The following is a 227,288-nucleotide window of genomic DNA, read 5'->3' as shown; positions in this document are numbered from 1 at the left end:
GCCGAACTCGAGAAGGCGAAGACGAAAGACCTCTGGCGGCTGCTCGTCTCGCTGAACATCCGGCACGTCGGCCCCGTGGCCGCTCGCGCCCTCGCGCAGTGGTTCGGTTCGTTGGATGCCATCCGCCAGGCCTCCCGCGAAGAGCTCGCCGCCGTCGAGGGGGTCGGCGGGATCATCGCCGACGCCGTCATCGATTGGTTCGAGGTCGACTGGCACCGCGAGATCGTGGAACGCTGGACAGCCGCGGGGGTGCGCTTCTCCATCCCCGGCCATCCCGGCCCGGGCGCGGCAGTCGCAGCAGGCGGCGTGCTGGCGGGCGTCACGGTGGTGGCCACGGGATCGCTCGAGGGCTACACCCGGGAGGGCGCGCAGGAGGCGATCATCCAGGCCGGCGGCAAGGCGGCCTCGAGCGTGTCCAAGAAGACGGACTTCGTCGCCGCCGGGCCCGGTGCCGGATCGAAGCTCGCGAAGGCGGAAGAGCTCGGCATCCGGATCCTGGATGCCGCGCAGTTCCACGTCCTCGTCACCCAGGGGCCTGCCGCTCTCGGTCCGGTTGAGGACGCGGCCGCGGACGGATGACGACGAGCGGGGCGAGGCCGAAGCCCCGCCCCGCTCGTCGGTCGATCCGGTGTCAGCCCTCGCAGGCCTCGCCCGCGGCAGTGAAGCTGTCCTGCAGCGCGGTGACCTGCGGGCCCAGCTCGCTGGCCTTGTTCGGATCGGCGGCGACCTCCTGGAGGAACGTCGAGTAAGTGCGAAGCGTGTCGCTCGCGTTCTGCGCGAGAGGTGCGATCTCTTCGTTCGTGATGCCCGAGAAGTCGTTCTGCACCTTCGTCGCGAGTTCTTCGAACGTGGCGAGGGCGGCCTGCGGGTCTGAGGAGCTGATCGTGCTGCTCGCTTGGGACACGTCCGTGAAGGATGCGCGGATGATCTCGCACGCGTCGTCCTTCGACTGCTCCGTGACGGTCGCGGTCGCCGCCGGTGAGCTCGCCGCCGCCTGACTCGGCGCGGCGCTGTCGTCGGCGCTCGTGGACGAGCCCGCTCCGGAACAGCCCGCGAGCGCGAGGAGCGTCGCGGCAGCGACCAGAGCGAAGGGTGTGCGGGTGGTCTTCATGTGGTGCCCCCAGGGTTCTGTCGGGGCCCGGTACGGCCCCGCGATCAACGTATCGAGGGCGCGGCGCCGCTCGCCGAAACGCTTCCCCCCTTGCGCGGGAGGGGCGCGATGGGGCAGGGGAGGTCACTCGGCGAGGAGACGTTCCTTCACCTGACGTCGAAGGACTTTGCCGATGAGCGATTTGGGGAGTTCATCGACGACGACGACGCGACGCGGCACTTTGTACGGGGTCAGGATGCCGCGAGCGAACGCGCGCACCTCGTCCGGGTCGACGGTCGACCCCTCGGCGGCGACCACCGCGGCCACGACCTCCTCGCCGGAATGATCGCTGGGCACACCGACCACCGCGACATCGGCGACGGACGGGTGCTGCCGCAGCACGTTCTCGACCTCGGTGGGTGCCACGTTGAAGCCGCCGGTGATGATCAGTTCTTTGATGCGGTCGACGATACGGACGAAACCGTCCTCATCGATCGTGACGATGTCGCCGGTCCGGAACCAGCCGTCCACGAACACCGCTTCGGTCTCTTCGGGTTTGCCGTAGTAGCCGGAGAAGACCTGCGGGCCGCGGACGACCAGCTCGCCGCGCCCTCCGGGCTCGACGTCGGAGTGCGGGTCGTCGGGGTCGACGACGCGGCACTCGGTGCCCGGCAGGGGGAGTCCGACGGTCCCCGGCACGCGGTTCTCCGCGACGGGGTTGGCCATGAGCACCGGGGAGCACTCGCTCAAGCCGTAGCCCTCGACGAGGTAACCACCGGTGGCCTTCTCGAACGGCACCACCAGGTCGTGGGGGAGTGCCATGGCGCCCGAGATGGCGATGTCGATGCCGGCGAGCGAGACGCCCTGCGCCTCGGCGGCCGCGAGCAGACGTTCCGCGATCGGCGGCACGAGCGGCAGGAACGTCGCGGGATGCCGCTTCGTGACCGCGAGGACGAGGTCGGGGTCGAACTTGGGGAACAGCACGAGGCGCGCCCCCATCGACATCGCGAAGGTGAGGCACAGGGTCAGGCCGTACGCGTGGAACATCGGCAGCACCGCGTAGACCACGCAGCCTTCCCCGCGCACGATGGAGGGCACCCAGGCCCGGGCTTGCGCCGCATTGGCGAGCAGGTTCGCGTGCGTCAGCATCGCGCCCTTGGGGGTGCCCGTCGTGCCGCTGGTGTACTGGATGATCGCCAGGTCGGCGGTCGACGGGCGCGGGTGCGCATCCGGCAGCGGGTCGTGGCGGACGAGCTCGGCCCACGGCGTGGCATCCGTGGTCTTCTCCGTGAGCGCGGCGCGCGCCTCGCGGGCCTTGGCGATGGGGAGGCGGAGAGCGAGGCGCGTGCGAACCGGCATGGCCCGGGTCACATCGACCGAGACGAGGGTGTTCACGCGGAGGTCGGCGGGGAACTCCTGCACGGTCTTCACGACCTTGCTCCACACGATCGCGTGCTTCGCTCCGTGGTCTTCGAACTGTTTGCGCAGCTCGCGCGGGGTGTAGAGCGGGTTGTGCTCCACGACGACGGCCCCGAGCCGCAACACGGCGTAGAAGGCGACGATGTGCTGCGGGCAGTTGGGCAGCACGATCGCCACCGGGTCTCCGGCGCGTACCCCGTGCGCGGTCAGGGCGGCCGCGACCCGTGAGACCTCCGACGACAGCTGGGCATAAGTGGTCTCGCGGCCGAAGAACTCCAGGGCGGGGGCATCGGGGTAATCCCGTGTCGAGGCGTCGAGGATGTCGACGAGCGATCCCGTCTGCGGGTCGAGGTCCTCCGGTACTCCGGCGGCGTAGCTGGCGGTCCAGGGGCGAGGCGGGTCGAAGCTCGTCACCGTTCCAGCGTAGGGCGGGGCCGGTCTCGGCGCGCGGTGGGCGCGAACTAGACTTGCCGGGTGTCTGAAATCACCCCTGAACTCGTGCGCCATCTCGGTGTGCTCGCTCGGATCCAGTTGAGCGACGAAGAGGTGCAGAGCCTCACCGGGCAGCTGGATGCCATCGTCGACAACATTGCGAAGGTGTCCGAGGTGGCCACGCCCGACGTCGTCGCGACGAGCCACCCGATCCCGCTGCAGAACGTCTTCCGCCCCGACGTCGTGGGCGACACGCTCACGCGCGACCAGGCGTTGCAGAACGCGCCCGATCAGGCCGACGGCCGGTTCCGCGTCACCGCGATCCTGGGGGAGGAGCAGTGACCGATCTCACGCGCCTGAGCGCCGCCGACCTCGCCGCCGCTCTGACGGCGAAGGAGGTGTCGAGCGTCGAGGCGACGCGCGCGCACCTCGACCGCATCGCCGCCGTCGACGGTGACGTGCACGCCTATCTCCACGTCAGCGACCACGCTCTCGAGGTCGCGGCCGACATCGACCGGCGTCGCGCCGCGGGCGACGAGCTCGGCGAGCTCGCGGGCGTACCGCTGGCCGTCAAGGACGTGCTGGTCACGACCGACATGCCCTCCACGAGCGGATCAAAGATCCTCGAGGGGTACATGTCGCCGTACGACGCCACCGTCGTCGCACGGTCTCGTGCCGCGGGTCTCGTTCCCCTCGGCAAGACCAACATGGACGAGTTCGCCATGGGGTCCTCGACGGAGTTCTCCGCCTACGGCCCGACCCGCAACCCGTGGGACCTCGATCGCATCCCGGGCGGCTCGGGCGGAGGGTCGGCCGCGGCCGTCGCCGCCTTCGAGGCCCCCCTCGCCCTCGGTTCCGACACCGGCGGCTCGATCCGCCAGCCGGCGCACGTCACCGGGACCGTGGGGGTGAAGCCCACGTACGGCGGAGTGAGCCGCTACGGCGCGATCGCCCTGGCATCCAGCCTCGATCAGGTCGGTCCGGTCACCCGCACCGTGCTCGACGCTGGTCTGCTGCACGACGTGATCGGCGGGCACGACCCCCACGACTCCACCTCGCTCGCCGACGCGTGGCCGTCGTTCGCCGCGGCCGCACGCGAGGGGGCCACCGGGCAGGTGCTGAAGGGTCTCAAGGTCGGCGTCATCCGCGAGCTCGACGACAGCGGCTTCCAGAAGGGCGTGTCCGCGTCCTTCCGAGCAGCGCTGGCGGCGATGGAGGCGCAGGGTGCCGAGATCGTCGAGGTCAGCGCCCCGCACTTCGAGTACGGCGTCGCGGCCTACTACCTGATCCTTCCGGCCGAGGCATCCAGCAACCTCGCCAAGTTCGACTCGGTGCGGTTCGGTCTCCGGGTCACCCCGCAGGGCACGCCGACGGTCGAGAACGTCATGGCCGCCACGCGCGACGCGGGCTTCGGACCCGAGGTGAAGCGTCGCATCATCCTCGGTACCTACGCCCTGTCGGCCGGCTACTACGACGCCTACTACGGCAGCGCGCAGAAGGTTCGCACGCTCATCCAGCAGGACTTCGACGCGGCGTTCGCCGAGGTCGACGTCATCGCGACCCCCTCGGCGCCGACCACCGCGTTCCGCCTGGGCGAGAAGATCGACGACCCGCTGCAGATGTACCTCAACGACGTCACGACGATCCCGGCGAACCTGGCCGGCGTGCCCGGCATCTCGGTCCCGAGCGGCCTCGTCGAAGAGGACGGGCTGCCGGTCGGCATCCAGTTCCTCGCTCCCGCGCGTGAGGACGCGCGCCTGTACCGCGTCGGTGCGGCGCTCGAGGCGCTGCTCGTCGACCAGTGGGGCGGTCCTCTTCTCGACCGAGCCCCCTCTCTCACGAACGGAGCGACGCGCTGATGGCCAAGGACGCGCTGATGGACTTCGACGAGGCGCTCGAGCTGTTCGAGCCGGTCCTCGGGTTCGAGGTCCACGTCGAACTGAACACCGCGACGAAGATGTTCTCCGCCGCACCCAACCCGGCCAACGAGGCGAACCACGGCGCCGAGCCGAACACGCTCGTCGCCCCGGTCGACATGGGTCTGCCGGGCGCACTTCCCGTCGTGAACGAAGAGGCGATCCGATCCTCGATCAGCCTGGGTCTCGCGCTCGGCTGCTCGATCGCCCCGTCAAGCCGTTTTGCACGAAAAAACTACTTCTACCCCGACCTCGGCAAGAACTATCAGATCTCGCAGTACGACGAGCCCATCGCGTTCGAGGGTTCCGTCGAGGTCGAGCTGGAGGACGGCACGATCGTCACCGTGCCGATCGAGCGCGCGCACATGGAAGAAGACGCCGGCAAGCTCACGCACATGGGCGGGTCCACGGGCCGCATCCAGGGAGCCGAGTACTCGCTGGTCGACTACAACCGTGCCGGCGTGCCTCTCGTCGAGATCGTGACGAAGCCGATCTTCGGCGCGGAGCACTCGGCTCCGGCGTTGGCGAAGGCCTACGTTGCGACCATCCGTGACATCGTGCGCGCCCTCGGTATCTCCGAGGCGCGGCTCGAGCGCGGCAACCTCCGGTGCGACGCGAACGTCTCGCTGCGTCCGCGCGGTCAGGAGAAGCTCGGCACGCGGACCGAGACGAAGAACGTCAACTCCATGCGCTCGGTCGAACGCGCGGTGCGGTACGAGATCCAGCGGCAGGCCGCGATCCTGGCCGCGGGCGGGACGATCACGCAAGAGACGCGTCACTGGCACGAGGACACGGGGCGCACGTCGCCGGGCCGTCCGAAGTCGGATGCCGACGACTACCGCTACTTCCCCGAGCCGGATCTGCTGCCCGTCGTCCCCGCGGCGGAGCTGATCGAGGAGCTGCGCGCTGCTCTGCCCGAGCCGCCGGCCGCACGTCGTCGCCGGCTCAAGGCCGACTGGGGCTTCGCCGACATCGACTTCCAGGGCGTCGTCAACGCCGGCCTCCTGGACGAGGTCGAAGCCACCGTCGCCGCGGGTGCGACGCCGGCCGCCGCGCGCAAGTGGTGGATGAGCGAGATCAGCCGCATCGCCAACGCCGAGGAGCGTGAGCCCGCCGAGCTGGTCAGCCCCGAGAACGTCGCGGCGCTGCAGAAGCTCGTCGATGCGGGCACGCTCACCGACAAGCTCGCGCGCCAGGTGCTCGAGGGCGTCATCGCCGGTGAGGGAACGCCGCAGGAGGTCGTCGACGCCCGCGGTCTCGCGGTCGTCTCCGACGACGGTGCCCTGATCGCGGCGATCGACGACGCCCTGGCCGCGCAGCCCGACGTCCTGGCGAAGATCCGCGACGGCAAGGTGCAGGCCGCCGGCGCGGTCATCGGCGCGGTGATGAAGGCGATGAAGGGCCAGGCCGACGCCGCGCGCGTGCGCGAGCTCGTGCTGGAGCGCGCCGCCGCTCAGTAAGGCTCCGGATGCCACGGCTCCCCGGTTCGGATGACCGGGGGCCGTGGCATCCGTCGTTCCGGGCGTCGTGGGGCCGTCCACCTCGATGTCGGAGGCCGGGGGGAGAATGGATGCCATGGGACGCGGAGACGGCACGGGGCGCATCGTCTCGCCGCCCGGCGCCGATGACACGGGGACGGGAATCCTGCACGTCGACATGGATGCGTTCTTCGCCTCCGTCGCCGTCCTGGACGATCCGTCCCTGGCGGGCAAGCCGCTCATCATCGGGGGATCCCAGGGTCGGGGAGTCGTGTCCAGCGCGTCGTATGAGGCGCGCCGCTACGGCGTCAAGTCAGCGATGCCCGTCGCGATCGCCCTGCGCCTGTGTCCCACCGCGATCGTGGTGAACCCGCCCTATTCGCGGTACACCGAGATGTCACGTCAGGTCATGGCGATCTTCGACGAGATCACGCCGCTGGTCGAACCGCTCTCGATCGATGAGGCGTTCCTCGATGTGCGCGGCGCCCGGCGGCTGTGGGGGAGCCCCGGGAAGATCGCCCGCGATCTTCGCGTGCGCGTGAAAGAGCGTACGGGTCTCACCTGCAGCGTCGGGGTCGCCGCGACGAAGCACGTGGCGAAGATGGCGTCGACCATCTCCAAGCCCGATGGCCTGCTCATCGTCGCCGAGGCCGACACCGAAGCGTTTCTGCGACCCCGATCGGTACGCGCTCTGTGGGGCGTCGGGCCCAAGGCCGCCGAGGCTCTCGAATCGCGCGGCATCCGGCTCATCTCCGATGTCCTCGACACGCCGGGCCCCGTGCTCGAGCAGGTGCTCGGGCCGGCGATGGGTCAGCGGCTCTGGCATCTCGCCCGCGGCATCGACGCCCGCGAGGTGCACACCGGACGCGCCGAGAAGAGCGTCGGACACGAAGAGACGTTCCACACCGACATCTCCGACACCGCCACCCTGCACGTCGAACTGCGCCGGCTCGCCGATCGGGTCGGGGCACGCCTGCGTCAACAGCACTTCGAGGCGTCGACGATCTCGATCAAGGTCCGCTTCAGTGACTTCACGACCCTGAGCCGTTCCCGCACGCTTCCCGAGCCGACGTCGGTGGGGCAGCGCATCGGCGATGCAGCGATCGAGCTGTTCGACGGGATCGATCGCCGGCAGGCGGTGCGTCTCGTCGGCGTCCGGGGCGAGAAGCTGCGGCCGGCGACGGCCGCCGCGACGCTGTGGGATGACGATGCGGAGTGGCGTCGCGTCGAGGGCGCTCTGGACGGCGCGACCGCACGGTTCGGACGGGGGGCCGTCACACGCGGATCGCTGCTGGGCCCCGCGCGCGGCGGCGGGGCTCTCCCGACGAATCCGCGCCCCTCCTACGAGCACTGACACGGACGCCGTCGGCGCGCAACACCCCTGGGCGCCGCTACGACAGCCGGGTACGGTGGCACCATGCCCAACATCGCATTGGAACTCGGCCAGCAGTCCACGAACTTCGGCGTCACCGCCGCCTACGGGGAACAGCAGGACGTGGGCGGGATCCGTCTCGTCCCCGTCGCCCTGACCTGGGCCGGCTACGGTGGCGGCTCGGACGAGCAGGGCAACGGCGGTGGGGGAGGCGGCGGCTACTCGGTTCCGCTCGGTGCCTACATCCGCCGCGGCGATGACCTGCGGTTCGAGCCGAACGTCGTGTCGTTCCTGGCGGTCGCCATCCCGTTCGTGTGGGTGGCCGGTCGCGCCCTCAGCCGTGTCATCCGCGCCCTCAAGAAGTAGCGCCGACCCCCTCGACGACGCCCTGACCGCGGGGCTCGGGACTGTCCTGTCGAGCATCGCGGCGGTCGGAGCGACGAACCCCGCGGTTCTCATCGACGGGCGCAGCGGCGCAGGCAAGACCTCGCTGGCGCGTCGTCTCGCCGCCGCGTGGCCGATCCCGGGGCGGGTGCAGCTCGTCGCGCTCGACGACCTCTACCCGGGATGGGACGGCCTCGCCGCGGGCGCGGACTATGCGCGCGAGAACATCCTCGTGCCGCACGCCAAGGGGCTGGTCGGGGTGTGGCAACGCTGGGATTGGGAGCGGGACGAACGCGCGGAGGCCCACGCGGTGGACCCGTCGCTGCCGCTCATCGTGGAGGGCGCGGGAGTATTGACCCCCGAGGCCGCGCGCCTGGCCGATGTGCGGGTGTGGGTCGACGCGCCGGATTCCGCCCGGCGCGACCGTGCGTTGCGCCGTGACGGCGACACCTATCGACCGCACTGGGACCGCTGGGCGGCGCAGGAAGACGCACACCTCGCCGTCCACGCCCCCCGCGACCTGGCATCCGTCGTCGTCCGCCTTCCGTGACGGCGTGACGCGGCCCCGCGGCCGATGCCGTCAGCGTGTCGCGGGAGGGTCGTCGAGGCGTCGGTCGAGGGCCGCGACCAGTCCGTCCAGGCGGTAGCCGATCCAGTCGTAGATTCCGAAGCGCGCGTCGCCGGGGCGGTGCTCGTCGTCGTCCTGGATGCCAAGTCGTGTGGCGAGGACGAGACGCACCGCCGAGAGGGTCCGCATCCACGCGCGTGCCTCGCTCTCGCCGAGAGCGACGGCGATCGTGGAGTCCGGGTCGCTGGCCGGGTCGAGCTCTGCACCGTCCATGCCGAGGGTGTGGAGCACGGTGCGGGCGTCCTCTGCGCGGCGATCCAGCATGTCGGCGCCGGTGAGCCGGCGGAACTCGCGGCTCGCGGCCTCATCGTCGGGGTAGGCGTCGGGCATCAGCCGGGCCACGGCGGGGTCGTCCTCCCGGCCGGCGTCGACGACGAGGTCGCGGAACTGGCCGACGATGCCCGCGAGGTGCAGGGCCTCGAGGCCGCTCACCTCGAGCACGACGATGCGGTCGTTCATGTCGGGTCCTTTCGCACGGTGGCCCACAGGCCGAAGTCGTGCATCGCCTGCGCGTGGGCCTCCATGAGTTCGCGTGGACCGCGCGCCACGACGGCGTGTCCATCGTGGTGCACCGACAGCATGAGGCGGTGGGCGGTGGCCGCGTCGAAGCCGAAGTACGTGCGGAAGACGTGCACGACGTAGCTCATGAGGTTGACGGGGTCGTTCCAGACCACCGTCTGCCATCCGACCGGCGGGCCGACCTCGATCTCGGTCGCCTCATCGATGTCAGGGGATGCCAGACCCGCCATCACGCCCAACCCAGTTCGTGCAGTCGCGCGTCGTCGATGCCGTAGAAGTGCGCGATCTCGTGTACGAGCGTCGTGTGGATCTCGTCACGGAGCTCGTCCTCGTCGGCGCACGCGGCGAGGTGCGGCTCCCGGTACAGGATGATGCGGTCGGGGAGTTCCCCCGAACCGTAGCGCTCCCGTTCCGTCAGAGCCCACCCGTCGTAGAGGCCGAGGAGGTCGAGCGACCCGTCCTCCGGCCGGTCCTCGACCACGAAGATGACGTTGTCGAGTCCCTCGACCATGTCATCGGGCAGCCGGTCGAGTTCGCTGACGACGAGAGCCTCGAACGCCGCGGCGTCGAGATCGAGCCGCGCGTGCTCTTCGACGTCGTCGTGCATGGGGTCTCCCGCTCCTGTGGACGGCGGTGAGGGATGCCATCCGCCCGTCCGCTCGATTCTATGAGCCGTCGGCGGGCTGTGGCCTGAACCACGAAGGCCCGCCGGGGAGGCGGGCCTTCGGATGTGGGGTGGCTAACGGGACTTGAACCCGCGACCCCCGCGACCACAACGCGGTGCTCTACCAACTGAGCTATAGCCACCATGTGTCTGCCGCAGCGGACAACTGAACGATTATGTCATACGTCCCGCGCGAACGACGAAACGACCGACGACGCGGCATCCTTCGCCTCGTCGCTGGTGGGCCCGGGCTCGGCGACGAACACCGCCTTGCGGTAGTAGGCGAGTTCTCGGATCGACTCGAGGATGTCGGCGAGGGCTCGGTGTCCGCCGTTCTTGGCGGGGGCGTTGAAATAGGCACGCGGGTACCAGCGGCGCGAGAGCTCCTTGATGCTCGACACGTCGACATTGCGATAGTGCAGCCAGCGGTCGACGCGCGGCATGTACTTCGCGAGGAACATGCGGTCGGTTCCGATCGTGTTGCCGGCGAGCGGAGCCTTGCCCTCGAGGGGCGCGAACCGCTGGATGTACTCGAGAGCCTGGAACTCGGCGTCCGCCAGGCTCACCCCGTTCGGAATCTCGTCGAGCAGACCCGAGGAGCGGTGCATCTCGGTGACGAAGTCACCCATGTTCGCCAGCGCCGACGCATCGGGCTTGATGACGACCTGGAAGCCGGGGTCGAGGACGTTCAGCTCGAAATCGGTGACGACGACGGCGATCTCGACGAGCTCATCGACCGCGAGGTCGAGACCCGTCATCTCGCAGTCGATCCACACGAGCCGGTCGTTCTCAGAGGCGCTTACCATCCCGTCATCCTACTGACGGGTCTGTGCGGCGAGTTGGTCCCCCAGGCACGATTCGAACGTGCGACCGGCGGATTAGAAGGCCGCTGCTCTATCCACTGAGCTACTGGGGGTCGTCCTCCAGGATATCGGTGCCCGTCGACGCCGCGCGCGACCCCCTGGCGACCCCGCGCGGGTGGGCGTACTCTCCCGCCAGGTCGAACGAGAGGAGCACCATGTCCGAAACGACCACTCGACGCCTCTGGGTCGCGTACGGTCCGAGCGGCGTCGTGGGAAAGATCCAGAAGGATGCCGAGGGCTACGCGGTCCACATGGCGGGAAAGGACGAGCGACTCGGCGTGTATCCGACGATGGAGATCGCCAAGAGCGCCCTGCACTGGCATCTCAAGCCGGGCAGTGAGCGACCGGAGTTCCGGGAGCACTGACGCGGCGATCGCCGTCGGCCCGCACCGCGATGATGCGGTGCGGGCCGACGTGCGAACAGTCTGCCGGGCTCGCGTCACACGCGCGCCACGGAGCGCGGCGCGGGTGGGGATATCGGCGCGGCCAGCAGGGGAAGCGCCAGGTGAACGAGCGGGCCGATACCCAGGGCGAACACGACGGTGCCCACGCCGACCGTGCCGCCCAGCAGCCACCCCGCGACCAGCACGGTGCCCTCGACGGAGAGTCGGCACGCCCAGATGGGCCAGCCGAATCGCGCGTGGAGTCCGGTCATCAGGCCGTCGCGCGGTCCCGGGCCGAAGTGTGCGCCGATGTAGAGACCGGATGCCACGGCCACGGTGACGACGCCGGCCACGAGCATCGCAGCCTGCCACACCAGGTGCGTCGGCTGCGGCAGCACGCCCAGCGCGAGCTGCATGGTCGTGCCGACGAGCAGGATGTTCGCGACCGTGCCGACGCCCGGTCGCTGATGCAACGGAATCCACAACAGCAGGACCGCGAGACCGACGATGTTCGTGATCCACCCGATCCCGACACCGGTGACGCGCGAGAGTCCTTCGGCGAAGACGGTCCACGGGTCGACGCCGAGCCCGGCCGCGACCGTCAGGGCGCAGCCGAAGCCGTACAGAGCCAGGCCGATGAGGAGACGGGAGATCCGGGACAACACGTCAGAATCCAATCACGAGATTGGTCTTCAATCACCGGTCCAATTGTCCTATGGTGGCCCCATGGACTCCCGGATCTCCGCCCGCGCCCTCGCCGAAGCGCTCGGCGGGTGGCGTGGTCGAGGGCCCGCCTATGAAGCGCTGGCCGATGGCATCCGTCTCCTGTGCCTCGACAATCGGATCGCGCCACGAACCGCCCTCCCCGCGGAGAGGGAGCTCGCGTCGGCCCTCGGGCTCAGCCGCACGACCGTGGCCGCCACCTACCGCAGCCTTCGCGACACTGGACACATCGAGAGCCTGCGCGGCAGCGGAAGCATCACGCTCCCGCTGCGGCGTACCGACCCCGGCGCAGGGGAGCGCCGAGACGGCGTGATCGACCTGCAGCAGGCCAGTCCCGCGGCGTGGCCGGGGCTCCCCGCGGTCATGGCGGAGGTGGCGGAGGACGCGGCGGCCCTCGTGGCACGGACGGGGTACGACGTCGTCGGCGACCCGGTGCTGCGCGACACGATCGCACAGCACTACCGCGAGCGAGGGCTCGCGACGAGCGCCGATCAGATCCTCGTGACCACAGGAGCGCAAAGCGCCCTTCACCTCGTGGCATCCGTGCTGCTCTCACGAGCGGACCGCGTCCTGATTGAGACACCGACGTATCCCCACGGTGCGGACGCGTTCCGCGCCGTCGGAGCCCGACTCGTGGGGGTGCCGGTGTCACCGACTGACGGCTGGGACCTCGACCGCGCCGCGCAGACGTTCGGGCGGGTGCTGCCCGCGCTGGCCTACCTGATGCCCGAGTTCCACAACCCCACGGGGCGGACGATGACGGCGGCCGAGGTCAGTGCGTTCGTCGACGGGGCGCAGAGAGCGGGTACGTACCTCGTGCTGGACGAGACGACGGCTGGACTCGACATCGACCGTCCGTCGGAGGCGACCGCCTTCCCCGACCTGGACCGGATCGTGCGCGTGGGATCCCTGGGCAAGACCGTGTGGGGCGGACTCCGCGTCGGATGGGTGCGGGCGCATTCCGACGTGGTGCGCCGCCTCGCCAGTGGGCGGCCCGTGCACGACCTGGGGACCCCCGAGTTCGAGCAGTCGGTGGCCGCGCGCCTCGTCGGTCGTCTGGACGAGATCACGGCCCAGCGAGCGGATCTTCTGCGCCGTGGCCGCGACGCGGTGACGTCCGCGCTGGCGGCGACGTTCCCGGAGTGGGAGGTCCCGACCACGTACGGGGGAGTCTCCCTCTGGGTCGGGATCGGCGAGCCGGTGAGCACACCGCTCGTCATGAACGCCCGGGCACGGGGGCTCCTCCTCTCGGCGGGTTCCCGCTTCGCGGTGGAGGGGGGACACGACCGTCGCCTCCGCATCCCCTTCACCGCCGCGCCCCACACGCTCGAGCGTGCGGTCGAGGTGCTGCGCGCGTCGTGGGACGACGTGCGCGGAACGACCACCGGTGCGCCCCTCGACGACCTCGCGACCGTGGTCTGATCGGCGGTGCGGCTCCGGGCCTGGCGTGACTCACCGCGCGTAGCGCAGGCACTCCAGGGCATCGGCCGACGACCAGAACTCGCCGAGGCGCCGAAATCCACCCGTCGCGGTGTGAAAACGCTCGGCGGCGAAGCGCCAGCCGCCCTCGGTGGCGATGGCGCGCACGTGCCCGACGACGACGCCGCGCGGGTCGGCGATGCGCCACAGGCCGACGGCGACGTGCGTCGCCGCACCCCACCCGGCCGGGCGCGGGGCCGGGGCGAGGTCGTTCCACAGTGCGGTGGTCATGGCCACACGGTACGACGGACCTCCGACATTCCCGCTCGGCGCCTCGAACGCCCGTCCTCCCCACCCAGCAGAAGTCGGGACCTCTCCACGAGAGGGGCGATTGCCTCCGCGGCCCGTTGAGACGCCGAGTCATCCTGGCCGTGGCTCCGGCATCCGTCGGGCACGCGGATGCCGGAGCGCACATCTCAGAGAGGACACACCATGAGCGACCACATCACCCTCGTCGGCAACATCGTCGGCGATCCGGAAGAGCGGGCCACCCGGACGGGCGAGGCGATCGCGGCGTTCCGGCTCGCCGTGAGCGAGCGACGGTTCGATCGAGAACGCGGCCAGTGGGTGGACGGGCACACGAATTACTACGCCGTGTCGGTGTTCGGCGAGCTGGGGCGCAACGCCCTCGCCTCACTGCGGAAGGGTGAACGGGTCATCGTGGCGGGTCGATTGCGACTGCGCGAGTGGGAGACCGAGGCGAAACGGGGGGTCAGCGCCGATGTCACGGCGGATGCCGTCGGGCACGATCTGCGCTGGGGGGTCTCGTCCTTTGCTCGCGGGGCGCGTTCGCAGTCCTCCGCCGCGCGGGGCGCGGACGACGACGCGACGACCGCCGAGAGCAGCGACGAGGCATGGGCCGTACCCGGCGCTGCGCCAGAAGACCCTCGCACTGCGCTCACCCCCACCGCCGATGCGGACGACCGCGAGGCGTCCGCGCCGGTCGAGGCTGCCGACTCGACGCCGTTCTGAGCGCGTCGGCGGGGCCTTCGGCGGTCCGTAGACTCGAGCGCGTGATCGAGAACCGACGCCCGGCCGTCCTGCTTGTGCTCGCGGCGGCTCTCACGCTGGTGGGATGCGCCCCCGATGGCCTGTCGGGCAACACAGACGACGCGACGCCCTCCGCGGTGACGTCGACGCCCACGCCGACGGCTGCAGAGACCCCCTCGACGCCGACGTTCATCGCTTCGGGTTCCGCCGCCGACAATCTGCCGTTGTTCACGCAAGTGGTCCAAGCGGTGTGGGCGGGGCCGGACCGCGCCGCGGGACGTGCGTACGTCGACGGGCTGGTGGCGGCCGGCTTCGACAAGACGCAGATTCAGCTCACCCCCGACGAGACGACGATCGGGAACCCGGCGGAGAGCATCGAATTCTCTGTGCGGTGGGGAGAAGACTGTCTCGTCGGGCAGGTGGGACCGTCCATCGGCGACCCCGTCACCACGGTGCTGCCGGGTCTCGCCTCAGGCGGGTGCCTCCTCGGGCAGACCCGCGCGATCGATTGGTGACCAGCCCTCCGGCGGCGGGGCAGTGAGGGAGGGACCGACCCCGCCTCCGGAACCGCAACCGGAGCCAGAGGCACGGCGGGGGGATCCGGGCGCGCGTGCGCGCCGAGAGTCGGCGTCCAGGTGGCGTTGCTAGGCTGGATACGACTTCCCGCGAGCCCGGGCGCCTCGCTGAGATTCTCCTCCGCGACCCGGGACGGCGCGGCCCTCATCCCCGATCGAAGGTGGTACGTCCTCGATGGCCGAATACATCTACTCCATGGTCCGCGCCCGCAAGGCCGTGGGCGACAAGCTCATCCTCGACGACGTCACCATGGCGTTCCTCCCGGGCGCCAAGATCGGCATGGTCGGTCCCAACGGTGCGGGTAAGTCGACGATCCTCAAGATCATGGCGGGTCTGGACACCCCGTCGAACGGTGAAGCCAAGCTGAGCCCCGGCTTCTCGGTCGGAATCCTCATGCAGGAGCCCGAGCTCGACGAGAACAAGACCGTGTTGGAGAACATCCAGGACGGTATCGCCATCAAGGCCAAGGTCGACCGGTTCAACGAGATCTCCGCCCTGATGAGCGACCCCGATGCCGACTTCGACGCGCTGCTGGCCGAGATGGGCACCCTCCAGGAAGAGATCGACGCCGCCGACGCGTGGGACCTGGACTCGCAGCTGGAGCAGGCGATGGACGCCCTGCGCACCCCGCCGGGAGATGCCGCCATCGGCCCGCTCTCGGGAGGAGAGAAGCGCCGTGTCGCCCTCACCAAGCTGCTGCTGCAGAAGCCCGATCTCCTGCTCCTCGACGAGCCGACCAACCACCTCGACGCGGAGAGCGTTCTCTGGCTCGAGCAGCACCTCCAGAAGTACCCCGGCGCTGTCATCGCCATCACCCACGACCGGTACTTCCTCGACAACGTCGCGGAATGGATCGCCGAGGTCGACCGCGGCCGGCTGATCGGCTACGAGGGCAACTACTCGACCTACCTCGAGAAGAAGGGCGAGCGGCTCGAAGTTCAGGGCAAGAAGGATGCCAAGCTCGCCAAGCGTCTGAAGGAAGAGCTCGAGTGGGTGCGCTCGAACGCCAAGGGGCGTCAGGCGAAGTCGAAGGCACGTCTGGCTCGCTACGAGGAGATGGCCGCCGAGGCTGACCGCACGCGCAAGCTGGACTTCGAGGAGATCCAGATTCCGCCGGGGCCCCGCCTGGGCAGCATCGTGATCGACGCCAAGAAGCTCGAGAAGCGATTCGGTGACCGTTCCCTCATCTCCAACCTCAGCTTCAACCTCCCGCCCAACGGCATCGTCGGCGTCATCGGCCCGAACGGCGTGGGAAAGACCACCCTGTTCAAGACGATCGTCGGGCTGGAGCCCCTCGACGGCGGCACGCTGAAGATCGGCGAGACCGTGAAGATCAGCTACGTCGACCAGTCGCGCGCCAACATCGACCCGAACAAGACGCTGTGGGAGGTCGTGTCCGACGGGCTCGACATCATCACCGTCGGCAAGACCGAGATCCCCTCGCGCGCGTACGTGTCGAAGTTCGGCTTCAAAGGACCCGACCAGCAGAAGAAGGCGGGCGTGCTCTCCGGCGGTGAGCGCAACCGCCTGAACCTCGCGCTGACGCTCAAGGAGGGCGGCAACCTCCTCCTCCTCGACGAGCCCACCAACGACCTGGACGTCGAGACCCTGCAGTCCCTCGAGAACGCGTTGCTGGAGTTCCCCGGGTGCGCGGTGGTCATCACGCACGACCGGTGGTTCCTCGACCGCATCGCCACGCACATCCTCGCGTACGAGGGGACCGACGAGCACCCCGACCAGTGGCACTGGTTCGAGGGCAACTTCGAGGCGTACGAGGCGAACAAGGTCGAGCGACTCGGCCCTGATGCCGCGAATCCGTCGCGTTCGAGCTACCGCAAGCTCACGCGTGACTGACGCCGCTGACAGCGCGGGTCCCGCCGAGGCGGGGCCCGCGCGGGTGCACGTCCCCATCCCGCTGCGATGGGGCGACCTCGACGCGCTGGGGCACGTCAACAACACCTCGATGCTGAAACTGCTCGAGGAGGCGCGACTGCGTGCGTTCTGGCGGGGAGACGGCCCCGGGGAATCCCTGCCGACCGCCGTGTTCGACATGAGTGTGCTCGAGAGCGGGGGCGAGCGCGCGACGCTCATCGCGCGGCAGGAGATCGAGTACCTGCGCCCGGTGCCCTACAGCCAGCGCCCCCTCGACGTGCGTCTCTGGATCGGCGCGATGGGCGGTTCGAGCGCCGACATCTGCTTCGAGGTCTTCAGCCCCGCGGGCGAGGACGAGCCCGTGCTCTACGCCCGCGCGACCGCGGTCGTCGTACTCGTGGACACCGCGAGCGGTCGGCCGATCCGCTGGACCGAGAACGAGCGCGCAGCATGGGCTCCGTACATCGGCGACCCGATCGAGTACCGCCGCCGCGGACGCTGAAGCAGCTGCCGCCGTCGCCCACGCGCGAGTCGCCAAGATTCGTCGCCGTCGAGCGTCCAGAAGCGACAATTCTTGGCGACTCGTGCCTCGGCAGTGGCATCTACTTGGCCGGCACGCGCACCATGACCTCTTGCGCGACGCTCGCGAGCAGGAGTCCGTCCCGCGTGTAGATCCGGCCGGTCGAGAGTCCCCGACCGCCCCGCGCGTTCGGCGACTCCTGCACGTACAGCAGCCACTCGTCCACGCGCCCGGGCCGGTGCCACCACATCGCGTGGTCGAGGCTCGCCACGCGCAGACCCGACGTGCTCCACGGCACACCGTGACCGCGCAGGATCGTCTCCTGGATGGTGAGGTCGCTCACATAGGCCAGCGCCGCCCGGTGCACCGCCGCGTCATCCGGCAGCGGGCTCCGGGTGCGCATCCAGACGGCTTGTCGCGGCACGTGAGGACCCTCGACGGAGGTGTACACCGGCGAGGGCACGTGCCGCACCTCGACCGGGCGCTCGGAGAACAGGCGCCGACTCATCGGGTGCAGCTCGGCGTCGTCGAACGACGGCAGATCCTCGGGCTGAGGGATGCCGTCGGGCATCGGCTCGGCGTGTTCGAGGCCGGGATCCTCGTCCTGGAACGACGCGATCATGGAGAAGATCGGCACACCGCCCTGGAACGCCTGCGTCCGCCGGGTCGAGAAGGAGCGCCCGTCGTGGATGCGGTCGACCGAGAACGTGATGCCTTCGGCAGGATCGCCTGGGCGCAGGAAGTAGCCGTGCATCGAGTGCACGGTGCGCTCGGCGGGCAGGGTGCGGGAGGCCGCGACGACGGACTGGGCGAGGACCTGTCCGCCGTAGACGCGCCCGAAGGGCATGGGCTGCGAAGAGCCGGTGAAGATGTCTTCGGTGGTCCGTGCGCCCGCGTCGCGGAGATCGAGTACCGCGAGCAACGAGGCGACAGGATCGATGGCGTCGGTCACGCTCACTCCCGTTCCGGCGCAGAAGCCTGTGTCACTTGATAGCTTAGGGCGAGTGTCCGCGCGCCTGATGTTCCCAGACCCGCAGGCGGCCGCCGACCTGCTGACCTTCGCCTCTCGGGCCGTCCGCCTCGGTGACGGTGTCGTGCGGATGCGCGCCGCGGCGGGTGTGCTCGTGACCACCGCGGCGCCGCTGGCGCCCCGAGGCCTCCTGGATGCCACGCCCACCGTGCTCGGACTGCGTGTCTCCGAGGTCGATCCCGAGCTCGAGTGCGACCTCGGGGTCGAGGCATCCGCCCTCTCCCTCGCCCCCGATGATGCGTCCGCGATCGTCCTTCCCGAGACGGCCGTCGCCCCGGCGTGGGCCGGGATCTCGCCGCCGCGGGGAGGATGGGAGCAGACGGCGTCCCTCGACAGCTCGATCCTCGCCGCCCGCGCCCAGTACGGCATCGCCGCCGTCGCCGACGCCCTGCCCGCCGACCCCGGCGAAGACGTCGTGCGCACGGTCCGCGGCCAGGTGTGGGGGCAGCCCGATGAGCAGCTCGGCGGTCTGCCGTTGGGCACCGCCTTCGCGGCCTTCGCCCTGGGATTCATCGCCGGTGCGGAACAGGCGACGGTTCGCTCGAGCGGGGTATGGACCCGCGTGACCCTGAACCGCGGTCACGTGCTTGTGCGCGGCCCGGTGCGCTCCGGCTTGACGGCGGTCCGGTCCACCGGTCGGTGATCCAGCGTCTTCATAGCCACGACCGTTAGCGTCGTGTCCACAAGGGGAGTACTCCCTCGCGACAGCCTCGTCATCACGGTCCCACCACGGGACCCGGGGCCGCCGGTTCCTCGGAACGGAAGAGACCTTGACGCCGCGGCATCCTTGCCGCCCCGTCGGAAGGCTCCTCATGTCGTCGTTCTCACGTTTCCTCGATATGGCTTCCCGCGCCGTCGACAAAGCGTCATCCGCTCGACCGTCCGGTTCCGCGGCCGGTCGCGATTGGCGCGATGTCGTCCGCTCAGCGGCCGATGCGGTGACCGGTGGTCAGCGCGATGCCCGTCCCGCGCCCGGCGCCCCGGGGGCGCCCTCGGCGGAGGGCGGCGGGTATGCGCCGCCGGCGTGGGGGACCGACGCGCCGCGAAACCCCACGGCGCGATACGCACCTCCGCCGGCAGGCGGCCGTCGGCACGACCTCTCCGCAGCCGACAGAGAGGCGATCGCCCGTTACGACTACCTCGTCCGGACCGCGTCGCCGGAGCAGGTCGAACACCTGCACCGTGACGCGTTCGCCCGCCTGACCCCCGCGCAGCGGGCGCACGTGCGTTCCCGGATGGATGCCGACCTGGCACCGCACGAGCGCCCCCGGTCGGACTCCGCAGCCGACCTGGCGCGCGCCGCGGGACGCGCGGAGGCCCAGCGACCCGGACGCATGCGCCAGCTGCTCGCGCGCGCCGGCGGCACGGGTGCCGTCGTCGCGGGCGCGGGAGGAGCGGCAGCCCTGCTCGCCGTCGTGGCCGGCGGGGCTGTCGTGAGCGCCGTCGCCGCGCCGCTCTTGGCGCACGCCGCCCAGGCCGGCGTCGACTTCGCGGCTCTCGCCGAGGGCGTCGACCTCGAGGCTCTCGCGACCGGAATCGACGTGGAGTCGCTGGCCTCGGGCGTCGGCATCGACGGTGTCGCAGACCTCGGCGGCACGGTGCAGGACGGCATCTCGGGCGTCGGCGAGCAGATCAGCGGGATCGGCGAGAGCCTCGGCGAGTGGCGCCTTCCGGGCCTCGGGGACTTCTTCGGACGCTGAGCTCCCACCGAAAGGGGGTCCCGCTCTCACCGGTGCGCCGTCCGAGGGGCTGTGCGCCACTCGTCCGGTCCGGGAATCGTCCGTTCGTGGCCCACACAGACTGGTGCGATCAGGGTCGCGGCGTCGCCCCGTCCGCGGGACGGATCGGCAACCCACCGCTCCCGCGACCGTCGGATGTCGGTGCGATACCGCGCGGCTCGAAGGTGTTGACCATGGCGTGCGCGGCGCGCTCGAGGTAATCCCACAGCGGTGCTTCGAGCGCGGGCGGCAACGCGATCTCGTCGACCGCCGCGCGCATGTGACGCAGCCACCGGTCGCGGGCGTCGGGGTCGACGTGAAACGGCATGTGCCGCATACGGAGGCGCGGATGACCGCGATTCTCGCTGTACGTCGTCGGCCCGCCCCAGTACTGCGCGAGGAAGAGCGTCAGGCGTTCGGCTGCGGGGCCGAGGTCCTCCTCGGGATACATGGGCTTGAGGACGTCGTCCCCGGCGACGCCGCGGTAGAAGGCGTCGACGAGGCGGCGGAACGTGTCCATACCGCCGGCCTGCTCATAGAAGGAGATGGGTTCGCTCACGCGGAGGCTCCGTCGTCATCGGCCCGCACGGCGGGAGGAGTGGGCTTGTCGACGCCGTCGCCCGAACGCGGGGCCGGTCCGCCAGTCGAAGGCGGGGGAGAGGTGACATCGGTGGGCTTCGGTGTGCGCGCGGGATGGGAGGGCTTTTTCGCCGCTGCGACGTCGGACGCCGCCACCTCCGACGCCGCGACCTCGGCTGCCGTGGCGTCCGTGTCCAGGACCGTGTCGCTGACCGCGAGCTTCTTGCGCCGCGGGCGCCAGACGGGTCGTTCGACAGCGGGAGGCACCGGCGTGGGCTTCGTCTTCGGAGGGTTGGCCCCGCGGACGCTCTGCGCGCCCTCGGCCCCCGTCAGGATGATCGAGTTGAGCTGCGGAAGCGTGACGCCGAGCGCGTCTATGGCTCTCTTCAGTCGCACGCGCAGTTCTCGGGCGACATCGTCCTTCGCGCTCGACCGGGTCTTCATGACCAGCCGGATCACCAAGGCGTCGCCACTGATGGACTCCAGACCCCAGATCTCGGGCTGCTCGATGATGCGGGACCGCCACTTCGTCTCCTTGGCGAGCCCCTTGGCGGCACCGAGCATCGCCTTCTCGACCTCTTCGATGTCGGCGTCCACGGGAACGGCCAGGTCGATGATCACGCGAGACCAGCCCTGCGACATGTTTCCGATCCGGGTGATCTCGCCGTTGCGCACGTACCAGAGCGTGCCGTTGACGTCGCGGACGTGAGTGATCCGTACGCTCACGAATTCGACGATTCCGGTGGCGAGACCGAGGTCGACGACGTCTCCGATACCGATCTGGTCCTCGGCGACGATGAAGATGCCGTTCAGGACGTCCTTGACGATGTTCTGCGCGCCGAAGCCGAGCCCCGCACCGACCGCCGCGGTGAGGAGCGTGAGGGATGCCAGGGCGTTGGGGGCGACGATCCCGGCGATCCAGACCAGCGCGACGACCACCAGGACGACATTGACGATGTTCTGCAGGATCGTGCCGAGCGTCCGGGTGCGCTGTACGAGCCGGACCGCGGCGAGCGGCGACCGATCGAGCGCTTGCGTGTCGTCCACGCGCGCGTTCTTCTTGGCTCCGTTGACGATGCGGTCGACGACGCGGCGAATGATCGAGCGCAGGATCCACGCGGCGACGACGACGCCGATGATGACCCCGGCCACGCGCAGCGCGACACCGCCGAACTCGAGCAGCCGCGCACCGACCCACGCCCAGGTGGAGGGGTCGACGAGGTCGGCGGGAGACGTGGGCGAGGTGGGCGACGGTTCTGGTGCGCTGGCGAGAACAGACATCGACCTCATGCTAACGAGGGATGCCTCGGTGCCACCTGAGCACCGAGGCATCCCTCGAATCCGGTCGGGTCACGCGTCCCGACGCTCCAGCAGGATCAGCCCGGTACCGATGAGCGTCACGACCCACGCCACGAGGGTGAGCGCGGGGACGAGCACGTCGCCGGTGGGGATCGCGGTCAGGTCGCGTCCCGCCGCCACGGGGAGGTAACGGCCGAGGTCGACCATCCACTGCCACGACTCTCCGCCGAACTCGAAGAGACTCACCGCGACCGGCGCGACGAACAGCACACCGACGGTCGCGGCGATCGCGCCGGCGCCGTTGCGGACGAGAAGTCCGAAACCGGTGCCGATGAGCGCGTACGCGATCATCGCGGCGACGCCGAGGAGCAGCGGGATGAGGGCCTGGGTCGGCTCCGACCAGACGATCGGCACCGTGGACACCGGAATCGTGACCGCCAGGCAGACCAGGGAGGTCACAACGGTCGCGCCCCCGACGAGGAGGGCGACGGCGAGACTCTTCGCGAGGGCCACGGGAATCCGCCGGGGGTTGGCGGTGAGGGTCGAGCGGATCATTCCCGTGGCGTACTCGCCGGTGATCGCGATCGCCCCGAGGACGCCGGCGACGAGCATCGTGAACTGCGCCGACACGAGGACGCCCAGCACCGGGTAAGCGCCATCCACGGCGGATACGTACAGGAAGGCGATGGCCACGGACAGGGCTGCGCCGATGCCGAGCGACCACCAGGTCGAGCGCAGGGTGGTGAGCTTGATGAGCTCACTGCGAAGCGTCCGGGCGAAGGTCGGTCCGCCCGCGGCGCGGGTGAAGGTCGTGCGGCGCGGGGAGGTCAGGGCGGTCATACGAGTTCCTTCGTCTTGTACTCGATCACGTCGTCGGTCAGCGCGAGATAGGCGTCCTCGAGCGAGCCTTGTCGCGGGGTCAGTTCGTGCAGGGGGATGCCGTGCTGCGCGGCGATCTCTCCGATGTCGGTCGCGGATGCCCCCGTGAGGGTGGCGGCGCCGGGTTCCACGGCCGTCGCCGTCGCGCCGACGGGGGCGAGTACCTCGATCAGGCGCGACAGGTCGGGGGAGCGGACGAGGACGCTCGCGGACGTCCACGACCGGACCAGGTCAGCCAGTGCCGCGTCGGCGAGGACGGCGCCGCGGCCGAGGACGATGACGTGATCCGCCGTCTGAGCCATCTCGCTCATCAGGTGGCTCGACAGCAGCACCGTGCGCCCCTCGGCAGCGAGGTGACGCACGAACTCCCGCACCCACCGCACGCCCTCGGGGTCCAGCCCGTTGACGGGCTCGTCGAGCACCAGCGTGTGCGGGTCGCCGAGCAGCGCCGCGGCGAGCCCCAACCTCTGGCCCATGCCCAGCGAGAAGCCACCGGCACGCTTGTCGGCGACGGAGGCGAGCCCGGTGAGCTCGATCACCTCGTCGACGCGGCGGCGGTCGATTCCGTGCGTCGCGGCCATCGCCCGCAGGTGATTGCGCGCGGTTCTTCCCGTGTGCACGGCCTTGGCGTCGAGCAACGCCCCGACTTCGGTGAGGGGGGCAGCGAGCCGGGCGTACGGGGTGCCGTTGACAGTCACGTGCCCGGACGTGGGGCGGTCGAGCCCGACGATCATCCGCATCGTGGTGGACTTGCCCGCGCCGTTCGGACCGAGGAACCCGGTGACGCGTCCCGGGGGAACGGTGAAGGAGACATCGGACACGGCGGTGCGCGATCCGTATCGCTTGGTGAGGTGGTCTGCGACGATCATGCCTCCACGGTAGGAAGCGCACCGACACCCGCGCGTCCTCCCCGAGGACGATCCCCGACCACCGCGTACATCCGAAGAAGTACGCCCCCTCCCACGAAAGCGGGAGGGGGCGTACGACGCTACGGCGGATTACTGCGCGTCGCGCTCCTGCACGGCAAGGGCGCGCTCCACGCCGGCGAGGTTCTCGCTCACGAGGCGACGCAGTGCGGGCGCGGCGTCCTTGTTCGCGGACAGCCACGCGCGAGTGGCATCCCGCAGCTCGACGTTCGCCAGAGCCGACGGATAGAGACCCACGATGAGGTACTGCGCGATCTGGTAGCTGCGGCTCTCCCAGATCGGCAGGAGCATCTCGAAGTAAGGTCCTACGAACTCGGCGAGGACGTCGACCGTCGCCGGGTGTGTGAAACCGAGTGCCGCGGAACGGACGATGGTGTTGGGGGCGTCGGCACGGTCGATGAGGGCGCTCCACGCGTCCTGCTTGGCTTCACTGCTGGGCAGGGCCGCCTTCGCCTGCGCGGCGAACTCACCGCCCTTGGCCGTGTTGTCGGCGGCACGTGCCTCATCGATGTCGGCCGCCGTCGCCGCGCCGCCCGCGGCCAGCGCCACGAGAAGCTGCCACGACAGGTCGGTGTCGATGTCGAGTCCGTCGAGCACGGTCGCGCCCTCGCGGAGCGCGCGCACCGTTTCGACGTGCGCGGGAGTGGCCGCCGCCGAGGCGAACGCCGTGACGAACTGCAGCTGGCTGTCGCTGCCGGCCTCGGCCGCCTGCGCCAGCTCCCACAGTCCGTCGGCGACGCGCTCGCGCGCGGCCTCCCGCGTCGCGGGAGCGACGTAGCTGTTGGCGGCGAGCTGCAGCTGCGCGAGGGTCGTGCGCACGGTGGTGGACTCGGTCTCGGCGCCGATGTTGCGCAGCACGAGATCGATGTAGTCGGTCGCCGAGGCTTCGGCATCCCGGGTCTGATCCCACGCGGCACCCCAGACGAGCGACCGGGCGAGCGGGTCGGCGATGTCTTTGAGGTGCGCGATTGCGGTGGAAAGCGATCGCTCGTCGAGGCGGATCTTCGCGTACGCGAGGTCGTCGTCGTTGAGCAGGACGAGGTCGGGACGCCGGATGCCGCGCAGCTCGGGCACCTCGGTGCGGTCGCCGTCCACGTCGAGCTCGACGCGGTGCACCCGCTCGAGCACGCCACCGCGCAGCGAGTAGAAGCCGACGGCCAGACGGTGCGGACGGATTGTCGGATAGTCCGACGGCGCGGTCTGCACGATCGCGAAGCGCGTGAGCGAGCCGTGGTCGTCCTGCTCGATGAGCGGGGACAGCGTGTTCACGCCGGCCGTCTCGAGCCACTTCTTCGCCCAGTCGCCGAGGTCGCGTCCGCTCGTGGCCTCGAGCTCGGCCAGCAGGTCGCCGACCTCGGTGTTGGACCACTGGTGCTTCTGGAAGTAGGCGGCAACGCCCGCGAAGAACTGCTCGATGCCCACCCACGCGGCCAGCTGCTTGAGGACCGAACCGCCCTTGGCGTAGGTGATGCCGTCGAAGTTGACCTGCACGTCTTCGAGGTCGTTGATCTCCGCGACGACGGGGTGGGTGGAGGGCAGCTGGTCCTGGCGGTACGCCCAGGTCTTCTCCATCGCGTTGAAGGTCGTCCAGGCGGCCTCCCACTCGGTGGCTTCCGCGGTGGCGATCGTGGAGGCCCACTCGGCGAACGATTCGTTCAGCCAGAGGTCGTTCCACCACTTCATGGTGACCAGGTCGCCGAACCACATGTGCGCGAGCTCGTGCAGGATCGTGACGACGCGACGCTCCTTGACGGCATCCGTCACCTTGCTCCGGAACACGTACGTCTCGGTGAAGGTGACCGCGCCCGCGTTCTCCATGGCGCCCGCGTTGAACTCGGGCACGAAGAGCTGGTCGTACTTGGCGAACGGGTACGGGAAGCCGAACTTCTCCTCGAAGTAGGCGAAGCCCTGACGGGTCTTCTCGAAGACGTAGTCGGCGTCGAGGTACTGCCACAGGCTCTTGCGGGCGTAGACGCCGAGCGGGATCACGCGGCCGTCGGCGCTGGTCAGCTCGGAGAACGTGCTCTCGTAGGGGCCGGCGACCAGGGCGGTGATGTACGACGAGATGCGCGGCGTCGCGGGGAACGTCCACCGGGCGGCACCGTCGCCGACGTCCACCGGCTCGGGGGTGGGGGAGTTGGAGACCACCTTCCACGCAGCCGGGGCCGTCACGTCGAACGTGAACTCGGCCTTGAGGTCGGGCTGCTCGAACACCGCGAAGACACGGCGGGAATCGGGCACCTCGAACTGCGTGTAGAGGTAGACCTCGCCGTCGACGGGGTCGACGAAGCGGTGCAGACCCTCACCGGTGTTCGTGTACTCGCAGTCGGCGTCGACGACGAGCTCGTTCTCGGCCGCGAGACCGTCGAGCGCGATGCGCGAATCCGCGAAGACCTCGGCGGGGTCGAGCGAGCGGCCGTTCAGGGTGACCGCGTTCACGGAGCGTGCGATCAGGTCGATGAAGGTAGAGGCACCCTCGGTGGCGGCGAAGCGGGCGGTGGTCACGGAACCGAAGACCTCGTCGCCGCGGGTGAGGTCGAGACGCACGTGGTACTCGTGCGTGTCGACGATCGCGCGGCGCTCCTGCGCTTCGATGCGGGTGAGGTTCTCTCCTGGCACTGGTGTTCTCCCGAGGATGTGGGTGGGTCGTCGCGGATGGCACTGCTGGCGCCGACGACAACCGTATAAGCCTAGTGTCGAGATACCCCAGGGCCGGGCTCACCGCGTAAGTGCGAGGATGTCGGGGTGAGCACGACCGATATGGACAGCACCCCTGAGACCGTCCTCTACGCGTCTCCGGCCGCGGCATCCGGGCCCAAGTGGGTCGAGACGCCCGTGGCGTACGACGCCATCCTCCTCGCCGGCTTCGGCGGCCCGGAGGGGCAGGGCGACGTCATCCCGTTCCTCCGCAACGTCACGCGCGGCCGCGGCATCCCCGACGAGCGTCTCGAGGAGGTCGCGCACCACTACCGCCACTTCGGCGGTGTGAGCCCGATCAACGCGCAGAACCGTGCTCTGAAGGCGGCCCTCGAGGCCGAGATCGCGCGGCGCGGGCTCAACCTGCCCGTCTATTGGGGCAACCGCAACTGGGCCCCCTACCTCGAGGAAGCCGTGACCGAGGCGGCGGAAGCCGGCGACACGACGCTGTTGGCGATCGCCACGAGCGCCTACAGCTCGTTCTCGAGCTGCCGTCAGTACCGCGAGGACTACGCCCGCGTGCTCGAGGCGACCGGTCTGGGCGACACCGTCACGATCGACAAGGTGCGCCAGTTCTTCGACCACCCGGGGTTCGTCTCGGCGTTCGTCGACGGTGTGAAGGATGCCGTGTCGACGTACATCGCCGACGGCATCCCCGCCGAGAAGATCCGGGTGCTCTTCTCCACTCACTCCATCCCGACCGCCGACGCGCAGCGCTCGGGCCCGCGTGACGTCGACTTCGGCGAGGGCGGGGCGTACGAGGCCCAGCACAAGGCCGTCGCCGCGTACGTCATGGCCGAGGTGGCCGCCGCCGTGGCCGACGTGGAGTGGGAATTGGTCTACCAGTCGCGCTCGGGCCCTGCGTCGCAGCCGTGGCTCGAGCCGGACGTGAACGACGTCATCGCCGAGCTGCCCGGTCGGGGCGCCGAGGCGGTCGTGATCGTGCCGTTGGGTTTCGTCAGCGACCACATGGAGGTGCTCTGGGACCTCGACACCGAAGCGATGGAGGCGGCCGAGGAGGCCGGCATCCGCGCGGTTCGCACGCCCACGCCCGGCGTCGACCCCGCCTACGTGTCCGGGCTGATCGACCTGGTCGAGGAGCGCCTCGCGGGGACGCCGAAGGCCGAGCGCCCGCACGTCACCGACCTCGGACCCTGGTACGACGTGTGCCGCCCCGGCTGCTGCGAGAACATCCGTGCGGGGTTCAAGCCCGTCGCCGCGGGTCTGCGTCCCTGAGAGGTTCCGGCGCCGCTCGTCCCCGCGCGGGACGGGCGGCGCCGTCATGTCCACCCGCGGCATCCGCGGCCGTCAATAGGATGACCCCATGCGCATTCACATCGGCACCGATCACGCCGGTCTCGAGTTCTCCACCCAGCTTCAGCACCACCTGGCCGAACAGGGCCACGAGGTCGTCGACCACGGCCCCATCGAGTACGACCCGCTCGACGACTACCCGGCCTTCTGCATCCGCGCGGCGCAGGCCGTCGTGCGCGACCAGGCTGACGGCGTCGAGGCGCTCGGGGTGGTCTTCGGCGGCTCGGGCAACGGCGAACAGATCGCGGCGAACAAGGTGCTCGGCGTCCGCGCGGCGCTGGTGTGGAACATGGCCACGGCCGAGCTCGCCCGCGAGCACAACGACGCCAACGTGATCGCCATCGGCGCCCGGCAGCACACGTTCGACGAGGCCGCGTCGTTCATCGATCGCTTCATCGCGACCCCGTTCTCGGGCGAAGAACGTCATGCGCGCCGCATCGCGCAGCTGGCCGCCTACGAGCAGGACGGCATTCTGCTCCCCGACCCGCGCGAGGGGCAGCGTCAGCCCGACGTTCTCGACGCGAGCGACTCCTTCGATCCCGAGGCAGGCTGATGCCCGAAGGGCATTCCGTCCATCGCATCGCGCGGCAATTCGACCGCAACATCGTGGGCCGGTCGGTCGCGGCATCCAGTCCCCAGGGGCGATTCGCGGAGGGCGCGTCGGTCATCGACGGACGCGAAGCGGTCGAGGTGCGCGCCGTCGGCAAGCAGATGTTCCTGCGGTTCGACCCGGACGTGTGGCTGCGCGTCCACCTCGGCATGTACGGCGCGTGGGACTTCTCGGGCGAGGTCGCCGTCGACGCCACGATCGCCGCGGCGAACGGCCGCATGGGCCAGACCAACCAGCGCGGCACGGTCCTCGGCGAGCCGATCCTGGATGCCGCCGGCGAGAACTCCCTGACCTCGATCGGCGCCCCGCGGCGCGCTCGTGTGCGCATGTCCGAGCAGACCACCGGACTGGAGGAGCAGAGCGAGTGGCCGCCGCCCGTGGTCGGTGCGGTGCGGCTCCGCCTGCTCACCGAGACGACGTGCGCCGACCTGCGCGGACCCACGGCGTGCCAACTGCAGACCCCGGACGAGGTCGTCGCGACGATCGCCAAGCTCGGACCGGACCCGCTCGTCGACGACGTGGCGGAGGGGGAGGAACGGTTCGTCGCGACCGTGCGGCGCAAGCCCACCGCGATCGGCCTCCTGCTCATGGATCAAGCCGTGGTCAGCGGTATCGGCAACGTCTATCGCGCCGAGATCCTCTTCCGGGCCCGCCAGAACCCGCACACGCCCGGCCGCGACGTGCCCGAGGAGACCGTCCGCGCGATGTGGCGCGATTGGGTGCGGCTGCTCGCCATCGGCGTCGAGACGGGTCAGATGATGACGATGGACGACCTCGACCCCGAGGCCTACCGTCGCGCCATGGCCCATCGCGACGACCGGCATTGGGTGTATCACCGCGCGGGTCTGCCCTGCCGAGTCTGCGGCACCACCGTGCTCGTCGAGGAAGCCGCCGGGCGCAAGCTCTACTGGTGTCCGAACTGCCAGGCGTGAGCGATCTAGGCTGAACCGGTGCGGCAGAATCCGAGTTTCGCGATGACCGATGTCGGCGAGATCCGACGTCTCATCGAGCAGCATCCCTGGGTGACCCTTGTCTCGTCCGGTGCGGACGGGCTCGTCGCCTCCCACTACGCGGTGCTGTTGGACGACGCGCGCGACGATCTCACGATCGTCGGTCACGTCGGCAAACCCGACGACATGATCCTGGGCCTCGGAGAGCGCGAGCTCCTCGTCGTGGTGCAGGGGCCGCACGGCTACGTCTCGCCCCGGTGGTACGGCGATGTTCCCGCCGTCCCCACGTGGAACTTCGTCTCGGCGCACCTGAGCGGCATCCCGGAGCTCCTCGAGCCGGAAGAGAACCTCAGTGTTCTCGACCGGCTCGTGGAGCGTTTCGAGGGCGAGGACGGTCGCGGGCTGTATCGCGCACCGAACGACCCGGCGTTCGTCGATCGGCTCGCCGCGGGCACCGTCGGCTTCCGGCTGACCCCGACCCGCGTCGTCGGCAAGCGGAAGCTGAGCCAGAACCGCCCCGCCGACGTCGTCGAAACGATCATCGACGGGTTGTCGGACGGGCCGTACGCCAACCCGGCTCTCGCCGCCGAGATGCGCCGCGCCGCCGACGCGCGCCCGCGCGCATGATCGGCGAGACCGCGGCGTTCGTCCGGGCCGTACGCGTCTCCGGTCCCGGCCGCGAATTCCTGCCGACGCCCGGCGAGCCGGTCGACCTCGTCCTCGCCGACGGCCGCATCCTCGACATCGCCCCGACCGGGAACCTCCGACCGCGCCGCGTCGTCGTGGACGGTGACGGAGGGTGGCTTGTCCCGGGGCTGTGGGACCACCACGTGCACGTCGTCCAGTGGGCCCTCTCGGTCGGCCGTATCCCGCTGGGATCGGCGACGTCGGCGCGGGAGGCCGCCGCGATCATGGGCGCGGCCCCCTTCGTCGACGGACTGCGCATCGGCGTCGGGTTCCGCGACGGCCTCTGGGCCGACGAGCCGAGCCTTGATCTCCTGGATGCCACCTCCGGCGACGTGCCGACCTATCTCGTCAATGCCGACGTCCACAGCGTGTGGCTCAACTCCGCGGCGTTCCGGCGCGAGGGCATCGAGCCCCCGGCATCCGGGGTCCTCCGCGAAGAAGATGCGTTCGAGATCTCGCGCCGCATCAACGCCGTCGAACCCGAGATCGCCGACCGCGCCGTGGACCGGATGGCGCGAGCCGCCGCGGCACGGGGCGTCGTCGGTCTCGTCGACCTCGACATGACGTGGAACGACGAACCGTGGCAGCGCCGGGTCGCCCGCGGTTTCGATGCGCTGCGGGTGTCGTACGGCACGTACCCGCAGCACCTGGACCGCGCGATCGCGGAGGGCCTGCGCACGGGCGATCCGGTGCGCGGCGCTTCGCACGATCTCGTGCGCGTCGGACCGCTCAAGGCCATCACCGACGGCTCCCTCGGCACGCGCACTGCCGCCTGCGCTCATCCCTACCCGGATGATGTCGGCAATCACGGGCTGCTGACGATCCCGCCCGATGAGCTCGAGCAGCTCATGACGCGCGCGACGGCCGCGGGCCTCGAGTGCGCGATCCACGCCATCGGCGACGTGGCCAACGCCCACGCCCTCGACGCGTACGCCCGCACCGGGGCGGTCGGCACGATCGAGCACGCACAGCTCGTCGCACACGCCGACATTCCTCGGTTCGCCCGGCTCGGTGTCGCCGCGAGCGTGCAACCCGAGCATGCTCTCGACGACCGCGACATGACGGATGCCATGTGGGCCGAGCAGTCGTCTCAGCCGTATCCGCTGCGTGCGCTGGCCGACAGCGGCGCGAACCTCCGATTCGGCTCCGACGCCCCCGTCGCACCCCTGGATCCGTGGGCGGCGATGGCATCCGCGGTGTTCCGCACGCGCGATGGGCGCGACGCCTGGCAGCCGCACCAGCGGATCGACATCGACACCGCGATCGCGGCATCCACCGCCGGCGGCTCGACGGCGCCGGCCGAGATCGCTCCCGGCGCGCGAGCGGATCTGGTGATCGTCGACGCCGATCCGCGGACCGCCGACGAGCGCGCCCTCCGGGCGATGCCCGTGCGCACGACCCTCCTCGCGGGCCGCGTCACCCACACGTCCTGACCCTGCCCCCGCGCAGCAGAAACTCACGCAAGAGGAGAGGGGCGACGCCGAAGCGCCGCCCCTCGTCGGAAGGAGGTGTTCAGGCCGCGAGGTGCGCGAAGAGGAACCAGCGGTCCTTGTCGAGGCCGCGCTTGATCTCGATCGCGACGTCCTGGCTCGACAGGTCGGTCTCGTCGAGACCGTCGATGGCGGTCTGGATGTCGACGAGAACGGCGTCGATGTCGGCGATCACGGCGCGGATGATGACGTCGGACTGCGCGAAGCCGGCGGGAACCGCGGTCTCCTTGGCCTTGGCGGCGACGGTCGACAGGCGCGAGTCGATCGGGAGGCCGAGGGCGACGATCCGCTCAGCGGCCAGATCGGCCCAGTCCTGCGCGTGGGCCACGACGGTGTCGAGCAGCTCGTGTACACCGATGAAGTTCGAACCGCGCACGTGCCAGTGGGCCTGCTTGCCGTTGACGACGAGAGCCTCGAGGCCGAGGACGACGGGCGAGAGGAACTGGGCGGTGCTGGAGGCCATGGTCGAGTCGACGGTGGTCGCGGCGGGGGTCTGAACGGTGCTCATGGGGTCTCCTCGAGTTCTTCGGAAGTCGTTCTGACAGCAACGCTACTCAGCAGAGAACATTCCGCAAGCAAGATGAGGCTGGGCTAAATGCCTGGTAGAAAGGCAATCCTCACCTCACTCCGGCGGTAGTCTCGGCGGCATGACGATCGCCCCGGATGCCACTGTCCTCGCCCTTCCCGACGCGACCCCGCAGGTGCACGAGACGGCCTTTGTGGCATCCGGTGCGCGGGTGGTGGGTGACGTGACGCTGAGCGAGGGGTCGAGCGTCTGGTACAACGCGGTCGTCCGTGGGGACAGCGCCGCGATCGTGGTCGGCCCGCGCAGCAACCTGCAGGACAACGTGTCGGTCCACGTCGACCGCGGGCGCCCCGTGACGATCGGCGCCGACGTCTCCGTCGGGCACAACGCGGTGGTGCACGGGTGCACGATCGGCGACGGCTCGCTCATCGGGATGGGGAGCGTCGTGCTCTCGGGTGCGGTGATCGGCCCCGGATGCCTCGTGGCCGGGGGAGCGGTCGTGCTCGAGGGCACGGTGGTGCCGGAGGGGTCGCTCGTCGCCGGAGTCCCCGCCAAGGTGCGGCGGTTGCTCACGACGGAGGAGCGGGAGGGCATCCTGCGGAACGCGCAGACGTATCTCGCGCATGTGGAGCGGCACGCGGGGGCCGTGCGGGGCGACTGACCGAGCGGGGCTGCGGTTCGGTGACGCGCCGGAGGTCTGTGCAGCCACGATGATGTGCCGCTTCGGCTCGCGAGGCGCAGCGAACTGCCGTCCTTCGATCGTTCGGCGGGCCCACGACGCGCTGCCGGCGGGAACCTCCCCACCGCAACCCCGTGGCGCGTCTCGCCGCCGCGCGTAGCGTGTCGCCATGCGCATCGACAGTCTGGAACCCGGTGAGGTCTTCGTCTTCGGCTCGAACGCGTCCGGAGCTCACGGGGGTGGGGCGGCGCGGTTCGCCCTCGATCGCTTCGGTGCCGTCTGGGGGCAGGCGGAGGGGTTGCAAGGCCAGTCGTACGGCATCGACACGATGTCGGGGCTCGCCGTGTTCGAGGAGCAGGCGCGGCGGTTCGTCGCCTTCGCGGCCGAGCATCCCGAGCTGCGGTTCCTCGTCACCGAGGTGGGCTGCGGGATCGCGGGGTACCGGCCGTTGCAGGTTGCGGCGTTCTTCGCCGGGGCGGGCGAGAACGTGGTTCTCCCGGAGTCGTTCCAGGCGGTTCTGAGCGAAACCGGAGGGACCGAGTGATGTGGAGGGGATGACGGGAATCGAACCCGCACCATCAGTTTGGAAGACTGAGGCTCTACCATTGAGCTACATCCCCGCGGCGGCGAACCGCAGCATCCACAACTCTACTTCACGCCAGACGATGTCACGAACACCCGCGTCGCAAGAACAGGGGATGTGCCCGCAACAGGCGAATCCCGTCCGCGACGGCCTGTTCTCGAGCCCCCGCCTGGTCTCGCGACCGCGGACACGGCGTCCGCGACGAACCACACGGCATCCGATCGTCTCTCAGATCGGCCCCCGCACCTCGATCGACTAGACTTTCAGGGGTCGTTTCGTCGAACGCGTCTTGCGCGTCGCCCCGGGGCGTAGCTCAGCTTGGTAGAGCGCCCGCTTTGGGAGCGGGAGGCCGCAGGTTCAAATCCTGTCGCCCCGACGCAACGGCCCCACAGACCACAGGCCTAGCCGGCCCCCGCGTGCGCGCGGGCCACACGAGGAGAACACACCGCATGGTCAACAGCACCGTCGAGAAGCTCAGCCCGACCCGGGTCAAGCTCCACATCACGGTCTCGCCCGAAGAGCTCAAGCCGAGCATCACCCACGCCTACGAGCACATCGCTCAGGACGTACAGATCCCCGGCTTCCGCAAGGGCAAGGTGCCCGCGCCGATCATCGACCAGCGCATCGGCCGCGGCGCCGTCATCGAGCACGCCGTCAACGAGGGTCTCGACGGGTTCTACCGCCAGGCCGTCGAGGCGCAGGAACTCCGCGTCATCGGCCGTCCCAGTGCCGAGATCGTCGAGCTCCCCGAGCTCAAGGACTTCTCGGGCGACCTGGTCGTCGACGTCGAGGTCGACGTGCGCCCCGAGTTCGACCTGCCCGCCTACGACACGATCACCGTGACCGTCGACGCCGTCGAGACCGACGAGGCCGCGGTGGATGCCGAGCTCGACCGCCTGCGCGCCCGCTTCGGCACGCTCGTGACCGTGGACCGTCCCGCCGCGAAGGGCGACTTCGTCGAGCTCGACCTCGTCGCCACGATCGACGGCAACGAGATCGACCGCGCCGAGGGCGTCTCCTACGAGGTCGGCTCCGGCGAGCTGCTCGAGGGCATCGACGAGGCCATCGACTCGCTCACCGCCGACGAGCAGACCACCTTCCGCTCCAAGCTCGTCGGTGGCGACCACGCCGGTGAAGAGGCCGAGGTCGCGGTCACCATCACCGCCGTCAAGGAGCGCGAGCTCCCCGACGCCGACGACGACTTCGCGCAGATGGCATCCGAGTTCGACACCCTCGAAGAGCTCCGTGCGTCCCTCGCCGAGCGCGTGTCCGAGCAGTCGGTGTTCACGCAGGGTGCCGCGGCACGCGACAAGTTCGTCGAGGCCCTGCTCGAGGCCGTCGAGATCCCCGTGCCGCCGCAGCTCATCGAGGACGAGGTGCACAACCACCTCGAGGGTGAGAACCGTCTCGACGACGACGCGCACCGCGCCGAGGTGACCGAGGCCAGCGAGAAGCAGTTCCGCACGCAGATGGTCCTCGACAAGATCGCCGAGGATGCCAACGTCCAGGTGTCGCAGGACGAGCTGACGCAGTACCTCATCCAGTCGGCCGCCCAGTACGGCATGGCCCCGCAGGACTTCGTCAACGCGCTGCAGCAGGGCAACCAGCTGCCCGCCATGGTCGGTGAGGTCGCCCGCAACAAGGCGCTCGCGATCGCCCTCGGCAAGGTCACCGTCGTCGACACCAACGGCAAGCCTGTCGACCTGACCGGTTTCGTCGCCGTCGAGGGCGAAGAGCCCACCGACGCCGAGGACGAGGTCGTCGAGGAGGCGCAGGAGAACGCCGACGCCGCCGCCGACGCGGACGCCGTCGTCGAGGCCGAAGAGGCCCCGGCGGAGGAAGCCCCCAAGAAGGCTCCCGCCAAGAAGCGCGCCCCGGCGAAGAAGAAGGCCGCCGACAGCGAGTAAAGCTCGTCCGTCACGTCGACAGGGGGTGGATGCCATGGCATCCGCCCCCTGTTTTCGTCGCCGCCTCGCCGATCGAGTGTCCACGACACGCCGACCGCGTCGGCGCGCAACCGCGTGTCTTGGACACTCAACGGGGAGTGCCGGGCAGGCGCGACTCAGGACGAAGGGAGAACACGGGTGAACGACTGGCAGAGCCGCGTCGATGCGGTCTGGGATGACGCGGCGCTGACCGAGGATGAGGTGATCGCGGCCATCGATGCGCTGGCCGCCGAACGCTCGGAGGACGACCCCGTCGCCTTGTTCGAGCGCGCCGGGGCCCGTGACTCCGCGGGCCTCGAGGCCGAGGCAGAGGTGCTCTACCGACGCGCGCTAACCGGCGGCCTGGACGAGAACCGCCGTGCGCGGGCGACGATCCAGCTGGCGAGTACGATCCGCAACCTGGGAAAGGTCGACGAGGCCCGGGAGATGCTTCGCGGGGAGTACGAGCGCGAGCCGCGAGGACCGCTGCACGACGCGGCCGCCGCGTTCTACGCGCTCGCGTTGGTGTCCTCCGGAGACACGGAGCGGGCGGCATCCATCGCCCTCCTGGCTCTCGCCCCGCACCTGCCGCTCTACACCCGCTCCGTGACCGGATACGCCCGCGAGATCGCGGACGGACACGCCTGATCCGCCCGCGGCGAACACGGCGACCGGTCCCGAACCACGCCGGTAGATTCGTTGCAGATCACCGGAAGAGGAGCACACATGCCCGAACCCCTTATGGCAACGAGCGTCTTCGACAGGCTGCTCAAGGACCGCATCATCTGGCTCGGTTCGGAGGTGCGTGACGAGAACGCCAACGAGATCTGCGCCAAGATCCTGCTGCTCGCGGCGGAAGACTCGCAGAAGGACATCTACCTCTACATCAACTCGCCCGGCGGCTCGATCACGGCCGGCATGGCCATCTACGACACCATGCAGTTCGTTCCGAACGACATCGTCACCGTCGGTATCGGTATGGCCGCGTCGATGGGTCAGCTGCTGCTCACCAGCGGCACCAAGGGCAAGCGCTACATCACCCCGAACGCGCGCGTGCTGCTGCACCAGCCGCACGGTGGCTTCGGCGGAACCGCGAGCGACATCCAGACGCAGGCGCAGCTCATCCTCGACATGAAGAAGCGTCTCGCCGAGATCACCGCGGCGCAGACCGGCAAGAGCGTCGAGCAGATCAACGCCGACGGTGACCGTGACCGCTGGTTCACCGCCGACGAGGCGCTCGAGTACGGCTTCGTCGACCACATCCGCGAGCACGCGACCGACGTCGCCGGCGGCGGCGGGACCGCGGCCTGAGGCCGAGGGCGAGAGGAAAGGACACCGCAATGCACACTCCCACCTTCGGCGGCGGCGCCGCGCACATGCCGAGCAGCCGCTACATCCTGCCCCAGTTCGAGGAGCGGACGGCCTACGGCTACAAGCGCCAGGACCCGTACAACAAGCTGTTCGAAGACCGCGTCATCTTCCTGGGCGTCCAGGTCGACGACGCCTCGGCCGATGACGTGATGGCCCAGCTGCTCGTGCTCGAGTCGCAGGACCCCGACCGCGACATCATCATGTACATCAACTCGCCCGGTGGCTCGTTCACGGCCATGACCGCGATCTACGACACGATGCAGTACGTGTCGCCGCAGATCCAGACGGTCGTGCTCGGCCAGGCCGCCTCCGCGGCATCCGTGCTGCTTGCGGCCGGTGCCCCGGGCAAGCGTCTGGCGCTGCCGAACGCCCGCATCCTGATCCACCAGCCCGCGGTCGGCGAGTCCGGTCACGGTCAGGCGTCGGACATCGAGATCCAGGCGGCCGAGATCATGCGCATGCGCACGTGGCTGGAGGAGACGATGGCCCGCCACACCGGACAGGACGTCGCCAAGGTCAACAAGGACATCGATCGCGACAAGATCCTCTCCGCCCAGGAGGCGATGGAGTACGGCATCGTCGACCAGGTGCTGACGACCCGCAAGCGCGTCCCGGCGGCCCTCACCGCCTGACCGCCCGCGTCACGATGCCCCGCCGGAACACCGGCGGGGCATCGTCGTCTCTGCCCGCCGCGAATGCGTGAGTCGCCAGGATTTGTCGCCTGCGCGGTGCGCATGGCGACAAATCCCGGCGACTCACGCCGGGGAGGGGGGCGTCCGTGTCCGCCCGTGGCGATCACAGCGACGGCACTCGCGCAAATGCCCTCGAATGTCACGGGCAGCGGTTAGGCTCAAAGTCACTCGGGCGAGTGGCCGGGGATAGGGAGGCACGGGCATGGCACGCATCGGGGAGAGCGCCGATCTGTTCAAATGCTCCTTCTGCGGCAAGAGCCAGAAGCAGGTGCAGCAGCTGATCGCCGGTCCGGGCGTGTACATCTGCGACGAGTGCGTCGAGCTGTGCAACGAGATCATCGAAGAGCGCATGGCCGAGTCGTCCTCCGGCGAGGTCACCGACTTCGATCTGCCGAAGCCCCGCGAGATCTTCGGCTTCCTCGAGGAGTACGTGGTGGGCCAGGAGCCCGCGAAGCGTGCCCTGGCGGTCGCCGTGTACAACCACTACAAGCGCGTGCGCGCCCACGGCACCCTTCAGCCCGCCGAGCAGCGCGCCGAAGAGATCGACATCGCCAAGAGCAACATCCTGCTCCTCGGTCCGACCGGCTGCGGCAAGACGTACCTCGCGCAGACGCTCGCGAAGCGCCTCAACGTGCCGTTCGCGGTCGCGGATGCCACGGCGCTCACCGAGGCCGGCTATGTCGGCGAAGACGTCGAGAACATCCTCCTCAAGCTCCTGCAGGCCGCCGACTTCGACGTCAAGCGCGCCGAGACGGGCATCATCTACATCGACGAGGTCGACAAGATCGCCCGCAAGGCCGAGAACCCCTCCATCACCCGTGACGTCTCCGGCGAGGGTGTGCAGCAGGCGTTGCTGAAGATCCTCGAGGGTACGGTCGCCTCGGTCCCGCCGCAGGGCGGCCGCAAGCACCCGCACCAGGAGTTCATCCAGATCGACACGACGAACGTGCTGTTCATCGTGGCCGGTGCGTTCGCGGGTCTCGAAGAGATCATCTCCGCCCGCGTGGGCAAGCACGGCGTCGGCTTCGGCGCGCCGCTGCACCGCAAAGAGGACGCACCCGATCTCTTCAGCGAGGTGCTCCCCGAAGACCTGCACAAGTTCGGTCTGATCCCCGAGTTCATCGGTCGCCTGCCCGTCGTGGCATCCGTGTCGCCTCTCGACCAGGACGCCCTGATGGAGATCCTCACGGCGCCGCGGAACGCGCTCGTCAAGCAGTACCAGCGCATGTTCGAGCTCGACGGTGTCCAGCTCGAGTTCGAGGAAGAGGCGCTGCGCGCCATCGCCGATCTCGCTGTCGCCCGCAAGACGGGTGCCCGCGGCCTTCGGGCGATCCTCGAAGACGTCCTCGGCCCGGTCATGTTCGACATCCCGTCCGCCGATGACGTGGCGAAGGTCGTCATCACGCGCGCGTCGGTCGAAGACGGAGCGGCCGCGACCGTGGTGCTCGCGCAGAAGCGCAAGAGCGCCTGAGTTCCCGCTGACGATGGCCCCGACCGCTCCGCGCGGCCGGGACCATCGCCGCTCTATGCGGTAAGGCCTCGTCGCTCGAGCAGCGGCTGGATCTCGGCATCCCGGCCGCGGAAGTCGCGGTAGGCCTCGAGCGGGTCGCCTGAACCGCCGACCCCGAGAAGACGGTGACGGAACCGGTCGCCGTTCTCGCGCGTGAGCCCGCCGTTCTCGCGGAACCACTCGACGGTGTCGGCGTCGAGCACCTCGCTCCAGATGTACGAGTAGTACCCGGCGCTGTAACCGCCGCTGAAGATGTGCGCGAAGTAGGTCGAGGCATACCGTGTCGGGACGGCGGGATTGTCGAGCCCGATGTCCGCCAGAGCAGCGGCCTCGAACGCGGCGACGTCGATGTCCTCCGAGGCTTCGGCGAGGCTCAGGCCGTGCCAGGCCTGGTCGATCCAGGATGCCGCGAGGTACTCGCTCGTGGCGAATCCTTGATTGAACGCCTCCGAGGCGTGCAGGCGCTCCACGACATCGTCCGGAAGGGGCTCGCCGGTTTCGTGGTGTCGCGCGTAGTGCGCGAGGATCTCGGGCCAGAAGATCCACATCTCGTTCACCTGGCTGGGGAACTCCACGAAGTCGCGGTGCACCGCGGTGCCGGCGAAATGCGGGTACGTCACCGTCGCGAAAAGACCGTGCAGCGCGTGCCCGAACTCGTGGAACAGCGTCGTGACCTCGTCGAGGGTCAACAGCGTCGCCGTCCCCGGCGCGGGCTTGTTGACGTTGAGATTGTTCACGACGACAGGCTTGGTGCCGCGCAGGCGCGACTGCGTCACGATGGAGTTCATCCACGCCCCGCCGCGCTTGGAGTCGCGGGTGTACAGGTCGAGCAGGAACAGCCCCAGCTCGCTGCCGTCGGCGTTGTGCACCTCGAACACGCGCACGTCGGGGTGGTAGCCCTGCAGGTCGTGGCGCTCCGCGATGCGGACGCCGTAGAGCTGTTCGGCGGCGGCGAACACACCGTCGCGCAGCACGCGCTCGGCCTCGAACCAGGGCCGCAGGGCAGCGCGGTCCAGGTCGTACTGCTCCGCGCGCACCTTCTCGGTGTAGTACGCCCAGTCGTGCGCCTCGACCTGGATGCGGTCGACGTCGGCGATCCGCTGCAGCGCCGCCTGCTCGGCGCGTGCGTTGCGGGCGGCGGGGACGGCGAGGCGGCGAAGCAGGTCGTGCACGGCATCCGGTGAGCCCGCGGTCTGGTCGGCGAGAACGGCCGCCGCGTGTGACGGGTAGCCCAGCAAAGCCGCGCGCTCGGCGCGCAGCCGCACGATCTCGCGCAGCGTCGCGCGGTTGTCGTTAGCGTTGCCGCGGGTCCCACGGGCGCGCGACGCCTCCAGCAGCCGACGCCGACTCTCTCGGTTCGTCAGCGACGCAAGGAACGGGTGGCCGGTGTACAGCGTCAAGGTGACGACGTACCGGCCGTCGAGTCCGCGCTCGGTCGCCGCCTGTGCCGCGGCGGACATCTCACCCTCGCTCAGGCCGTCGAGCTCGGCGGCGTCGTCGAACACCACGGCCAGGTCATTGGTGTCGGCCAGGAGGTTCTTCTCGAACGTCGTGGTCAGGGTCGAGAGGCGCTGGTTGAGGTCGGTGAGCCGTTGCTTCTGCTCGTCGTCGAGCCCGGCGCCGGCGAGCGACATCTCGCGGTGCCGACGCTCGACGAGGTATCGGCTCTCGGCATCCAGGTCCTGCGTGTCCCGGGTCTCGAACACGGCCGTGACACGGGCGAACAGGGCGGCATCCAGCTGGATCGCGTCGCGGTGGGCCGACAGGAGCGGGGCGAGCTCTTCTTCGACGGCCTGGACCTCGGGCGTGCCGTCGGCGGATGCCACCGTGTAGAAGGTCCGCGCGACGCGATCGAGCAACGCACCACTGCGCTCGAGCGCGACGAGGGTGTTCTCGAACGTCGGAGCCTCGGTCTGCGCGGTGATGGCGTCCACTTCGGCGCGTTGCGCCGCGAACGCCTCGCGGAACGCGGGCAGGTAGTGCTCGACCCGGATGCTCCCGTAGGGGGGCAGGTCGTAGGGGAGGGGCGTCGGAGCGAGGAGGGGATTGATCACGGCATCCGTCATCGTTCCAGCGTAGTCACGCGTGCCGGGCCGGACGCCGGGGCCCGAGGTCTCGAAGGACCCCGAGCCCGCGACGGTTCAGGCGAACTCGGCGTCGTCGTCGTAGCGCACGACGACCTCGCCCGAGGCGTCCTGCGCGACGATCACACCGGTGTCGAGCTCGGCGACCGGGCGTCCTTCGAGGAACGTCAGCGTCCAGCGCGGTGCCGGGGCACTGAGTCCGTCGGGGTTCAGCGCCGCCTCGACGGCCGCGATCTGTGCGTGCAGGACCGCGGGCACGGCAGCCGGCGGCTGCTCACGAGCGGTCCAACGGGTTCCGAGCTGCATCAGTCCTCCTGGGGTGTGAACACGATGTCGGTGACGGCGGTCGTCTCGGCGTCGGCGAACGTGATCTCCTCGATCCGTCCGACCGCACGCAGGTCGCCCTCGGCCGAACGAAGGGCCGCGACGTGGGGGCTGTGCACGGTGAGCGAGGTCACCGGCGTCTTCTGCGAGGCCTTGGCCTCGGTCTTGGCGCGCCGGATGCCGATGAGCGCTTCGCCCACGGCCGTGAGCACACCGGGGTCGCCGTCGATACCCATCGGCGCGGGCCAGGCGGCGGTGTGGACGGAGCCCTCCTCGAACCACGACCACACCTCCTCGGCCGCGAACGAGAGCACCGGGGCGAACAGCCGCACGAGCGTCGAGAGGGCCGTGCGCAGCGCGAGAGCCGCCGACGCCTGACCGACGTCGGAGCGGTCGTACGCGCGCTCCTTGACCAGTTCGAGGTAGTCGTCGCAGAACGTCCAGAAGAAGGACTCGGTGATCTCGAGCGCGCGGGCGTGGTCGTACGCTTCGAGCGCCGCGGTGGCATCGACGACGACTCGGTCGAGGGTCGCCAGCATCGAGGCATCCAGGGCGTGCGTGACCTCGGCACCCTCGGGCACCGGGAACGAAAGCACGAACTTCGCCGCGTTCAGCAGCTTGATCGCGAGTCGACGACCGATCTTGATCTGCGTCGGGTTCTGCGGGTCGAAGGCCGCGTCGGTGCCGAGTCGGCTCGAGGCCGCCCAGTAGCGGACGGCGTCCGAGCCGTGCTGCGCGAGGATGTCGGCCGGCGTGACGACGTTGCCCTTCGACTTGGACATCTTCTTGCGGTCGGGGTCGACGATGAAGCCGGAAATCGCGGCATCCGTCCACGGCACGCGGTCGTCCTCGAGGGCGCTGCGCAGCATCGTGGAGAAGAGCCACGTGCGGATGATGTCCTGACCCTGCGGACGCAGGTCGAACGGCGCGACGAGGTTCCAGAGCTCCTCGTCGCGCTGCCAGCCGCCGGCCAGCTGCGGGGTGAGAGACGACGTCGCCCACGTGTCGAGGATGTCGCGCTCGGCGTCGAAGCCGCCGGGCACTCCGCGCTGCTCCTCCGTGTAGCCCGGGGGAACATCGGTGGTCGGGTCGACCGGGAGCGCCGCGAGGTCGGGCGTCAGCACGCGACCGTAGTCGCGCTCCCCGTTCTCGTCGAGGGCGTACCAGACCGGGATCGGCACGCCGAAGAAGCGCTGGCGCGACACCAGCCAGTCACCGGTCAGCCCGTTCGTCCAGTTCTCGTAGCGCACGCGCATGAAGTCGGGATGCCACGACATCTCGCGGCCGAGGCCCACGAGGCGCTCGCGCAGCTCGGCGTCGCGCGCGCCGTTGCGGATGTACCACTGACGCGTCGACACGATCTCAAGGGGCCGGTCGCCCTTCTCGAAGAACTTCACGGGGTGGGTGAAGGGCTTCGGGGCGCCCTCCATCTCACCCGACTCCTGCAGCAGCTCGACGATGCGCTTCTTGGCGCTGAACACGGTCTTTCCGGCCAGCTCGGCGTACGCCGCTTTCGCGGCATCCGTCACGATGACGTCCGGGGCCTCGGCGATGATGCGACCGTCCTTGCCGATGATCGTGCGGTTCGGCAGGTCGAGTTCGCGCCACCAGATGATGTCGGTCACGTCGCCGAACGTACAGATCATGGCGATGCCCGAGCCCTTGTCCTGCTGCGCGAGCGGGTGGGGGAGCACCGGCACCTCGACGTCGAAGAGCGGCGTGCGCACCGTGCTGCCGAACAGGGGCTGGTACCGCTCGTCGTCGGGGTTGGCGACCAGGGCGACGCACGCGGCGAGCAGCTCGGGGCGGGTGGTCTCGATGAACACGTCGCCCGAGCCGTCGGTCTTGTGGAAGCCGAGGCGGTGGTACGCGGCGGGCTGGTCGCGGTCCTCGAGCTCGGCTTGCGCGATCGCGGAGCGGAAGTCGACGTCCCACAGGGTCGGTGCGAGCGCCTGATGCGCCTCGCCGCGCTCGACATTGCGCAGGAACGCGAGCTGGCTGGTGCGCATCGCCGCGTCGGAGATGGTGCGGTACGTCTGGCCCCAGTCGACGCTGAGTCCGAGGTCGCGCCACAGCGCTTCGAACGCCTTCTCGTCCTCGACGGTCAGCTGCTCGCACAGCTCGATGAAGTTGCGGCGGCTGATGGGCACCTGATCGGCGGCCTTGGTGCTCTTGTTGTCACCGCCGGCGAACGGCGGGGTGAAGTCGGGGTCGTACGGGAGCGACGGGTCGCACCGCACGCCGTAGTAGTTCTGGACGCGACGCTCGGTCGGCAGGCCGTTGTCGTCCCACCCCATGGGGTAGAAGACCGTCTTGCCGCGCATGCGCTCGAAGCGCACCTTGACGTCGGTGTGGGTGTAGCTGAAGACATGCCCGATGTGCAGGCTTCCGGATGCCGTGGGCGGCGGCGTGTCGACGGAGTACACGCCCGCGCGGCCGACTTCGGCGGCACGAGCGCGGTCGAAGACGTACGTCCCGCGCTCGGTCCACGCGGCATCCCACTTCTTCTCGAGGCCCTCCAGCGCGGGCTTGTCCGGAATCTGCGACATGGGTACTCCTCGAGCGATATGTGCGGCACCGTGTGTGCGTGCCTGACTGTGGTCGCACCCAGGATACCGAGTTGCAGACGGTCGGCTGGCCGCGCCCCGGGTCACTGGCGGTCGGGGCGCGGCACCCGAACCCCGTCGCAGATTTCGAGACTGCGTCCAGGAAGTCGGTAGAATGGATGCTTCCCCACCAGCGATTCCGAGGTCGTTCCATGCCGTCCGTGCTGCTCCGCCGCCTTCTCTCCGCGACCGCCGTCGCCGCCGTCTCCGCGCTCGCCCTCTCGGCCTGCTCGGGAACGGATGCCGCTTCCTCCAGCGACGGCGAGATCGTCTGGGCCATCGAGGGGGCGAACCTCTCGGCGGGGCACATGGACCCGCAGACCAGTCAGCTCGATGTCTCCGCGATGGTGCAGCGGTCCGTTCTCGACTCGCTGGTCTTCCAGGAGGCCGACGGGTCGTTCTCGCCGTGGCTCGCCGAGTCGTGGGACATCGAGGACGAGGGCGCGACCTACGTCTTCTACCTGCGCGAGGGCGTGACGTTCCACGACGGCCGGGCATTCGACGCGGCCGCCGTCAAGGCGAACTTCGACCGCATCGCCGACCCGGCCACCGCCTCGGCGCAGGCGGCGAGCATGCTCGGTGGCGAGCTGTACGCCGGCACCGACGTCGTGGACGAGCGAACCGTGCGCGTGCGCTTCGCCGAGCCCTACGCCCCGTTCCTGCAGGCCGCGAGCACCGCGCTCCTCGGCTTCTATTCGCCCGCGGTTCTCGAGAGCTCGGCCGACCAGCTCAAGGCGGGCGGTCCCGACGTCACCGTCGGCACGGGGCCGTTCGCGCTCACCTCGTACACCCCGGATCAGGAGATCGTGTACACCCGCAACGACGATTACGCCTGGGGCCCGCACGGCGGCGCCGCGCCGGAGGTCGAGACGCTCCGCGTCCAGATCCTTCCCGAGGCCTCGGTGCGCCTCGGCGTGCTCTCCAGCGGCGAGGCCGACGTGGTCACGAACCTGCCGCCGAACCTCGTCGACCAGGTGCCCGCCGACGTCACCGTCGAGGCCCTCGAGTACCCCGGCTTGCCGTACTCGCTGTACCTCAACGAGAAGTACGGCGTCTTCGCCGACCAGCTCGTGCGACAGGCCTTCTCGCGGGCGATCGATGTGAACACCGCGGTCGAGGAGATCTTCTTCGGCCAGTTCCCCCGTGCCTGGAGCATCCTCGGGGCGACCACTCCCGGCTATGACGCGGGCCTGGAAGGATCGTGGCCCTTCGACCCCGCCGCGGCGAACGCGCTGCTCGACCAGGCAGGGTGGACCGAGCGGGATGCCGAGGGCTTCCGCACCAAGGACGGGCAGCGCCTCAGCGCCCGCTGGATCGCCTGGACTCCGGTGCCCGACGACCGCGCGGCTCTCGCGAACGCGATCCAGTCCGACCTGCGTGCGGTCGGCTTCGACCTTCAGCGCGAGGTGCTCGAGCCGGGGGCGTACAACGAGCAGTACGGCCCGAAGACCTTCGACCTGACCGACTGGGGCTTCTCGGGTGTCGACCCCGACCTGTTGCGCAGCCACCTCGCCACCGACGGGTTCCAGAACGCCTCTCAGGTCAGCGACCCGGCTGTGGACGCTCTCCTCCAGCAGGGGGCCCGTACGACCGACGCCGAGGCGCGTGCTGACGCGTACGGCCAGGTGCAGCGGTGGAACGCCGACCACGTGGCGATCGTGCCCCTGTACAGTCCCGCGCTGATCACCGCGGTGCGTCCCGACGTGTCCGGCCTGACCTTCGACCTCTACGGTCGTCCGCTGTTCGCGACCGCCACGCGCGGCTGACCCGCGTCCCCGGATGCCACGGTCCTCCTCGCGCGCCCGCGCCGTGCTCGCGCGTCTCGGGGGGATCGTGGCATCCGTCGTTTTGGTGCTGTGGGGAGCGGCGACCCTGGCGTTCCTGGCGTTTCGGATCATCCCCGGCGACGCGGTCGATGTGATCCTCGGCCCGCAGGCGCAGGTGAGCCAAGAGGTGAAGGACGGCATTCGACGCGAGCTGGGCCTGGATCGGCCCGTGGGGGAGCAGTACGTGGCGTTCCTCGGTCGGCTCGCGAGGGGCGACCTGGGCGAGTCGTACCAGTTGCGGCTCCCCGTCACCGAGGTGATCGGACGCCAGCTCGGGTCTACCGTGCAGCTCACGGCCCTCGCGCTCCTCATCGCGGTCGTGCTGGCCCTCGCCTCGGTGCTCCTCGTTCGTGGCCGGACGGGCCGGGCGGCCGCCGCCGCGGTCGAGCTCGTCGTGCTGTCGTCGCCGGTCTTCTGGACGGGACTCGTGCTCCTGTCGGTGTTCTCGTTCCAGCTGGGATGGCTCCCCGTCTCCGGGGCGCGTGATCCGGCGACGATCGTCTTGCCGGCGGTCACCCTCGCTCTCCCCGTCGCCGCGCTCTTGGCGCAGGTTCTGCGCGACGGCGTGGAGGCGGCCGAGCGCGAGCCGTTCCTCCTCACCGTCCGGGCCCGCGGCGCTTCCCCCTTGCGGGAGAGCACGCATCACACCCTGCGGCACGCCGGGGTCGGGGGCGTGACCCTTGCGGCGTACCTGGTGGGGTCGCTTCTCGGCGGAGCCGTGCTCGTGGAGACCGTGTTCGCCCGGCCCGGGATCGGGCGGGTGACCCTCACTGCCATCACCGACCGCGATCTGCCCGTCGTCACGGGCGTGATCCTGCTCAGCGCCCTGGTGTTCGTCATCGTCAACACTGTCGTCGACCTCGTGGTCCCGCTGCTCGACCCGCGCCTTGCGCGTTCCGCCCCGGCGCGGCGGATCGAGACCGGGGTTCCGGCATGACCGGCCCGGCGACGCGCGTCCGGAGGGCCACTCGCACCTCGGCCGCAGGTGTCATCGCGCGCCGCGTGACTCTCGGCGCTGCGGCGGTGATGCTGGCCGTCATCGCGCTCGCGGCGCTCGCGCCGGGCGTGCTGGCCACGCACGACCCGCTTCTCACCGACGTGCGGGCGTCGCTGCAGCCGCCGAGCGGGGCGCACTGGTTCGGTACCGACCAGAGCGGACGCGACGTGTACTCCCGCGTCGTGTTCGGCACCGGACGCTCGGTGGGTATCGGCCTGCTGGCCACCGGCCTGGCCCTCCTGGTGGGGGTCATCGCCGGCACCCTTGGGGCGATCGCACCGCGACCGGTCGACGCGGCCGCGATGCGCATCACCGACGTGCTGCTGGCCTTCCCGGAGTTCCTGCTCGCGCTCCTGGTGGTCGCGGTGCTCGGCCCGGGGCCGGTGAACGTCGCGGTGGCGGTGACGTTGGCGGCGCTCCCCGTGTACGTGCGCCTCGCCCGCGCGCGGACACGCGCGCTCTCGACGACGGAGTACGTCGAGGCGGCGCGTATCGTCGGCGTGCGTGCTCCCGTCGTGCTGGCCACCCATGTGCTTCCGGGCGTCGTGGCCTCGGTGAGCGTGCTGGCCGTGATCGGCGTCGGCACGAGCATCCTCGCGGCGGCGGGACTCAGCTTCCTCGGACTGGGGCCCACCGAACCGACGCCCGAGTGGGGGCTCATGCTCTCCTCGGGCCGGAATCTCCTCGTGCAGGCGCCGTGGGTCGCGGTGTTCCCGGGCCTGGCGATCACGCTCACCGTCGTGAGCGTGAGTGTGGTGGGGCGCGCCCTGCGCGCACGGTCTGAGGAGCGTGGCGCATGAGCGGTGTTCGGCTTCGCGGATTCGGCATCGACGGCCCCGACGGGGCGATCGTCCGGGCGCTCGACCTCGACGTCGCCCCGGGGGAGTGCGTTGCGCTCGTCGGAGAGTCCGGTGCCGGCAAATCTCTGACGGCGCGCGCTCTGCTGGGGCTACTCCCACGTGGGCTGGGCTGGACCGCCGACCTGGCGGAGATCGACGGCACCGACGTGCGGGGATTCACCGAGCGCCAGTGGCGCACGATGCGCGGGGCGCGGGTGGCACTCGTCGCCCAGGACGCCCTGGTCTCCCTCGATCCGCTGCGGCGCATCGGTGCGGAAGTCGCTGAGCCGGTCCGCATCCACGAACCCGCCGCGCGCGGTGCGGCGCTGCGCGACCGCGTGCGCGACGTGCTCGAGCGGGTCGGTCTCCCGGAGCCGGATCGGCGGGCTCGGCAGTACCCCCACGAACTCTCGGGTGGTCAGCGTCAACGCGCGCTCATCGCCTCGGCGCTGGTGACAGAGCCCGCCGTGCTGATCGCCGATGAGCCGACGACGGCCCTGGATGCCACGGTGCAGGCCCGCGTGCTCGACCTGCTGCGCGAGATCGCCGACACCGGCGTCGCGGTGGTCCTCATCACGCACGACCTCGCTGCGGTGCGGCGCGTGGCAGATCGGATGGTGGTGCTGCACGGCGGGCGCGTGGTCGAGACCGGCGAGACCCGCGCGGTCCTCACCGCACCGCGCGATCCCCACACCCGCGCCCTCGTCGCGGCGCTCACCCCCGCCGAACGGCACCGGCCGCCGCGTGCGGAGCCGCCGGTGATGACGGGCACGGGGCTCGCCAAGCGCTTCGGCGACCGCGTCGCCCTGGACGGGGTCTCGTTCGAACTGCGACGCGGGCGCACGCTCGCCGTCGTCGGGGAGTCCGGATCAGGGAAGACGACCCTTGCCCGGCTCATCGTCGGGGTCGCCGGGGCCGATGCCGGGTCGCTGCGTTTTCACGGGCGGCCCTGGACCCCGAGGGAGGCGCGCGGACCCGATCGCCGTCGGGTGCAGCTCGTGCAGCAGAACCCGTGGGGAGCGCTCGATCCGCGCTGGAGCGTCGGACGCACCCTCTCCGAGGCGGTTGCGGTCGCGGGGGTCCCGCGCGCGGACCGCCGCGGCGCGGTCGCCGACCTGCTCCGGGAGGTCGGGCTCTCTCCGGCGTTCGGGCGTCGTCGTCCCGCGCAGCTGTCGGGTGGCCAGCGTCAGCGCGTGGCGATCGCCCGCGCGCTGGCGGTCTCGCCGGAGCTGCTCGTGCTCGACGAGCCGGTGTCGGCCCTGGACGTCTCGGTGCGCGCGCGCATCCTCGACAGGCTCGCGGCCCTGCAGCGTGAGCGCGATCTTGCGATGGTGTTCGTCACGCACGACCTCGACGTCGTCCGCGGCATCGCGGATGAGGTGCTCGTCCTGCAGGAGGGACGGGTGGTGGAGTCGGGGACGGTCTCGCGCGTGTTCGACGAGCCCCGGCATCCGTTCACGCGGGAGCTGCTCTCGGCCGCGGGTCTCTCGCCCGCCGGCCCCGGCGCAACGGCGTAGACTGTACCCACCAGCACCGATCCGGCCATCACCGGGGAGCTCTCGGAAGAACAGGGTCCGTCCCTCAGTAGAACCGAGCGGGTCAGGCCCGTCACAGCCGCCGTGAGAGAGGTGCCCACCCCGGTGGGCGCAATGCGGGGTGGTACCGCGGTCCGACCGGATCGTCCTCGCAGGTGGATCGCGACCTGCGGAGAGACATGACCTACCCACGCCCCTCATCCTTCGGACCGGCGGCCGACGCCGCGGCATCCGTCGTTCCCAGCCCCCGGTTCCCCGAGATCGAGCACGACACGCTCGCCTTCTGGGACGCCGACGACACCTTCCGCGCCTCGATCGCTCAGCGCGACGGCGCCGAGGAATGGGTGTTCTACGACGGACCCCCGTTCGCCAACGGTCTCCCGCACTACGGGCACCTGCTCACCGGGTACGCGAAAGACGTGTTCCCGCGCTTCCAGACCATGCGCGGCAAGAAGGTCGACCGCGTGTTCGGGTGGGACACGCATGGTCTGCCGGCCGAGCTCGAGGCGATGAAGCAGCTCGGGATCACCGAGAAGGACGAGATCGAGCGCATGGGCGTCGCCGTGTTCAACGGCAAGGCCCGCGAGTCCGTGCTCGAGTACACGCGCGACTGGCAGGACTACGTCACCCGTCAGGCACGCTGGGTCGACTTCGAGCGCGGATACAAGACGCTCGACACGTCGTACATGGAGAGCGTCCTGTGGGCGTTCAAGACGCTGCACGACAAGGGCCTCGCCTACGAGGGCTACCGCGTGCTGCCGTATTGCTGGCGTGATGAGACGCCGCTGTCGAGCCACGAGCTGCGCATGGACGACGACGTCTACAAGATGCGCCAGGACCCCTCGGTCACGGTGACGTTCCCGCTCGTCGGCGCCAAGGCCGAAGCACTCGGCCTCACCGGCGTGCGGGCGCTCGCCTGGACGACGACGCCGTGGACGCTGCCGACCAACCTCGCCCTCGCGGTGGGACCCGGCATCCGGTATGCCGTCGTCGAGGGAGGCCCGCGCGGTGCCGCCGACGTGCACCGGGCGCCCGACGGCACCCCCGACGAGGCGATCGAGGCGACCGCGCACCGCTACCTGCTCGCGGAAGACCTGCTGCCGAACTACGCGAAGGATCTCGGCTACGAGAGCGCGGATGCCGCCCGTGAGGCCGTGCAGACCACCGTTCTGGGTTCGGACCTCGAGGGCGTGTCGTACGACCGGCTCTTCGACTACTACGCCGACGCCGAGACGTGGGGCACGGGCAACGCGTGGAAGATCCTCGTCGACGACTACGTCACCGTCAGCGACGGCACCGGTATTGTGCACCAGGCCCCCGCCTACGGTGAGGACGACAAGCGCCTCGCCGACGCCGCGGGCCTGCCCACGATCATCTCGCTCGACGATGGCGGCCGGTTCCTGTCCGCCGTGACCGACGTCGCGGGGGAACTGTGGTTCGAGGCCAACCGTCCCCTGATCCGTCTGCTCACGCAGGGCGGCCGACTGCTGCGCGAGGCCTCGTACGAGCACTCGTACCCGCACTGCTGGCGCTGCCGGAACCCCCTGATCTACAAGGCCGTGTCGAGCTGGTTCGTGCGCGTCACCGACGTCAAGGACCGTCTGCTCGAGAACAACCAGCAGATCACCTGGGTGCCCGAGAACGTCAAGGAGGGCCAGTTCGGCAAGTGGCTCGAGGGCGCTCGCGACTGGTCGATCAGCCGCAACCGCTACTGGGGTTCGCCGATCCCCGTGTGGAAGAGCGACGACCCGAACTACCCGCGCGTCGACGTGTACGGTTCGCTCGCCGAGATGGAGGCCGACTTCGGTCGCCTGCCGCGCAACGCCGACGGCGACGTCGATCTGCACCGTCCCTACATCGACGATCTGACCCGGCCGAACCCCGACGACCCCACCGGACGGTCGACGATGCGCCGCATCGAGGACGTGCTCGACGTGTGGTTCGACTCCGGATCGATGCCCTTCGCGCAGGTGCACTACCCGTTCGAGAACCACGAGTGGTTCGACGAGCACTCGCCGGCGGACTTCATCGTGGAGTACATCGGTCAGACCCGCGGCTGGTTCTACGTCATGCACGTGCTGTCGACGGCTCTGTTCGACCGCCCCGCGTTCACCGGGGTGTCCTGCCACGGCATCGTCCTGGGCAACGACGGGCAGAAGATGTCGAAGTCGCTGCGCAACTACCCCGACGTGCGCGAGGTGTTCGATCGCGACGGCTCGGATGCCATGCGCTGGTTCCTCATGTCGTCGAGCGTGCTGCGCGGCGGCAACCTCGTCGTCACCGAGGAAGGCATCCGCTCGGGTGTCCGCGAGTTCCTGCTGCCGCTGTGGAACGCGTGGTACTTCTTCGCGACCTACGCCAACGCATCGGGGCCGAACGGCTACGAGGCGCAGTGGCGCACCGACTCCACGGACGTGCTCGACCGCTACATCCTCGCGCTCACCGGCGACCTCGTGCGGGACGTGGCATCCGATCTCGAGGGGCTCGATTCCACCACTGCCGCGGAGCGCCTGCGCGACTTCGCCGAAGTGCTCACGAACTGGTACATCCGCCGCTCGCGCGACCGGTTCTGGGTGGGCGTGACCGACGACCCGTCCAGCCGCGAGGCGTTCGACACGCTGTACACGGTGCTCGAAACGCTCACGCGCGTGGCTGCCCCGCTGCTCCCGCTCGTCACCGAGCGCGTGTGGCAGGGCCTCACCGGCGGCCGGAGCGTGCACCTCGAGGACTGGCCGGATGCCTCGGCGTTCCCCGCCGCCGCCGACATCCGCACCGCGATGGACACGGTCCGCGAGGTCTCGAGCGTCGCGAACGCCCTCCGCAAGCGCGAGGGCAAGCGCGTGCGCCTGCCGCTGCCGCGCCTGACGGTGGTGACCCCGGATGCCGAGGGCCTGGCGCAGTTCGACGACATCCTCCGCGACGAGCTCAACGTCAAGGCGGTCGAGCAGGTCGCCCTCCGAGACGACACGGCCGCGGCGTACGGCATCACTCACCGCCTGTCCGTGAACGCCCGGGCTGCGGGACCGCGACTGGGCAAGCAGGTGCAGCAGGCGATCCAGGCCGCCCGCGCGGGGGACTGGAGCGAGGTCGACGGTCGCGTCGTCGCCGGCGGCATCCCGCTCGAGCCCAGCGAGTACGACCTCGTCGTCGAAACGGCGGGTCGCCCCGAGGGCGAAGCTCTCGCGGTGCTGTCGTCGGGCGGCTTCGTCCTGCTCGACACCGTCACTACGCCGGAGCTGGAGGCCGAAGGCCTGGCGCGCGACATGATCCGCGGCATCCAGGACACCCGCAAGGCCGCCGGCTTCGACGTGAGCGACCGCATCGCGCTGACGCTCACCTTCGACGACGCCGCGGATGCCGCGGCGGTGGCGCAGGCCTTCGACCTCGCGGGCGTGGCATCCGAGACGCTTGCCGAGGGCGTCGTCCTCGCCTCGCGCACCGAGCGCCTGATCGAGCGCGGTGAGACGCGTGCGCCGGAGTTCGAGAACGTCCTCGCCGCGAAGACCTACGCGAACACCGGCGACGTGGCCGTATCCGTGGCGCGGATCGGAGTCCCCGCATGAGCGACCGTTCCCGTGCCGACGCCGTCTACGCCGCTCTCCTGCAGAGGCAGGGCGAGCAGTGGGTGCAGCCGCGCGTCGAGCGCACGCGTCGCGTGCTCGAGCTGCTCGACGACCCGCAGCGCACGTACCGCGTCATCCACGTCACCGGCACCAACGGCAAGACCTCGACCAGCCGCATCATCGAGAGCCTGCTGCGGGCGCTCGGACTGCGCACGGGACTGTTCACCAGCCCGCACCTCGAGCGCTTCACCGAACGCATCCTCATCGACGGGGAACCCGTCGCGGATGCCGCGATCGCCGACGCCTGGGACGAGATCGAGCCGTTCGTCCAGATCGTGGATGCCGAGCTCGAGGCCGCGGGCGATGCGCCCCTGACGTTCTTCGAACTGCTGACCGTGCTCGCCTTCGTGGCCTGCGCGGACGCCCCGATCGACGTCCTCGTGCTCGAAGTCGGCATGGGCGGCGCGTGGGACTCGACCAACACCGCCGACGGTGACGTCGCGGTGTTCACGCCCATCGACATCGACCACGCCGACCGGCTCGGGAGCACCATCGCCGAGATCGCCACGGTCAAGGCGGGGATCATCAAGGAGGGCGCGGCGGTGGTCTCCGCTGCTCAGCCCGAGGAAGCCCGGCGGGCCATCCTCGCCCGCGCCGAGAAGATGCATGCGTCGGTCGCCTTCGCCGGCGACGGGTTCACCCTCGAGACGCAGACCCTTGCGGTGGGCGGACAGCTGCTCACGGTGCGCGGCGTCGCCGGCAGCTACCCCGAGCTTTATCTCCCGCTCTACGGCGCCCACCAGGGGCAGAACGCCGCCCTCGCGATCGCCGCCGTCGAGTCGCTGATCGGCGGGGGAGCGCAGCCCCTCAACCCCGAGGTGGTCAGTGACGGGCTCGGAGCGACGACATCGCCCGGTCGTCTGCAGCTCCTCGGCACGGCGCCCACGGTCCTCGTCGACGCCGCCCACAACCCGCACGGTGCGCGCGCGCTCGTCGCAGCCCTCGACGAAGCATTCGACATCGACGAGTGGGGGGCGGTCGTCGGCATCCTCTCCGGGAAGGACACCGCAGGGATCGTCTCGACGCTCGCACCCGCGGTCGCCCGTGTCTTCGCCACCGCCCCCGACAGTGATCGCGCGGCAGACCCCGACGCGATCGCCGATGTCGCCGAAGCGGCCGATGTGCCGGTAACCGTCCACCCCACGCTGGAGGACGCCGCCGATGCCGCGAGGGCGTGGGCCGCGGAGTCGGATCGACGCGCCGTCGTCATGACGGGGTCGGTCGTGCTCGCCGGCGAGGCCATCCGGTTGTCCGAGCTGGAGGACTGGAAGGCCGGGTGGCAAGGGTGAGCCCGCGCGAGCCGCGTCCCCGCCGGGCCCGCGGCGCACAGGAATCCCTCGGCGCGGTCGTCCTCGGGTTCGAGTCGATCGTCGTCTTTCTCGGCGGTCTCGTGGTCTACGGGCTCAACGCGCTGCCGGCGGGCATCGCACCGTGGTGGGGCATCGTCGGCGGCGTCGTCCTGGCCGTGGCGATGGTCGCCGTCTCCGGGCTCCTACGCCACCGCTGGGCGATCATCGTCGGATGGGTGCTCCAGGTGATCCTGGCGCTCGGCGGCATCCTGGTCCCGGCGCTCGCGGTCGTCGCGCTCATTTTCGGAGGGATGTGGGCGTATGCGACCATCAAGGGAGCGGCGCTGGACCGGCAGAACGCCCGACGCGCCGCCGACCCCGACCTCTCGAACGGAGAATGACCCATGGCCACCGAAGAGACCCTCGTCCTGGTCAAGCCCGATGGCGTCGCCCGCGGCCTGACCGGCGCGATCCTCGCCCGCATCGAGGCGAAGGGCTACGCCCTCGTCGACATCCGCCTGGTCGAGCCCGACCGCGAGCGGCTCGCCCAGCACTACGCCGAGCACGAGGGGAAGCCCTTCTACGAGCCGCTGCTGGAGTTCATGCTCTCCGGACCGTCCGTGGCGATCCGCCTGGCCGGCAACCGCGTCATCGAGGGATTCCGCTCCCTCGCCGGCACCACCGACCCCACGACCGCGGCGCCCGGAACGATCCGCGGCGACTTCGGCCGCGACTGGGGCCTCAAGGTCCAGCAGAACCTGGTGCACGGCAGCGACAGCCCCGACTCCGCGGCGCGCGAGCTCTCCATCTGGTTCGACTGATCCCGGATGCCATGACGGCCGTCGCCCCACGGGGCGGCGGCCGCCGTCGTCCACCGGGCCGCGCGGCAGAACCTCAGCGATTCGCACGAGCTCCGTGGCATCCGCTGCGTCGGGCTGCGATCGTGCAGATCGCTGGGGTTCTGCGGAAGTGCGGCGCGACCGACTAGAGCTGCGAGAGGACGTCCAGGCGCAGCTGGGCCAGGACGGCGACGACGACGTAGGCGCCGAGCGTCATGAGCGGGACCCACGCCATCAGGGAATTCGCGGCATCCCTCGTCTTCGCCCCCGCCGGGACGATGCCCTCGCGTAGGAGATGCAGCGTGACGGCGAAGAAGGTGGGGATCGTCACCGACCACGTCACCATGCACCATGGGCAGAGGGTGCCGAGCACGAAGATGCTCTGAGAGATCAGCCAGATGACGAATGTCATCGCCCCGGCGATGCCGACCCAGAACAGGATCCAGAACCAGCGGGCGAAACGGGCGCCCGCGAGAATCGCGACGCCGACGACGATCGGGGCGATCCAGGCCGCAAGGCCGATGATCGGGTTGGGGAAGCCGAACAGGCTGCCCTGCCACGACTGGAGGTTCGCGCTGCACTGCACCAGCACGCTGAAGTCGCAGGATGCCGCGGCCCCGCCGTCCATCAGTTGATGGAAGCGCTCCATCGTCAAGGAGAAGGCCGCCCACCATCCGATCGCTCCCGCGACGATCAGCCACACCGCGAAGACGGGCCGACGCGGAGTGAGGGTTTCGCTCATGATCGCGATTCTTGCACCGTCGTTCGATGTGTCGCCTGTGCGATGCCTCGCCGTCGAGACGCCGGCGGGCGCCGCCGCAGGTGCGCGTCTGCCGATAAACACGATCGGCGGACGGAAACGCTCTCTCCGCGCGTTTCCGCGCGCCGATCGCGTTTATGCGTAGGCAAGAGTCACCGCGCCTGCGAGCGAAACCGATCGACCATGCGATAATGGAGCTTCGATGAGCCGCGGCCGCGCCGCAGGCGAATCACCAGAAGACTTCGGGCGATGACCGCCCTTCGCAGCACGAGCCGCCGGCCTGCTGCAGACCGAGTGAGTTCGCGGCCCCGCCGGGTGCGGCGCCGCACGAGATTTCGCCGGGCGACGCGCGGTGTCGCCCGCCAGGGAGTACGACCGAATGGCCGACGCAACCAACGATCCGACCCCCGCCGAGACCCCGGCGACCGAGACCCCGACCACGGAGAGTGCCGCCGACGCTGATCTGCTCGGCGACGAGAGCACTCTGACGACGGATGCGGATGCCGACGACGAGGCCGCCGTGAAGGACGCCGAGACCGCCGCCGCGGCCGATTCGGGCGAGCCGGCCGTCCTGGAGCCCGAGGCTGCTGAAGCTCTCGCAGCCACGGCGACGGATGCCGCGGAGCCCGAGGCCACGGAAGCCGGTGCCACGGCGACGGATGCCGAAGAGCCCGATGCCACGGAAGCCGGTGCCGTCGAGAGCGAGCCGGCACCGTCCGTCGACGCCGACGCACCCGTCGGCGACGAGGGAGAAGCTGTGGGATCCGCCGCCGCCGGTGAAGCGACCGCGGAAGGAAGCGCCACCGCGGACGTGGCCGCCCCGCCGGCAGAGCCGGAGAAGCCCGCCATCCCGACCGCCGTCTCGCTGGGACTCCTGCCCGAGGTGTTCGTGTCGGCCGTGTCCACGCAGCTCCACTTCTACGCGCCCGAGCTGCCGCCGCTTCCCGCGCGCGACGAGGTCGATGAGCGCGACGACGAGGTGGCGAGCGATCGCGTGTCGTCCAACGCCCGCCGCCGCAACCGCCGCCGTGGCGGAGGTTCCACCGCAGCCGAGGAGCAGACCGAAGCCCCCGCCGCCCCCGCCCGTCAGCGTGCCGTCGAACTCATCACCGAGCCGCAGCGCATCAAGGGCTCCACGCGTCTCGAGGCCAAGAAGCAGCGCCGTCGCGATGGTCGCGAGGCGGGACGTCGTCGTCCCGTCGTGACCGAGGCCGAGTTCCTCGCGCGTCGCGAGGCGGTCGATCGCGTCATGGTCGTGCGCTCCAAGGCGGGGCGGATCCAGATCGCGGTACTCGAAGACAACGTGCTCGTCGAGCACTACGTCGCCCGCAATCAGGATGCCTCGCTCATCGGCAACGTCTACCTCGGCCGCGTGCAGAACGTGCTGCCCAGCATGGAGGCGGCGTTCGTCGACATCGGCCGCGGCCGTAACGCGGTGCTGTACTCCGGCGAGGTCGATTGGGACGGCGTCGAGACCGGTAACCAGCCGCGTCGCATCGAGCTGGCGCTGAAGTCCGGCGATCGCGTGCTCGTCCAGGTCACGAAAGACCCGGTGGGCCACAAGGGCGCGCGCCTCACGAGCCAGATCTCCCTGCCCGGCCGTTACCTCGTGTACGTGCCCGGTGGCGCGATGAACGGCATCTCGCGCAAGCTCCCCGACACCGAGCGCGCACGTCTGAAGAAGATCCTCAAGGAGGTTCTCCCCGAGTCGTCGGGCGTCATCGTCCGTACCGCTGCGGAGGGCGCCACCGAGGATCAGCTGACGCGCGACGTGCAGCGACTGACCTCCCAGTGGGAGCACATCAGCTCGCAGGTCAAGACGATTCAGGCTCCGGCCCTGCTGCACTCCGAGCCCGACCTGCTGGTGAAGATCGTGCGCGATGTCTTCAACGAGGACTTCACGCGCATGCTCATCCAGGGTGACGAGGCGCTGTCGACGATCTCGAGCTACCTGCAGGGCGTCGCGCCCGATCTGCTCGAGCGCGTCGAGAAGTACGAGGGCGATCAGGACCCCTTCGACGCCTTCCGCATCACCGAGCAGATCGAGAAGGCGCTCGACCGCAAGGTGTGGCTGCCCTCGGGCGGCTCGCTGGTCATCGACCGCACCGAGGCGATGACCGTCGTCGACGTCAACACCGGGAAGTTCGTCGGATCGGGCGGCAATCTCGAAGAGACCGTCACCAAGAACAACCTCGAAGCCGCGGAGGAGATCGTCCGTCAGCTGCGGCTGCGCGACATCGGCGGAATCATCGTCGTCGACTTCATCGACATGGTGCTCGAGTCCAACCGCGACCTCGTGCTGCGCCGTCTCATCGAGTGCTTGAGCCGCGATCGCACGAAGCACCAGGTCGCCGAGGTCACCTCGCTCGGCCTCGTGCAGATGACGCGCAAGAAGCTGGGCCTGGGTCTGCTGGAGACCTTCAGCGAGGCGTGCGAGGTCTGCGCCGGGCGCGGTGTCATCGTGCACCACGATCCCGTCGTGAAGCACCGCACGGCGGCCACGACGAACGGCAACGGCAACGGGGGCGGCAACAACCGCCGCGGCCGTGGCGGGAACGGCTCCTCCAATGGCAACGGCTCCGGCCCCGGCAACGGGAACGGCGCGGGCGCGGCCTCCGCTCCCACCGGTGGCACGCACGTCATCACCGAGGGCGTGAAGTCCGCGCTCGCGCAGATCGCGGCATCCACGATCCATCCGACGGTCGACGACCCCGCCGTGGTCGAGGCGGCCGTCGTGGCGTCGGTCGAGGCGGTCATGGATGCCAAGACCGAGCCGCCGGCGCGCGAGAAGCGCCCGCGCAAGAAGCGCGAGCCCAAGACGCCGCGCACCGAGAAGGACGCGCTGCTCGAGTCCGTGCTCGAGGCGCTGCCGGAGCCGAAGGCGCCGGGTCAGGGCCGCTCGCGCCGCCGTGTGACCACGGCGGCCCTCACCGGCACTCCGGTGAACGCTCAGCCGACCGACGGCTCCTGAGCCGCGTGAGGTGCCAAGAATTGTCGCCCGACCGAGGTCGGAAGCGACAATTCTTGGCACCTCACGCTTTGGGGGCGCGGCGCTCGCGGGCGGTGATGCGCAGCCCCGAGGCCCGGAGACGACGAACGAGCTCGCGTCCACCGACGTGCTCTGCGCCGGCGGCGACCAAGTCGGCGTGCCGCTCGTCGGGCACGTCGTAGTGGTCGAGGTCGAACGCTCGGCGGGGGATACCGGCAGCCGCGGCGAAGGCGTGCAGCTCGGCGAGGTTCGAGTCGCTCACGAGGTGCGCCCACAGACGGCCGTGCGCGGGCCACTGCGGGTCGTCGATGAGAATGGCCACGCCGCGATCCTACGGCCGACACGCGGCCCCGATGCTTTTGCCGGATGTCTCTCGGTGAGCTAAACTCGTCCTTTGGTGCGTCGTGTCCGCGCGATTGACGCGAGACCCCGTCGGCTCAGGCCGGCTGGATCGCACCGAGACTCAGGGCGTTCCGCCCTCCCGACGTCATCAGACAACCGGAGCCGTGCGCTCCCGAACGAAACAGGTGTGAAGTGGTTTACGCAGTTGTGCGCGCCGGCGGCCGGCAGGAGAAGGTCGAGGTCGGCACGATCGTCGTGCTCGATCGCCAGGCGGCGAAGGTCGGCGAGAGCATCCAGCTGCCCGCCGTTCTGTTCGTCGACGGCGAGACCGTCACGACCGACGCCGACAAGCTCGCGAAGGTCTCGGTCACGGCCGAGGTCCTCGGTGAGGAGCGCGGTCCGAAGATCGTGATCCAGAAGTTCAAGAACAAGACCGGCTACAAGAAGCGCCAGGGCCACCGTCAGGACCTCACGCGCGTCAAGATCACCGGCATCAAGTAAGAGCCAGGAGACGCAGAGATGGCACACAAAAAGGGCGCAAGCTCCACCCGTAACGGTCGTGACTCCAACGCACAGCGCCTCGGCGTGAAGCGCTTCGGCGGCCAGGCCGTCAACGCCGGCGAGATCCTCGTCCGCCAGCGCGGTACGCACTTCCACCCCGGCGCCAACGTCGGCCGCGGTGGCGATGACACGCTGTTCGCTCTCGCCGCCGGCGCGGTCGAGTTCGGCCAGAAGGGCGGCCGCAAGGTCGTCAACATCGTCGCTGCCGCCGCGGAGTAATCCGCAGCACACGTCGTTCCCGAGGGGGTGGGCACTGCCCGCCCCCTCGTCGTTTTTCTCCGCCGGTATCGCCGGCCCATCCCGGGAGGACCCTCATGGTCACCTTCGTCGACCGCGTCACCCTGCATCTGCGTGCGGGAAAGGGCGGCAACGGCTGCGTGTCGGTGCGCCGCGAGAAGTTCAAGCCGCTGGCGGGCCCGGACGGGGGCAACGGCGGGCACGGCGGCGACGTGGTGCTCGTCGCCGACCCGCAGGTGACCACGCTGCTGTCGTACCACCACTCGCCACACCGCTCCGCCGGCAACGGAGGCTTCGGCATGGGTGATCACCGCTCCGGCGCCGCCGGCGAGATGACCGAGTTGCCGGTTCCGCTCGGAACGGTCGTGAAGGATCCCGACGGCACCGTGCTCGTTGACATGCTCACGCCGGGCATGCGCTTCGTCGTCGCCCCCGGCGGGCTCGGGGGACTCGGCAACGCCGCTTTGGCCTCGCCCAAGCGCAAGGCTCCCGGCTTCGCGCTGCTGGGGACCCCCGGGTGGGAGGGCGATGTCGTCCTCGAGCTCAAGACCGTGGCGGATGTGGCGCTGGTGGGCTTCCCCTCTGCCGGGAAGTCGAGCCTGATCGCCGCCGTGTCGGCCGCGCGGCCGAAGATCGCCGACTACCCGTTCACGACGCTGCACCCCAACCTCGGCGTCGTGCAGGCCGGCGACGTGCGCTTCACGGTCGCCGACGTCCCGGGCCTCATCGAGGGGGCGAGCGAAGGCCGCGGCCTCGGCTTGGAGTTCCTCCGCCACGTCGAGCGCTGCACGGCTCTGGTTCACGTGCTGGACTGCGCGACGCTCGACCCGGGCCGCGACCCGTTGACCGACCTGGATGTCATTCTGGCCGAGCTGGCCGCGTACCCGGTGCCCGAGGGCCAGATCCCGCTGCTCGAGCGCCCGCAGATCGTCGCACTGAACAAGGTGGACGTGCCCGAGGCCCGTGACCTCGCCGACCTCGTGCGCCCCGACCTCGAATCGCGCGGGTTCCGCGTGTTCGAGATCTCCACGGTCAGCCGTGCGGGTCTGCGCGAGCTCACGTTCGCCCTCGCCGAGATCGTCGAAGAGCACCGGGTCGCGACGATCGACGATCTTCCCGCCGAGCGGATTGTCATCCGGCCGCACGGGTCCGAGAAGGACTTCACGATCAAAGTCGAGGGCGGCACGTACGGTCCGGTCTACCGGATCCTCGGCGACAAGCCCGTCAAGTGGGTGCAGCAGACCGACTTCCAAAACGAAGAGGCCGTCGGCTACCTCGCGGACCGCTTGGCCCGTCTCGGCGTCGAGGACGAGCTGTTCCGCGCCGGTGCGGTCGCCGGTGCCACGGTCGTGATCGGCCCCGGTGACGGGATTGTCTTCGATTGGGAACCCACGCTCTCCTCGGCGGCCGAGCTGATGACGGCGCCGCGCGGAACCGATCCGCGCCTGGTGCAGAACTCTCGTCGCACCACGTCCGAGCGACGTGAGCGCTACCACGAGCGGATGGATGCCAAGGCCGACGCTCGCGCCGAGCTGGAGGCGGAGCGCCTCGCGGCTCGGGCATCCGACGACGAGGAGGATCGATGACCGCGCGCGTCCGCACCGATCTGCCCGCCGCGACGCGCGTCGTGGTCAAGGTCGGATCGTCCTCGATCAGCGGCGACGGGGCCTTCCGCATCGATCTCATCGTCGATGCTCTCGCCCACGCTCGCGAGGCCGGGGTCGAGGTGGTCCTCGTCTCCTCGGGCGCGATCGCGACGGCCCTTCCCTTGCTCGATCTGCGCGGGCGGCCGAACGACCTGGCGACCCAGCAGGCGGCGGCTGCCGTCGGACAGAACGTGCTGATGTGGCGCTACCAGACCTCCCTCGACCGATTCGGGCTGCTCGGGGGACAGGTGCTGTTGACCGCGGGCGACCTGGAGAACGCCACGCACCGCTCGAACGCGCGCCGGGCGATGGAGCGACTTCTGGGGCTCGGCATCCTGCCCATCGTCAACGAGAACGACACCGTGGCCACGCACGAGATCCGCTTCGGTGACAACGACCGGCTGGCGGCCCTCGTCGCTCAGCTGATCGGTGCCGACGCGCTCGTGCTGCTCAGCGACATCGAGTGCCTGTACACCGCTCCGCCGAGCGAGCCCGGTGCTCGCCCGATCACCGACGTGGAGTGGGGCGACGACCTCTCGGAGTACACGTTCGGGTCGGTCACGGTCAATGGTGTCGGCACCGGCGGGGCCGCCACCAAGGCGTCGGCGGCGAAGCTCGCGTCGTCTGCCGGAGTGGGTGTCCTCGTGACCAGCGCCGATCTCGTCGCGGAGGCCCTCGCGGGCGCCGCCGTGGGCACCTGGTTCGCCCCGCACCCCGATCCGGTCACCCTCGCCACGGGCCCCGTGGGCGCGGTAGCCGCGGCGCTAGACTGACGCGATGACCCTCACCGCTGTCTCGGTCGACGAACGCCTGCGCCTGGCGAAGGATGCTGCGCGCCAGGTGGGCCTTCTCGACTCCGCGGCGAAGACGGGGATGCTGCGCGCGATCGCCGACGCCATCGACTCGGCGACCGACACGATCGTCGCGGCCAACGCCGACGATCTGGAGCGCGGGCGCAGCGCCGAGATCGGCGACGCTCTGCTCGACCGTCTTCGGTTGGATGCCACCCGTGTGGCGGCGCTCGCCACGGCGGTCCGCGAGGTCGCCGAGCTGCCCGACCCCGTCGGCCGGGTCCTCGATCGACGTACGCTTCCCAACGGTCTGGAACTGCAGAAGGTGGCGGTGCCGTTCGGAGTCGTCGGCTCCATCTACGAAGCCCGCCCCAACGTGACGGTCGACATCGCCGCTCTGGCCCTGCGCGCCGGCAACGCGGTGGTGTTGCGTGGCGGTTCCGCCGCGCAGAGTTCGAACGCGGCGCTCGTCGAGGTGATGCGTCAGGCTCTGGCGAGCCAGCGCGTCTCTCCGGAGGCCATTCAGACGGTCGACGACTTCGGGAGGGACGGCGCGCGCGCACTGATGAACGCCCGCGGCCTGGTCGATGTGCTCGTCCCGCGCGGCAGCGCGAGCCTCATCGAGACGGTCGTGACGGAGTCGACCGTCCCCGTGATCGAGACCGGGGCCGGCGTGGTCCACGTCTACCTGGATGCCACGGCACGCGACGAGTGGGCGCGGAAGATCGTGCTGAACGCCAAGACCCAGCGCCCGAGCGTCTGCAATGCCGTCGAGACGGTTCTCGTGCACCGCGACGCCGCCGATCGGCTGCTGCCCGACCTCCTCGGTGCGTTGGCGGGCGCCGGTGTGCGCGTGCACGGTGACGACACCACCGCCGGGTACGACCCGCGCGTCGTCGCGGCCACGGACGCAGACTGGGCGACCGAGTACCTGAGCCTCGATCTCGCCGTGCGCGTGGTCGACGATCTCGACGCCGCGCTCGACCACATCCGTCGCTACTCCACCCACCACACCGAGTCGATCATCACCGAGGACGAGGCTGCCGCCACCCGCTTCCTGGCGGAGGTCGATTCGGCCGTCGTGCTGGTGAACGCGTCGACCCGGTTCACCGATGGCGGCGAGTTCGGCTTCGGTGCCGAGGTCGGCATCTCGACCCAGAAACTCCACGCCCGAGGGCCGATGGGTCTCGCCGAGCTCACCAGCACGAAGTGGCTCGGGCGCGGCGACGGCCAGGTCCGAACCTGAACGCATAAAATAAACTCGCGCCTTGCGCAGAATTCTCGAACGGAGCACTGATGACTTTCGCCACGCTGATCGCCCACGCCGCTGAAGAGGGCGCACATCACGGCGGCAACGTGCAGGCCGAGACCTTCTGGTACGGCGCTGTGGCCTTCGTCGTCTTCATCGCGCTGAGCCTGGTCACACTGTCGTACCGCAACGTGTCGAACCGTCACGCGCACAAGGCCGCGGCGTACACCCAGAAGCACGGGACGCCCACCCCCGAGGCCCACGGCCACTGAGGCCCACCGTATGTCGGTGACGCGCGCCCCTCGGATCGGGGTCATGGGTGGGACGTTCGATCCCATCCATCACGGTCACCTGGTCGCGGCCAGCGAGGTCGCGCAGTCCTTCGATCTCGATGAGGTCGTCTTCGTCCCCACCGGCCGTCCCTGGCAGAAGGACGACGTCACCGAGAGCGAACACCGCTACCTCATGACGGTGATCGCGACGGCATCCAATCCGCAGTTCACCGTGAGCCGCGTCGACATCGACCGCGCCGGCCCGACGTACACCATCGACACTCTGCGCGACCTCCAGCGCGAGCGCCCCGGTGCCGAGTTGTTCTTCATCACCGGGGCCGACGCCGTGGCGCAGATCCTCGGCTGGCGCAATCACCAGGAGCTGTGGGATCTGGCCCATTTCGTGGCGGTCTCCCGGCCTGGACATGTCCTGACCACGGAGGGCCTGCCCACCGAAGACGTCAGCCAGCTGGAGATCCCCGCACTGAGCATCTCGTCCACCGACTGCCGCGCCCGCGTGCGCCGAGGCCACCCCGTGTGGTACCTCGTGCCCGACGGCGTCGTGCAGTACATCGCGAAGCACCACCTCTACCGGAGCCCTGCATGAGCACATCCGAGACCCCCGAGAACCCGCCGCTGACGCGGCGTCAGCTGCGCGAACTCCGCAACACCGGCGCGACGCCGATCATCACGCCGCAGCCTGACGCCGCGCCCGAGAACGCCACTGCGCCGGCCGCCGAGCCGCAGACGGCTCACGATGCCCCTCCCGCGGAGGCACCGGATGCCGCGATCGCCGATGTGGCTGCGGATGCCGCGGATGCCGCGAGCGAGGGCGAATCCGTGGCTCCCGCCACCGACCGCGACGAGCCCGTCGCCGAGAGCGATGCGGGCGCGGACCCGGAGACGGTGTCTGAACCCCCCGCCAAGAAGGGCGGCGTGCTGGGCGGTCTGTTCGGCCGCAACAAGGCCGACAAGGCCGCTGCCGAGCCGGTGACCGAGCCCGCCCCCGCCGACGACGCACCCGCGTCGGGGGAGACTGAGGCGGATGCCGTGACGGCACCGGACACCGCGCCCGAGCCGCCCCTCGTCCCGGCCACGTTCCCGCCCTCCTCGGGCCCCGATCTCGGCGTGACCGGCCTCACCCGGCGGCAGGTCCGCGCACAGGAGCGCATCCGCACGGCATCCGTTCCGATCATCTCGCCCGATCTCGAACCCGGCGTCCCGACGACGCGCGACGAAACGGCCGAGCCGGTCTCCGAGTCCGCCATCCCGTCTGCGGAGTCGGCGACCTCCCACGACGCGGACACCGACGCCGTGGCGTCCGCGACGAACGAGGCCGAGACGGCGGCGCGGGACGACTCCGCCGGGCTGCAGGCGATCTTCCGCCCCGCCGCACCCGAGGAGGCGGAGGCGACCGACGAAACCGCGACCGACGACCCGGCGCCGGTGTCGACCGTGAACCCCGCGCTGGGGTCCGACCTCTTGAAGGGCCAGACGCCCGAGATCTCGCTGCCGCCGTCCTTCGATCAGCTGATCTCTCGCAGCGCCGCGGCGACGGGCTCGGTCTCGACACCGAACGCGCTGATCCTCTCGCAGACCCCGGCGGGCGTGCCGCTCGTCGGCCCGGTCACCTCGACCGGCGAGGTGCTCATCACGGGAACGTTCGAGCTGCCGGAGGGTCTCGGCTCGGCGGGTCACGCGCCGGGCACCACCGACGGGCGCGACGTGGATGCCGTTCTTCTCGACGGCGAGCTGCCCCCGGCATCGTCCCCGACCCCGATCGCGGCCAGCGCCGCCATCAGCACCGTCAAGCAACCCGGTGAGATCATCCGCCCCCCGGCACCCGAGAAGGGCAGCAAGCTCGTCATCGGTCTCATCATCACCACAGGCGCTCTCGCCGTCGCGGTCGCCGTCGCGCTGGTCCTCGCCTTCACGACAGGAGTGTTCGGATGACAGCCAGCGCCAACGGAATCGAGATGGCGCGCATCGCCGCGATCGCCGCCGATTCGAAGTCCGGGGAAGACCTCGTCGCCCTCGACGTGTCCGAGCCTCTTCCGCTCGTCGACATCTTCCTGCTCGTGACGGGTCGCAATGAGCGCAACGTCGCGGCCATCGCCGACGAGGTCGAAGAGAAGCTGCTGGAGGCCGGGCACAAGCGCCTGCGTCGCGAGGGCCGCCAGGAGTCGCGGTGGGTCTTGCTCGACTTCGGCGATCTCGTCGTGCACGTCTTCCACGAGCAGGAGCGCGTCTACTACGGGCTCGAGCGCCTATGGAAGGACTGCCCGGTCGTGCCGCTGGAGCTGCCGGCACCGGCCTCCGCCGACTGAACTGCACGAAGGGCCGCCCCACAGAGGGGCGGCCCTTCGGCGTTCACGGGTCAGACGAGAGCGCCGGTGAGCTCCTGCCGAAGAAGAGCGGCACCCGCGCTGAGCGCGCTGAGCTTGGCCAGGGCGACGTCGCGCGGCAGAGGCGCCATTCCGCAGTTCGAGCTGGCGATGAGTTTGTCGGCATCCACGAACTCCAGCGCCCGGCGCAGGGTGTGCGCCACCTCTTCGGGACGTTCGATGTCATGCGAGGCCACATCGACGGCGCCGAGCATGACCTTCTTGCCTCGAATCAGTTCGATCACCTCGATCGGGATGCGGGAGTTGTGCGACTCGAGCGAGACGATGTCGATGCTCGACTGCTGAAGCAGAGGGAACGACTCCTCGTACTGCCGCCACTCCGGGCCGAGCGTGGCCTTCCAATCGGTGTTCGCCTTGATGCCGTAGCCGTAGCAGATGTGGACGGCGGTCTCGGCGCGAAGGCCCTCGACGGCGCGCTCGAGCGCGGCCATACCCCAGTCCCGCACCTCGTCGAAGAAGACGTTGAAGGCGGGTTCGTCGAACTGGATGATGTCGACGCCGGCGGCTTCGAGCTCCTTCGCCTCCTGGTTCAGGATGCCGGCGAACTCCCACGCGAGCTTCTCGCGGCTGTTGTAGTAGCGGTCCGCGAGGGTGTCGATCATCGTCATCGGTCCGGGCAGCGCCCACTTGATCGGCTGATCGGTCTGTTGACGGAGGAAGGCGGCATCCTGAACGAAGACCGGCTTGACGCGCTCCACGGCCCCGACGACGGTCGGCACGCTGGCGTCGTACCGGTCACGGATGCGGACGGTCTCACGGTTCTCGAAGTCCACCCCGCGAAGGTGCTCGATGAAGGTGGTGACGAAATGCTGGCGGGTCTGCTCGCCGTCGCTGATGATGTCGATGCCGCGCCGGCGCTGTTCGTGCACGGCGGCGCGGAGGGCGTCTTGCTTGCCCTCGACCAGCGCGTCTGCGTCGAGGGCCCAGGGGGACCAGAGCTTCTCGGGCTCGGCGAGCCACGAGGGCTTCGGGAGACTGCCGACAGCGGCGGTGGGGAGAAGGGTGTTCACGGGTGTGCTCCGGCGGATCAGTGGACGAGGGCGGGGGAGAGGCCTGCCCAGCGGGCCAGTGCGTCCCCGTGCGGTGTGACGAAGTGCTCCTCTGCCCACTTGCCCTGGGTGAGCGCGAGGCGCGAGCGCTCGTCGCGGTCGTAGTCCACGCGTGTCCGCGAGAAGTCGCTGCTGTCGAGGGTGGGGCGGAAGACGCCGGCGGCGGCGGAGTTGGCGTTGTAGATCTCGGGGCGGTAGATCTTCTGGAACGTCTCCATCGTGCTGATCGTGCCGATGAGCTGCAGGTTCGTGTAGTCGTTCAGCAGGTCACCGCGGAAGTAGAACGCCAGCGGGGCGGAGCTCCCCTCGGGGAGGAAGTAGCGAACACGGAGGCCCATCTTCCCGAAGTACTCGTCGGTGAGCGAGTACTCGTCCTGCACGTACTCGACGCCGAGCACGGGGTGGCGGTTGTCGGTGCGGCGGTAGGTCTTGCTCGTGGAGACGCTGATGCAGATGACCGGCGACACGGTGAAGCGCTCACGGTACTCGGGGGAGTCCAGGAACGCCTCGAACAGCTTGCCGTGCAGGACGCCGAAGTCCTCGGGCACCGTGAAGCCGCCGGCGGCGGCGCTCGCGGCGGGCAGAAGAACGCTGAAGTCGAAGTCCCGCAGGTAGGACGAGAAGTTGTTGCCCACGATCCCGTGGTGGCGTGCACCGGTCTGTCGGTCGACGATCACCAGATCGAGCACCTCCAGCAGGGGGAATCGTTGGTCGTCTCCGGATGCCGCGAACTCCAGGTCGACGGACACGATGTCGATCTCGAGCGTGTAGCGGTCACCCTCCGGGTTGTCCCAGCGAGCGAGGTCGTTGAACCGGCGGTCGATCATCGTCAGCGCGTTGCGCAGGTTCTCCTGACGATCCGCGCCGCGGGCGAGGTTGGCGAAGTTCGTCGTCGCACGCGAGCTCTCCGACGGGGAGTAGTCCTCGTCGAAGCGCGTGGTCGAGATCCGGAACGTGAAGTCGTTCGACATGTCCAGACACTCCAGTCGTTCGGCGGCTCGTGCCGCACAGTCATCGGTGTTCCCATGGTGCGTGTCCCGGGCTGCCATCGGGTAATCCGGTTCAGCTATCCATGTCTATAGGCTGTGCCTATGGCCCGGCGAACGAGCGGCGTGACGCTCCAGCAGCTCCAGTCCTTCATCGAGGTCGCCGCAGAGGGCTCGATCTCTGCCGCCGCCGATCTGCTGTACGTGTCGCAACCGACGATGTCGGCAGCGATGAAGGACCTCGAAGCCCGCGTGGGGCGCTCGCTGATGGTCCGCTCGGCGCGAGGCATCACCCTGACATCGGACGGCGTGGAGTTCCTCGGCTACGCCCGACAGGTCGTCGAGCAGGTGGCCCTCCTCGAGCAGCGCTACCTCGATCGACCACCGTCGCGCCGCCTCCTGGGCGTGTCGACGCAGCACTACTCTTTCGCCGTCGACGCGTTCGTCCGGATGGTGAAGGCCAGTGCGGCGCCGGAGTACGAGTTCTCGCTGCGAGAGACGCGGACGTGGGACATCATCGAGGATGTGCGGACGCTGCGCAGCGAGCTCGGCATCCTGTATCGCAACGACTTCAACGGCAACGTGATCGACAAGCTGCTGCGCGACTCGGGACTGTCGTTTCATCCGCTGTTCCTGGCCGACCCGCACATCTTCGTCTCGCGCAAGAATCCTCTGGCGGCCCGCGCGCGCGTGACCCTCGACGACCTCGCCGGACTCCCGCGGCTCACGTTCGACCAGGGCACCAACAACTCCTTCTACTTCGCCGAGGAGATCCTGTCGACGTTGTCGAGCGCGCAAGAGATTCGCGTGTCCGACCGGGCGACGATCTTCAACCTCATGATCGGCCTCGGCGGGTACACGATCTCCACGGGGATCATCAGCGACGACCTCGACCCCGAGATCGTCGCGGTGCCGCTCGATGTCGACGAGCGGATCGAGATCGGATGGATCGCGCACACGACCATTCCGCTGACCGAGCAGGCTCGGCGGTACCTCGACGAGGTGCGGGCGGTCGTGCGGGAGTTCGACGTGAAGGTGCTCGGCTAGAGACCTCGTCGATGGCAGTGCCGGAAATGACGAATGCCCCGGACCTACGTCGCGGGACATTCATTTCGGTGGACCTGAGGGGACTCGAACCCCTGACCCCCTGCATGCCATGCAGGTGCGCTACCAGCTGCGCCACAGGCCCGTTTTCTGTTTTCCGCCCCGTTCGAGGCAACTCCATGAGCTTACTACACGGAATCAGGACGCAGGAAATCGGCGCGACCGGGCGTGTCGCCTTCCTCGGTCACCTCGGCGAGCAGAGCGGTCCGCAGCGTCTGGGAACGCTCGCTCAGCGCACGCTGGCGGGCGACGTACTGAGCCTTCCCCTCGGGCGTCTCGATCGCGACGGGGGAGTAGCCCCAGTCCGCGAGGTCGTACGGCGACGCCTCCATGTCGAGCGTGCGGATATCGCGGGCGAGCTCGAACGCATCGAGCAGAAGGTGCCCGGGAACCAGAGGTCCGAGCTTCACCGCCCACTTGTAGACGTCCATTCCGGCGTGCAGGCACCCGGGCTGCTCGACGGTGACCTGGGTCTCGCGCGACAGGTGCGCGCGATTCCGGGGCACCGCATCGGGGGTGAAGAACCGGAACGCGTCGTAGTGCGTGCACTTCAGGTCGTGCGCCTCGACCACGGCGTCGGTGCCATCCGTGCCCAGTCGCAACGGCACAGCGTGTCGCACGTCCGCCGTGCGGTAGGCCATCGCCCACTCGTGCAGACCGAAGCAGCCGAACTGCGCCGGACGCGCGGCGGTGGCGCGGAGCAGACCGACGACGCCGCGGTACAGCGAGCCACGGTCGCGGCGGAAGGCCGCGGCATCCACCGCCACGCCCTCGGCCGTGGACCGGTACCAGCGCCAGGTGGTGCGCTCGTCGGCGTCGGCGAGCACAACGTCGGGACCGGGATGCCAGCGGCGCAGGATCGCGGGCTTGTAGGAGTAGTAGGTGAAGAGGAAGTCCTCGACGGGATGCTTCTCGCCGCGCGCGGCACGCGTGCGATGGGCCGCTGTGAGGGAGTCGGCTCGCTCGGCGTGAGCCGCGGCGCGCGTGCTCCACTCCGCGCGGGGAATCACCGGTACGTCGAGGACGAGACTCATTCGACCGGCTCGATGAGGTCGGGGGTGTCGTTGCGGACGTTGCCGACCGCCGAGGACACCACGTGGTCGTCGAGCGTCTCGGCCACGTCGGGGGCGGCGTCGATCGCGGCATCCAGGATGTCGCCGACGTTCTCGGTGGTCGGGTCGAGCCACGCGTCGGCGAAGTCGGGGTCCATGAACAGCGGCATCCGGTCGTGGATCGACCCGAGCCGGCCGATCGAGTCTCGCGTGAGGATCGTGCAGCTCAGCACCCATCGAGCAGGGTCGTCTTCGGCCCTGGCCGGGTCTTTCCACCACTCGTAGAGGCCCGCGAAGAACAGCGGCGAGCCGTCGGCAGGGTGGATGTAGTGCGGCGTCTTGCCGGCCTCGGTGGTCTTCCACTCGTAGTACCCCGATGCGGGAATCACCGCGCGGCGCTTGATGAGGGCGTTGCGGAACATCGGCTTGTCTTCGATCTCTTCCGACCGGGCGTTGAACGCCCGGGCCCCGATCTTGACGTCTTTGGCCCACCCCGGCACGAGTCCCCACCGCGCGACCTCGAGGCGGCGCACCGGCGGCTCGGTCTTGACCGAGTCGAGGACGATGGCAACGGATGCCGTGGGCGCGATGTTGTAGGACGGCGGTGGCAGCTCATCGGCTTCGACGTCGACGCGCAGCACCCCCACGAGCTCGGATGCCACGTTGGCCACGACGAATCGACCGCACATGCCTCTACGGTACGCGGCCCCTCCGACACCGGCGCCCTCGGGCATCGTGGCATCCGCGAAACCGCATCGCGCCGACACATCCACCGCGGCGTGCGCAGGCGCGATGACGTCTCGGCGACCCTGGGAGCCGAAGGAACGCCGAAACGGCGCGGTCAGCGGTCGCGGGAGATGACGCCGACCTCTTCGAGACGCTCGAGCAGGCCCGCCCCGTCGGATTCCGTGACCCAGGGGACGTCGGCGGCCGAGTGATCGTCGACGACCGTGCGACCACCGGCGAGAACGGCCTCGGCGGGCAGCAGACGCCGGATGGCGACGGCCGCGACGCTCTCGGGGTGCTCGATCGCGAACCCCGTGTAGATCGCGTCGTCGTGCTGGCCGTCGTCGCCGACGAGCAGCCACTTCACGTTCGGGAACTCCTCGGCGATCCGGCGCAGGCTCACCTCTTTGTGGTCGCGCCCGCTGCGGAACCAGCGGTCGTGCGTGGGACCCCAGTCGGTAAGCAGGAACGACCCCGCCGGGAACAGATGGCGTCGGAGGAACCGGGTCAGAGTGGGCGCAACGTTCCACGCGCCGGTCGAAAGGTAGATGACCGGGGTTCCGGGGTGCTCGCGCGAGAGCCGCTCGAGCATCACCGCCATACCGGGCACGGGCTGGCGCGCGTGCTCGTCGACGACGAACGAGTTCCACGCCGCCAGCAACGGCCGGGGGAGCGCGGTGACCATGACGGTGTCGTCGACGTCGCTCACGACGCCGAACCGCACGTCGGACCCCACGATGAACACGCGCGTCTCGCTGGGCTCACTGCCCTCGACGCTCATCGTCACCGTCTGCCATCCCGGGGACAGGGTCGCGGGGAGTTTCGCGTCGATGACGCCGCCGCGATCGGCGACGACCTCGTGCGAGACGCCCTCGATCGTGACCGTCACCTGCGCGTACCCCACGGGCACGGCGGCGAAACTGCGCCAGCCGCGCAGGCTCGCGAACTCGCCGTTCGACGTGCGCTTGATCGGCGGCGCGATGAGCACCCGGCCCAGCACCCGCACCCATTCCTCGGTCCCGTAGCCGGGGAACCCCGTCACGGCGGGGCGCAGACCGCGGGCGCGTGCGCGACGTTCGCGCCAGGCGTGGAAGCGGTACTCGAGGCGGGCGAACCAGAGCACTTTGGCGCGAGAGGAGCGAGGCATCCCGCTCAGTCTTTCACGTCGTCGCCCACCGGTTCGAGAGGATCAGGATCGTCGGCGAGGTGACGACGCTCGATGCGCTCCAGCACCTTCTTCCCCGCGTACACCAGGAGGAGGAAGACGACGATGATGCCGGCGAAGAGGTAGCCGGCGTAATGGATGCGGTCGGCCAGCTCGCGGTAGGTGCCGGCCGCCGACGCGGCAACGGTGATGTAGAGCGCCGCCCACAGCACGCACGCCGGCGCGGTCCAGGCGAGGAACCGACGGTAGGGGTACCCGCTCATTCCGACCGTCAGGGGGACGAGCGAGTGCAGCACCGGGAGGAAGCGGGAGAGGAAGATCGCGGGTCCGCCGCGGCGCCGCAGGTATCGGTCGGCCCGGTCCCAGTTGTTGTCTCCGAGCTTCTGCCCGAGCCGTGACGCCCGGATACGCGGGCCGAAGTAGCGCCCGAGCCAGAATCCGATGCTTTCTCCGAGGAGCGAACCGATCACCACGGTGGCACCGAGGATGACGCCCTCGACGGGCGAGGCGATGGCGGTGCCGGCGACGATGACGACGGTGTCGCCGGGGACGACGAGACCGACCAGCACGCTCGTTTCGAGCATGATCGCGAGTCCGGCGACGAGCGTGCGCACCACGGGATCGACGTTCTGCACGACGTCGAGGAGCCACGTGAGGATCTCGTTCACCTCGCTCAGCCTACGGGCCGTGGGTTCGTCCTAGCCTGGGAGCGTGCCGCGTTCTGTCTCGATGGTTGCCCTGCCCCGGTGGCGCGACCCCGAAGACGTGTTCTCGTCTGTTTTCGCGTCGTCTCGTCACGCGTTCTGGCTCGACGCGGGTCGCGACGCCGGAGCCGGGTGGAGCTACCTCGGAACGGGGCAGCCCGACGCGTCCGCTGCGCCGTTCCAGACGGATGCCGCGTCCCACGCCTTCCGCGATGCCGAGGGCCCGCGCTTCCGCGGCGGATGGGTGGGGTGGATCTCGTACGAGGGCGTCCCGTCGTGGCTCCGTGCCGACGAGCTGCTGGCTTTCGATCACGCCTCTCGGCGGGTGTGGGCGATCTCATCCACCGGGTCCGTCGCGGACCTCGCCGCGGCGGCGTCGGCGAGCCCGAACGCCCCGACGGTCGCCGAGGCTGAGCACCGGGGTGCGGCATCCGCTCGTCATTCACCCGGGCGGTACGCCGAGCTCATCGAGGCGTGCCGCGACCGGATCGCCGATGGCGACGCGTATCAGCTCTGCCTCACGACACGTTTCACCATTCCCGGCACCGTCGATGCCCTCGCCGCCTTCCGCCGCCTGCGCGCCACCGCCTCGTCGCACCACGGCGCTCTCGTCCGCATCGGTGACACGTCTCTCGTGAGCGCTTCGCCCGAGCGCTTCCTCGAGGTGCGCGGTGGCCGTGTCCACACGCACCCCATCAAGGGCACCCGCCCCCGGCATCCCGATCCCGTGCGCGACGCAGCCCTCGCCGAGGACCTGCGGTCGGATGCCAAGGAGCGCGCCGAGAACGTCATGATCGTCGACCTCATGCGCAACGACCTCTCGCGGGTGTGCGTTCCGTCGTCGGTGGGGGTGGACCGGCTCCTCGAGGTCGAGACCTATCCGACGGTGCATCAGCTCGTCAGCGAGGTCTCGGGTCGGCTCCGGCCCGGAACACGCATGGGCGACGTGGTGGATGCCGCCTTCCCGGCGGGGAGCATGACCGGCGCCCCCAAGGCCTCGGCCATGGAGATCCTCGCCGAACTCGAGGGGGCGCCGCGCGGCATCTACTCGGGCACCTTCGGGTGGATCGGCGACGATGGGGCTGCGGATCTCGCGATGGTCATCCGCAGCATCGTCGTCGAGCCGGATGCCGCCTGGGTCGGGGCCGGCGGCGGGATCACGTGGCGGTCGGTCGCGGCATCCGAGGTCGCCGAGGTCGGCATCAAGGCGCGAGCGCCCCTCGCGGCCGTCGGGGCCACCGTTCCCCCCGGATGGTGACGGCCCCCGCGAGCCGGAAGCGCCCGCGCGCGGTCCGGTAGCCTGGACGCCGGCCCTCGCGGCCTCCCGACTTTCACGATTGGTCTCACCCGTGTCTCAGAACCCCTCTTCCGCGCCGTCCGCCGACGGAGGCTTCGACCCCCACGAGATCCAGGCGAAGTGGCAGAAGGCGTGGGCGGAGAAAGACCCGTTCCGCGCCGGCGGCGACGCCGACACGCGTCCGCGCAAGTACGTGCTCGCGATGTTCCCGTACCCCTCGGGCGACCTGCACATGGGTCACGCCGAGAACTACCTGTACTCCGACATCGTGGCGCGCTTCTGGCGCCACCGCGGCTACAACGTCCTCAACCCCATCGGTTGGGACTCGTTCGGGCTGCCCGCCGAGAACGCCGCGATCAAGCGCGGGGCCGACCCCGTGGAGTGGACCTACGCGAACATCGCGCAGCAGAAGGAGAGCCTGAAGGACTACGGCGTCTCGTTCGACTGGAGCCGCGTGCTGCACACGAGCGACCCCGAGTACTACCGCTGGAACCAGTGGCTGTTCCAGAAGCTGTACGAGAAGGGTCTCGCGTACCGCAAGGACGCCCTCGTCAACTGGGATCCGGTCGACCAGACCGTGCTCGCCAACGAGCAGGTCCTGCCCGACGGAACGAGCGAACGCAGCGGCGCGGTCGTCGTCAAGAAGAAGCTGACGCAGTGGTTCCTGCGCATCACCGACTACGCCGACCGTCTGCTCGACGACCTCAACCAGCTCGAGGGCTTCTGGCCGCAGAAGGTCATCCAGATGCAGCGCAACTGGATCGGCCGCTCGGTCGGCGCCGACATCGCGTTCGAGATCGAGGGCCGCGCCGAGAAGATCACGGTGTTCTCGACCCGCCCCGACACCCTGCACGGGGCGACGTTCTTCGTCGTCGCGCCCGAGTCCGACCTGGCGGCCGAGCTCGCGGCATCCGCCGACATCGAGGTGCGGCAGAAGTTCCAGGCCTACCTCGAAGAGGTCCAGCGCGCGACCGACATCGAGCGCCAGGCGACCGACCGGCCGAAGACCGGCGTGTTCCTGGGTCACTACGCGATCAACCCGATCAACGGCGAGAAGCTCCCCATCTGGGCGGCCGACTACGTCCTGGCCGACTACGGCCACGGCGCGGTCATGGCCGTGCCCGCGCACGACCAGCGCGACCTCGACTTCGCACGCGCCTTCGACCTGCCGGTCAAGGTCGTCGTCGACACGAACGCCCCGGTGACCGGCGCGATCCCGGTGATCGAGGTGGACGAGGACGGCGTGCCGATCGACCCGCTCGGCGAGGTCGACGACCTCGATCCGGTCAAGACCGGAGTGGCCCTGACCGGTGACGGCCGCATGATCAACTCCGGCTCGCTCAACGGCCTGTCCAAGCGCAACGCGATCACGCGCATGATCGAGGAGCTCGAGGCGAAGGGCGTCGGCCGCGCCGCGAAGACGTACCGTCTGCGCGACTGGCTGATCTCCCGTCAGCGGTACTGGGGGACGCCCATCCCGATGCTGCACGGCGAGGACGGGTCGATCGTCCCGGTGCCCGAGGACCAGCTGCCCGTCGTGCTGCCCTCCGTCGAGGGGCTCGACCTCAAGCCGAAGGGTTCCTCGCCGCTGGGCGCGGCGACCGACTGGGTGCAGGTCACCGACCCCGAGACCGGGCAGACCATGCGGCGCGACCCCGACACGATGGACACGTTCGTCGACAGCTCGTGGTACTTCCTGCGCTTCCTGTCGCCGACCGACCCCAACGAGGCGTTCTCGATGCACGAGGCACGCAAGTGGGGCCCCGTCGACTTCTACATCGGCGGTGTCGAGCACGCGATCCTGCACCTGCTGTACGCGCGCTTCATCACCAAGGCCCTGTTCGATATGGGCCTGGTGGAGTTCACCGAGCCTTTCTCGAGCCTCATCAACCAGGGCATGGTCATCCTCGACGGCGCGAAGATGTCGAAGAGCAAGGGCAACCTCGTGCTCTTCCAGGAGGAGCTCGACGCCCACGGTGCTGACGCGCTGCGCGTGGCCCTGGCCTTCGCCGGGCCGGTAGAGGACGACAAGGACTGGAACGACGTCTCGACCACGGGGGCGGCGAAGTTCCTCGCGCGGGCGCTCCGCATCGCGCACGACGTCGACAGCGAGACCGACGTGGTGTGGGCCGAGGGTGACCAGGCGCTCCGCCGCGTCACGCACCGCCTGCTGGCCGAGGCGCCGAACCTCGTCGAGCAGACGAAGTTCAACGTCGTCGTCGCCCGCCTCATGGAGCTCGTGAACGCCACCCGGAAGGCGATCGATGGGAAGGCCGGCGCGAGCGACCCCGCGGTCCGCGAGGCCGCCGAGGTCATCGCGATGACCCTCGACCTGTTCGCCCCGCACACCGCCGAAGAGATGTGGCAGACGCTCGGGTACGACGGCTTCGTCGGCCTCGTCACGTGGCGCCAGGCCGACCCGACGCTGCTCGTGGAAGACACCGTGACGGCGGTCGTGCAGATCGACGGCAAGGTGCGCGGCACGCTTGAGGTGTCCGCCAAGATCGGCGCCGACGAGCTCGAGGCCGCCGCCCGCGCCGACGAGAAGGTACGTCGCGCGCTGGGGGACCGCGAGATCGTGCGTGCGGTCGTGCGGCCGCCCAAGGTGGTCAGCTTCTCGACGAAGTAGCGGTCGTCGTCTGGATGCCACGCCTCGGCGCTCCGCGGAGCGCGGGGGCGTGGCATCCGTCGTTTTCGACTGTGAACGCGTCCTCCCCACGAAGTGGATCTGGAGGCCCGTCCACCGTCCTCCCTCCGGGGCCCGCCAGAGCGCGCTGCTTCTTCGTAACGTTCCCGAGTGGCCACCGTCCTCGATACCGACTCTCCGGCTCCCCGTCTCGATCCGCGTCGCCGGCTCGGGGTGGGAGCGGTGATCGTCCTGGTGCTGCTCGGCTTCGCGGTGACCGTCGGAATCGGGATCTTTCGCGGAGCGACGGGAACCGAGACGGTGACGACGGCGCCGACGTCGACCGCCGACGTCAGCCCCCACCCCACGCCGGCGTGTATGTCCACGTCGCGGGCGCCGTCCGTGAAGCCGGCCTGTATCGACTCGCGGTGGGGGACCGGGTGGCGGATGCCATCGCCCGTGCCGGCGGATTCGCCGACGACGCGGCGCGCGACGGGGTGAACCTTGCGAGGACCGTGACGGACGGAGAGCAGATCGTCGTGCCGGTCGTGGGAGCCGTCCCTCCCGCTGTCGGCGGAGGCGAGGGCGCGACGTCCGGCCCGCTCGACCTGAACACCGCGACGCGAGAGCAACTCGATGCGCTGCCTCGGATCGGTCCGGCGCTCGCGGACCGCATTCTGGCGTGGCGTGACGAGAACGGACGCTTCACGAGCGTCGACGACCTCGGCTCCGTACCCGGGATCGGCGAGAAGATGCTCGCGAGCCTCCGCGACCTGGTGCGTGTGTGAGCGAGCGGCAGGCGCTTCGGCGGAGGGCGTGGCGCCCCGTGAGCGTCGCGGGGTTCACCTGGACCGGAGCCGCCGTCGCGACGGCGATACCGACGGCCGGGATGCTGACGATCGTGCTGCTAATCGCCGTCGCGGTTGCGGCGGCATCCTTTCTTCGGTTCCGGCATCCCGCGGCGCTGGTTGCGGCGGTGGCTCTGGCGTGCGCCGCGTCCGCCGCAGGTTCGGTGGCCGCCATGGCGCCGATACGCCAGGCCATCGCCCATCTCGAGGCCGACGGGGGCCGCCATCTGCGCGTGGTGGCCACGGTGACGGGCCACGTCTCGGGGAGCGCTGACGGTGGAGCGTGGTTCGACGCGACGGCGTCCGCGGTGACCGCGGGAGACACGACCGTGCGCGGCGTAATTCCCGCCCGCATCGGGCTGGACGCCGAGGGTCGGGAACACCTCTCCGCCGTGGGGCAGGGAAGCGAGATCGTCGTCACCGGCCGAGCGATCCCCACCGACCCCGCGGAGAGAGCAGTGCTGGTGCTGCGCGTTACCGAGGTAGAGCGCGCACCGCCACCCCACGGCGGGTGGGCGGTGTTTGAAAGCCTCCGTGACGGTCTCACCGCCTCGAGCCACGGGCTGCCGCAGCCCGGGGCCGGGCTGATCCCGGGGCTGGCCGTCGGCGACACGTCGAGTCTCGAGGCGCCGACCGAGGCCGCGATGAAAGTCTCCTCGCTGTCACATCTGACCGCCGTATCGGGAGCGAACTGCGCGCTGGTGGTCGGTGCGGCGTTCATGCTTCTCGCCGGGTGCGGGGCACGCCGGTGGGTTCGCGTGGTCGGAGCTCTCACGGTCCTGGCGGGGTTCGTCGTGCTCGTGACCCCCGAGCCGAGCGTCGTCCGGGCCGCGGCCATGAGCGCGATCGGCATCCTGGCGCTCGGGTTCGGTCGACCCACGGTCGGGATCGCCGTGCTCGCCGCGGCGGTCTCCCTGTTGCTGATTGTCGACCCGTGGTTGTGCCGCTCGCTCGGATTCGCACTGTCGGCGGCGGCCACCGCGGCGCTTCTCGTCCTCGCGCGACCGCTCGCCGACGGACTGGCACGCGGTATGCCGAGACCGCTCGCGCTCGCGTTGGCGGTCCCGGCGTCGGCGCAGATCGTGTGCGGTCCGCTCATCGTGCTCATCGACCCGCACGTCCCACTGCTGGGCGTTGCCGCGAACATGCTCGCCGAGCCCGCGGCGGCACCGGCGACGATCGCCGGGGTGCTCGCCTGCATCGCACCGTTCCCGTGGCTGCGTGACGGGCTGACCGCGCTCGCGTGGATCCCCGCCGCGTGGATCGCCGGCGTCGCCCACACGACGGCATCCCTTCCGGTTCAGAACCTCCCGTGGCCCGACGGTCCGTTCGGTGCGGCACTCCTGGCCGTGGTGGGCGGCGCGATCGTGCTGGCAGTCGCGCGTCCGCGCCGTGTGCCGCGACTCACCGCCCTGGCGACGGTGGTGGTCGCGGTTCTGATCGGGTCGGCCGGGGGGACGAGCGCCATCCGAACGGTTGGCGGTTCGCTCACCGTTCCGGCCGATTGGCAGGTGACGATGTGCGATGTCGGTCAGGGGGATGCCACCCTGTGGCGGTCGGGCTCGCAGGTGGCGCTCGTTGACACAGGACCCGAGCCCGAGCCGCTCGCCGACTGCCTCCAGACGCTCGGAATCGGCCACCTCGACCTGGTCGTGCTCACACACTTCGACAAAGACCATGTCGGTGGTTCGGCCGCGATCCTCGGGCGAGCGGACGTCGTCATCCACGGCCCTCCGGGGGAGCCGGCCGACCAGAGGCTGCTCGACCGGTACGCCGCCGGTGGCGCGCGGCTGATCGCCGCCGTGATGGGGATGACGGGAGAGGTCGGCACCACCCGGTGGCAGGCGCTCGGTCCGCTCCCGGGGATGGAACCGGGCAATGACGCCAGCGTCGCGATCGACGTCACCGGTCCGGGATTTCCCCGTACCGTGATGCTCGGCGACCTCGGTGCCGAGCCGCAGGCGAGCCTCCTGCGCCGCATCGACGTGCCGCGCGCGGAGATCGTGAAGGTCTCCCATCACGGCAGCGCGGATCAAGACGCCGAGCTGTATCGCCGGCTCGACGCGACCGTCGGCCTCATCGGTGTCGGTGCCGACAACACGTACGGGCATCCGACCTCCGCGCTGCTCGACATCCTGCGGCAGTGCGGAACCGTCGCCGCCCGCACCGACACGGATGGCATCGTCGCGGTCTGGCGCGACGGGCACGGGCGGCTGGCGCTGTGGCGGCAAGGGGGGCCGTGAGACTCTCCGGCGAGGCGTGCCCCGTGGCGCCTGCGGCGTGGTCCCGGCCGACGACCGTCGCGCCGGCGACCAACCGGCACCCGTGTCCGACCCGGTCGGTAGGCTGGGGGAGTGACTCCGGCCCTCCGACGCTCCGCCCCCGCGAAGGCGAAGTCGGCGATCCCGCAGATCGGCTGGCGCACTCCGCAGCCCGCGCCGATCGTGCTCGTGTCCGGTCCCGAAGAGGTGTGCGCCGAACGCGCGATCGCGGGCGTCCGCGACTACCTCAAGAGCGAGGATCCGAGCCTCGAGGTCACCGACGTCCGCGCCGACGACTACGCGGCCGGTACCCTGCTGGCTGTAACCTCCCCGTCGCTGTTCGGTGAGCCGCGGCTCGTCCGCGTCGGCGGCGTCGAGAAGTGCTCCGACACCTTCCTCACCGAGGCGCTCTCGTACCTCGCGCACCCGCAGGATGGGGCGACGGTCGTCCTACGCCACACCGGAGCGAGCGTGCGCGGCAAGAAGCTCTTGGATGCCATCCGGGCCGGCCAGGGGAACGGCATCGAGATCGCGTGCCCGGCGATCAAGCGCGACTCCGACCGCTTCGACTTCGCCGTCGGCGAGTTCAAGGCCGCGCAGAAGAGGATCGCGCCGGTCGCCCTCCGCTCCCTCGTCTCCGCGTTCGCCGATGACCTCACCGAGCTGGCGGCCGCGTGCCAGCAGCTGATCGCCGACGTCCCCGGCGACATCGACGAGCGCACGGTCGAGCGCTATTACGGTGGCCGGGTCGAGACATCCGCCTTCACCGTGGCCGACACGGCGATCGCGGGCCACTACGGCCAGGCCCTTCTCGCGCTGCGGCACGCCCTGGCATCCGGAGCCGACCCGGTTCCGCTCGTCGCCGCCGTCGCGATGAAGCTGCGGACGATGGCGCGCGTCGCCGGCAACCGCGAATCGTCGTCGGCACTGGCCCATCGCCTCGGCATGAAGGACTGGCAGGTCGACCGCGCCCGCCGCGACCTCGTCGGCTGGACCGCCGCGAGCCTCGGCATGGCCATCCACGCCACCGCCCGCGCCGACGCCGAAGTCAAGGGCGCCTCCCGCGACGCGGTGTTCGCGCTCGAGCGCATGATCACGATCATCGCGACCCGCCAGCCCTACGGCCGCTGACCGGGCTCTTCGCCTACCGGGGCGCACTGTGTGCACTGGGGCGGTCGATGCGCGCCCCAATGCACGAACGACGCCCCGCAGCCTCACGACCGTACCCACAGGAACACGGGGGCGCGATGCGGGCGCTGCACCGCAATGTGCGCGCTGCGCCGCGATGTGGGCGCTGCGCCGCGATGTGGGCGCTGCGCCGCGATGTGGGTGCTGGGGCGCGATGTGGGCGCAGAGCCGCACGCTACGCACCGGGGTGCACTGTGTGCATTGGGGCGGTCGGTGCGCGCCCCAATGCATCAATGACGACCCGCAGCCTCACGACCGTACCCGCCTGTGTCTACAGCGACGCGGGGGCGCGATGCGGCGCTGGGCCGCGATGGGGCACCGGGGCGCACTGTGTGCACTGGGGCGATCGGTGCGCGCCCCAATGCACGAACCACACCCCGCAGCCCACGACCGCACCCGCGTGCGCGCACAGGAATACGGCAACACCGAACGGCGCTGCGATGCACCTGTGAACGACGAAGCCCGCCCCGCGATGCGGGACGGGCTGTCGAAAGGATGCGGCTCAGAGAGCGGCGACCTGCTTCGCGATGGCCGACTTGCGGTTCGCGGCCTGGTTCTGGTGGATGACACCCTTGCTCACGGCCTTGTCGAGCTTCTTGCCGGCGAGGACGAGCGCCTTCTCGGCGGCTTCCTTGTCACCGGCGAGGACGGCCTCGCGCGTGCGGCGCACGTGCGTCTTGAGCTCGCTCTTGACGGCCTTGTTGCGCTCGCGCGCCTTCTCGTTGGTCTTGTTGCGCTTGATCTGCGACTTGATGTTCGCCACGTCGACGGTCTTTCGTTTGAGTGAGTGTTGGAAGTGCCGGGCGAGCGGTAGAGGGACGCTGCACCGGCGGTCGTGGAGGTCGGGAAAAACCCCACACGCAAGCCAAGCGTCGAGTCTATCAGGTCGAGGCCTCGACCGTGGTGAGCGCCACGTCCAGCACGGCGTTGAACACGCGCGGCCGCATCGCCGTCACGAGGTGCGTCGTGCGCGGAACGACGATGAGCTCCGCGTCGCGCGCCACCGACAGGAACAGCTTCTCGTTGACCCGCAGCTGGTCCCACTGCCCGTTCACGAACCACAGCGGCACGTCGATGCGCCGGAGCGCCGCGAGCAGATCGAGCACGGAGAGGCTGCGCAGGGCCGTGTCCTGCACGTCGAACGCGTACCCGCCGGCGCCGAAGTCCTCCCGCGTCTCCGGCGGCAGCGTGCGTTCGAGCACGTAGTTGGTCACGCGCATCCCCCGGTCGGGGAAGGCGTCCAGCCGCCGGGCGAAGAAGCGGTAGGCGGCGAGCCCGACCCCGCGGGGGATGGACGTGCAGGATGCCGCGACGAAGGCCGCGACCGGTGGCTTCTCCTCGCTGCCGACGTACTCGATCGACAGCAGTCCCCCCATCGAGTGCCCCACCAGCAGCACGGGGCCCCGCAAGGCGGCTTCCCGGACGGCGCGATCGATCGTCGCGAACGCCTCATCGAGCGTGAAGGTCTCGCCGCGGCGGGTTCCGTGGCCGGGCAGGTCCACCGCGGTCACCGGGTTGCCGCGACCGCGCAGGTGCTCCACCTGCGCTCGCCACATGCTCGCCGACGTGCGGATGCCGTGCACGAGCACGACCTGGACCGTCATGGCATCCAGCGTACGAAAGCTCCGGATGCCGGGACCCCGGCGCGGCGAAGTGGGCGCGCGCCCGTAGAATCGACGGAACATGTCACCGCGCGCCCTGAAGCCCCTCGAGCCGTCCGCCACCCCGCCGGCGCAGATCCGCAACTTCTGCATCATCGCCCACATCGACCACGGCAAGTCGACGTTGGCCGACCGCATGCTGCAGATCACCGGCGTGGTCGCCGACCGTGACATGCGCGCGCAGTACCTCGACCGTATGGACATCGAGCGCGAGCGCGGCATCACGATCAAGTCGCAGGCCGTGCGCATGCCGTGGGCGGCCTCGGGCGAGACGTTCGCGCTCAACATGATCGACACGCCCGGTCACGTCGACTTCACGTACGAGGTCAGCCGTTCCCTCGCCGCATGCGAGGGCGCCATCCTGCTCGTCGACGCGGCGCAGGGCATCGAGGCCCAGACGCTGGCGAACCTGTACCTTGCGCTCGAGAACGATCTGCAGATCATCCCGGTGCTGAACAAGATCGACCTGCCCGCGGCCGACCCCGACAAGTACGCGGCCGAGCTCGCCGGTCTCATCGGCGGGAAGCCCGAAGACGTGCTGCGCGTGAGCGGCAAGACGGGCATGGGCGTCGAAGCCCTGCTCGACCGCATCGTCGAGCAGATCCCCGCGCCCGTCGGACAGGCCGACGCGCCGGCGCGCGCCATGATCTTCGACTCGGTGTACGACGCCTACCGCGGCGTGGTGACCTACGTCCGCATGGTCGACGGTGCGCTCTCGCCGCGCGAGCGCATCCAGATGATGTCGACTACCGCGACGCACGAGCTGCTCGAGATCGGTGTGTCGAGCCCCGAACCCGTGCCGACCAAGGGTCTCGGCGTCGGCGAGGTCGGCTACCTCATCACCGGCGTGAAGGACGTGCGGCAGTCCAAGGTCGGCGACACGATCACGAACCACCGCAAGCCCGCGAGCGAGGCCCTGGCGGGGTACACCGACCCGAAGCCGATGGTCTTCTCGGGCATCTACCCGATCGACGGCAGCGACTACGCCGAGCTGCGCGAAGCGCTCGACAAGCTGAAGCTCTCGGATGCCTCGCTGCAGTACGAGCCCGAGACCTCGGTGGCGCTGGGCTTCGGCTTCCGCTGCGGGTTCCTCGGCCTGCTGCACCTCGAGATCATCACCGAGCGCCTGTCGCGCGAGTTCGGTCTCGACCTCATCACCACCGCGCCGTCGGTGACCTACGAGGTCACGACCGACACCGGTGAGACCGTCTCGGTCACTAACCCGAGCGAATACCCCGACGGCCGGGTCGCCGAAGTGTCCGAGCCCATCGTCAAGGTCGGCATCCTGCTTCCGAAGGATTACGTCGGCACCGTCATGGAGCTGTGCCAGTCGCGCCGCGGCACGCTGCTCGGCATGGACTACCTCAGCGAAGATCGGGTCGAACTGCGCTACAACATGCCGCTCGGCGAGATCGTGTTCGACTTCTTCGACCACCTCAAGAGCCGCACGCAGGGGTACGCGAGCCTCGACTACGAACCGGCCGGTCAGCAGACCGCCGACCTGGTGAAGGTCGACATCCTGCTCCAGGGCGAGAAGGTGGATGCCTTCAGCTCGATTGTCCACCGCGAGAAGGCGTACAGCTACGGCACGATGATGACCGAGCGACTGCGCAAGCTCATCCCGCGTCAGCAGTTCGAGGTTCCCATCCAGGCGGCGATCGGCGCGCGGATCATCGCGCGCGAGAACATCCGCGCGATCCGCAAGGACGTCCTGGCCAAGTGCTACGGCGGTGACATCACGCGTAAGCGCAAGCTCCTCGAGAAGCAGAAAGAGGGCAAGAAGCGCATGAAGATGGTCGGCCGCGTCGAGGTGCCGCAGGAGGCGTTCATCGCCGCCCTGTCCGGCGACGTCGAGGGCAAGAAGTAACCACGCCCACCGTCCTCTCATCCTCGACCTAGGAGACTGAAGATCATGCGCCGGCAGAACTTCACCGACGACACGGTCGACTACGCCGCGGTCGGCGCCACCCAGGCGCACGACCTCATGCAGTACCCGCCCGAGCACTCGCTTCCCGCCGAGGACTCCTGGCGCATCGGCAGCGGCGAGGAGCGCTTCACGGCGGCGAGCGAACTGCTGCTGTCGTGGGCGCCGTTGCGGTCGGAAGAACTGAGCATCACGGACGTGCGGCCGGCCACCGACGGCGGGTACTCCGGTGTGGCGTTCGACGCCGAGGGCGCCCCGATCGCACCGAGCCGCGTCGAGTCCGAGCAGCGCTTCGCCACCGACGGCACACCGTTCGTCAGCCCCGGCACGAGCGTGCGGCTGCACGGCAAGGTCGACGGCCATCGCGCGGACGCCCATCTGCGGGTCATCTCGGTGTTCGAGGAGCCGCGGCGGGTGGGATACATCCTCGGCACGGTCGGTCACTCGATCGTGAGCGGCGAGGAGCTCTTCGCTCTCGAATGGCGCGACAACGATGAGGTCTGGTTCGTCGTCCGCGCCTTCGACCGCCCGACCGCGCCGTCGTACCGCGTGTTCGCCAGTCGCGTTCGCCGGCGCCGACGCGCTCTGTTCCAGCGGTATCTGCGCGCGATCTCGCCGCTGTACACGTCCTGATGGGCGGGCCACTTCCGCTCGGCGACCCGGCCCCGCCCGACGGGCGGCTGCCCGACGATCTCCCGCTCGACCCGACGGCCGACTTCGGCGTGTACCTGCACGTGCCGTTCTGCCGAGTCCGCTGCGGCTACTGCGACTTCAACACGTACACCTCGAGCGAGTTGCGGGGTGCGCGACAGGAGGACTTCGCCGACACGCTCGCCGCCGAGGTGCGCCTGGCGAGCGGGGTCATGGATGCCGCGGGCACCCGGCGCGCGGCATCCACGGTGTTCTTCGGCGGAGGCACCCCGACGCTGCTGCCTCCGGGCGACCTCGCGCGCATGCTCGACGCGGTGCGCGGGGAGTTCGGGATCGCCGAGGGAGCCGAGGTCACCGTGGAGGCGAACCCCGACACCGTCGACGACCGTGTCGCCGAGACTCTGGCGGAGGCCGGCGTCACGCGGCTGTCGATCGGCATGCAGTCCGCGCAGCCGCACGTGCTCGCCGTGCTCGACCGCACCCACGATCCGCGCAACGTGGCCACCGCGGTGGCCGCTGCGCGCCGGGCGGGGCTCGACGTCTCGCTCGACCTCATCTACGGCGCCCCGGGGGAGTCGCTCGACGACTGGCGCGCCTCGCTCGAGACGGCGACCGCCCTGCGGCCCGACCACGTCTCCGCCTACGCGCTCATCGTCGAGGACGGCACGAAGCTCGCGCGCCAGATCCGCTCGGGGAGCGTGGCGATGCCGGACGACGACCTGCAGGCCGACATGTACGAGCTGGCCGACGACCTGCTGAGCGGCGCGGGGTACGACTGGTACGAAGTGTCGAACTGGGCCACGGACACGGCGCACCGGTCCCGGCACAACCTCGCCTACTGGCGGGGGACGGACTGGTGGGGATTCGGTCCCGGAGCACACAGCCACGTCGCCGGACTCCGGTGGTGGAACGTGAAGCACCCGGCCGCCTACGCGCAGCGGCTGGCGGCGGGGGAGTCGCCCGCCGCCGCGCGGGAGCGACCCGACGACACCGCCCGGCGTCTGGAGTCCGTGCTGTTGCGCAGCCGCATTCGCGAAGGCCTGCCGGTGTCGGAGCTCCTCGGCGAGGGCCGCAAGGCCGTGGCCTCTCTTATCGCGGATGGACTCGTCGAAGGACCGGATGCCGTCCGCGGGCGCATCGTGCTGACGCGTCGGGGCCGGTTGCTCGCCGATGCCGTCGTGCGGGCACTCACGGTCTGAGCGCCGTTCCGGCTCCGTTTCGGGCGCGTGCCCTAGAATTGGCACTCAGGTGATCGGAGTGCCAGAAGGAGGGAGCCGGCCATGGTGTCCGAACGCGGCTTGCAGGTGCTCCGCGCGATCGTGCAGGACTACGTCGACACGCGTGAGCCCGTCGGCAGCAAGGCGATCGTCGAGCGGCACGCTTTCGGTGTCTCGGCGGCGACCATCCGCAACGACATGGCCCAGCTGGAGGACGAAGACCTCATTGTCGCGCCGCACACGTCGTCCGGACGCGTTCCCACCGACAAGGGGTACCGCGTTTTCGTCGACCACCTCGCCGAGCTCCGTCCTCTGTCGACCGCGCAGCGCAGCGCGATCACGTCGTTCCTCGACGAAGCCGGCGACCTCGACGACCTCCTCGCCCGTACCGTCCGCGCGCTCACGCAGCTGACCGGCCAGGTCGCGATCGTCCAGTACCCCTCCTTCTCCCGCGCGAACCTCTCGCACGTCGAACTCGTCGCCCTCGGTGGCCCGCGCGTGCTCGTCATCCTCGTCACCGACACCGGCCGGGTCTCCCAGCGCATCGCGCTCGTCCCGGCCGAGCCGACCGAGAGTGACATCGTCCAGCTCCGGGCCCGTGTCGGAGCCCTCCTGGTGGGGCGCAGCGTCGCCGACTGCGCGCAGACCGTCGCCTCCGCGACGAGCGAACCCCCGCGGCCGGGCATGGTGCTCGATGCGATCGCGGACGCGGTGCTCCGCGTCGTCGGCGAAGAACTCGAGGAGTTCCGCCAGGACCGTCTGGTCATGGCCGGCGCTGCCACGCTCGCCAAGCGCGAATCCGATTTCCGCGGCAGCATCTACCCGCTGCTGGAGGCCATCGAGGAGCAAGTGACGCTCCTGCGCCTCATGAGCGAGATGGTCGCCGACGAGCAGGGCCTCTCGGCCAGCATCGGCCGCGAGAACGAGCCCTTCGGTCTGGTCGAGGCATCCGTCCTCGCGAGCCGGTACGACGGCACGGCCGGCGGAGCCCGCGTGGGTCTGCTCGGTCCGACCCGCATGGACTATTCCTCCAACCTCGCGGCGGTCCGCGCCGTCGCGCATTACCTGACCCGGATGCTCGAAGACGACGACAGCGCTCGTTGACGAACACCCCACGCAGAGATCGACCCCGCGCGAGCGGGCAGGAAGGCGATTGTGGCTGACCACTACGAGGTCCTCGGCGTCGCACGCGACGCCAGCGCCGACGACATCAAGAAGGCGTACCGTCGGCTCGCCCGTGAGCTGCACCCAGATGTGAACCCGGGCGAGGATGCATCCGAGCGATTCAAGCTCGTCACCCACGCGTACGACGTGCTCAGCGACCCCGAGCAGCGCCGTCGCTACGACATGGGCGGTGACCAGAACCCGTTCGGCGGCGGGGGCGCCGCCGGGTTCGGCGGGTTCAGCGACATCTTCGAGACGTTCTTCGGCGGTGCGCAGGGCGGCGGCGCACGCGGACCGCGTCCCCGCTCGCGGCGCGAGCGCGGCCAGGACGCCCTCGTGCGGGTGACCCTGAGCCTCGGCGACGTCGTCTTCGGCGTCCACCGCGACCTGGAGGTCGACACGGCGGTGCTATGCGAGACGTGCCAGGGCGCGTGCACGCAGCCCGGGACGACCGAGGTCACGTGCGACATCTGCCACGGCTCGGGTCACGTCCAGCGCACCGTTCGCAGCCTCCTCGGCAACGTCGTGACGAGCCAGCCCTGCAGCGTCTGCCAGGGGCACGGCACGACCATCCCCTACCCCTGCGGGACGTGCCAGGGTCAGGGACGGGTGCGCGCACGCCGGACGGTGTCGGTCGACATCCCCGCCGGTGTCGAGACCGGTCTACGACTGCAGCTCCCCGGCTCCGGCGAGGTCGGTCCCGCCGGCGGACCCAACGGCGACCTGTACCTCGAAATCACGGTGGAGTCGCACGATTCGTTCAGCCGCGAGGGCGACGACCTGCTCGCCACCCTCGAGGTATCGATGCCGGATGCCATCCTCGGCACGACCACCACCATCGAGTCGCTCGACGGCAGCGTCGACCTGGAGGTGCGACCGGGGGTGCAGTCCGGTGACGTACTCACCATCAAGGGACGCGGGATCACGCCGTTGCGCGGCAGCCAGCGCGGCGACCTCAAGGTCGGTGTCCACGTGGTCACGCCGACCCGTCTCGACCACAAGGAGCGCGCGCTGATCGAGGAGTTCGCCAAGCGCACGAAGGCCCCGAGGCCGCGCCTCTCCGAGCACCAGCAGGGCCTGTTCTCCAAGTTCCGCGACCGTTTCCGGCACTGACCGTGGCTCTGCACTTCGTCACGGAGAACGCGACCGCGGCTGTCGCGGGCGATGTCGTGGTGCTCACCGGCCCCGAGGCGCATCACGCCGCGGCGGTACGGCGCGTTCGCGTCGACGAGGCGGTGACGCTCGGTGACGGGCGTGGCGTGTGGCTCGAGGGACGCACGAGCGCGGTGGCGCCGAAAGAGGTCTCGGTGCTCGTGACGGGCCGCGCCGAGGTTCCGGCGCCGGCCCCGCGCATCGTGCTCGTGCAGGCACTGGCGAAGGGCGATCGCGACGAGCTCGCCGTGCAGGCGGCGACCGAGCTGGGCGTCGACGTGATCGTGCCCTGGCAGGCCGCGCGCAGCGTGTCGCGGTGGGATGCCAAGGCCGAGAAAGGCTTGGCCCGTTGGCGGACGATCGTGCGCGAGGCGGCGAAGCAAGCGCACCGCCCCTGGATCCCCGAGGTCGAGGGCGTCGCGCGCCTGGCCGAGGTGGTCGCGCGCGCGGGTGACTCTCGCGTGCTCGTACTCGAGCCGTCGGCCGCCGAGAGGCTGACGGAGGTGGCATCCGTCCCCTCCGATGAGCGCGATGTCGTGCTCGTCGTCGGCCCCGAGGGCGGTATCGCCCCCGAGGAGCTCGACGCGCTGCGGCACGCGGGCGCGCGTGTCGTGCGCCTGGGCGAGACCGTCCTGCGCACGTCCACCGCCGGCGCGGCCGCGATCGCGGTGATCTCGGCCGCCACCGGGCGCTGGTAGCCCGAACGCCGGAGCCGAGAGCCGATCCTCCGCCACCACGGCACGCCAGCACCGCCCGCGGCGCGCCCGACCCGTCGTCGGACCCCGTCGATAGACTGGATGCCATGAGCGAGCCGACGATCTTCACGCGCATCCTCCAGGGCGAGATTCCCGCCGAGATCGTCGCCGAGACCGAGAACGCGTTCGCCATCCGCGACATCGCGCCGCAGGCGCCGGTGCATCTGCTGGTGATCCCCAAGACCCAGGAGTACCGCAACGTCGTCGAGCTCGCGGCGGGCGACCCGGCTCTGCTCACGGAGATCGTGGGGTTGGCCAATTCCGTCGCGACCGAGCACGCCGACGGTGACTTCCGTCTCGTCTTCAACACCGGCGCCGGCGCCGGCCAGACCGTTTTCCATGTACACGCCCACGTCCTCGCGGGCGGCCTGAACGAAAAGAGCACGGGTGGCTGATTCCCCCGAAGAACCCGTCGTCGAGCGTCTGTACGCCGACGGCGTCGCCATGGTCCAGCTCCTGGGGCCCCAAGACCGCCTCCTGCGCGTCGTCGAGAAGGAGCACCCCGACGTCGACGTTCACGTGCGCGGCAATGAGATCACGCTCTCCGGTGCGGCTGCGGCGGTCGCCGCGGCGAAAGGTCTGGTCGACGAGCTGCTCACCATGACGCGCAACGGTCAGGGTCTGGACCCGGCGGACGTGTCCAGCTCCAGTCGGATCCTCCGCTCCGATGGGGGCCCGCGCCCGTCCGAGGTGCTCGGTGAAGCCATCCTCTCGTCGCGCGGGAAAGTCATCCGTCCCAAGACGCTCGGGCAGAAGGCGTACGTCGACGCCATCGAGGAGAACACGATCGTCTTCGGCATCGGCCCCGCCGGTACCGGAAAGACCTATCTCGCGATGGCCAAGGCTGTGCAGGCGCTGCAGCGCAAAGAGGTCAGCCGCATCATCCTCACGCGTCCCGCGGTCGAAGCGGGGGAGCGCCTTGGATTCCTGCCGGGCACCCTCACGGACAAGATCGACCCCTACCTGCGCCCGCTGTACGACGCTCTCAACGAGATGATGGACCCCGACATCGTCCCCAAGCTCATGGCGACGGGCACCATCGAGGTCGCACCGCTGGCCTACATGCGCGGTCGGACCCTCAACGACTCGTTCGTCGTGCTCGACGAGGCGCAGAACACCACGCCCGAGCAGATGAAGATGTTCCTGACGCGTCTCGGCTTCGGAACCCGCATGGTGGTCACGGGCGACATCACACAGATCGACCTGCCGCAGGGCGCCTCGGGTCTGCGACTGGTGACGCGCGTGCTCGGCGAGATCGACGACATCCACTTCGCCTACCTCACCAGCGACGACGTCGTGCGGCACACCCTCGTGGGTCGTATCGTCGATGCGTACAGCGAGTATGACGAGAGACGGCTCATGTCCCGCCGCGAACGCGACGAGGCCACCGAGTTCGCCAATCGTGCCGAACGCCGCGGCGCGGCCCGTCCCGCGGGTCCGCGCGATCACCTCCCGAGACGAAACCGTTCATGACGATCGAGATCAACAACGAATCCGGCCACGAGGTCGACGAGCAGGTGCTCCTGCGCCTCATGGAGCACAACCTCGCCGAACTGCACGTGAGCCCGGATGCCGACGTCGCCATCGTGCTGGTCGACGAGGGCGCAATGGAGTCGCTCCACGTGCAGTGGATGGACGAGCCCGGACCGACCGACGTGCTCAGCTTCCCCATGGACGAGCTGCGTCCGGGCACCGAGGATTCCCCGACGCCCGCCGGGCTCCTCGGCGACATCGTGCTGTGCCCCGCCGTGGCCGAGACGCAGGCCGTCGCTGCGAAGCACTCCACCCAGGACGAGCTGATCCTCCTCACCACGCACGGCCTTCTCCACCTCCTCGGCTTCGACCACGCCGAGCCCGATGAGGAGCGAGAGATGTTCGGACTCCAGCGCGAGCTCATCGCCGGCTTCCAGGCCGTCGAGCGCCGCCGCCGCGCATGACCGAAGCCCTCCTTCTCGTCGCGGCGCTCGTCCTCGTCGGTTTCGGCGGCTTCATGGCCGCCTCCGAGGCCGCGTTGGGGGTGACCTCGCGCGCGGATCTCGTCGAGCTCGGCGCCGCGGGTCGAAACGCCCGGTCGTTGCAACGCATCGCCGACGACCCGAGCGCGCACGTCACGGCCGTCGTCTTCATCCGGGTCCTCGCCGAGACGACCGCGGCGGTCCTCGTCGCCGCCGCCTTCATGCTCCTCTTCGATAACATCTGGCTCGCGGTCATCGCCGCCGCAGTGATCATGACGGGGATCTCGTTCGTCGCGGTCGGCGCCAGCCCGCGCGCCGTCGGACGTCAGCACGCGACCGGTCTGCTGCGCGGCGGAGCCCCGATCATCCGGGGCATGCGTGTCCTGCTCGGACCATTGGCTCATGGGCTGGTCGCTGTCGGTGACCGCATCACACCCGGCGTCTCGCACTCGACATCGTTCGCGTCGGAGGAGCAGCTCCTCAGCATCATCGATGAGGCCGCCGAGAACGAGCTCATCGAGGAGGACGACCGCGAGCTCATCCACTCCGTGTTCGACTTCACGGACCGCTACGTGCGCGAGGTCATGGTGCCGCGTACCGACATGGTGACGGTGGATGCCACCGCCACCACCCGCGAGGCGCTGGGGCTGTTCCTCGACAAGGGCGTCTCGCGCGTCCCGCTCGCCGATGACGAGGCCGATGACGTCGTCGGCATGCTGTATCTCAAAGATCTGGTGCAGTTCGCCTTCCGCGAGGAGGACGGGTGGCGCGACGCGCCCATCCGCCGCATCGCGCGCCCCCCGGTGTTCGTGCCCGAGTCCATGAAGGCCGAGACGCTGCTCCAGCAGATGAAGAAGGATGCCGTGCACGTCTGCCTCGCGGTGGATGAGTACGGCGGCGTGGCGGGCCTGGTCACCCTCGAGGACTTGATCGAGGAGCTGGTCGGGGACATCTCCGACGAGTACGACGCACCGTCGACCGAGATCGTGCCGTTGGAGGACGGCCGCTACCGCATCAGCGCCCGTCTCGGTCTCGACGAGGTCGGTGACCTGTTCGGCCTCGAGCTCGACGACGAGGACGTCGACTCGATCGGCGGTCTGCTCGGCAAGGCGCTCGGTCGCATCCCGCAGCCCGGCGCCACTGCCGAGCACTCCGGTCTCGTCATGACCGGCGGCGCCTCGCGCGGTCGCAATCGCGGCATCGCGACGGTGATCGTCGAACGCGCCGAGGTCGACGACGACAACGACGAGACGGCGCCCGCGGGCTCCGCTCGCGAGAGGAACGACAGATGACCGACACCCGATCCGGCTTCGTGACCTTCGTCGGACGCCCCAATGTGGGAAAGTCCACCCTCACGAACGCGCTCGTGGGCGAGAAGGTGGCGATCACGAGCGAGAAGCCGCAGACCACTCGACGCGCCATCCGCGGGATCGTCAACCGGCCCGGCGGTCAGCTGGTCGTCGTCGACACGCCCGGCATCCATCGTCCGCGGACGCTGCTGGGGCAGCGACTCAACGACCTCGTCGAGCAGGTACTGGGAGATGTCGACGTGATCGCCTTCTGTGCACCGGCGACGGAGAAGGTCGGTCCCGGCGACCGACGCATCGCCGAGTCGCTGACCGGCTACCCCCGGGCCAAGAAGGTCGCCCTGGTCACCAAGACGGACGCCGCGACGCGGGAGCAGATCACCGAGCGTCTGATCGAAGTGGATGCCCTCCGCGAGGACTGGGCAGCGGTCATCCCGCTCTCGGCCGTCACCCGCGACCAGCTCGACGTCCTCAGCGATGAGCTGCTCTCGCTCATGCCCGAGGGGCCGGCGCTGTACCCCGACGATGTCGTGACCGACGAGTCCCTCGAGGATCGCATCGCCGAGATCATTCGTGAAGCGGCTCTCGACGGGGTGCGCGACGAGTTGCCGCACTCCATCGCGGTGACGGTCGACGACGTGTCGGCACGCGAGGACAGCGATCTCACCGACGTGTACGCCAACATCGTCGTCGAGCGCGACAGCCAGAAGGCGATCATCATCGGCCGCAAGGGCTCGCGCCTGGCGGACGTGGGGGCGCGGGCGCGCAAGGGGATCGAGCCACTCGTGGGCGGGCGGGTATACCTGTCCCTGCACGTGCGCGTCGCCAAAGAGTGGCAGCGCGACCCCAAGCAGCTCGGTCGCCTCGGTTTCTGACCGCGTCGACCGGCCGGAAGGACGACCACGATGGCGCAGCAGTGGCGGGCTCAGACGCCCGGATCTCCCGAGAACTGGACGTTCGCCGAGATCGAGGTACCGGAGCCCGGCCCGGGCGAGGTCACCGTTCGCGTCCATGCGGCCGGGGTGAACCCGGCGGATGCCAAGCACGTCGCGGCTCCGCGGCCGGGGGTGATCTTCCCGGTGCCCATCGGGTACGAGCTGTCGGGCGAGGTCACCGCGGTCGGCCCCGACGCGGTCGGCGGCTCCGGACCGCTGACGGTGGGGGATGAGGTCGTCGCGTTCCGCGTTCAGGGCGGGTACGCGACCGAACTGACTCTCCCCGCGCGCGATGCGTTCGCCAAGCCGGCTGCGCTGTCGCATGCCGAGGCAGCGAACCTTCTGCTGGCGGGAACGACCGCTGCGGAGATGATCCAGGTGACCCGGACCACAGCGGGTGAGACCGTGCTGCTGCACGCGGCATCCGGCGCGGTGGGTGTGAGCCTCTTGCAGCAGGCGCGCGCACTCGGCATCCGCGTCATCGGGACGGTCGGCCCGGACGCCGACGATTCCGCCGCGCGAGTGCGGAAATTCGGCGGCCTGCCCGTGGCTTACGGGGACGGGTTGACTGAGCGCGTCCTCGAGGCGGCCGGGGGAGCGCCGATCGCCGCCGCGTGGGATGCCGCCGGCACCGACGAAGCCCTCGCGGTTTCGCTCGCTCTGGTGGCCGAGCGCGACCGTATCGTGACGATCGTGTCTCCGCAGCACGCGGAGACCCACGGCATCCTGTGGATCGCGGGCGCGCGACCCGAGAGCGCGAGGTTCCGCGACATCGCCCGGGCCCGCGTGCTCGAGCTCGCGGCATCCGGGGATCTCGAGGTGCCGGTCGCCCGCACGTACCCGCTCGCCGACGCGCCCGAGGCAGTGCGCTTCGTGATGCAGGGCCACCCCGGCGGCAAGGTCGCGCTGCTGTCGTGAGTGCGTCGCCGTTCGTCCTGCCGTCCGCGCCGGCGTCGCTCGAGGTCGTCCGCGACCGTGTGCGTCTGCGCCCATTTCTCGAAGGCGACTTGGACGCGATGGCGGTCTACCGCGGAGATGCGGACGTCTGCCGTTTCTTGCCGTTCGAGCCTCAGACGACCGACGACATCCGGCGACGCATCGGACACCTCTTCGGGCAGACCCGGCTGGAGGGGGATCGCGCCGGGGTCGTCCTGGTGATCGAGCGGGTGGCCGATGGAGCGATCATCGGCGACCTCGTGCTGTTCCACCTCGACGGCGACGCAGGTTCGGCCGAGATCGGGTGGGTCCTGAGCCCTGCCGCAGGGGGCCAGGGGTTGGCCACCGAGGCGGTTCGTGCCCTCATCGATACCGCGTTCTCGATCTACGGTCTGCGCCGTCTCGTTGCGCGCATCGACGCGGACAACGTCCGTTCCCTCGCCCTCGCCGAGCGCCTGGGGATGCGCCGAGAAGCACACCTGGTCGAGAACGAATGGTTCAAGGGCCGGTGGAGCGACGAGGTCGACTACGCCGTCCTCGCCCGCGAATGGACACCGCCACGTGAGGCATGACGCGACCCAGTGCTACGATCGCAGAATGCGCTTCGGTGGCCTGCTTCTTCTTAGCTGCCGCGACGAGTCCTCGTTCTAAGGGCCTTCCTCGTCGCGGAGCTCGTCGTCGGCCCCTCCAGACAGACAAGAGAAGCGAACCCTCATGAAGAACACGCAGAAGCCCACGTCCGCTCCGGTGCACAAGTACCGTCCCTTCCACGAGCAGATTCGCGTCGACCTGCCCGACCGCACGTGGCCGGGCAAGCGCATCGAGACCGCACCCCGGTGGTGCGCCGTCGATCTGCGCGACGGCAACCAGGCCCTCATCGATCCGATGAGCCCCGAGCGCAAGCGGGTCATGTTCGACCTGCTGGTGAAGATGGGCTACAAGGAGATCGAGGTCGGCTTCCCCTCGGCGAGCCAGACCGACTTCGACTTCGTGCGGCAGCTGATCGAAGACGGCCTCATTCCCGATGACGTCACGATCCAGGTGCTGACGCAGGCTCGCGAGCACTTGATCGCCCGCACCTATGAGGCGATCGCCGGCGCGAAGCAGGCCATCGTCCACCTCTACAACTCCACGAGCGTGCTGCAGCGCGAGGTGGTCTTCCGCACCGACCAGCAGGGCATCGTCGACATCGCTCTCGAGGGTGCGCGGCTGTGCAAGAAGTACGAAGCCACGATCCCCGAGACCGAGGTCTTCTACGAGTACTCTCCCGAGAGCTACACGGGCACCGAGCTGGAGTTCGCGCTGCGGATCTGCAACGAGGTTCTGGAGGTCTTCCAGCCGACGCCCGAGCGCAAAGTCATCCTGAACCTGCCGGCCACCGTCGAGATGGCGACCCCCAACGTGTACGCCGACTCGATCGAGTGGATGTCGCGGAACCTGAACCACCGCGAGAACGTCATCCTGTCGCTGCACCCGCACAACGACCGCGGCACCGCCGTCGCCGCGGCGGAGCTGGGGTACATGGCCGGAGCCGACCGGATCGAGGGATGCCTCTTCGGCAACGGTGAGCGCACCGGAAACGTCGACCTGGTCGCCCTGGGCGTGAACCTGCTGACGCAGGGGATCGACCCGCAGATCGACTTCAGCGACATCGACCAGGTGAAGCGCACCGTCGAGTACTGCAACCAGCTGCCCGTCCCCGAGCGCAGCCCGTGGGCCGGCGACCTGGTCTTCACCGCCTTCAGCGGTTCGCATCAGGATGCCATCAAGAAGGGCTTCGAGGCCATGGAGGCCCGGGCCGCCGCCGAGGGCAAGAGCATCGACGACATCGAGTGGGCGGTTCCGTACCTGCCCGTCGACCCGAAGGACCTCGGCCGTTCGTACGAGGCCGTCATCCGCGTCAACTCCCAGTCCGGCAAGGGCGGCGTCGCGTACCTGCTGAAGGCGGACCACGCCCTCGATCTGCCGCGCAAGCTGCAGATCGAGTTCTCCGGTGTCGTGCAGGCCCGCACCGACGCCGAGGGCGGCGAGGTCTCGAGCGCCCAGATCTGGGACATCTTCACCGACGAGTACCTGCCGACTAAGGACGACGACCAGCGCTGGGGCCGCTTCGAGCTGCTGTCGACGCGCTCCTCGAGCGACATGTCGGGCGACGTCTCGCTCGAGGTGACGCTCCGCGATGGTGACGCGACCCATCCCGCGTCGGCCGTCGGCAACGGACCCGTCGCCGCGTTCCTCGAGATCGTGCGGGCGCAGGGGTTCGACGTCACGCTGTACGACTACGTCGAACACGCGCTGAGCTCGGGCGGCGACGCCCAGGCCGCGGCGTACATCGAGCTGCAGGTCGACGACCAGCGCCTGTGGGGTGTCGGCATCGACAACGACATCTCGACCGCGTCGCTCAAGGCGATCGTCTCGGGCGTGAACCGCGCGATCCGTACCCGTCAGCGCTCGGGCGCCCTCGCCGGCGTCTGAGCCGGGCGTATCCGGGCGCGAGTCGCCATGGGGTCTGCGCGCGCGGTGTACGCGCGCGCGATCTGCTCGGAGAGCAGCGCCGAATCGATGTCGGAGAGCCTCTTGATGTAGAAGCAGCCCTTACCGAGCCGAATGGGCCCCAGTTGTGCCACCCGTTCCGTTCCCCGCTGATCGTCGAGGAGACCGGGTCAGCGTAGCCACGCCCCTCGCGCGCGAGTCGCCAGGATTTGTCGCCCGAGAGCGTCTCGAGGCGACAAATTCTGGCGACTCGCGCCCCTGCCGGCGGCGCGCGCATGCGGGCGACTCACGCGTCGGGGTCGCGGATGATCGGGATGCCGGTGGTCTCCACCGCGACCTTCCGGCGGTAGAGCTTGCGCTGCTCGGGCAGGGAGAGGTCGAACAGGACGGCGAGGACGCGGATCACCGTCGTCACGATCACCCCCACCACCGCCGCCACGGGGAGCGGTGCACCGAACGCCGCTGCCGTCGCCAGGACCGCGCACCCTCCTCCGGCGGCGACCGCGTACAGAGAACCGACGTGCATGATCGCCACGGGGAGTCCCATCAGCACGTCGCGCAGCACACTCCCGCCGGCGGCGGCGAGGACGCCGACGAACACGGCGGGCACCGCGGGCAGCCCGAGCGCGAGCGCTTTCGACGTGCCGAAGGCGCCGAAGAGTCCGATGACGACGGCGTCCAGCAGAACGATCGCACGGTTCAGCCGTTGGAAGATCCCCGACAGCAGCATGCCCACGAGAGAGGCGACCGTCGCGGTGATGAGATACCAGTTGTTCTGCAGGGTCGCGGGTGTCAGCCCCAGCAGGAGGTCGCGGATGAGTCCGCCTCCCATGCCCAGCAGGATGCCGATGATCGCGACGCCGAGCAGGTCGAGGCGCCGCTGGCCCTGGAAGCCGGAGGCGAAGAGTGCACCCTGCACGCCGCCGAGGGCGACGGCGGTGAGGTCGGCCCACAGCGGGATGATGAAGACGGGCGGGTTCACGGCATCCATTCTCCCGCGGAGGTCGCAGCGCCCCGCGCGCGGCGCACCGCCGACTCCCGGGGTCGCGGGCGGATAATGGACTGTGCCCACCTACCGCGACGAAGTCGTGGTCCTGCGTACCCACAAGCTGGGGGAGGCGGACCGCATCGTCACCCTCCTCAGCCGCCGCCACGGCAAGATCCGGGCGGTCGCGAAGGGCGTCCGGCGCACGTCGTCGCGTTTCGGCTCGCGTCTCGAGCCATTCATGGTCGCAGACGTGCAGCTCTACCAGGGGCGCAACCTCGACATCGTTCAGCAGGCCGAGTCGCTGGGGGCCTACGGCGCCGACATCGCGCAGCACTACGACCGCTACACGACCGCCAGCGCGATGGTCGAGACCGCGGACCGTCTCAACGAGGCCGAGGCCACGCCGCAGCAGTACCTGCTGCTGGTCGGCGGCCTGCGTGCTCTCGCCCGTGGAGACCACGCCGCGCGCAGTGTGCTCGACTCGTACCTCCTGCGGGCGATGGCTCTGTCCGGCTGGGCACCGGGGCTCGGTGAGTGCGCGCGCTGCGGAACGGTCGGCGATCACGACTTCTTCCTGGCCCAGCTCGGCGGGGTCGTGTGTGCGGCGTGCGCACCGGCCGGGTCGCCGCGTGTCGCCCGCGACACCGTCGCCCTCCTGCGCGCGCTCATCGCGGGGGAGTGGGACGTCGTGGATGCCGCCCCCGAACGCACCACCGCGGCGGCCTCCGGCCTCGTCGCCGCGTACGCCCAGTTCCACCTGGAGCGCGGCATCCGTTCCCTCTCGCACCTGGAATCGAGTCGATGACCCCGAAGCCCTACACGCACCGCGACGCCGTCCCGTACCGCCCGCTCGATTGGACGGGGGAGTACCCGCCGAGCTTCCCGAAGGGGGCCGTACCCGAGCACGTGGCGATCGTCATGGACGGCAACGGCCGGTGGGCGAACCGCCAGGGTCTCACGCGCGTCGAGGGCCACCGCGCCGGCGAGGCGGCGCTCCTCGACGTCGTCGCGGGAGCGATCCAGGCCGGTGTGAAGCACCTGTCCGTGTACGCGTTCTCCACCGAGAACTGGTCGCGCTCGCCCGACGAGGTGCGTTTTCTCATGGGGTTCAACCGCGAGGTGCTGCACCGGCGTCGCGATCAGCTCAACGAGTGGGGCGTGCGCATCCGCTGGTCGGGACGGAAGCCGCGCCTGTGGGGGTCGGTCATCAAGGAGCTGCAGCACGCGGAGCGTCTGACCGAGGGCAACGACGTGCTGACCCTCACGATGTGCGTCAACTACGGCGGTCGAGTCGAGATCGTGGATGCCATGCGCCGCATCGGCGAAGACATCGCCGCCGGGCGCCTGAAGCCCTCCGCCGTGAGCGAGAAGCTCATTCGGCGGAACCTGTACCAGCCGGACATGCCCGACGTCGACCTGTTCGTGCGCTCCAGCGGGGAGCAGCGCACGTCGAACTTCCTCCTGTGGGAGTCGGCGTACGCCGAGATGGTGTTCCTGGACACGCTGTGGCCGGACTTCCGCCGAACGCACCTGTGGGACGCCATCGGCCTGTACCTGTCCCGCGACCGGCGCTTCGGCGGCGCGATCGACACCCCGCAGGCGGAGTCGATGCCGCCATCGGAATAGATCCCGTCCCGGAAAGGTTGCACGCGACATGACGGATGCCATCAAGATCGACGTGTGGAGCGACATCGCCTGCCCCTGGTGCTACATCGGCAAGCGCAATCTCGAGAACGGCCTGGCCGCCACCGCCGATGACGACGACGCCCCCGTCGTCGAGATCGAGTACCACTCGTTCGAGCTCTCTCCCGACACCCCCGTCGACTTCGTCGGTGGCGAGGTGGACTACCTCTCTCAGCACAAGGGCATCTCGCCGGCACAGGCGCGCGAGATGCTCGACCGCGTCACCGGGGTCGCGGCCGAGGCAGGGCTCGCTTACCGTTTCGACATCCTCCAGCACACCAACACCGTCAAGGCGCACGAGCTGCTGCATTTCGCGAAGGAGCACGGTCGACAGATCGATCTCTCGGAACGTCTGATGGCGGCGCACTTCCTCGAGGGCAAGCACGTCGGACGTGACGACGACCTCATCGAGCTCGCCGTCGAGATCGGCCTCGATGGAGACGCTGCGCGGGAGGCGCTGGCGTCCGGACGCTTCCGCGAAGCGGTGCGGGCCGATCAGGCGCAGGCGCAGGCCTACGGCATCACGGGCGTGCCGTTCTTCGTCATCGACGGGAAGTACGGCGTGAGCGGGGCACAGCCGGTCGAAGCGTTCACGCAGATCGCGCGTCAGGTGTGGAGCGAACGCCGCTCGGCTGTTGCCGAGCCCGAGGCCGCGCAGGCGTGACCCCTCCTCCCCAGCGAACCCGTTGCCGGGCCCGGCAGCACGGGACCACGAGGTCTGGGAGAATGGCACGATGACCACGGCACTGGCCCCGACGCGTTCGCTGCGCATCGGCCCCATCGAACTCGACGCCCCGGTCGTGCTCGCGCCGATGGCCGGCATCACGAACACGGCGTTCCGCCGGCTGTGCCGCGAGTACGGTGCCGGGCTGTACGTGAGTGAGATGATCACCACGCGGGCGCTCGTCGAACGCAACGACACCACGATGCGTCTCATCCGGCATCACGAGTCCGAGACCCCGCGCTCGATCCAGCTCTACGGCGTCGACCCCGCCACGGTCGAGGCGGCCGTGCGCATGATCGTCGCCGAAGACCACGCCGACCACATCGACCTGAACTTCGGCTGCCCGGTCCCGAAGGTCACGCGGCGCGGCGGCGGTGCGGCTCTCCCCTGGAAGCTGACGCTGTTCCGCCAGATCGTCGAGCGTGCCGTGCGGGCCGCGGGCGATCTGCCGCTGACGATCAAGATGCGCAAGGGCATCGACGCCGACCACCTCACGTACCTCGAGGCGGGCCGGATCGCCGAGGGCGCCGGAGTGGCATCCATCGCCCTTCACGCGCGGACGGCATCCGAGTTCTATTCGGGTCACGCGGACTGGAGCGCGATCGCGAAGCTGAAAGAGACGGTGACGAGTGTGCCCGTACTGGGCAACGGCGACATCTGGTCGGCCGGCGACGCCGTGCGCATGATGGACGAGACCGGGTGCGACGGCGTCGTCGTCGGCCGCGGATGCCTCGGCCGTCCCTGGCTGTTCGGCGACCTCGCCCGTGCACTGGGACGCCCCGGTGCTGCCACCGGCGAGCCCGTCGACGCGACGCTCGGCTTCGTCGCTCGCGCGTTCCGCCGGCACGCGGAGTTGCTGGTGGAGTTCTTCGAGGACGAGGGGCGCGGATGCCGCGACATCCGCAAGCACGTCGCCTGGTACTTCAAGGGCTACCCGGTCGGTGGTGAGCTGCGGGCCAGCCTGGCCACCGCCTCGACCCTGACCGAGATCGACGACCTGCTCGCGACCATGGAGCTCGACGCCCCCTACCCGGGCGAGGCAGCGGAAGGGCAGCGGGGTCGCGCCGGTTCGCCCAAGCGTCCCGCGCTGCCGGACGGCTGGCTCGACTCGCGGGAGATCGGCGACGACGCCGGTCGTGCCCTCGCTGACGCGGAGCTCCACCACAGTGGCGGGTGAGGTTGCGGTGAGCGTCGCGCGCCCGTCGGGGTACGACGACGTCGACGCCGCCCGCTTCCATGAAGAGCGACACCGCTCCCTGCGCGACGACTTCGCTCGCGACCGCGCCCGCGTGTTGCACTCGGCGGCCCTCCGCCGTCTCGCTGCCAAGACACAGGTCCTGAGCCCGGCGAGCCCCGCCGACTTCGCGCGCAACCGTCTGACGCACTCTCTCGAGGTGGCGCAGGTGGGGCGCGAGTTGGCGACCGCCCTCGAGCTGTCGCCCGACGTCGTCGACACCGCGTGCCTCAGCCACGACCTCGGTCATCCGCCCTTCGGTCACAACGGTGAGCGCGCGCTCAACGAGTGGGCCGAAGACATCGGGGGCTTCGAGGGCAACGCGCAGACCCTCCGCATCCTGACGCGTCTCGAGCCGAAGGTCATCGGCCCCGATGGCCGCCCTTTCGGGCTGAACCTCACCCGGGCGAGCCTGGATGCCACGTGCAAGTACCCGTGGACCGCCGACGCGCCCCTTCCCGATCCGGGCGGACGCCTCAAGTTCGGTGTCTACCCCGACGACGAGCCGGTGTTCCACTGGATGCGCGACGGCGCCCCGGGGCGCGTCCGCTGCATCGAGGCCGAGGTCATGGACCTCTCGGACGACATCGCGTACTCGGTCCACGACTTCGAGGACGCGGTCGTCAACCGCTACATCGACCCGGCGCGTCTGACTTCCCCGGCCGGGCACGAGTCGCTTCTCACCGCGATCCAGACGTGGGTCGGCTACGACTTCTCGCGCGACGAACTCGCCGACGCGCTGTACCGCCTCATGCGGCTGCCCGAGTGGATCGACTCCTTCGACGGATCCCGGCCCGCGCTCGCGCGGCTGAAGAACCTGACCTCGGATCTCATCGGACGCTTCGCGCGCGCCGCCACGACTGCGACGCGCGATGCGTATGCGGTGCGTGACCTCACGCGCTACCGCGCGCACGTGGTGGTTCCCCGGGTCGTCGAAGCCGAGATGGCGGTTCTGAAGGGCATCATCGGCGCGACCGTGGTCTCCATCGACGGCCGCAAAGCGCTCTACCGCGAGCAGCGACGCGTCCTCAAGCGGTTGGCATCCGCCCTGTGGGAGAACCCCGACGCGCTCGATGCGCTGCACGCCCCCGACTTCGCCGCGGCCGAGGACGACACCGCCCGGCGCCGCGTGATCGTCGATCAGGTGGCGAGCCTCACCGATCAGCTCGCCATCGCCTGGCACGGCCGGCTCGTGGGCGACGTGGATGCCGCCGAGCTCGGCGTCTGGGCCCCGGGCGCGCGTGGGCCGCGGGGAGCGGATGCCTGATGCCCGGGCGCATCCGGCAGACCGACATCGACGAGGTCAAGGCGCGGGTCAACATCGCCGACGTCGTCGGTGAGCGCGTCGCTCTGAAGCCCGCGGGTGTCGGGTCGATGAAGGGCCTGTGCCCCTTCCACGATGAGCGCAGCCCGAGCTTCCACGTGAGGCCGCAGGTCGGCTACTACCACTGCTTCGGCTGCGGTGAGTCCGGGGACGTGTACTCGTTCCTGCGCGCGATGGACCACGTGTCGTTCACGGAGGCGGTCGAGCGGATGGCCGCCCGCGTGGGCTACACGCTGCACTACGAGGACGGCGGGGCCGCTCCGGAGACGACCGGCCGCTCGCGCCTGTATGCGGCGAACGCCGCCGCCGCAGAGTACTTCCGGGCGCAGCTGATGTCGCCCGAAGCCGACACGGCTCGCCGCTTCCTCGGCGATCGCGGTTTTGACGCGGGCGCGGCCGCGCACTTCGGGGTGGGGTACGCGCCCAAGGGCTGGTCCTCGCTCATGGATCATCTCCTCGCGCAGAAGTTCACACGTGACGAGCTGCTCCAGTCAGGGCTCGTCTCCCAGGGCCAGCGCGGAGTGTACGACCGCTTCCGGGGCCGCCTCGTCTGGCCCATCCGCGACGTGACCGGCCAGGTCATCGGATTCGGCGCACGCAAGCTGTACGACGACGACCAGGGCCCCAAATACCTCAACACCCCCGAAACGCCGATCTACAAGAAGGCGCAGGTGCTGTACGGTCTCGACCTCGCCAAGCGCGACATCTCGCGCGAGCACCGTGTCGTCGTCGTCGAGGGCTACACCGACGTCATGGCCTGTCACCTCGCGGGCGTCACCACCGCCATCGCCTCGTGCGGCACCGCCTTCGGCAGCGACCACATCACGGTCCTGCGACGCGTCATGGGTGATGACAGCGCCTCAGGGGAGGTCGTGTTCACCTTCGATCCGGATGCCGCGGGGCAGAAGGCGGCGCTGCGCGCCTTCGCCGACGAGAAGCGTTTCGCCGCGCAGACGTACGTCGCGGTCGCGCCCGAGGGGCTCGATCCGTGCGACCTCCGCCTTCAGCGCGGGGACGGCGCGGTACGGGCGCTCATGGACGCCAAGGCGCCCATGTTCGAGTTCGTCATCGATCAGCGTCTGAAGGACTTCAATCTGTCGAGCGTGGAAGGCCGCGCGGGCGCTCTCCGCGCCGCGGCCCCCATCGTCGCCGACATCCGCGACCCGGCGCTGCGCCCCGGGTACGTCCGCGTCCTGGCCCGTCGCCTGGGCCTGGACATCCCCGAGGTGCAGGGCGCGGTCGAGCGCGCGGCTCGAGGTGCCGACCGAGCCGAGAAGCGCGAGGCGCAACGCGGCGCAAGCGCCGAACCCGTCGCCGCCGTCGCCCCGTCGGTCACGCTCGCGTCCTTGCCGAACACCCGGGACGTCGCGCTCGAACGGGGCGCGATGATGGCGTTCCTGCAGTACGGCCACCGCATCGAGGCCGACCTCTTCCTCCGTGCCCTGCAGACCCCCTTCGGCCACCCCGCCCTCGAGGCGGTGCGGAGCTCGCTGGCATCCACGGATCTGTCCCAGCCGGGCTGGGCCGTCACCGCCGTCGAAGCGGTGCGCGAACCGTTCCGCACCTTGGCGGCCGAGTTGCTGACCGCCGAGTTCCCGGCCCGTAGCGAGGAGGGCGCGGTCGCGTCGGCGAACGATCTGGCGCGAGGACTCCTGATCCGCGAACTGCAGCGCGAGAAGGACGAGTTGCTGCGCGGCATCCAACGCGTGCCGGCGGACTCCGAGGACGGCCGCCGTCTGCGTCTGCGCCTGCGCGAACTGGATGCCGATCGGCAACGCCTGACCGACTCCTGACGCGTTGCGGCTGGCATCCGGGACGCACCTCGGGGAGGATGTCAGCATGCCCCGGTCCCTCGACACCGCTGTCGCCATCCGCGCCGATGACCTCTCGCTCGCCCGCAACGGCGTCCGGGTGATCGACGGTGTCACTCTGACCCTCGCCGCGGCTCGCAGCCTCGTCGTGATGGGTCCGACCGGGTCGGGGAAGACGTCGCTCGCCTCGCTTCTCGCGGGCCGTCCCGACGAAGGGCTCGCGGTGGTTGGGGGAGACGCGCGCGTGCACGGCATTTCTGCACGCCACCCCGGGCGGGCGGTGCGCGAGTGGACGTTCCACACCGGCTACCTGCCGCAGGGCGCCGGCGCGAACCTGCCGGCCCGCTTGACCGTCTCTGAGGTCATCTCCGAGCCGATCACCGCGCGCGATCGCCGCGTCAACGCGCGGGCTCTCGCCGTCCGGGTCGCGACACTGCTCGACGAGATGGAGTTGCCGCTCGGGACCGCTCCGAAGTACCCGTACGAACTCAGCGCCGGCATGCGTCAGCGCGTCGCGGTGGCGCGATCGCTGGTGCTCGAGCCGCGTCTGCTCGTCGCCGACGACCTGTACGCGAACCTCGATGTCGAGGTGCGGGCGGCCGTGCGCACGGCCATCGTGCGCCGCCGTGAGGAACGGGGGATGGCGGCGTTCGTGGTGACGAATGACGCCGACGCGCCGCGCGATCTGGAAGCCGATGTGCTCGTTCTGCGCGGCGGTCACGTGGTGGCGTTCGGTCCGAGCACGGAAGAGCTGCAATGGACTCCCGGCGGCGCGCCCGACCGACGGATTTCCGCCGGCTGATTTTTCCGCCGCGCCACGGTGCTGTTAGTATCGTCTGGTTGCCCGCCGGTAGGGGGGCATGATCCTCGGTAGCTCAATTGGCAGAGCAATCGGCTGTTAACCGATAGGTTCTTGGTTCGAGTCCAAGCCGGGGAGCGAGAGACCCGCGTCCATCTAACGCGGCTCTCACCTAGGCCCGGGCTTCCACCCCGGGCCTTACCTTTTTCTTGCACGAAGGCCCGGCGCGCTGCGCCGGGCCTTCGTCGCGTGTTCGTCGATCACGGCCGGGAACCGCGACGGCCAAAGGGGGCGACCGCTTACGCGATCACCCCCTCCGGTCACGGACCGTCCGCGTGGAGGATCAGGCGCGCTGACCCCGTCGGCGGATGGCCACGATGGCCCCGCCGAGCACCATCAGGACACCGATCGCGACAGCCCCGAGCGGCACCGTTCCACCGGTGCTGGCGAGCGCGTCCGCCGACCCGCGCGACGGCGGCAGGGGACCGGTCGCCGTTCCGGGGAGCGGCGTTGTGCCGGGGCCCGTTCCCGGCGTAGTGCCGGGGCCGGTGCCCGGGTCGGTACCGGGGCCGGTGCCCGGGTCCGTACCGGGGCCGGTGCCCGGGTCGGTACCGGGGTCGGTGCCCGGGTCGGTCACCTCGGCGACCAACTCGGCGACGCCCCACCGTGCGGTGGTCTGGTAGCCGGTCCCGGTCGGGTCTGCCCAGGTCTTGACCGAGAACCGCCCCTCGGGTCGACCATCGTTCACCTGGAAGTCGATGCCGTGCACCGTGTCGAGGCCGCCGAGCGGGACGTTGCTCTGTCCCCCCGACTGACCGACCAGGTCGATCGCGACTTCCACGCGGTACCCGTCGGCGGTGCGCGCCGTCGCACTCGCCGTCACCCGTGCCTCCTGGACCGCGGTGTTCCCCGAACCGAAGGACAGCACGTTGTCGGCCGAGATGCGGATCTGCGTGTCGTTCGGGCCGTAGCTCCCCGCCTTGGTGTTCCCGAGGTTGAGGAACAGCTCGACGCTGTCCTGCTGCCACGGGTCGCTCCCCGACAGGTCGATCACGGGGTCGGTCACCTCGAACAGGGCGTACAGCGTGTTGCCCTGCCACAGCGTCCGGACCTCGGCGCTGGCCCCGTCGGCCGACCCCTCGACCGTGCGAGCGGTGGTCGCCACGGCGGCGTCGGCGTAGGCGGCATCCACCTCACCGTCCACGGTCGGCGCCGCGAGCTCGGGCACCGGCAGGAACGACAGCGGCTCGAGGAAGGAGAGCCGCCCGGTGGCGCCGGGGGAGTTCCACGCACCGACGACCTGATCGTCGGTCAGCAGCCGCACATCGAAGTCGGCCCCCTGTCCCGCCTGCACGCCCGAGTGCGGCAGGTGGGCCAGGGTGTAGGTGACACCCTCGACGACCGTCTGCGCCCCCGGCACCGATCCCGCAGCGTCCGGAGCGTAGAAGTACTCCTGGTCTCCGTACGTGAACGCCACCCGGTCGGGCGTCGCCGACGACCGCACGATCACGGCGAGGTGATCGGCGTTCCACCGGGACTGCCACCCCCCGGCGTTCTCGGTCAGCGGGTGGAAGGGCAGGTTGCGCCACTCCGGAGCCTCGGTGAACTCGGCATCGGCTTCCACATCGCCTTCGAACACGTTCGCGGTCGTGATCAACGCGGGCAGCCCCTCGCCGTCGTCGATCGCGCCGTAGTAGGCCGGCTTCGGCTGCAACCCGCCCGTGAACAACAGGGGCTGCTGCTCCGCGCGCCACGATCGCGTGTCCGTGAGGCCCCACACCGTGGCCGAGAAGATCTTCTCCGCCGCCGGAGCCGACGCGTGGTAGTCGCGCAGCAGGGCGAACACATCGCGGTAGAAGTACCCCTGACGCACCCGGTTGGGGTCGTCAGCGGGGTTGATCGTCACATCGAGCTCCGTCACCGCCTGCATCAGACCGAGTCCCTCGAACCGCTCGAGAGCTCCGCGCAGGGCGGCGATCGGCGTGTTGATCGAGGTGTGGAACTGGTGTCCCACGCCGTCGATCGGCACGTTCGCATCCAGCAGACGCTTCACGAGGGCTTCGTACTGCGCCCCCTTCGCGTCGATCTCGGTGTTGTAGTCGTTGATGAACAGCTTGACCGGACGGTCGGTGCCGGGCGCCGCGTACTCCTCGTTGAAGGCGTCGTCGGCGTACTGGAACGCCAGCCGGATGAACTCCTCGCCCAGCACCTGGTACCAGCGACTCGTGCGCAGCCCGTCCGGGGTGGCCTGGTCGGAGATGACCTCGTTGACCACGTCCCACGCGATGAGCGGGTTCGTGTCCGACCCGTAGGGTCCGTAGTCGTCCGCGATGGATGCCGCGACATCGAAGATGTGCGTCCGCAGGCGCTCGCGCAGCAGTTGCTTGTCGGCATCCGACGTCGTCAGCTCGCGCCCCGAATCGTCCTGGAAGAACCACGCCGGGGTCTGCGAGTGCCAGACCAGCACGTGCCCGTACAGCCCGATGTCCTCCGCCTGCGCGAAGTCGAGCAGGGCTGTCGCTTCGGCGTTCCGCGCGAACTGTCCCGGCCCGGTGTACCAGGCCTCGACCTTCATGTGGTTCTCGGGGGTGATCTGGTTGTAGTGGTGCAGCAGCAACTGCGCGGCCGCACCGGTCGTCTCGCGCGAGTCGATGGCCACCCCGAGCGGGAAGTCGACCGTGTCCTTCACCGGGGTGAGGCTGGTGTCGACCTGCGCGTCCTCGGGAACCGAGATCCGCACCTGATCCACCAGGAACGTCGAGGTGTTGCCGCTGTTGTAGCGGGCCTCGATGTAGATCTCCGCGGCCGAATCGTAGGTCGGCACGGTGAACTCGCCGCGCACGGTGGTCCACCCGCTGGCGGTCGCGTTCTCGATCTGAAGAAGGTTGGCGAAGTTCTGCGTACCGCCGGAGACGGTGCGTGCCGAGAGCGTGAGCCCCTGACCCGTCGCGGCTCCGGGCGCGAAACGCACGGCAGCGCTCACGGCGTAGGTCGCGCCGGGTTCGAGGATGCCGACGATGCTGCGCTGAATGCCGTCGCCCTCGTGCGTGCGCTCAGCGACCTGGGCGGCGGACGGTGTGTCATCCGCGCCGCCGTCGACGACGGTCACCTGCGGGTCGGAGGTGTCCGATCCGGCCCGGGCCGACCAGCCGTCGAGATCTCCCGAATCGAAGTCCGTGTCGATGAGGACATCGCCGGGCTGCGGCGCCCCGCCGGTGCCATCGTCGGCAACTCCGACAGGAAGGGTGAACGTCCACCCCTCGGCGAGGCGCTCGGTCACGACCGTCTCCACCGCGGCGAGCGATCCGCTGCGGTCGCCGCCACCGTCGTGCACCAGCACCACCTGTCCCGCCGTGATCGCGGAGCGGAGATTCGCCGTGAGCGTCGCGACGTCCTGGGTCTGCCAGTCGTCGATGGTGTTGACCACCGCGAGGGGCTGCATCCCGAGCGAGACCGCAGCCTCGGGGGTGTTGCCCCACGAACCGTTCGGAGCGCGGAAGAACGGCACGGGGTAGTCCGCGTCACCCAGCGCGGAGCGGATGATGGTGAGGTTCTCCGCCATGCGGGTCGCGGCCTGGTCCTGCGTCAGTGAACCCATGTCGTCGTAGGTCGTCGAGTGGTTGCACAGCACGTGTCCCTCGGCGACGATGCGCCGGAGCAGGTCGGCGCCACCGGGAGCGGTGATGTTCTGGCCGATGACGCAGAACACCGCGCGGATGTCGTTCTCGGCGAGGAAGTCCAGCAGCGCGGGCGTCGTGCCGGCGTTCGGGCCGTCGTCGAAGGTGAGAGCGGCGACGTTGCCGGTGCCCTGGGCCGCCGAAGCGGGGGTCGCGGTGGGATCAACAGCACCGCCCGGTGCCACGTCGGGGACTTCTCCGCCACCGGACGCGGCAGCGGTGGTCACGACGATGTCGTCGACGTAGTAGGTGAACGCGGGCGTTTCCGCGATGTCGGAGGTGCCGATGTACGCCTGCAACCCCGAGATGTCGCCGTCCGGGGCTGTGAACGACCCGGAGATCGTGGTCCACCCCGTCGCCGTCACGCTGGTGTTGCCGATCCAGGTGTAGGCCGGCTTCATGACCACGCGGGCGCTGGTGTCCGGCGTGCCCGGTGCCAGGCGCACCCGCAGGGAGAAGTCGTAGGTCGTGCCGGCTTCGTAGATACCGGTCGGGCTCTGGATGCCGACGTAGTCGGCGTCGCGGTCGGCGACCTCGAGCACCTTCTCACCGTCGAGGTCGATCACGGTCAGGGTGTCGTCGGTCCCACCGCTGCGGGTCCAGGTACCGGTCGTTCCGTCTTCGAAGTCGACGGAGGTGATGACGGTCGGGGCGGCGACCGCGGGCGCGGCTCCACCGAAAACGAGGGCTCCTACGGCGGCGAGGGAGACCAGAGGGGATAGGCGTCGATGCACGAGCGCTCCTTTGCGCAGTTGGTTGTGGCGAACAACTTATGCGCGAGGAGGGGGGTCTCCGGCCGTCCGGTTACGCAACCGTTACGAAACCAAAGCGAAAGTTCCGTGGGTGCGCTCCCATCTCACGGCCGTGCGCACCCCGTCGATCATCAGCGCGGGGGAGCGGTGCTGCCGCGCTCCACGAGGTGCGTGGCCAGATCGACCCGCGGGACGACGTCACCCGAGCTTCGCGTCGCGGCGTCGAGCACCATCCGCGTGGCCTCGGCTCCCATTCGTCGCAGCGGTTGGTGGATCGTCGTGAGGGCCGGGCTCACCCAGCGCGCGGGGGCGATGTCGTCGTAGCCCACCACGGACAGATCGTCCGGGAGTCGCATGCCCCGCTCCCGGGCCGCGTCGTAGACCCCCAGCGCCTGCAGATCGTTCCCGGCGAAGATCGCGGTCGGCGCGTCATCCAGGGCCAGCAGTTCGCGCGCCGCATCGCGTCCCCCTTCGACGTAGAACGTGCCGAAGCGCACCCAGCGCGGATCGACCTCCAGGCCCGCGCTGGCCATGGCGGAGCGGTAGCCGTCGACGCGCGCGAGCGAGCACAGCATGTCGCCGGGCCCGGTGATCGCCGCGATCCTGCGGTGCCCGAGCTCGATGAGGTGCCTCGTCGCGGCGAGACCCCCGGCCCAGTTGGCCGAGCCCACGGAGGGGATGTCTGCCGGCGGGTCACCCGCCGAGTCGACGATGACGAGAGGGATGCCACGCGTGGCCAGACGCAACCGCTGACGGTCGACCAGGGCCGAAGCCACCAGCACGATGCCCGCCGGACGGCGCCGGAGGGCGCCCTCCAGCCAGTCCTCACCGAGCGCGTGCGCCCCGCCGCTCTCCGAGACGACGACCGCGAGACCACGCTGTTTCGCCACTTCCTCGACCCCCGCGATGATCTCCATCGACCAGCTCGCCTCGAACTCGTGGAACACCAGCTCGATCAGGTCGCCCCGCGGTTTCTCGCCCACGGGGCGCCGCGTGTAGCCCCGCGCGGTGAGCAGGGCGTCCACGCGCGCACGCGTCGCGGGGGAGATGTCGGCGTGCCCGTTGAGCACTTTGGAGATCGTCGCCACGGAGACCCCGGCCTCGGCGGCGATGTCGGCAAGACGGATGCGAGACCCGTCGGCGGCAGCACTCATGCCGCGATCGTACCGCGCTTCCAGCGAAACTTTCGGAAGCGGCGAGGGATGGATCCCGGTGGCGCGTTGGGCCGGCACCAGCGCCCGAGAAGCACTCGGCGTGGCGTCACCCCAGGCCGGGAGTGTCCTCGTCCACGCCCTCCATGCGCTGCTCCTCGGCCTCGGCGGGGTCCGCCTCGATGTCGGGCACGATCGACGTGTCGTCTTGATCGGTCTCCTGCGAAGCCGGATCCGCGATGGGGGTCTGCTCTCTGTCGTTCATGACCACAGGGCATCAGCACCTCGGCCGGGGCGTCACTGCCATTGACAACCCCCGCACCCGCCGCCCCACCCGCGCCGTCGGCCTGACAGGCTGGGGGCATGCCATCCGGACCCGATCCCCGCGCGTACGATCTCCATGCGCTCCGCGACAGAGTGCTTCCGGAGCGGGAGGGTCGTGTCGACGACAGCATTCCGCAGCTCGAGGACGCCGATCCCGACCTGTGCGCGATCGCGCTCGCCCTCCCCGACGGCGAGGTGCGGTCGAGCGCACAGGGGGATGCGCCGTTCAGCCTGCAGTCTGCGGTGAAACCCTTCCTGTTCGCCCTCGCGTTGCTCGACACCGACGGCGAGGCTCTCGATCGCGTGGGGATCGAGCCGACCGGCGAGGCCTTCGACGCCATCAAGCTCGAGAGCGGAACCGGGCGTCCGCCGAACCCCATGGTGAACGCGGGCGCGCTGCTCACGGCCTCGCTCGTCGACGGATCGGACGCCGAGGCGCGCGCCGACCGCATCGCGCGCGGGCTCGCGGCCTTCGCCGGGCGCGACCTCGAGGTCGACGAGGACATCGCCCACAACGAGCACCTGCTCGGCGATCGGAACCACGCCCTCGCCCACCTGATGCGGGCCGAGGGGAGCATGTCGGTGGGCGCCGATGAGGCGGTCGCCGTGTACGCACGGTCGTGCGCGACGCTCGTGGATGCCGAGACCCTGGCCGTCATGGGGGCGACGCTCGCGGGCGCCGGCGTCAACCCTCGCACCGGTGAGCGTGCCGTTCCTGCCCGCGTCGCACGCGACGTCGTGTCGGTCATGGCGACGTGCGGCGTCTACGACGGGTCCGGGAGGTGGATGAGGGCGGTCGGCATCCCCGCCAAGTCGAGCGTGTCGGGCGCCATCGTCCTCGCCGCTCGCGGAGCTCTCGGGGCGGCCGTCGTCAGCCCACCCCTGGACGCGCAGGGGACGAGCGTGCGAGGGCGCATCGTCAGCGAACGGTTGAGCGAAGACCTCGGTCTGCACAGCTTCGCGGAGCGCTGACCTACCGGCCCGGGGCCGCGCGGCGTCGTGGGAACGGTTCCACTAGGCTCGGGTCGGCCGCGCCGGACGGCCCGAGAGGAAGCCCGAGCCGTGCCCACCCCGAGCCGCACCCGCCTGGATCTACAGGGCCTCCGGGCGGTGGCCGTTCTCGGCGTCGTCGCCAGTCACCTCACCGGGTGGCCCACGGGGGGCTTCACCGGCGTGGACGTGTTCTTCGTCCTGTCGGGCTTCCTCGTGACCGGCCTCCTGCTGCGGGACGCGCGCGAGACCGGCGCCATCGATCTGCGTGCGTTTTTCGCCCGGCGCGTCCGGCGCCTTCTGCCCGCGGCGTCGCTGGTGTTGGCATCGGTGGTCGCCGTCGCGTTCCTCGTCTTTCACCGCGCCCGCGCCGAGCAGACTCTCGGGGACGCGCTCTCGGCGCTCGGTCTCGTCTCCAACTGGCGCTTCGCATTCGAGGGTCGGAACTACTTCTCCTCGGATGACGTGTCGCCCCTGCAGCATTTCTGGTCGCTGTCGATCGAGGAACAGTTCTCACTCGCGTGGCCCCTGCTCCTGGTGACGGCGATCGCCCTCGTTCCCGCAGCGGCACGTCGCGGACGCCTCGTACGGGGGATGGTCGCGATCATGGCCGGGGGCATCGCGGTGGCATCGGCGCTCGCGGCCGTTCACCTCACCGCGGAGGATCCCACCGGCGCGTACTTCTCGACGCCGGCGCGTGTCGGCGAGCTCGCTGTCGGCGCGGTCCTCGCGGCGATGGCTCCGGTTCTCGGACGGATGCCGGCTGCTCTGCGGGTCACGTCCGCGTGGGCGGGCGTGGGCCTGATCGCTGCAGCGGTCGTCCTCATCGATCCCGCCTCGCCGTTCCCCGCCCCGTGGGCGGCTCTGCCCGTGACGGGCGCCGCACTGGTGATCGCCGGCGGTGTGGGCGGCGATCCGCGCCACCGGCACCTGTTCCCCTTGACGAACCCGCTGAGCGTGGCCGTGGGCGACGTCTCCTATTCCCTGTACCTCTGGCATCTGCCGGTGATCGTCTTCGCCGGTGTCGTGCTTCCCCCCGGACCCGCCTGGATGCCGATCGTGCTCCTCATCACGGCGGTGCTCACCGTCGCGACGTACCTCTGTGTCGAGCAGCCGATCCACCGCTCGCCCTGGCTGGAGCGTCGACAGGCCACACGAGAAGATGCCGGTGATGCGCCCTCGACGCCGCTCGCGAAGCAGCCCGAGGCCGCTCCGGCGGCAACCGAGCGGCCGGCGGCCGTGGCATCCCGGCCCGCCGGATGGGTGCCCGGTCAGCGCTACTACCCGGGTTCGCGCCCGCGGCCCGCGACCGGCGCGGGGACGCGCGGCACGGAGACATTCTCGGCGGCGCCGCGTGCGGCTTCGGTCGAGAAGCAGACCGTCCTCTCTGCCGCCCCGCTCCTCGTCGCCGTCGCCGCCGAGTCCACCGCCCCTCCCGCGCCCGGGAGCCACGACCGCTCACCCGATCCACGCCCCACGACGTGGGGCGCCTGGCGCGAGCGATACGCCGGACGCATGGGCTGGGGCGCCGCGGTGCTGACGATCGGCGCGGGCGCCACCGTGCTGAGCGTCTTCGCCGCGTACGGCGCGCCCACGCTCCCGCTCCCCGGAACCAAGGTCGTCGCTTCGGCCGACCCCGCCGAGATCGCCGAGGCGCTGCCGACGCTGCAGGCCGAACTGGCGGCGGCCGTGAGCGCCACCCGCTGGCCGGAGCTGCGCCCGGGCCTCGATGAGGTCATCCGCGAGTCGTCGTCCGACAACCGCGCTCACGACTGCTTCACCCCCGACATCGCTCCCGACGCAGGACGGTGCACGTTCGGCGACCCTGCGGCCCCGCGTCACGTGTACCTCGTCGGCGACTCCAGCGCCATGGCGTACGCACCGACCCTCGCGGCCCTCGCGGAACGCAGCGGCGGGACGTGGCGCGCCACGACGGTCGGGATGTACGGATGCCGGTTCACCGACGTCGCGGTCGAGAGTCGCGATCCCGCGGTCGCGGGGGCGTGCGAGCCGCGCAAGGAGCAGGTGCGGACCATGATCGCCGCGGACCCCGCCGATCTGGTCATCGTCTCCAACGCGTTCACGCTCGGCCGCTCGGTCGACGGCGAGACCCTCGACGCACCGCGCCTCGCGGCAGCGACCTTCGCGGAGGTCGGGCCCTGGGCGCCTCCGGGACGGACGGTCTTCCTGTCGCCCCCGCCCCACGGGGCGGATCTGAACCGCTGCTACTCGCCGGTCACCGGTCCGTCCGCGTGCCTTGCCGCTGTCGACGACGTGTGGACGCAGATGGAAGCGGCCGCCGAGGCGGAGGCATCCGCCACCGGCAACACCGCGATCAGCGCCCTCCCGTTCACGTGCTGGGAGAACGTCTGCCCGGCCTTCGCCGGCGACACGCCGGTGCGATACGACGAGACGCACCTGACCCCGGCGTTCGCCGAACGGCTGGCCCCCGTCCTGCAGCGGGAGCTGCAGGACCGAGGCTTGTACTAGCGCGGCTCACGCCTCGATGTCGTCCACTCCCGGCATCCACGCCGCGCCGGGCTTGCCCCACTTGCGCTTCCGCGCGATCTTCGCGACGACCCGGCTGTCTTCCTCGTCGAGGCGATCGATGTAGAGCACACCGTCGAGGTGGTCGAACTCGTGCTGGAGGATGCGGGCACGCCACCCCGTGACTTCGATACGGACGGGCTCCCCATCGAGATCGACGCCGGTCAGCAGCGCCGCGTCGGACCGGCGAAGAGGGAACCGTTCGCCCGGGAAGGACAGGCATCCCTCGGACTCCTCATCGGGGTCGGGGTAGCCCGGTTCGAGCGGGCGGATCCACAGCTCGGGGTTGATGACCACTCCGCGCCACGGCGCGCCCTCGTCGTCTTCGTAGGAGTACGTGAAGATCCGCAGACCCACCCCGACCTGGGGTGCGGCAATGCCCACGCCGGGGGCGGCGTCCATGGTCTCGAACATGTCGGCGACCAGCGAGCGGATGTCGTCGGTGATCTCGGCGACGGGGGAAGCGGGGGCGTGCAGCACGGGATCGCCCATGATGCGGATAGGGAGAACGGCCACGTCTCCAGCCTAAGCGGGGAGGCGGCGGCTATCGTCGGAGGGTGATCCCGCTCGATGTCTCCCTCACCGACGGTATCGACCAGCTCGTCGGTGTCTTCCGCGATCCTCGCATTCTGCTCGGGATCCCGTTGGCGCTGCTCGGCGCGGTGTTCATGTCGTTCGGTGCTCAGTATCAGCACCGCGGCGTGCAGAAGGTCGAGCGGTTGTCGGGCAAGACGACCGGCGGGCTCTCGCGGTCGCAGGTCACGTCGCTGCTGACCCGCCCGTCCTGGGTCGCCGGAACGATCATGCTGGGGTTGGCCATCGTCTGCCAGCTCGCGGCGCTCTCGGTAGCGCCGCTGATCCTCGTGCAGCCCCTGGGCGCGATCGCCCTTGTCATCACGACCGTGCTCAACGCGCGGGTGTCGCGCCACAAGCCGACGCGCCAGTCGCTCATCGCGATCGCCGCGTGCGTCGGCGGCATCTTCATCTTCGTGACGATCGCGGCGCTGTTCGCCACCGAGCAGATCGTCACCTCGCGCGAGCTGCTCATCATCCTCGGCATCCTGGCCGTGGTGGTCGTGGTCTTCGCGGTCTTCTGGCTGGTCGTCCGCCGCGCCCAGGCGTTGTTCTACATCATGGCCGCGGGCGTCATCTACGGCTTCGTCGCGACGCTCGCCAAGGTGATCATCAGCCGCATCCAAGCGGGCAACTTCGAGTGGCTGACGCTGCTGTGCGTCGTGGCGCTGCTGGGCGCCGTGGCCGTCGGCGCCTACTTCGTGCAGACGGCCTACTCGGTGGGCCCGCCCGACCTGGTCATCGCCGGTCTCACGGTCATCGACCCGATCGTGGCCGTGCTCATCGGCCTGTCGGTACTCGGAGAGGCGTCGACCGCTCCGGTGTGGGCGCTGATCGGCTTCGCGATCGCCGGCGCCATCGCCACGTGGGGCGTCATCCAGCTGACGCGCCACCACCCCCAGCTCACCGCCGACGGCAAGCCGAAGAAGCCCCGGGTGCACTGACCCGCGCCGCTTCGCGCCGGGCCGGGTTCGTCCGCCCAGCGCCTACGTTCGGGTGCCTTCGGCCGGCCGGAACGCCCACGCGCCCGGAATGGATGCCGGTAAGCTCGGACGCATCGAGGGGCGGTGGCCAAGCTGGTCAAGGCAGCGGGCTCATAACCCGACGATCGTGGGTTCAAGTCCCACCCGCCCTACGGCAGAGGCCCCGACATCGCCGCGATGTGGGGGCCTTCCGCTGTCACCGGGGCGGCGGCGGGCGATGCGGGAACAGTCGCCTCGACGGCGACGTTTCCTCGGGCGGCGCCTCACGACCTTCGGGGCCCACGGTGCGAGCGGAGCGACGATGATCTACAGAGACCCCCACGACGAGGATGCACAGCCGATATGCCCGTCGTGCGGCGTGACGATGCATCCTCTGCTCGACGAGGGCATCGGGGCCGATGAGTGCCGCGAGTGCGGCTTCCGGCTCGAGTGGCCTGAAGCGGCCGGTGCCGATGACGGCGACGACGACCGGTGGGCCTTCTAGGCAGCACGTCACGCACCACGCCGAAGGGCCCGGCGCCTCCCGGCACCGAGCCCTCACCTCCCAGCATCCGCGTCAGGACGCGGCGTGCTCCGACATGGCGGCGCGGATCTCCGCCGCAGCGGATGCCACGTCCTCGGCGCTGTAGATCGCGCTTCCGGCCACGGCGACGCGGGCGCCCGACTCCTGCACGGCCCGGACGGTGCGCGCGGTGATCCCGCCCGCGACCGAGAAGTCGACCCCGGATGCCTCGCCGTCGCGCAGCAGCGTCTCGAACGTGAAGCCGTCCTCCGCCTGCTCATCGAGACCCGCGTGCATCTCCACGAACTCGGCACCGAGGGCGGTGACCTCCTTCGCCCGCGCGACCTTGTCGGAGACGCCGATGAGGTCGACGACAACCCCCTTTCCGTGCGCCGTCGCAGCCTTCACCGCTCCGGCGATGGTGCTGTCACCGGCGACGCCGAGCACGGTCACGAGATCGGCCCCCGCCTGGAAGGCCATGTCGGCCTCGAGCTCACCGGCATCCATCGTCTTGAGGTCGGCGAACACGATCTTGTCGGGGTGAGCCTCCTTGATCGCGGTGATGGCCGAGAGCCCCGCGCTCTTGATGAGCGGGGTTCCCAGTTCCAGGACGTCGACGTGGGGCGCGGCTTTGCCCGCAAGGTCGAGGGCGTGCTCGATGGTCAGTGTGTCCATGGCGAACTGAAGCTGCATGGGGTGTCCTTTCGGTGGGTGGGCGCCGGATCTTCGGCGCGGGTCATTCGAGGGCGCGGGTCACTCGAGGTTGGCGTGGCGGGGCCAGAGGTCGTCGGCGGAGCGGCCGCTGCGCTGCCACAGTGTGTGGAAGAGGGCATCGCCGAGGATCGCCACCGCCTGCTCGAACAGGCTTCCCGCGTATTGAGCGGATGCCGTGCCCGAGCGATCCGTTTTCGTCGCCGCCGGGATGACCAGGGTCGTCTCGGCGATGTCGGATAGGGGCGCCTCGGCCGTCGTCGAGATCGCGAGCACGCGCGCGCCGACATCGGCAGCCGTTCGGGCCGCTTGCACGATCCCGCCGGTGGTGCCCGAGCCACTGGCCACGAGGAGCACGTCGCCGCGACGGATCGCCGGCGTCGTGACCTCGCCGACGACGTGGACCCGCAGCCCGAGATGCATGAGCCGCATCGCCGTCGAGCGCAGCGCCAGTCCGGATCTCCCCGCCCCGTGCACGAAGACGCGCTCGGCGTCGCTCAGAAGTCTGAGCGCGCTCTCGAACGGCTGCGGGTCGGCCTGCCGCAGCGCGGCGGTGACGTCGCGGAGTTCGCGGTCGATCGTGCCGAGGGCGTCGGCGACGGTGAGGGAAGCCATACGTCGATCGTCCCCGTGATCCGTCCGCGACGCTGCTGCCCGGGTAGGCGGTGGTCCCATCCGATCGGATGGGACCGTTCTGTCGGGTAGGAGGGCTAGGTTCGATCGGGTGGCCACAGACGCAGACATCCACGCAAGTCGCTCGGCGGCATCCGAACACGCGCGCATCCTCGCCGACCAGGCCGACCGGCACGCGCTGACCCTCGAGTCGATCCTCGCGGCCCTCCGGTCGGCGCGGTTGACGGACGCCGCGGCCCGCGCCGAGGCCGTCGAGATCGCCTCGGCCGCCCTCATCGAGTTGCGCACGGCCACGGATCGGCAGCGGAGCACGTTGCTGGAACCGGTGACGGGGGCGTTCTCTCGTCTGCGCGCCGATCTGCGCCCCCTGGTCCGCTTCGGTGACCTCGACGTGCAGTTCGTCGAGCCGCCGACGACCGGCCGCGCCCTCCCCGGCGATGTCGCTCACAGTGCCCGCGCCATCGTACGGACTGCCGTGCTCGCGCTCGTCGATGACGGCGTCGCCCGTCGTGTGCGCATCCACTGGGATTGCGACGGTCGAAACCTGCTCATGCAGGTGCGAGACGACGGCGCCGGCACGCTCGACGCGCACGATGATGCCATCCGCCCGATCGCGGAGCGCGTCGTCGCCCTCGAGGGCTCGCTCTCCGTGGCATCCACCCTCGGCTGGGGCTCGACGCTCGACATCGTCCTGCCCCTGGATCCGTCGCCTCGAACGGCCGATGCGACGACGGACTCCGATCTCACCGCGCGCGAGCGCGACGTGCTGCGCCTCGTGACGACCGGCGTCGGCAACCGCGAGATCGCCGAGGGCCTGGGGATCAGCCTGAACACGGTGAAGTTCCACGTGGCGAACCTGCTTCGGAAACACGGTGCGCGCACCCGGGCCGAGCTCGCCGCGGCCGCCGCGCGCGGGTGAGACGCACAACACGGTGGCCGGACACGATCGCCCCGCGCTCCTGCCGTCGGCGAACGGATGCCGTCTCCCGGGGTCGTGTCGGAGGGGGCCGCTAGCGTCATCGCGTGGCGGAACGAGTGGAAGCCTGGTGGGCACGACGGCAGTGGTCGAAGGGCGTCGATGTGCCGTATGCCGTCGGGGCATACCGCGAGGCGTGGGCGGCGTTCCCGGCGCTCATCCGGCAGTATCACCCCGACCTGAACGCCGGGATCGCACTCAGCCAGGTGCCGCCCGCCGCGGACGTCCTGCTTCTGTGGCAGTGCGATGCCGGACACCGGTTCGCCGCCACCCCTTCCGAGCAGCGGTCTCGCCCCGGTCGCGAACGGCGACGCAGCGCGTGGTGCCCGGAGTGCAGCGAGCTCGCCGCACCGACCCGGGTCGTGGCGCTGCCGATGCGCGACTCCGTCGATGAGCCCGCGCGGGCGAAAGGCGGGGTGCTGCGTGCGCGACGACCCCGCCCAACGCCGGCGCTGTGCGACAAGACCCCGGCGCTTCCGCCCGGCGAGGCGTTCGTCTCGGTCTGCGCACCCCGGCCGGCGTCCGCGGTGGAAGACCGCATCCGTGCCGACCTGTTCGGGCGGCTCGCGCTGACTCCGGGGCTCACCGCCGTCCGGGTTTCGCGACCGTTCTTCCAGCACGTCGAGATCTGGCCCGATCTGGTGCTGTCCGAGCTCCGGATCGCCGTCGAGTACGACTCGATCGGCCGGCACGGGCTGGAGCACGTCGGCCAGCGTGAGCAGGCGGACCGCCGCAAAGACCGTGCCCTTCGCGCCGTCGGGTGGGAGGTCGTACGCCTCCGCACCGGCAAGCTCCAGCCGCTCGGCCCCCACGATCTGCAGCTCGCCACCTGGAACCGTGGCGCGCTCGACCGGCTGGTCGACACGTTCCGGAGCATTCGCGGCGCGCTGCTCGTCGACGCGTACGAGCGGTGACCCGAGGGCGGCTCAGACCGCGCCCACCCCCGGAAGGATTCGCCGCAGCAGATCGTCGAGCGTGACGACCCCGAGGAGTCGGCCGCCGTCGACCACCGTGGCCAGCTGCACGCGGCTGCGACGCATCCGGGCGAGAGCGTCGTACGCCGAGGCATCCGGTGCCAGCACGAGCGGATCCCGCGCGATGTCGGCGGCCGGAGTCGACGAGTCCACATCGAGGGTGTCGCGCACGTGCGCGACCCTCGCCGACGGCCCCGTGCCCACGAGGATCCGGAGGTGCGTGGATGCCGCCGCCGCCTTCTGCACGTCGGCCGCCGTGGCATCCGCCGCCACCGCCGTCGGCGTCCGGTCAATGCGGACCACCGAGCCGACGGTCAGCGTGCTCAGCTCGATCGCCTGAGCGATCGGAGCGGAGTACTGCTCGTCGAGAGTGCCCGCGCGCCGGGAGTGCGCCACGAGCTCGCGAATCGTATCGGCGTCCTGACCGCCCGCCGCGGCCTTCTCGACCGGCTCGACGCCCGAGGCCTTCACCAGACGGTTCGCGATGCGGTTGATCCACAGGAGGAACGGGCGCAGCGGCCACGTGAGGGCGCGGGCCAGGATGCCGGTCGCCTTCGCCGCGGTCTCGGGATGAGCGATCGCCCACGACTTGGGCGCCATCTCGCCGATCACGAGGTGCAGGAAGGTGACGACGATGAGCGCCAGCATGAAGGCGATGACGTCGGCGAGAACGTAGGGGAGTCCCCATTGTTCGAACACCGGCGCCAGGGCGTAGTCGATCGCGGGCTTGGTGATCGCCCCGAGAAGGAACGTGCACGCGGTGATGCCGAGCTGCGCGAACGCCAGCATGACGGTGAGCTCGTTGACGCCGCGCAGAGCGGCGCGGGCAGAGGCGCTGGTCGCCGCCTCTTCTTCCAGTCGGTGGCGACGGGCAGCGAGCAGGGCGAACTCCACGATGACGAAGAACGCGCTGGCGATGATGAGCGCCGCGGTGACGAGGGTCACGACCCACCAGCTCATCGCGCCACCTCCTCATCGCTCGCTTCGTCGTGCAAGGCGGTCTCGGCGTCCCGATCGACCTCGTGCAGGCGCACGACGAGCTGCGACGGAACGTGCCGGTCCACCTCGGCGACCTCGACCTCGAGCCACCGGTCGAGGTGCAGCCCCTGCACCACCTCACCGGTCCGCTCGGGCAGATCGATGCGCACGACGGCACCGACGGCGGGCAGATCGCCGTGCGCCTCGATGACGAGGCCCGCCGCTGTCTCGGTGTCACCGTCGAGGAGGTCGTATCCGATGAGGCGTTCGAGCTCGTCGAGGTGCAGGTCGCCCGGCACCGTCCACGCGGCCTCGCCGACGGAGGTGACCTCATCGATGTCGAGATCGTGCTCGTCCGACAGCTCGCCGATGACTTCCTCGGTCAGGTCCTCGATCGTCAGGATGCCGTCGAAGTTGCCGTACTCATCGACCACGCACGCCAGCTCGTTGCGGCTCTGCCGCATGCGGTCGAGGGCCACCGGCAGCAGCATCGACGTGGGCAGGACGACCGCCGGACGCATGACCGACGACACCGGGGCCGCGGCATCCGGATTCTCACGAAGGAGGTCGATCAGTTCGACGACCCCCACCGGGGAGTCCTCGTCGCCGATGACCGGGTATCGCGTGTGGCCGGTCGCCATGAGGCTGCGAACCTCCGCCACCGTGGTGTCGGGTCGCACCGATCCCACCTGCGAGCGGGGGATCATCGCGTGCTCGACGTCGCGTCGCGGGAAGTCGAGGATGCGGTCGATGATCATCGACAGATCGTCGGGCAGATCACCGCTGGCCCGAGACTCCTCGACGATGGCCTCGAGATCGCGCGCCGTCGCGCTCTCGTCGACGTCTTCGAGCGGCTCGATACGCACGAGTCGCAGGAGGGCGTTCGCCGCCATGTCGAACACCGTGATGAGCCAGCCGAAGGCGAGCAGATAGAGGCGCGTCGGCACCGCGAGGGCGCGCGCGAGCGGCTCCGGGTTCGCGATGGCGAGATTCTTGGGGTAAAGCTCGCCGAAGATCATCGTCACGACCGTCGCCAGGAGGAGGGCACCGGCCGTACCGATCGCGACCGCGACACCGGGGTCGATCCCGACGCCCCCGAGCAGAGTCCCGATGGACGCACCGATCAGCGGCTCGGCGACGTACCCGATCAAGAGGCCGGTGACGGTGATCCCGAGCTGCGCTCCCGACAGCATGAAGGACGTTCGCTGCGTGATCGCCAGCACGCGCTTGGCCTGTGCGTCGCCCTTCTCGGCCCGGGCGGCCAACCGCGACCGGTCGACGGACATGTAGGCGAACTCCTGGGCGACGAAGAAGCCGCACGCCGCGATGATCGCCAGAGTCACGATGATGCCCAGCAGGAGCGTCAGAAGCGCCGCGAGCATCGGATCTCACCCCCTCTCGAGTCGAGAGGGCTCGAAGATCGGCCCTCCTGGTCGGGGGAGGTGCGGGGATGGCTCACGGGGGATTCTCTCTCGTGGGTCGTCAGTTTCAAAAGGACCATATCGGCGTCGGCTTTGAATCCGCTGTGGTGCACGCGGGGGCTCTGGAATGGCAGAATAGAGGCCCCCGCATTGCCTCGCTTCCCGGCGTGGTCCCGCCCTTTGCACGACAGGTGCGCTTCAGCGCGCCGGAAATGGACCAGCTGTGGGACGCCTCATCTATCGCGACAAGGCTTCGTTCGATATCGACGACCGACTGCTCGCGCATCTGCGCATCGTGATCATGAACAAGCTGCGACGGAACGAGGGCTTCATGCTGCAGGTTCCGGTCAACGAGGGGGTGCGTCAGGCGAGTCTCTGGGTACACGCCTCGAACGCCCTCGTCCTCCAGTTCTACGGCGGGCGCGAGCCGGCGATCGACCGTGAGCTCGTCGACCAGATGATGCACGACGCGAGCGGCCCCGACGGTCTGACGTTGTCCGGTTCCGGGATCGCGGCCGCCCCTTCGGCGCCGGCACGCCCGGTCCGGTAACCCGCCGCCGCCCGCGTCCAGCACGCGGTCAGCGGTGTACGGCACGATCGAGTCATGGCGAAGCAGGGAACCGGAGCAGGACGCCCGACCCGTTCGCCGGACCGCCGTGCCCGATCAGCCTCATCTGGGTCCACGGCGCGCCGGCCGCGCCGCACTCCTGCCCGCGCGCGCCAGCTCCGACGGCGCCGTGTCGCCGTCGGAGCCCTGGCCGTCGTCATCGTCGGGCTGGTCGTCGCGGCGGTCATTCCGCTCGTCCACGTCGTATCGGCGTGGAACGCCGAGAACCGCCGCGCGTCGATCGATCTCGCTGGTTTCGACCCGGGCTTCCTCATCGACGACGAGGCCTTCTACGACGGTGGTGCGATGGATGCCGATGACATCCAACGGTTCCTCGATGAGCAGATCGGGGAGTGCGCCAACGACTCCTGTCTCAACGTCCTTCGCGTCCCGCTGGAGGAACGCGGCGCCATCGTGTCGGAGCAGACGGGGGAGACGGTCTGCGAGGCGTACGAGGGCGGCGAACTGACCGCGGCCCAGATCATCGACCGCGTGCAGCGGGCGTGCGGCATCTCCGCCAAGGTGCTCCTCGTGACACTGCAGAAGGAGCAGAGCCTGGTCTCGGGACGCCTCGCTCGCGCGCCCTCGGCGGAGGCCCTCGGAGCGGCGATGGGGGCACGATGCCCCGACGACGCACCCTGTGATCCGGGCCGCTCCGGCTTCGCGGCGCAGGTGGCTCAGGGCGCCACAGACATGAAGACTTACCGGGCATCGGACTTCATGCGCCAGCCCGGTACGCACTACATCGCCTACTCCCCGGACCCGGCCTGCGGCGGAACGGATGTGGAGATCCGCAATCACGCCACGGCCGCCTTGTACAACTACACCCCGTATCAGCCGAACGCCGCCGCGATCGACGCGCGGTGGGGCTCCGGTGACGCCTGCTCGTCGTATGGCAATCGAAACTTCGCGCTGTACTGGCAGCTCTGGTTCGCCTGACGGAATCACAGTGTTGTGATTTCGTTATCAACGAGCCATAATGACCGAGACAACCGAACAGCCGCCACCGCTCTCATTCAGGTCGTAGGGGAAGACGTACCTGACAAAGGAGAGACCATGGCGACCACGTCTTCGCGCGGAGTGATCCTGATCCACTCGGCGCCGCGCGCGTTGTGCCCCCACCTCGAGTGGGCGGTCGGACGCGCTCTCGGCCGTGCGGTCAACTTCGACTGGGCCGATCAGCCGGTCCTCCATGGCAGCCGACGCGCCGAGTTCTACTGGGAGGGCCCGGTCGGCACCGGCGCTGCTCTGGCCAGCGCCATCCGCGGCTGGGAGCACCTCCGCTTCGAGGTCAGCGAGGATCCGACGCCCCGCAGCGACGGCGGTCGCTGGATGCACACGCCGGGGCTTGGCATCCACTACGCCCAGACGGATGCCGCGGGCAACGTCGTCATCGGTGAAGACCGTGTGCGCTACGCGATGGAGGTCGCCGCCGGCGACGCGTTCGAGCTCCAACGCGAGCTCGATGTGGCCCTGGGTTCCGCGTGGGACGAGGAACTCGAGCCCTTCCGCCACGCCGGCGACGAGCAGCGCATCGTCTGGCTGCACAAAGTCGGCTGAGATGTCGGGTGGGGGAGGCGCCACTACCGGAGGCCGGTGACTACTCCCGGTACCGGGACCGCGTATCCCTGACCCGATCAAAAACCGAACGCCCCCGTCATCCCCGCAGCAGTCGGGGGATGCCGGGGGCGTTCGGCCGTGATCAGACGGACGCAATCGCGACGACGGCGTTGTGCCCGCCGAAGCCGAACGAGTTGCTGATCGCCAGCTGGTCTCCGGAGCCGAGCTCGACCGGGTCGCCCGACAGAGCGAAGGGCACCTCGGGATCCTGCTCGGTGATGTTGATCGTGGGCGGGGCGACGCGGTTCTGCAGCGCGAGCACCGTGAAGATCGCTTCGAGGGCACCAGTACCCCCGAGGAGGTGACCCGTGGATGCCTTGGTCGCCGAGACGGGGATCTCGTCCACGCGGTCGCCGAACACCGCGCGCAGCGCCTGGTACTCGTTCGGGTCGCCGACCGGGGTCGACGTGGCGTGCGCGTTGATGTGCGTGACGTCGTCGGGCGATGCCCCCGCCATCTCCAGCGCCATGCGCACGGCGCGAGCGGCTCCGCGTCCCTCGGGGTCGTTGGCCGTGATGTGGTACGAATCGGCCGTGACGCCGCCGCCCACGATCGAGGCGTAGATCTTGGCGCCGCGGGCCTTGGCGTGTTCCTCGGTCTCGAGGATGAGCACGCCCGCGCCCTCGCCCATGACGAAACCGTCGCGGTCGATGCTTCCCGGGCGCGAGGCGGTCGACGGGGAGTCGTTGCGCTTGGACAGCGCCTGCATCGAGGCGAACGACGCGATGGTGATCGGGTGGATCGCCGATTCGGTGCCACCGGCGATCACGACGTCCGCGAGCCCGTCGCGGATGTGCTCCACGGCGTTGACGATCGACTCGGTGCTCGACGCGCACGCCGACGCCACGGTGCGCGCGAACGCGCGGGCGTTGAAGTGCAGCGACAGGTTGCCGGCGGCGGCGTTGGGCATGAGCATCGGCACCGTCATGGGCATGACGCGACGCGGGCCCTTCTCGCGAAGGGTGTCCCACGCGTCGAGGAGCGTCCACACACCACCGATGCCCGTGGCGAAGTCGACACCGAGACGGTCGGGGTCGATCTCCGGGCTGCCCGCGTCCTCCCACGCTTCTTTCGCCGCGACCATCGCCAACTGCGACGAGGGATCGAGTCGCTTGGCGACGGGACGCTCGAGAACAGTGTCGGGACGGACGAGCGCTTCGGCGGCGAACGTGACGGGCAGCTGGTATTGCTCGACCCACTCGTGCTCGAGCGTGCGTGCGCCGGAGGCACCGGACAGCAGCGCGGACCAGCTCTCGGGAGCCGTCCCGCCAATGGGCGAGGTGGCACCGATGCCGGTGACGACGATGCGGGGTGTGCTCATGGTGTGATCCTTGGTGCGGCCGGAAGGTCGTGACCGGTGGGGGCCGGAGCCCCCACCGGGAGGGTCAGGACTGGTTCGACGAGATGTAGGTGACGGCGTCGCCGACGGTCTTGAGGTTCTTGACCTCGTCGTCGGGGATGGTGACACCGAACTTCTCCTCGGCGTTGACGACGATCGTCATCATCGAGATCGAGTCGATGTCGAGGTCGTCCGTGAAGGACTTCTCGAGGGCGACCTCGTCGGCCGAGATGCCGGTCTCGTCGGTGATGAGCTCGGCAAGGCCGGCGAGAACCTCGTCGTTGGTGAATGCCATGATTTCTCCTGTTGTTGGGGGCGGACCCGGGGAGTCGTCCCGAGCCCCGATCAGTCTAGGGTTCGACGCTCGCGCGTCAGGGGAGGACGACGACCTGCGCGCCGAAGACCAGACCGGCACCGAAGCCGATCTGCAGCGCAAGGCCTCCGCTGAGCTCGGGGTGTTCCTCGAGCAGTCGGTGGGTGGCGAGGGGGATCGACGCGGCCGAAGTGTTCCCCGTGGTCTCGATGTCACGGCCGATCACGACGGACTCCGGCAGTCCCAGCTGCTTGGCGAACTCGTCGATGATGCGCATGTTGGCCTGGTGCGGCACGAAGGCGGCCAGGTCGGAGGGCTGGATGCCGGCAGCCTCGATGGCCTGGCGGGCGACCTTGACCATCTCCCACACGGCCCAGCGGAACACCGTGGGGCCCTCCTGACGCAGGGTCGGCCACGGTGCGGTGCCGTCGCGGAACTCGGTCAGCGTGTGGTTCATGCCCACCGCGTCGGCCTTCGAGCCGTCGGAACCCCAGATCGTGGGGCCGATGCCGGGGGTCTCGCTGGGGCCGACCACGACCGCGCCGGCACCGTCGCCCAAGAGGAACGAGATGCTGCGGTCGGTGGGGTCGACGATGTCGCTCAGCTTCTCGGCGCCGACGACGACGACGTGCTTCGCGAGCCCGGCGCGGATGAGCGCATCGGCCTGACCGACGCCGTAGGCGAAGCCCGCGCACGCCGCGTTGACGTCGTAGGCGGCGGCGGGGTTCGCGCCGATGCGGTCAGCGACGATCGCGGACGCCGACGGCGTCTGCTTGGGGTTGCTGATCGTGGCGACGATGACGGCGTCGATGTCGCTCGGGTCGACGCCCGACTTCTCGACCGCTTCGCGAGCGGCCTCGGATGCCAGGTCGATGGCATCCGTCTCTGCCGCGGCACGCACGCGCGTGACGATGCCGGTGCGCTGACGGATCCACTCGTCGCTCGAGTCGATCGGTCCGATGAGGTCGTCGTTGGGGACGTAGTTCTCGCCGCGTGCGGCACCGTACGCGTAGATGCGCGTGTGTGCCGGTCCCTGCAGCTGCCGGAGGATGGGGGTGCTCATGCCTGCTCTCCCTTCAGGAGTGCGACGGCCGCGTCGAGGTCGTCCGGGGTCGTCACCGCGACGGTGGGGGTTCCGCGCAGTGCACGCTTCGCCAGGCCCGTGAGGGCTCCGGCGGGCGCGAGTTCGATGATGCCGGTCACTTCGTGCTCGGCGAAGGATGCCATCGTGCGGTCCCAGCGGACGGGCGAGGCCACCTGGGCCACCACGAGGTCGACGGCACGACGGCCGTCGTCGACGACGGAGCCGTCGGAGTTGGTCCACAGGGTCGTGTCCGGGGCGGACACGGCGACATCGGCGGCCGCGGCGCGGAGCGTCTCGACGGCCGGCTCCATGAACCGCGTGTGGAAGGCACCGGCCACCTGCAGCGGGATGACGCGTGATCCGCGCGGGGCTTCGGCGGCGAGCTCGGCGAGAGCCGACAGCTCGCCGGCGGCGACGATCTGGCCCCCGCCGTTGTAGTTGGCGGGTGTGAGCCCCAGCGCCTCGAGCCGCTCGAGGACCGTCTGCTCGTCGCCGCCGACGACAGCACTCATGCCGGTCTGGACGGTCGCCGCGGCTTCGGCCATCGCGCGTCCACGGATACCGACGAGGCGCAACGCGTCCGCCTCGGAGAGGACCCCGGATGCCGCCAGAGCGGCGAACTCGCCCACCGAGTGGCCCGCAACACCGTCGGCACTCTGGCCGGCACGGTCGCGGAGGACGCCCCAGGAGAGCAGGCTTGCGGCCACGATCAGCGGCTGCGCGACCTTCGTGTCGCGGATCTGGTCGGCATCCCACTCGGTGCCCGCGGCGAGGAGGTCGACGCCGGCGTGCTCGGAGGCAGCGGCCAGACGCTCACGCGTCCCGTCGATCTCGAGCCAGGGCGAGAGGAAGCCGGGGGTCTGAGAGCCCTGCCCGGGGAAGACGGCGATGATCACCGTCCCATCCTGCCAAGGATCCGGCGGGCCGTTCTGGAGATATCGGCACAGAAAATCGGCGTGTCTTTGTGCGCGCCGTGCATCAGCGGGGGAGAGGCACCCGCCGGATGCCGGGTCCGCGGCGGCGCGTGGCATCCGTCCCGATCGAACCGAGGATGAGCGCCGTCTGCAGGATGAGCGCCTCGCGCGGCCCCGTGGCATCCCACCCGATCACCTCGGACACGCGCTTCAAGCGGTACCGCACGGTGTTCGGGTGCACGTACAGCTCGCGCGCCGTCGCCTCGAGCGAACGCCCGTTGTCCAGGTAGCTCCAGAGCGTCGCGACGAGGTCGGCGCTGTGTGCCTGCAAGGGACGGTAGACCCGTTCGACGAGCGTCTGCTTCGCCACCGCGTCGCCCGCGAGAGCACGTTCGGGTAGCAGGTCGTCCGCTTCGACGGGGCGAGGAGCGTGACGCCACGCACGGGCCACCGCGAAGCCGGCCAGGGCGGCACGTGCGCTCTGCCCGGCATCCACGAGCGCCGCGACCGCGGGTCCGAGAACGAGATGTCCGGAGCCGAAGCTCGGCTCCAGCCGCTTGGCGATCTCGGTGAACGGCAGTTCCGCGGCGTCCTCGCGCCCACGTACCGGCACGTCGGCCCGGCCGATCACGAGCACGAGGCGCGAGCCCTGCACACCGATCAGGACGTCGACGCCGAGCTTGCGCGACGTGCGTCGCACGTGGTCGACGTCGAGCTGCGGGGGAGTCGTGCCCACGAGCACCGCGACCTCGCCGTGCCCGTGCCAGCCGAGCGCCGCGATACGACTGGGCAGCTCGTCGTCGGCCTCGCCCGTGAGGATCGAGTCGACGACGAGGGCCTCGAGTCGGGCATCCCAGAGCCCCCGGGCCTCAGCGGCGCGTGCGTACACGTCGGCGGCGGCGAAGGCGACCTCTCGCGAGTACGACAGCATCGCCTCGCGGACGCGTTCGCTACGACCGGCGACGCGTTCCTCCATCACCTCGACGGTGACGCGCACCAGCTGCAGGGTCTGGGTCAGGCTGACGCTGCGCAGCAGCTCCCGCGGTGCCGCGGCGAAGATGTCGGCCGCGATGGCGGGGGTCGACGCGGGCTCCTCGAACCATTGCAGGAACGAGGTGATGCCCGCCTGCGCCACCAGCCCGACCGCGGAGCGGCGCGCCGGGGGCATCTCGGCGTACCAGGGAAGCGTCTCTTCGAGCCGCTGGATCGTCGCGGTGGCGAGGTCACCCGAGATGCGGCGCAACCACGCCAACGTCTCGGCCTTCTCCTCCGCGGCGCGGGAGGGGGCGGTCGCCCCGTCCCCTCCCGAACCGTCGAGGTCCGCGCGATCGGTCACGCGATCAGGCCTCGCCGCCGGCGTTCCCGCTCGTACCGGCGTTGACGTCGTGCAGGCGGTACTTCTCGATGGCCTGGGCGATCACGGAGCGGTCGACTTTGCCTTCGTCGGCGAGACCCTGCAGGGCACGCACCGCGAGCGACGGACCGTCGATCTTGAAGAACCGACGGGCGGCGGCGCGGGTGTCGGAGAATCCGAACCCGTCGGCACCCAGCGACAGGTAGCGCTGCGGAACCCACTGACGGATCTGGTCCTGGACGGCGTGCATCCAGTCGCTGACCGCGATCACCGGGCCCTCGGCATCCCGAAGCTTTTCGGTGATGTAGGCCGTGCGGGGCTCCTCCTCCGGGTGCAGGAAGTTGTGCTCGTCGGCGGCCAGACCGTCACGACGCAGCTCGCTCCACGAGGTCACCGACCACACGTCGGCGACGACACCCCAGTCGTCCTTGAGCAGACGCTGGGCTTCGTACGCCCACGGCACGCCGACGCCCGACGCGAGCAGCTGGGCTCGGGGGCCCTCACCCTCGCCGACCGAGACGCGGTGGATGCCACGGACGATGCCGTCCACGTCGACGCCCTCGGGCTCGGCGGGCTGCACCAGCGGCTCGTTGTAGACCGTCATGTAGTACATGACGTTCGGGTCGGGGTGCTCGCCGCCGTACATCCGCTCGATGCCCGAGCGGACGATGTGCGCGATCTCGTAACCGTAGGCGGGGTCGTACGACACCGTGGCGGGGTTGGTGGATGCCAGCAGCTGCGAGTGTCCGTCGGCGTGCTGGAGGCCCTCACCGGTCAGGGTGGTGCGACCGGCGGTCGCGCCGATGATGAAGCCGCGCGCCATCTGGTCGCCCGCCGCCCACTGGGCGTCGCCCGTGCGCTGGAAGCCGAACATCGAGTAGAAGACGTAGACCGGGATCAGCGGTTCGCCGTGCGTCGAGTACGACGTGCCGGCCGCGGTGAATGCCGCGAGGGCGCCCGCCTCGTTGATGCCGACGTGGATGATCTGCCCCTCGGGGCTCTCCTTGTACGCCAGCAGGAGCTCGCGGTCGACGGAGGTGTAGTGCTGACCCTTCGGGTTGTAGATCTTCGCCGTCGGGAAGTAGGCATCCATACCGAAGGTGCGGGCCTCGTCCGGGATGATCGGCACGATGCGGTGACCGAAGCCCTTGACGCGCAGCAGGTCCTTCAGCAGGCGGACGAACGCCATGGTCGTCGCCACCTCCTGCGTGCCCGAGCCCTTCTTCGGGAGCGCGTACGCCTGATCGCCGGGGAGCTCGAGACCCACGTGGGTGGTACGACGCTCGGGCAGGAAGCCGCCGAGCGCACGACGACGCTCGAGCATGTACTTGATGGTCTCGTCGTTCTCGCCGGGGTTGTAGTACGGCGGCTGGTAGGGGTTCTCCTCCAGCTGCGCGTCCGTCACCGGGATGTCCATCGCGTCGCGGAAGGCCTTGAGGTCGTCCAGCGTCAGCTTCTTCATCTGGTGCGTGGCGTTGCGGCCCTCGAAGTGGGGGCCGAGGCCGTAGCCCTTGATGGTCTTGGCGAGGATGACGGTCGGCTGGCCCTTGTGCTCCTTGGCCGCCTTGAATGCCGCGAACACCTTGCGGTAGTCGTGTCCACCGCGCTTGAGGCCCCAGATCTGCTCGTCGGTGTAGTCCTTGACGAGCTCGAGCGCGCGCGGGTCGCGACCGAAGAAGTGCTCGCGCACGTACGCGCCGTTTTCGGCCTTGTAGGTCTGGTAGTCGCCGTCGGGCGTGGAGTTCATGAGGTTCAGCAGGGCGCCCTCGGTGTCGCGGGCGAGCAGGTCGTCCCACTCGCGGCCCCAGACGACCTTGATGACGTTCCAGCCGGCACCGCGGAAGAAGCTCTCGAGCTCCTGGATGATCTTGCCGTTGCCGCGGACAGGACCGTCGAGGCGCTGCAGGTTGCAGTTGACGATGAACGTGAGGTTGTCGAGACCCTCGTTCGCGGCGACCTGGAGCTGACCGCGGCTCTCGACCTCGTCCATCTCGCCGTCGCCGAGGTACGCCCAGACGTGCGAGTCGGAGACGTCCTTGATACCGCGGTTGCTGAGGTACTTGTTCGACATCGCCTGGTAGATGGCGTTGATCGGGCCAAGACCCATCGACACCGTCGGGAACTGCCAGAACTCCGGCATCAGGCGCGGGTGCGGGTACGACGGCAGACCGTTCGGCGCGGCCGACTTCTCCTGGCGGAAGCCGTCGAGCTGCGCCTCGGTGAGACGACCCTCGAGGTAGGCACGGGCGTACGTGCCGGGGGAGGCGTGCCCCTGGATGAAGATCTGGTCGCCGCCGGACGGGTCGTCGAGTCCGCGGAAGAAGTGGTTGAAGCCGACCTCGTAGAGCGCGGCCGACGACGCGTACGTCGAGATGTGTCCGCCGACGCCGATGCCGGGGCGCTGCGCGCGGTGCACGGTGACCGCGGCGTTCCAGCGGATCCACTTGCGGTAGCGGCGCTCGAGCTCTTCGTCACCGGGGAACTCGGGCTCGTTCTTCTGAGCGATCGTGTTGATGTAGTCGGTGGTCGGAACCATCGGCACGTTGAGGTGCAGTTCTTTCGAGCCCTTGAGCAGGCTCAGCATGATCTCGCGCGCACGACCGGGGCCCTTGGCCTGAACGAGCTGACGCAGGGATTCCTGCCACTCGCCGGTCTCTTCCGGGTCGCTGTCCTGCGGCCCCTGCGAATACGGATCCTGGTCGTGAACAGTCACGGAAGACCTTTCGTCGTCTGGCAGGTCATGCCAGAGAATCGCCATACTCGTGCGGCAACCCTTGTCTGCTCCGCACAATTCACCGTCGTCCAGCCTAGTCAGTCGGAGCCGTTCGGGATGCGCACCGTGCGCTGCGCGGCCCACGGGAGGAGAAGGATGCCTCGGCGTCGAGGCATCCATCTCGACGCCGCCCCGCCGGGGTCGGATCGGCGGAGGTCTAGCCTGAGCGCGTGACGTCGAGTGAGCACGCAGGGTTCCGTATCCGGCCCGAGCATCGCTGGCCGGTGCTCATCTTCCTCGCGCTGGGCACGCTCCTGTACGCGGTGCTGCCGAGCGACGTGTCGGGCGCGCTGCGCTACGTGGTCGTCGGGGCGAGCGTGCTGTGCACGATCGTAATGCTCATCACTCACCCGACACGCTTCGACCGGGATTCCCGCGTCGGACGCGCCTTCGCCCTCGCGTTCATCGCGGTGCTTCTCGCGGCGAACCAGGTCGCGTTCTTCCTGCTGGTGCACCAGCTTCTGTCGGCACAGGGCACCGGTGCCGTGACGCTGCTGGGCGCCGCGCAGGTGTGGGCGATCAACGTCATCGGCTACGGCGCCGTGTACTGGGAGATGGACCGCGGGGGACCCGTCGCACGACGCCGCGACCCGCGCGAAGAGCTGCAGCCGGCCGATTTCCAGTTCCCGCAGGACTCCGACGGGGATGCCGTGAGCGAAGTGAAGCGCCGGTCGTCGAACGCCGCGGACTGGGCGCCCGGATACATCGACTACCTGTACTTCTCGGCATCCAACGCGATGGCGTTCAGCCCCACCGACGTCATGCCGCTGAGCGTGCGCGCGAAGCTGTTCATGATGGTGCAGGCGATCACCGGGTTCGTGCTGCTGGCGCTGGTGATCGCGCGGAGCGTGAACATCCTGAGCTGACGGTGGGCCCTGCCGGGATCGAACCGACGACATCCACGGTGTAAACGTGGCGCTCTACCAGCTGAGCTAAAGGCCCTGGATGCCTCGAGTCTATCGACGTCGGCGGCCTGTGCCGTCGCGCAACTCGAGGTACCACGACGGCAGAAGCGTGCGCGGCAACCAGAACATGGCGACCAGGGCGACCGCGAGAAAGAGCACTGCCGCGACACAGAGCGAGAAGAACAGCGGCCGCAGGGACGACACCGCCACCGCGCAGGCGCCGAGCGTGAAGGCGATCCCCAGATACAGCCAGGCGAATCCCATCGTGCTGCCGAATCCCCGGCGGACGGCGATCCACCCCTTCCACCGCCCCGAATACGCGAGCACACCCATGATCACGAGCATGGGGCCGAACAGTGCGGCGAAGACGTTCATCGGGTCCCGGGGGTCGGTCGGAACGTCCACGCTATCCGGAACACCGCTGTCGCACCCCGGGGTAGCGTGGACTCCGTGAACGCCGACCCCGCCGACCAGCGCAAACTGCTCGATCTCGCCGACCTCGACGCGCGCATCCGGCGCGACGAACACGTCAAGGGCAACCCGCCGCAGGCGGCGAAGGTTCGCGAACTCATCGCGCAGCGGTCGTCGCTCACGCAGGAACTCGGCAATCGCTCGAACGTCCGCGACGACCTGAAGGCCGAGCTGGCCCGCGTCGAGTCCGACGTCGCGGTCGTGGAGGCGCGGGTCAAGCGCGACGCCGAACGCCTCGCCGCCGCGACAAACGCCAAGCAGGCGCAGAGCTTCGAGGCTGAACTGGCCTCGCTCGCCCGCCGCAAGAGCGATCTCGAAGACGCCGAGATCGCCCTCATGGAGCAGCTCGAAGCCGCCGACGCCGCGGTCGCCGAGCAAGAGGCTCTCATCGCCGAGACCAATGCGCAGGGCGCAGAGCTCAGCGCCGAGGCCAAGCGCGTCGTCTCCGAAGCGACCGATCGTCTCGAGGCTGCACGCCGCGACCGCGACGCGGTCGCCGGTGCGATTCCCGCCGACCTCCTCGGCCTGTACGAGCGTCTCGCGGCACGCGGCAACGGCGCGGGACTCCTGCGCGCGGGCGCCTGCGAGGCGTGCCGCATGGTCCTTCCGCCGAGCGACCTCGCCGAGGTCCGCCGTGCGCAGACCGACGAGGTCGTGTTCTGCCCCGAGTGCGGCGCGATCCTCGTCCGCACCGAAGAGTCGCGGTGACCGGCCCTGGCGTCCTCCACCGCTGAGGTCGTCGTCAGGCGCACGGCATCCGGAACCATCGCCCTGAGCGAGCTGGATGCCGACGGCTCCGTCGTCCGCACCGTCACCGTGGCGCGCGACGACCTGCCCGCGGCGATCCGCGACCGTGAAACCGGGGGAGACGTGCGGTGGGTGTGGAGCGACACCCCATCCTGGTACGGCCCGCTGCTGGCATCCGGAGTCCGCGTCGCTCGCGCGTGGGACCTGCGGCTGGTGCATGCGTTCCTCCGCGACGCCGAGGCCGTCGTCGACGACCACGGTCTACGCGCCCACACGGAATGGGATGCCACGGCCGCGGCGTCCGACGACACCGACACGCTCTTCTCGCTCGGTGCCGCGAGCACGGGCCCGCCCGACGACGTCGAGGCCGCGGCCGCCGAGTACCGCCGGCAACGCGCCGCGCTCGCCGCCGCGCGCACGCCCGGGGCGCTGCGGCTTCTCGCTGTGGCCGAGTCCGCCGGAGCGCTGATCGCCTGCGAACTCCACGCCGCGGGGCTGCCGTGGAGCGTCGAGGCCCACGAGCGGATGCTCGAGGAGCAGCTCGGCACGCGCGTGGCGGGCGGACTGCCGACGCTCGTCGAGCGGGCAGCGACCGCGGTGCGGGACGCGCTGGGTGACCCGTCCGTCTCGCTCGACTCGCAGCCGCGGCTGCTGCGCGCACTGCACCGCGCGGGGCTCCTGGTGGAATCGACGAACCGCTGGGAGCTCGCCGAGCACGACCACCCGGTCGTCGCCCCGCTCATCGCCTACAAGAAGCTCATGCGGCTTCACACCGCGAACGGCTGGGCGTGGATGGCCGAGTGGATCCGAGACTCGCGCTTCCGCCCGGTCTACGTGCCCGCCGGCGTCGTCACCGGACGCTGGGCGTCATCGGGAGGGGGAGCGCTGCAGATCCCGCGGCAGCTGCGCACGGCCGTCCGCGCCGACCCCGGCTGGACGCTGGTCACCGCCGACGTGGCGCAACTCGAACCGCGCGTGCTCGCGGCGATGGCCCGCGACACGGCGCTGGCCGAGGCGGCATCCGGTCGCGATCTGTACGCCGGAATCGTGGATGCCGGAGCCGTCGGCACTCGCGCCCACGCCAAGATGGCGATGCTCGGCGCCATGTACGGCGCAACCAGCGGTGAGAGCGGGCGCCTGGTTCCGCGGCTGCGGCGCACGTTCCCGCGGGCGATGGCGCTCGTCGACGATGCCGCGCGCGTCGGCGAAGAGGGAGGGCGCGTCCACACGTGGCTCGGCCGCACGTCACCGCCCGCCGGCGAGCTGTGGCGCGCGGTGCAGTCACGCGCGAGCGACGCCGAGGCATCCGGGGTCGACGAGACCCGCGCGCGCCGCGCCGCTCGCGACCGCGGCCGCTTCACGCGCAACTTCGTCGTCCAGGGCACCGCCGCCGAATGGGCGCTGGCATGGCTCGCCGACCTGCGCACGCGTCTCTCCGCCCTCGAACCTGTGGATGCCACCCGCGCGGCACCCGCATCGGGTCCCGCGTTCGCGCGCATGCCACACCTCGCGTTCTTCCTGCACGACGAGATCGTCGTGCACACGCCTGTGGAGCACGCCGACGCCGTCGCCGACGCGGTGCGGGAGTCCGCGGCATCCGCGGGCCGACTTCTGTTCGGGACGTTCCCGATCGACTTCCCCCTCGACCTGCGCATCGGTGAGACGGCCGAGAAGGGCTGACCCGCCCGCGTAGACTCGATGGTGCGAATGGGTCGGCTGGACGGTCGCGTCACGGGTTCGCCCGTGCCGAGGAACGTCCGGGCTCCACAGGGCAGGACGGTGGGTAACGCCCACCCGGAGCAATCCGCGAGACAGTGCCACAGAGAGCAGACCGCCTCGGCCCCTCGGGGTGCGGGGTAAGGGTGAAAGGGTGGTGTAAGAGACCACCGGGGTCGTGGTGACACGACCCGCGAGGTAAACCTCGTCCGGAGCAAGGCCAGACAGGGGATGACGACGCGGCTCGCCGAGTCCCCGGGTAGGCCGCTAGAGCGGCACGGCAACGTGTCGCCGAGAGAGATGACCGTCCACGGGGCTCACGCCCCCGGACAGAACCCGGCGTACAGGCCGGCCCATTCGCCTATCTCCCTCTGACCTGGGCTTTCCTGGTCGCGCGTGTCCGCGAGTCCGCGAGGAGTCCGCACGAGCGCCGAGAACGCTGTCGACAGCCTCCCGCGTGCGGTCGTCGGAGTCCGCCCAGATGTGCCCGTACGTGTCGAGCGTCTCCGTCGCGGACTTGTGGCCGAGGCGGCCCTGCACGGTCTTCACCGACTCGCCATACCGGATGAGCAGGCTCGCGTAGTGGTGCCGCAGCGCGTGCATCCCGGTGCCCGTCGCCTCGGTCAGCTCGGCGGCTTTCGCGGCCGGCCGCCAGAGGTGCCCGAAGCGCTGGCGGGTGAGCGGGCGCCCCTGGTACGTGAACAGCAGCTCGCCGTCGCCGAGCTCGTAGCGGGCGATGTGGTCGTTCAGCGCGGCGATGACGACGCGGGGGAGCGGGATCACCCGGTTCGAGGCTCGGGTCTTCGTCGGCCCGAACGCCGTCTCGCCGCCGCCGGACAACCCGTCCTCTTCCGGTTCGTGAGCTTCGCCGACGTGCGACCCCGCGAGCCGATCACGCTCTTCCGCTCATGCAATCCCGGGAGGGAGGATCGGATGAGCTGGACACCGAACCTGCCCCTGGCCTTGACCTACAGTCCCGGTGGGCGAGCTGGTGAGTATCAACCCGATGCGCACTTGTTCACGGTCGTCGCTCCACCCGATCGCATCCTCGCCATGTTCAATGACGAATGGGGGACAGATGTCCGCGGGCTGCCGATCGAAGTTCACGGGCCGGTCCGCAACCACAGCCCGCGCATTGTGCGTCTTGGAGACATGGTTGAGAAGTTCCCTCATCTTCAATATGCGCTTGACCACTACGGGCCGGACTACCCCCTCCGGATGCTGCCGGAGCACGCGCACGCCATCCCGGCCGACGACGAGATCACTAATGCCCACGCGCCCTAGCGAGCTGGGCAGCGACTGACGGACGCCGTGAGGCTGCAAGTCGTTCTGGCAGTTCCCGTAGCGTCGGCTGCGATCTCGCCACTGCCAGCAACCAGATAAGCTCCCCGACAGGCGCAGTGACCCGGGGGGTAAGACGGCTGTGATTCCGACTGTCGACTCGACGACGAGGCTGCTTCCCGCGACCGCGGACCGGAGTCCTTACCGTGCACAGATGGACGAGATCCGCGCCGTGTTCGTTGAATCCGCACCACACCGCGAGCGTCGTGCGCTGATCTTCGAGGCCCTAGATTTATACGCGCGTCTTATCTGGAGCTACTGGCCGCACGCGCGCCTTTGGATCAACGGCGGCTTCGTCACGCACAAGGAATCTGCACCTCACGACGTCGACGTTGTGTTTCTTGTGCCGTCATCCGATTTCTCGCGGGTGCTGTTGTCGGAAGGCGACTCGCTCGGTCTCATGACATTCCTCAACGTGAGTGCAGACCAACCGAACATCACGGCGCCGCGCGTGCAGCCCTTCGGGGGCCTCATCGATAGCTTCTTCTGTCCGTCAGACATCCCGATCGCCGTTGAAACTTGGCGAGATCGTTGGAGTATGGCCTCGACTGTCGATGGCTCCGGATATCGTTCGGACATAGAGAAGGGCTTCCTGGAGGTGACCCAGTGAGCGAACGCAGCCAGGCCGCAGAAGAACGGTTTCGTGCGGCTGTGAGGCAGCTCAACACCGGGTCCTATGCCGACTCCGTGGCCCTAGGTTCGCTGCTCGCATCCGTTCAGGGCGACGCAGCCTACGAGCTGGCGGCACGTGAGGAGCTCGCTCCGCGCGCCGGCGAGCTCGACCTGCATCTCAACGGCGAGAGCATCGTCAATCACACTGCGAATGCTGCCGCGTTCGGCGTTTTTGTGAAGCGCATTGCCGATGGCGTGAAGGTAATCGCTCGAGACGCTCTCGGTTTGCGGTCGATGCACTCGGACTTGATGGTTGAGCCCGGGCCGGGTTCGGTGCGCGTTCTGTTCAAGACGCCCGACCCGGTTCTCCCCGGATCACTCGACCACGACGACACAGCTGGTGTCTGGTCCGACCCCAATCGCCAATCTATGGCGCTCTTGAGGGTCTCTCAGATGCTTGCGCTCGCCGACCCGGACAGTGAGGGCGAGTCCACCATGGATGCTCTCGTATCTAGCATCCCTGCTGCGGCACGCGTACCTCTCCTCGAAGCAGTCACCTCGGTCACCCAGCAGGATTGGTCCCTCACAGGCGAGTTCCGGCAGCGCGGGCTCGGCATACAGCCAATCGCGCTTTCATCTGGCGGCGCGCGGCGCCTCCGATCCGCGCTGGGCGTGCGCGAGCGCGAAACCCGACCGCTCACTTTGACCGGCCGATTTGATGGACACCGCCGTGCGAGGAGCGTCTGTTGGTTCATTGATGAGGTGACGGGCCGGACGATCACTGCCGTGGTCCCCACGCCAGATCTCATGCATGCTGTCGCTGAGCTCTCTCGCGACGACAACCAACGTGTCCGCGCGATCTTCTCGGTGACAACCTCCATCGGCGCGGGTGGCCGCGAAACGGGGCGCAAGAGCTATCTCCTCGAAGACGTCACCGAGCTATCCCCATCGAGCACACCGCTGATCTGACATCGTCGCCACCGCCAGCGCCGCACGCCGAGCCCGTATCGACGCTTCACCGCCTTTCGCCTATTCGGGCGCTGGGCTACATCGCTGTTATCCCACGCATGTCGAGGGGATGGTGCACATGGTTATCCGACGGCACCGCGCGCGGCCCATCGACCTCCACTCGTAGTCTCTGAAGATGCCGCTAACTCCCGCCGACCTAGCGCTTCGCGTGCTCGGCATGTACCAAGAGGTCCACGCCACCATGGAACGTCTGATACGGGCCCGCACGTTGAGCCTCGAGCCGCAGTTCGGCATATGGCTCGAGAAGCGCCTCGGCCGGCTAACCGACGAGGACCGGATTCGCGCGTTCTTGGCGATCGCGACCGACGTAGGCCGAGGTGAGGCCGTCGTCAACGTGGCAGGCGTTATGGGTACTGCCAAAAAGACCCGCGACAGACTTGCACACGCCGCCTTCCTGCACGTTACAGAGGAGCAGGAGCTTCGCGGTGTCCATCGCCAGCGAGTGTTCGACGTGCCCCCGGCTGAGCTGGATTCAATGTCCTGGCGACTCCTGTGGGTGGTTGAACACGTGCTCCTCGTCGAGGAGATGGCAGGTGCCTCTCCGGCGTTGCCCTTCCAGTACGTCCGCCAGTCAATGACACACCTCGCAGCGGCACCGCCGGACTTACGACCCCCGCGCGGGCCGATCGCTGACCCGGTCAGGATCCCGCGTTTTCTAGTCAACGACAACATCATCGAAGAGATGCGAGACGTCGGCCGCATCCCACACGACTATGAACGACCGCAGAGCTAGTCCACCGACACCGGCACCGGATTTCGAGTCGTGGCAACACGGCGCCTCGACGATGACGAAAAGCGGATCGCCATTTCCTGCCATCGAAGGTACTCACGTAGCGCGTATCAATTCACCCACAAGCCGCCCGCCGTGAAAAAAAAAGGTGTGGTGCTTCGCCACACCCTCGCCCGCTAGAGAATCGAATGCACCGCGACTGCAACGCACGGAAGGGCGACAACGCGCAGGCCGAGATATGGCCGGCGACGTGAGCGGTCAGCCGCGAGTGTTCCGAGGATCGTTGCCCGGGTAGACGGTGTCCTTGTCCCGGATCTTCCCGTCCTGGCCCAGGATGACGAGCTCGCCACCACTGTGCTGCTGCAGCCAGGTACGCGCGGCCGAGACCGCGAGAGCCTGAGTCCGATGGGTGTCGCCGATCGTGGTGCCATTCACCTTGACCGCCCAGAACGTACCGACCGGGATGACGAATACCTGCTGCGCTGCCATAGCGCCTCCTTTGCTCGTTCACGACGGACCATACCGCGACGCCACCGCGACCGATCAACGCTCCTCGGCACGCCGCACACTCGACGCCCGCCCGATCGTCAGAAAATCCACGAACGTCCGACCGCTGCCCACCTCCCGCGCGGTCCTGGCGCCTCTCTCCGCGGGTGAATTCGACCTTGTGGGGGATTTCATCCGCCCACCGGATGAAATCCAGTGGTCAGCCCCACTCGGACGGTGTCAGCGCCGACCACTATCGTCGTGTTACCGGCGGCGGCGGCCGCTCGGGCCACAGAGGGGGAGAATTGCGATGGAGAGCTACATCTGGGGCGAAGCTAGCGTTACGTATCCCGACTGGAACGGCACGGTTCGGTTGGACCAACGTAAGACCGTCGCGCCACTCGCAGATCTGATCGGACTCGACGCCGACGCGTGGATGATCATCGGCTTCGATATCGGCGGAGGCGAGCAGGAGAACGGCCGGCACACGCTGAATGTCTATGCGGTGAGTCGAGATCTCATCACAGCCACCGCGGACGTTATGCCGCAAATCGCGGCCGACAACGGAGGCGAGATCCCCGTGACTCAGTTCCTGGTACATGACGTCGACCCGTACGAAATCCTCCGCACCATCACGCATCAGTTCGACCTGCGGCTGCGCTCGCGGGGATCACGAGACTTCCCCATCAGGGTGGTTGAACTCGGCGACGTCCCCCCGCAGGTCGACTGATTGCCGCATCGGTGGTCGAACCCAGTGACGCCGCATGGCGGCGATTCGGCCAACTCGCCGCTCAGGCGCTCGTACGACTCGCGGAGCGGGATGCGCTCGCGGAATCCGCAAGTGAGTCCGCGAAAAGTCCGCAGAACTCTCCGCCAACCGCTTTGGCTTCCAACAACGCACAAGGGGGGGGGAATAACCGTCTGACCAGGAGTTGCAACGGCTCGCCACGATAGACAATTAGCCGCCATATCGGCAATCTCAGAACCCGGCGTACAGGCCGGCCCATTCGCGCTCTCGATCATTCCACCCGCCGGCGAGACCCCGCGTGGTCGCCGGACGCGGGATCATGGGATGCATGACGGAGCGTCCGATCAGCATCCGTGCGCAGGCCGCACTGGCCGGGCTCGCCGTCATCCTCCATCGAGGAACACGTGACGACATCTACCGGTGGACGACGAAGTACTCGTGGAACGACAGCAAGCGAGACGTCGGGGTGCTCGTCGCGCTGACCGAACTTGCCGCACGGACGACGTGGTCCCCGGCTCCGGGTGCGATCGAAAACCAGTCCGCACGTCCCGGCACGGGGAGTTCCCTCGCCGCCCGGCTGGTCACCGCGCAGGCGGCGGGCGACGCCCCCGTCATCGATGAGCTCGCCCGGATCTGGGTAGAGAGCCCGCCACCCACGCGAGCCGACGTGCTGTACGAGCTCATCAGGGCTCTCTCCCGGTAGGAAGTGCGAGCGCGAGTCGCCGGGGGCGTGGATGCTACTTCACCGCGGGAAGCGCCTCCGGCACCGGCACAGCCAGCGACGCCGCGCCGATGATCCCCGCGTTGTTGCGGTGCTTCGCCGGGACGATCGGGGCGCGCAGCTTCAGCAGCGGCAAGAATTCCTCGGAGTGCTTCGACACCCCGCCGCCGACGACGATCAGGTCGGGGCTGAAGAGGAACTCGACGTAGTCGTAGTACCACTGCAGGCGCTTCGCCCACTTCTCCCACGACAACTCGTCGCGCTCCATGGCCGAGTAGGCCGCGTAGTTCTCGGCATCCTTCTTGTGCCCGGCGCGCTGCAGGTGACCCAGCTCGCTGTTCGGGATGAGGACACCGTCGTAGATCATCGCTGAGCCGATGCCCGTGCCGAGAGTCGTGAGGATCACGAGCCCGTCGACGCCCTTGGCGGCGCCGTAGCGCACCTCGGCGATGCCGGCGACGTCGGCGTCGTTGGCGAAGTGGATGTCGCGGGTCAGGCCGTCCTCGAAGAACTTCTCGGCCTCGAACCCGATCCACGACGAGGACACGTTCGCTGCCGACAGGGTCTTGCCGCCCTTCACGATGGCCGGGAAGGCCACACCGAGCGGAAGATCGGCCGGGGCTTCCAGCGTCTTCAGCACTTCCTTGACCGCCGCGAGCACGTCGGCGGGCTCCGCACCCTTAGGGGTGGAGACCTTCACTCGGTCGCTGATGAGCTCTCCGGCATCCAGGTCGACGATTCCCGCCTTGATCCCGGTTCCGCCGATGTCCACTCCGACCGCACGCGACGCATTCGTTGCCATGCCCTCCAGCCTATCCAGGCGCGGGGTCGGGATCAGTAGGATCGGGAGTGCACCCGGCCGCCCGTCCGCCGAAGAGCCAGACCACGCAAGGAGCCATCGTGAGCGACGAGAGTCACAAGTACTGGTACAACCTCGAGACCGGCCAGGTCGAGCAGGGGTATCTGTCGCCGGCGATCGACCGTGCGGGCCCCTTCGACACCGCGGAAGAAGCAGCGCGAGCACCGCAGCTCCTCAAGGAGCGCGCGCAGAAGTGGGCCGAAGACGAAGCGCGTGAGGCCGACTGGGGCGCCGGCTCCGAGTCCGAGCGCTGAGTCACCGGATCGAGACGAGGAGAACGATGGACAAGCAGCGCGATTTCGTCCTGCGCACGATCGAGGAACGCGGCGTCAAGTTCGTGCGCCTGTGGTTCACCGACGTGGTCGGCACCCTGAAGTCGGTGGCGATCGCCCCCGCCGAGGTGGAGGGCGCCTTCAGCGAGGGCCTGGGCTTCGACGGGTCGGCCATCGAGGGTCTGACGCGCTCGTACGAGTCCGACCTGCTGGCGCACCCCGACCCCACGACCTTTCAGATCCTGCCGTGGCGCGGCGAGATCGACCCCACGGCGCGCATGTTCTGCGACATCACCACGCCCGACGGTCAGCCCGCGGTCGCCGACCCCCGGCACGTGCTCAAGCGCACCCTGGCGAAGGCGGCCGACGCCGGGTTCACGTTCTACACCCACCCCGAGATCGAGTTCTACCTGCTCAAGTCGTCGCAGCTGGGTCCCGACGGGCGCCCCGAGCCCGTCGACTCCGCGGGGTACTTCGACAACGTCCCGGGAGGCACGGCGCACGACTTCCGGCGCCGGTCGGTCCGCATGCTCGAAGACCTCGGCATCTCGGTCGAGTTCAGCCACCACGAGGGCGGCCCCGGCCAGAACGAGATCGACCTGCGGTACGCCGACGCGCTCACCACGGCCGACAACATCATGACGTTCCGGACGGTCGTGAAAGAGGTCGCGATCGAGCAGGGCGTGTACGCCACGTTCATGCCGAAGCCGCTCAGCGGTCAGCCCGGCAGCGGCATGCACACCCACATGTCGCTCTTCGAGGGCGACATGAACGCCTTCTACGAAGAGGGTGGCCAGTATCAGCTGTCGAAGGTCGGCCGTCAGTTCATCGCCGGTCTCCTGCGTCACGCCAACGAGATCTCGGCCGTCACCAACCAGTTCGTCAACTCGTACAAGCGCCTCTGGGGCGGCGACGAGGCACCGAGCTTCATCTGCTGGGGCCACAACAACCGCTCCGCGCTCGTGCGCGTTCCGCTGTACAAGCCGAACAAGGGGCAGTCCACGCGCGTGGAGTACCGCGCGCTCGACTCGGCGGCCAACCCCTACCTCTCGTACGCCCTCATGCTCGCCGCGGGCCTCAAGGGCATCGAGGAAGGGTACGAGCTTCCGGCCGAGGCCGAGGACAACGTCTGGTCGCTCACCGACGCCGAGCGCCGGGCCCTCGGCTACGCGCCGCTCCCGGCGAGCCTCGATCACGCGCTGGAGTACCTCGAGGAGTCCGAGCTCGTCGCCGAGACGCTGGGGGAGCAGGTCTTCAAGTACGTCCTGCTGAACAAGCGTCGCGAGTGGCAGCAGTACCGCGCGCAGGTCACCCCCTTCGAGCTGCAGAGCAACCTCGAGGCGCTCTGACCCCGCCGTGGTGACCTCGGGCGATCGATCGACGGCGCTCACCGCCCTGGCGCGCATCGGCTTCTCGCACCTCGCAGAAGCCGATGCCGCCCTCGGCGAACTTGAGCAGCTCACCGGCGCCGGACGAGCGGATGCCATGGCCCTCGCGCAGCGCGTGGCAGACCCCGACCGCGCGCTCTCGGCGCTCGTACAGATCGCGCGCCGCGATGCCGCCGCGGTCCGCGCGGCCGCCACGGACGCGGGCACCTGGCGCGCGCTGTGGGACATCGTCGGCGCTTCCGACGGTTTCGCCGAGTTCTACCTTCGACATCCCGATGAGATCGTGCACCTCGCCGGCGCGGGCCTGACCGTGCCGGACGAGCAGAGCATGCGCGCCGAGCTGCTGGCATCCGTCGGCGATGACGACGGCTTCGCATCCGACGCCTCGGATGCCACGTGGGTCGCGCTGCGCGTGCGCTACCGGCGTCTCCTGGCGCGTATCGCGGCGTACGACCTCGGTCAGGACGATCCCGCCGGGGCGATCGATGTCGTCTCCGCCGCGCTGGCAGACCTCGCGGGTGCCGCGCTCGAAGCGTCGCTGAGCGTGGCTCGCGCGCGGGTCGCCGGTTCCGGCCCGGGTGCGTTCCCGCGCGAGCAGGTGGCGGCGACCCGATTCGCCATCATCGCGATGGGTAAGACCGGCGCTCGAGAGCTGAACTACGTCAGCGACGTCGACGTGATCTTCGTCGGCGGCACGGCCGACGAAGACGTGGTGTCGGAGGCGCGGGCGATCGACATCAGCACCCGTCTCGCCGTGCAGACGATGCGCGGGATCTCGGGCCCCGAGATCGAACCGCCCCTGTGGGAGGTCGACCCCAACCTGCGCCCCGAGGGCAAGCAGGGGGCCCTCGTGCGCAGCCTCGGCGCGCACCAGCAGTACTACGACCGCTGGGCGAAGAGCTGGGAGTTCCAGGCGCTCCTGAAGGCTCGAGCGATCGCGGGCGATCCCGCTCTCGGCGCCGAGTACATCGCCGCCGTTCAGCCGCTGGTGTGGCTCAGCGCGGCGCGCGAGAACTTCGTCGAGGGCGTGCAGCGCATGCGCGAGCGCGTCACCGAGCACATCCCCGCGGCGGAGGTCAATCGTCAGGTCAAGCTCGGCCCCGGCGGCATCCGCGATGTCGAATTCACCGTCCAGCTGTTGCAGCTCGTGCATGGACTCAGCGATGAACGCATCCGCCAGCGCGGCACGCTCGACGCGCTCGACGCCCTCGTGGCCGAGGGCTACATCGGTCGCAGTGAAGCCGAGGCGTTCGGCCGCGATTACCGACGGCTGCGCCTCATCGAGCACCGGCTGCAGCTGCGTGGTCTGCGGCGCACGGCTCTGCTCCCCGAGAAGGAGGACGACCTGCGCGTGCTGGCGCGCGCGACGGGGTTGGCCGACTCCGCCTCCGGGGTGCAGGCCGCGTGGGAGAGCATCAAGCGCGAGGTCCGTGACATCCACGTCCGGTTGTTCTACCGCCCGCTGCTGTCGGCCGTCGCCGCGCTGCCCGAGGGCGAACGGAGCCTCTCGACGGAACAGGCGCGCGACCGTCTCGCGGCCATCGGCTTCCGCGACGCCGCCGGCGCGCTCCGCCACATCGCGGCGCTCACGAGCGGCCTGAGCCGCAAAGCGACCATCCAACGCCACCTCATGCCCGTGATGATCCGGTGGTTCGCGGACGGCGTCGACCCCGACTATGGGCTTCTCGTGTTCCGGCGGATCAGCGAGCGACTCGGCAACACCCCGTGGTTCCTGCGCATGCTGCGCGACTCCGCCGGCGCCGCCGAGAGTCTCACCCGCGTACTCTCCGGTTCTCGTTACATCGGCGAGCTGATGGAGTGGATCCCCGAGTCCGTCGCGTGGCTCGACGACGACGCCCTGCTTCGCCCCCGCTCCGGCGCGGCCCTGCAGGAGGAGGCGCGGGCGATCCAGACCCGCTGGGACGACATCGACGGCGCCATGCGTTCGGTGCGGGCGCTCCGGCGCCGCGAGATGCTCCGCGTCGCCATGGCCGCGGTGCTCGAGGTCGTGTCGCTCGAGGAGTTGTCCGACGCGCTCACCACCATCACCGAGGTCACGATCCAGGCGACGCTCCGCGCGGTCCGGCGGGAGGTCGTCCCACCCGAGGACGACGCGCTGGATTTCTCGGTCATCGCGATGGGTCGCTTCGGCGGCCGCGAGATCGGCTTCGGTTCGGATGCCGACGTGATGTACGTCTACCGCGCGAACGGCATCGACCCGCAGCGGGCGAGCCAGCTCGCGCTCAAGCTCGTCGCGGGCCTCCGGGAACAGTCCGAAGACCACCGGCTGCCTCTCGATCTCGACGCGGAGCTGCGGCCGGAGGGGCGCAGCGGCCCGCTCGCGCGTTCCCTCGACGCCTACGCGGAGTACTACCGTCGCTGGTCGCTGTCGTGGGAGGCGCAGGCTCTGCTGCGCGCGCGAGGGGTGGCCGGCAGCGTCAAGCTCATCAACGACTTCATCGCTCTCGCCGACGACGTGCGTTACCCGGTCGACGCCGACCCCAACGGTCTGCGGGAGATCCGGCGGATCAAGGCCCGCGTCGAGAACGAACGGCTTCCCCAAGGTGCCGATCCCGCTCGACACCTCAAGCTCGGTCCGGGCTCCATCAGCGATGTCGAGTGGCTCGTGCAGATCCTGCAGCTGCAGCACGCCCGCGCCGTCCCGGCCCTGCGGACGACCTCGACTCTCGGCGCGCTGCGAGCTGCGACGGATGCCGGGCTCATCGCCGCGGACGCGGCCGAGAAGCTCGCGGCATCCTGGCATCTGGCGAGCCGGCTTCGGTCGGCGAACACGCTGCTGTCGGGACAGACGAGCGATGTGTTGCCGGGCGACCGGGCTCGGCTCGACGGTATCGGCCGCATCCTCGAGTACCCGCCGCACTCCGCGACGCAGGTCGAAGAGGACTACCTCGGCGCCACCCGACGTGCCCGGCGCGTGTTCGAGAAGCTCTTCTACGGGTGATCCGGCTCAGGATGCCATGAGTCGCTCGCGCACCTCGCGACGCAGCACCTTCCCGATGAGCGAGCGCGGGAGGTCGTCCACGACGACCACGCGACGCGGGACCTTGTAGGACGCCAAGCGCGTCTTGCAGAAGTCGCGCACCGCTTCGGGTTCGAGTTCGACGCCGTCGCGCACGACGATCGCCGCCGCGACGTCTTCTCCTCCGCGAGGCTTCGGGAGGGCGACCACGGCGGCGCCCTCGATGTCGGGGTGCGACACCAGCACGTCTTCGACCTCGCTCGGCGACACGTTGAAGCCGCCGGTGATGATGATCTCTTTCAGCCGATCGACGATCGTGACGAAACCGTCGGCCGAGACCGAGGCGATGTCACCGGTGCGCAGCCAGCCCCCGTCGAGCAGCGTCGCGGCGGTGTCGGCCGGCCGATTCCAGTAGCCCTCGAACACCTGCGGGCCGCGCAGCAGCAGTTCGCCCGTCTCGCCCAGCGGCAGGTCTTTCTCAGGGTCGTCGGGGTCGACCACCCGGATGTCGGTGCTCGGGAACGGCACCCCCACCGTTCCCGGCCGCCGCGACGGCCCGATGGGGTTGCCGAGCGCCACGGGGGAGGACTCCGTCATGCCGTAGCCCTCGACGAGGAGACCGCCGGTCGCCGCTTCCCAGCGGTCGACGGTGGCGACGGGCAGGCTCATCGCACCGGAGATCGCGAACCGCACGGTCGACAGATCGAGCGTGCCGCGCGAAGCCGCGCGAGCGAGCTGGTCGTAGATCGGCGGGACGGCGGGGAGGAACGTCGGCGGACTCTTCTTGACCGCGGATGCCACCAGGTCGAGGTCGTACTTCGGGAACAGCACGAGCTTCGCGCCGATGCTCATCGCGAACGTCAGGCACAGGGTGAGGCCGTACGCGTGGAAGAGGGGGAGAACGCCGTAGAACGTCTCTTCGCCGTCGTGGAGCCCCGGCACCCACGCGCGCCCCTGCATCGCGTTGGCGCGGAGGTTGGCGTGAGTCAGGATCGCGCCCTTCGGGCTGCCGGTCGTACCGCTGGTGTACTGGAGGAGCGCGATGTCATCGAGCAGCGGACCCTCGTGCTTGCGAGAGAGCTTGCCGTGCGTGAGCAGCTTCTCCCACGCCGTGGGACGCTTCGAGGTCGGCGCGGCGGTCAGCTGAGCGCGCGACTCCCGAGCCTTTCTCACCGGCAGCTTCAGCGCGAGACGCATGCCGAACGGCATGGCGCGCGTGATGTCGACGGCGATGATGTGTTCGAGCGCGAGGTCGGACGGGAAGTCGGCGACCAGATCGGCGACCTTGTCCCACACGATGGCGAAGCGCGCGCCGTGGTCCTCGAACTGGTGACGCAACTCGCGGGCCGTGTAGAGCGGGTTGTGCTCGATGACGATCGCCCCGAGCCGGAGCGCGGCGTAGAACGCGACGACGTGCTGCGGACAGTTCGGCAGCACCAGCGCGACACGGTCGCCCGCCTTCACACCGAGACGCCGCAGGCCCTCGGCCGCGCGCGAGATCTCGTCGCCCAGCTCGCGGTAGGTGGTCTGCGCGCCGAAGAACTCCAGCGCGACGCTTTTGCCGTACCGGTGGACGGAGTCGGCGATCATCTCGGGCAGCGTCTGCGACGGCTCGTCGATGTCGTGCGGCACGCCCTCGGCGTACGAGCTCAACCACGGACGCGACGCGTAGGGGGAGGTCATGGCATCCATCTTTCCGTGCCCCACGGACACGGGAGGGTCACGACGCCTGTGCGGATGCCGGGAGCTTGCGCTTCCCCACGGCTCGGGACCGGCCTACCCTGCTGGCATGTGCCGCAACATCGTCCCGCTCCACAACTTCGAGCCGCCCGCGTCGGACGACGAGTGCCACGACGCCGCGCTGCAGTTCGTACGCAAGATCGCCGGCACGACGAAGCCGTCGCGAGCGAACCGTGAGGTGTTCGACCGAGCGGTCGATGAGATCGCCGCGGCCACTCGCCGTCTGCTCGACGACCTCGTCACCTCCGCACCCCCGAAGACGCGCGAGGTCGAGGCCGCCAAACGCCAGGCCCGCTCGGCCGAACGCTACGAGGCGATCCGGGTGTTCCAGGAGCAGAAGCGCGCAGCGCGATCGGCATCCTGACCCCGCTCACCCCTCCTCGAAGCGTTCGAACAGGGGAGTGGCATCCGGGCTCTCCAGATCCGGGATGCCATCGTCGTTCGGCACCGCGGTGAGCGGGCCGCGCAGCTCCTCGAGAAGCGCGGCGGCATCGCCCGGTTCGCACGTGGAGGTCGCGCGGAGTTCCAGCACGTCGACCGTGCCCTCGGCAGGATCCGCCGGGATGAAGTCGACGTCCAGACGCGACACCTTCGCTTCGGGCTTTCCCGCGACGATCACGATGTTGTCGATGCCCTCCCCGTAGGTGGGTGCCGGCTCGACCTGCCACCCGTTCTCCGACATCCAGGTACTGAGCTGTTCCATCCTCTGCGGCCCCTGGCCATCGAACGAGAAGCCCTCGGGAAGCTTGCGTCGCAGGAAGAACTCGAAGCCGCCGTCGCACTGATCGGGAACGTCGCCATACTCTCCGACACGCCAGTCCCCGTCGAAGATCTGCTTCTGCACATCGGCGACGGCCGTCTTGTATTCGAGGTTCACCGCCTTCGCATCGTCGAAGCCCACCGTGCTGCTAGGCATCGCGCTCGGCATCTCATTCGGGGACATCTGCGGACCTCCACATCCGGTCAGAACGGTCGCGGTGACCACGACGCTCGCGACGAGTACGGGGAGTGTTCCCCATCTGAGTTGGGTCATCGGCTCGCTCCTGTCGTATCGAGTGCCTCGCGCAAGCCAACCACGAAGTGCTTGAACGACTCGGCAGACGGGTCGAGGTACCCCGTCTGTGGGGTGGGCTCGTAGAGCGGGATGGGCGACCCGTCCCAGCCCACGCCCCACCCGACGAACTCGTCCTTCGTGCTGTTGTGGGCATCGTGGCTGTCGGTCGATTCGCCGTACTCGCCCCGAAGCGATCCGTAGTCGGCGACGACACCGCCGTTCGACCCGAACGCCTGAACCCCCGGCACGTCCCGTGGGTCCTCCGCGTGCAGGCTGCCGAGCCAGTCCTTGCGTCCCCACGCGGCGATGCTGTCGTCGTCGGCGTGCGTGGCCGACACTGTCGTCTCGCCCGAGCGGATCTGCTCCGCGAGCTCGTGGCCCGTCTGCGCGGTGATCCCCGCCGAGCCGAAGAACCAGACATGCGACACCAGTCCGGGATTGTCGGCGACGGCCTGGCCGGTCATGGTCGTGCCGAGCGAATGCGCGCCCGTGTTGAGCTGCGCGCCGGGGTTTGCCACGTGCAGGCCTCGGAGCGTCTGGGACAGACGCGCCGCTCCTGCATCTGGCCGATCGATCCCGCCGACGCTGAGGGCGCCGCCAGAATCCCAGTCCATGACCAGCACGACAGCCGTAGTGCTGCTCTGGGAGGTTCGTTCCAGCTCATTGGTAAGCGCCGACTGCAGGTCCGCACCGCCGCGTGCCCACTCCTGCAGCGAACCGAGATCCGTCCGGATGCCATGCGTCAGGGTCGTCACCTGATCGGCGGTCTCGACGTCCCCGAACGCGATGTTGGCGCGCGGAGACCCCTCGGTATCGATGAAGAAGCTCAACAACGTCGGCAGGGAACCGTCGTCCGAACGCTTCTCCACGACCGAACGCAATCGGTCGAGCTTGCTGCGGGTCTCGTCGTCGAGGTCGTCGCGCGCCAGGACGTCGGCGAGACCCGCGCGGTTGAAGATGCCCCGCTGAGCGGCGGGGATGCCGTTGAGGTTCCCGACGACGAGCGGAGCTAAGGCGAGCAGCTGCCCGAGCGGACCGCCATTCCATTCGCCGTTCGGTGCCGCCGCGGAGGCGGCCGCAAGATCGGTGAACAAGTCGCCGGCGCGCTCCGGTTCGACGAAGGCGACGGATTGCACGAAGTCCGGGTGGGCGTCGAGCCACCGCTGCACGTCGTGGGTGTCTGCCGTGGAGAGCCAGTCGATGCGGCGTTCGGCAGCGCGCCCGAGGTCGTACGTCAACTGCTCTGAGAGCGATCGACTCACCGATGCGGCGGACGGTGCGCCCGGGTACGCGGACTCCGAGAACCCCCAGAACAGCTGTGCGACCCGCACGGGCTCACCGCCGGCACCGAGCACCTCGGTCCCGCCCGACACGTTGCGCAGGCGCGATGCGAGCCGATCCTCGGCATCCTCCACGTCCCGGCGGAAGCGGTCGATATCGGAGCGAAGGGTGTCGAGTGCGCTCTCGGCGGAGTTCAGTGTCGTGGACGCGTTCAAGCGGGCGAGCGACGCGTCCGCGGCAACCGAGGCATCCACGTCGGATCCCCGCGTCGAACGATACGTCGCGTTTGCGAGAGCCGAGGCCTCCGCCGCGGAATCGTAGGCGGCGACAACGGACGGGATGCGAGATGCCAACTCCTCACGGCGCTGTTTCAGACTGGGGAACTCCGATGACCCGGCATCCCACAGCGCGTTGCGCGCCTCGACGAGCGCCTCGGAGAAGCCCCGCGCATCGGAGACAGGGCGGTCGAGCATGCGCGGCACCGCTTCCGCACCCGTGACATGGAAGACCTCGGTGTCGCCCAGGACACTCCACCGCTGTTGCACATCGGCCATCGACGTTTGCGTCGCGTTCGCAACGGAGACGATCCGGTCGCCGAGACCCGTGAGCACGGCGGGGTCGACCAGCTGGGGCAGATCATCGACGCTCGGAGTGCTCATCAGTACCCCTGCCCGTAGGACACGGAGGAATCGATGCCCCACTCGTCCATGGCCCGCGACTCCGCCTCCGCCGTCGTGACCGACATGTCGACATCGCCGGTGACGACGGCCGTGGTCGCCTCGCTCACCGACGACGCGGCAGCGGCAACGATGTGCGCCAGTTTCCCGGGCACGTACCGCCGTTCATCGAGCAGGTCGCTCCACGCACTCGCGAGAGTGCGGCGCCCGTCGACGACGAGGCTCTGCCCCTCCACCACCAGGGAGTCCATGTCGTCGATCGCTTGGGAAATGCCCGCGCCCGCATCGTCCACCCCCGCCAGTACCCCGATCACACGATCCGGATCGACTCGGTAGTCGCTCACGATGGCCCCCTTCATCGTCACGACCACTCTGCCGCACGGGCCCGGATCTCGATCGCCCCTCCCTTCCGGGCGCAGCATCGTCTACAGTCCGCCACGGAACGACGAAGCCCGCCTCCGCGAAACGGCGGGGACGGGCTTCGTCGTGGAGGATCAGGCGATCAGACCCCGAAGTACAGCTCGTACTCGAAGGGGTGCGGGCGCTGAGCGATCGGCTGGATCTCGTTCTCGATCTTGTACTCGATCCAGGTGTCGATGAGCTCCTGCGTGAACACGCCACCGGCGAGGAGGAACTCGTGGTCGGCGCGCAGGGCCTCGAGCGAGTCGAGCAGCGAGTTCGGAACCTGCGGGATGTTCTTCGCCTCTTCGGCCGGGAGCTCGTAGAGGTCCTTGTCGACGGGCTCGTGCGGCTCGATGCGGTTCTTGATGCCGTCGATACCGGCCATCAGCTGCGCCGCGAAGGCCAGGTACGGGTTGCCCGAGGCATCCGGAGCACGGAACTCGATGCGCTTCGCCTTGGGGTTCGTGCCCGTGATCGGGATACGGATGGCCGCCGAGCGGTTACCGGCCGAGTACACCAGGTTGACCGGAGCCTCGAAGCCCTTCACCAGGCGGTGGTAGCTGTTGAGGGTCGGGTTGGTGAAGGCGAGCACGGCGGGGGCGTGAGCCAGGATGCCGCCGATGTACCAACGCGCGATGTCGGACAGACCGCCGTAGCCGGTCTCGTCGTAGAACAGCGGCTTGCCGTCGTTCCACAGCGACTGGTGCGTGTGCATGCCCGAACCGTTGTCGCCGAAGAGCGGCTTCGGCATGAAGGTGGCGACCTTGCCCCACTCGTTGGCGGTGTTCTTGACGATGTACTTGAACTTCAGGATGTCGTCGGCCGCGTGCACCATCGTGTCGAAGCGGTAGTTGATCTCGGCCTGGCCACCGGTGCCCACCTCGTGGTGTGCACGCTCGAGGATGAGACCGGCCTCGATGAGCTTGAGGCTGATGTCGTCGCGCAGGTCGGCCTGCTTGTCGACCGGGGAGACGGGGAAGTAGCCGCCCTTGTAGGGGGTCTTGTTGGCGAGGTTCCCGCCCTCTTCCTCACGACCGGTGTTCCACGCGCCTTCTTCGGAGTCCACCGAGTAGAAGCTGGAGTTCTGCTTCACCTCGTAGCGGACGTCGTCGAAGATGTAGAACTCGGCCTCGGGAGCGAAGTACGCCGTGTCGGCAATACCCGTGGAGGCGAGGTACTTCTCGGCCTTCTTGGCGACCTGACGCGGGTCCTTCGAGTAGATCTCGCCGTTGCGCGGGTTGTAGATGTCGAAGACCATGATGAGGGTCTTCGCCTCGCGGAACGGGTCGAGGTACGCCGTCGTCACGTCGGGGATGAGCTGCATGTCCGACTCGTGGATGTTCGCGAACCCGCGGATCGACGAGCCATCGAACAGCTGTCCGACGGTGAAGAACTCCTCGTCGACGGTCGAGGCGGGGATGTTGAAGTGCTGCTGCACACCAGGAAGGTCCGTGAAACGGATGTCGAGGAACTTGACGTCCTCGTCCTGGATGAACTTCAGCACCTCGGACGAATCTTTGAACATGAAGACTCCAGAGGTAGAACATTCGGGATCGACCGGCCTCGGCCAGCCTCCTCGACCCTATACAGAACCGGTGTCTCGGCGATATCTCGCGTGTTTCGGGCATGTTACGCAGCCCCGATTACGCTGGAGGAGTGACCGTCCCCGCCGATAACGAGTACCCGGGCCAGCGGCTCGGCCTTCCCCGCGAGGGGCGGGGCTCCATCGCCCGCCCAGGCCGACGCATCGCGGCGCTCCTGGTGGACGTCGCGTCCGCCGGGCTCATTGGGTATGCCTTCTTCTCCACCCCCGACCCGGTGACCGGTGTTCCGTTCGCGAACCCGATCGCGACGAACCTCATCTTCTTCCTGGTCCAGATCGTTTTCATCCCGCTCATCGGCGGGAGCCCCGGGCATCGACTCCTGGGCATGCGTCTGGAGCTGGCATCCGGGGGATGGGTGGGGATCTGGCGCCCGATCGTGCGCACGCTGCTGCTCGGGCTCATCATTCCCGCCGTGGTGTGGGATGCCGACCAGCGGGGGCTCCACGACAAAGTGGTCGGCACGGTGTTGGTTCGACGCTGAGAAGCGAAACGGCCCCGCCGGAGCGGGGCCGTTCTTGCGGAATCAGCGGGGGCGCGGAGCGCGCATCTTCGTCGGGTCCACGCCCTTCGGGATGGGAAGCGACGACAAGCCCTGCGACACGGACGAAACGCGCTTGATCACCGCAGCCTGGGTCGTGCGGTCGACCTTCTTCGGCAGCGACTTGATGGTGGAAGCCAGATCCTTGATCTGGACCTCGTCGTCGCCGTGGCCCACGTACAGAACCGTCACCGGGACGCCCGCGGCGACGCGCTGCACACGCGCGCGCTCTTCATTGACGAGTCGGGACAACCGCGTGCGCGACCCCTCGCCGATGAGGACGACACCGCCACGGCCGATGGCGCGGTAGACGGCCTCCTGCGTGCGAGGGTTGACGCCGATCGGAGTCTCCGACGCCTGCCAGTTGCGGCCGAGCGACGATGTCAGCACGTGACCGGTAGCGCCGGGCATACCGTCGATCTTGCGGTACATGGCCCGGGTCGACAGGCGCGTCATGACGATCATCGCGACCAGGATGCCGGCCAGGAGACCCGTGACACCCCACAGGATGACGCTCCACACGGCAACCGGCGGGATGAGGAATCCGATCAGGACGCCGAGACCGATACCCGCGAGGACGATGCCGGCCAACACGAAGGGGAGCCAGCGGTACTCCTTCTGCGTGAAGGTGTACAGGGTGCGAAGCTGGGAGAAGAATCCCGGACGCTTCTCGGGGGTGGAGGTGCGAGCGGCCATGGTAAAGATTCTATCTTCGCGTCCGGCACGCCTCCTCCCCACCCGGGCGAATCACGTTCCCCTCCCGAATTCCGGCGGAGGAACCGATGACGGCGTTGTCGATTCGAAACCATCGACTCATGCGCACTCGCCCCATCGACACCACGGTCGGCACCGTCGTCGGATACCTGGACAGGCGCCGACGTAGCGCCCTCGTCCTCACGGCGGGAGAGGCCGCGACGCTGGCGATCGGGGTGCTGCGCGGGTGCGGCGCCGCGCCGTCGCGCGCCGCTCGGGCACAGTGGCACCTCACGGCGGAGGGCCGACCGGTCCTCGTCGACGATCCCGACGGCGATGACCTCCTTTCGGCGACGGTCGCCGTGTTGGATCAGCTGGCCCGCCTCGTCCACGCGGATGTCCAGCCCGGCTTCATCCGCCTGCGTGACGGGGTTCTCACCGCTCCGCCGCGGACGTGGGACGCGTTGGAGGCGCGGCTCCTGGCCGTGGTGGAGCCTCAGCCCGTCGTGCTGGGCCCGCTCACGCCTGTCCGAACCGACGCACCGCAGGCACCGGGCCAACGGCCCACCGATGCTGACGCCACGACTCTGCTCGACGGCGTGCGCGCGGCGATGGGCCAGAGGCGGATGCAGCGCATCGCTGTGGTCTGCGGAACAGTCGCCACCGCCGTCGCGGTGGTGGGGTTCACAGTCACGACGCCGCAGAGCGACTCGGCGAGCAGCACATCGGCGACATCGCCCGCCCCGACGGCGGTGCAGTCTTCGCCACCGGCATCGGATGCGACTCCGTCTCTCAGTCCGAGCCCGGCGCCCGGCGCGGAGTCGCCGGCTCCGCCGTCGCCCTCGAGCGAACCCGACGTGCGCGTAGCAGCGTCGACCGTCCTGCAGTCGCTCGCCGACTGCACGGACGAGGCGTGCGCCTCCTCTTTCCGAGAGCACCCTTCGAACGCGATAGAGCCCGCACCGCTCGATCCCCGCGAGTCGGAGCTCGATGTCATCGACGACTTCGGAGGGCTCGCCGTGGTTCGCCTCACCCGTTCTGATCGTCGGCAATACGTCACCCTGATCAGGGAGAAAGACCGATGGCTGGTCCGCTCCGTCGAAGACGTCGCGGACCAGCCATCATGAGCCGGAATCGACGGCGATCAGATGCCGAGGTCTCCCTCGAACTGCGCCGCCTCGAGGCGGGCCTTGACCGCGCCGAGGAACCGCGCAGCATCCGCGCCGTCGATGATGCGGTGGTCGTACGAGAGCGCCAGGTAGACGTAGGAGCGGACCGAGATCGCATCCTTGCCATCGACCGAGACCACGCCGGGCTTCTTCACGACCGCGCCGAGGCCGAGGATGGCCGACTGCGGCAGGAACACGATGGGCGTGTCGAACAGCGCGCCGCGCGAACCCGTGTTGGTCAGCGTGAACGTCCCGCCCGCGAGCTCGTCGGGCTTGAGCTTGTTGTCACGCGTACGCGCGGCGAGGTCGGCGATCTCGCGGGCAAGCTGGGCGATGTTCTTATCGCCGGCGTCCTTCACGACGGGCGTCAGCAGACCGCGTTCGGTGTCGACGGCGATCGCGACGTTCTCTTGCGCCGGGTAGATGATCTCGTCGCCCTCGACCGTCGAGTTGATGATCGGGTACGTCTTGAGCGCCTCGACGGCCGCGAGAGCGAAGAAGGGCAGGAACGACAGCTTGTCGCCCGTCTTCTGCTGGAATTCGCCCTTCACACGATCGCGGAGGGCGGCGACCTTGGTCACATCGACCTCGACGACCGTCGTCAGCTGCGCCGTGCCCTGCATCGAAGCGACGGCCCGCTCGGCGATGACCTTGCGCAGGCGCGACATCTTCTGCGTGGTACCGCGCAGCGGCGACACCTCGACCGGAGCAGCGGGGGCCGCCGCCTCAGACGGGGCGGACGCGGCGGCAGGAGCGGCCTTCGCGGCTTCCGCGGCCTTGAGCACGTCCTCCTTGCGGATCCGGCCTCCGACGCCGCTGCCCTTGACCGTCGACAGGTCGACGCCCTGCTGCTGCGCCAGGCGGCGCACGAGCGGCGTGACGTAGGTGACCTCTTCGCCGCCGGCGGCCGGAGCAGCGGGCTTCGCTTCTGCAGCGACCGGCTTCTGCTCGGCGCGAGCGGGCTGCTCGGCCGGCTTCTCCGCGGCGGGAGCCGACTGCTCGGCCGACTGCTCTGCGGCGGCGGGCTCCTGCGGCACCTCGTTCGGCTGAGGCTGCTGGATCGGCTTGTCCTCGATCGCGGGAGCGGGCTGCGCTTCGGCGGGTGCCGAAGCGCCGCTACCGATGCGAGCGAGGGCAGAGCCCACCGCGACCGTCTCATCCTCCTGAACGAGGATCTCCTGGAGGGTTCCTGCCACGGGCGAGGGGATCTCGGTGTCGACCTTGTCGGTCGAGATCTCGAGCAGGGGCTCGTCGACCGCGACATCGTCGCCCACGGCCTTGAGCCAGCGGGTGACCGTACCCTCGGTGACGCTCTCTCCCAGCTCGGGCAGCGTGACCTCGGTGGAGTCGTCAGAGGCGCCGGAAGCCGGAGCTGCCTGCGCGGCAGGGGCGTCGTCGGCGGGGGCTTCTTCGGCCGGAGCCGCCTCAGCGGGGGCGTCCTCCGTCGGCGCCGGAGCGGCCTCGGCGGGAGCTGCTTCGGGCGCGTCGTCCGAGGACGGGGCTCCGGAGCCGTCGCCGATCTTGGCCAGGATGGCGCCGACCTCGACGGTCTCGTCCTCCTGAACGAGGATCTCTTCGATCACGCCCGAGACGGGCGAGGGGATCTCGGTGTCGACCTTGTCGGTCGAGATCTCCAGCAGACCTTCGTCCTCCTGGACAGTGTCACCAACCTGCTTGAGCCAGCGGGTGACCGTTCCCTCGGTCACGCTCTCGCCGAGAGCGGGGAGGACGACGGAAGTGCTCATGGATATGTCTCCTTCGTACCGGATGCGGTGTCTAGCTTAGTGACGGCTGGGGGATCAGAGTGCGTGCAGGGGCTTGCCGGCGAGTGCCAAGAACGCCTCGCCCAGCGCTTCGCTCTGAGTGGGGTGGGCATGAACGAACGGCGCGATGTCCTCGGGGTGCGCTTCCCACCCGACGGCGAGCTGCGCTTCGGTGATCAATTCGCCCACCCGGTCGCCCACGAGATGCGCGCCGACGACAGGACCGTCGACGCGGCGGACGATCTTGACGATGCCCGAGGTCCCGATGATCTCACTGCGGCCGTTGCCGGCCAAGTTGTACTCGTATGCGAGGACGGCGTCAGCGCCGTAGCGGTCCTTCGCCTGCAGCTCGGTCAGCCCGACCGAGGCGACCTCGGGGTGGGAGTAGGCCACGCGCGGAACATCGATGTCGGGGACGAGAACCGGAGCGAGACCCGCGATCTGTTCCGCCACGAAGATCCCCTGCTGGAAGCCGCGGTGAGCGAGCTGCAACCCGGCGACGATGTCGCCGACAGCCCAGACGTGGGCGGCCGTCGTGCGGAGTCGATCATCGGTGTGGACGAACCCGCGCTCGAGGCGGACGCCGGACTCCTCGAACCCCATGGCCGCAGTGGCGGGCCCGCGTCCCACCGCGACGAGCACGAAGTCCGCGTCGAGAACCGTGCCGTCGTCGAGGGTGACGGAGACGGCGTCATCCGTCTGAGCGAGCGTCTGGAACCGTCGTCCGAGGTGGAACCCGATACCGCGCTTGCGGAAGGCCCGTTCGAGCGCCTTGCTCGACGAGACGTCCTCCGCGGGCAGGAGGTGCGGAAGCGCCTCGACGATCGTCACCTCGACGCCGAACGATCGCCACACGCTCGCGAATTCGACGCCGATCACGCCGCCGCCGAGAACGACGACCCGCTCGGGAATGACATCGAGTTCCAGCGCGTGCTCGCTGGTGAGCACGCGTCCCCCCGTCTCCAGACCGGGGAGCGTTCGGCTGTACGAACCGGTCGCGAGAATGACGTCGTCCCCGCGGTAGAGGTCTTCTCCGACACGGACGGCCGGGCCCGGCTCGAGCACGCCCGTGCCCGAGACCACCCGGATGCCCCGCGCCGAGATGAGGCCCTCAAGGCCCTTGAACTTCTTCGCGACGATGCCCTCGCGATAGGCCCGGACCTTCAGCGGATCGATGCCGTCGAGCGAGGCCCGCACACCGATGTCCGCCGCTCCGCGCGCGGCGTCGGCGACCTCGGCCGCGTGCAGCAACGCCTTCGTCGGGATGCATCCGCGGTGCAAGCAGGTGCCGCCGAGTTTGTCCTTCTCGATGAGCACGACGTCTTTTCCGAGTTCGGCCAATCGCAAGGCAGCCGCGTACCCGCCGCTGCCTCCGCCGAGGACGACGACGTCGGCGCGGTGGTCGGTCACCGCGTGCTCCCCGCCGAGATCAACTCCACGAGCGAACGCACGGTCGCGCCGGTCACACCCTTGTCGGTGAATCCAAACGGAGCACCCTTGTTCATGCCGACACCGGCGATGTCGAGGTGCACCCACGGGATCCGTGGCGCGTCCGCTTCGTCGGACACGCGTCCGACGAAGTGCTGGAGGAAGAGCCCCGCGAAGAGGGAACCGCCCGCGGGGTCGCCGATCTTCGCGTTCTGGAGATCCGCGATCGGGGAGTCCAGCTCGTCGACCATGTGCGCGGGCAGGGGCAGCTGCCACGCCAGTTCAGCCACGCGTCCCGCGGCGGACAGATACTCGGCGACCGCTTCGTCTGCGCCCATCACTCCCGTGTGGCGGTTGCCGAGGGCTACGGTGATCGCCCCCGTGAGCGTGGCGACATCGACGATGAGATCGGGGTTCTCGCGGCTCGCCGCCACGAGCCCGTCGGCCAGCACCAGACGACCTTCCGCGTCGGTGTTCAGCACCTCGACGGTCGTCCCGTCCAGCATGCGCAGCACGTCGCCCGGGCGGGTCGCACGACCCGACGGCATGTTGTCGGCGATGCACAGCCACGCACTGACACGGACCGGCAGCGCCATCTCCGCCGCAGCGCGCAGGACCGCGAGCACCGTTGCCGCCCCGCACATGTCGTACTTCATGCCGACCATGGATGCCGCGGGCTTCAGCGACAGCCCACCGGTGTCGAACGTGATGCCCTTACCGACCAGCGCGACGTGGCGTTCGGCGTCGGCGGGGGAGTACTCCAGGTGGACGAGGCGCGGCGGACGGTCGGATCCCTGGCCGACACCCAGAATGCCGCCATAGCCGCCTGCGGTGAGCGCCTCTTCGTCGAGCACCGTCACCTTTACGGGAAGGTCGGCGACAGCCTCGATCGCCGCGTCGGCGAAATCGGCCGGTCCCAACCACTCGGCCGGTGTCGTCACGAGGTCCTTCACCAGCGCGACAGCCCCGGCGACGGCCGCAACGGCGGTGCTCTCGGCTTCGCTGGGCGCCTCGGAGGCGTAGACCGTCACGCGGGAGGCCCGTGCCTTGGGCGCCTCGCTCTTGTAGCCGGCGAAGCGATAGCCGCCGAGAGCAGCACCCTCCGCGAGCGGCGCCCACGGCGCGTCCACCAGCGACTGAACCGCCACGTGCTCAAACCCGGTCAGTTGCCGCAGGCCCGTACCGACCGCGTCGCGGAGAGCAGCGGCATCCGGAGACGAACCGGCGCCCGCCACCGCCACAGGCCGTGAGACACCGGGGACGTGCACACGCTGGAACGAACCGGCGGCTCCGGTGAATCCGACGGAGGCGAGCGCGGCGTTCAGGCCGTCCCATCCCTGCGGGTCGGATGTCGTCGCGTCGGACTTCGCGACCACGAGGAGGATCGCGTCGGCATCGGAGTCGAGGACGGGGACATCGGTGTGCGTCACGGAGGGGAAAGGCATAGCGTCCATCCTAGGTTCGCGGATGTTCGCTAGAAGCGGGACGCACCGCCGCCGCCGAGTCCGACCCGGCTCGTAGAGTGGAGTCATGCCCTACCCCGCACCGCTGTACGACCGCGCTCCTGCCGCGCCGCCGGTGCCGTCCGGGTTGCCGCTCGTGATCGCGCTGACCGGTTTCACCGACGCGGGCGGCGCCATCACCCGCCTGGTCGAGTACTTCCGCGATGACCTCGAGCCCCATCCCGTCGTCGTCTTCGACAACGACGTCCTTCTGGACTACCGTGCCCGTCGTCCGCTCATCACGTTCGTCGAGGACCACCTGACGGACTACCGGCCTCCGCGGCTCGAGCTGTCCCTGGCGCACGACTCCCTCGGACACCCGTTCCTGCTGCTGACGGGCTACGAGCCCGACTTCCTCTGGGAGGCCTTCGCCGAAAGCGTGCTCGAGCTCAGCGCCGGACTGCAGGTGTCGTCCGTCACGTGGGTGCACGCGATCCCTATGCCCGTCCCGCACACGCGGCCCATCGGCACCACGGTCAGCGGCACCCGCCCCGACCTGGCCGAGGCCCACTCGGTCTGGCGCCCGCACACGCACGTGCCCTCGACGGTCGGGCACCTGCTCGAGTACCGCTTCGCCGAGGCGGGCGCCAAGGTCGCCGGTTTCGCGTTGCTCGTTCCGCACTATCTCGGCGACACCGAATATCCAGCCGCCGCGCTGGCCGCGCTCGACAGCCTCACGGTCGCCACCGGCCTGGTCTTCTCGGGAGAGGTCCTCCGCGAAGAGAACCGCGAGTTCATCGCCAAGGTCACCGAGCAGGTCGAAGGCAGCGACGAACTGACCCGCATGCTGCAGGGCCTCGAGGAGCGCTACGACGCCTACATGGCCGGATCGACTCAGGCGACACCGATCATCCATACGGGCGATCTGCCCAGCGCGGATGAATTGGCAGCAGAACTCGAACGGTTCCTCGCGACGCGCCCGGGCGACGACGACCGTCGCGGAAGGCTCGGCTGACGCAGAACGGGCACGTCTACGCCGGCGGTCGAGGCGCTGATGGCGCCATGACAGCGGGCGAAGTGGACAAGTCCTCGCCGGGAGGAATACCCACCCGCCCGCGACCGTTGCATACGCATAGATACCCGGTGCACGTCAAGTCCTGCGCCGGGGATGTGAGACAATGAAGAACCTGACCCGTTGTCGGCCGAACCTGGAGCCCGCTCCACAGGATCGGACTTGACAAGGGTCTTACTAGTGTCCGAGAACGACCGGCGGCCGTGCAACGTACGTTCCCGGTGAAAGGCGAAACGTGGCAGGCACGAACACCAAGACCCGCTCCCGCAGTGAGAAGGACACCGACCTCGACACCGCGGAGGAGACCACGACCGCGTCGAAGAAGACCGCGGCCAAGAAAGCCCCCGCCAAGGGCAAGGCGTCGCCCGCGAAGTCCAAGGCGAAGGCCAAGGGCGACGACGACCTCGACGAGGACGACATCGAAGAAGACCTCGACGAAGACATCGAGGTCGCCGACGACACCGACGACGACGCCGATACGGACGAGGCGGCCAAGCCCGCCGCCAAGAAGTCGGATGACGACAGCGACGACGACGACGAGGAAACCCCGGCCGCGCCCGTCGAGGCGCTGCCCACGGGTGCGATCGTCATCTCGTCCAGCGACGAGGACGACGTCCCCGTCTACTCGACGCAGATCACCGGCGCGACCGCCGACCCGGTCAAGGACTACCTCAAGCAGATCGGTAAAGTCCCGCTGCTGAACGCCGCCGAAGAGGTCGAGCTCGCGATGCGTATCGAGGCCGGTCTGTTCGCAGAAGAGAAGCTGTCGAACATGTCCGCGGCCGAGAAGACGAGCCAGCTCGGTCTCGACCTGCAGTGGGTCGCCCGCGACGGTCAGCGCGCGAAGAGCCACCTCCTGGGCGCGAACCTGCGTCTCGTGGTCTCGCTCGCCAAGCGTTACACCGGCCGCGGCATGCAGTTCCTCGACCTCATCCAGGAGGGGAACCTGGGTCTCATCCGTGCCGTCGAGAAGTTCGACTACACCAAGGGCTTCAAGTTCTCGACGTATGCCACCTGGTGGATCCGTCAGGCCATCACGCGCGCCATGGCCGACCAGGCGCGCACCATCCGCATCCCGGTGCACATGGTCGAGGTCATCAACAAGCTCGCCCGCGTTCAGCGGCAGATGCTGCAGGATCTGGGTCGCGAACCCACCCCGGAAGAGCTCAGCCGCGAGCTCGACATGACCCCCGAAAAGGTCATCGAGGTGCAGAAGTACGGTCGCGAGCCCATCTCGCTGCATACCCCCCTGGGCGAGGACGGCGACAGCGAGTTCGGCGATCTCATCGAAGACACCGAGGCGGTCGTGCCGGCCGACGCGGTGGGCTTCACCATGCTGCAGCGTCAGCTCGAGTCGCTGCTGGATTCGCTCAGCGAGCGCGAGGCGGGTGTCATCCGCATGCGCTTCGGCCTCGGAGACGGCCAGCCCAAGACGCTCGACCAGATCGGCGACACCTTCGGCGTCACGCGCGAGCGCATCCGCCAGATCGAGTCGAAGACGATGGCCAAGCTTCGGCATCCCAGCCGCTCGCAGTCGCTCCGGGACTACCTCGAATGAGCGGGCAGGCCAACGCCGGGAAGGCGCTCACCGTCACCGTCGAGGGCAGCACGTACGCGCGCATCCCGATCCGCACGCGGGTCGTCATGCCGGGCGACGACCTCGACGCGTTCATCCTCGAATACGCGAAGGATGCCGTTCAGCCGGGCGACCTGCTGTTCGTCACCGAGAAGATCGTGGCGATCACGCAAGGGCGTTCGTTCAAGCTCGACTCGATCAAGCCCCGCAAGCTGGCGCTCTTCCTGTCGAAGTACGTCACGCGGACCCCGTACGGCATCGGCCTCGGCATGCCCGAGACCATGGAGATGGCCCTCCGTGAGTGCGGAACTCCGCGCATCCTGTTCGCCGCTGCCGTGTCGGCCGTGACCAAGGCGTTCGGGCGCAAGGGCGACTTCTACCGCATCGCGGGAGACAAAGCCCGCGCGATCGACGGCCCTACCAAGGGCACGATCCCGCCGTACAACCAGGCCGTGGTGCTCGGGCCGGAGCGCCCTCGCGAGGTCGCGGCGCGCCTGAAGGCGCTTCTCGGGATCGACCTCGAAGTCGCCGTCGTCGACATCAACGACCTGGGCGGCAACATCCTCGGGTCCACGATGGACAAGGCCGGCGAGAAGCGTCTCGTCACGATCCTCAAAGACAACCCGCTCGGCCAGGGACACGAGTCGACGCCGCTCGGCATCGTCCGCCCCGCCTGACACCGAACGCAAGAAGGCCCGCCCCGATCGCGGGGCGGGCCTTCTCGGCATCGGGGTCGGCGTCGTCAGAACCCGATCGCGGCGCGATAACGCGGCTTGTGTCCGGTGCGGATGCCCGTGACGCTGGGCTTGTTCTCATAGACGCCGGCGCCCCAGTTGCCCTCGACGAGCACGGGACCGTCCGGACCGACGACGATGTCCCACCCGACGTACTGCACCTGCGGCACGACGCGGGCGACGCGATCGACGAACGCCTTCACCTCGTCGACCAACGGCAGCTGGAAGTCGCCGATTCGGACGCCGGAGTCGGGGTGCACCTCGTGCACATGACCGTGGGAGTCGTAGCCGGCGCCCAGGGCGTGACCGTTCTCGTCCAGCATCGTGTAGAAGCCGCCGAAGGTCATCTGGTCGCTCACCGCGCCGCGGCCGAACTTCTGCGCCATCGCGAGGATGTGCGTCTTCTCACCGTCGAAGAAGGCCGTCACGCGCGTCGTGTTGACCGTGCCGGGGCACACGGCCGCGAGGTCGTCGTGCTGGCGGATGACCTCTTCGACGAGAACCTCGCCGCGCTCGAGCAGCCCGCGGTGGAAGGCGGTCCAGTCCTCGATCTCGGCCGCGTGATACCGGTGCACGCCGGTGCCGGCCTGTCCGACGGGCTCCTTCGTCACGATCGTGCCGAGGCGTTCGGTAAACGCCCGCAGTTTGTCGGCGTTGTCGGCGTCGACGACCATCCAGTCACGGCGGAGGAACTCGCTGAAGCGACGGTCGAACTCGACCTTGTCCTGGAAGATGTACCGGAAGTCGGGGTGGTCGTACTTCTGCGAGATCTGGTTCGAGACCGGGTGGGTCATGTACGTCGCCCGCTCCGCCGGGGTCAGGATGGCGAAGTCGTAGTCGATGTAGTCCTGGAATCCGACGTTCTTCACGCCCGCTTGATAGAGCATGTCGGCGACCACGAGGGGGAGCGACTTGCCGTGCTGCGTCGACGCCTCTTTTGCGCGCTCGAGGACCGAGCCGACGTCGATGCGGCGGGCGCGTCCGGCGAGGTAGCGCAGGCGGGGGACGAGGGAGAAACCCTGCTGAGGCATTGAGGCTCCGGGGTCGGGAACGAGGGACCCGGATAGTCTAGATGGCGTGACCTCCACGCCTCCCGACCGTCTCGATAGCGGCGGGGGAGTGACTCCGGTGGCTCGTCTGTCGGAGCAGAACCTCCGTGCGAACGCGTCGCTGGCCTCCGGCGGCGGGCTCATCGACCCGCTGGCGGCTGACGCGTGGGGGCACGGCGCCGCGTGGGTGGCATCCGTTCTGACATCGCTCGAGGTGGATGCCGAGAGCATCGACGCGCAGACGCTGTTCGGCTTGCCGGGCGGCGACCCCCGCGCACGCCCGGTGATGGCGTTGCACGGCCGCGTGCTGGGCACCAAGCCGCTACTGGCCGGCGAGGGGGTGTCGTACGGCTACACGCACCGCGCCAGCCGCGACACCACCGTGGCCCTGGTCACCGGCGGCTACGCGCAGGGCGTGGTCCGCTCGCTCGGCAACACCGTCGACGTCTCGATCGCCGGGCACCGTCACCGCATCGTCGGGCGCGTCGCCATGGACGTCTGCGTCGTCGACGTCGATGACGCACGACCGCGACGCGGAAGCGACGTGGTGTTCTTCGGCGACCCGGACGCCGGGCACCCGTCGCTGAGCGAGTGGACGGATGCCACGGGCTGGAGCGCCGCCGAGATCGTCGCAACGGTCGGCTCGCGCGCTGTTCGGACGGTGGTCGCATGAGTGCCATCTACCAGGTCGATCTCGACGCCTTCGCTCGGAACCTCGCGCGGGTCCGCGCAGCGATCGCGCCCGCACGGCACATGCTCGTCGTGAAGGACGACGCCTATGCGCACGGCCTCGAGCGGATCGTGGAGCGCGCATGGGCCGAAGGCGTCGAGTGGTTCGGCGCGTTCGACGTTGCGACGGGTCGCGCGGTCCGCGCCGTCGTCGGCCCCGAGGCCCGCATCTTCGTCTGGCTGCTGGGCGGCCCCCAGGACCTCGCAGACGGCATCGCCGACGACCTCGATCTCGGCATCGGCGACGAAGCCCTCCTCGACGACCTCGCACACCTCCCCGTGCCGTCGACCCCGGCTCGTGTCCACCTCAAGATCGACACGGGGCTGCACCGTAACGGCATCCGTCCCGAGCGGTGGAGCGCGGCGCTCGAGCTCCTCTCGGGTCTCGTCGACTCCGGAGTCGCCCGTTTCGAGGGCCTGTGGTCGCACATCGCGGAAGCCTCGGACGCCGACGACGACGACGCCCGCGAGATCTTCCTCGCCGCACGTTCGACGGCCGTCGCGGCCGGCCTGTCCCCGACGTTCTCGCACCTGGCCGCCAGCGCGGCCGGGTTCGCACGGGCCCCGTTCCGGGAGGACCTCGTGCGCGTGGGGGCGTTCTCGTACGGCATCCGTCCGGCGGGCGGGCCGGGGGAGGCGGAACTCGGGATCGAGCCGATCGGGGGCCTCGTCGCCACCGTGACCGACGTGGACGCGGATCGCGTGCGTGTCGACATCGGCCACCTGCACGGGGTGCCCTCGGCTCTCGCGGGACGCTTCTCGGCGACGACGCCCGCCGGGCCGCGCCGTGTGCTCGCCATCGAACCCACAACGAGCGTCATCGACGGGTGGCCGGGCGCCGCTGAGGGTGATGAGGTCACCGTGTTCGGGCGCGGAGGCGCGGCATCCGCGACCGACCTCGCCGAGATGATCGACACCATCGGCGAGGAGATCGCGCTGCGCGTCTCGCCGAACATCCCGCGCCGGTATACGGCGAACGGGCCCCGTCCCGCTCAGTAGGAGCGGCCGGAGCCCGTTCGGACGTGTGGGATCAGTCGGCGGCGTGCAGACGAGCGGTCTCGTCGTGCCACGACGTCGCGATGCTGCGGAGCTTCTCTTCGTACTTGCGTCCGTGGTGAGCGCAGAAGAGGAGCTCGCTGCCGTTGACCTCGGCGGCGATGTAGGCCTGCGCTCCGCAGGAGTCGCAGCGATCCGCCGCCGTCAGGCGGTGGTCGAGGACGACGGACGCGTCGGGTGCGGTCGTGGTGTTCATCTCGGGTGCCCTCCTCGGTGGTCGTTGGGCGAGTCTGACAATAGAACCACGCGGATGTTTCCCCTATGCCGCCGGGGCCTGACATTTCGCTGTGCGCGTACGACGGCCTGACCTGGCCGTGTGTCTGCAAGGCGATGTCGGAGGCCCCGATTACGCTGGGAGATCGTGACCTCCGAGTATTCCGCCCATCATCTCCAGGTCCTCGAGGGCCTCGAAGCGGTGCGCAAGCGCCCGGGTATGTACATCGGTTCCACCGACTCCCGCGGTCTCATGCACTGCCTGTGGGAGATCATCGACAACTCCGTCGACGAGGCCCTGGCCGGGTTCGGTTCACGGATCGACATCGTGCTCCACCGTGACGGCAGCGTCGAGGTGCGTGACCGCGCCCGTGGCATCCCGGTCGACGTCGAGCCGCGCACGGGTCTCACCGGTGTCGAAGTCGTCTTCACGAAGCTGCACGCCGGTGGCAAGTTCGGCGGTGGCTCGTACGCCGCGTCCGGTGGCCTGCACGGTGTCGGCGCATCCGTGGTCAATGCGCTGTCCGAGCGTCTCGACGTCGAGGTCGATCGCGGTGGCAAGACCTACGCCATGTCGTTCCACCGGGGCGAACCGGGCGTGTTCGCGGGAACGGGTCCCGACTCGGCCTTCACGCCGTTCGAGCGCAGCAGCGAGCTGCGCGTCGTCGGCAAGGCCGCACGCGGGGTCACCGGCACCCGGATCCGCTACTGGGCCGACCGGCAGATCTTCACGAAGGACGCGTCGTTCGGGTTCGACGAGCTCGTCCAGCGCGCGCGCCAGACGGCGTTCCTCGTCCCCGGCCTCGAGATCGTGATCGCTGACGAGCGCGGCGACGAGCCGATCGAGACGAGCTACCGCTTCGACGGGGGCATCTCCGAGTTCGCCGACTTCCTCGCCCCCGACACCGCCATCACCGATACCTGGCGCCTCACGGGTACCGGGACGTTCACCGAGACGGTCCCCGTGCTCCAAGCCGGTGGATCGATGGTGCCCACCGAGGTGCAGCGCGAGTGCGAGGTCGATCTCGCCGTGCGGTGGGGGACCGGCTACGACACCACGACCCGGTCGTTCGTCAACATCATCGCCACCCCGAAGGGCGGAACCCACCAGCAGGGTTTCGAGCAGGGTCTGATGAAGGTGCTGCGCTCGCAAGTCGAGCAGAACGCCCGCAAGCTCAAGGTCGGGAACGACAAGATCGAGAAGGACGACATCCTCGCGGGCCTGACCGCCGTGCTGACGGTGCGCCTGCCCGAGCCGCAGTTCGAGGGGCAGACGAAGGAGATCCTCGGGACACCGGCGGTGCGGCAGATCGTCGCGCAGGTCGTCGCGAAAGAGCTCGCGGCGCGCTTCGCATCGCCCAAGCGTGACGACAAGGCGCAAACGGCGCTGCTCCTTGAAAAGGTCGTCTCCGAGATGAAGGCGCGCATCTCGGCGCGCACGCACAAAGAGACGCAGCGCCGCAAGAACGCGCTCGAATCCTCGTCGCTCCCGTCCAAACTCGTCGACTGCCGCTCCAACGACGTCGCCGATTCCGAGCTGTTCATCGTCGAGGGCAATTCCGCGCTCGGCACAGCTCGCGACGCGCGCAACAGCGCCTATCAGGCGCTCCTTCCCATTCGCGGGAAGATCCTCAACACGCAGAAGGCGTCCATCAGCGACATGCTGTCGAACGCGGAGTGCGCCTCGATCATTCAGGTCATCGGCGCCGGCTCCGGCCGCTCGTTCGATCTCGACGCGGCCCGCTACGGCAAGATCATCCTCATGAGCGACGCCGATGTCGACGGCGCGCACATCCGCACCCTGCTCCTGACGCTCTTCTTCCGCTACATGCGCCCCCTCGTCGAGGCGGGGCGTGTCTTCGCGGCCGTTCCGCCGCTGCACCGCGTGATCGTCATGAACCCCGGGTCCAAGCCGAACGAGACGATCTACACGTACAGCGAACAAGAGCTGCACGGACTCCTGACGAAATTGAAGAAGTCGAACAAGCGGTGGCAGGAGCCGATCCAGCGGTACAAGGGCTTGGGCGAGATGGATGCCGATCAGCTCGCGACCACCACGATGGATCGCGCCGGGCGAACTCTGCGCCGCGTGCAGGTGCGCGACATCGAAGAAGCGGCGAAGGTCTTCGACCTGCTCATGGGCAGCGACGTCGCCCCGCGGCGGGAGTTCATCGTCGATTCGAGCGACCGTCTCGCGCGCGAACGCATCGACGTCTGACCCGACCCGGCACGGGCCCGCTCGCCAGCAGCAGCGGGATGGGCCCTCGGGTCAGCGGATCGCGGTGCCGATCGCGCCGACGACCGCATCGAGGGGCTGACCCGACGCGTCCCGTTTGGCGCCGGGTTCCGGCAGCGCCCGCACGGCGCCGTCGGTTCCCACGGCCCTCGGGTCGGAACCGATCCACGCGAGGGTCAGTGCGTCCTCCCCACGCAGCAGACGCTGCGCTCGAACGCCACCCGTCGCCCGCCCCTTGGCCGGGAACTCCGTGAAGGCCGAGACCTTGGCGCTGCCGGCATCCGTTCCCGCCAGCGCCGCCGACGAGCCCGCCACGGTGACCACCACCGCGTCGAACGCCGAGCCGCCCACGACGGCGAAAGCGATGACGTGCGCGCCGTCGGACAAGCGGATGCCGGCCATGCCACCGGCCGAACGTCCCTGCGGCCGCACGGACGAGGCGTCGAAACGCAGCAGTTGCGCGTCGCTCGCGACGAACACGAGCTCCGCGGCATCGGATGCCGGTGCTGCGCCGACGACGCGGTCACCGTCGCGAAGGGAGATGATCTCGATCTCGGGTTTCGTGCCGAGCTCGGTCGCCGCGACCCGCTTCACGATGCCCTGCGCCGTGCCGAGGGCGATGGGCGGACCGTCGGTCAGCGGCACGAGCGCGACGACGTGCTCACCCTTGGCGAGGGCGAGGTACTGATCGATCTTGGTCCCCGGGCCGAGCTGGACGGCGTTGCCCGGGACAGAGGGAAGGTCGACGGGGGAGAAGCGGACCAGGCGCCCGGCCGACGTGACGGCGCCGATGTCACCGCGGGTGGTCGTGTCGACCGCGGAGCGGACGGCGTCGTGCTTCGCCCGCCTCGCCGGCGGAACGACTCCACCGCCGGGTGCGTCGGCAGTGAGCTCGGCTCGCACCATACGCCCCGTCGCCGAGAGGAAGACGCGGCACGGGGCATCGGCGATCTGCAGATCGGCGGCCGCGGCGGCCTTCGCCGAGCGCGGCTGGACGGGGCCGCCATTGAGCAGCATGGTGCGGCGGGGGGTGCCGTAGGCCTCGGCCGCGGCCTCGAGTTCGCTCGCGACCTGACCGCGCAGAAGCGTCTCGCTCCCCAGCAGTTCGACCAGCTGATCGATTTCGGCCTGCAGCTGGTCGCGCTCGGCCTCGAGCTCGATGCGCGAGAACTTCGTGAGGCGCCGCAGGCGCAGCTCGAGGATGTACTCGGCCTGCGGGTGCGACAGGTCGAACACTTCTTGCAGCCGCGTACGCGCCTGTTCGCCGTCGTCGGACGAACGGATGACCTGGATGACCTCGTCGATGTCGAGGATCGCGATGAGCAGACCCTCGACCAGGTGCAGGCGCTCGCGCTTACGGGCGAGCCGGAACTCGCTGCGCCGCGTGACGACGCGGATGCGGTGGTCGAGGTACACCCGCAGCATGTCACGGAGACCGAGGGTCTGCGGCTGCCCATCGACCAGCGCGACATTGTTGATGCCGAACGAGTCCTCGAGAGGGGTCAGCCGATAGAGGTGCTCGAGCACGGCCTTCGGGTCGAACCCCGTCTTGATGCCGATCACCAAGCGCAACCCGTGCTGGCGGTCGCTGAGGTCGGTGACGTCGGCGATGCCCGTGAGCTTCTTCGACTGCACGGCATCCTTGATCTTCTCGATCACGCGCTCAGGGCCGACGAGGTAGGGCAGCTCCGTGATCACGATGCCGGTCCGGCGCGGGCCCAGCGACTCGATCGCGGCCTTCGCGCGGGTGCGGAACGATCCGCGGCCGTTCGTGTACGCGTCCTTGATGCCGTCCAGGCCCACGATGATCCCGCCCGACGGCAGGTCCGGCCCGGGCACGAACTCCATGAGTTCCTCGACGGTGGCCTCGGGGTTCTGCAGCAGGTGCGTCGCCGCACCGACGACCTCGATGAGGTTGTGCGGCGCCATGTTGGTCGCCATGCCGACCGCGATACCCGTCGCTCCGTTGACGAGCAGGTTCGGGAAGGCCGCCGGGAGCACGTCGGGCTGCTGGAACTGCCCGTCGTAGTTCGGCACGAAGTCGACGACGTCCTCGTCGAGGTTCTCGGTGAGGGCGAGGGCGGGGGGCGCGAGCCGTGCCTCGGTGTAGCGCGGAGCGGCGGGGCCGTCGTCGAGTGAGCCGAAGTTCCCGTGGCCGTCGATGAGCGGCACGCGCAGCGAGAAGTGCTGCGCGAGGCGCACGAGGGCGTCGTAGATGGGGGCGTCGCCGTGGGGGTGCAGCTTTCCCATGACCTCGCCGACGACGCGGGCGCTCTTGACGTGGCCGCGGTCGGGCCGCAGACCCATCTCGGCCATCTGGTAGAGGATGCGGCGCTGCACGGGTTTCAGGCCGTCACGGGCGTCGGGAAGCGCTCGCGAGTAGATGACCGAGTAGGCGTACTCGAGGAACGACCCCTGCATCTCGGCGGAGACATCGACGTCTTCGATGCGCTCTGCGGCAGGGGAAGCGGCGGAGGAACGGGAATCGGGCATAGGTGCGGCCTCGGGTCGGGCGGGCGTCGTTCGCGACGGGGGCGGAGAGTCGTATGGAAGACTGGCCCCGATGTCTCTCAGCCTACCGGCGGCCTCGCCGCGCGCCCGGAGCCTCACCGGTGTGGTGACCGAGGCGATCGCGGCGCTGGAAGCGCGGTCCGAGTGGTTCGCCCCGGCGCGGAGCGCCGTGGTCTTCGTCGTCGACGGGCTGGGCGCGCACAACCTTGCCGAGCGCCGCGGACACGCGCGCTTTCTCGCGTCCGCGGGCTCACGTCGCGATACTGCCCGCACGGTCTTCCCCTCGACCACCGCGGCGGCGTTGACGAGCCTGCTGACCGGAACCGATCCCGGCGAGCACGGAATCGTGGGCTATCGCACCCGCATCCCCGGCACGCAGATCGCCTCCAATCAGCTGCACGGCTGGGAGACCGACGGCCTCGACCCCCGGGTGTGGCAGCGCAGTCGCCCGCTCTTCGAGATCGAGGCCGAGCGCGGGCGACCCTGCTTCGTCGTGTCGCGCCCCGAGTACACCGGGACCGGCTTCACCGCCGCGACCCTCCGCGGCGCGGAGTTCGTGTCAGCGAGCGACGTCCGTGAGCGCGCCGCGATCGCCGCGGACCTCGCCGCACGGCATCCGGGAGCGCTCATCTACCTGTACGCGCCCGACCTCGACAGCGCGGGGCACCGCGACGGCTGGGAGTCCGACCGCTGGATCGACGCGTTGGAGAGGGTCGACACCGCCGCGCGCGACCTCGCCGGCGCGATCGATCGTGGCACGGGCGTCCTCGTCACCGCCGACCACGGCATGGTCGACGTCCCTGCGCACCGGCACGTGCTGCTGACCGACGACGACCCGCTCGTCGACGGCGTGGATCTCATCGGCGGAGAACCGCGCATGCTCCATCTGTACACCGCGGACGGTGAGAGGGATGCCGTCGCCGCCCGCTGGCGCGAACGGGAGCATTCCCGCGCGTGGGTCATGACGCGGCATGAGGCCATCGGAGCCGGACTGTTCGGCACGGTGGCGGCGGACGTGCGCGACCGGATCGGCGACGTGATCGTCGCGGCGCGGGGCCGGTTCGCGTACTACGACGACCGCGAGGCGGACAAGCGTCCGCAGCGCATGGTGGGACAGCACGGATCGTTGACGGATGAGGAGCGCACGGTGCCGCTCGTGCGTCTCGGTGCGTTCGCCTGAACTCGAACCCGGCAGCGCCGGCCCGGAGCCGGACGTCAGCTCTCGTCGGTGCGCGCCCCGAACACGATCTCGTCCCACGACGGCATCGACGGCCGCCCCTTGGCACGGCGCCCGGACTCCGGTGCCGACGGAACAGCGGGCGCTCGCTCCGCCTCCCGTTCGACCTCGGACTCTTCGGCGACGTACCCCGGCTCGAGCGCGTCGAACAACGCCACGGGCGCGCTCGGCGTGCGCGGTTCGGGCTCACGGGCTTCTGAGGGCCCGGGAAGCGGCTCGCGCTGGCCGCGACGGCGCCGCAACGCCTCGAGGAGGTCGGCGGTCTCGGAGGACGTGACGGGCGCATCCGGCGCACGCTTGATGGCTGCCGCCTGCACGGCGGACGCGACGGGTCCCGTCGCCTCGACGCCGGGCTCGTCCTCAATGTCGAGGCGCCGCGGGCCGAAGGCCCCGCTGTCGAACCGCGAGTCGTCCTTGGGGAGCGGAGTGTCGAGTGCGCGAAGGCGGGGGATCAGCCCCTCGGGGAGCGAGCCCTGCCGCGACAGCTGGATCGCGTCGGAGTTCTGCGGCGAGAGACTGCTGCGACGCGGATCGAAGCCCCATCGTGCGTCGTGATCGATGTCATTGGCCGTGAACTCGAGCTTCACGATCCAGCCGGACGAGTCTTTCCAGCTCGTCCATCGCTCCGACGATGCACCGGCTTCGGTGAGCTTGGCCCGGACAGCCGCACCGAAAGTGATCGGCGCGTCCTGCTCGAGAGCACCGCCCAGGAGGACGGGCACGGCGAGAGCCTGCGCCACCACGTGCTCCCGTTCCGCCAGAACCGGACCCTCGAAACGCTCGACGTCCTCGACGCGGGCGCTCAGCAGGGTCGCGACCTCGCGCGCCGAGAGCCCGGCACGAATGTGCGCCTGGATCTCGCGCGGGCTCGGGCGGGGCGCGCGCTCGTCGTCGTGCTCGCGCCCACGGCGCGCACGGCGCGCCTCTGCGCGCAGCACCTCGTCGAGCGGCAGGGCGAATCGTTCGCCCGTCTCGGTCGCGACGACGAGAACGTCATCCTCGGTTCCGATGACTTTGAGCTGTTCCATGCGAAACACCCCTCCGATCTGCGGTCGACGCCCATGCTGACACGGCACCGGGCCCGGAGCCGGGAATATCGCGGGCGCGCCGCGAGTTTGACGCCTCGCAGCCCCGGCACACTCCGTCGAGCGCATTTGCTTATCGGGGTCGGGTCATGCAAACTATGGCCGCCCGTTCGGGCGATGCACCACGAAAAACCGGAAGTAGAGACCTTCACGCATGGCCACCGATTACGACGCACCCCGCAAGACCGAGGACGACAGCGAGTCGATCGAGGCCCTCAAGGAGCGCGTACCCGACAAGACGTCGGGGTCGATCGACAACGAGGATGCAGACAACCCCTCAGGCTTCGAGCTGCCCGGAGCCGACCTGTCGGACATCGAGCTCGACGTCGTCGTTCTCCCCCCTCAGGAGGACGAGTTCACCTGCATGAACTGCTTCCTGGTGAAGCACCGTTCGCAGATCGCCGAAGAGAGCGGCCCCGGCTTCATCTGCCGGGAGTGCGCAGCCTGACCTGAGCACGCTGGATCGCCGCGACAAGGCGATCCGGCGTCCGGGTGGACACCACCCACATCGGGGTCGGGTCCTCGGGATCGGTCACGGGAACCGTGACGATCCCGTCGATCCCGCCCCGGATCACGTGAAAGGCCCGCCGGTCGAGACCACTCCCGCGGGCCGTTCTGGCCTCGTCTCCCACGACCCCGGCGGGAATCCCCAGGAGATCGACCGGGATGTGCGCGCGCCCGGCCCGAAGTTCACCGTCGCTCACCTCGACGACGGGGGAGAGCGCGACCAGCGCCGCCACCACGGCCACCGCCACGACCAGTCCGATCACGAGCGCCAGCGTGGTGTCGATGGGCGAGAAGACCAGTGCCGCCATCGGCCCGCAGACAGCGGCCGCCACGAGCGCCCACAGCGATGGGCTCAGACGTTCGCGGTACTCGATTCCGGTGCGGATGCCGCACCCCCTCTTCTGCATTACCCTCGTGGGGTGACCGAAACGGTGGACGTCCTCATTGTCGCATCCGAGCCTCCGGTCTTCGCCCACCCCGGGGACGCCGGCGCCGACCTCGTCGCGGCCGAGGCGGTGCGCCTCGAGCCCGGCCAGCGCGCGCTCGTCGGCACGGGTGTGCGGATCGCGCTGCCCGACGGCTATGCCGCGTTCGTCGTGCCGCGGAGCGGTCTGGCGGCCAAGCACGGGATCACGATCGTGAACTCGCCCGGCACCGTCGACGCGGGCTACCGCGGCGAGATCAAGGTCGCTCTCCTCAACACCGACCTCGACGAGGCCTATGAGATCGCCGTCGGCGACCGCATCGCCCAGCTGATCGTCATGCCCGTCCCGCCCGTTCGCTTCATCCCCGTCGACGAGCTCCCCGCCAGTGTGCGAGGAGTCGGCGGCTTTGGATCCAGCGGCTACCAGACCCCCTCAGGGAGCACCCGATGACCGACGACTCCGAACAGCAGATCGAAGCCGCGCCGCCCGCGAAGAGCGGGCCCGTCGATCGCGAGACCGCCGGCCCGTTCGATGAGGCCGAGGCCAACGCCGTTCGCCCCTACATCGACCTCGGCGGCATCAAGATCCTCCCGCGTGAGGGCCTGAACCTGCGACTCGAGGTCGAGGAGCAGACCAAGCGCATCGTCGCCGTCGGCCTCGACTACGCCGAATCGACCCTGCAGGTGCAGCCTTTCGCCGCGCCGCGCACGAGCGGGCTGTGGGCCGAGACCCGCGAGCAGATCCGCCAGCAGGTCAAGCAGCAGGGCGGGCGCGTCGAAGAGCGCGAGGGCCCCCTCGGTCCGGAGCTGCTCGCCGAGGTTCCCGTCGTCGCCGGCGCGGACGGGTCGGCCAAACGCCTGGCTCGCTTCGTCGGTGTGGACGGTCCGCGCTGGTTCCTCCGCGGTGTGATCGGCGGAGCCGCGGCTTCGGATGTCGACGCGGCCGCCGCGGTCGAGGACCTCTTCCGCTCGATCGTGGTGGTGCGCGGCGGGTCTCCGATGCCGCCGCGGGATCTCATCCCGCTCCGGATGCCGAACACCCCCGGCACCGCATGAGCGAGGCGCCGCGTCCCGACGACGCCGACCGCATCCCGCTCGAGCCGCCGAGCGCCGCCGACAGCGTGTCCGCAGCGCTCGGCAACGCGGCCCGGCGCGCCGGGCTCGACCCGTCGAAGCACTCGTCGACCGGGGGAGCGGTGTGGGCGGCCATGGGCGGATGGCGCGGCATCCTGGAATCCGTGCTGCCGTCGCTGGCTTTCGTCGTGCTGTTCACCGTGACGGTCGATCCCGAGACCCGGCAGGGCAACCTCCCTCTCAGCCTGGGTGTCTCGGTGGGTCTGGCCCTCGTCTTCACGATCGCCCGCCTCGTCGCGAAGTCCCCGCCGAGTGCCGCCCTCGGCGGACTGTTCGCGACGGTGGCGGCCGCGCTCCTGGCGCTGTTCACCGGGCGCGGACAGGACAACTTCGTTTTCGGCTTCTTCACGAACGGGGCATACGGGACCGCCTTTCTGGTCTCGGTCCTCGTCGGGTGGCCGCTCATCGGACTGGCGGCCGGGTACCTTCTCGGCGAGGGCACTTCTTGGCGCGCCGACAAGCGCAAGCGCCGCGTCTACTCGCTGCTCTCCCTGGGCTGGGCGGTGCTGTTCGCCGCGCGATTGATCGTTCAGCTGCCGCTGTACTTCGCCGGTGACGTCACCACCCTGGGCACCCTCAAGATCGTGATGGGCCTGCCGCTGTTCGCGCCGATGCTCGCCGTGACCTGGCTCGCCGTGCGCGCGCTCTCCCCCCGCCGCGAGTCCTGATATATTTATCTTGATATCAAGATAAATCTCCCGCCCACGCGGTTAGGTCGGCCTTCCTGGCATCCTGTTCGCCGCGTGGGGAAGATGGGAGACGAGCGGGCCGACGCTCGCGCATTCGCCGACGAAGGAGACGATCGTGTCCACGGTTGACAGCTTCGGTGCCAAGAGCACCCTGACGGTCGGCAGTACCGACTACGAGATCTTCCGCATCGACACCGTCGCCGGGTACGAGAAGCTCCCGTTCAGCCTCAAGGTGCTGCTCGAGAACCTCCTCCGCACCGAGGACGGCGCCAACGTCACCGCGGAGCAGATCCGCGCCCTCGGCTCCTGGAACCCGGATGCCGAGCCCGACACCGAGATCCAGTTCACCCCCGCACGCGTCGTGATGCAGGACTTCACCGGCGTGCCCTGCATCGTCGACCTGGCCACGATGCGCGAAGCCGTCACGGCCCTCGGCGGCGACCCCAACAAGATCAACCCCCTCTCGCCGGCCGAGATGGTCATCGACCACTCGGTCATCGCCGACCTCTTCGGCAGCGAGAACGCCCTCGAGCGCAACGTCGAGATCGAGTACGAGCGCAACGGTGAGCGCTACCAGTTCCTCCGCTGGGGCCAGACCGCCTTCGACGACTTCAAGGTCGTCCCGCCGGGCACGGGCATCGTCCACCAGGTCAACATCGAGCACCTCGCCAAGGTCGTCTACGACCGCACCGTCGACGGTGTGCTGCGCGCGTACCCCGACACGTGCGTCGGCACCGACTCGCACACCACGATGGTCAACGGCCTGGGCGTCCTCGGCTGGGGCGTCGGCGGCATCGAAGCCGAGGCCGCCATGCTCGGTCAGCCCGTGTCGATGCTCATCCCGCGCGTCGTCGGGTTCAAGCTCAGCGGCGAGATCCCCGCGGGCGTGACCGCGACCGACGTCGTGCTCACGATCACCGACATGCTGCGCAAGCACGGCGTCGTCGGCAAGTTCGTCGAGTTCTACGGCGAGGGAGTGGCCTCCGTGCCGCTCGCGAACCGCGCCACCATCGGCAACATGAGCCCCGAGTTCGGCTCCACCGCCGCGATGTTCCCCATCGACGACGTCACGCTCGAGTACCTGCGCCTCACCGGTCGCGACGAGCAGACGGTCGCGCTCGTCGAGGCGTACGCCAAGGAGCAGAAGCTCTGGCACGACCCGGCCCGCGAACTCGTCTTCAGCGAGTACATGGAGCTCGACCTCGGAACGGTCGTGCCCTCGATCGCCGGCCCCAAGCGCCCGCAGGACCGCATCCTGCTCTCCGAGGCCAAGTCGCAGTTCGAGAAGGACATCCTCAACTACGCCGCGGCATCCACGTCGGACTCGATCGTCGACCTCGAGGTCGACGGCACGTTCCCGGCATCCGACCCCGGCTCGGTTCCGGGCGAAGAGGCCGAAGAGGTCGCCGAGCCCGAGGTGCTGATCTCGTCCGGTCACCCGGCGAACGCCTCGAAGCCGGTCAAGGTCACCACGCCCGAGGGACAGTCGTACCTCCTCGACAACGGTGCGGTCACCCTCGCGGCCATCACCTCCTGCACCAACACCTCGAACCCGTCGGTCATGATCGCGGCGGGCCTGCTGGCCAAGAACGCGGTCGACAAGGGCCTCAAGCGCAAGCCGTGGGTGAAGACGACGCTCGGCCCCGGCTCGAAGGTCGTCACCGATTACTACGAGAAGTCGGGTCTCGACAAGGCGCTCGAGGGCCTGGACTTCTACACCGTCGGCTACGGCTGCACGATCTGCATCGGCAACTCGGGCCCCCTCATCGAGGAGGTCTCCGAGGCGATCAACGAGAACGACCTCGCCGTGACGGCGGTCCTCTCGGGCAACCGCAACTTCGAGGGCCGCATCAGCCCCGACGTGAAGATGAACTACCTCGCCTCGCCGCCGCTCGTCGTCGCGTACGCGCTGGCCGGCTCGATGAACTTCGACTTCGAGACCGATCCGCTCGGCAAGGACCAGAACGGTGACGATGTCTTCCTCAAGGACATCTGGCCGGCGCCCGACCAGGTGCAGTCGATCATCGACGCGTCGATCTCGCGCGAGCAGTTCATCCAGCAGTACGCCACGGTCTTCGAGGGCGACGAGCGCTGGAAGAACCTGCCGACCCCGACCGGTCCGGTCTTCGAATGGGATGCCGACTCCACGTACGTGCGCAAGGCGCCCTACTTCGACGGCATGACGATGGAGCCGGCGCCGGTCCGCGACATCACGGGTGCGCGCGTCATGGCGACGCTCGGCGACTCGGTCACGACCGACCACATCAGCCCCGCCGGCAACATCAAGGCGGGCACCCCGGCCGCGCAGTACCTCACCGAGCACGGCGTCGCGCAGAAGGACTTCAACTCCTATGGCTCGCGTCGCGGCAACCACGAGGTCATGATCCGCGGCACCTTCGCCAACATCCGCCTCAAGAACGAGATGGTCGCCGCCGTCAACGACGGTCAGATCGTCGAGGGCGGGTACACGCGCGACTTCACGCAGCCCGGCGGCCCGCAGTCGTACATCTACGACGCGAGCATGAACTACCAGGCGCAGGGCACTCCCCTCGTGGTGTTCGGTGGCAAGGAGTACGGCTCGGGCTCGTCGCGTGACTGGGCGGCCAAGGGCACCAACCTCCTGGGCGTCAAGGCGGTCATCACCGAGAGCTTCGAGCGCATCCACCGCTCGAACCTCATCGGCATGGGTGTCGTCCCGCTGCAGTTCCCCGCCGGCGAGAGCTGGAAGTCCCTCGGCCTCGACGGCACCGAGATCGTCTCGATCGCGGGCCTCGAGCAGCTCAACGAGGGTGTGACGCCGAAGACGGTCAAGGTCACCGCCGAGCCGAGCGAGTTCTCGCCCGAGGGCAAGCAGACCGTGACGTTCGACGCCGTGGTCCGCATCGACACCCCCGGTGAGGCGGACTACTACCGCAACGGCGGCATCCTGCAGTACGTGCTGCGTTCGCTCGTCTGATCTCCGCCCGATCCGCGCCCCGGGAGCCTCGGCCCCCGGGGCGCGGTCGCGTTCCCCCTGGCGACTCACGCGCTGGAGGTGGCGCCGCGCGCAAGCCGTTGCCGAGCCCGTATTCACTGCCGAGACTAGAATCGACTGACGCGCGGACCTCTGCGCGCACCGCACGAGAGGAGTCACATGGCTCTCCTACCCGGCATCCACGGTCCCCGTGACCTCGACGGACTCACGCCCGATGAGCTGCGGCAACTCGCCGCCGAGATCCGTTCCTTCCTCGTCGAGAACGTCGCCCGCACGGGCGGCCATCTCGGTCCCAACCTCGGCGTCGTCGAATTGACCATCGCCCTGCACCGCGTCTTCGATTCACCGGCCGACCCGATCATCTTCGACACCGGCCATCAGTCGTACGTGCACAAGATCCTCACCGGTCGACAGGATTTCGCGAAGCTGCGCTCCCGCGGCGGCCTCGCCGGCTACCCGCAACGCTCCGAGAGCGAGCACGACATCGTCGAGTCCTCGCACGCGTCGAGCTCGCTGAGCTGGGCCGACGGTGTGTCTCGGGCGTTCTCGCGCACGGGGCGCACCGATCGCCACGTCATCGCCGTCGTCGGTGACGGCGCGCTCACCGGCGGAATGACGTGGGAGGCGCTGAACAACATCAGCGACGACAACGACCGCAACCTGGTCATCGTCGTCAACGACAACGGCCGCTCCTACGCCCCGACCATCGGCGGCATGGCCCGGTACCTCAACCGCGTCCGCACCAACGAGGCGTACCGCCACCTGCACCGCAGCTCCGACACCCTGTTCCGCCGCCTGGGGCCCGCTGCGCGCGCGGTCTACCGCGGCGTGCGGGGTGGCACGCACGGCTTCCTCTCGCGGTTCACCAACAACGAGGCGCTCTACAGCAACCTCGACATCAAGTACCTCGGTCCCATCGACGGCCATGATTTCGAGTCCCTCATCGAGACGCTCGAACTGGCGAAGTCCTACGGCGCACCGGTCATCGTGCACGCCATCACCGACAAGGGCAGCGGCTACGCGCCCGCCCTGAGCGACACGGCCGACCAGTTCCACGCCGTCGGCAAGATCGACCCCGTCACGGGCGAGGCGCTCGGCTCGGCCGGTGGGCAGCAGTGGACCGACGTGTTCGCGGAAGAGCTCACCGCCGTCGGATCAGAGCGCGACGACATCATCGCCATGACCGCTGCCATGCTGCGCCCCACCGGTCTGCAGTCATTCGCCGAGCGCTTCCCGGAGCGGGTGTACGACGTCGGTATCGCCGAGCAGCACGCGGTCGCCTCGGCGGCGGGCCTCGCCTTCGGTGGCCTGCATCCCGTCGTCGCCATCTACGCCACCTTCATGAACCGGGCCTTCGACCAGGTCATGATGGATGTCGCCCTGCACAAGGCCGGTGTCACGTTCGTGCTGGACCGTGCCGGGGTCACCGGCCCCGACGGCCCGAGCCACCACGGCATCTGGGATCTGGCGATGCTGCAGCTGGTGCCCGGCATCCGGATCGCCGCTCCCCGCGATGCGAAGCGATTGCGCGAAGAGTTCCGTGAGGCCGTCGGCGTCCACGACGCCCCCACGGTCGTCCGTTACCCCAAGGGAGGGGTCCCGGCCGATCTCGAGGCGATCGAGCGCCTGCCGGACGGTGTCGACGTCCTCGCCCGCGGGTCCTCCGACGATGTTCTCCTCGTGGGGATCGGCCCCATGGTCCATCTCGCAATGGAGGTCGCCGAGCGTCTGCGCGCGCAGGGGATCGGTGCCACGGTCGTCGACCCCCGCTGGGCGATCCCCGTGCAGCCGTCCATCGTCGACCTCGCGCGCGAACACCGCCTCGTGATCACGATCGAGGACGGAATCCGCGTCGGCGGCGTCGGCACCCGCGTTCGGCAGGTCTTGCGCGAAGCCGGCGTCGACACCGCGGTCGACGAGCTCGGCATCCCCGATGAGTTCATCGATCACGCGTCTCGAGAGCAGATCCTCGAGGATGCCGGTCTCACGGCGTCCAAGATCGCCCACGACGTGGTGGCCCAGGTGCTCGGGACGCGCATCCCGATGGCCCGGCAGACGCCGACCGGGGCCGTTCCCACGCTGGACGAGTGGGAGAAGTCGCGCCCGTAGGGCTTTTCCGTACACGACAGCGGCGCCGCCCCCTCGGGGACGGCGCCGCTGTCGTGTACGGGGACTCAGCCGCCGATGCCGCGGATGGGCGGGTGGTGGAACGTGTCGCCGAAGGCGCGCTCGGACGCCCCCTCGCGGTCGAGGTAGGGCGACGCACCGCCGTCGATGAACGGCCACCCGGCGCCGAGGATCAGGCACAGGTCGATGTCCTGCACTTCGGGGACCACGCCCTCGTCGAGCATGATCTTGATCTCCTGCGCAAGGCCGTCCTGCACGCGAGCGAGGATTGTCTCGGGCGCGACGGGCGTCTTGCCGGTGACGAGCACCTTCTGCGCGGCCTTGGTCCAGCCGGTGACGCGACCGCCCTTGTCCTTCTCGACGACTTCGGGGAGCGCCGCGAGCTCGTGGAAGTTCTCGGACGCGAAGAAGCGCTCCGGGAAGGCGCCCGCCATCGTGTCCTGCACGTGGGCGGCGACCTTCCAGCCGACCAGGTCGATGAGCTGGAACGGGCCCATCGGCAGGCCCAGCGGGGCGAACGCCTTCTCGACCACCGTGATCGGCGTGCCCTCGTACACCGCACGGGCGGCCTCGCCCATCACCTTGGCCAGGAGACGGTTCACCACGAAGCCCGGAGCATCGGCGGTCAGCACCGCGTTCTTCCCCAGGCCCTTGGCCACCACGAACGCCGTCGAGAGTGCGGCGTCGGAGGTGGCATCCGTCTTCACGACCTCGATGAGCGGCATGACCGCCACGGGGTTGAAGAAATGGAAGCCGACGAGGCGCTCAGGGTGCTCGAGTGCCGAACCGATCTCGGCGACCGAGAGGGACGACGTGTTGGTGGCGAGGATCGTGTCGTCGGCGACGATCTTCTCGATCGCGGAGAACACCTCCTGCTTGACACCCACCTCCTCGAACACGGCCTCGATCACGAAGTCGCAGTCGGCGAACTCGCCCCGGTCGGTGGTGCCGTGGACGAGCGCGCGCAGCTGATTCGCGGTGTCGGCATCGAGGCGGCCCTTCGCCTCGAGCTTGCCGATCTCCTCGCGGATGGATGCCACGCCCTTGTCGACGCGTCCCTGGTCGAGGTCGGTGATGACGACGGGGACCCGCAGCTTCCGCACGAACAGCAGCGCGAACTGCGAGGCCATGAGACCGGCGCCGATCACGCCGACCTTCGTGACCTTCTTCGCCAGCGCCTTGTCCGGCGCGCCGACCGGCCGCTTGGCACGCTTCTGCACGAGGTCGAAGGCATACATGGATGCCGCGAACTGGTCGCCCGTGATGAGGTCGGCGAGGGCCTCGTCCTCGCGGGCGAAGCCCTCGGCCTTGGTGCCGCTCTTGGCCTTGTCGAGCAGGTCGAGCGCGACGTAGGGGGAGCGGGGGACCGTGCCGATCTTCGACTCGAGCATGCCGCGCGCGACCTTGATCGCGATCGGCCACTTCGTGAGGCGCTCGATCTTGCCGGGCTCGTTCTTCCGCTCGACCTTGACGCGGCCCGTGAGCACGCCGTCGGCCCAGCGCAGCGAGTCCTCGAGGTAGGAGGCCGCCGGGAAGATGGCATCCATGATCCCGAGGTCGAAGGCCTGCTGGGGCTTGAGCATGCGGTTCTGCTTGAGCGGGTTGGACACCACGACCTCGAGCGCGTTCTCGATGCCGATGAGGTTCGGCAGCAGGTAGGCGCCGCCCCAGCCGGGGATGATGCCCAGGAACACCTCGGGCAGCGCGACCGCGGCCGCCGAGGCGTCCACCGTGCGGTAGGTCGAGTTCAGCGCGATCTCGAGACCGCCACCGAGAGCGAGGCCGTTCACGAACGCGAACGACGGCACGCCCAGGTCGGACAGGGAGCCCAGCACCTGGTGTCCACGCTGAGCGATGAGCCGCGCGACCTCCTTCGAGGGCAGCTTCGCGACGTCAGACAGGTCGGCGCCGGCGGCCAGGATGTACTGCTTGCCGGTGATCGCCACCGCGTGGATCTCGCCCGCCGCTGCGCGCTGCTTCAGCGTCTCGAGGGTGCGGCCGAGTTCGGCGAGCGTGGCCGGCCCGAGGGTGTTCGGCCGCGTGTGGTCGCGCCCGTTGTCGAGCGTCACGAGCGCGAGCACATTGCCCGAGGGCAGCCGCACGTCGCGGACGGGGGAGTGGGTGACCACCTCGTCGCCGGTGAGGGCGTCGAGGGGCGAGAAGTCGATCGTCGAGTAGTCGGTCACTTGCGCTTCTTCTTTCCGTCGAAGAACGGGTTCTCCCAGATCACCGAGCCGCCCTGACCGAGACCCACGCACATGGCGGTCAGGCCGTACCGCACGTCGGGACGCTCGGCGAAGTGCGCGGCGAGCTGGATCATGAGACGGACACCGGATGCCGCGAGCGGGTGGCCGAGGGCGATAGCGCCACCCCACGGGTTGACGCGCGGGTCGTCGTCGGCGATGCCGAAGTGGTCCAGGAGCGAGATGACCTGGATCGCGAAGGCCTCGTTCAGCTCGAACAGACCGATGTCGTCGATCGTGAGTCCGGCCTTCTTCAGCGCCTTCTCGGTAGAGGGGATCGGACCGATGCCCATGATCTCGGGCTGCACACCGGCGAAGGCGAACGAGACCATCCGCATCTTCGGTGTGAGGCCGAACTCCTTCACCGCGTCGGCACCCGCCAACAGGCTGATCGTCGCACCGTCGGTGAGGGGGGACGACGTGCCCGCGGTCACACGTCCGTGCGGGCGGAACGGGGTCTTCAGGGATGCCAGGCCCTCGAGGGTCGTCTCGGGGCGGCGCCCCTCGTCCTCGGTGGCGAGGCCCCAGGCGCCCTCGGCATCCTTCACGGCCACCGGGACGAGATCGGGCTGGAACTTGCCCGCCTCGTACGCGGCCTGAGCCTTGTGCTGGCTGGCCATGCCGAACCGGTCGGCGCGCTCCTTGGTCAGGTGCGGGAACCGGTCGTGGATACGCTCGGCCGTTACGCCCATGTTGAGCGCGCCGGGGTCGACGAGCTTCTCGGCCACGAAACGCGGGTTGGGGTCGGCGTTGGCACCGATGGGGTGATGCCCCATGTGCTCGACGCCGCCCGCGAGGGCGAGGTCGTACATTCCGACGCCGATCGAGGCGCCCATGGTGGTGACGCTCGTCATCGCACCCGCGCACATGCGCTCGATCGCAAGCCCCGGCACGGTCATCGGCAGTCCCGCGAGGATCGCCGCCGTGCGCCCGAGGGTGAGTCCCTGGTCACCGGTCTGTGACGTCGCGGCGATCGCCACGTCGTCGATCCGGTCCTTCGGCACGTCGCCGTTGCGCTCCATCAGCCCGATGATCGCCTTGACCACCAGGTCGTCCGCGCGGGTGTTCCAGTACATGCCCTTCTCGCCGGCGCGCCCGAAGGGGGTACGCATACCGTCGACGAAGAAGACGTCCGACATCTCGGCCACTCTGCCTCCATTGTTTGGGATGCAGCCAGCCTAGGAAATGCGGTCCGGCGCCGTGAATCGGTTGTCCGAACCTACGAAGTCGCCTCGGACTCGTCCGGATCGGGATTGAGGGAAGCTACAAAGCTATCGACGATCACCTGTGCAGTCTGCTCAATCTGCCACGGCCGGGCGCCAAGCTCCTCGAGGGCCGCGGAGATGGCCTCGACCGTCACGTCGGCGGGCGGAGACCACGCCACTCGGCGGAGCGTCTCGGGGGTCAGAAGGTTCTCGGTGGGCATCCGCAGTTCCTCGGCGCGCGCTTCCACGGCCGGTCGCGCCAGCTTGAGGCGCCGGTCCGCGTCGGGATTGCGATCGACCCACGCGCGAGGCGGAGGAAGAGTGTCGCTGGGCACGCGGTCCGGCGGCAGGTCCGTCGCCTCGCGTCCGGCGACGATCGCGTTCCACCACCGGTCGAGCTGCGTGCGGCTGGCTCGACCGTTGAACTCCTTCACCCCCGCGAGCGCCTGCTTGCTCTGCGGGTCGGCGAGCACGGCGGCCACGAGCGCCCGGTCCGGCACGAGCCGGCCGGGGGCGATGTCCTGCTCCCGCGCGTAGTCCTCTCGCGCCTGCCACAGCGCACGAGCGACGGCGAGGGACCGGCGTCCGCGCACGGTGTGCAGACCGCTCAAGCGGCGCCACGGGTCGTCGCGCGGAGGCTTGGGGAGACGCTCGAGCACGGCCTGGAACTCCTGCCGCGCGAACTCGGTCTTCTGCTGCTCGTCCAGTTCAGCAGCGAGTCGATCGCGCACGTCGACGAGATGTTCGACGTCGAGCGCGGCGTACTCGAGCCACGACGCCGGCAGCGGACGCGTGGACCAGTCCGCGGCGGAGTGGGCTTTCGCGAGGGTGATGCCCAGCGTCTGCTCGACGACGGCGCCGAGGCCGACGCGCTCGTGACCCAGCAGCCGCGCCCCGAGCTCGGTGTCGAAGATCGCGCGGGGCTCCAATCCCCGCTCGCGCAGAGAGGGCAGGTCCTGGCTGGCGGCGTGGAAGACCCACTCGGCGTCGCCGATCGCGTTCTGCAGCGGGGTGAAGTCCTCGATGGCCGACGGGTCGAAGAGGAACACCCCGGCCTCACGACGGAAGACCTGAATGAGATAGGCGCGCTGCGAGTAGCGGAAGCCCGAAGCGCGTTCGACGTCCACGGCCACGGGACCACTCCCGGATGCCAGCGACGTCGACGCCGCGGCAAGGCCCGCGGCGTCCTCGATGACGGTGTACTCAACCACGCGGGGGCCTCCGGGCTCCGAGGACGGCAACACCCTCGGACCCCGGCGGGAGTCCGGCGAGCATGCAGACCAGCTCAGCCCACGCCTCGAGGTGCGGGCGAAAAGGGCCGCGCGGCGACCAGGACGCGCGGAGTTCGATCTGTGACCCCTCACCCTGCGCCGCGAGCGCCCCGAACCCGGTCGACAGTGTCTTGGTCGCGGTTCCGGACTCGGAGTGGCGTTCGGCGCCGCGGGAATCCAGCGCGTCGATGAGCCAGGACCACGCCACCTCCGCCAGAAGCGGGTCGATGCCGATCTCGGGCTCGAGCGGTGCCTGCGCGAAGCACACCACACGCCACGCGCCGCCCCACGGTTCCGGTTCATCCGGGTCGTGGAGCAGGATGAACCGTCCCGTGCCGAAAGGTGAATCCGTCGCGTGCGCGTCGGGACGGACGTCGCCGGCCAGCGCGAGCGACTGGGGAGCCAACCCCGTCGGAGACGGAATCTCGCGCACGACGAAATCGTCGCGGAACGAAGTCGCGCGCAACTCGTCGGCCGCCCGGGCGAAGGGGGTCGCCGCCTCGGGTGAGCGGGGGTCAGTCACGGCCACAGACTAGAGTGAGGCCTCGATGAACGCTCCCAGGCGCGCCGCGAGGCGCCGTGCCCCGCACCCCGCGGCCGCACCTCTGCGGGTCGCGATCGCGGCATTGACCACGGCCCTCGGCCTGAGCGCGACCGCCCTCGGGGCGGTGTCCCTGCGGATGGCTCGCACCGTCGTCACCCCCGCGGGCCGCGTTCCCGATGTCGAGCTGGTGGGTCTGGATGCCGCCGCCCAGACGGTGACGCTGCGGCGCACGCCCGATACGGCGCTCCCGGGGAGGTACGGTCTGTTCACGACGGGCAGCACGTCCTACCTCCGCCTGGGCTCGGTGGTCAAAGAGGATGAGGCGAGCGTCACGCGCAAGCTCCTCACCCACGTACCGGCCGACGCACAGCTCGCTCCCGCCGCCGCGTTCAGCGGCTGGTACTACGACGAGCCCGACGACCTGCAGATCCCGTACCGCAACGCCTTGATCGGCACACCGGTCGGACCGTGCCCCGCCTGGGAGTTCCCCGCCGCCGTCGATACCGACGTCTGGGTCATCCAGGTGCACGGTCGCGGCACCACCCGCTCCGAGACGCTGCGCGCCGTCCCCGTCTTCCACGAGCTCGGCATCACGAGTCTGCTCGTGTCGTACCGCAACGACGGAGACGCACCGCGCAGCCGCACGGGCACCTACGGGCTCGGCGCGACCGAGTGGCGCGACGTCGACGCGGCGATCGGCTACGCGCGCCGACAGGGCGCCCGTCGCATCCTCCTCATGGGCTGGTCGATGGGAGGCGCGATCTGTCTGCAGACCGAGTTCTCGTCACCCCATCGCGACGTCATCGCCGGCCTCATCCTCGAGTCGCCGGTGGTCGACTGGCGCACGGTTCTGCGCTACCAGGGGCAGCTCATGCGCCTGCCCTCGCCCGTGCTGGCCTTCGCGCAGCAGATCCTCGGCTCGGACTGGGGCGCGATGCTGACGCGGAGTGGCTCGGCGATCCCCCTCGACCGGCTCGACGCCGTCGCCCGCGCGACGGAGCTGCGGCATCCGGTCCTCATCCTCCATAGCGACGACGACGGTTTCGTGCCGAGCGACGCATCGCACGCCCTCGCCGAGGCCCGCCCCGATCTGGTCATCATGGAGACCTTCACGGTCGCCCGCCACACCAAGCTGTGGAACTACGACGAGGCACGCTGGAGCCGGGTCATCCGGGACTGGGTTCGCAGCCACGGATTCGCCGCCGAAGAGTGAGGCGGATGCCGCGCGTCAGACGCCGGTCTTCGCGCGCACCTGGCGCTTCGCGCGCATGAGCATTCCCGTCATCCCGGCGATCCGCAGGGGACTCACCGCGCGGGTGAGGCCGATGCTCTGCGGGAAGTCGTCGGGCACGGCCAGCACCTCGTCGGTCGACAGCCCGGTCAGCCCCTGCGCCAGGATGCTGGCGAACCCTCGCGTCGTCGGCGCTTCCGCCGGAGCCGTCGCGTGCATCGCCACGACTCCGTCCTCATCGACGTCGACGACGATGTAGACCGGCGACTGGCACTCTGCCACGCGCTCGCACATCTCGGGATGGTCGGCGTACCGCGCGGGCACCTCGGGGAGTTCGTGCGAAAACTCCAGGAGCAACTGGAGACGGTCGGGCTCGTCGAGCTCGAGGAACTCGTCGCGGATCTCGGCGAGGCGGGCGGGGAGGGCGGTGTCGGACATCACCGTCATCCTCCCACGCCCGTGACGCGTCGGCTCAGCGGCCGGGGACCTCGCCCGGCTCGGAACCCGAGACGATCGGCACGCGCACCGCGCTGCCCCACTCGGTCCATGAGCCGTCGTAGTTGCGCACGTCATCGAAACCGAGCAGGTGCTTGAGCACGAACCACGTGTGGCTCGAGCGCTCGCCGATGCGGCAGTACGCCACGATCTTGTCGCCGTCCTTCAGTCCCGCGCCGTCGCGGTAGATGGCATCCAGCTCTTCGCGCGACTTGAACCCCCCGTCTTCGGCCACGGCCTTGGCCCACGGGACACTCTGCGCGCTCGGGATGTGACCGGCGCGCAGAGCACCTTCTTCGGGGTAGGCGGGTGCGGAGGTGCGCTCACCCGAGTACTCCTCGGGGGAGCGGACGTCGATGAGCGGGTTGCCGAGGTGCGCCAGCACGTCCTCCTTGTAGGCACGGATGAGGGCGTCGTTGCGCTCGACCACGGGGTACTCTGTCGCCTCGCGCTCCGTGCGGTCCGTGGTGAGGGGACGCCCCTCGGCGATCCACTTGTCGCGGCCGCCGTCCAGCAGCCGCACGTCCTCGTGGCCGAAGAGCGAGAACACCCACAGGGCGTAAGCGGCCCACCAGTTGTTCTTGTCGCCGTAGATGACGACCGTGTCGTCGCGAGAGATGCCCTTGCGGCTCAGCAGCGCCGCGAACCCTTCGCCGTCGACGTAGTCGCGCACGACCGGGTCGTTGAGCTCGGTGTGCCAGTCGACCTTGACGGCCCCCGGGATGTGGCCGGTCTCGTACAGCAGCACGTCCTCATCGGATTCCACGACCACCAGGCCCGGCTGGCCGAGGCGTTCCTGCAGCCAGTCGCCGGTGACGAGGCGGCCGGGTTCGGCGTACGCGGCGAACTTTGGGGAGCTTGTGTCGAACTCGACGGTCACGGTGTCTCCTCGGTCGGGGTGGGGGAGCGGGCGGCGTAGGGTGGACACCGCTCCTTCGACCCTAGGACCGCCGCGTCGAAGCAGACACCCCTCCGTAAGACTGCGACACAGGACGGCCATGACTTCTACGCCCGCGACGACCGGCGTCGTCCACCTCATCGATCGCGAGCCGGCCGTCTCGGGCGCCGAGATGGTGAGCGCACTCGTGCCGCCGCCGCAGTTCGACGGAGCGACGTTCGAGTCGTATCGGGCGGATGCCGCCTACCCCTCGCAGCAGGAAGCGAAGGAGCTGCTGCAGGCTTTCGCGGGGCGGCAGAGCGCGCCCGCGAAGAAGGGCGGCTTCTTCCGGCGCGCCGAGAAGACCCCGCCGGTCAAGCCGGGCGTGTACCTCGACGGCGGCTTCGGCGTCGGCAAGACCCACCTCCTCGCCGCGATCTACCACGCCATGCCTGCCCGCCGGAAGTACTTCGGCTCGTTCATCGAGTACACCGCGTTGGTCGGCGTCCTCGGGTACGCCAAGGCGGTCGAGCTGTTCCGCGGCTCCGACCTGCTGTGCATCGACGAGTTCGAGCTCGACGACCCGGGCGACACGATGGTCATGACGCGGTTGCTCGGTGAGCTGGTGGCATCCGGAACCCGACTGGCCGCGACCTCGAACACGCCGCCCAACGCTCTGGGAGAAGGACGCTTCGCGGCCCAGGACTTCCTGCGCGAGATCCAGTCGATGGCCGACAGCTTCCGGACGATCCGCATCGACGGCACCGACTTCCGCCAGCGCGCGATCGACGGGGAGGCCCGGACGCTCTCGGATGCCGACTACGCCGAGGCGATCGAGGCGGCCGGTGCGCGCGGCGTCGCCACCGACGACTCCTTCGCGGCCGTCGTGAGTCACCTCGCACGGGTGCACCCGTCGCGATTCATCCGCCTCATCGACGGCGTCGACACGATCGGACTGCGCGACGTGCAGGTGCTGCACGACCAGTCGGCGGCGCTGCGACTGGTCGCTTTCGTCGATCGCGCCTACGACGCGCAGATTCCCATTCGTGCCACGGGCGCGCCCTTGAACACGGTGTTCAGCGAGGAGATGCTCGCGGGCGGCTACCGCAAGAAGTATCTGCGGGCCGTATCGCGTCTGGTCGCCCTGACGCACTCCTGAGCGACCGCTTCATCGACGCTTCGCGGTGCTGCGAAACGCGATGTTTACACGGACTCCGTGCCTGTAACGCACTCGAAACACGACTCGAACGCCGGTGGAAACCGGGGCTGGGAACACTGAGGGGACCCGACGCTACACCTGCGTCCCTGCAGAGAGGTTCTCTTCGAGATGGATCAAGGCAACACCGCATTCATCCTGATAGCAGCGGCACTCGTGCTGCTCATGACGCCAGGACTCGCGTTCTTCTACGGCGGACTCGTCAAGGCCAAGAGCGTCATCAGCATGATGATGATGAGCTTCGGCGCCATGGGACTCATCGGAGTCCTGTGGGTGCTGTACGGCTACGCGATCGCCTTCCCCGCCACGGAGGAGGGAACCACTCAGTTCCCCTGGGCGATCGACTTCAACGAGCTCGGCCTGTCGGGGGTCCTCGAGACGCCGGAGGGCGCGGCCTACCCGCCCCTGGCCTTCGTCGCCTTCCAGGCCACATTCGCCATCATCACCGTCGCGCTCGTCTCGGGCGCCATCGCCGACCGCGCGAAGTTCGGCTCCTGGATGGTCTTCGCCTTCGTGTGGGCGACGGTCGTCTACTTCCCGGTCGCCAGCTGGGTCTTCAACTTCGGTCTCGCCGATGACGCCTCGTTCTCGTACGGCGGATGGATCACCCACGGCATGCAGGACGTCTTCGGCGTCGGCGCGATCGACTTCGCCGGTGGTACGGCCGTTCACATCAACGCCGGTGCGGCTGCCCTCGCCCTCGCCCTGGTGCTCGGCAAGCGGGTCGGCTTCCAGAAGGGCGCCCACGTCCCCCACAACCCGCCGTTCGTGCTCCTCGGCGCCGGCCTGCTGTGGTTCGGCTGGTTCGGCTTCAACGCCGGTTCGGAGCTCGCTGCCGACGGCACCGCCGCTCTCGCGTTCGTCAACACCATCGCCGCTCCCGCGGCGGCTCTGCTGGCCTGGCTGATCGTCGAGAAGTTCAAGGACGGCAAGCCCACGTCCGTCGGTGCCGCTTCGGGTGCCGTGGCCGGTCTGGTCGCCATCACCCCTGCCTGCGCGTCGCTGACGCCGTTCTGGGCCATCGTGCTCGGTCTCGTCGCCGGTGCCGTCTGCGCGCTGGCCATCGAGCTGAAGTTCAAGCTCGGCTTCGACGACTCGCTCGACGTGGTCGGCATCCACCTCGTCGGTGGTCTGATCGGAACCCTGTACCTCGGCATCTTCGCCAACGGCACGGGCCTCATCTACAGCGGTTCGCTCACGCAGCTGCTGGTCCAGGCGATCGCGGCCTTCGCGGTCCTCATCTACTCGTTCGTGCTCGCCTACATCATCGGCTTCGCGATCGAGAAGACCATGGGCTTCCGTGTGAAGAACGAGGACGAGATCGCCGGCATCGACACCGTCGTGCACGGCGAGGAGGGCTACGTCCTCACCGACAGCCGCGGCTGACACACCTCATCGGAACGGGGCGTCACGGATTCATCCGTGGCGCCCCGTTCTTCGTGCGCCCGGCGGCGCCGGCCGCGCTGTCTAGGGTGTGAGCATGGGAACAGCCACGCGCCTCGTCTCCGCCCTCCTGCGGGCCTTCCGGCCGTCGACAGCCTCGCGACCCGCTCCCCGCGCGCCGCGGCAGAGCCCGGGGGCTCAGGGGATCGCGACCGTGGAGGTCGCGCCTCCCCAACGCATGACGTTGTCGTACGCGCCGAACCGCGACGGCGCCCCCGACGGCGGCGAGATCGTGTGGACGTGGGTGCCCTACGAGGAGCGCGACGGGCGCGGCAAGGACCGGCCTGTCCTCATCATCGGTCGAGCGGATGCCACCCGCTCCTACGCCGTACGCCTGACCAGCAAGCCGCACGCCGGCGACCGCGACTACCTGGCGCTCGGCGCGGGGGAGTGGGACCCGCAGGGCCGCCCGTCGTGGGTTGACATCGAACAGCTCTACCTCGTGCACGACGCGGGCATGCGCCGCGAGGCCGCGGCCCTGGACCGCCGCCGCTTCGACGCCGTGGCATCCGCCCTTTCCGCTCGGTACGGGTGGCGGGTGGGGTGACCGCGAAACCGCATCGCGCTGACATCTGCCGCGCACGCTGCCGGTGACTTGTCAGCGCGATGAAGTCTCGCGATACCGGGCGGTCGCATCAACGACGAAGCCCCCGGCGAACCGGGGGCTGTGTGGTGGGCGATGCCGGACTCGAACCGACGACCTCTTCCGTGTGAAGGAAGCGCGCTACCAACTGCGCCAATCGCCCAACGTCCCGAACGGGACTCGACTACCTTACCGGATCAGCGAGGCCCGATCCGACCATCTCGGAGGACACGCGCGGGACGCGTCGGGTTTTGCGCACGCCCCGGAATCGGGTAATGTCTTACGAGTGCTCGGGGCAAGCCCCGGGAACGAAATGCGGATGTAGCGCAGTTGGTAGCGCACAACCTTGCCAAGGTTGGGGTCGCGAGTTCGAGTCTCGTCATCCGCTCGAGTGTGAAGATCGCCGTCAGGTCCCGACGGAGGATCACGACACGTGGGTCGAACCACACACGGTGGCGTGGCCGAGCGGCTAGGCACCGGCCTGCAAAGCCGTTTACACGGGTTCGAATCCCGTCGCCACCTCGCTCACAACTGAACAGCCTTTATAGGCGCGATTGGCGCAGCGGTAGCGCGCTTCCCTGACACGGAAGAGGTCACTGGTTCGATCCCAGTATCGCGCACCAGAAAAGCCCCGGAGTACCGGGGCTTTTTGCTTGTCTGGGCCGTGGTGTCGGACATACATGGGACAGCGCCAGGCGAGAATCAGCCCGTGGGAGACACCCGTTGGCTGACGTACCGCGAAGCAGCGCGCCGAGTGCGTCGCGACGTGCGCACCGTGCAGCGCTGGCGAGCAGCAGGGATGCCGATGCGATGGCGCGACGGCGAGCGTGTCGTCGACGAGGAAGTTCTCCTGGCCTGGTGGCGCGACCGGCTCGACGCGTGGCCGGCTCACCAATACCGGCTGCGGCGGATTGTAGACGGACTGAACCCCTAGATCATGCCCACGGCGGTGACCAATTCTCGCGCTCGGCGAGCTCATCGAACGGCATGACGAACGCTGCCTCGAGTTCTCCTCCCCGTTCCAGATCCGTGATGCGCGACCCCATCACCTCGAGTGGCGTCGTCGAACTGTCGGGCCAGGCCAAGTCACGTCTGATCGCTAGGAGGAGGTCCGCGGTGAGGCGCATCATGATCGCAGGCGGCGGGCCTGTCGTCGATCCGCGCCGAAAGCGGTAGAAGGCCTGAACCACGTCGTCAGACCCCCAGACCGTGACGAAGTTCTGGAAGTCCGCGATCACCGGCTCCATTCCCGCGAGCGCCGCCTGCTGGCGCGCGGGCGTGAGCAGGTCGCCGAGCGTGGAGACGAACGGGAGGTAGACGTCCGCGCGCCGTGCCGCAGTTCGCTCTTCGAGGGCAAGGAGGCGAGCTGCTTTACCCTCTGCCAGGCGAGCACGAGCAGCGAATCGCGCCGCGAGAATTGCAGCGGCGATGCTCGCGAGAGCTGGAACACCGATCGCCACGATCTGCAGCCATAGAGGAGTCGACGACATGAGTGGACGCTACCGCTTCCACTTTCTCTCGCGCCGATCCGCCTGGACCTCGATGGCAGGTGCATAGGCGTTGCCGATCGCCGAGCCGCGGAGCTCACCGCGGCACCAGCGCCGAAGGACCTGAGCCATGGCCTCGACGCCCACAGACGCGAGAGCGGTGTTCTCTTGTTCGCTGATCGCCTCGAACGCGAACGCCGTCACCTGCTGCAGCTCGTCTACGTCGCGGCGCGAAGCGGTCAGCAGCAGCCGCTCGATCGCGAGGACGCCCTCAGCATGAGCGACCGTGAAGAGCTCCCCGTCACCGCGCATCCTCGCGTGCAGGAGGCGGATGCAGACCTCGAGTAACGCGCCTGCTTCTTGCCGCTGACGCTCCGCTATCGCCTCACGCCGTCGAGCACGTGACGATAGCACCGGGACCACGGCCGTCGCCGCAGCGCCAAGACCGGCGCCGATCAGTGCTGCAAGTGTTGGATCCACGCGCGGAAGGGTCAGACGACGGTGAGGCCGGCGGACTCGTACGCGCTCGGCTGCACCTCGGCGAGGGCGATCGGGATGTTGTGGGTGAGTGAGAAAACGACTCGACCCTGGTCAGTGTCGACAGTCCAGAGCGCGCGGGCACCGGGCGCCGTCAGCATCTGACCGATGTCGTTCGCCGCCTTCGTGAGGTCGAGGTCTGGTGCGATGAAGGTGTTGCCGTCGTAGTAAATCTTTGTGGCCATGGCGTGAATGCCTTCTCTAATCGCGGGGTCAGCGTCGGTGTCGCTGTAGGCCCCCGCCAGCGACTCTAGAGCCAGCCGCCGACACGCCTAACTCGCGGGTGCGACAGGGGTGTGCTCGTCGACCAGTTCGCACCAGGTGTCGAGCTGCTGCTCGAGCTGGACGCCGAGCGTGATGATGTCGCCCCACTCGTCAGCCGCCGCGGCGACCGCCAGCCGCTCGATCGCCGTGTTGACCTCCGCGCCGGCCCGCTGCAGCGCGTCGAAAGCCGGGACCGGCACCACGAACGGCGCGCCGGCCGCCTTCGAGCTGCGGCCGGCCTCGTGCACCCTCTGCGCCTCCCTGCAGGCGGCGTCGATCGGCTCCCTGTCGCGGAGGTGCCGGCGATAGGCGGGGTAGATGCCGCAAGCGGCTCTCGGGCGGGGCATCATGCCCTCAAATCAGGGTGAGCGCGATTCAGCGTCGCGTTCGAATTCGTGAGGGGGGACTTTTGCCAGGCTCCGCAGGGCACCTGGCAGTGACCGGCGTTCGGGGTCTCCCCCCAGGGGTGTCGGGGGGTGTCGGTAGCGTGTGCGGCAACCAGCACCGACAGGGGGACACGTCATGAGTTCATCCAGCAACGGCAGCAGTGCAGCGACCTACGCGCGCCGCGCACGACTCGCGGCACACGACGAGGTGACCGAAAACCTCGCGAAGGCGGTCGAGTACTTGGGCAGCGCCGTCGCCGACCTCGGCCGAGAGCTTGACCAAGTGCGTCGCCAGATCGACTGAGCTCACGACGTCGGCGCGGGTAGCGGCTCGAATGTCCAGCCCTCACGGCCGGTCGATCGTCTCTGTTAGCGTCGGCTCATGGACGGATCCGGTTTCGAGAACTCGCACAGAGGGCAGGTCCGGTTCTGGTTGTGGCTCGTCGCCGGTGTCGTGGCCGTCACCGGGATCGTCCTCGCGGTCATCATGCAGTCGTGGCTGCCGTTGCTCTGCATCGCCGGCCTCGCCGTTCCGCTCCTGCCGGTTCCGGCCGACCGACGCTGATTCGCGACCCCGAGCCTCACCCGCGGCCGGTGTCCGAGACGGCCACCGTCGCGGTGCCGAGGATGGTCAGGCTCCCGCGCCTGGAGCGTTCAGCCGAGGCGCGCCCTACCGTTCGTCCCCGATCGACCGCGGGCGCGCGCGTCGCGTCGCCTTACGCATCGGTCCGCGCGCGTCGGCATCCGGCGTCTCTTCGATGGACGAGCTCGACCGTGCCGGTTCCACCGGCTGGCGCGCCGACTCTCGCATGCCCGCCGTCGCACCTCTGAGATACCAGCTCACCGGCAATTCCCGCGTACCGAACCACCCGCGACGGGACCGGATGATGGTGAACCCCCGGTCCCGCAGGGCGGCAGCCTGGTTCCCTGTCATGACGGTGGGGGAGATACGGACCCAGCCCGTACGGAAGTCGTAGGCGTGGGTCGCGATGTGGTGGCGAGACATGCGAACCTCCTCCATCGAGGGTCGCACGGCCCTTCGCCGCCGGCGAGGCGCGGCATGTTCCATTCACGTGAACAGTTCACGACGCCGCGGAAACAGGGCACGCCGCGCGCCACATGCAACCCCACCGCCGGTCGAGATGGTGCCGGTAGCGTCGCCGTATGACCATCCCCGACACCCTGTGGCGTGAAATCGCGTCCGCACCGTTCGTCTCGCTCACGACCTTCCGACGCAACGGCGCCGAGGTCGCCACGCCGGTCTGGATCGCGCGCGACGGGGACGAGCTCGTCGTCACCAGCGAACGCAACACCGGCAAGGTCAAGCGGCTTCGCAACGACGATCGGGTCATCCTGCGCCCCTGTTCGCGGATGGGGGCCGTCGCACCAAATGCCATCACCGTGCACGCCCACGCGCGGGTCGCCGGCCCGAGCACCGAGGACTCACGCGCCGATGCCGCCCTGCGCCGCAAGTACGGGTGGCAGTTCCGCGCCATCATCGGGTTCGAGGCGCTGCTCCGTCGCGTCCAACGCCGCCCGGGCGACCGTGTGATCCTTCGCATCTCCCGCGCGAGCTGACAGTGCGCGATACGGCCATACCCACCAAACGCACTCGACGCAAGAGGGTTTGCGTTCGGTGAGGGAGCGCGAGAGCGTGGGCACGAAGCGGTGACACCCCCCGGAACCCGCGTCCCCATTCTTGTCAGGAATGCGCGGCCGGGCTGTCCCCAGGAGGTTTCCATGGGCAAGTTCGTGTACGACGGCAACATCAAAGTGGAATTCGAAGATCGTCTTCTCGCGCATCTGCAGGCGGTGATTATGGCGAAGGTTCGCCGTGGCGAGAGTTTTCCCTTCACGTGGAAAGACGACATCAGCATCGGTGGTGGCCGGACGACGGTCTACATCCACCCGCACGTGTCGCTCGTGTTCAAGTACCACGGGAGCCGCAATCCCCAGTTGAGCAACGCGTGGTTGCAGGCCCTGACCTACAACGCCAACTCCGGGCGAGGTCTCTATGTTGTGCCCGAGCCGGATGACCACAGTGCGCGCGAGGCGGGCCCGCGTGAAGAGATGGTTTTCCGCGAGGTTCCCAACCCGAACGCCCCGGTGCCCGAGCCCGCCCACAGCTGACACTGCGGGGAATGCGCACGTCGCGTTCTCGTGTTGTGGAGGTCATGACGAATTGGAACGCGGCGCGGCCCTTCTTCGAGACGACAGCGGTCGCCCATCTGTCGACCCTGATGAGCGACGGTTCTCCGCACTCGGTGCCGGTGTGGATCGCCGTCGAAGGCGAGCGCCTCGTCTTCTTCACCGAGATCGACGCGCTGAAGGATAAGAACCTGCGCCGCGATCCGCGGGTCGCCGTCTCCGTGACCGCCGTAGACGACCCGTTCGCGATGGCATTCGTGCGCGGCGTCGCGGTCGAACGGCGAGAGGGCGATGACGCCCTCCCCATCGTCGATCACGTCGCGCGTGTGTACACCGGTCGCCCCTACCCGATGCGCGAAGGCCTGGCCGCGTGGGTGATCGAGCCGCGCCGGGCGTGGGCACGGGCGTACGAGAGCTGAGCTATCCCGCGGCCAGCGGGAGCACCGCAAGAACGAGGATGAGCGGGGCGATCACCGCGCCGATGAGCACGAAACGACTCCAGCGCACCCGAACGCCCGCCGCCACCAGACGGTCATGCCACAGCAGCGTGGCGAGCGAGGCCCACGGGGTCACGATCGGCCCGGCATTCACACCGATGAGAAGGGCGGCGAGCCGCACGGGCGAGCCGGCCACCGATTCCATCGCCAAGTAGGCGGGCAGGTTGTTGATGCCGTTCGCCGCGAGGGCGCCGACACCGGCGAGCTGCCACAGCGAGACGAGGTCGTCGCCGGACCCGGCGAGCACCGAGGTCACCCGCCCGATACCGACGGCCTCGAGAGCCCCCACCGCGAGGAACAGACCCCCCGCGAACACCAGGAGCGACCAGGGGACGAGACGGATGCCAAGGGCCCGCGGTGCACGCCACGCGAACACGACGATGAGCACGACGGCGGCCGCGAGTGCTGGCATCCAGGGTTCCAGTCCGATCACCAGGAGCGGGAGCAGCGCGACCGTGACGACCGCGGAGACGCGCAGCAGCACCGGATCCGCGACGGCGGGGGCCGTGGCATCCGGGTAGGTCCGTGGCAGCTTCCGCAGGAACACGGACGTGAGGACCGCGACCGATACCGCGATCGCGATGAGCGCCGACGGCCCGAGGAGGGTGAGGAACGCGATGGGGTCGTGTCCGCCCAGCGCATCGGAGGCCAGCAGGTTCGTCAGGTTCGACACGGGCAGCACGAGAGAGGCCGTGTTGGCGAGCACGACCGTGACGAACGCGAAGGGGAGCGGATCGAGCTTCCGGGTGACCGCCATCGCCACCACGACCGGCGTCAACAGGACGGCGGTGGTGTCCAGGGACAAGAAGGCCGTCGCCACCGTGGCCAAGGCCAGCACCAGCACCCACAGCCACATGGTCCGGCCCCGCGCGAGCCGCGCGAGGCGTGCAGCGACCACGTCGAACAGCCCCGCCTTGGATGCCAGTTCCGCCACGATCGTCACGGCGACGACGAACAGCAGGATGGGCCACACGCGGTCGGCGACGGCGAGGGCCTCGTCGCCGGGGAGGATACCGACGGCGAGAGCGACGATGCCGAGGAGCCACAGCACGCCGCCGATGATGGCCAGAGTCACCGCTCCACTATGGGGCACCGGGCGTGCCGTCGAGGTCACGCCCGGCGGGTAGCCTGGAACCGACCCATCCAGGAGACCGCCTTGACTGATGCCGCCCTGCCGTCGGAGCAGACCTATCCCGCCGACGGCTTCGCCCTCTTCCCCGACCGTTCGGTCGTCGCCCTGCGCGTGAACGGTGAGCTGAAAGACCTCGCCACGACCGTCACGGCCGACGACGAGGTCGAGCCGGTCACGATCGACAGCGCCGATGGCCTCTCGATCCTGCGGCACTCGACGGCGCACGTGCTCGCCCAAGCGGTGCAGCGGGTCAAGCCGCAGGCGAACCTCGGCATCGGCCCGCCCGTCACCGACGGGTTCTACTACGACTTCCAGGTCGACGATCCGTTCACTCCGGAAGACCTCAAGGTCATCAAGAAGGAGATGGAGCGCATCGTCCGCGAGAACCAGCGGTTCGTCCGCCGCGTGGTCACCGACGACGAGGCGCGGGCTGAGCTCGTCGACGAGCCGTTCAAGCTCGAGCTCATCGGCTTGAAGGGCGGATCCGCCGAGGCCGCCGAGGGCGCGAGCGTCGAAGTGGGCGCGGGCGAGCTGACGATCTACGACAACGTCAACCGCGACGGCGAGACGGTGTGGAAAGACCTCTGCCGAGGCCCGCACGTCCCCGGCACGCGCCTCGTCGGCAACGGCTGGGACCTCACCCGCATCGCCGGCGCGTACTGGCGCGGCAGCGAGAAGAACCCTCAGCTGCAGCGCATCTACGGCACCGCGTGGGCGACCAAGGACGACCTGCGCGCGTACCAGCACCGTCTCGAGGAGGCCGCCAAGCGCGACCACCGCAAGCTCGGGAAGGACCTCGACCTCTTCTCGTTCCCCGAGGAGATCGGGCCGGGCCTCTCGGTGTTCCACCCCAAGGGCGGCATCATCCGGTACGAGATCGAGCGCTACATGCGCGAGCGGCTCCTCGCCAGCGGCTACCAGGTGGTGAACACGCCCCACATCACGAAGGGCGACCTGTTCATGACCAGCGGCCACCTGCAGTGGTACGCCGATGGCATGTACCCCCCGATGGTGCTCGACGAGGTGGTGGATGCCGACGGGCACGTGTCACGCGAGGGCCAGGAGTACTACCTGAAGCCCATGAACTGCCCGTTCCACAACCTCATCTTCCGCTCGCGCGGACGCAGCTACCGCGAGCTGCCGCTGCGCCTGAGCGAGTTCGGTTCGGTCTACCGCTACGAGAAGAGCGGAACGCTCGCGGGCCTCACACGCGTGCGCGGGATGACGCAGGACGACACCCACATCTACGTCACCGCCGACCAGGTGAAGGCGGAACTCACGCACAGCCTCGACTTCGTGCTGCAGACCCTGCGCGACTACGGGCTGAACGACTTCTACCTCGAGCTGTCGACGAAGGAAGAGGGAAACCCGAAGTTCATCGGTGACGACGCCCTGTGGACCGAGGCGACCGACACCCTCCGCGAGGTGGCCGAGGCCTCCGGCCTCGAGCTCGTGCCCGACCCGGGCGGCGCGGCGTTCTACGGCCCGAAGATCTCCGTGCAGGCGCGCGATGCGATCGGCCGGACGTGGCAGATGTCGACGATTCAGCTCGACTTCAACCAGCCCGAACGCTTCGAGCTGGAGTACACGGGGCCCGATGGTGAGAAGCACCGCCCCGTGATGATCCACCGCGCGCTGTTCGGCTCGGTCGAGCGCTTCTTCGCGATCCTGCTCGAGCACTACGCCGGCGCGTTCCCCGTGTGGCTCTCGCCCGTGCAGGTGGTGGCCGTCCCGGTGGCGGCGGAGTACGGCGAGTACCTCGACGGCATCGTCGCGGAACTGCGCACCAAGGGCGTGCGCGCCGAGGTCGACCACAGCGACGACCGCATGCAGAAGAAGATCCGCACGCACACCACGCAGAAAGTTCCGCTCCAGCTCATCGCGGGCGAGGCCGACCGCGCGGGAGGCACGGTGTCGTTCCGGTTCCGCGACGGCACGCAGCTCAACGGCATCCCGGTCGATGAGGCCATCGCCCGCATCACCGGAGCGATCGCGGCGCGGACGCTCGTCGACACGGCCGAGGACCTCGCGTGACGACCGACCAGGATGCCTCCGCGGCCGGCGATGCCGAGATCATCGCGGCCGCGGAGCTCCCGGGCGTGCCGGACGAGTTCCAGCGGCTGTGGACCCCGCACCGCATGGCCTACATCCAGGCCGGACGCGAGCCGATGGAGCTGAACTGCCCGTTCTGCGCCGCTCCGGGCAAATCCGATGAGGACGGGCTGATCGTCGCGCGTGGGACGACCGCCTACGTTCTGCTGAATCTGTTCCCGTACAACTCCGGGCACCTGCTCGTGTGCCCGTACCGCCACATCGCGACGTACGACCAGGCCACCGAGGAAGAGGTCGCCGAAATCGGCGCCCTCACGCAGCAGGGGATGCGCGTGCTGAGGGCGGTGTCGCGCTGTGACGGCTTCAACCTGGGCATGAACCAGGGGGCGATCGCCGGCGCCGGCGTCGACGCTCATCTGCACCAGCACATCGTTCCGCGGTGGGCGTCGGATGCCAACTTCTTCCCGATCATCGCCAAGACCAAGGCCCTCCCGCAGCTTCTCGGAGACGTCCGCCGCGCCGTGGCCGAAGCCTGGGACGCCTGACGACTCCACTGCAAGCCCACCCGGGGTCGCGTCCCACGACGCTACGGTGAGGAGATGAAGGCTCGCCTGCGTCCCCTCGCCCTCTCCCTCGTCCTCGTCGCGGCGCTCGGCACGACAACCGGATGCATCCGGCTCCCGAGCCCGCTCGGACCCGATGCAGCAGGCGCGCCGCTCACCGCACCGGCCGAACCATCCGACCCCGCGCCGCTGCCCGACGACCCGACGAGCCCGGGCACGGACGACGACCTCGACGACCCGTTCGCCGAGCGCGAGCGCTTCTTCGAAGAACAGCAGCTTCCTCTGGACGGCACCCCGCTGGTCGCGGTCACCCCCGCGCAGAAGCAGTTCATCGACGAGCAGAAGGCCTACGCCCAGGAGCAGGGCGTGGAGTGGACGGCCCAGGACGAGAGCCTCTCGCTCGCCCTCGTCGCGGATGCGTGCGAGACGGCGATCCTCAGTTCACACGTGGTGGATGCCACCACGCTGCAGGCCCACGTCGCCACCTCGCCGATCTTCGCCCAGCTCGTCCCCGCCGAACTGCAGGGGAGCGAGCGCACGGCGGCCGAAGCCCCGATCGCGAGCCTCATGGTCTACGGAACGACGTTCCTGTGCCCCGACGACGGCGACGCGTGGATCGACGCCTACACGGAGGTCTACGGCGGCTGACTCCCCGCCGCCGAGGCGCGAGTTGCCAAGATTTGTCGCCCGGGCGCAGCCTCGGGCGACAAATCTTGGCAACTCGCGCCCGGTAGAGGTCAGCGCAGCTGACGGACGGAGAACTGGAGGCGCGGGTGCGCGTAGGCCTCCTGGGACTCGACGAGCCGCAGCTCGCGGGAACCGGACTCGTACGTGTTCGAAAGCAGATCGAACACGCTCGACGCGGTGCGCGCGAGAGCGTCGGCGGCATCCCCCGTCCGACGGAAGTGCGCGGTGAACAACGCAGCGGTCACGTCTCCGGAGCCGTTCGCCTTCATCGGGATGAGCGGGGTCTGCACGATCCACGCACCCGAGTCGTCGACGACCATCATCTCGATGGTGTCCGGCTCACGGTCGGGGCGCTCGACGCTCGTGACCAGCACCGTGCGCGGCCCGCGCGCGCGGACGAGGTCAGCCGACTCCAGGGTCGACTCGATGCTCCCCGGGTCGGTCCCGGTGAGGAATCCCAGCTCGAACTGGTTGGGCGTGATGATGTCGGCGACGGGGACGACGCGCTCCCGCAGCAGCTCGGGAATGGCCGGGGCGACGAAGCATCCGGACTTCGCATTGCCCATCACGGGGTCGCACGCGTAGACGGCATCCGGATTCGCCTTCTTCACTCGGGCCACCGTGTCGATGATCACGTCGGCGATGCCTTCGCCGCCCTGATAGCCCGACAGCACGACGTCGATGTCGCCGAAGACTCCGCGCTCTTCGATCCCCGTGATGACGTCGGCGACGTCGGCGGGAGAGATGAGCGGACCTCGCCACGCGCCGTACCCGGTGTGGTTGGAGAAGTTGACCGTGTACACCGGCAGCACCTCGACCCCGATGCGCTGCAGCGGGAAGACGGCGGCGGAGTTTCCGACGTGGCCGTAGGCGACGGCGGACTGGATCGAGAGCACCTTCATCCCTCGATCCTCCCACCTCGTGCGGACGGGCGGAGCGCGGCCACGGCGCTGGAGAGGTCGTCGGCGAGCGACGCCGCCTCGGCATCGTCGAGCTGATGCACGGTGAGACGGAGGTAGTCGCCGGCGGCCTCGGGGGAGAGGAAGAAGTGGTCCCCGTCGCGGACGAGCCACCCCCGCCGCATGAGGTCTTCACGCACCTGGGCGGCCGGTGCCGGGAGCGGCACCCACAGGTTCAGGCCATCGCCCACGACGAGAGGGAGTCCGCGCGCGGTCAGGGCCGCAGCGAAGGCGTCGTTGCGTCGCGCGTAGTGCGCCGCCGCCCGGTCGATACCGGCACGGACTTCCGGGTCGGTGACGAGAGCGAGCGTCAGACGTTGCAGGATGTGACTCACCCACGTCGTGCCGGGGGTGAGACGCAGCGCGAGGCGTTCGGCGGTTTCGACATCGGATGCCACGACGGCCAGGCACATGTCGGGTCCGAGGAACTTCGACACCGACCGGATCCGCGCCCACCGCTGCTGCGTCTCGCCGATCACGGAGTGCAGCGGCGCCCGTGAGAGCAGAGAGAAGTGGTCGTCCTCGATCACCAGCACGTACGGATGGTCGGCGAGCACCGCCCGGAGCTGCGCGGCGCGCTCCGCGGTGAGGCTCGCACCGGTGGGGTTGTGGGCGCGCGGCGTGCAGATGACCGCCCGAACGCCGTCCGCGAGCGCGGCACGCAGCCCGTCGACGGTCATGCCCTCGGCATCCACCGCGACCGGCACCGCGCGGTAGCCACCCTGCCGCACGGTGTGCAGGGCGGAGAGGAAGCACGGGTCTTCCAGCGCGACGGCATCCTCGCGCTGCAGGGCCAGGGCGAGCAGGCGCTCGATCGCGTCGCTCGCGCCGCTGGTCACGGTGATGCGCGGGGCACCGGAGGGAAGGCCCTCGGCCATCCATTCGCGCGCCCACGCCTCGAGCCCGGGGTCGACGACCGGCTCGCCGTACAGCACGGGGCGGCCGGAGCGAGCGAGCGCCGCGGCCGGGTCGGGGATGAGCGCCGGATCGGGGTTTCCGGTGCCGACGTCGCGCAGCACCGTCCCGGCGGCATACCCCTCCTGGGCCACGGGCGCGTGTCCCGCGACCCGTGTGCCACCGCGCCCGCGCGCCACGACGAGCCCCGCCTGCGCGAGAAGGCGGTACGCCGCGACGACCGTGTTCCGGTTGACGCCGAGCTCCGTCGCCAGCGCCCGCACGGGCGGCAGCGCATCGCCGGCCTGGAGGTGGCCGCGCTCGATGCGCTCGCGCAGACTCGCGGCGATCTCGGATGCCGAGCGCCCGATGATGTCGACGGCCATGCGCCCCCTTTCGCTTCCTTCAGCCTATGTCCTGCGTCATGCTACGGTTTGGCCTAAGCCAAACAAAGCGCCCCGAAGCGCGAAGGGAATCGACAATGACCGACACCGGAACCTCCCGCGTCAAGCGCGGACTCGCCGAGATGCTCAAGGGCGGCGTCATCATGGACGTCGTCACGGCCGAGCAAGCCCGTATCGCCGAGGACGCCGGCGCCGTCGCTGTCATGGCGCTCGAGCGCGTGCCCGCCGACATCCGCGCCCAGGGCGGCGTGGCGCGCATGAGCGATCCCGACCTGATCGACGACATCGTGGCATCCGTCTCGATCCCGGTGATGGCGAAGGCGCGCATCGGACACTTCGTCGAGGCGCAGATCCTGCAGGAGCTCGGCGTCGACTACATCGACGAGTCCGAGGTCCTCTCGCCGGCCGACTACGTCAACCACATCGACAAGTGGAACTTCACCGTGCCGTTCGTGTGCGGCGCCACCAACCTCGGCGAGGCCCTGCGCCGCATCACCGAGGGTGCGGCCATGATCCGCTCGAAGGGCGAAGCCGGCACCGGTGATGTCTCCGAGGCGACCAAGCACATCCGCACGATCACCGGCGAGATCAACGCGCTGCGCGCCAAGACGAAGGACGAGCTCTACGTCGCCGCCAAGGAGCTGCAGGCACCGTACGAGCTGGTCGCCGAGATCGCCGAGACCGGGAAGCTCCCCGTGGTGCTCTTCACCGCCGGGGGAGTGGCCACCCCCGCCGACGCCGCCATGATGATGCAGCTCGGCGCGGACGGCGTCTTCGTCGGCTCGGGCATCTTCAAGTCGGGCAACCCGGCGCAGCGCGCGGCGGCGATCGTGAAGGCCACCACCTTCCACGACGACCCCAAGATCGTCGCCGAGGCCTCGCGCGGTCTCGGCGAGGCGATGGTCGGCATCAACGTCGCCGATCTGCCCGCACCGCACCGCCTGGCCGAGCGTGGCTGGTAACAGCCCCCGCGTCGGCGTCCTCGCCCTTCAGGGCGACGTCCGTGAGCACCTTCACGTGCTCGCGGACCTGGGCGCCGACGCTCGGCCCGTGCGGCGGGCGTCAGAACTCGCCGAGGTCGACGGACTCGTCCTCCCCGGCGGCGAGTCGAGCGTGATCGATAAGCTCTCCCGCGCCTTCGACCTGCGCGACCCGATCCGCGCGGCGATCGCCGACGGCATGCCCGTGCTCGGCACGTGCGCGGGTCTCATCCTGCTGGCCGACCGCCTCGACGGCGCCATCGAGGGTCAGCTGACCTTCGGGGGCCTCGACGTGCGTGTCCGGCGCAATGCCTTCGGCTCCCAGGCGCAGTCGTTCGAGACCGACCTCGACGTCCCCGCCCTCGGCGATCCGCCGGTCCACGCCGTCTTCATCCGTGCGCCCGTGGTGACCGAGGTGGGACCGGATGCCACCCCGCTCGCGAGTCTGCCCGATGGACGGGTCGTCGCCGTCGAGCAGAACAACCTGCTCGGGCTGTCGTTCCACCCCGAATCCACCGGCGAGACGCGCTTCCACGCCCGGTTCCTCCACCGCGTCCGCAATCGCGCCGGGGTCTCGGCGCCCTCGTTCTAGACTGGAACTCATGTCCGGACACTCCAAATGGGCCACGACCAAGCACAAGAAGGCGGTCGTCGACGCCCGCCGCGCCAAGTCGTGGGCCAAGCTCATCAAGAACATCGAGGTCGCCGCCAAGCTCGGCGGGCCGGACCTCCAGGGCAACCCGACGCTCTTCGACGCGGTGCTCAAGGCCAAGAAGACCTCGGTCCCCAAAGACAACATCGACCGCGCCATCAAGCGCGGCGCCGGCATCGGCGGCGAGGCCGTCGAGTACTCCTCGATCATGTACGAGGGCTACGGCCCCAACGGTGTCGCGTTCCTCATCGAGTGTCTGACCGACAACAAGAACCGCGCCGCCGCCGAGGTCCGTACGGCGCTCAGCCGCAACGGCGGCACCCTCGCCGACCCGGGGAGCGTCGCGTACAACTTCAGCCGCAAGGGCGTCATCGTCGTCCCCTCCGAGGGAACGACCGAGGATGACGTCATGCTCGCGGTCCTCGAAGCCGGCGCCGAAGAGGTCGAACCGCACGGCGAGGGCTTCGGCGTCATCACCGAGGCGAGCGACCTCGTGACCGTCCGCTCTGCGCTGCAGGAGGCCGGCATCGAGTACGACTCCGCCGACGTGGAGTTCGTCCCCTCGCTCAAGGTCGAGGTCGACGCCGACACCGCGCGCAAGGTGTTCCGCCTCATCGACGCGCTCGAAGACAGCGACGACGTGCAGAACGTGTACACGAACTTCGACCTGACCCCCGAGGTGCAGGCCGAGCTCGAGAACGACGAGTAGGGCGCGCCCTGCTCGACTCCACGACCCCCGCGCGTAGCGTGGGGGTCGTGTCTCGTTCGCTGCGTGTCCTCGGTATCGACCCGGGCCTGACGCGCTGCGGCATCGGCGTCGTCGACGTGTCACCCGACCGCACGGCGTCGCTCGTGCACGTCGGGGTCGTGCGCTCCGCCGTTTCCGATCCGATCGAGAAGCGGCTCGCCACGATCGCGGCCGGCATCCGCAGCGTGCTCGCCGCGCACGGTCCGCACGTCGTCGCCGTGGAGCGGGTCTTCGCCCAGAACAACCGGCACTCGGTCATGGGAACCGCGCAGGCGAGCGGCATCGCGTTGCTTCTGGCGGCGGAGCACGGCATCCCGGCCGCCACTCACACCCCCAGCGAGGTCAAGGCCGCCATCACCGGGTACGGCTCGGCGGACAAGCTGCAGGTGCAGACGATGGTGGCACGCGTGCTGCGCCTCGAGGCACTTCCGCAGCCGGCGGACGCGGCCGACGCCCTGGCCCTCGCGCTGTGCCACGCCTGGCGCGGGGGACCAGCGACACCCGCAACCAGTGGCGCCCTGACCCCGGCGCAGAAGGCCTGGCGGGATGCCGAGAAGCGGCAGGCACCCCCCGCGGCGCGTGTCGCTCGAACAAAGGTCCGAACGGGCGCGTAGGCTCGACGCATGATCTCTTCGCTGCAGGGCGCGGCCGCGCACGTCGGCGACGACACGCTCGTCGTGGTCGTCGGGGGAGTCGGGCTCTCCGTCGCCGTGACGCCGCAGGTGGCCCGCACGACCCATGTCGGCGACCCGGTGCACCTGCACACGCATCTGGTCGTTCGGGAGGACGCACTGTCGCTCTTCGGCTTCGAGACCCGCGAAGAGCTCACCGTGTTCACGCAGCTGATCGGGGTGACCGGGGTGGGCCCGAAGTCCGCGATGGGTGTGCTGTCGTCTTTGACAGTCCCGCAGATCGCCCAGGCGGTGACCGACGACGACGATGCACCGTTCAAGCGCGTGTCGGGAATCGGCCCCAAGACCGCGAAGCTCATCGTCGTGCAGCTGGCCGGCAAGCTGGCCGTTGCGCCCGCACAGGCGCCGGCCGCGGTGGCCCCGCACGGGCAGATACCCGTCCAGGTGACGCAGGCGCTGGTCGGACTCGGCTGGAGCGAACGCGTGGCCGCCGAGGCCGTGGCATCCGTCGCGGAGAACGCCGCCGAGGCCGACCGCGCCTCGGTCCAGGCGTTGCTCCGACTGACGCTCGCGCTCCTCGGCCCCGCGCGCAAGGAGCCCGTCGGTGGCTGACGTCGTGCGCGACGCGGGCACACCCGACGACGAGACCGAGCTCGCGATCGAAGGCGCCCTGCGGCCGACGTCGCTGAGCGAGTTCGTCGGTCAGCAGAAGGTGCGCGGACAGCTGCAGCTCCTGCTCGACGCCGCCCGCATCCAGCAACGCTCGCCCGACCACATCCTGCTGTCCGGCCCTCCCGGTCTGGGAAAGACGACGCTCGCGATGATCGTGGCGCACGAGAGCGGGCGTCCGCTGCGCCTCTCGAGCGGACCGGCGATCCAGCACGCCGGCGACCTCGCCGCACTGCTGTCGTCACTGACGCCGGGCGAAGTCCTCTTTATCGACGAGATCCACCGCATGGCCCGCTCGGCCGAAGAGATGCTGTACCTCGCGATGGAGGATTTCCGCATCGACATCATGGTGGGGAAGGGCGCGGGTGCCACGAGCATCCCCCTCGACCTCGCGCCGTTCACCCTCGTGGGCGCCACCACGCGCGCAGGCCTCCTCCCCAACCCCCTGCGCGACCGCTTCGGTTTCACCGCGCATCTGGAGTACTACGAGCCGGAGGAGCTCGAGCGCGTCGTCTCGCGCTCGGCATCCATGCTCGACGTGGGGCTCCCCGGCACCGCTCGTTCCGAGATCGCCCGCCGCTCGCGCGGCACCCCCCGCATCGCCAACCGGTTGCTGCGGCGTGTGCGCGACTACCTCGTCGTCCACGGCCCCTCGACGGGCGCGGAGGCCGGCGACGCCGACGTGCGCACCGTCGACGCGGCGCTCGACCTGTATGACGTGGATGCCATCGGCCTCGACCGCCTCGACCGGGCGGTGCTCGACGCGCTCGTGCGACGCTTCCGCGGAGGTCCCGTGGGGCTCAGCACGCTCGCCGTCGCGGTGGGGGAGGAACCCGAGACCATCGAGTCCGTGGTGGAGCCCTACCTCGTGCGCATCGGGTTCATGGGACGCACACCGCGGGGCCGAGTCGCCACACCCGAGGCGTATGACCACCTCGGCGCTCCTCACCCGGACGGACTGCTCCGATTCAGTCAAGGGGGATGACCTATACTCGGCGAGGGATTCCCCGACCCCTCCAGGCAGTGCCGCACGGCGCGCCTGAATCGAAAGGTGCACCGCCTCCATGGATTTCGCGAACTTCTTCGCCAACTACGGCCTGATCATCCTGCTGATCGGCCTGCTGGTCTTCATGTTCTGGAGCTCGCGTCGCCGCATGCAGAAGCAGAAGCTGGAACTGGAAGAGAAGGCGCGGCAGACCGTGCCCGGCGCCGAGGTGCTGCTGCAGGGCGGCCTGTACGGCACGGTCGTCGAGTACGACGGGGAAGACCTCGACAAGCCCGCCCAGGTCGAGATCGCCCCCGGTGTGGTCATCAAGGTCCACAGCCAGGCCGTGCTCCGCGTCGTCAACCCCGCTCAGGGCTACGTCACCGAAGACGAGTTCATCGAGGCGGAAGAGACCGAGGCCGAGTACATCGCCGGTGTCGCCGACGGTGACATCACCTCGATCAGCGACGACCACCGCGCCGCCCGCCAGGCCGAGACCGACCGCGACGACAAGGACCGTCCGCAGGTCTGACGCCCGCTTTCGCTTTTTCCGTTCACCGCCGCACAGAAAGCCGACCACGTGGCGCCCTCGACTCCCGTCCGCCACGCCTGGCGCGTGCTGACCGGCCTGCTCGCCATCACCGGCGTGCTGTTCGGCATCAACGCGCTGGGCGTGTACACCTTCCAGGCCAGTTCCTGGACCCCCGACCTGGCGCTCGACCTCCAGGGCGGCACGCAGATCATCCTGTCGGCGCAGACCGTCGACGGCAGCGATCCCGACGCCGAACAGCTCGAGCAGGCGGTGGCGATCATCCGCCAGCGTGTCGACGCGTCGGGCGTCGGCGAGGCCGACGTGGCGACCGAGGGTGGGCGCAACATCGTCGTGCAGATCCCCGGCCAGGCCGATGAGGCGACGCGTCAGCGCATCCAGAGCTCGGCGCAGCTGCAGCTGCGGCCCGTGCTGTTCGCCGGGTCTCCCGCCACGTCGTTCGTCGGCGAGGACGGCAACTCCACGCCGTACCCGACGCCCGACCCGAGCCTGCCGGCGACACCCACCGCGTCGCCGACGAACGCGAGCGACCCGGCGTACATCACGCCCGCGCTCCAGGCGCAGTTCCTCGCCTACGACTGCGCCAACCCGCCGACCGACCCCGCGCAGGCTCCGGCCGACCAGCCGATGATCACCTGCGGCGTCGACGACGGGCAGAAGTACATCCTGGGGCCGGTCGAGCTCGACGGCACCGACATCACGGATGCCACGAACGGCCAGGAGCAGAACACGGGCCGCTGGGCGGTCAACCTGGCCTTCAACGACCAGGGCACGCAGACGTTCGGCGAGATCAGCCAGCGCCTCTACGGCGCACAGCCCCCGCTGAACCAGTTCGCGTTCGTGCTCGACGGGTCGGTCCTCTCGGCCCCGTCCATGAACGGCATCATCCTGGACGGCCGGCCCAGCATCACGGGCAACTTCACGCAGGAGTCGTCGAAAGCCCTCGCCGATCAGCTGAAGTACGGCGCGCTGCCGCTGAGCTTCGAGGTGGTCAGCTCCGACACCGTCTCGGCCACTCTCGGATCGCAGCAGCTGCAGGTCGGCTTCCTCGCGGGCCTCATCGGTCTCGGACTGGTCGCCGTCTACTCGCTCGTGGTCTACCGCGCGCTGGGGACGGTGATCATCGCCTCGCTCGGCGTGATGGCGGTCCTCACCTACGTGACGCTCTGCATCCTCGCCTGGCGCATGGGCTTCCGCCTGTCGCTGGCCGGTGTCGCGGGCCTCATCGTGACCATCGGGTTCACCGCCGACTCGTTCATCGTCTACTTCGAACGCATCCGTGACGAGCTGCGCGACGGCAAGTCGATCACCGCCGCGGTCGAAGACGGCTGGGCGCGCGCCAAGCGCACGATCTACATCTCGAAGTCGATCAACATCCTCGCCGCCGTCGTGCTCTACATCCTCGCGGATGCCACGGTGAAGGGCTTCGCGTTCACGCTGGGCCTCACGACCGCGATCGACATCCTGATCTTCATCCTCTTCACCCACCCGGTTATGCAGCTGCTGGCACGGACGCGGTTCTTCGGCTCGGGTCACCCGCTGTCGGGCATGGACCCCGCCGCTCTCGGCGCCGTGTATCGCGGTCGTGCCCAGTTCCGCGCCCCCGCGGCGGCGGTCTCGGGCCGGGCCTCGCGGTCCCGCGCCGAGGCGCAGCGCCGTCAGACGATCGCCGAGCGCAAGCGCGCTGAGCTGGCCGCCGCGCAGAGCAGTAGCCGCCCCACGAAGGAGGGAGACGACTGATGCGCTCCATGACGCAGCTCGGCAACGACCTCTACTCGGGAAAGACGTCCTTCCCGTTCGTCCAGCGTCGTCGCCTGTGGTTCATCATCGCCGCCGTCCTGGTGATCGGTGCGGCCCTGGTCCCGCTCCTCCGCCCCATCCAGTTCTCGATCGAGTTCACGGGTGGATCGCAGTTCACCGTCTCCAACCCCGCGTCGTTCGACCAGGCGATCGCCACCGAGGCCGTGGCATCCGTGGTTCCGGATGCCGCGACCCGCGTGACCACCATCAGCGATCAGGCCGTGCGGGTGCAGACCGACCAGCTGAACGATGAGCAGACGCAGGACGTCTCCGCCGCCCTGGCCGAGGGGTACGGGGTCCCGACGTCGGAGATCACCAACTCGTTCATCGGACCGACGTGGGGCGCCGACGTCACCCGCCAGTCGCTGTGGGGCCTGGCGATCTTCCTGGCCCTGACGTTCGTCATCCTGGCGGTGTACTTCCGCACGTGGAAGATGTCGGTCGCCGCGATCATCGGCCTGGTCGACGTGCTGGTCATCACGATCGGCGTGTACGCGATCTTCGGTTTCGAGATCTCGCCCGCCGCCGTCATCGGATTCCTGACGATCCTGTCGTACTCGCTGTACGACACCACGGTCGTCTTCGACAAGGTGCGCGAGAACACGAGGGACGACGGGGAGATCTCCGGTCGGACCTTCGCGGAGTCGGTCAACCTCGCGGCGAACCAGACACTCATCCGCTCGATCAACACCACGGTCGTCGCGATCCTGCCGGTGGGCGCGATCCTCTTCATCGGGGTTCCGCTCGGCGCCCGGACGCTCAGCGACATCTCGCTGTCGATCTTCGTCGGCACGATCGTCGCCGCGTACTCGACGCTGTTCGTCGCCGTCCCGCTCTACGCGCTGCTGCGCGAGCGCGAGCCGTCGATGAAGGAACGGGACGCCCGCGTGCTCGCCGCGCGCGAGAAGGCCGGTGTCCCCGCCTGACGGCGGGCACCGGCCTCGCCCGGCGTAGGATGGGAAGACTGACCGCCGCACACGGGGGAGGGGATCTGTGACCGAGACCGCGTCCTCCGCGCCGCCGCCGTCCTCCCTTCGTCGGCTGGTTCCGCGGATCTTCTCCCGCGCAGCTCGACGCGACGACGTCGACAAGCTGCTGCGCACCGTCCGCACCCACCATCCCAAGGGCGACCTCGGCATCATCGAACGCGCGTACGCGGTCGCCGACAAGGCGCACGACGGGCAGAAGCGTCAGAGCGGCGAGCCGTACATCACCCACCCGCTCGCCGTCGCGCAGATCCTCGCCGAACTGGGCCTCGGGCCCAAAGCCATCGCGGCAGCTCTGCTGCACGACACCGTCGAAGACACGGGCTACCCGCTCGACGAACTCGCCGCCGACTTCGGCGACGAGGTCGCGATGCTCGTCGACGGCGTCACGAAGCTCGACAAGGTCAAGTACGGCGAGAGCGCACAGGCCGAGACCGTCCGCAAGATGATCGTGGCGATGTCGCGAGACATCCGCGTTCTGCTGATCAAGCTCGCCGATCGGCTGCACAACGCGCGCACGTGGGGCTTCGTCCCGCCGCACAAGGCCGCCAAGAAGGCCACCGAGACCCTCGAGATCTACGCCCCACTGGCGCACCGTCTCGGCATCCAGGCGATCAAGAGCGAACTCGAGGATCTCTCCTTCGCCGTTCTGCATCCCAAGCTCTACGCCGAGATCGAGAGCCTCGTGCGTCAGCGCACCCCGCAGCGCGAGCAGTACGTTCAGACCGTCATCGACGCGATCGACGCGGACCTGCGCGAGCTGCGTGTCCGCGGACGCGTCATGGGCCGGCCGAAGCAGCTGTACTCGGTCTACCAGAAGATGGTCGTGCGCGGCCGTGAGTTCGACGACATCTACGACCTCATCGGTATCCGGATCCTCGTCGGCACCGTGCGGGACTGCTACGCCGTCCTCGGCGCCATCCACGCGCGGTGGACACCGCTACCGGGCCGGTTCAAGGACTACATCGCCACGCCGAAGTTCAACCTCTACCAGTCGCTGCACACCACCGTGATCGGCCCGAGTGGTCGGACGGTCGAGATCCAGATCCGCACGCACGAGATGCACCAGCAGGCGGAGTTCGGTGTCGCCGCGCACTGGAAGTACAAAGAGCGCATGGCCGGCGGCAAGACGGATGCCAAGGCCGCCGACACGGACATGGCGTGGATCGCCCGCATCTCCGACTGGCAGGCCGAGACGGCCGACCCGGGGGAGTTCCTGGACTCCCTCCGCTTCGAGATCGGGGCGAAAGAGGTCTACGTCTTCACCCCCAAGGGGCGGGTCATCGGGCTTCCCAAGGGCGCGACACCGGTCGACTTCGCGTACGCCGTGCACACCGAGATCGGTCACCGCACGATGGGCGCGAAGGTCAACGGGCGCCTCGTGCCGCTTGAGACCGAACTGCAGTCGGGCGACGTCGTCGAGGTGTTCACGTCGAAGAACCCCGACGCCGGTCCCAGCCAGGACTGGCTCGGATTCGTCAAGAGCACGCGAGCCCGCAACAAGATCCGCGGGTGGTTCACCAAGGAGCGCCGCGAAGAAGCGATCGAGCAGGGCAAGGACTCCATCGCCCGCGCGATGCGTCGGCAGAACCTGCCTCTTCAGCGCCTGATGAACCAGGACTCGTTCGCCGAGGTTGCGCGCGGCTTCCACTACGAAGACGTCTCGGCGCTGTACGCCGCCGTGGGCGAAGGACACGTCTCGACGCAGTCGGTCATCGAGAAGGTCACGGCCCTCGTCAGCACCGATGACACCTCGACCGGCCCGATCGACCTTCCGCAGGTCGGCCGCAGCCGGGCCCCGCGCGGCGGCGACTCGGGTGTGCTCGTGCGCGGAGCCCCCGACATCCTGGTCAAGCTCGCCAAGTGCTGCACACCGGTGCCGGGCGACGAGATCGTCGGCTTCGTCACGCGGGGGAGCGGCGTCTCGGTGCACCGCGGCGACTGCACGAACGTGAAGTCGTTGCGCGAAGACCCCGAGCGGCTGATCGACGTCGAGTGGGCGCCGACGACGAAGAGCGTCTTCCTCGTGCAGATTCAGGTGGAGGCCCTCGACCGGTCGGGCCTGCTCAGCGACGTCACCCGCGTGCTCAGCGAGCATCACGTCAACATCCTGTCGGCCACGGTCTCGACGACCAACGACCGTCTGGCGTTGAGCAAGTTCGTGTTCGAGATGGGCGACACCGTGCACCTCGACCGCGTGCTCAACGCCGTGCGACGCATCGATGCGGTGTACGACGTGTACCGCGTCACATCGTCCTGACGCTCGACAGCAACGCGTGCGCTCGTCGAGCGTGAGGGAATCGCGGATGCCGTTGCAGCCACGCACGCGCCCCCTCGGCGAGGTCGGGCACGGCTTCCGCCCACGCGCGCGCCGCACCCTGCTCGTCGGCCTCTCCCGAACGCGCCAGGTCGACGAGGGTGCGCTCGGGCCGTGCGACATGGACACCGGCGATCGCCATTACGTCTTCCGGGGCGATGCGCACGTCGTTGGCGAGCACGCCGGTTCGTCGCGGTGGACGTGCCCGCTCGGCGCTGGCGCGCTGGATCCGGTGCCGGAACGGTTCGACGCCGACGCCACCGTGCACCCACGCGGCGCTCGACCGGACGGCGGCCCACCGCTCACCGAGGAGCGGAGCGAGACTACGCGCACGCATCCATGCCGTCTCGACGGCGTCGGCCGGCATGAACCCTTCGCCGATGGGGGTGAGCAGACCGTCGAGGCAGGCCGCGGTGAGTTCCGCCATCGACAGCCGCTCTCCGGGGAAGTACAGAAAAGGAGAGACCATCCCGCCAGTGTGGCGGGATGGTCTCTCCTTACGTGCCCGTGAGCGCCGAGCTGTGGAGAACGCTCAGCCGCCGAGGGCGCGCAGCCACGTGCGGCGCGCTTCGAGGGCTTCGGCCGCCTGAGCAGCGGCGCGCTTGTCGCCCTTGGCTTCGGCGGCGGCGAGCTCGGCCTCGAGCTTGTCGATCGCGTCGGTGAGCTGACGCGTCATGTCGTTGGCTCGCGCCTTCTGCTCGGGATCGTTGCGCTTCCAGTCGGCGTCCTCGCGGGCACGCACGCTCTGTTCGATCTTGCGCAGTTCGTCGTCGAGAGCGCGCTCCTTGTCGCGCGGGAAGATGCGACCGATCTCGTCCCACTGACGCTGGATCGCGGTGAGCTTCTGCCGCGCGGTGGCCAGATTCTTCTCGTCGACGATGGGCGCGGCATCCGCGAGGAGGGCGCGCTTCTGCTCGATCTTCTCCTTGGACGCTTCGGCGTCGGCGGTCTCGCGCTCGATGCGCGCGCCGTACAGCGCATCGCCGGCCGCCTTGAAGCGGGCCCAGAGCGCGTCGTCGACCTTGCGGCCCGCACGACCGGAGGCCTTCCACTGGTCGAGGAGGTCACGGTAGGCGGGGATGCCGTCCTCCCCGCGCGGTGCGAGGGCCTCGGCGCGCTCGACCAGGCGGGTCTTGACGTCACGGGCGGCCTTGTGGGTCTCGTCCAGGGCCGAGAAGAACTCGCGGCGGTGTCGATCGACCGTGGCCCGCGCATCGCGGAACCGGCGCCACAGCTGCTGCGCGGTCGACTTCGGCAGACGCGGACCGGTCTGCTGATGCGCCTGCCACCGGTCGAACAACGCCGACATGTCGGTCGTCATCTGCTTCCACTGCACCGACTGGGGGTCGCGGGCGGCGAGGGCCTCGGCCTGCTCGACGATCGCGGTGCGCTCGCGCACGGCATCCTCGACGGCTTCCTTGGCCGCAGCAGCCTCGGTCTCGGTGGCTTCCGCCAGTTCTGCGGTGAGCGCATCCAGACGCTCCAGCAGCGCGGCGAGATCACCGACGGCGGCCGCGCCGTCGACCTTGCCGCGCACCGTCGCGGCCGTGGAGCGGAGGTCGGACGCGGAGGCCCCACCACGACGGTGACGCACCTCCAGGAGCGTGACCTCGCCCGCCAGATCGGCGAACTTGCGCTGATAGTAGGCGAGAGCCTCGTCGGCGGTCCCGTCGGGGTACTGCCCGACGACACGCCACTGATCGCCCTCGCGCACCGACACGGTGCCGTCCTCGTCGACGCGACCCCACGGCTCGACCGGCGCCGCGACGCGAGCACCCGGACGGGGCCCGGGGCGGGGGCCGGGCGCGGGAACCACGGGCACGGACGCCGCGACAGGCGCCTCATCCGCGGGGGCCTCTTCGGCGGCGGACGCCTCACCCTCGGCCGTCGGGGCATCATCGGCGTCCGGCGCCACAGCCGTCAGGGCCGGGTCGGCGGAGGGGTCGGACGCAGCGGCGCTTTCGCCGACGCCGTCAGCGGGCGCCTCGACGACCGTCTCCGCGTCGTCGCTGACGTCGGCGGGGGTGTCGGGGGAGTCAGGGGAAGGAACGGAAGTCACGGAGAGCACCTCATCGCGGCAGGGCCGCCTGGGGGAGAAGGACGGTCCGAGCCTAGTACGACGGATGCCGTCGTCACAGGATCAGGGGGTGGGCGAGACCGCCGGGTCGGGTTCACCGGAGTCGGTGGCGGCGGGGCTCGGGGAGTCTGTGGCGGCGGGGCTGGGGGAGTCGGTGCTGGACGGGGCGGGCGTGGGCGCCCCAGGCCCGGCGACGAAGTACGCCGTCTGCAGTCCGATCGCCCCGGCGATCACCACGAGTCCGACACCGAGGCCCACGACGTTGTCGCGCACACGCCGGCGCACCTGAAGACGGTGGAGCTCCTGCCGCGCCTGGTACGCCCGGGCACGTTCTCGACTCTGCCGGTCCTTACCACCTGTCGCCACATCGACCTCTTCTCACCGCTCGTCGGCCGCCGTCGATCCTACGCATCGACGACGAGAGGCGACAAAGAGGCAGGATCCGATGTCCGACGTCGCGATTAGCCTGGATCGGTGACCAGTCCCTCCGCCCTCTTCCAGGGCCAGACGCCGCTCGCTGTGCGCATGCGCCCGACGAGCCTCGACGAGGTCGCCGGGCAGGGGCACTTGCTGCGCCCGGGCTCTCCGCTGGTCACCCTCGCGGGCACCGACTCCTCGGCATCCGGGTCCGCCGTCTCGGTCATCCTGTGGGGGCCGCCGGGCACGGGCAAGACGACGCTGGCGCAGGCGATCGCCCGCTCGTCGGGGCGACGGTTCGTCGAGCTGTCGGCGATCACCGCCGGGGTGAAAGACGTGCGCGAGGTCATGCAGGAAGCTCTCACCCAGCGCGACCTGTACGGGCAGTCCACCATCCTGTTTCTCGACGAGATCCATCGCTTCACCAAGGCGCAACAGGACGCGCTGCTCCCGGGCGTCGAGAACGGGTGGGTGGTGCTCATCGCCGCCACGACCGAGAACCCGTCGTTCTCGGTGATCTCGCCGCTGCTGTCGCGGTCGCTGCTGCTCACCCTCCGGCCGCTCGGAGACGACGATCTCGGTGCTCTGGTCGATCGAGCGGTCGCCGATGCCCGCGGTCTCGACGACCGCGTGGTCCTGAGCGACGAGGCGCGGGCGGCGCTCGTCCGCCTGGCTTCGGGCGACGCCCGCCGGGCCCTGACCGCTCTCGAGGCCGCGGCTTCGGTCGCCGCGGACGACGCCGCCCGCGACGACAACGCCGCCGACGCCGGCGACGGCGACACCGACACCGAGTCCGACGAAACCGATCCGGATGCCGCGGATCCCCGCCCCGTCATCACGGGCGACCACATCGCGCAGGCGGTCGATCGGGCCCTGCTTCGCTACGACCGACAGGGCGACGAGCACTACGACGTCATCAGCGCTTTCATCAAGTCGGTGCGCGGATCCGACGTGGATGCCGCCATCCACTACCTCGCGCGGATGATCGAGGCCGGCGAAGACCCGCGCTTCATCGCGCGGCGGCTCGTCATCTCGGCGGCGGAAGACATCGGTCTGGCCGATCCGCAGGCCTTGCAGATCGCCGTGGCGGCGGCGGATGCGGTCGCCTTCATCGGCATGCCCGAGGGGCGCATCCCGCTGGCCGAGGCCACGGTGTACCTCGCGACCACCGCCAAATCCAACGCCGCCTACAACGCGATCAACGCCGCCATCGCCGATGTCCGGGCAGGCGGGTTCGGTCGGGTGCCCCTTCACCTTCGTGACGCGCACTACCCCGGGGCGAAGAGGCTCGGCCACGGCAAGGGCTACAAGTACGCCCACGACAGCGACATCGGGATCGTCACGCAGCAGTACCTTCCCGACGAGCTGCGCGGAAAGCGGTACTACCAGCCGACCTCCCATGGCGCCGAACGCGACGTCTCCGCGCGCCTCGAGAAGATCCGCCGCATCCTCGACGGCGGCTGAAGCGGCCCGAGAACCCGCTCTGGTACGATGAATCGGCTCGAAACAGGGTTTTCGGGCATCCCCTCCTTCCAGTGATCACCTCTCGGTGCGCCCCGGCGTGCGTTCCGAAACGGGCGGAAGGGGGCGATACGTCCGTGAGCCGCGAAAGGCGCGGCCACGTCATCGGAAGGAGTACTTCGTGGCAACGAAGTCCCAGGACCGCCGCAAGGTCCGTCTGTCGCGCGCCCTCGGCGTCGCGCTCACCCCGAAGGCCGCCCGCTACCTCGAGAAGCGTCCCTACGCTCCCGGCGAGCACGGCCGCACCAAGCGCAAGGCCGACAGCGACTACGCCGTCCGTCTGCGTGAGAAGCAGCGTCTGCGCGAGCAGTACGGCATCCGCGAGAAGCAGCTGCGCATCGCGTTCAACGAGGCCCGCCGCACCGACGGCCTGACCGGTGAGAACCTGGTCGAGCTGCTCGAGATGCGTCTGGACGCTCTGGTCGTGCGTTCGGGCTTCGCCCGGACCACCGCGCAGGCACGCCAGCTCGTCGTTCACCGCCACATCCTGGTCGACGGCCAGCTCGTGGACCGCCCGTCGTTCCGCGTGAAGCCGGGTCAGCTCATCCACGTCAAGGCCAAGAGCGAGGGCCTCGAGCCCTTCCAGGTCGCGGCCGCCGGTGGGCACGCCGAGGTGCTGCCGCCCGTTCCGGGCTACCTCGAGGTCGACCTCTCGACGCTGCAGGCGCGCCTCGTGCGTCGCCCGAAGCGTGCCGAGGTGCCCGTCACGTGTGACGTGCAGCTCGTCGTCGAGTACTACGCCGCTCGCTGAGTCCCGCACTCACGAGCCGAAGGGCGTCGGGTTCTCCCGGCGCCCTTCGTCGTTCCCGGGCGCGGGCACCTGCCGTTTCCGGTCGCGTTCTTGTGCCGCCCAGATGGTTCCTGCGCAGCACAACTCCGGCATCCCGAGTCTCGGACGGCGAGCGGTGGTCGTTCGGGGCGTTGTTGCAGGAGTTGTGCCCACCGGCGGAGGGTCCCGGCGCGGGCCGGCGCCGGGCCGGCGCCTCACGGAGGGGGCCGGGGCGGGTGGCATCCACGGGTCCGGGCGCGCGCCCGCACGACACTGTCGCCTACGATGAAGGGATGCCGCGCCCGCGGCGCTCGCTCGAGGAAGAAGTGGTGATCGTGAGAAGCCTCGTCTGGTTCGTATTGGGCATCGCCGGAGGGTTCGTCGCCGCGCACCTGGTCAACAAGGATCCGCGCGGTCAGGAGCTTCTCGCCCAGGTCGACGCCCGCATCAGCGAGTTCACCGACCGCATGAGCGAGGCCTACCACGCGCAGGAGACGCGTCTGTCCGACGTTCTCGACGACGCCAAGACCGTGGCCGCCACCGCCGCCGATACGGTGGCCGACGCCGCCGCGACGGTCGCCGCGGCCGCCAAGAAGGCCGCCCCCACCGACTGACCTCCCGGCATCCCGCCCCGTCCGCCGGGGCGGATCCGCACGCCCACGGAAAGACCCGACATGAAAACCGCCGAGATCGCTCAGCGCTTCCTCGACTACTTCGAGAAGAAGAACCACACCATCGTGCCGTCGGCCTCGCTCGTCACCGACGACCCGGCCCTGCTGTTCACCGTCGCCGGCATGGTGCCGTTCATCCCGTATCTCAGCGGTGTCGTTCCCGCCCCGTACCCGCGTGCGGCCGACGTGCAGAAGTGCATCCGCACCAACGACATCGAAGAGGTCGGAAAGACGCCGCGCCACGGCACGTTCTTCCAGATGCTCGGCAACTGGTCGTTCGGCGACTACTTCAAGGAAGACGCGATCCGTTACGCGTGGGAGCTGCTGACCACGTCCGAAGAGGACGGCGGCCTCGGCTTCGATCCGAAAGACCTGTGGGTCACCGTCTACGAAGAGGACGACGAGGCGCACGACCTGTGGCGCACTCTCACCGACCTGCCCGAGGAGCGCATCCAGCGTCTCGGCAAGGACACGAACTACTGGTCGACCGGGCTGCCCGGACCGGCGGGCCCGTGTTCGGAGATCTTCTTCGACCGCGGACCGGAGTACGGCATCGACGGCGGCCCGGCCACCGACGACGACCGCTACGTCGAGATCTGGAACCTCGTGTTCATGCAGTACGAGATCACCAACGTGCGGTCGAAGTACGACTTCGACATCGTCGGCGAGCTCCCGGCGAAGAACATCGACACCGGCATGGGCCTGGAGCGCATCGCGTTCATCAAGCAGGGCGTCGACAACATGTACGAGACCGACCAGGTGCGTCCGGTGCTCGATCTCGCTGCGAAGCTGGCCGGCAAGTCCTACGGCGCGGAGTCGCACGAGGACGACGTACGCCTGCGCATCGTCGCCGACCACGTCCGCTCCTCGCTCATGCTCCTCGCCGACGGCGTCACGCCCTCGAACGAGGGCCGCGGCTACATCCTGCGCCGCATCATGCGCCGCGCGATCCGCTCGATGCGCCTGCTCGGCGTGGAGGGCCCGACGTTCCCGGAGCTCTTCGCGGCGTCGCGCGATGCGATGAAGGAGTCCTACCCCGAGGTCGCCTCCGACTACGCGCGCCTGTCGGCCTACGCGATCGCCGAGGAGCAGACCTTCCTCCGCACGCTGGCGGCGGGGTCGGCGATCCTCGACCAGTCGGTGATGGATGCCAAGAGCGGCGGCACCACGACGCTGTCCGGTTCGGAGGCCTTCCTGCTGCACGACACGTACGGCTTCCCGATCGACCTCACGCTCGAGATCGCCGAAGAGGCCGGGCTGAGCGTGGACCGCTCCGCGTTCGACGCCCTCATGCAGGAGCAGCGCGCCCGCGCGAAGGCCGACGCGCGCGCACGCAAGGGAGCGATCGCCGACCAGAGCGCCTACCGCGATTTCCGCGCGAAGGGCGAGACGGTCTTCACCGGCTACACCGACCTCGAGACCGAGTCGACCGTGCTCGGCATCCTGGTCGACGGCCGCAGCACCGATCACGCTGTGCAGGGTCAGATCGCCGAGGTCGTCCTCGCCGAGACCGCCCTGTACGCGGAGTCCGGCGGACAGGTAGCCGACAAGGGCGTCATCGTCGGTCCCGGATACGAGCTGGAAGTGCTCGACGTGCAGCGCCCTGTGCCGGGCCTGATCAGCCATACCGTCGAGGTCACCACCGGTGAGGTCTCGGTCGGCGCCCCCGCGACGACCGTGGTCGATGCCCTCAACCGCCACGCGGCGCAGCAGGCGCACTCGGCGACGCATCTCGTGCACGCCGCGATCCGCGACACCCTCGGCAAGAGCGCCACCCAGACCGGTTCGCTCAACCGCGCGGGCTACATGCGCTTCGACTTCAGCTGGGGCGCGGCGCTCTCGCCCGAGACGCGCACCGAGATCGAGGACATCGCCAACAACGCCGTGCGCGACAACCTCGAGGTGACCACGCGCGTGATGTCGCTCGACGAGGCCAAAGCCGCCGGCGCCATGGCGCTCTTCGGCGAGAAGTACGGCGACACCGTCCGCATGGTCGACATCGGCGGTCCGTGGTCGCGCGAACTGTGCGGGGGGACCCACGTCTCGCGCAGCGCCGAGATCGGCCTGGTCAATCTGGTCGGCGAGTCGTCCGTCGGCGCCTCGAACCGCCGTGTCGAAGCGCTCGTCGGTCTGGACGCGTTCCGCGACCTCGCCGCGGAGCGCGCGATCGTCTCGCAGCTCTCCACGTCGCTGAAGACTCCGCGCGACCAGCTGACGACCCGCATCGCTGAGCTGTCCGCGAGCCTCAAGGCCGCGGAGAAGAAGATCGCTGCGTTCGAGGCCCGCGCTCTCACCGACCGGCTGCCGCAGCTGGTGGAGTCCGCGACCGCGGTGGGAACCGTCCGCGTCGTGGCCCAGCCCCTCGGCGAGGGTGCGTCCACCGATGACGTTCGCACTCTCGCGCTGCAGGTGCGCGACCGTCTCGGCAGCGAGGCTGCGGTGGTCGCCCTCGGCAGCGTCGCCAACGGCCGCGCCACCGTCGTCGTCGTCACGAACGACGCCGCCCGCGAGCGCGGTCTTGCGGCCGGCGCCCTCGCGAAGGCGGCGGCGGGGGTCCTCGGTGGAGGCGGTGGCGGCCGGCCCGACGTCGCCCAGGGCGGCGGAACGGATGCCGCGGCCCTGCCGCAGGCGCTCGACGGCATCGTCGCCGATGTGCGGGCGATCACGGCGTGACGGAGTTCCGCCGAGGCATCCGGCTCGGGATCGATGTCGGGCGCGCGCGCGTCGGCGTCGCCCGGTCGGATCCCGACGGTCTGCTGGCGTTCCCGGTCGAGACGGTTCCGCGCAAAGGAGAGCCGGTGCGTCGCATCGTGGCTCTCGCGGCGGAGTACGAGGTGTTCGAGGTCCTGGTCGGCCTGCCCCTGAACCTGCGCGGTGAGGACACGCCGTCGACCACAGACGCACGACGCTTCGCGGGGGAGTTGGCGGCGGCGCTCGAGGTACCCGTCCGTCTCGTCGACGAGCGCTTGAGCACGGTCTCGGCTCATGGCGCCTTGCGCCAGGCGGGGCGCTCCCAGCGGGAGTCTCGTAGCATTGTGGATCAAGTCGCCGCTGTGGTGCTGCTGCAGCAGGCGCTCGACGTGGAGCGACAGTCCGGCGTGCCGGCCGGACCCGCCGTAGCACCGGGACAGGAGCCCGCCTGATATGCCCGAGAACGACCCGACAGACCCCTTCGCCGAGCTGTACCGCCGTCTGCCCGATCCCCGCACCGGAGCGATGGATGCCACGGCTCGCGGCGATGAGGCCGCCGGTGACGATCGACCCGAGACACCTCAGCCGCCTTCGCGCCGCGCCGCGCGCGAAGCGCGTCGCGCCCAGACCGGTCCGACTCCCGCGAGCGGCTCGGACACACGGGATGACGCGGCGCCCGCGGCGCCCGCCGGGCCGGTTCCCGCCGCCCGCCACACAGCGCCCGCCGAACCCGTCTCGGCAGCCCGTCCCGCAGCACCGGCTGAGCCGGTTCCGACACCGCGCCCCGCGGCACCCGCGTTCGAGCACGTCGCGCGCTCGTCCGAGCAGCTCGCTGCGCCGCGAACCGCCGCGCCGGCTTCGTCGGCGCGCGAGCCCGAGCCCGCCCGGCGGTCGTCGCCGGTGCACGACCGCGAGCCGGCCCTGGTCGGCGTGGCAGCCGCCGGCGGCTCCGGGGGTTCCCGCCCCCCGGCATCCGGCTCGCTCGAAGACCTCTTCGCGGGTCGCGCGAGCACCGACGAGGTGCGGGGAGCCGCTCGGCCCCCGCGTCGCCGTCGCCGCACAGGGGCCTGGGTCGCTCTGGCCATCGTCCTGGTCCTCGTGGGGGGCATCGTCGGCGGCGGAGTCGCCCTGTGGAACACCTACGGCGAGCGGGTGCAAGCGTTCTTCGGCGCGGGGGAGCCCACCGACTTCGAGCCGGGCATGGCCACGGGCGAGGCGCGCGTGACGATCGTCTCGGGCGACACCGGTGAGTCGGTCTCTCCCAAGCTCTTCGAAGCGGGGGTCACCAAGGCATCCGATTCGCTGTATCGGTACATGGTCGAGAACGCCGTGGTCTTCACCTTTCAGCCCGGGGTCTATCGCCTCCAGCAGCAGATGACCTCCGCCGCCGTTCTGGAAGCACTAGGCGACCCCGCGAACCGGCTCGACAACTCGGTCCAGTTACGAGAGGGCCTTACGCTCGACCAGTCCCTCGACGTCATCGCCGAGCAACTCAGCATGCCGCGCGAAGACCTCGACGCCGCCGTCGCAGACCCGTCGCAGTACGGCGTCCCCGCGGCGACCCTCGAGGGGTGGATCTTCCCCGCGACGTACGACTTCGACGAGGGCGTGACCGCGACCGACGTCATCGGGCGGATGGTGCAGCGCACCGTCCAGTCGCTCGACCAGGCCGGCGTCCCCGAGGCGGACCGCGAACGCATCCTGATCGTCGCGTCGATCATCGAACGCGAAGCCCGCAATCGTGACGACTTCTACAAGGTCTCGCGCGTGATCGAGAACCGTCTGCAGCCCGGCAACCAGGAGACCTTCGGCAAGCTCGAGATGGACTCGACGGTGCAGTACGGGGCCAACGAGCTCGGCAGCGGTTCGGTCAGCACGTCGACCGAGGCGCGCAACAGCGACAACCCGTGGAACACCTACATGTACCCCGGGCTGCCCATCGGCCCCATCGCGAATCCGGGTGACCTGGCGATCGATGCCGCCATGAAGCCGGTCGACGGCCCCTGGCTGTACTTCGTGACCGTCAACCTCGACACCGGCGAAACGGTCTTCACCTCCACCTACAGCGAGCACGAGCAGGCCGTCGCCCAGTGGCGGGCATGGTGCGCCGAGAACCCCGACGGCGGATGCTGACCGACGTTCGGCATCTTGCGGTCTGGGGTGACCCGATCGACCATTCGCGGTCGCCGCTGCTGCACGCGGCGGCCTACCGCGAGTTGGGCCTGCCCTGGGAGTACGGCCGCAGGCGCGTGAGCGAAGCGGGATTCCCGCAAGCGCTGGCCGAGCGGGATGCCACGTGGCGGGGCTTGTCCCTCACGATGCCGCTCAAGCACGCGGCGGCCGCCGCGGCGGTCTCGCTCGACGACGACGCCCGGCGCACGGGTGCGGTCAACACGCTGCTGCTGACCGACGACGGACCGCACGGCTTCAACACCGACGTCGAGGGACTCGCGCGTGCGTTGTGGGAGATCGGTGTGAGCGCGCCGCGCCGTGTGCGCATCCTCGGTGCGGGCGCGACCGCGACGTCGGCGGTCGCGGCGGCCGCCCGCCTGGGCGCCGGCGGCGTGGAGATCCGCGCACGCCGCCCCGATGCCGCGGCACCCCTCGTCGCGCTGTCCGAAACGCTCGATACCCCCGTCGAGGTCGCGCCGATC

At 69.5% G+C, this 227,288-nt stretch carries 215 protein-coding genes, 12 tRNA genes, 1 other RNA gene and 1 pseudogene (2 of these 229 running past the window's edge); 146 read left to right on the top strand and 83 right to left on the bottom strand.

Translation table 11 applies throughout. The features are described 5' to 3' along the window. Positions 1–579 carry the 3' end of an NAD-dependent DNA ligase LigA gene (ligA, locus tag P5G46_RS01945; RefSeq protein ID WP_408904863.1) on the top strand. The gene continues 1,830 nt to the left of window position 1, outside the view, so only the last 579 of its 2,409 coding nucleotides appear in the window; the start codon falls outside the window, past its left edge; the stop codon is at positions 577–579. A 52-nt stretch (positions 580–631) separates the two neighbouring features. Here ligA and P5G46_RS01940 read toward each other — a convergent pair whose 3' ends face one another. Then, positions 632–1,111: a hypothetical protein gene (locus P5G46_RS01940; protein WP_239276209.1), complete on the bottom strand. Its 480-nt coding sequence runs from the start codon at positions 1,109–1,111 to the stop codon at positions 632–634. Between the two features lie 123 nt (positions 1,112–1,234). Beyond that, on the bottom strand, positions 1,235–2,923 hold the full coding sequence (locus tag P5G46_RS01935) for a long-chain-fatty-acid--CoA ligase (RefSeq protein WP_408904862.1): 1,689 nt from the start codon (positions 2,921–2,923) through the stop codon (positions 1,235–1,237). Positions 2,924–2,983: 60 nt separating this feature from the next. Between P5G46_RS01935 and gatC the strand changes: the two genes are divergently transcribed. The 6 genes from gatC (at position 2,984) to P5G46_RS01905 (ending at position 8,641) form a co-directional block, all read left to right on the top strand. Continuing rightward, positions 2,984–3,283: an Asp-tRNA(Asn)/Glu-tRNA(Gln) amidotransferase subunit GatC gene (gene gatC, locus P5G46_RS01930; protein WP_239276207.1), complete on the top strand. Its 300-nt coding sequence runs from the start codon at positions 2,984–2,986 to the stop codon at positions 3,281–3,283. Next, the gene (gatA, locus tag P5G46_RS01925) at positions 3,280–4,800 is read left to right on the top strand and encodes an Asp-tRNA(Asn)/Glu-tRNA(Gln) amidotransferase subunit GatA (RefSeq protein ID WP_408904861.1); all 1,521 of its coding nucleotides are present in this window, start codon (positions 3,280–3,282) and stop codon (positions 4,798–4,800) included. Before gatC ends, gatA begins: the two co-directional genes overlap by 4 nt. After that, on the top strand, positions 4,800–6,317 hold the full coding sequence (gene gatB, locus P5G46_RS01920; RefSeq protein ID WP_239276205.1) for an Asp-tRNA(Asn)/Glu-tRNA(Gln) amidotransferase subunit GatB: 1,518 nt from the start codon (positions 4,800–4,802) through the stop codon (positions 6,315–6,317). Before gatA ends, gatB begins: the two co-directional genes overlap by 1 nt. Before the next feature lie 115 nt (positions 6,318–6,432). Then, positions 6,433–7,689 carry a DNA polymerase IV gene (locus P5G46_RS01915; RefSeq protein ID WP_408905265.1) on the top strand — a complete coding sequence of 419 codons (1,257 nt, stop codon included), beginning with the start codon at positions 6,433–6,435 and terminating at the stop codon, positions 7,687–7,689. Between the two features lie 63 nt (positions 7,690–7,752). After that, complete coding sequence (locus P5G46_RS01910) at positions 7,753–8,073, top strand: hypothetical protein (RefSeq protein WP_239276204.1); 321 nt, start codon at positions 7,753–7,755, stop codon at positions 8,071–8,073. Beyond that, the gene (locus P5G46_RS01905; RefSeq protein WP_239276203.1) at positions 8,048–8,641 is read left to right on the top strand and encodes a nucleoside/nucleotide kinase family protein; all 594 of its coding nucleotides are present in this window, start codon (positions 8,048–8,050) and stop codon (positions 8,639–8,641) included. Before P5G46_RS01910 ends, P5G46_RS01905 begins: the two co-directional genes overlap by 26 nt. A gap of 30 nt (positions 8,642–8,671) precedes the next feature. On the opposite strand, the gene P5G46_RS01900 is transcribed toward P5G46_RS01905, so the two are convergent. The 6 genes from P5G46_RS01900 to P5G46_RS01875 form a co-directional block, all read right to left on the bottom strand. Further along, on the bottom strand, positions 8,672–9,178 hold the full coding sequence (locus tag P5G46_RS01900; RefSeq protein WP_239276202.1) for a DUF2017 family protein: 507 nt from the start codon (positions 9,176–9,178) through the stop codon (positions 8,672–8,674). After that, positions 9,175–9,468 carry an ATP-dependent Clp protease adapter ClpS gene (gene clpS / locus P5G46_RS01895; protein WP_239276240.1) on the bottom strand — a complete coding sequence of 98 codons (294 nt, stop codon included), beginning with the start codon at positions 9,466–9,468 and terminating at the stop codon, positions 9,175–9,177. The genes P5G46_RS01900 and clpS overlap by 4 nt, the downstream gene beginning before the upstream one ends. Further along, positions 9,468–9,845, bottom strand: a complete 378-nt coding sequence (locus P5G46_RS01890) for a metallopeptidase family protein (RefSeq protein ID WP_239276201.1) — start codon at positions 9,843–9,845, stop codon at positions 9,468–9,470. Before P5G46_RS01890 ends, clpS begins: the two co-directional genes overlap by 1 nt. A 124-nt stretch (positions 9,846–9,969) precedes the next feature. Next, a tRNA-His gene (locus tag P5G46_RS01885) sits at positions 9,970–10,045 on the bottom strand. 36 nt (positions 10,046–10,081) lie between these two features. Further along, positions 10,082–10,708: an oligoribonuclease gene (gene orn, locus P5G46_RS01880; protein ID WP_239276200.1), complete on the bottom strand. Its 627-nt coding sequence runs from the start codon at positions 10,706–10,708 to the stop codon at positions 10,082–10,084. A 34-nt stretch (positions 10,709–10,742) separates the two neighbouring features. Then, positions 10,743–10,818: transfer RNA gene (locus P5G46_RS01875), tRNA-Arg, on the bottom strand. Between the two features lie 102 nt (positions 10,819–10,920). On the opposite strand from P5G46_RS01875, the gene P5G46_RS01870 reads away from it, so the two are divergent. Beyond that, on the top strand, positions 10,921–11,130 hold the full coding sequence (locus tag P5G46_RS01870; RefSeq protein WP_239276199.1) for a methyltransferase: 210 nt from the start codon (positions 10,921–10,923) through the stop codon (positions 11,128–11,130). Positions 11,131–11,204: 74 nt separating this feature from the next. Here the strand turns inward: P5G46_RS01870 and yczE are convergent, their stop codons facing one another. Continuing rightward, a complete protein-coding gene (gene yczE / locus P5G46_RS01865; RefSeq protein ID WP_408904860.1) occupies positions 11,205–11,813 on the bottom strand; it encodes a membrane protein YczE in 609 nt (202 codons plus the stop codon). A gap of 61 nt (positions 11,814–11,874) precedes the next feature. Here yczE and yczR point away from each other — a divergent pair, with 61 nt between their 5' ends. After that, positions 11,875–13,293 (top strand): MocR-like transcription factor YczR, encoded by a 1,419-nt coding sequence (gene yczR / locus P5G46_RS01860; protein WP_408904859.1) that lies wholly within the window; start codon positions 11,875–11,877, stop codon positions 13,291–13,293. 30 nt (positions 13,294–13,323) lie between these two features. Here the strand turns inward: yczR and P5G46_RS01855 are convergent, their stop codons facing one another. After that, the gene (locus P5G46_RS01855; protein ID WP_408904858.1) at positions 13,324–13,581 is read right to left on the bottom strand and encodes a hypothetical protein; all 258 of its coding nucleotides are present in this window, start codon (positions 13,579–13,581) and stop codon (positions 13,324–13,326) included. A 201-nt stretch (positions 13,582–13,782) separates the two neighbouring features. Here P5G46_RS01855 and ssb point away from each other — a divergent pair, with 201 nt between their 5' ends. The 4 genes from ssb (at position 13,783) to P5G46_RS01835 (ending at position 17,290) form a co-directional block, all read left to right on the top strand. Then, positions 13,783–14,322: a single-stranded DNA-binding protein gene (gene ssb / locus P5G46_RS01850; protein ID WP_408904857.1), complete on the top strand. Its 540-nt coding sequence runs from the start codon at positions 13,783–13,785 to the stop codon at positions 14,320–14,322. A gap of 41 nt (positions 14,323–14,363) precedes the next feature. After that, complete coding sequence (locus tag P5G46_RS01845) at positions 14,364–14,855, top strand: DUF6993 domain-containing protein (protein ID WP_408904856.1); 492 nt, start codon at positions 14,364–14,366, stop codon at positions 14,853–14,855. 235 nt (positions 14,856–15,090) lie between these two features. Continuing rightward, positions 15,091–16,770, top strand: coding sequence for an energy-dependent translational throttle protein EttA (ettA, locus tag P5G46_RS01840; protein ID WP_239276193.1), 1,680 nt, complete (start codon positions 15,091–15,093; stop codon positions 16,768–16,770). Continuing rightward, a complete protein-coding gene (locus P5G46_RS01835) occupies positions 16,763–17,290 on the top strand; it encodes an acyl-CoA thioesterase (RefSeq protein WP_408904855.1) in 528 nt (175 codons plus the stop codon). Before ettA ends, P5G46_RS01835 begins: the two co-directional genes overlap by 8 nt. A gap of 100 nt (positions 17,291–17,390) precedes the next feature. Here P5G46_RS01835 and P5G46_RS01830 read toward each other — a convergent pair whose 3' ends face one another. After that, positions 17,391–18,260 carry an acyl-CoA thioesterase gene (locus P5G46_RS01830; RefSeq protein WP_408904854.1) on the bottom strand — a complete coding sequence of 290 codons (870 nt, stop codon included), beginning with the start codon at positions 18,258–18,260 and terminating at the stop codon, positions 17,391–17,393. Between the two features lie 52 nt (positions 18,261–18,312). Here P5G46_RS01830 and P5G46_RS01825 point away from each other — a divergent pair, with 52 nt between their 5' ends. Both P5G46_RS01825 and P5G46_RS01820 read left to right on the top strand, forming a co-directional pair. Further along, positions 18,313–18,981 (top strand): DUF8185 domain-containing protein, encoded by a 669-nt coding sequence (locus P5G46_RS01825; protein ID WP_408904853.1) that lies wholly within the window; start codon positions 18,313–18,315, stop codon positions 18,979–18,981. 169 nt (positions 18,982–19,150) lie between these two features. Continuing rightward, positions 19,151–20,038, top strand: coding sequence for a cation-transporting ATPase (locus P5G46_RS01820; RefSeq protein ID WP_408904852.1), 888 nt, complete (start codon positions 19,151–19,153; stop codon positions 20,036–20,038). A gap of 109 nt (positions 20,039–20,147) precedes the next feature. Here P5G46_RS01820 and P5G46_RS01815 read toward each other — a convergent pair whose 3' ends face one another. The 5 genes from P5G46_RS01815 to pepN form a co-directional block, all read right to left on the bottom strand. Next, complete coding sequence (locus P5G46_RS01815) at positions 20,148–20,615, bottom strand: globin (protein WP_239276188.1); 468 nt, start codon at positions 20,613–20,615, stop codon at positions 20,148–20,150. Then, complete coding sequence (locus P5G46_RS01810; RefSeq protein ID WP_375095570.1) at positions 20,612–21,916, bottom strand: mechanosensitive ion channel family protein; 1,305 nt, start codon at positions 21,914–21,916, stop codon at positions 20,612–20,614. The genes P5G46_RS01815 and P5G46_RS01810 overlap by 4 nt, the downstream gene beginning before the upstream one ends. Before the next feature lie 69 nt (positions 21,917–21,985). Continuing rightward, positions 21,986–22,774, bottom strand: coding sequence for an ABC transporter permease (locus P5G46_RS01805; protein WP_408904851.1), 789 nt, complete (start codon positions 22,772–22,774; stop codon positions 21,986–21,988). Continuing rightward, complete coding sequence (locus tag P5G46_RS01800) at positions 22,771–23,682, bottom strand: ABC transporter ATP-binding protein (protein WP_408904850.1); 912 nt, start codon at positions 23,680–23,682, stop codon at positions 22,771–22,773. The genes P5G46_RS01805 and P5G46_RS01800 overlap by 4 nt, the downstream gene beginning before the upstream one ends. Positions 23,683–23,811: 129 nt before the next feature. Then, the gene (gene pepN, locus P5G46_RS01795) at positions 23,812–26,358 is read right to left on the bottom strand and encodes an aminopeptidase N (protein WP_408904849.1); all 2,547 of its coding nucleotides are present in this window, start codon (positions 26,356–26,358) and stop codon (positions 23,812–23,814) included. 141 nt (positions 26,359–26,499) lie between these two features. On the opposite strand from pepN, the gene P5G46_RS01790 reads away from it, so the two are divergent. From P5G46_RS01790 to P5G46_RS01770, 5 genes are all read left to right on the top strand, one after another. Beyond that, the gene (locus tag P5G46_RS01790; protein WP_408905264.1) at positions 26,500–27,672 is read left to right on the top strand and encodes a ferrochelatase; all 1,173 of its coding nucleotides are present in this window, start codon (positions 26,500–26,502) and stop codon (positions 27,670–27,672) included. A gap of 88 nt (positions 27,673–27,760) precedes the next feature. Beyond that, positions 27,761–28,303: a ribose-5-phosphate isomerase gene (locus P5G46_RS01785; protein ID WP_239276183.1), complete on the top strand. Its 543-nt coding sequence runs from the start codon at positions 27,761–27,763 to the stop codon at positions 28,301–28,303. Continuing rightward, positions 28,303–29,292, top strand: coding sequence for an Fpg/Nei family DNA glycosylase (locus P5G46_RS01780; RefSeq protein WP_239276182.1), 990 nt, complete (start codon positions 28,303–28,305; stop codon positions 29,290–29,292). The genes P5G46_RS01785 and P5G46_RS01780 overlap by 1 nt, the downstream gene beginning before the upstream one ends. Positions 29,293–29,310: 18 nt before the next feature. Next, positions 29,311–29,937 (top strand): FMN-binding negative transcriptional regulator, encoded by a 627-nt coding sequence (locus P5G46_RS01775; RefSeq protein WP_239276181.1) that lies wholly within the window; start codon positions 29,311–29,313, stop codon positions 29,935–29,937. Then, positions 29,934–31,430: an amidohydrolase gene (locus tag P5G46_RS01770; RefSeq protein WP_408904848.1), complete on the top strand. Its 1,497-nt coding sequence runs from the start codon at positions 29,934–29,936 to the stop codon at positions 31,428–31,430. Before P5G46_RS01775 ends, P5G46_RS01770 begins: the two co-directional genes overlap by 4 nt. Before the next feature lie 79 nt (positions 31,431–31,509). Here the strand turns inward: P5G46_RS01770 and P5G46_RS01765 are convergent, their stop codons facing one another. Then, positions 31,510–31,995, bottom strand: a complete 486-nt coding sequence (locus tag P5G46_RS01765) for a Dps family protein (protein WP_228164440.1) — start codon at positions 31,993–31,995, stop codon at positions 31,510–31,512. A 139-nt stretch (positions 31,996–32,134) separates the two neighbouring features. Here P5G46_RS01765 and P5G46_RS01760 point away from each other — a divergent pair, with 139 nt between their 5' ends. Further along, entirely contained in the window at positions 32,135–32,674 is a 540-nt protein-coding gene (locus P5G46_RS01760) for a gamma carbonic anhydrase family protein (protein WP_239276178.1), read from the top strand. A 187-nt stretch (positions 32,675–32,861) separates the two neighbouring features. After that, complete coding sequence (locus tag P5G46_RS01755; protein WP_239276177.1) at positions 32,862–33,236, top strand: A1S_2505 family phage non-structural protein; 375 nt, start codon at positions 32,862–32,864, stop codon at positions 33,234–33,236. A gap of 2 nt (positions 33,237–33,238) precedes the next feature. Here the strand turns inward: P5G46_RS01755 and P5G46_RS01750 are convergent. After that, positions 33,239–33,312: transfer RNA gene (locus tag P5G46_RS01750), tRNA-Gly, on the bottom strand. Positions 33,313–33,577: 265 nt separating this feature from the next. On the opposite strand from P5G46_RS01750, the gene P5G46_RS01745 reads away from it, so the two are divergent. The 6 genes from P5G46_RS01745 to clpX all read left to right on the top strand — a co-directional run bounded on the left by P5G46_RS01745 (position 33,578) and on the right by clpX (position 38,734). After that, positions 33,578–33,651, top strand: a tRNA-Pro gene (locus P5G46_RS01745). Positions 33,652–33,724: 73 nt separating this feature from the next. Then, positions 33,725–35,182, top strand: coding sequence for a trigger factor (gene tig / locus P5G46_RS01740; protein WP_239276176.1), 1,458 nt, complete (start codon positions 33,725–33,727; stop codon positions 35,180–35,182). A gap of 177 nt (positions 35,183–35,359) precedes the next feature. Next, complete coding sequence (locus P5G46_RS01735; RefSeq protein ID WP_239276175.1) at positions 35,360–35,848, top strand: tetratricopeptide repeat protein; 489 nt, start codon at positions 35,360–35,362, stop codon at positions 35,846–35,848. A gap of 78 nt (positions 35,849–35,926) precedes the next feature. Further along, positions 35,927–36,511, top strand: coding sequence for an ATP-dependent Clp protease proteolytic subunit (locus P5G46_RS01730; protein WP_228164448.1), 585 nt, complete (start codon positions 35,927–35,929; stop codon positions 36,509–36,511). A 29-nt stretch (positions 36,512–36,540) separates the two neighbouring features. Next, positions 36,541–37,203, top strand: coding sequence for an ATP-dependent Clp protease proteolytic subunit (locus tag P5G46_RS01725; protein ID WP_138172345.1), 663 nt, complete (start codon positions 36,541–36,543; stop codon positions 37,201–37,203). A 262-nt stretch (positions 37,204–37,465) separates the two neighbouring features. Further along, complete coding sequence (gene clpX / locus P5G46_RS01720; RefSeq protein ID WP_375095574.1) at positions 37,466–38,734, top strand: ATP-dependent Clp protease ATP-binding subunit ClpX; 1,269 nt, start codon at positions 37,466–37,468, stop codon at positions 38,732–38,734. A gap of 53 nt (positions 38,735–38,787) precedes the next feature. Here the strand turns inward: clpX and P5G46_RS01715 are convergent, their stop codons facing one another. From P5G46_RS01715 to valS, 3 genes are all read right to left on the bottom strand, one after another. Then, the gene (locus P5G46_RS01715; protein WP_239276172.1) at positions 38,788–40,839 is read right to left on the bottom strand and encodes a M3 family metallopeptidase; all 2,052 of its coding nucleotides are present in this window, start codon (positions 40,837–40,839) and stop codon (positions 38,788–38,790) included. 75 nt (positions 40,840–40,914) lie between these two features. Next, complete coding sequence (locus P5G46_RS01710) at positions 40,915–41,163, bottom strand: hypothetical protein (protein ID WP_239276171.1); 249 nt, start codon at positions 41,161–41,163, stop codon at positions 40,915–40,917. Then, the gene (gene valS, locus P5G46_RS01705; RefSeq protein ID WP_239276170.1) at positions 41,163–43,730 is read right to left on the bottom strand and encodes a valine--tRNA ligase; all 2,568 of its coding nucleotides are present in this window, start codon (positions 43,728–43,730) and stop codon (positions 41,163–41,165) included. The genes P5G46_RS01710 and valS overlap by 1 nt, the downstream gene beginning before the upstream one ends. 209 nt (positions 43,731–43,939) lie before the next feature. On the opposite strand from valS, the gene P5G46_RS01700 reads away from it, so the two are divergent. The 8 genes from P5G46_RS01700 to ndk all read left to right on the top strand — a co-directional run bounded on the left by P5G46_RS01700 (position 43,940) and on the right by ndk (position 54,717). Beyond that, positions 43,940–45,553: an ABC transporter substrate-binding protein gene (locus P5G46_RS01700; protein ID WP_239276169.1), complete on the top strand. Its 1,614-nt coding sequence runs from the start codon at positions 43,940–43,942 to the stop codon at positions 45,551–45,553. A gap of 13 nt (positions 45,554–45,566) precedes the next feature. Further along, entirely contained in the window at positions 45,567–46,550 is a 984-nt protein-coding gene (locus P5G46_RS01695) for an ABC transporter permease (protein ID WP_408904847.1), read from the top strand. Then, positions 46,547–47,410, top strand: coding sequence for an ABC transporter permease (locus tag P5G46_RS01690; protein WP_275438184.1), 864 nt, complete (start codon positions 46,547–46,549; stop codon positions 47,408–47,410). The genes P5G46_RS01695 and P5G46_RS01690 overlap by 4 nt, the downstream gene beginning before the upstream one ends. After that, the gene (locus tag P5G46_RS01685; protein ID WP_239276166.1) at positions 47,407–48,966 is read left to right on the top strand and encodes a dipeptide ABC transporter ATP-binding protein; all 1,560 of its coding nucleotides are present in this window, start codon (positions 47,407–47,409) and stop codon (positions 48,964–48,966) included. Before P5G46_RS01690 ends, P5G46_RS01685 begins: the two co-directional genes overlap by 4 nt. A 197-nt stretch (positions 48,967–49,163) precedes the next feature. Then, complete coding sequence (ileS, locus tag P5G46_RS01680; RefSeq protein ID WP_408904846.1) at positions 49,164–52,547, top strand: isoleucine--tRNA ligase; 3,384 nt, start codon at positions 49,164–49,166, stop codon at positions 52,545–52,547. Continuing rightward, positions 52,544–53,896, top strand: a complete 1,353-nt coding sequence (locus tag P5G46_RS01675; protein WP_408904845.1) for a bifunctional folylpolyglutamate synthase/dihydrofolate synthase — start codon at positions 52,544–52,546, stop codon at positions 53,894–53,896. Before ileS ends, P5G46_RS01675 begins: the two co-directional genes overlap by 4 nt. Then, complete coding sequence (locus tag P5G46_RS01670; protein ID WP_374204587.1) at positions 53,893–54,297, top strand: DUF4233 domain-containing protein; 405 nt, start codon at positions 53,893–53,895, stop codon at positions 54,295–54,297. The genes P5G46_RS01675 and P5G46_RS01670 overlap by 4 nt, the downstream gene beginning before the upstream one ends. 3 nt (positions 54,298–54,300) lie before the next feature. Continuing rightward, on the top strand, positions 54,301–54,717 hold the full coding sequence (gene ndk, locus P5G46_RS01665) for a nucleoside-diphosphate kinase (protein WP_408904844.1): 417 nt from the start codon (positions 54,301–54,303) through the stop codon (positions 54,715–54,717). A 163-nt stretch (positions 54,718–54,880) separates the two neighbouring features. Here the strand turns inward: ndk and P5G46_RS01660 are convergent, their stop codons facing one another. Then, positions 54,881–55,477 carry a vitamin K epoxide reductase family protein gene (locus P5G46_RS01660; protein ID WP_408904843.1) on the bottom strand — a complete coding sequence of 199 codons (597 nt, stop codon included), beginning with the start codon at positions 55,475–55,477 and terminating at the stop codon, positions 54,881–54,883. Positions 55,478–55,874: 397 nt separating this feature from the next. On the opposite strand from P5G46_RS01660, the gene P5G46_RS01655 reads away from it, so the two are divergent. Further along, positions 55,875–58,466: an Rne/Rng family ribonuclease gene (locus P5G46_RS01655; RefSeq protein WP_408904842.1), complete on the top strand. Its 2,592-nt coding sequence runs from the start codon at positions 55,875–55,877 to the stop codon at positions 58,464–58,466. 61 nt (positions 58,467–58,527) lie between these two features. Here the strand turns inward: P5G46_RS01655 and P5G46_RS01650 are convergent, their stop codons facing one another. Further along, positions 58,528–58,806 carry a DUF4031 domain-containing protein gene (locus P5G46_RS01650; protein WP_239275416.1) on the bottom strand — a complete coding sequence of 93 codons (279 nt, stop codon included), beginning with the start codon at positions 58,804–58,806 and terminating at the stop codon, positions 58,528–58,530. 212 nt (positions 58,807–59,018) lie between these two features. Here P5G46_RS01650 and rplU point away from each other — a divergent pair, with 212 nt between their 5' ends. From rplU to rsfS, 9 genes are all read left to right on the top strand, one after another. After that, positions 59,019–59,327 (top strand): 50S ribosomal protein L21, encoded by a 309-nt coding sequence (rplU, locus tag P5G46_RS01645; protein WP_022878253.1) that lies wholly within the window; start codon positions 59,019–59,021, stop codon positions 59,325–59,327. 18 nt (positions 59,328–59,345) lie between these two features. Further along, on the top strand, positions 59,346–59,606 hold the full coding sequence (rpmA, locus tag P5G46_RS01640) for a 50S ribosomal protein L27 (protein ID WP_239275414.1): 261 nt from the start codon (positions 59,346–59,348) through the stop codon (positions 59,604–59,606). A 95-nt stretch (positions 59,607–59,701) separates the two neighbouring features. Then, positions 59,702–61,210: a GTPase ObgE gene (gene obgE / locus P5G46_RS01635; protein ID WP_239275412.1), complete on the top strand. Its 1,509-nt coding sequence runs from the start codon at positions 59,702–59,704 to the stop codon at positions 61,208–61,210. Further along, positions 61,207–62,043, top strand: coding sequence for a glutamate 5-kinase (gene proB / locus P5G46_RS01630; RefSeq protein ID WP_239275410.1), 837 nt, complete (start codon positions 61,207–61,209; stop codon positions 62,041–62,043). The genes obgE and proB overlap by 4 nt, the downstream gene beginning before the upstream one ends. Before the next feature lie 4 nt (positions 62,044–62,047). After that, positions 62,048–63,307: a glutamate-5-semialdehyde dehydrogenase gene (locus P5G46_RS01625; protein ID WP_408904841.1), complete on the top strand. Its 1,260-nt coding sequence runs from the start codon at positions 62,048–62,050 to the stop codon at positions 63,305–63,307. A gap of 50 nt (positions 63,308–63,357) precedes the next feature. Continuing rightward, positions 63,358–63,582: a hypothetical protein gene (locus P5G46_RS01620; protein ID WP_239275406.1), complete on the top strand. Its 225-nt coding sequence runs from the start codon at positions 63,358–63,360 to the stop codon at positions 63,580–63,582. Positions 63,583–63,592: 10 nt separating this feature from the next. Next, on the top strand, positions 63,593–64,189 hold the full coding sequence (nadD, locus tag P5G46_RS01615) for a nicotinate-nucleotide adenylyltransferase (protein ID WP_239275404.1): 597 nt from the start codon (positions 63,593–63,595) through the stop codon (positions 64,187–64,189). Further along, a complete protein-coding gene (locus tag P5G46_RS01610) occupies positions 64,186–65,535 on the top strand; it encodes a hypothetical protein (protein WP_408904840.1) in 1,350 nt (449 codons plus the stop codon). The genes nadD and P5G46_RS01610 overlap by 4 nt, the downstream gene beginning before the upstream one ends. Continuing rightward, positions 65,532–65,909: a ribosome silencing factor gene (gene rsfS, locus P5G46_RS01605; protein WP_408904839.1), complete on the top strand. Its 378-nt coding sequence runs from the start codon at positions 65,532–65,534 to the stop codon at positions 65,907–65,909. Before P5G46_RS01610 ends, rsfS begins: the two co-directional genes overlap by 4 nt. Before the next feature lie 50 nt (positions 65,910–65,959). On the opposite strand, the gene P5G46_RS01600 is transcribed toward rsfS, so the two are convergent. Further along, on the bottom strand, positions 65,960–66,997 hold the full coding sequence (locus tag P5G46_RS01600) for a methionine synthase (RefSeq protein WP_408904838.1): 1,038 nt from the start codon (positions 66,995–66,997) through the stop codon (positions 65,960–65,962). Positions 66,998–67,014: 17 nt separating this feature from the next. Next, positions 67,015–68,007 (bottom strand): putative oxygenase MesX, encoded by a 993-nt coding sequence (locus P5G46_RS01595; protein WP_375095580.1) that lies wholly within the window; start codon positions 68,005–68,007, stop codon positions 67,015–67,017. Positions 68,008–68,127: 120 nt separating this feature from the next. Between P5G46_RS01595 and P5G46_RS01590 the strand changes: the two genes are divergently transcribed. After that, the gene (locus tag P5G46_RS01590; protein WP_239275396.1) at positions 68,128–69,069 is read left to right on the top strand and encodes a LysR family transcriptional regulator; all 942 of its coding nucleotides are present in this window, start codon (positions 68,128–68,130) and stop codon (positions 69,067–69,069) included. Positions 69,070–69,138: 69 nt separating this feature from the next. On the opposite strand, the gene P5G46_RS01585 is transcribed toward P5G46_RS01590, so the two are convergent. The 5 genes from P5G46_RS01585 to P5G46_RS01565 all read right to left on the bottom strand — a co-directional run bounded on the left by P5G46_RS01585 (position 69,139) and on the right by P5G46_RS01565 (position 72,737). Then, a tRNA-Ala gene (locus P5G46_RS01585) sits at positions 69,139–69,211 on the bottom strand. Positions 69,212–69,254: 43 nt separating this feature from the next. Further along, a complete protein-coding gene (locus P5G46_RS01580) occupies positions 69,255–70,160 on the bottom strand; it encodes a 3-methyladenine DNA glycosylase (RefSeq protein WP_375095581.1) in 906 nt (301 codons plus the stop codon). Then, positions 70,157–70,867: an SOS response-associated peptidase gene (locus P5G46_RS01575; protein WP_239275392.1), complete on the bottom strand. Its 711-nt coding sequence runs from the start codon at positions 70,865–70,867 to the stop codon at positions 70,157–70,159. Before P5G46_RS01575 ends, P5G46_RS01580 begins: the two co-directional genes overlap by 4 nt. 152 nt (positions 70,868–71,019) lie before the next feature. Then, on the bottom strand, positions 71,020–72,051 hold the full coding sequence (locus P5G46_RS01570) for an App1 family protein phosphatidate phosphatase (RefSeq protein WP_239275390.1): 1,032 nt from the start codon (positions 72,049–72,051) through the stop codon (positions 71,020–71,022). Positions 72,052–72,056: 5 nt separating this feature from the next. Next, positions 72,057–72,737: a DedA family protein gene (locus P5G46_RS01565; RefSeq protein WP_408904837.1), complete on the bottom strand. Its 681-nt coding sequence runs from the start codon at positions 72,735–72,737 to the stop codon at positions 72,057–72,059. 43 nt (positions 72,738–72,780) lie between these two features. Here P5G46_RS01565 and pabB point away from each other — a divergent pair, with 43 nt between their 5' ends. The 5 genes from pabB to holA all read left to right on the top strand — a co-directional run bounded on the left by pabB (position 72,781) and on the right by holA (position 80,936). Continuing rightward, on the top strand, positions 72,781–74,031 hold the full coding sequence (gene pabB, locus P5G46_RS01560; protein WP_408904836.1) for an aminodeoxychorismate synthase component I: 1,251 nt from the start codon (positions 72,781–72,783) through the stop codon (positions 74,029–74,031). A gap of 91 nt (positions 74,032–74,122) precedes the next feature. Continuing rightward, entirely contained in the window at positions 74,123–76,699 is a 2,577-nt protein-coding gene (gene leuS / locus P5G46_RS01555) for a leucine--tRNA ligase (RefSeq protein ID WP_408904835.1), read from the top strand. 371 nt (positions 76,700–77,070) lie between these two features. Beyond that, positions 77,071–77,484: a ComEA family DNA-binding protein gene (locus tag P5G46_RS01550; RefSeq protein WP_408904834.1), complete on the top strand. Its 414-nt coding sequence runs from the start codon at positions 77,071–77,073 to the stop codon at positions 77,482–77,484. Beyond that, complete coding sequence (locus P5G46_RS01545) at positions 77,481–79,787, top strand: ComEC/Rec2 family competence protein (protein WP_408904833.1); 2,307 nt, start codon at positions 77,481–77,483, stop codon at positions 79,785–79,787. Before P5G46_RS01550 ends, P5G46_RS01545 begins: the two co-directional genes overlap by 4 nt. A gap of 111 nt (positions 79,788–79,898) precedes the next feature. Then, positions 79,899–80,936: a DNA polymerase III subunit delta gene (gene holA / locus P5G46_RS01540; protein WP_239275380.1), complete on the top strand. Its 1,038-nt coding sequence runs from the start codon at positions 79,899–79,901 to the stop codon at positions 80,934–80,936. 559 nt (positions 80,937–81,495) lie between these two features. Here the strand turns inward: holA and rpsT are convergent. Both rpsT and P5G46_RS01530 read right to left on the bottom strand, forming a co-directional pair. Further along, on the bottom strand, positions 81,496–81,756 hold the full coding sequence (gene rpsT / locus P5G46_RS01535; protein WP_076490365.1) for a 30S ribosomal protein S20: 261 nt from the start codon (positions 81,754–81,756) through the stop codon (positions 81,496–81,498). Between the two features lie 118 nt (positions 81,757–81,874). Continuing rightward, the gene (locus tag P5G46_RS01530; RefSeq protein WP_408904832.1) at positions 81,875–82,597 is read right to left on the bottom strand and encodes an alpha/beta fold hydrolase; all 723 of its coding nucleotides are present in this window, start codon (positions 82,595–82,597) and stop codon (positions 81,875–81,877) included. 79 nt (positions 82,598–82,676) lie between these two features. On the opposite strand from P5G46_RS01530, the gene lepA reads away from it, so the two are divergent. From lepA to leuA, 14 genes are all read left to right on the top strand, one after another. Continuing rightward, positions 82,677–84,521, top strand: coding sequence for a translation elongation factor 4 (lepA, locus tag P5G46_RS01525; RefSeq protein WP_239275376.1), 1,845 nt, complete (start codon positions 82,677–82,679; stop codon positions 84,519–84,521). A 45-nt stretch (positions 84,522–84,566) separates the two neighbouring features. After that, positions 84,567–85,211, top strand: a complete 645-nt coding sequence (locus P5G46_RS01520; RefSeq protein WP_408904831.1) for a DUF1990 domain-containing protein — start codon at positions 84,567–84,569, stop codon at positions 85,209–85,211. After that, positions 85,211–86,428, top strand: a complete 1,218-nt coding sequence (gene hemW / locus P5G46_RS01515) for a radical SAM family heme chaperone HemW (protein WP_239275372.1) — start codon at positions 85,211–85,213, stop codon at positions 86,426–86,428. The genes P5G46_RS01520 and hemW overlap by 1 nt, the downstream gene beginning before the upstream one ends. A gap of 81 nt (positions 86,429–86,509) precedes the next feature. Then, on the top strand, positions 86,510–87,550 hold the full coding sequence (gene hrcA / locus P5G46_RS01510) for a heat-inducible transcriptional repressor HrcA (protein WP_239275370.1): 1,041 nt from the start codon (positions 86,510–86,512) through the stop codon (positions 87,548–87,550). 51 nt (positions 87,551–87,601) lie between these two features. Then, positions 87,602–88,723, top strand: a complete 1,122-nt coding sequence (gene dnaJ / locus P5G46_RS01505; RefSeq protein WP_408904830.1) for a molecular chaperone DnaJ — start codon at positions 87,602–87,604, stop codon at positions 88,721–88,723. Positions 88,724–88,725: 2 nt separating this feature from the next. Beyond that, entirely contained in the window at positions 88,726–89,460 is a 735-nt protein-coding gene (locus tag P5G46_RS01500; RefSeq protein WP_408904829.1) for a 16S rRNA (uracil(1498)-N(3))-methyltransferase, read from the top strand. A 104-nt stretch (positions 89,461–89,564) separates the two neighbouring features. After that, a complete protein-coding gene (locus P5G46_RS01495; protein WP_408904828.1) occupies positions 89,565–89,912 on the top strand; it encodes an HIT domain-containing protein in 348 nt (115 codons plus the stop codon). Between the two features lie 49 nt (positions 89,913–89,961). Beyond that, positions 89,962–90,990, top strand: a complete 1,029-nt coding sequence (locus P5G46_RS01490) for a PhoH family protein (protein WP_239275438.1) — start codon at positions 89,962–89,964, stop codon at positions 90,988–90,990. Continuing rightward, positions 90,987–91,454 (top strand): rRNA maturation RNase YbeY, encoded by a 468-nt coding sequence (gene ybeY / locus P5G46_RS01485; RefSeq protein WP_239275362.1) that lies wholly within the window; start codon positions 90,987–90,989, stop codon positions 91,452–91,454. The genes P5G46_RS01490 and ybeY overlap by 4 nt, the downstream gene beginning before the upstream one ends. Further along, positions 91,451–92,764 (top strand): hemolysin family protein, encoded by a 1,314-nt coding sequence (locus tag P5G46_RS01480; protein WP_408904827.1) that lies wholly within the window; start codon positions 91,451–91,453, stop codon positions 92,762–92,764. Before ybeY ends, P5G46_RS01480 begins: the two co-directional genes overlap by 4 nt. After that, a complete protein-coding gene (gene era, locus P5G46_RS01475) occupies positions 92,761–93,654 on the top strand; it encodes a GTPase Era (RefSeq protein WP_408904826.1) in 894 nt (297 codons plus the stop codon). Before P5G46_RS01480 ends, era begins: the two co-directional genes overlap by 4 nt. A gap of 30 nt (positions 93,655–93,684) precedes the next feature. Further along, complete coding sequence (locus tag P5G46_RS01470) at positions 93,685–94,632, top strand: quinone oxidoreductase family protein (protein ID WP_408904825.1); 948 nt, start codon at positions 93,685–93,687, stop codon at positions 94,630–94,632. Next, positions 94,629–95,222, top strand: coding sequence for a GNAT family N-acetyltransferase (locus P5G46_RS01465; RefSeq protein WP_408904824.1), 594 nt, complete (start codon positions 94,629–94,631; stop codon positions 95,220–95,222). The genes P5G46_RS01470 and P5G46_RS01465 overlap by 4 nt, the downstream gene beginning before the upstream one ends. 142 nt (positions 95,223–95,364) lie before the next feature. Then, positions 95,365–97,125 carry a 2-isopropylmalate synthase gene (gene leuA / locus P5G46_RS01460; RefSeq protein ID WP_408904823.1) on the top strand — a complete coding sequence of 587 codons (1,761 nt, stop codon included), beginning with the start codon at positions 95,365–95,367 and terminating at the stop codon, positions 97,123–97,125. Between the two features lie 304 nt (positions 97,126–97,429). Here leuA and P5G46_RS01455 read toward each other — a convergent pair whose 3' ends face one another. Continuing rightward, positions 97,430–98,125 (bottom strand): trimeric intracellular cation channel family protein, encoded by a 696-nt coding sequence (locus P5G46_RS01455; RefSeq protein ID WP_239275350.1) that lies wholly within the window; start codon positions 98,123–98,125, stop codon positions 97,430–97,432. Between the two features lie 82 nt (positions 98,126–98,207). Between P5G46_RS01455 and recO the strand changes: the two genes are divergently transcribed. The 8 genes from recO to P5G46_RS01415 all read left to right on the top strand — a co-directional run bounded on the left by recO (position 98,208) and on the right by P5G46_RS01415 (position 105,844). Further along, complete coding sequence (gene recO / locus P5G46_RS01450) at positions 98,208–98,936, top strand: DNA repair protein RecO (RefSeq protein WP_408904822.1); 729 nt, start codon at positions 98,208–98,210, stop codon at positions 98,934–98,936. Further along, positions 98,933–99,757: an isoprenyl transferase gene (locus P5G46_RS01445; RefSeq protein ID WP_239275346.1), complete on the top strand. Its 825-nt coding sequence runs from the start codon at positions 98,933–98,935 to the stop codon at positions 99,755–99,757. The genes recO and P5G46_RS01445 overlap by 4 nt, the downstream gene beginning before the upstream one ends. Positions 99,758–99,785: 28 nt before the next feature. Next, a complete protein-coding gene (locus P5G46_RS01440) occupies positions 99,786–100,478 on the top strand; it encodes a DsbA family oxidoreductase (protein ID WP_239275344.1) in 693 nt (230 codons plus the stop codon). Positions 100,479–100,548: 70 nt separating this feature from the next. Beyond that, positions 100,549–101,715, top strand: coding sequence for a tRNA dihydrouridine synthase DusB (dusB, locus tag P5G46_RS01435; RefSeq protein WP_408904821.1), 1,167 nt, complete (start codon positions 100,549–100,551; stop codon positions 101,713–101,715). Between the two features lie 7 nt (positions 101,716–101,722). Next, complete coding sequence (locus P5G46_RS01430; protein ID WP_408904820.1) at positions 101,723–103,039, top strand: deoxyguanosinetriphosphate triphosphohydrolase; 1,317 nt, start codon at positions 101,723–101,725, stop codon at positions 103,037–103,039. Further along, on the top strand, positions 103,039–104,889 hold the full coding sequence (gene dnaG, locus P5G46_RS01425; RefSeq protein ID WP_408904819.1) for a DNA primase: 1,851 nt from the start codon (positions 103,039–103,041) through the stop codon (positions 104,887–104,889). The genes P5G46_RS01430 and dnaG overlap by 1 nt, the downstream gene beginning before the upstream one ends. Positions 104,890–104,935: 46 nt before the next feature. Next, entirely contained in the window at positions 104,936–105,709 is a 774-nt protein-coding gene (locus tag P5G46_RS01420) for an ATP-binding cassette domain-containing protein (protein ID WP_239275341.1), read from the top strand. Positions 105,710–105,771: 62 nt separating this feature from the next. Beyond that, a tRNA-Asn gene (locus P5G46_RS01415) sits at positions 105,772–105,844 on the top strand. A gap of 205 nt (positions 105,845–106,049) precedes the next feature. Here P5G46_RS01415 and P5G46_RS01410 read toward each other — a convergent pair. The 3 genes from P5G46_RS01410 to P5G46_RS01400 all read right to left on the bottom strand — a co-directional run bounded on the left by P5G46_RS01410 (position 106,050) and on the right by P5G46_RS01400 (position 111,551). Beyond that, a complete protein-coding gene (locus P5G46_RS01410; RefSeq protein ID WP_408904818.1) occupies positions 106,050–110,117 on the bottom strand; it encodes an endo-1,4-beta-xylanase in 4,068 nt (1,355 codons plus the stop codon). 149 nt (positions 110,118–110,266) lie between these two features. Beyond that, positions 110,267–111,289, bottom strand: coding sequence for a LacI family DNA-binding transcriptional regulator (locus P5G46_RS01405; protein ID WP_408904817.1), 1,023 nt, complete (start codon positions 111,287–111,289; stop codon positions 110,267–110,269). Positions 111,290–111,395: 106 nt separating this feature from the next. After that, positions 111,396–111,551 carry a hypothetical protein gene (locus P5G46_RS01400; RefSeq protein WP_239275338.1) on the bottom strand — a complete coding sequence of 52 codons (156 nt, stop codon included), beginning with the start codon at positions 111,549–111,551 and terminating at the stop codon, positions 111,396–111,398. Between the two features lie 98 nt (positions 111,552–111,649). On the opposite strand from P5G46_RS01400, the gene glsA reads away from it, so the two are divergent. Beyond that, positions 111,650–112,582 (top strand): glutaminase A, encoded by a 933-nt coding sequence (gene glsA, locus P5G46_RS01395; RefSeq protein WP_408904816.1) that lies wholly within the window; start codon positions 111,650–111,652, stop codon positions 112,580–112,582. A gap of 90 nt (positions 112,583–112,672) precedes the next feature. Next, positions 112,673–115,090, top strand: a complete 2,418-nt coding sequence (locus P5G46_RS01390) for an acyltransferase family protein (RefSeq protein ID WP_408904815.1) — start codon at positions 112,673–112,675, stop codon at positions 115,088–115,090. Positions 115,091–115,096: 6 nt separating this feature from the next. Here the strand turns inward: P5G46_RS01390 and def are convergent, their stop codons facing one another. Then, a complete protein-coding gene (def, locus tag P5G46_RS01385; RefSeq protein WP_408904814.1) occupies positions 115,097–115,663 on the bottom strand; it encodes a peptide deformylase in 567 nt (188 codons plus the stop codon). 41 nt (positions 115,664–115,704) lie between these two features. Between def and P5G46_RS01380 the strand changes: the two genes are divergently transcribed. From P5G46_RS01380 to P5G46_RS01370, 3 genes are all read left to right on the top strand, one after another. Next, entirely contained in the window at positions 115,705–116,664 is a 960-nt protein-coding gene (locus P5G46_RS01380; protein ID WP_408904813.1) for a DMT family transporter, read from the top strand. Between the two features lie 117 nt (positions 116,665–116,781). Beyond that, positions 116,782–116,855 (top strand) — tRNA-Ile (locus tag P5G46_RS01375). A 149-nt stretch (positions 116,856–117,004) separates the two neighbouring features. Beyond that, complete coding sequence (locus P5G46_RS01370; RefSeq protein ID WP_239275333.1) at positions 117,005–117,187, top strand: zf-TFIIB domain-containing protein; 183 nt, start codon at positions 117,005–117,007, stop codon at positions 117,185–117,187. A 72-nt stretch (positions 117,188–117,259) separates the two neighbouring features. On the opposite strand, the gene hxlA is transcribed toward P5G46_RS01370, so the two are convergent. Together hxlA and hxlB are read right to left on the bottom strand one after the other, a co-directional pair. After that, entirely contained in the window at positions 117,260–117,898 is a 639-nt protein-coding gene (gene hxlA, locus P5G46_RS01365) for a 3-hexulose-6-phosphate synthase (protein WP_239275332.1), read from the bottom strand. Between the two features lie 60 nt (positions 117,899–117,958). Then, entirely contained in the window at positions 117,959–118,531 is a 573-nt protein-coding gene (gene hxlB / locus P5G46_RS01360; RefSeq protein ID WP_239275330.1) for a 6-phospho-3-hexuloisomerase, read from the bottom strand. Positions 118,532–118,640: 109 nt separating this feature from the next. Between hxlB and P5G46_RS01355 the strand changes: the two genes are divergently transcribed. Next, complete coding sequence (locus tag P5G46_RS01355) at positions 118,641–119,468, top strand: LuxR C-terminal-related transcriptional regulator (protein ID WP_408904812.1); 828 nt, start codon at positions 118,641–118,643, stop codon at positions 119,466–119,468. A gap of 104 nt (positions 119,469–119,572) precedes the next feature. After that, positions 119,573–120,439, top strand: coding sequence for a zinc-ribbon domain-containing protein (locus tag P5G46_RS01350; RefSeq protein ID WP_408904811.1), 867 nt, complete (start codon positions 119,573–119,575; stop codon positions 120,437–120,439). A gap of 12 nt (positions 120,440–120,451) precedes the next feature. Here the strand turns inward: P5G46_RS01350 and P5G46_RS01345 are convergent, their stop codons facing one another. Together P5G46_RS01345 and P5G46_RS01340 are read right to left on the bottom strand one after the other, a co-directional pair. Then, positions 120,452–121,459: a CNNM domain-containing protein gene (locus tag P5G46_RS01345; protein WP_408904810.1), complete on the bottom strand. Its 1,008-nt coding sequence runs from the start codon at positions 121,457–121,459 to the stop codon at positions 120,452–120,454. Beyond that, positions 121,456–122,859: a hemolysin family protein gene (locus P5G46_RS01340; protein WP_408904809.1), complete on the bottom strand. Its 1,404-nt coding sequence runs from the start codon at positions 122,857–122,859 to the stop codon at positions 121,456–121,458. The genes P5G46_RS01345 and P5G46_RS01340 overlap by 4 nt, the downstream gene beginning before the upstream one ends. 262 nt (positions 122,860–123,121) lie before the next feature. On the opposite strand from P5G46_RS01340, the gene P5G46_RS01335 reads away from it, so the two are divergent. The 3 genes from P5G46_RS01335 (at position 123,122) to P5G46_RS01325 (ending at position 125,065) form a co-directional block, all read left to right on the top strand. Next, complete coding sequence (locus P5G46_RS01335) at positions 123,122–123,448, top strand: DUF7882 family protein (protein ID WP_408904808.1); 327 nt, start codon at positions 123,122–123,124, stop codon at positions 123,446–123,448. A 54-nt stretch (positions 123,449–123,502) separates the two neighbouring features. Beyond that, a complete protein-coding gene (locus tag P5G46_RS01330; RefSeq protein ID WP_408904807.1) occupies positions 123,503–124,444 on the top strand; it encodes a hypothetical protein in 942 nt (313 codons plus the stop codon). A gap of 117 nt (positions 124,445–124,561) precedes the next feature. Then, positions 124,562–125,065 carry a DUF3145 domain-containing protein gene (locus P5G46_RS01325; RefSeq protein WP_408904806.1) on the top strand — a complete coding sequence of 168 codons (504 nt, stop codon included), beginning with the start codon at positions 124,562–124,564 and terminating at the stop codon, positions 125,063–125,065. Between the two features lie 142 nt (positions 125,066–125,207). Here the strand turns inward: P5G46_RS01325 and P5G46_RS01320 are convergent, their stop codons facing one another. From P5G46_RS01320 to aceE, 6 genes are all read right to left on the bottom strand, one after another. Next, on the bottom strand, positions 125,208–126,446 hold the full coding sequence (locus P5G46_RS01320) for a beta-ketoacyl-[acyl-carrier-protein] synthase family protein (protein WP_408904805.1): 1,239 nt from the start codon (positions 126,444–126,446) through the stop codon (positions 125,208–125,210). A 64-nt stretch (positions 126,447–126,510) separates the two neighbouring features. Further along, complete coding sequence (locus P5G46_RS01315) at positions 126,511–126,759, bottom strand: acyl carrier protein (protein WP_128216336.1); 249 nt, start codon at positions 126,757–126,759, stop codon at positions 126,511–126,513. 76 nt (positions 126,760–126,835) lie between these two features. Continuing rightward, the gene (locus P5G46_RS01310) at positions 126,836–127,840 is read right to left on the bottom strand and encodes a beta-ketoacyl-ACP synthase III (RefSeq protein ID WP_408904804.1); all 1,005 of its coding nucleotides are present in this window, start codon (positions 127,838–127,840) and stop codon (positions 126,836–126,838) included. Then, a complete protein-coding gene (locus P5G46_RS01305; protein WP_408904803.1) occupies positions 127,837–128,757 on the bottom strand; it encodes an ACP S-malonyltransferase in 921 nt (306 codons plus the stop codon). The genes P5G46_RS01310 and P5G46_RS01305 overlap by 4 nt, the downstream gene beginning before the upstream one ends. 82 nt (positions 128,758–128,839) lie before the next feature. Next, a complete protein-coding gene (locus P5G46_RS01300; protein WP_375095708.1) occupies positions 128,840–130,027 on the bottom strand; it encodes a PucR family transcriptional regulator in 1,188 nt (395 codons plus the stop codon). Between the two features lie 88 nt (positions 130,028–130,115). Next, positions 130,116–132,842: a pyruvate dehydrogenase (acetyl-transferring), homodimeric type gene (gene aceE, locus P5G46_RS01295; RefSeq protein ID WP_239275311.1), complete on the bottom strand. Its 2,727-nt coding sequence runs from the start codon at positions 132,840–132,842 to the stop codon at positions 130,116–130,118. A gap of 230 nt (positions 132,843–133,072) precedes the next feature. Between aceE and P5G46_RS01290 the strand changes: the two genes are divergently transcribed. Beyond that, positions 133,073–133,768, top strand: coding sequence for a hypothetical protein (locus P5G46_RS01290; RefSeq protein WP_408904802.1), 696 nt, complete (start codon positions 133,073–133,075; stop codon positions 133,766–133,768). Between the two features lie 3 nt (positions 133,769–133,771). On the opposite strand, the gene P5G46_RS01285 is transcribed toward P5G46_RS01290, so the two are convergent. Together P5G46_RS01285 and P5G46_RS01280 are read right to left on the bottom strand one after the other, a co-directional pair. Next, positions 133,772–133,844, bottom strand: a tRNA-Val gene (locus tag P5G46_RS01285). A gap of 14 nt (positions 133,845–133,858) precedes the next feature. Further along, positions 133,859–134,212, bottom strand: coding sequence for a hypothetical protein (locus tag P5G46_RS01280; protein ID WP_408904801.1), 354 nt, complete (start codon positions 134,210–134,212; stop codon positions 133,859–133,861). 45 nt (positions 134,213–134,257) lie between these two features. Here P5G46_RS01280 and P5G46_RS01275 point away from each other — a divergent pair, with 45 nt between their 5' ends. From P5G46_RS01275 to rnpB, 3 genes are all read left to right on the top strand, one after another. Next, a complete protein-coding gene (locus P5G46_RS01275) occupies positions 134,258–134,986 on the top strand; it encodes a zinc ribbon domain-containing protein (protein WP_408904800.1) in 729 nt (242 codons plus the stop codon). A 57-nt stretch (positions 134,987–135,043) separates the two neighbouring features. After that, positions 135,044–136,705, top strand: a complete 1,662-nt coding sequence (locus P5G46_RS01270) for a bifunctional 3'-5' exonuclease/DNA polymerase (protein WP_408905263.1) — start codon at positions 135,044–135,046, stop codon at positions 136,703–136,705. A gap of 28 nt (positions 136,706–136,733) precedes the next feature. Beyond that, positions 136,734–137,101, top strand: an RNA gene (gene rnpB, locus P5G46_RS01265) — RNase P RNA component class A. A gap of 183 nt (positions 137,102–137,284) precedes the next feature. On the opposite strand, the pseudogene P5G46_RS01260 reads toward rnpB, so the two are convergent. After that, positions 137,285–137,524, bottom strand: a pseudogene (locus tag P5G46_RS01260) (tyrosine-type recombinase/integrase); the annotation flags it as partial. Between the two features lie 640 nt (positions 137,525–138,164). On the opposite strand from P5G46_RS01260, the gene P5G46_RS01255 reads away from it, so the two are divergent. From P5G46_RS01255 to P5G46_RS01245, 3 genes are all read left to right on the top strand, one after another. Beyond that, entirely contained in the window at positions 138,165–138,692 is a 528-nt protein-coding gene (locus P5G46_RS01255; protein WP_408904799.1) for a DUF6932 family protein, read from the top strand. After that, a complete protein-coding gene (locus P5G46_RS01250) occupies positions 138,689–139,663 on the top strand; it encodes a hypothetical protein (RefSeq protein ID WP_408904798.1) in 975 nt (324 codons plus the stop codon). The genes P5G46_RS01255 and P5G46_RS01250 overlap by 4 nt, the downstream gene beginning before the upstream one ends. 175 nt (positions 139,664–139,838) lie before the next feature. Further along, positions 139,839–140,456, top strand: a complete 618-nt coding sequence (locus P5G46_RS01245; protein ID WP_408904797.1) for a hypothetical protein — start codon at positions 139,839–139,841, stop codon at positions 140,454–140,456. A 255-nt stretch (positions 140,457–140,711) separates the two neighbouring features. Here the strand turns inward: P5G46_RS01245 and P5G46_RS01240 are convergent, their stop codons facing one another. After that, the gene (locus tag P5G46_RS01240) at positions 140,712–140,942 is read right to left on the bottom strand and encodes a DUF2188 domain-containing protein (RefSeq protein ID WP_408904796.1); all 231 of its coding nucleotides are present in this window, start codon (positions 140,940–140,942) and stop codon (positions 140,712–140,714) included. Between the two features lie 307 nt (positions 140,943–141,249). On the opposite strand from P5G46_RS01240, the gene P5G46_RS01235 reads away from it, so the two are divergent. Both P5G46_RS01235 and P5G46_RS01230 read left to right on the top strand, forming a co-directional pair. Further along, complete coding sequence (locus P5G46_RS01235) at positions 141,250–141,669, top strand: hypothetical protein (protein WP_408904795.1); 420 nt, start codon at positions 141,250–141,252, stop codon at positions 141,667–141,669. 346 nt (positions 141,670–142,015) lie between these two features. Next, positions 142,016–142,390, top strand: coding sequence for a hypothetical protein (locus P5G46_RS01230; protein WP_408904794.1), 375 nt, complete (start codon positions 142,016–142,018; stop codon positions 142,388–142,390). Positions 142,391–142,424: 34 nt separating this feature from the next. Here P5G46_RS01230 and ppgK read toward each other — a convergent pair whose 3' ends face one another. Then, positions 142,425–143,210 carry a polyphosphate--glucose phosphotransferase gene (gene ppgK / locus P5G46_RS01225; protein ID WP_408904793.1) on the bottom strand — a complete coding sequence of 262 codons (786 nt, stop codon included), beginning with the start codon at positions 143,208–143,210 and terminating at the stop codon, positions 142,425–142,427. A gap of 98 nt (positions 143,211–143,308) precedes the next feature. Here ppgK and P5G46_RS01220 point away from each other — a divergent pair, with 98 nt between their 5' ends. Genes P5G46_RS01220 through P5G46_RS01210 form a run of 3 tightly spaced genes read left to right on the top strand, consistent with a single transcriptional unit; the run spans position 143,309 to position 147,889 of the window. Then, positions 143,309–143,521, top strand: coding sequence for an SPOR domain-containing protein (locus P5G46_RS01220; protein ID WP_239275303.1), 213 nt, complete (start codon positions 143,309–143,311; stop codon positions 143,519–143,521). A gap of 26 nt (positions 143,522–143,547) precedes the next feature. Continuing rightward, the gene (glnA, locus tag P5G46_RS01215) at positions 143,548–144,888 is read left to right on the top strand and encodes a type I glutamate--ammonia ligase (RefSeq protein WP_239275301.1); all 1,341 of its coding nucleotides are present in this window, start codon (positions 143,548–143,550) and stop codon (positions 144,886–144,888) included. A gap of 10 nt (positions 144,889–144,898) precedes the next feature. After that, entirely contained in the window at positions 144,899–147,889 is a 2,991-nt protein-coding gene (locus P5G46_RS01210) for a bifunctional [glutamine synthetase] adenylyltransferase/[glutamine synthetase]-adenylyl-L-tyrosine phosphorylase (RefSeq protein ID WP_408905262.1), read from the top strand. A gap of 6 nt (positions 147,890–147,895) precedes the next feature. On the opposite strand, the gene P5G46_RS01205 is transcribed toward P5G46_RS01210, so the two are convergent. Beyond that, a complete protein-coding gene (locus tag P5G46_RS01205; RefSeq protein ID WP_239275297.1) occupies positions 147,896–149,590 on the bottom strand; it encodes a long-chain-fatty-acid--CoA ligase in 1,695 nt (564 codons plus the stop codon). A 106-nt stretch (positions 149,591–149,696) separates the two neighbouring features. On the opposite strand from P5G46_RS01205, the gene P5G46_RS01200 reads away from it, so the two are divergent. Continuing rightward, positions 149,697–150,011 (top strand): DUF2277 domain-containing protein, encoded by a 315-nt coding sequence (locus P5G46_RS01200; protein WP_239275295.1) that lies wholly within the window; start codon positions 149,697–149,699, stop codon positions 150,009–150,011. A gap of 6 nt (positions 150,012–150,017) precedes the next feature. Here the strand turns inward: P5G46_RS01200 and P5G46_RS01195 are convergent, their stop codons facing one another. The 4 genes from P5G46_RS01195 to glnA (P5G46_RS01180) form a co-directional block, all read right to left on the bottom strand. Next, a complete protein-coding gene (locus tag P5G46_RS01195) occupies positions 150,018–150,563 on the bottom strand; it encodes a hypothetical protein (protein ID WP_375095600.1) in 546 nt (181 codons plus the stop codon). A gap of 113 nt (positions 150,564–150,676) precedes the next feature. After that, entirely contained in the window at positions 150,677–152,641 is a 1,965-nt protein-coding gene (locus P5G46_RS01190; protein WP_408904792.1) for an alpha/beta hydrolase, read from the bottom strand. Continuing rightward, positions 152,641–153,003, bottom strand: coding sequence for a DUF6507 family protein (locus P5G46_RS01185; protein WP_408904791.1), 363 nt, complete (start codon positions 153,001–153,003; stop codon positions 152,641–152,643). The genes P5G46_RS01190 and P5G46_RS01185 overlap by 1 nt, the downstream gene beginning before the upstream one ends. Positions 153,004–153,161: 158 nt before the next feature. Then, positions 153,162–154,586: a type I glutamate--ammonia ligase gene (glnA, locus tag P5G46_RS01180; protein ID WP_239275289.1), complete on the bottom strand. Its 1,425-nt coding sequence runs from the start codon at positions 154,584–154,586 to the stop codon at positions 153,162–153,164. A 101-nt stretch (positions 154,587–154,687) separates the two neighbouring features. Between glnA (P5G46_RS01180) and P5G46_RS01175 the strand changes: the two genes are divergently transcribed. Beyond that, complete coding sequence (locus P5G46_RS01175) at positions 154,688–155,146, top strand: RDD family protein (RefSeq protein ID WP_408904790.1); 459 nt, start codon at positions 154,688–154,690, stop codon at positions 155,144–155,146. Between the two features lie 42 nt (positions 155,147–155,188). Here the strand turns inward: P5G46_RS01175 and P5G46_RS01170 are convergent, their stop codons facing one another. Continuing rightward, positions 155,189–155,899, bottom strand: a complete 711-nt coding sequence (locus P5G46_RS01170) for a DUF4191 domain-containing protein (protein WP_408904789.1) — start codon at positions 155,897–155,899, stop codon at positions 155,189–155,191. A 119-nt stretch (positions 155,900–156,018) separates the two neighbouring features. On the opposite strand from P5G46_RS01170, the gene P5G46_RS01165 reads away from it, so the two are divergent. Further along, positions 156,019–157,023, top strand: a complete 1,005-nt coding sequence (locus tag P5G46_RS01165) for a hypothetical protein (RefSeq protein WP_408904788.1) — start codon at positions 156,019–156,021, stop codon at positions 157,021–157,023. 17 nt (positions 157,024–157,040) lie between these two features. Here the strand turns inward: P5G46_RS01165 and sucB are convergent, their stop codons facing one another. From sucB to P5G46_RS01150, 3 genes are read right to left on the bottom strand one after another with little or no spacing between them, the layout of a single operon-like run. Continuing rightward, positions 157,041–158,810 (bottom strand): 2-oxoglutarate dehydrogenase, E2 component, dihydrolipoamide succinyltransferase, encoded by a 1,770-nt coding sequence (gene sucB / locus P5G46_RS01160; protein WP_408904787.1) that lies wholly within the window; start codon positions 158,808–158,810, stop codon positions 157,041–157,043. A 54-nt stretch (positions 158,811–158,864) separates the two neighbouring features. Further along, entirely contained in the window at positions 158,865–160,238 is a 1,374-nt protein-coding gene (lpdA, locus tag P5G46_RS01155; RefSeq protein ID WP_408904786.1) for a dihydrolipoyl dehydrogenase, read from the bottom strand. Then, positions 160,235–161,701 carry a leucyl aminopeptidase gene (locus tag P5G46_RS01150; RefSeq protein WP_408904785.1) on the bottom strand — a complete coding sequence of 489 codons (1,467 nt, stop codon included), beginning with the start codon at positions 161,699–161,701 and terminating at the stop codon, positions 160,235–160,237. Before P5G46_RS01150 ends, lpdA begins: the two co-directional genes overlap by 4 nt. A gap of 85 nt (positions 161,702–161,786) precedes the next feature. Here P5G46_RS01150 and P5G46_RS01145 point away from each other — a divergent pair, with 85 nt between their 5' ends. From P5G46_RS01145 to P5G46_RS01135, 3 genes are all read left to right on the top strand, one after another. Beyond that, positions 161,787–162,713 carry a proteasome assembly chaperone family protein gene (locus P5G46_RS01145; protein WP_375095602.1) on the top strand — a complete coding sequence of 309 codons (927 nt, stop codon included), beginning with the start codon at positions 161,787–161,789 and terminating at the stop codon, positions 162,711–162,713. A gap of 292 nt (positions 162,714–163,005) precedes the next feature. Continuing rightward, positions 163,006–164,328, top strand: coding sequence for an RNA polymerase sigma factor (locus P5G46_RS01140; RefSeq protein ID WP_408904784.1), 1,323 nt, complete (start codon positions 163,006–163,008; stop codon positions 164,326–164,328). Next, positions 164,325–165,023, top strand: coding sequence for a coenzyme F420-0:L-glutamate ligase (locus P5G46_RS01135; protein ID WP_239275272.1), 699 nt, complete (start codon positions 164,325–164,327; stop codon positions 165,021–165,023). The genes P5G46_RS01140 and P5G46_RS01135 overlap by 4 nt, the downstream gene beginning before the upstream one ends. Positions 165,024–165,088: 65 nt before the next feature. On the opposite strand, the gene P5G46_RS01130 is transcribed toward P5G46_RS01135, so the two are convergent. Beyond that, complete coding sequence (locus P5G46_RS01130) at positions 165,089–166,111, bottom strand: sugar-transfer associated ATP-grasp domain-containing protein (RefSeq protein ID WP_408904783.1); 1,023 nt, start codon at positions 166,109–166,111, stop codon at positions 165,089–165,091. Positions 166,112–166,157: 46 nt separating this feature from the next. Between P5G46_RS01130 and P5G46_RS01125 the strand changes: the two genes are divergently transcribed. Continuing rightward, the gene (locus P5G46_RS01125) at positions 166,158–166,802 is read left to right on the top strand and encodes an alanine racemase C-terminal domain-containing protein (RefSeq protein ID WP_408904782.1); all 645 of its coding nucleotides are present in this window, start codon (positions 166,158–166,160) and stop codon (positions 166,800–166,802) included. Beyond that, positions 166,799–167,857: an alanine racemase gene (locus P5G46_RS01120; RefSeq protein ID WP_239275266.1), complete on the top strand. Its 1,059-nt coding sequence runs from the start codon at positions 166,799–166,801 to the stop codon at positions 167,855–167,857. The genes P5G46_RS01125 and P5G46_RS01120 overlap by 4 nt, the downstream gene beginning before the upstream one ends. 31 nt (positions 167,858–167,888) lie before the next feature. Here the strand turns inward: P5G46_RS01120 and P5G46_RS01115 are convergent, their stop codons facing one another. Then, entirely contained in the window at positions 167,889–168,110 is a 222-nt protein-coding gene (locus tag P5G46_RS01115; protein WP_239275264.1) for a DUF7455 domain-containing protein, read from the bottom strand. Between the two features lie 162 nt (positions 168,111–168,272). On the opposite strand from P5G46_RS01115, the gene P5G46_RS01110 reads away from it, so the two are divergent. After that, positions 168,273–170,345: a DNA gyrase/topoisomerase IV subunit B gene (locus P5G46_RS01110; RefSeq protein ID WP_408905261.1), complete on the top strand. Its 2,073-nt coding sequence runs from the start codon at positions 168,273–168,275 to the stop codon at positions 170,343–170,345. Positions 170,346–170,396: 51 nt separating this feature from the next. On the opposite strand, the gene P5G46_RS01105 is transcribed toward P5G46_RS01110, so the two are convergent. After that, positions 170,397–172,856: a DNA gyrase/topoisomerase IV subunit A gene (locus P5G46_RS01105; protein ID WP_375095606.1), complete on the bottom strand. Its 2,460-nt coding sequence runs from the start codon at positions 172,854–172,856 to the stop codon at positions 170,397–170,399. 70 nt (positions 172,857–172,926) lie between these two features. On the opposite strand from P5G46_RS01105, the gene P5G46_RS01100 reads away from it, so the two are divergent. Beyond that, on the top strand, positions 172,927–174,054 hold the full coding sequence (locus tag P5G46_RS01100) for an alkaline phosphatase family protein (protein WP_408904781.1): 1,128 nt from the start codon (positions 172,927–172,929) through the stop codon (positions 174,052–174,054). A gap of 35 nt (positions 174,055–174,089) precedes the next feature. Here the strand turns inward: P5G46_RS01100 and sepH are convergent, their stop codons facing one another. Next, positions 174,090–175,139 carry a septation protein SepH gene (sepH, locus tag P5G46_RS01095; protein WP_408904780.1) on the bottom strand — a complete coding sequence of 350 codons (1,050 nt, stop codon included), beginning with the start codon at positions 175,137–175,139 and terminating at the stop codon, positions 174,090–174,092. A 211-nt stretch (positions 175,140–175,350) separates the two neighbouring features. Between sepH and P5G46_RS01090 the strand changes: the two genes are divergently transcribed. Next, positions 175,351–175,644 (top strand): DUF4193 domain-containing protein, encoded by a 294-nt coding sequence (locus P5G46_RS01090; protein WP_239275256.1) that lies wholly within the window; start codon positions 175,351–175,353, stop codon positions 175,642–175,644. On the opposite strand, the gene P5G46_RS01085 is transcribed toward P5G46_RS01090, so the two are convergent. Beyond that, a complete protein-coding gene (locus P5G46_RS01085; RefSeq protein WP_239275255.1) occupies positions 175,619–176,110 on the bottom strand; it encodes a DUF3093 domain-containing protein in 492 nt (163 codons plus the stop codon). The genes P5G46_RS01090 and P5G46_RS01085 overlap by 26 nt on opposite strands. A 12-nt stretch (positions 176,111–176,122) precedes the next feature. Between P5G46_RS01085 and dut the strand changes: the two genes are divergently transcribed. The 5 genes from dut (at position 176,123) to dxs (ending at position 183,033) form a co-directional block, all read left to right on the top strand. Further along, a complete protein-coding gene (gene dut, locus P5G46_RS01080) occupies positions 176,123–176,578 on the top strand; it encodes a dUTP diphosphatase (RefSeq protein WP_239275254.1) in 456 nt (151 codons plus the stop codon). Beyond that, complete coding sequence (locus P5G46_RS01075) at positions 176,575–177,183, top strand: DUF3710 domain-containing protein (RefSeq protein WP_239275252.1); 609 nt, start codon at positions 176,575–176,577, stop codon at positions 177,181–177,183. The genes dut and P5G46_RS01075 overlap by 4 nt, the downstream gene beginning before the upstream one ends. Next, complete coding sequence (locus P5G46_RS01070) at positions 177,180–177,929, top strand: DUF3159 domain-containing protein (protein ID WP_408904779.1); 750 nt, start codon at positions 177,180–177,182, stop codon at positions 177,927–177,929. The genes P5G46_RS01075 and P5G46_RS01070 overlap by 4 nt, the downstream gene beginning before the upstream one ends. Positions 177,930–178,065: 136 nt before the next feature. Then, the gene (locus tag P5G46_RS01065; RefSeq protein ID WP_408904778.1) at positions 178,066–180,906 is read left to right on the top strand and encodes an aconitate hydratase; all 2,841 of its coding nucleotides are present in this window, start codon (positions 178,066–178,068) and stop codon (positions 180,904–180,906) included. Positions 180,907–181,083: 177 nt separating this feature from the next. Continuing rightward, positions 181,084–183,033: a 1-deoxy-D-xylulose-5-phosphate synthase gene (dxs, locus tag P5G46_RS01060; RefSeq protein WP_239275248.1), complete on the top strand. Its 1,950-nt coding sequence runs from the start codon at positions 181,084–181,086 to the stop codon at positions 183,031–183,033. Positions 183,034–183,098: 65 nt separating this feature from the next. Here dxs and P5G46_RS01055 read toward each other — a convergent pair whose 3' ends face one another. The 4 genes from P5G46_RS01055 to P5G46_RS01040 all read right to left on the bottom strand — a co-directional run bounded on the left by P5G46_RS01055 (position 183,099) and on the right by P5G46_RS01040 (position 188,293). Beyond that, positions 183,099–185,237, bottom strand: a complete 2,139-nt coding sequence (locus P5G46_RS01055) for a 3-hydroxyacyl-CoA dehydrogenase NAD-binding domain-containing protein (protein WP_408904777.1) — start codon at positions 185,235–185,237, stop codon at positions 183,099–183,101. Next, on the bottom strand, positions 185,234–186,442 hold the full coding sequence (locus P5G46_RS01050; RefSeq protein WP_408904776.1) for a thiolase family protein: 1,209 nt from the start codon (positions 186,440–186,442) through the stop codon (positions 185,234–185,236). The genes P5G46_RS01055 and P5G46_RS01050 overlap by 4 nt, the downstream gene beginning before the upstream one ends. 71 nt (positions 186,443–186,513) lie before the next feature. Further along, positions 186,514–187,710, bottom strand: a complete 1,197-nt coding sequence (locus tag P5G46_RS01045; protein WP_239275242.1) for a ribonuclease D — start codon at positions 187,708–187,710, stop codon at positions 186,514–186,516. Further along, positions 187,703–188,293 (bottom strand): DUF3000 domain-containing protein, encoded by a 591-nt coding sequence (locus P5G46_RS01040; RefSeq protein WP_374204583.1) that lies wholly within the window; start codon positions 188,291–188,293, stop codon positions 187,703–187,705. The genes P5G46_RS01045 and P5G46_RS01040 overlap by 8 nt, the downstream gene beginning before the upstream one ends. Before the next feature lie 25 nt (positions 188,294–188,318). On the opposite strand from P5G46_RS01040, the gene P5G46_RS01035 reads away from it, so the two are divergent. Then, positions 188,319–189,527, top strand: a complete 1,209-nt coding sequence (locus P5G46_RS01035; RefSeq protein WP_408904775.1) for an alpha/beta hydrolase family protein — start codon at positions 188,319–188,321, stop codon at positions 189,525–189,527. Between the two features lie 15 nt (positions 189,528–189,542). Here the strand turns inward: P5G46_RS01035 and P5G46_RS01030 are convergent, their stop codons facing one another. Next, positions 189,543–189,983 carry a SufE family protein gene (locus tag P5G46_RS01030; RefSeq protein WP_239275236.1) on the bottom strand — a complete coding sequence of 147 codons (441 nt, stop codon included), beginning with the start codon at positions 189,981–189,983 and terminating at the stop codon, positions 189,543–189,545. 34 nt (positions 189,984–190,017) lie between these two features. Further along, positions 190,018–190,920, bottom strand: a complete 903-nt coding sequence (locus P5G46_RS01025) for a sulfurtransferase (RefSeq protein ID WP_408904774.1) — start codon at positions 190,918–190,920, stop codon at positions 190,018–190,020. Positions 190,921–191,038: 118 nt separating this feature from the next. Here P5G46_RS01025 and zapE point away from each other — a divergent pair, with 118 nt between their 5' ends. From zapE to P5G46_RS01010, 3 genes are all read left to right on the top strand, one after another. Then, positions 191,039–192,076 carry a cell division protein ZapE gene (zapE, locus tag P5G46_RS01020; RefSeq protein WP_239275232.1) on the top strand — a complete coding sequence of 346 codons (1,038 nt, stop codon included), beginning with the start codon at positions 191,039–191,041 and terminating at the stop codon, positions 192,074–192,076. Positions 192,077–192,244: 168 nt separating this feature from the next. Then, complete coding sequence (locus P5G46_RS01015; RefSeq protein ID WP_375095609.1) at positions 192,245–193,519, top strand: ammonium transporter; 1,275 nt, start codon at positions 192,245–192,247, stop codon at positions 193,517–193,519. A 94-nt stretch (positions 193,520–193,613) separates the two neighbouring features. Next, the gene (locus P5G46_RS01010; protein WP_408904773.1) at positions 193,614–194,123 is read left to right on the top strand and encodes a type II toxin-antitoxin system PemK/MazF family toxin; all 510 of its coding nucleotides are present in this window, start codon (positions 193,614–193,616) and stop codon (positions 194,121–194,123) included. Positions 194,124–194,246: 123 nt separating this feature from the next. Here the strand turns inward: P5G46_RS01010 and P5G46_RS01005 are convergent. Next, positions 194,247–194,322: transfer RNA gene (locus P5G46_RS01005), tRNA-Val, on the bottom strand. 152 nt (positions 194,323–194,474) lie between these two features. Between P5G46_RS01005 and P5G46_RS01000 the strand changes: the two genes are divergently transcribed. The 4 genes from P5G46_RS01000 (at position 194,475) to P5G46_RS00985 (ending at position 195,093) form a co-directional block, all read left to right on the top strand. Further along, positions 194,475–194,547 (top strand) — tRNA-Gly (locus P5G46_RS01000). Positions 194,548–194,610: 63 nt separating this feature from the next. Next, positions 194,611–194,681, top strand: a tRNA-Cys gene (locus P5G46_RS00995). 26 nt (positions 194,682–194,707) lie between these two features. Then, positions 194,708–194,782: transfer RNA gene (locus P5G46_RS00990), tRNA-Val, on the top strand. A gap of 86 nt (positions 194,783–194,868) precedes the next feature. Next, a complete protein-coding gene (locus P5G46_RS00985; RefSeq protein ID WP_408904772.1) occupies positions 194,869–195,093 on the top strand; it encodes a hypothetical protein in 225 nt (74 codons plus the stop codon). 1 nt (position 195,094) lies between these two features. On the opposite strand, the gene P5G46_RS00980 is transcribed toward P5G46_RS00985, so the two are convergent. Next, complete coding sequence (locus P5G46_RS00980) at positions 195,095–195,649, bottom strand: hypothetical protein (protein WP_408904771.1); 555 nt, start codon at positions 195,647–195,649, stop codon at positions 195,095–195,097. A gap of 165 nt (positions 195,650–195,814) precedes the next feature. Here P5G46_RS00980 and P5G46_RS00975 point away from each other — a divergent pair, with 165 nt between their 5' ends. Next, positions 195,815–195,994 carry a hypothetical protein gene (locus P5G46_RS00975; protein WP_408904770.1) on the top strand — a complete coding sequence of 60 codons (180 nt, stop codon included), beginning with the start codon at positions 195,815–195,817 and terminating at the stop codon, positions 195,992–195,994. Positions 195,995–196,137: 143 nt separating this feature from the next. Here P5G46_RS00975 and P5G46_RS00970 read toward each other — a convergent pair whose 3' ends face one another. Together P5G46_RS00970 and P5G46_RS00965 are read right to left on the bottom strand one after the other, a co-directional pair. Beyond that, positions 196,138–196,368 carry a hypothetical protein gene (locus P5G46_RS00970; RefSeq protein WP_408904769.1) on the bottom strand — a complete coding sequence of 77 codons (231 nt, stop codon included), beginning with the start codon at positions 196,366–196,368 and terminating at the stop codon, positions 196,138–196,140. Between the two features lie 87 nt (positions 196,369–196,455). Then, entirely contained in the window at positions 196,456–196,695 is a 240-nt protein-coding gene (locus P5G46_RS00965) for a hypothetical protein (RefSeq protein ID WP_408904768.1), read from the bottom strand. Between the two features lie 274 nt (positions 196,696–196,969). Here P5G46_RS00965 and P5G46_RS00960 point away from each other — a divergent pair, with 274 nt between their 5' ends. Together P5G46_RS00960 and P5G46_RS00955 are read left to right on the top strand one after the other, a co-directional pair. Continuing rightward, a complete protein-coding gene (locus P5G46_RS00960; protein WP_408904767.1) occupies positions 196,970–197,137 on the top strand; it encodes a hypothetical protein in 168 nt (55 codons plus the stop codon). A 78-nt stretch (positions 197,138–197,215) separates the two neighbouring features. Next, positions 197,216–197,398, top strand: coding sequence for a hypothetical protein (locus P5G46_RS00955; RefSeq protein WP_408904766.1), 183 nt, complete (start codon positions 197,216–197,218; stop codon positions 197,396–197,398). A 105-nt stretch (positions 197,399–197,503) separates the two neighbouring features. Here the strand turns inward: P5G46_RS00955 and P5G46_RS00950 are convergent, their stop codons facing one another. Then, positions 197,504–197,839 (bottom strand): hypothetical protein, encoded by a 336-nt coding sequence (locus P5G46_RS00950; protein ID WP_408904765.1) that lies wholly within the window; start codon positions 197,837–197,839, stop codon positions 197,504–197,506. 158 nt (positions 197,840–197,997) lie between these two features. Between P5G46_RS00950 and P5G46_RS00945 the strand changes: the two genes are divergently transcribed. The 3 genes from P5G46_RS00945 (at position 197,998) to P5G46_RS00935 (ending at position 199,400) form a co-directional block, all read left to right on the top strand. Next, positions 197,998–198,411, top strand: coding sequence for a PPOX class F420-dependent oxidoreductase (locus P5G46_RS00945; protein ID WP_408904764.1), 414 nt, complete (start codon positions 197,998–198,000; stop codon positions 198,409–198,411). Between the two features lie 162 nt (positions 198,412–198,573). Beyond that, positions 198,574–198,963 (top strand): DUF7882 family protein, encoded by a 390-nt coding sequence (locus P5G46_RS00940; protein ID WP_408904763.1) that lies wholly within the window; start codon positions 198,574–198,576, stop codon positions 198,961–198,963. A gap of 44 nt (positions 198,964–199,007) precedes the next feature. Then, positions 199,008–199,400, top strand: coding sequence for a TIGR03618 family F420-dependent PPOX class oxidoreductase (locus P5G46_RS00935; protein WP_408904762.1), 393 nt, complete (start codon positions 199,008–199,010; stop codon positions 199,398–199,400). A 1-nt stretch (position 199,401) separates the two neighbouring features. On the opposite strand, the gene P5G46_RS00930 is transcribed toward P5G46_RS00935, so the two are convergent. Next, positions 199,402–200,553: an SLC13 family permease gene (locus P5G46_RS00930; RefSeq protein ID WP_408904761.1), complete on the bottom strand. Its 1,152-nt coding sequence runs from the start codon at positions 200,551–200,553 to the stop codon at positions 199,402–199,404. An 81-nt stretch (positions 200,554–200,634) separates the two neighbouring features. Here P5G46_RS00930 and thrS point away from each other — a divergent pair, with 81 nt between their 5' ends. Genes thrS through P5G46_RS00915 form a run of 3 tightly spaced genes read left to right on the top strand, consistent with a single transcriptional unit; the run spans position 200,635 to position 203,873 of the window. Beyond that, a complete protein-coding gene (gene thrS / locus P5G46_RS00925) occupies positions 200,635–202,644 on the top strand; it encodes a threonine--tRNA ligase (protein ID WP_408904760.1) in 2,010 nt (669 codons plus the stop codon). After that, the gene (locus tag P5G46_RS00920) at positions 202,641–203,207 is read left to right on the top strand and encodes an HIT family protein (RefSeq protein ID WP_408904759.1); all 567 of its coding nucleotides are present in this window, start codon (positions 202,641–202,643) and stop codon (positions 203,205–203,207) included. The genes thrS and P5G46_RS00920 overlap by 4 nt, the downstream gene beginning before the upstream one ends. Positions 203,208–203,261: 54 nt before the next feature. After that, positions 203,262–203,873, top strand: coding sequence for a hypothetical protein (locus tag P5G46_RS00915; protein WP_375095619.1), 612 nt, complete (start codon positions 203,262–203,264; stop codon positions 203,871–203,873). A gap of 89 nt (positions 203,874–203,962) precedes the next feature. Here P5G46_RS00915 and pdxY read toward each other — a convergent pair whose 3' ends face one another. Together pdxY and P5G46_RS00905 are read right to left on the bottom strand one after the other, a co-directional pair. After that, on the bottom strand, positions 203,963–204,814 hold the full coding sequence (pdxY, locus tag P5G46_RS00910) for a pyridoxal kinase PdxY (protein WP_408904758.1): 852 nt from the start codon (positions 204,812–204,814) through the stop codon (positions 203,963–203,965). Beyond that, positions 204,811–206,151, bottom strand: a complete 1,341-nt coding sequence (locus tag P5G46_RS00905; protein WP_408904757.1) for an aminotransferase class I/II-fold pyridoxal phosphate-dependent enzyme — start codon at positions 206,149–206,151, stop codon at positions 204,811–204,813. The genes pdxY and P5G46_RS00905 overlap by 4 nt, the downstream gene beginning before the upstream one ends. Positions 206,152–206,246: 95 nt before the next feature. Here P5G46_RS00905 and pdxS point away from each other — a divergent pair, with 95 nt between their 5' ends. The 10 genes from pdxS to P5G46_RS00855 all read left to right on the top strand — a co-directional run bounded on the left by pdxS (position 206,247) and on the right by P5G46_RS00855 (position 216,431). Then, positions 206,247–207,131: a pyridoxal 5'-phosphate synthase lyase subunit PdxS gene (pdxS, locus tag P5G46_RS00900; RefSeq protein ID WP_228162827.1), complete on the top strand. Its 885-nt coding sequence runs from the start codon at positions 206,247–206,249 to the stop codon at positions 207,129–207,131. Next, positions 207,121–207,741: a pyridoxal 5'-phosphate synthase glutaminase subunit PdxT gene (pdxT, locus tag P5G46_RS00895; protein ID WP_408904756.1), complete on the top strand. Its 621-nt coding sequence runs from the start codon at positions 207,121–207,123 to the stop codon at positions 207,739–207,741. The genes pdxS and pdxT overlap by 11 nt, the downstream gene beginning before the upstream one ends. Before the next feature lie 10 nt (positions 207,742–207,751). Then, positions 207,752–208,510 carry a YebC/PmpR family DNA-binding transcriptional regulator gene (locus tag P5G46_RS00890; RefSeq protein ID WP_239275207.1) on the top strand — a complete coding sequence of 253 codons (759 nt, stop codon included), beginning with the start codon at positions 207,752–207,754 and terminating at the stop codon, positions 208,508–208,510. Between the two features lie 47 nt (positions 208,511–208,557). Then, positions 208,558–209,163, top strand: a complete 606-nt coding sequence (gene ruvC / locus P5G46_RS00885; RefSeq protein WP_408904755.1) for a crossover junction endodeoxyribonuclease RuvC — start codon at positions 208,558–208,560, stop codon at positions 209,161–209,163. A 9-nt stretch (positions 209,164–209,172) separates the two neighbouring features. Then, positions 209,173–209,793: a Holliday junction branch migration protein RuvA gene (gene ruvA, locus P5G46_RS00880; protein ID WP_408904754.1), complete on the top strand. Its 621-nt coding sequence runs from the start codon at positions 209,173–209,175 to the stop codon at positions 209,791–209,793. Then, positions 209,786–210,835: a Holliday junction branch migration DNA helicase RuvB gene (gene ruvB, locus P5G46_RS00875; RefSeq protein WP_239275203.1), complete on the top strand. Its 1,050-nt coding sequence runs from the start codon at positions 209,786–209,788 to the stop codon at positions 210,833–210,835. Before ruvA ends, ruvB begins: the two co-directional genes overlap by 8 nt. A 79-nt stretch (positions 210,836–210,914) precedes the next feature. After that, the gene (locus P5G46_RS00870) at positions 210,915–211,367 is read left to right on the top strand and encodes a preprotein translocase subunit YajC (protein ID WP_375095626.1); all 453 of its coding nucleotides are present in this window, start codon (positions 210,915–210,917) and stop codon (positions 211,365–211,367) included. Positions 211,368–211,415: 48 nt separating this feature from the next. Then, positions 211,416–213,125 carry a protein translocase subunit SecD gene (gene secD, locus P5G46_RS00865; protein WP_239275199.1) on the top strand — a complete coding sequence of 570 codons (1,710 nt, stop codon included), beginning with the start codon at positions 211,416–211,418 and terminating at the stop codon, positions 213,123–213,125. Next, complete coding sequence (gene secF, locus P5G46_RS00860; protein WP_239275197.1) at positions 213,125–214,111, top strand: protein translocase subunit SecF; 987 nt, start codon at positions 213,125–213,127, stop codon at positions 214,109–214,111. Before secD ends, secF begins: the two co-directional genes overlap by 1 nt. A gap of 67 nt (positions 214,112–214,178) precedes the next feature. After that, complete coding sequence (locus P5G46_RS00855; protein ID WP_408904753.1) at positions 214,179–216,431, top strand: RelA/SpoT family protein; 2,253 nt, start codon at positions 214,179–214,181, stop codon at positions 216,429–216,431. Here the strand turns inward: P5G46_RS00855 and P5G46_RS00850 are convergent. The 3 genes from P5G46_RS00850 to P5G46_RS00840 form a co-directional block, all read right to left on the bottom strand. Further along, on the bottom strand, positions 216,418–216,957 hold the full coding sequence (locus tag P5G46_RS00850) for a type IV toxin-antitoxin system AbiEi family antitoxin (RefSeq protein ID WP_375095630.1): 540 nt from the start codon (positions 216,955–216,957) through the stop codon (positions 216,418–216,420). The two genes, P5G46_RS00855 and P5G46_RS00850, sit on opposite strands and share 14 nt — an antisense overlap. A 63-nt stretch (positions 216,958–217,020) precedes the next feature. Next, complete coding sequence (locus P5G46_RS00845) at positions 217,021–218,547, bottom strand: DUF349 domain-containing protein (RefSeq protein WP_408904752.1); 1,527 nt, start codon at positions 218,545–218,547, stop codon at positions 217,021–217,023. Between the two features lie 81 nt (positions 218,548–218,628). Next, positions 218,629–218,850: a hypothetical protein gene (locus P5G46_RS00840; protein WP_408904751.1), complete on the bottom strand. Its 222-nt coding sequence runs from the start codon at positions 218,848–218,850 to the stop codon at positions 218,629–218,631. Positions 218,851–219,039: 189 nt separating this feature from the next. On the opposite strand from P5G46_RS00840, the gene P5G46_RS00835 reads away from it, so the two are divergent. The 7 genes from P5G46_RS00835 to P5G46_RS00805 all read left to right on the top strand — a co-directional run. Continuing rightward, positions 219,040–220,446 (top strand): replication-associated recombination protein A, encoded by a 1,407-nt coding sequence (locus P5G46_RS00835; protein ID WP_375095633.1) that lies wholly within the window; start codon positions 219,040–219,042, stop codon positions 220,444–220,446. Between the two features lie 178 nt (positions 220,447–220,624). Then, the gene (gene rpsD / locus P5G46_RS00830; protein ID WP_239276084.1) at positions 220,625–221,254 is read left to right on the top strand and encodes a 30S ribosomal protein S4; all 630 of its coding nucleotides are present in this window, start codon (positions 220,625–220,627) and stop codon (positions 221,252–221,254) included. Between the two features lie 311 nt (positions 221,255–221,565). Next, positions 221,566–221,886, top strand: coding sequence for an ATPase (locus P5G46_RS00825; protein ID WP_239276085.1), 321 nt, complete (start codon positions 221,566–221,568; stop codon positions 221,884–221,886). 60 nt (positions 221,887–221,946) lie between these two features. Then, positions 221,947–224,616: an alanine--tRNA ligase gene (gene alaS, locus P5G46_RS00820; RefSeq protein ID WP_408904750.1), complete on the top strand. Its 2,670-nt coding sequence runs from the start codon at positions 221,947–221,949 to the stop codon at positions 224,614–224,616. After that, on the top strand, positions 224,613–225,086 hold the full coding sequence (ruvX, locus tag P5G46_RS00815; RefSeq protein WP_375095635.1) for a Holliday junction resolvase RuvX: 474 nt from the start codon (positions 224,613–224,615) through the stop codon (positions 225,084–225,086). The genes alaS and ruvX overlap by 4 nt, the downstream gene beginning before the upstream one ends. 1 nt (position 225,087) lies before the next feature. Continuing rightward, positions 225,088–226,767 carry an endolytic transglycosylase MltG gene (gene mltG / locus P5G46_RS00810; protein ID WP_408904749.1) on the top strand — a complete coding sequence of 560 codons (1,680 nt, stop codon included), beginning with the start codon at positions 225,088–225,090 and terminating at the stop codon, positions 226,765–226,767. After that, positions 226,761–227,288 carry the 5' portion of a shikimate dehydrogenase family protein gene (locus tag P5G46_RS00805; RefSeq protein ID WP_408904748.1) on the top strand. It continues 309 nt past the right edge of the window, so the window shows 528 of its 837 coding nt (coding positions 1–528); it begins with the start codon at positions 226,761–226,763; the stop codon falls past the right edge of the window. Before mltG ends, P5G46_RS00805 begins: the two co-directional genes overlap by 7 nt.

This window comes from Microbacterium mcarthurae, from assembly GCF_046064585.1.
GTDB classification, from domain to species: Bacteria; Actinomycetota; Actinomycetes; order Actinomycetales; family Microbacteriaceae; genus Microbacterium; species Microbacterium mcarthurae.
Note: the sequence above shows the minus strand (reverse complement) of the source record. Positions and strands in the feature narration are given on the sequence as shown.

Coding starts and splice junctions, on each gene's coding strand:
- P5G46_RS00905 (WP_408904757.1), bottom strand. CDS start 206,151: ATGGCCGTCGACATCATCGGGCGCTCGGCATCCGAGATCGCCGCGAGT.
- P5G46_RS00980 (WP_408904771.1), bottom strand. CDS start 195,649: ATGTCGTCGACTCCTCTATGGCTGCAGATCGTGGCGATCGGTGTTCCA.
- P5G46_RS01620 (WP_239275406.1), top strand. CDS start 63,358: ATGACTTTCGCCACGCTGATCGCCCACGCCGCTGAAGAGGGCGCACAT.
- P5G46_RS01570 (WP_239275390.1), bottom strand. CDS start 72,051: ATGCCTCGCTCCTCTCGCGCCAAAGTGCTCTGGTTCGCCCGCCTCGAG.
- P5G46_RS01400 (WP_239275338.1), bottom strand. CDS start 111,551: ATGAACGACAGAGAGCAGACCCCCATCGCGGATCCGGCTTCGCAGGAG.
- P5G46_RS01035 (WP_408904775.1), top strand. CDS start 188,319: ATGAACGCTCCCAGGCGCGCCGCGAGGCGCCGTGCCCCGCACCCCGCG.
- P5G46_RS01790 (WP_408905264.1), top strand. CDS start 26,500: ATGGACAGCACCCCTGAGACCGTCCTCTACGCGTCTCCGGCCGCGGCA.
- sucB (WP_408904787.1), bottom strand. CDS start 158,810: ATGAGCACTTCCGTCGTCCTCCCCGCTCTCGGCGAGAGCGTGACCGAG.
- P5G46_RS01530 (WP_408904832.1), bottom strand. CDS start 82,597: ATGACGGTCCAGGTCGTGCTCGTGCACGGCATCCGCACGTCGGCGAGC.
- dxs (WP_239275248.1), top strand. CDS start 181,084: ATGGCTCTCCTACCCGGCATCCACGGTCCCCGTGACCTCGACGGACTC.
- P5G46_RS01820 (WP_408904852.1), top strand. CDS start 19,151: ATGTCGTCGTTCTCACGTTTCCTCGATATGGCTTCCCGCGCCGTCGAC.
- P5G46_RS01785 (WP_239276183.1), top strand. CDS start 27,761: ATGCGCATTCACATCGGCACCGATCACGCCGGTCTCGAGTTCTCCACC.
- P5G46_RS01315 (WP_128216336.1), bottom strand. CDS start 126,759: ATGGCATTCACCAACGACGAGGTTCTCGCCGGCCTTGCCGAGCTCATC.
- P5G46_RS01675 (WP_408904845.1), top strand. CDS start 52,544: ATGAGCGACCGTTCCCGTGCCGACGCCGTCTACGCCGCTCTCCTGCAG.
- P5G46_RS01710 (WP_239276171.1), bottom strand. CDS start 41,163: ATGCAGCTCGGAACCCGTTGGACCGCTCGTGAGCAGCCGCCGGCTGCC.
- P5G46_RS01480 (WP_408904827.1), top strand. CDS start 91,451: ATGACCGAAGCCCTCCTTCTCGTCGCGGCGCTCGTCCTCGTCGGTTTC.
- glnA (WP_239275289.1), bottom strand. CDS start 154,586: ATGTTCAAAGATTCGTCCGAGGTGCTGAAGTTCATCCAGGACGAGGAC.
- P5G46_RS01870 (WP_239276199.1), top strand. CDS start 10,921: ATGTCCGAAACGACCACTCGACGCCTCTGGGTCGCGTACGGTCCGAGC.
- P5G46_RS01100 (WP_408904781.1), top strand. CDS start 172,927: ATGTCTCTCAGCCTACCGGCGGCCTCGCCGCGCGCCCGGAGCCTCACC.
- P5G46_RS01240 (WP_408904796.1), bottom strand. CDS start 140,942: ATGGCAGCGCAGCAGGTATTCGTCATCCCGGTCGGTACGTTCTGGGCG.
- P5G46_RS01715 (WP_239276172.1), bottom strand. CDS start 40,839: ATGACGGATGCCGTGATCAATCCCCTCCTCGCTCCGACGCCCCTCCCC.
- ndk (WP_408904844.1), top strand. CDS start 54,301: ATGGCCACCGAAGAGACCCTCGTCCTGGTCAAGCCCGATGGCGTCGCC.
- P5G46_RS01405 (WP_408904817.1), bottom strand. CDS start 111,289: ATGAGTGCTGCCGCCGACGGGTCTCGCATCCGTCTTGCCGACATCGCC.
- P5G46_RS01200 (WP_239275295.1), top strand. CDS start 149,697: ATGTGCCGCAACATCGTCCCGCTCCACAACTTCGAGCCGCCCGCGTCG.
- P5G46_RS01195 (WP_375095600.1), bottom strand. CDS start 150,563: ATGCCTAGCAGCACGGTGGGCTTCGACGATGCGAAGGCGGTGAACCTC.
- P5G46_RS01205 (WP_239275297.1), bottom strand. CDS start 149,590: ATGACCTCCCCCTACGCGTCGCGTCCGTGGTTGAGCTCGTACGCCGAG.
- P5G46_RS01120 (WP_239275266.1), top strand. CDS start 166,799: ATGAGTGCCATCTACCAGGTCGATCTCGACGCCTTCGCTCGGAACCTC.
- glsA (WP_408904816.1), top strand. CDS start 111,650: ATGCCATCCGGACCCGATCCCCGCGCGTACGATCTCCATGCGCTCCGC.
- sepH (WP_408904780.1), bottom strand. CDS start 175,139: ATGGAACAGCTCAAAGTCATCGGAACCGAGGATGACGTTCTCGTCGTC.
- obgE (WP_239275412.1), top strand. CDS start 59,702: ATGGTCACCTTCGTCGACCGCGTCACCCTGCATCTGCGTGCGGGAAAG.
- P5G46_RS01725 (WP_138172345.1), top strand. CDS start 36,541: ATGCACACTCCCACCTTCGGCGGCGGCGCCGCGCACATGCCGAGCAGC.
- ileS (WP_408904846.1), top strand. CDS start 49,164: ATGACCTACCCACGCCCCTCATCCTTCGGACCGGCGGCCGACGCCGCG.
- P5G46_RS01855 (WP_408904858.1), bottom strand. CDS start 13,581: ATGACCACCGCACTGTGGAACGACCTCGCCCCGGCCCCGCGCCCGGCC.
- P5G46_RS00960 (WP_408904767.1), top strand. CDS start 196,970: ATGAGTTCATCCAGCAACGGCAGCAGTGCAGCGACCTACGCGCGCCGC.
- P5G46_RS01915 (WP_408905265.1), top strand. CDS start 6,433: ATGGGACGCGGAGACGGCACGGGGCGCATCGTCTCGCCGCCCGGCGCC.
- P5G46_RS01105 (WP_375095606.1), bottom strand. CDS start 172,856: ATGCCCGATTCCCGTTCCTCCGCCGCTTCCCCTGCCGCAGAGCGCATC.
- P5G46_RS01150 (WP_408904785.1), bottom strand. CDS start 161,701: ATGCCTTTCCCCTCCGTGACGCACACCGATGTCCCCGTCCTCGACTCC.
- P5G46_RS01760 (WP_239276178.1), top strand. CDS start 32,135: ATGACGATCGCCCCGGATGCCACTGTCCTCGCCCTTCCCGACGCGACC.
- P5G46_RS01010 (WP_408904773.1), top strand. CDS start 193,614: ATGGGAACAGCCACGCGCCTCGTCTCCGCCCTCCTGCGGGCCTTCCGG.
- P5G46_RS00940 (WP_408904763.1), top strand. CDS start 198,574: ATGGGCAAGTTCGTGTACGACGGCAACATCAAAGTGGAATTCGAAGAT.
- P5G46_RS01575 (WP_239275392.1), bottom strand. CDS start 70,867: ATGTGCGGTCGATTCGTCGTGGCCAACGTGGCATCCGAGCTCGTGGGG.
- P5G46_RS01420 (WP_239275341.1), top strand. CDS start 104,936: ATGCCCCGGTCCCTCGACACCGCTGTCGCCATCCGCGCCGATGACCTC.
- ybeY (WP_239275362.1), top strand. CDS start 90,987: ATGACGATCGAGATCAACAACGAATCCGGCCACGAGGTCGACGAGCAG.
- ruvA (WP_408904754.1), top strand. CDS start 209,173: ATGATCTCTTCGCTGCAGGGCGCGGCCGCGCACGTCGGCGACGACACG.
- ppgK (WP_408904793.1), bottom strand. CDS start 143,210: ATGGCAACGAATGCGTCGCGTGCGGTCGGAGTGGACATCGGCGGAACC.
- P5G46_RS01495 (WP_408904828.1), top strand. CDS start 89,565: ATGAGCGAGCCGACGATCTTCACGCGCATCCTCCAGGGCGAGATTCCC.
- dusB (WP_408904821.1), top strand. CDS start 100,549: ATGACCACGGCACTGGCCCCGACGCGTTCGCTGCGCATCGGCCCCATC.
- rpmA (WP_239275414.1), top strand. CDS start 59,346: ATGGCACACAAAAAGGGCGCAAGCTCCACCCGTAACGGTCGTGACTCC.
- P5G46_RS01660 (WP_408904843.1), bottom strand. CDS start 55,477: ATGAGCGAAACCCTCACTCCGCGTCGGCCCGTCTTCGCGGTGTGGCTG.
- mltG (WP_408904749.1), top strand. CDS start 225,088: ATGCCCGAGAACGACCCGACAGACCCCTTCGCCGAGCTGTACCGCCGT.
- pdxS (WP_228162827.1), top strand. CDS start 206,247: ATGACCGACACCGGAACCTCCCGCGTCAAGCGCGGACTCGCCGAGATG.
- leuA (WP_408904823.1), top strand. CDS start 95,365: ATGAAGAACACGCAGAAGCCCACGTCCGCTCCGGTGCACAAGTACCGT.
- P5G46_RS01580 (WP_375095581.1), bottom strand. CDS start 70,160: ATGAGTCTCGTCCTCGACGTACCGGTGATTCCCCGCGCGGAGTGGAGC.
- P5G46_RS01805 (WP_408904851.1), bottom strand. CDS start 22,774: ATGACCGCCCTGACCTCCCCGCGCCGCACGACCTTCACCCGCGCCGCG.
- nadD (WP_239275404.1), top strand. CDS start 63,593: ATGTCGGTGACGCGCGCCCCTCGGATCGGGGTCATGGGTGGGACGTTC.
- P5G46_RS01595 (WP_375095580.1), bottom strand. CDS start 68,007: ATGTCGAACGACTTCACGTTCCGGATCTCGACCACGCGCTTCGACGAG.
- P5G46_RS01690 (WP_275438184.1), top strand. CDS start 46,547: ATGACCGGCCCGGCGACGCGCGTCCGGAGGGCCACTCGCACCTCGGCC.
- P5G46_RS01445 (WP_239275346.1), top strand. CDS start 98,933: ATGACCCCGAAGCCCTACACGCACCGCGACGCCGTCCCGTACCGCCCG.
- hrcA (WP_239275370.1), top strand. CDS start 86,510: ATGGTGTCCGAACGCGGCTTGCAGGTGCTCCGCGCGATCGTGCAGGAC.
- P5G46_RS01890 (WP_239276201.1), bottom strand. CDS start 9,845: ATGCACGACGACGTCGAAGAGCACGCGCGGCTCGATCTCGACGCCGCG.
- P5G46_RS01780 (WP_239276182.1), top strand. CDS start 28,303: ATGCCCGAAGGGCATTCCGTCCATCGCATCGCGCGGCAATTCGACCGC.
- ettA (WP_239276193.1), top strand. CDS start 15,091: ATGGCCGAATACATCTACTCCATGGTCCGCGCCCGCAAGGCCGTGGGC.
- P5G46_RS01590 (WP_239275396.1), top strand. CDS start 68,128: ATGGCCCGGCGAACGAGCGGCGTGACGCTCCAGCAGCTCCAGTCCTTC.
- P5G46_RS01685 (WP_239276166.1), top strand. CDS start 47,407: ATGAGCGGTGTTCGGCTTCGCGGATTCGGCATCGACGGCCCCGACGGG.
- P5G46_RS01130 (WP_408904783.1), bottom strand. CDS start 166,111: ATGCCTCAGCAGGGTTTCTCCCTCGTCCCCCGCCTGCGCTACCTCGCC.
- P5G46_RS01190 (WP_408904792.1), bottom strand. CDS start 152,641: ATGAGCACTCCGAGCGTCGATGATCTGCCCCAGCTGGTCGACCCCGCC.
- P5G46_RS01800 (WP_408904850.1), bottom strand. CDS start 23,682: ATGATCGTCGCAGACCACCTCACCAAGCGATACGGATCGCGCACCGCC.
- P5G46_RS00915 (WP_375095619.1), top strand. CDS start 203,262: ATGAAGGCTCGCCTGCGTCCCCTCGCCCTCTCCCTCGTCCTCGTCGCG.
- P5G46_RS01770 (WP_408904848.1), top strand. CDS start 29,934: ATGATCGGCGAGACCGCGGCGTTCGTCCGGGCCGTACGCGTCTCCGGT.
- P5G46_RS01330 (WP_408904807.1), top strand. CDS start 123,503: ATGGCGAAGCAGGGAACCGGAGCAGGACGCCCGACCCGTTCGCCGGAC.
- hxlB (WP_239275330.1), bottom strand. CDS start 118,531: ATGGCTTCCCTCACCGTCGCCGACGCCCTCGGCACGATCGACCGCGAA.
- P5G46_RS00955 (WP_408904766.1), top strand. CDS start 197,216: ATGGACGGATCCGGTTTCGAGAACTCGCACAGAGGGCAGGTCCGGTTC.
- P5G46_RS01520 (WP_408904831.1), top strand. CDS start 84,567: ATGCGCCGGCAGAACTTCACCGACGACACGGTCGACTACGCCGCGGTC.
- zapE (WP_239275232.1), top strand. CDS start 191,039: ATGACTTCTACGCCCGCGACGACCGGCGTCGTCCACCTCATCGATCGC.
- P5G46_RS01910 (WP_239276204.1), top strand. CDS start 7,753: ATGCCCAACATCGCATTGGAACTCGGCCAGCAGTCCACGAACTTCGGC.
- P5G46_RS01470 (WP_408904825.1), top strand. CDS start 93,685: ATGGCGCAGCAGTGGCGGGCTCAGACGCCCGGATCTCCCGAGAACTGG.
- P5G46_RS01170 (WP_408904789.1), bottom strand. CDS start 155,899: ATGGCCGCTCGCACCTCCACCCCCGAGAAGCGTCCGGGATTCTTCTCC.
- P5G46_RS01610 (WP_408904840.1), top strand. CDS start 64,186: ATGAGCACATCCGAGACCCCCGAGAACCCGCCGCTGACGCGGCGTCAG.
- P5G46_RS01145 (WP_375095602.1), top strand. CDS start 161,787: ATGCCCTACCCCGCACCGCTGTACGACCGCGCTCCTGCCGCGCCGCCG.
- P5G46_RS01175 (WP_408904790.1), top strand. CDS start 154,688: ATGTTACGCAGCCCCGATTACGCTGGAGGAGTGACCGTCCCCGCCGAT.
- P5G46_RS00870 (WP_375095626.1), top strand. CDS start 210,915: ATGGATTTCGCGAACTTCTTCGCCAACTACGGCCTGATCATCCTGCTG.
- P5G46_RS01490 (WP_239275438.1), top strand. CDS start 89,962: ATGGTCCAGCTCCTGGGGCCCCAAGACCGCCTCCTGCGCGTCGTCGAG.
- P5G46_RS00825 (WP_239276085.1), top strand. CDS start 221,566: ATGCCGCGCCCGCGGCGCTCGCTCGAGGAAGAAGTGGTGATCGTGAGA.
- orn (WP_239276200.1), bottom strand. CDS start 10,708: ATGGTAAGCGCCTCTGAGAACGACCGGCTCGTGTGGATCGACTGCGAG.
- P5G46_RS01115 (WP_239275264.1), bottom strand. CDS start 168,110: ATGAACACCACGACCGCACCCGACGCGTCCGTCGTCCTCGACCACCGC.
- P5G46_RS01695 (WP_408904847.1), top strand. CDS start 45,567: ATGCCACGGTCCTCCTCGCGCGCCCGCGCCGTGCTCGCGCGTCTCGGG.
- glnA (WP_239275301.1), top strand. CDS start 143,548: ATGGACAAGCAGCGCGATTTCGTCCTGCGCACGATCGAGGAACGCGGC.
- alaS (WP_408904750.1), top strand. CDS start 221,947: ATGAAAACCGCCGAGATCGCTCAGCGCTTCCTCGACTACTTCGAGAAG.
- hxlA (WP_239275332.1), bottom strand. CDS start 117,898: ATGCAGCTTCAGTTCGCCATGGACACACTGACCATCGAGCACGCCCTC.
- P5G46_RS01370 (WP_239275333.1), top strand. CDS start 117,005: ATGATCTACAGAGACCCCCACGACGAGGATGCACAGCCGATATGCCCG.
- P5G46_RS01340 (WP_408904809.1), bottom strand. CDS start 122,859: ATGCTCGCGGCGCTTCTGACGCTCCTGCTGGGCATCATCGTGACTCTG.
- P5G46_RS00970 (WP_408904769.1), bottom strand. CDS start 196,368: ATGGCCACAAAGATTTACTACGACGGCAACACCTTCATCGCACCAGAC.
- P5G46_RS01625 (WP_408904841.1), top strand. CDS start 62,048: ATGACCCTCACCGCTGTCTCGGTCGACGAACGCCTGCGCCTGGCGAAG.
- P5G46_RS01440 (WP_239275344.1), top strand. CDS start 99,786: ATGACGGATGCCATCAAGATCGACGTGTGGAGCGACATCGCCTGCCCC.
- P5G46_RS01230 (WP_408904794.1), top strand. CDS start 142,016: ATGACGGAGCGTCCGATCAGCATCCGTGCGCAGGCCGCACTGGCCGGG.
- P5G46_RS01730 (WP_228164448.1), top strand. CDS start 35,927: ATGCCCGAACCCCTTATGGCAACGAGCGTCTTCGACAGGCTGCTCAAG.
- P5G46_RS01075 (WP_239275252.1), top strand. CDS start 176,575: ATGACCGACGACTCCGAACAGCAGATCGAAGCCGCGCCGCCCGCGAAG.
- P5G46_RS01900 (WP_239276202.1), bottom strand. CDS start 9,178: ATGAACGACCGCATCGTCGTGCTCGAGGTGAGCGGCCTCGAGGCCCTG.
- P5G46_RS01320 (WP_408904805.1), bottom strand. CDS start 126,446: ATGAGCACACCCCGCATCGTCGTCACCGGCATCGGTGCCACCTCGCCC.
- hemW (WP_239275372.1), top strand. CDS start 85,211: ATGGGCGGGCCACTTCCGCTCGGCGACCCGGCCCCGCCCGACGGGCGG.
- P5G46_RS01235 (WP_408904795.1), top strand. CDS start 141,250: ATGGAGAGCTACATCTGGGGCGAAGCTAGCGTTACGTATCCCGACTGG.
- gatB (WP_239276205.1), top strand. CDS start 4,800: ATGGCCAAGGACGCGCTGATGGACTTCGACGAGGCGCTCGAGCTGTTC.
- P5G46_RS01810 (WP_375095570.1), bottom strand. CDS start 21,916: ATGTCTGTTCTCGCCAGCGCACCAGAACCGTCGCCCACCTCGCCCACG.
- P5G46_RS01325 (WP_408904806.1), top strand. CDS start 124,562: ATGGCGACCACGTCTTCGCGCGGAGTGATCCTGATCCACTCGGCGCCG.
- tig (WP_239276176.1), top strand. CDS start 33,725: ATGGTCAACAGCACCGTCGAGAAGCTCAGCCCGACCCGGGTCAAGCTC.
- pdxY (WP_408904758.1), bottom strand. CDS start 204,814: ATGAAGGTGCTCTCGATCCAGTCCGCCGTCGCCTACGGCCACGTCGGA.
- P5G46_RS01090 (WP_239275256.1), top strand. CDS start 175,351: ATGGCCACCGATTACGACGCACCCCGCAAGACCGAGGACGACAGCGAG.
- P5G46_RS00890 (WP_239275207.1), top strand. CDS start 207,752: ATGTCCGGACACTCCAAATGGGCCACGACCAAGCACAAGAAGGCGGTC.
- P5G46_RS00945 (WP_408904764.1), top strand. CDS start 197,998: ATGACCATCCCCGACACCCTGTGGCGTGAAATCGCGTCCGCACCGTTC.
- P5G46_RS00935 (WP_408904762.1), top strand. CDS start 199,008: ATGACGAATTGGAACGCGGCGCGGCCCTTCTTCGAGACGACAGCGGTC.
- P5G46_RS01245 (WP_408904797.1), top strand. CDS start 139,839: ATGCCGCTAACTCCCGCCGACCTAGCGCTTCGCGTGCTCGGCATGTAC.
- P5G46_RS01310 (WP_408904804.1), bottom strand. CDS start 127,840: ATGAGCACCCCCATCCTCCGGCAGCTGCAGGGACCGGCACACACGCGC.
- P5G46_RS01655 (WP_408904842.1), top strand. CDS start 55,875: ATGGCCGACGCAACCAACGATCCGACCCCCGCCGAGACCCCGGCGACC.
- clpX (WP_375095574.1), top strand. CDS start 37,466: ATGGCACGCATCGGGGAGAGCGCCGATCTGTTCAAATGCTCCTTCTGC.
- P5G46_RS01015 (WP_375095609.1), top strand. CDS start 192,245: ATGGATCAAGGCAACACCGCATTCATCCTGATAGCAGCGGCACTCGTG.
- secF (WP_239275197.1), top strand. CDS start 213,125: ATGCGCTCCATGACGCAGCTCGGCAACGACCTCTACTCGGGAAAGACG.
- dnaG (WP_408904819.1), top strand. CDS start 103,039: ATGCCCGGGCGCATCCGGCAGACCGACATCGACGAGGTCAAGGCGCGG.
- lepA (WP_239275376.1), top strand. CDS start 82,677: ATGTCACCGCGCGCCCTGAAGCCCCTCGAGCCGTCCGCCACCCCGCCG.
- proB (WP_239275410.1), top strand. CDS start 61,207: ATGACCGCGCGCGTCCGCACCGATCTGCCCGCCGCGACGCGCGTCGTG.
- ssb (WP_408904857.1), top strand. CDS start 13,783: ATGAGCGACCACATCACCCTCGTCGGCAACATCGTCGGCGATCCGGAA.
- era (WP_408904826.1), top strand. CDS start 92,761: ATGACCGACACCCGATCCGGCTTCGTGACCTTCGTCGGACGCCCCAAT.
- P5G46_RS01700 (WP_239276169.1), top strand. CDS start 43,940: ATGCCGTCCGTGCTGCTCCGCCGCCTTCTCTCCGCGACCGCCGTCGCC.
- yczR (WP_408904859.1), top strand. CDS start 11,875: ATGGACTCCCGGATCTCCGCCCGCGCCCTCGCCGAAGCGCTCGGCGGG.
- valS (WP_239276170.1), bottom strand. CDS start 43,730: ATGTCGCAGATTCCGGACAAGCCCGCGCTGGAGGGCCTCGAGAAGAAG.
- P5G46_RS01135 (WP_239275272.1), top strand. CDS start 164,325: ATGAGCGGGCAGGCCAACGCCGGGAAGGCGCTCACCGTCACCGTCGAG.
- P5G46_RS01765 (WP_228164440.1), bottom strand. CDS start 31,995: ATGAGCACCGTTCAGACCCCCGCCGCGACCACCGTCGACTCGACCATG.
- rsfS (WP_408904839.1), top strand. CDS start 65,532: ATGACAGCCAGCGCCAACGGAATCGAGATGGCGCGCATCGCCGCGATC.
- P5G46_RS01030 (WP_239275236.1), bottom strand. CDS start 189,983: ATGTCCGACACCGCCCTCCCCGCCCGCCTCGCCGAGATCCGCGACGAG.
- P5G46_RS00950 (WP_408904765.1), bottom strand. CDS start 197,839: ATGTCTCGCCACCACATCGCGACCCACGCCTACGACTTCCGTACGGGC.
- P5G46_RS01165 (WP_408904788.1), top strand. CDS start 156,019: ATGCGCACTCGCCCCATCGACACCACGGTCGGCACCGTCGTCGGATAC.
- clpS (WP_239276240.1), bottom strand. CDS start 9,468: ATGGCGGGTCTGGCATCCCCTGACATCGATGAGGCGACCGAGATCGAG.
- P5G46_RS01070 (WP_408904779.1), top strand. CDS start 177,180: ATGAGCGAGGCGCCGCGTCCCGACGACGCCGACCGCATCCCGCTCGAG.
- P5G46_RS01345 (WP_408904810.1), bottom strand. CDS start 121,459: ATGAGCTGGTGGGTCGTGACCCTCGTCACCGCGGCGCTCATCATCGCC.
- P5G46_RS00850 (WP_375095630.1), bottom strand. CDS start 216,957: ATGGTCTCTCCTTTTCTGTACTTCCCCGGAGAGCGGCTGTCGATGGCG.
- P5G46_RS01085 (WP_239275255.1), bottom strand. CDS start 176,110: ATGCAGAAGAGGGGGTGCGGCATCCGCACCGGAATCGAGTACCGCGAA.
- P5G46_RS01940 (WP_239276209.1), bottom strand. CDS start 1,111: ATGAAGACCACCCGCACACCCTTCGCTCTGGTCGCTGCCGCGACGCTC.
- P5G46_RS01755 (WP_239276177.1), top strand. CDS start 32,862: ATGCGCATCGACAGTCTGGAACCCGGTGAGGTCTTCGTCTTCGGCTCG.